We start from the raw sequence: 224595 nt of genomic DNA, 5'->3' as shown, positions 1-224595 counted from the left end.
CAACTGGCCGACCTGATCCAGCGCAAAACCCAACCCGATGGTCTGGCCATCGTCATGGAAGCCAGCCACTTTTGCATGAGCTGGCGCGGTGTCAAAGACGTGGACAGCAAGATGATCAACTCGGTCATGCGTGGCAGTTTTCTCAAGGATGCCAACTTGCGCCGCGAATTTCTGTCATTGATTCCCCAGAAAGGCTGATCATGTTGGTACGTTTGCTTTACGCCAGCCGGGCGGTGGATGCCTGCCCCGAAACCATCGACGCTATCCTGCACGAATGCCGCAGCCGCAACCCCAACAGCGGTGTCACCGGTGTCTTGTGTTACGGCAGCGGTATTTTTTTGCAGGTGATTGAAGGTGGGCGCATGGCCATCAGCCAGCTCTACAACCAGATCCAGCGTGATGCCCGCCACAAGGACGTGGTGTTGCTGCACTACGAAGAAATCACCGAGCGGCGTTTTGCGGGCTGGACCATGGGTGAGGTCAACATGACGCGTATCAATGCCTCGATCCTGCTCAAATACGCTGAAAAACCCGAGCTGGACCCGTATTCCGCCTCGGGCAAAGTGTCGATGGCCTTGCTCGAAGAGTTGATGGTCACCGCCTCGGTGATTGGTCGGGCCTGATCGCTTTCCCGGTTTGTCCACCGCATTGCTGCCAGCGGCTGGCCTGAGCCCGGTCTTGCTGGGCTGCGATTTTTCCAGCGCCCCCAGCCGCAAAAAACCTATTGTTATCGCCCTTGGGTCCTTATCCCGTGGTCGAGTTGTGCTATCAAAATTGGTGCAACTCGAGAGCCTTCCGGCCTTTGCCGACTGGCTGCAACAAAGCGGCCCCTGGTTGGGCGGGTTCGATCTGCCGTTTGGTCTGCCGCGTGAGTTGGTGCAGACACTGGGCTGGCCGACCGACTGGCTGGCCTGTATCACGCATTACCAGTCGCTCAGCCGGGAGCAGATCCGGGCGAGCTTTGCTGCGTTCTGTCGTGAACGCCCAGTGGGTGGCAAATTTGCACACCGCGCCACCGATTTTCTGGCGGGCAGCAGTCCCAGCATGAAGTGGGTGAACCCGCCCGTGGCCTTCATGCTGCATGCGGGGGTGCCCTTGTTGCTGCAAGCCGGTGTGCGCTTGCCGGGCCTGTCTTACGCATTGGGCAGCGCACCGGGCGAGTCAACACCGCGCATCGCGTTGGAGGCCTATCCTGGCTTGCTGGCGCGTGAGGTGTTGGGTCGGCGCAGTTACAAAAGTGATGACAAAGCACACCAGACCCCTGAGCGCCTGATTGCCCGCAAGGACTTGCTCACCGCGCTGGAGCAAGGCAACACCCGCCTCGGGCTGCGCCTGAAACTGAGCCACGCCCAGCACGATGTCCTGGTGGACGATGCACGGGGAGATGCACTCGATGCGGTGTTGTGCCTGATCCAAGCCGCCTGGGCGCAAGCCCGGTTTGATGCAGGTGACAGCGCTTATGGTTTACCCGCCAACATGGACCCGCTGGAAGGTTGGATCATCACCGCCTGACGGGCTGTTGCTCGGGCAAACAGTTCGGGGTACGCGATTCAGGCGAAGAGGGGGCCTCGCCTGTTGCAACCTTCACAGCCGCCGCCTGCGCGCAGCACGGTTGGCAGGCGACAGATGTGCTCAGTAACGCGCAAGCCAATGGGCATAGGGCGCGGGCAGCGTCCACGAAGCACGCTCGACGCCGAGTTCCTTGGCGGCGAAATACGCCCAGTGCGGATTGGCCAGATGTGCGCGGCCCACCATCACCAGATCCAACTGCTGCTCTTTGACGACCCGCTCCGCAATCTCTGGTGTGCCAAAACCCCAGGCGGACGACACCGGCACCTTGGCCTCGCGGCGTACACGCTCGGCCACCGGAGCCAGGAAGGCCGGACCCCACGGGATCGCTGTTTCTGCAATGGTGAAGCCGACGCTGACGCTGAGCATGTCCATGCCTGCCGCCTTGAAGTCGCGCACCAGGTCGATCGATTCAAGCAACGTCTGTTCGTCGCGACCATCGTATTCGAGTACGCCAAAACGCACGGTCAGCGGTAGGCTTTCCGGCCACACCTCACGCACCGCTTTGAGTGTCTCCAGCAGGAAACGGCCGCGGTTTTCCACGCTGCCGCCATAGATGTCGTCGCGCTGGTTCGAATGCGCGGAAAAGAAGCTCTGCGCCAGGTAACCATGGGCAAAATGCAATTCCAGCCATTCAAAACCGGCGTCGCGCGCACGCACTGCGGCGTCGACAAAGTTCTGGCGCACACGTGTGATGTCATCCAGGCTCATCGCGCGCGGCAGCTTGGGCAGACCCGCGCCATAAGCGATGGCGGATGGCGCGATGGTTTGCCAACCGCGTGCGTCCCCTTCGGCGATGTGGTCGTCACCTTCCCAGGGCAGATTCGCGCTGGCTTTGCGGCCAGCGTGGCCGATCTGGATACCCGGCACCGAACCGGCGGCCTTGATCGCCTGCACCAGCGGCACAAAGGCTTGGGCCTGGGCGTCATTCCAGATGCCTGCGCAACCTGGCGTGATGCGACCTTCGGGGGCGACCGCCGTTGCTTCGGCAATCACCAGCCCGGCACCGCCGCGCGCCATGCTGGCGTAATGCGACAGGTGCCAGTCGTTGACCAGGCCGTCGACAGCCATGTATTGGCACATCGGCGGGATGGCGATGCGGTTGCGCAACGTGATGTCTTTGAGTTGGAAGGGTTGGAATAAAGCGGACATGGCGGGCCTTTTGCAGATTGGAAATATTCAGTTCTATATTTCGAAGATTATCGAACTATAGAACAAGTATAGCCCACGGTGTATCATGCTGCTCATGCGTCCCTACAAACACCCCGCTGCCAGCGAACTCTCACTTGAGCGCGTGCTTTACGCCTTGAGCGATTCGATCCGCCTAGAAATCGTCCGGCAGTTGGCGGGTGTGGAGGTGGCAACCTGCGGCGATCTTGACGGCGGGCGACCGAAATCTACCGTCTCTCACCATTTCAAGGTGTTGCGCGAGTCGGGATTGGTGCGCACCGAAAACAACGGCACCATCCACATGAACTCGCTGCGCCGCGCAGACATCGACAGTCGCTTCCCGGGGCTGCTGACAGCCATATTGGCACAACATCCGACAGATTAGGTCTGTCGGGTGAGGCTACGCATTCGTGGCCATTTGCGCCCAGTCCAGATGGCTACGGGCTGGCAGGCGCCAGCTCACAGGGGTTTGTTGATCAGAGTGTCTTCTATCTTGCCAGCCAATTGCGACACTGCCAGCGCCGCCGGGCAACCCGGCGTGGACAGGATCAGCAGTTGACGGCGCATCACGGCCTGGCGCACCGCAGTATCGGCCGGGATGTCACCCATGTGGATCAGGCGAACTTTTTCACCCGGCTTGGCCACCACAAAACGGTCCAGCACCTGCTGCAGCTGGGTGGTGATGGCGCGGCCATCCCCCATGCGGGCGGTCTGGTTGATGACCATGCGGATGGTGCGCCGTTGTTGTTCCCCCACCAGCACCTTGATGGTGGCGTAGGCGTCGGTCAAGGAGGTGGGTTCGGGTGTGGCCACCACCAGCACCTCGGAGGCCAGCGACACCGCAAACAGCACCACGTCCGAAATGCCGGCACCGGTATCGAGCAGCACGATGTCATAGTGCGGCAGCAGCCCCGACATGATATGTAAAAAGTCTTGCCGCACGGTGGGGGTCAGGCGTGAATACTCCACCATGCCCGAGCCTGCCAGCAACACCGAAAAACCACCTGGTGCCCGGACAATCGCCTCTTCGAGCTTGGCTTTGCCGGTGAACACATCGTGCAGGGTGATCTTCGGGTACAGATTGAGCACCACGTCCAGATTGGCCAGTCCCAAGTCGGCGTCCAGCACCAGCACTTTTTGGCCGCGTTTGGCCAAAGCGGCAGCCAGGTTGGCTGACACAAACGTCTTGCCCACGCCGCCTTTGCCGCTGGTGACGGCCACCACCTTGCCCAAGGGCTTGATTGGGCCAGGTTTTGCCACGGGGCGTTCTGCAGTGGGTCGCGTTTCGTCGTTCATTTCAGTTCACTCTGTTCATAACGCTACCTGACGAACCGGTAGAACCATCGTTGGCAATGCTCTCAATCCAGGCTGGGTCACCCAAGGACAGGGGACCAAACAGCAAATTCTTTTCCTCGGCGCTGACCGCCAGCATCGGCTGCGCCTCGATACACACGCGGTCACGGCCTTCCGACTTGGCGCGGTACAACTCGATGTCGGCCCGGTCCACCCACAGTTCGGAGGTAGAGCGCACCCAGCGCGGCGCAAACGCGCCACCAATGCTGATGGTGACTTTCAACATGACGCCGGAGGGCAGTTTGACCTTCAAGTCACTGACCGATTCACGAATCCGTTCTGCAACTTGGTGTCCGTATTGCCCTTGGCAGCTGGGCAAAATGATGGCGAACTCTTCACCACCAAATCGTGCCACGGTGTCCATCGGGCGCACACAGCCCGCCAGTGTTTTGGCAACGGCTTGCAGCACGGCGTCGCCCGCTGGGTGGCCGAATTGGTCGTTGACACTCTTGAAATGGTCGATGTCAAGCATCAGCAGCAGCGCAGACTCCCCCGAGCGCGCCACCATCTCGATCTCGCGCATCAGGATGCTTTGAAAATAACGTCGGTTGGAGAGACCTGTCAGCGGGTCTTTGAGTGACAACTCGCTGAGCTTGTCAATCACCGCTTGCAAAAACTCGGTGGAATCCGCGTGCCTGTCCGGCAGGCGTTGTCCACTATGCTCCAGCAACGCCCGAGCATCGTCCAGCCGCAATTGGCGCAAATCAACCAGAGGGGAAGCAGTCGATGAACTCAAGGTGGCGGCAGGTGTTGGGATGTTTTGAGTCTAACAGGTCTGACATTTGTCCCAGGCTTATCACAGAGGTCGATGGATGAGTTTGTTCCATGGTTTCTTCCATTGATCTCCGTTGGATGTGTATCGTCACAGAAAGGTGCAAATTGACAGGTAGACACACATTGATTTTTTGCCGGCGCCTGCTGTTGCTTGGGTTAGGTAGTTTGCTTGCTATGGATACCGCAGCTTCTGAGGCTTATATGGCAAGGGCTAGAGGCATTTCTGATGGTGATACTTTGTGGGTGGAGCCCGAGGCCGGTGGTGCACCGCGCAAGCTGCGCCTGCAGGGGGTGGATGCCCCGGAACTCTGTCAGAGTGGTGGTGTGGCTGCGCGCGACGCCTTGCGCGCGCTGGTGATGCAGCGCCGACTCAAGGTGCAGGTCAACTACGTGGATGGTTATGGCCGGGGCCTGGCCCAGATCGAGGTGGGCGGGCAGGATGTGGCCTCGGTTCTGGTGTCTCAAGGCTGGGCCTGGTCGGGCCGCTGGCGAAGCAGTCTTGGGCCGTATGCGGTGCAGGAAGCACAGGCGCGCCAGGCCAGGCTCGGTGTGTTTGCCCAGCCCAGCCCCGAGTTGCCGCGTGACTTTCGCCGCCGTCACGGCAGCTGTTTTGTGCCCGACGACAAGGGTGGTTTCAAGCGGAAGTGAGTGGACCACACACCGGGCAGCTGGGGTTGCGCCTGAGTCCGATCTCGGTGAAGTGCATGGCTCGGCCATCGAGCATCAGCAAACGGCCGGTGAGTGGCTGCCCAAAACCGCCCAACAGCTTGAGTGCCTCGGCGGCCTGCAAACTGCCGATGACACCCACCAGTGGTGCAAACACGCCCAGGGTGGCGCAGTGGCTGTCCTCGGGTGGTGTCTCTGGCGGAAAAAGGCAGGCGTAACAGGGTGAGCTTGGCTCACGCGGGTCGTACACCGCCAGTTGCCCGTCAAAACGGATGGCAGCGCCAGACACCAGCGGCTTGTTGTGCTTCACACAGGCGGCGTTGATGGCTTGGCGGGTAGCGAAGTTGTCGCAACAGTCCAGTACCACATCAGCCTGGGCGACCAGGGTGTCCAGCAGCGCAGCATCGGCCCGGGCCTGGATGTTCGTGACTTGCACCTGATCGTTCAACTCGGCCATGGCGGTCTGCAGCGAGGCCACCTTGGGCCAGCCAACCCGGGCCTGGGTGTGGGCAATTTGACGCTGCAAATTTGTCAGGTCCACCGTGTCGTGGTCTACCACGGTGATGTGACCGACACCGGCCGAGCACAGGTACAACGCGGCCGGACAACCGAGGCCGCCCGCCCCAATGATCAGTGCGTGGGCCTGGTTAAAACGTGTTTGCCCCTCAAAACCAATCTCGTCGAGCAAGAGGTGGCGCGAGTAGCGCAGCAGGTCGCGGTCTTGCATCTGCTGGCACGGACTCAGTTCTCTTTTTTCTCTTCAGCGCGTTCGACCTGGGTTTTGCTGGCCAGCACCGGTTGCCCCTTGAGTTGTTTGAGGGCCTGCTGCAGTTGAAAGTCTTTGTCTGAACCGTACTCGGGCAACTTGCGGTCAGCCGCGGGTTTTTTCATCTCTTCTTCCAGTTTCTTGCGGGCTTCTTCGCGGCCTTTTTCTCGCGCCGCATCCTTGACCTCATCACCTTGCCCGCTGGCCAGGTGTTTCTCCAGATCGGCCTCACGGGTGCGCAAGGCTGCAAACAGGTTGCCCTCTTCGGTCTCGTCAACCATCACATCGGGCACGATGCCTTTGGCCTGAATCGACTTGCCGCTGGGCGTGTAGTAGCGGCTGGTGGTGAGTTTGAGTGCGGCTGTCGGGCAGTTGTCCATGCGGAAGGCCCCGTCCAGGCACACGGCGGTTTGTACCGAACCCTTGCCAAAGGTCTGGCTACCCAGCAGCTTGGCACGACCATGGTCCTGCAACGCACCGGCCACAATTTCGCTGGCCGAGGCCGAGCCCTCGTTCACCAGCACCACCAGGGGCACGGTGCTCAGGGCTTTGCGGGTGGCCGGGTTCAGCTGCGCCAATGGGTCGTTGCCATGGCGGGCGTAGAACTGCGGCGAGGCCTTGTAGGTGAACTTGCTCTCGGGCAACTGGCCATTGGCCGACACCACGGTGACGTTTTCTGGCAAAAAGGCGGCAGAGATGGCCACCGCGGCGTCCAGGTAACCCCCCGGGTCGTTGCGCAAATCCAGTACCAGGCCTTTGAGGCGCGGCTCCTGCTTGTACATGTCTTCGACCTTGCGCGCAAAGTCCGCCACCGTGCGTTCCTGGAACTGGCTCAACCGAATCCAGCCATAACCGGGCTCGATGACGCGGGCTTTGACACTCTGGGTTTTGATCAGTTCGCGGGTGATGGTCACCTGAAACGTGCGGTTCTCATCCTTGCGGAAAATACTCAGCAGCACCTTGGTGTCGGGCTCACCCCGCATGCGTTTGACACCTTCGTTGAGTGACAGCCCTTTGACCAGGGTGTCGTCAATCTTGACGATCAGGTCGTTGGGTTTGAGGCCGGCTTTGAAGGCGGGGGAGTCTTCAATGGGGGAGACCACCTTGATGTAGCCGTCTTCCTGGGTGATCTCGATGCCCACGCCAACAAACTTGCCGGTGGTGCCTTCGTTGAAATCCTTCAGTGTCTTGGCGTCCATGTAGACCGAGTGGGGGTCCAGTCCGGCCACCATGCCCGCAATCGCGTCGGTGATGAGTTTTTTCTCATCTACCGGGTCGACATAGTTGCTTTTGACCATGCTGAACACGGCGGCCAGTTGCTGCAGTTCTTCGAGCGGCAAGGGCGCGAGCGAGCCACGTGCTGCGGTTTGCAGCGAGATGCTGGCCAGGGCGCCAGCCAGCGCTCCGGCAGACAGTAAGCCAACGATTTTCAATTTGTGACCCATTTTTGATTCCAAAGCGTGAGGATGCGAGATGTGATGAGCCGTTTGGACCATGAACCCGGGTGTGGGTTCCGTGTCTGGCTGCTCTATTTCAGGTGTTGCTCTGAGCGGCCACAGCGGCAGCGGCCTTGGCCGCCGCCTCAGCGTCACCCAGATAGTAGTGGCGAATGGGTTTGAGCTCGTCATCAAGCTCATAAACCAGTGGAATGCCATTGGGAATGTTCAAACCCACGATGTCGTCGTCAGAGATGTTGTCAAGGTATTTGACCAGCGCCCGGATCGAATTGCCATGTGCCGCCACCACCACCCGTTTGCCACGTTGCAAAGCCGGTGCCAGCGCTTCGTTCCAGAACGGCTTCACTCGCGCCACGGTGTCTTTGAGGCATTCGGTCAAGGGGATCTGGTCGGGTGCGAGTTTGCTGTAGCGGATGTCGCCGCGTTCGCAACGCGGATCGGTGGCTTCCAGAGCGGGTGGCGGTGTGTCATAACTGCGGCGCCAGACTTGCACCTGGGCGTCGCCGTATTGTTTGGCCGTTTCGGACTTGTTCAGACCCTGCAAGGCGCCATAGTGGCGTTCGTTCAGACGCCAGCTGTTGACCACCGGCAGCCAGGTGCGGTCCATGATGTCGAGCACATGCCACAGGGTCTGGGTGGCGCGTTTGAGCACGCTGGTGTAACACACGTCAAAGTCATACCCGCCAGCCTTGAGCAGACGCCCTGCCTGCCTGGCCTGCGCGATGCCCAGCGGCGTCAGCTCAACATCGGTCCAGCCTGTGAATCTGTTTTCCAGATTCCAGGTGGATTCGCCATGGCGAATAAGTACAAGCTTGTGCATGGTTTCCAATCGATGCCGGTAATGGGAACAAGCGCATTCTAAAATGCGCGGCTAAGGTCATTTCTCAACATAAGGATTCGCAAGTGAAATTTATTCTCGACAACTGGATGATGATTGCCGTGGCATTGGCATCTGGTGGCATGTTGTTGTGGCCGCTCATCAAAGGTGGCGCCGTCGGTGGTTTGAGCGCCGAGGCTGCGGTGCAACTGATCAACCGCGAAAAAGCGGTGGTGGTGGATGTGTGTGAAACCGACGAGTTTGCGGCCGGGCATGTGGTGGGTGCCAAAAACATTCCCCTGGGTCAGTTGGAGGAGAAGTTGGCGGGTGCGGTCAAAAACAAAGCCTTGCCCTTGATCCTGGTGTGCCGCTCGGGCGCGCGCAGCGGCCGTGCCGTGGCCATGGCCAAAAAGCTGGGTTTCGAGAAGGCGCAGTCACTCTCTGGTGGTATGGGTGCTTGGCGCGCGGCCAATTTGCCGGTTGAAAAAGCCTGACTCTCCTGACCGAAAGCCTTCTTTATGCAAGCTGTCAAGATGTACACCACGGCCGTCTGCCCCTACTGCATACGTGCCAAACAACTGCTCAAGTCGCGTGGCGTCGAACAGATCGACGAAATCCGCATTGACCTGGATCTGCAACAACGCGACCAGATGATGAGCCTCACTGGTCGGCGCACCGTGCCACAGATTTTCATCGGCAGCACCCATGTTGGTGGCTGTGATGACCTGGTGGCACTCGACGCACGCGGTGGCCTGTTGCCACTGCTGCAGTCCTGAACTTTTTTTCTTGCGCCCGGGCGTCGCAAACGCCGGGTGCCCTCCTGATTTACCAACCAAGAGAACCTTATGTCCGATACCCCCAATCCCGTTTTCCAGATTCAGCGCGTTTACCTGAAGGAAGCCTCTCTGGAGCAGCCCAATTCACCTGCCATCCTGCTTGAGCAGGAACAGCCCACGGTGGACATCCAGTTGGGTGTGAACGCCTCGACCGTGGCCGACGGTGTGTATGAAGTGGTGGTGACAGCCACCGTGCAGACCAAGATCAAAGACCGCACCGTGTTCCTGGTGGAAGCCTCGCAAGCCGGCATTTTCGAGATCCGCAACCTGCCGCCCGAACAGATGGGCCCGATCATGGGCATCGCCTGCCCGCAAATCGTCTACCCGTATTTGCGCAGCAATGTGTCTGACCTGATCCAGCGCGGCGGTTTCCCGCCGGTGCACCTGTCGGAAATCAACTTCCAGGCCATGTTCGAGCAACAACAGGCGGCGCAGACCGAAGAGACCCCTGCGGTTCAGTAAATTATTGATCGTATTGGCCTGCAGCCCTTGAATCACTTGCCTCAGTAGCTATGAAAATAATGGTTCTGGGTGCCGGTGCATGGGGCACAGCGTTGGCCAGCAGTGCGGCGTCACACGGCGCCGGTCACCAGGTCAGCTTGTGGGCGCGTGATGCCGGCCAGGTGTTGGCGCTGCAGCAGCAGCGTGCTAACCAGCGTTACCTGCCCGGTGTGGCCTTGGCGCCCGCGCTGCAATTCAGTGCCGCGCCCGAGGCCGAACTGCCCGCTCTGGCCAACACCTGTGACTTGGTGGTGGTCGCCACCCCGATGGCGGCTTTGCGACAGATGGTGCAGGCGCTGCGCAACTGCCGTGTGCCCGTGGCCTGGTTGTGCAAAGGTTTTGAGGCCCCAGTTTCGGAACCTTTTGGGCTGCTGGCCCATGAAATACAAGGGAGTATTGCTCCTGAAATGCAAGCGGGTGTGCTCAGTGGCCCCAGCTTCGCGCTCGAAGTGGCGCGTGGCCAGCCAACCGCCCTGGTGGCGGCCAGCGCCCATGACGTCGTGCGCCAGGCGCTGGTGGCAGCGTTTCACACTTCGGCGCTGCGGGTTTATGCCAATGACGACATCGTCGGCGTCGAGGTCGGTGGCGCGGTGAAAAACGTGTTGGCGATTGCCACCGGCCTGTGTGATGGCCTGAACCTGGGCCTGAATGCCCGTGCCGCCCTGATTACACGGGGCCTGGCCGAGATGACGCGCCTGGGTGTCGCCCTGGGCGCCCGTGCCGAGACCTTCATGGGTTTGAGCGGCCTGGGTGACCTGGTGCTGACCGCGACCGGTGACCTGTCGCGCAACCGTCAGGTGGGTCTGGCGCTGGCGCAAGGGCAGAGCTTGCAGCAGGCCACCGGTGCCCTGGGCCATGTGGCCGAAGGGGTTTACAGTGCTCGCACCGTGGTGCAGCGCGCCGCCCATCTGGGGGTGGACATGCCGATTGCCCAGGCAGTGGTCGATTTGCTGGACGGACGCATGACACCGCGCCAGTCTGTCGCGCGTTTGATGGGGCGTGAGCCCACCACCGAACTGGCGGCTTTGGTTTAGAAGAATACGCAGGAGGATCTGATGGCAGCTTATTTTGATTTTTCCGCCGAGGCCGTGGCGGCGCTGGCGCAGGCCGATGTGGCACGGGCTCTGCTCGAAGATGTCGGTGACGCCGACCTCACCGCCGGTCTGGTCGACCCCACACGCCTGGCCCGGGCCACCGTGGTGGCGCGTGAGTCTGCGGTGATTTGTGGCGCGCCCTGGGTGGAGCGGGCATTCCGAGAACTCGACCCGACGGTTGAACTGACCTGGCACATCGGTGAAGGCCACCGCGCCGCAGCCGATCAGGTGGTGCTGGAGGTGCATGGGCAGGCGCGTGCTTTGTTGACCGCCGAGCGCACCGCGCTCAATTTCCTGCAATTGCTCAGCGCAGTCGCCACCAAAACCGCGAACTTTGTGCAGGCGGTGCGTGAGGTGCCTGGCGCCCGCACCAACATCGTGGACACCCGCAAAACCCTGCCGGGCCTGCGCCTGGCGCAGAAGTACGCGGTGCACATGGGTGGCGGTGTGAACCACCGGTTGGGCCTGTATGACGCGGTGCTGATCAAGGAAAACCACATCGCCGCTGCCGGTGGCGTACGCGCCGTTCTGGCGCGTGCTGCCGAGGTGGCACCGCAGGCCCGCTTTGTCGAGATCGAGGTTGAAAACCTGGAGCAGCTCAAGGAAGCGCTGGACGCCGGTGCCACCATGATCCTGCTTGACAACATGGGCCTGATGCACCTGCACGAGGCGGTGCGCATCACCGCCGGACGTGCGGTGCTCGAGGTGTCGGGAGGTGTCAATCTGTCGAGCGTTTGCGCGATTGCCTCCACCGGTGTCGACCGCATCTCGATTGGCGCCCTGACGAAAAACGTCAAGGCCGTCGATTTTTCGATGCGATTTGCCGACGACCCGCTCTGAAATTGGCGGGAAAACTCATATTCTTGAATCTGGAGTCACCATGACTGACAGCGCCCTGGCCATCAAGGCGGTGGATTACGAACAGCCGGACAACTCGCCCGCCGGTGGCGCGGTGTGCGCCACCAAACACGCCTGGGCGCGCGTGCCGGTCGAGCCCAGCGCGGCCGAGCGTGCCGCGCTCAAGGACAAGATCCGCCGTCTGCTCAAGGAAAAAAACGCGGTGATGGTGTCCCACTACTACGTGCACCCGGACCTGCAGGACCTGGCCGAGGAAACCGGCGGCATCGTCAGCGACTCGCTCGAGATGGCGCGGTTTGGCCGCGACCATGCGGCCACCACGCTGGTGGTGTCGGGCGTGCGCTTCATGGGAGAAACCTCCAAGATTTTGTCGCCCGAGAAACGCGTGCTGATGCCCGATCTGGACGCCACCTGCTCGCTTGACCTGGGCTGCCCAGTCGACGAGTTTTCAGCCTTTTGCGACGCCCACCCGGACCGCATCGTGGTGGTCTATGCCAACACCAGCGCGGCGGTCAAGGCGCGTTCGGACTGGCTGGTGACCTCCAGCTGTGCGCTCGACATTGTCAAAGCCCTTAAAGAGCAGGGCCAGAAAATCCTGTGGGCGCCAGACCGGCACCTGGGGGGTTACATCCAGCGCGAAACAGGCGCCGACATGGTGATGTGGGGCGGCTCCTGCATCGTGCATGACGAGTTCAAGGCCTTTGAGCTCGAAGAACTGATGCATGAACACCCCGGTGCCAAGCTGTTGGTGCACCCTGAGTCACCGGCTGCGGTGGTGGCGCTGGCGGATGCGGTGGGTTCCACCTCTGGCATTCTGAACGCCGCACGCGAGATGGACGCCAAGGAGTTCATCGTCGCCACCGACAACGGCATGATGCACAAGTTACGCACGCTGAACCCCGGCAAGACCTTTTTAGAGGCGCCCACCGCCGGCAACAGCGCCACCTGCAAAAGCTGCGCGCACTGCCCTTGGATGGCGATGAACGGCCTGGCGGACGTGGCGCGGGTGCTGGAAACCGGCGCCAACGAGGTCCATGTGGATCCGGCGCTGGGCTTGCGCGCCCGTGTGCCGATTGACCGAATGCTGGCCTTCACCGCCGCCCTCAAACAAGGCCCTGTGCCTGGAAGCCTGGTAGCCCATATCGGTGCTGCCTGAGTTGCTACTTTATTGATAACGACCGCTGGTCTATTAAAAACCGAACCATGAACGACACCACCCAACGCCCGGAACTGCCTGACCACCTCGCCATCGACGCCCGCAGCCCGTTTTACAACGCCGCCGTGTTTCAACACGACATCGGCATCCGCTTCAACGGCAAGGAACGCACCGATGTGGAGGAATACTGCATCAGCGAAGGCTGGGTCAAAGTGCCTGCTGGCAAAACCCGCGACCGCCACGGTAAGCCGCTGCTGATCAAGGTCAAAGGCACGGTCGAGGCGTATTACAGCTAGGCTTCCAAGCCGCGGGGCCAGCACAGGTCCATTCCGTTTCCAAATCGTTCGTGTCTAGGCGCTGAGTCGAAGGCCATGTTTTGACACGACGAGGCGGCGCAACAACGACGCAGGCGATTGGGACGCGCAATCAGATTTCTAGGTTGTCGATCAGTCGTGTGTTGCCCACACGTGCAGCCGCCAGCAGCACCAGGCCGGCGTTGGCCAGCAGAGGGGGCAGCTCGGTCGCTGAGGGTGTTTGCAGGTTGTTGCGCTGGCGCACGGTCAGGTAGTCCGGTTTCCAGCCGCGTGTCTTGAGCGCGTGTATGGCCTGGGCTTCCAGCGCAGGCAGATCGGTTTGACCGCCACGCAGGGCCTCGGCCATGGTCTTGAGCGCCAGTGACAGTTGTACCGCTTCCTGGCGCTCAGTCGGGCTCAGGTAGTTGTTGCGGGACGACAGTGCCAGACCATCGGCGGCGCGCAGTGTCTCGCCGCCAATCACCTCGATGGGCAGGGCAAACTGCTGCACCATGCGCCGGATCACCATCAGCTGCTGGTAGTCTTTTTTGCCAAACAGTGCGACCCGTGGGCCGACGATGGCAAACAGTTTCATCACCACGGTGCAGACGCCGCCAAAAAAACCGGGCCGGAAATGCCCTTCGAGCATGTTGGCCAGCTCGGTGGGGGGCTGCACGGTGAAACCCTGTGGCTCCGGGTACAGCTCTTTTTCGCTGGGCGCAAACAAGACATCACAACCGGCTTCGGCCAACGCGTGGCAATCGGCCTCCAGCGTGCGTGGGTAGGTGTCAAAGTCCTCGTGCGGCAGAAACTGCAGGCGGTTGACAAAAATGCTGGTCACCATCACGTCACCGAGTGGTTTGGCCTGGCGCACCAGCGCCAGGTGGCCGTCGTGCAAATTGCCCATGGTGGGCACAAAGGTTGGGTGCCGGAAGGTCGACAGGTGCTCACGCAGCTCGGTGATGGTGTGTATGGTTTTCATAGTGAAAGGTTGAGGCGGCACAAGGGCTAGCGGCTGATTTTCTGCAAAACTTGGAGAGATCTACGGGCCCGGCAGTGGCCAGCGCCCGTGCTTGAATCCGCTGCCGGTGGTTACCAGGCGTGCAGGGTGTTGTCCGGGAAGCTGCCGTTTTTGACGGCTTGTACATAAGCTGTGATGGCTTCCTTGATGCCGTGCTGGCCCGGGATGCCTGGCAACTCGGCCATGAAATTGCGCACAAACTTGGGGTTCTTGCCCAGGTTCAGGCCCAGCATGTCGTGCAACACCAGCACCTGGCCGGCGGTGTCCTTGCCCGCACCGATGCCGATGGTGGCGCAGTGGCTCAGTTCGGTGGTGAGCTCGGCCGACAGCGCGGCGGGCACCATTTCCAGCACCAGCAGGGTGGCGCCAGCGTCTTGTAATTCATGGGCATGGCGTTTGAGCAGCGCGGCCGAAGCTTCGCTTTTGCCCTGCACCCGGTAACCACCGAGCGCATGCACGGTCTGCGGTGTCAGGCCCAGGTGCGCGCACACTGGGATGCCACGGTCCACCAGGAAGCGCACCGTATCGGCGGTCCAGCCACCACCTTCCAACTTGACCATGTGGGCGCCAGCCTGCATCAGCACCGCCGCACTGCGCAGCGCCTGTTCTTTGGACTCGTGGTAGGTGCCGAAGGGCAGGTCGCTGATGATCCAGGCGGTGCCTTGCACCCGGCGCACGCCCCGGGTGACACATTCGGTGTGGTAACGCATGGTTTCCAGTGACACGCCCACGGTGCTGGACAGGCCCTGGCAGACCATGCCAAGGGAGTCACCGACCAGGATGCACTCGACACCCGCTGCATCGGCCACCGCCGCAAAGGTGGCGTCGTAGGCGGTGAGCATGACAATTTTTTCGCCGCGGGCGTGCATCTCCAGCAGGCGCGGCAGGCTCACCGGTTTGCGGGTTGCCGGGCTGCTGGCCGGAGGCAGCGTGCCGTAAGGACTGGCATTCTGGGTGGTGGAATCGGTCATGTGGGTGTCTCCCCAAAAAAAGTGGCGCGAGTCTAACGCAGACGAAAAACGATCTGACTCAGCGTTGTGGGCTCAGGATGGTGGGCAGCGCCTCAGGCAGCAGATCCGGGTAATCGCGGCTGAAATGCAGGCCCCGGCTCTCGTGGCGGGCCTGTGCCGAGCGCACGATCAGGTCGGCCACCAGCACCAGGTTGCGTAATTCCAGCAGGTCACGGGTGACGTGGAAGTTGGCGTAGAACTCCTGGATTTCGCCTTTGAGCAGCTCAATGCGGTGGGCGGCGCGCTCGAGCCGTTTGTTGGTGCGCACAATGCCCACGTAGTCCCACATGAAACGACGCAGCTCGTCCCAGTTGTGTGAGATCACCACCGCCTCATCGGCGTCACCGACCCGGCTCTCGTCCCAGACCGGCAGAGGGCCAATGGCCTGGGTGGGCGACTGGACGATGTCGGTGGTGGTGGCCTGGGCAAACACCATACATTCAACCAGCGAGTTGCTGGCCAGTCGGTTGGCGCCGTGTAAGCCACTGCAGGCGGCTTCACCGACGGCATACAGACCCGGGATGTCGGTGCGGCCATGCAAATCGGCCAACACACCGCCACAGGTGAAGTGGGCCGAGGGCACCACGGGAATAGGCTGTTTGGCGATGTCGATGCCCAGCTCCAGGCAGCGCGCATAGATGTTGGGAAAGTGCTCCAACAGGAAGGTTTTGGGCTGGTGCGAGATGTCGAGGTAGACGCAGTCAAAACCGCCTTTTTTCATCTCGAAGTCAATCGCGCGGGCCACCACGTCACGCGGCGCCAGTTCCAGGCGCGGGTCATGGTTTTGCATGAAGCGGGTGCCGTCGGGCAACAACAGGCGGCCACCTTCACCCCGCACCGCTTCGCTGATCAGGAAGGATTTGGCATGCGGGTGGTACAGCGCAGTTGGGTGGAACTGGATGAATTCCATGTTCTGCACCCGGCAACCGGCACGCCAGGCGGCAGCGATGCCGTCGCCGGTGGAGGTGTCGGGGTTGGTGGTGTAGAGGTAGACCTTGCCCGCGCCGCCTGTGGCCAGGATAGTTTGTGGTGCCTGGAAGGTGAGGACCTCGTCGCTCTCGCTGTCGAGTGCGTACAGGCCAACACAGCGTTTGTCGGCCTGGCCGAGTTTGTCGGTGGTGATCAGGTCGACCAGGGTGTGCTGTTCAAACAGCGTGATATTGGGTGTTTTTTTGACTGCCTCGATCAGGGTGCTTTGTACCGCCGCACCGGTGGCGTCGGTCACATGCACGATGCGCCGGGCGCTGTGGCCACCTTCGCGGGTCAGGTGCAGGTGGCCGTCTTCCTGCGAAAACGGTACACCCATGGTTTGCAACCAGGCAATCGCCTTGGGGGCGTTTTCCACCACAAAACGGGTGGCGTCGGGGTCACACAGACCGGCACCGGCAATCTGGGTGTCCTGGATGTGGGCCTCAAAACTGTCGTCCTTGTTCCAGACCGCCGCAATGCCACCTTGCGCCCAACCGCTGGAGCCCTCCATCACCGCACGTTTGGTGATCACCGCCACCTTTTTGGTGGGAGCCAGCAGCAGGGCGGCACTCAGCCCCGCCAGGCCGCTGCCTACGATCAAAACATCGAATACCAGAGGAGGACGTGGGGTGGATTTGACAGGGCGTGCGTTCATGGTGTGGACAGTGTGTGGTTTCAGGTCGGGGTGTAGGCCAGGCGCACATAAATCGGCGCAAAGGCCTCAGCCTGGGTGATTTCAATGAGGGTTTCCTTGGCGAGTTCGAGCAGCGCGATGAAGGTCACCACCAGCACTGGCGCGCCTTTGTCGGGGTTGAACAGGTCTTCAAATTCAACAAAACGGTGGCCTTGGAGGCGCTTGAGCACCTGGCTCATGTGTTCACGCACTGATAACTCTTCACGCGTGATTCTGTGGTGCTGCACCAGCCGGGCGCGTTGCAGGATGGCGGCCCAGGCTTCCTGAAGCTCCTGCACACTCACATCGGCAAAGCGGGGCTGCAGCGAGCGTTCGATGTAGGCCTGCGCCACATGGAAGTCGCGCCCGAACTGCGGTATCGCATTGAGGTTGGCAGCGGCCAGTTTGATCTGTTCATATTCGAGCAGGCGGCGCACCAGCTCGGCGCGCGGGTCTTCGGCCTCCTGGCCCTGCGCCACCGGTTTGGGTGGCAGCAACATGCGCGACTTGATCTCGATCAGCATGGCCGCCATCAGCAGGTACTCGGCGGCCAACTCCAGGTTGCGCTGGCGGATTTCATCCACATACAGCATGTACTGGCGTGTCAGTCCCGCCATCGGGATGTCGAGGATGTTGAAGTTCTGGCGCCGGATCAGGTACAGCAGCAGGTCCAGCGGGCCCTCAAAGGCTTCCAGGAAAACCTCCAGCGCGTCGGGCGGGATGTAGAGGTCCTGCGGCAAGGAGAACAGCGGCTCACCATACAGGCGCGCCACCGCCACCTGGTCCACCACCGTGGGCATGTCTGCGGTGGTGGCGGATGCTGAACTGACCGGCGCTGCCGATGCAACCATTGCGCGGATAAATCGCTATTTGTTAAATAGCTGAAGACGCTTGTGAGATAAGGGCTACAGGCCAAAAAGCCTGTTATTCACCGGCGCTTTGGTAAACGTAGGGCTGCTGCGCCACTCTGGCCTCACGGAACTGAGCGGCGGCGTCACGGTCCACTGCCTTGTCCCACAACAGGCTACGTCCCTGGCGCTGGCCTTGCACGATGGCCGGGTTGTTGGCCTTGAGCGTCTTGAGGAACTGCGTGATTTCGGATTCGTACTTGGGGCGGTAGAAAAGGTTCATGGTGTGAGGTCTCGTTGCGGCATTTTAGCCCGGCACGACTATTGTGCGCCCGCCAGCTTGCGGGCGGCTAACACCCAAAAGGGCGGGTGTAATATCCGAGGCCTCCCCCTCTTCACATTTGTTGCCGCTACATGAACAGTTTTGCCCCGGCCACCACTTGGATCCATCTGGATTGGGTGTTGCTGGTTGTGGTGGTCTGGTTGTTGATCGGTGTAGCGGGTATTGCGGCGCTGCGGCGTTTTCGGATTGTCTCGACGCTGCTGTTTCCGCTGGGCGCTGTGGCCTCGGTGGGCCTGATGGCGGTGGCGTTGAGTGCCGCCTTTGCCAGCACCGAGACGGTCGTGCTGCCGCTGGGATTGCCTCAATTACCTTTCCATCTGCGCCTGGACAGCCTGTCAGCTTTTTTCCTGTTGCTCATCGGTGGCGTGTCGGCCGGGGTGTCGACCTTTGCTGCGGGGTATTTTCGCCAGGGGGAGGGCACACCGCCGGGGCTGTTGTGCCTGGAATACCACGTGTTTCTGGCCAGCATGGTGATGGTGGTGCTGGCCGACGATGCCTATGTGTTCATGGTGATGTGGGAGACCATGGCGTTTTCCTCCTTCTTTCTGGTACTGGCTAACCACCGTATTCCCGAAATCCGCAGCGCCGGTTACCTCTACATGCTGGTGGCGCATGTCGGGGCGCTGGGCATCTTGCTGTGTTTTGGGGTGCTGCAGGCCAACACCGGTGACTACACCTTTGCCAACATGCGGGCCCAGGCGTTGAGCCCGTTCTGGGCCTCGGTGGCGTTCTGCCTGGCGGTGTTTGGTTTTGGCGCCAAGGCCGGGTTATTGCCCTTACACGCCTGGCTGCCCGAGGCGCACCCGGCGGCGCCCTCGCCGGTGTCGGCACTGATGAGTGGGGTGATGCTCAAGATTGCCCTCTATGGCATCTTGCGGGTGTCATTTGACCTGCTGCCAACCCGCCTCTGGTGGTGGGGTGTGATGCTGATGGGCCTGGGCCTGGCCACTGCGCTGTTTGGTGTGGTGTTCTCCACGGTGCAGGTTGAAATGAAGCGCCTGCTGGCTTATTCCAGCATTGAAAACATTGGGCTGATGGCCGCCGGTATCGGGCTGGCGCTGTTGTTTTCCAGCTACCACATGCAGGCGCTGTCGGCGCTGGCGCTCACTGCGGCGCTGTACCACATGCTCAGCCATGCGTTTTTCAAGGGCCTGCTGTTTTGCAGCACCGGTGCGGTGTTACACGCCACCGGTGAGCGCAGCCTGGGCAAGCTTGGTGGCCTGATACGTTATATGCCCTGGGTGGCCTGGCCCACCTTGGTGGGGGTGCTGGCCTGTGCGGGCTTGCCGCCGTTTGGTGGGTTTGTGGCCGAGTGGTTGCTGCTGCAAAGTTTCTTGTTCACCACCGGGCTTCCGGGCTCGTTCCTGGACATGCTGGTGCCGGTGATGGCGGCACTGATTGCGTTGATTGCGGCGCTCTCAGGCTTCACCATGGTCAAGTATTTTGGGGTGGTTTTTTTGGGCCAGCCGCGCGAGGCCAAGCTGGCCCAGGCGCATGACGCCGGGCGCTGGGAGCGGCTGGGCATGTTGTGGTTGGTGGCCGGTTGTGTGCTGCTGGGTTTGTTTCCGAACCAGGTGATTGCGCTGATGGACCCGGTGACGCGCAGCCTGGTGGGCGCCGGGCTGGCGCAGATGGTGGCCAACAGCAGCTGGTTGTTGGTGCCGGTGACGGTGGAGCGGGCCAGTTATGCACCGGTGATTTTCCTGCTGGGTGTGGTGCTGAGTTTTGGCCTGGCCTTTGTGCTGGTGCGCCGTCTCTACCACGGCCGCCTGCGCCGGGTGCCGCCCTGGGACTGCGGCCACCCCTGGCAGACCGCCCGTATGCAGGATAGCGCTGAGGGCTTTGGCCAGCCGATCCGGCAAATCTTTGACCCGTTTTTCCGCATCACAAAACACTTGCCGAGTGCTTTTGATGCCCAGCCGAGTTACCAAGTCAAGGTGGAAGACCCACTGTGGCATGTTTTGTACCTGCCGTTGGCGCGGGCGGTGGCCTGGTTGTCCAAGCTGGTGGGGGTGTTGCAGCAGGGGCGCATTGCGGTGTACCTGATGTACAGCTTTGTTACCCTGATTGTGGTGTTGCTGGTGGTGAGACGATGAGTGCACTTGGGGCTTTTTCACAGTTGCTGGCCCTGGTGGTCGCCTTGTTGCTGGCGCCTTTGCTCACTGGCTGGATCAACCAGTGGCGCCACTGGCTGCAGAACAAGTCGGCACCGAGCCTGCTGCAGCCCTACATGAACCTGCACAAACTCTTCAACAAAGAGTCCTTGATGGCAGAACACGCCTCGCCGCTGTACCGCTTTGCGCCTTATGTGGTGTTTGGCTGTATGTTGCTGGCCAGCGCCATCATTCCAACGCTGTCCACCGACTTGCCGCTGTCACCGGCAGCCGACGCGATTGCGCTGGTGGGCCTGTTTGCGCTGGCGCGGGTGTTTATCTCGCTGGCGGCGATGGATGTGGGCACAGCCTTTGGCACGCTCGGTGCGCGTCGCGAGATGCTGGTGGGTTTTCTGGCCGAACCGGCTTTGCTGATGGTGCTGTTTTGTGCCTCGATGATCACCGGTTCCACCTCGCTGACCACCATTGTCGAGACGCTGGCGCACCGGGAGCTGGCGATTTACCCGAGCCTGTTGTTGGCCGGTGTGGCGTTCACCATGGTGTCGCTCGCGGAAAACGCCCGGGTGCCGGTCGACAACCCCGACACCCACCTGGAACTGACCATGATCCACGAGGCGATGATCCTAGAGTATTCAGCACGTCACCTGGCCCTGCTGGAGTGGGCCGCCAGCCTGAAGCTGTTTGCTTACTCCTGCATCGGGCTGGCGCTGTTTTTTCCCTGGGGTGTGGCCGAGGCCAACGCGCCGCTGGCCCTGCTGCTGGCCTTGCCGGTGCTGGTGTTCAAGCTGGCGCTGGGCGGCATGTTGATGGCGATGATTGAGACCGCGAGTGCCAAGATGCGTATCTTCCGGGTGCCGGAGTTTCTGGGCACCGCTTTCCTGATGGCGGTGATTGGCCTGTTGGTGAACGTGTTGCTGGGGGGCAAATGAGCCATTTTGTGCCCCAGCTGATCAACCTGTTGGCGACGCTGATCCTGCTGCTCTCGTTTGCGATGATCGCCCAGCGGCGCATTGTGTCGTTGATCAACCTGTTCATGATCCAGGGTGCTGCGCTGGCGGCGGCGTCCTTTTTGCTGGCTTATGTCACCCAGCACCCCGATCTGTACATCTCTGGCCTGCTCACGTTGGTGCTCAAGGTGGTGTTCATCCCGTGGATGCTGCACCGTGTGATCCGCAAGCTTAATGTGCGCTGGGACGTGGAGACCCTCATCAACATCCCGACCACCATGCTGGTGGGTATCGGGCTGGTGATTTTTGCCTTCAGCCTGGCTTTGCCGATCTCGCGCCTGTCGGACTCTGTGGCCGGTGGCGCGCTGGGCATTGCGCTGGCCTGTGTGATGTTGTCGTTCATGATGATGATCACCCGCTCCAAGGCGATCCCGCAGGTGATCGGCTTTTTGTCGATGGAAAACGGTTTGCTGTTTGCCGCCACCACCGTCACCAGCGGTATGCCGATGATTGTGGAATTTGGCATTGCGCTCGACGTGCTGGTGGGCGTGCTGATCCTGGGGGTGTTCATGTTCCAGATCCGCGAGAAGTTCGACAGCCTGGACATCCGCAAGCTCGAAACCCTCAAGGAAGACTGAACCTGATATGAACGCCTTGAGTTTTGTTCTGGGGATTCCGCTGCTGGGTGGCCTGGTGCTGGCGCTGGTGGGGCACCAGCCCCGTGCGCGTGATGTCAATGTGGGCTTTAGCCTGTGGACCTTTCTGGCCTGCTGTGTGATGACCTACGAGGTGATTGAGGGCGGGCCGCAGTTTCTCTGGGCCAAACAGTTCTACATCGACCCGCTCAACGTGTTTCTGGTGACCCTGACCGCTTTTGTCAGCCTGACCACGGCGATTTTTTCGCGTCCCTACATGCGGGTTGAACAGGACCACGGCAAGATGACACCCAAACGCATGCGCCTGTACCACAGCATGTACCAGCTGTTTGGTTTCACCATGCTGCTGGGTCTGACCACCAACAACCTTGGCATCATCTGGGTCGCGATGGAGGCCGCCACACTCACCACGGTGCTGCTGGTCAGCGTCTACCGCACCCCGGCCAGCCTGGAGGCGGCCTGGAAGTACTTCATTTTGTGTGGTGTCGGTATTGCGCAGGCGCTGTTTGGCACGATCCTGGTCTACATGGCAGCAGACAAGGTGCTGGGTTCGGAACACGCCACCCTGCTGTGGACCAATCTCTCCGACATCAAGGGCCAGCTTGACCCGACCATCATGTCGCTGGCCTTTGTGTTTCTGCTGATTGGTTACGGCACCAAGATCGGCCTGGTGCCGCTACACAGCTGGCTGCCCGATGCCCATGCCGAGGGTCCAACACCGGTGTCGGCGGTTCTGTCAGGCTTGCTGCTCAATGTGGCGATGTACGCGGTGCTGCGCTGCAAGGTGTTAACCGACGGCGCGCTGGGCACCCAGATGGCGGGCCAGCTGATGATGGGGTTTGGCCTGCTGTCGGTGGTGGTGGCGGCGTTTTTTATCTCTCGCCAGAAAGACGTCAAGCGTATGTTTTCGTACTCCAGCATCGAACACATGGGCCTGATCACCTTTGCCTTTGGCATGGGCGGGCCGGTGGCCAGTTTTGCCGGGCTGTTGCACATGACGGTGCACTCGCTCGTGAAGTCCGCGATCTTTTTCACCGTGGGCCACGCCACACAAAAAGCCGGCACCCAGACCATGAGCGAAATTCGTGGCCTGATCAAGGTCAACCCGACCGTGGGCTGGGGCCTGATGCTGGGGGTGATGGCGATTTTGGGCATGCCGCCATTTGGGGTGTTTGCCAGCGAGTTTCTGATTTTGACCACCGCCATGCGCGAGCAGCCCTGGGCCACACCGTTCCTGTTTTTGGCGCTGGGCGTGGCGTTTGCCTCAATGCTGATCCGGGTGTTGCCGATGGTGTTTGGTGACACCAGCCTGAAGCGGCTGGCTCACCCGCCGGCGCTGGTGCCGGTGTTTGTGCACCTGGCCTTGGGCTTGGTGCTGGGCCTGTACATCCCGCCTTACCTCAACGGCTGGTATGTGGCCGCCGCACGCATGATGGGAGGTTAACGCCATGAAGATCCCCGGCCTGGATGTTGAATTTGCCAATCTGCCCGCACCGGTGCCGGTGTGGTTTGGCCAGGTCACGTCGGCGCAGTGGGTCACAGCAGCCACCGCAGTGCGTGAGCACGGTGGCCGACTGGTGGCGCTGTGGGCGTCTGGTGCTATATTTTCAGAAGCTGTTAGCCCAGGTGGTACAAGGGCTAAAGCCATATTTGTTGCTTATGTCACGCTGGAAGGCCTGTTTTGGCTGGAGCTGGCGCTGGAAGCTGACGCCCGCTACCCGGACCTGTCGGCGCTGTTCCCGGCTGCCTCACGTATGCAGCGTGCCGCCGCTGACCTATCCGGTGTGGTTGCTGATGGTGCGGCAGACCAGCGGCCCTGGCTCAACCACGGTGCCTGGGCGGCTGATCACCACCCGCTGTTACAAGACCCGGTACATCTGCCCGCACCCGCGCCGGGTGCCTTGCAGGATTACCCGTTTGTCCGGGTGGAAGGTGATGGTGTGCACGAGATTGCCGTGGGTCCGGTACACGCGGGCATCATCGAGCCGGGCCACTTCCGCTTCTCGGTGGTGGGTGAAAAGGTTTTGCGTCTGGAACAGCGCCTGGGTTACACCCACAAAGGCATCGAGCAACGCATGACCCAGCTGCCCGCGCTGCAGGCCTACCGGCTGGCGGGCCGGGTCTCGGGTGACAGCACCGTGGCCTACGCCTGGGCTTATTGCATGGCGCTGGAGTCGATTTGCCACACCCAGATCACACCGCGCGCCGCCTGGTTGCGCGCGCTGCTGCTGGAGTGTGAACGTGTTGCCAACCACCTCGGCGACCTGGGTGCCTTGGGCAACGATGTGGCCTTTGCTTTTGCCCTGGCACAGTTCTCCCGTCTGCGTGAAGACTGGTTGCGCGCTTGCAAAACCGCTTTTGGCCACCGACTGATGATGGACTGTGTGGTGCCCGGTGGTGTGAAAGCCGACATCAACGCTGCGGCTCAGGCCCAGCTTCTGATCTGTTGTGACGCGGTCTTGAACGATGTGAAAAAGCTGTATGACGTGTTTGAAGCCCACGCCGGGTTGCAGGACCGTTTCATCAATACCGGCCGGGTGCGCCCCGAGCTGGCCGCACAGCTGGGGCTGACCGGTCTGGCCGGCCGTGCCAGCGCCCAGGCCTGGGACCTGCGTTGTGACCACCCGTTTGTGCCCTATGACCAGCTGCGCGTGGTGATGGGTGGCCACACACGCGGTGATGTGGGCGCCCGTGCCCTGGTGCGTTTTCAGGAGCTGTTGGAGTCGATCCGCCTGATCGAACGCATCTTGCGTGAGAAACCCGAGGGCCCAGTGGCAAGCGATGTGGTCTTGCCCGCGCAAGCCTCGCGTGGGCTAGGTTGGGTCGAAGGCTGGCGTGGCGAGATTGTGGTGGCGCTGGAACTTGAGGGCGCCGATTTGGGCCATAGCATCAGCCGCTGCCACCTGCATGACCCATCCTGGCAAAACTGGCCGGTGCTGGAGCACGCCGTTTTGAAAGACATCGTGGCCGACTTCCCGCTCATCAACAAGTCCTTCAACCTGAGTTATTCGGGGCAAGACTTATGAGGAGCAGCACATGATCTGGAAAGTCGTCCGTCAGATCGCCCGGGTTGGCATCCCGACCGAGCCCGCGCCCGATATTGGTGAACAAAACCAGGCCGAGGCCTCGCGTATTCAGGCCGAGTTGCTCTCTATTTTGGGTGATGCGCTGACCATCCGTGAAGTGGATGCGGGTTCCTGCAACGGCTGTGAGATGGAGATCAACGCGCTGGGAAACCCCTACTACAACATCGGTGGCCTGGGCATCAAATTTGTAGCCAGTCCGCGCCACGCCGACATGCTGCTGGTCACCGGACCGGTGTCGCGCAACATGGAAATGGCCTTAAAACGCACCTATGAGGCCACGCCTGAGCCCAAGCTGGTGGTGGCCGTGGGTGACTGCGCCTGTAACGGCGGCATGTTTGGTGAAAGTTACGCCACCTGCGGCCGGGTCGACAAGGTGATCCCAGTCGATGTCACCGTGCCAGGCTGCCCACCCGAGCCCGTGGATATTTTGCGTGGCATTCTGCAGGCGCTGCGGCGGCGGGTGGCATAGGCGGGTGGTTTGCAGCGGGTTGATTTCAAGGCGACAGTGGATGCCAAACCCATGAAAAGCGATGGCAACTTACTTGTCACCAGCAGTGGATCAGATCAGCGCATATGAGAGCGAGGAGGCTCGGTCATTCCAGCCGAATGGGACGAGATTCGGGATCAACCGCCGCTCAGGCACCCACAATTGTGAGCCCTGGAAGTTGATGTGCTCGTGCAGCACCGCAAACGAGCGCTGTGGTCGGACATAGGCCCACACTTCACTCTGGTTCTGGATTGATGACACCCGGTCGTTGATGTTCTGGCACCACCAAAGGAAGCAGAAAACGCGGCGGAAATCGGCAACATTGCCTTGTCCCGGGTTGTGGCTCGGGTAACCCGTTGTTCCGGCATAAAAGTCCCACTTCGAACCGCCATAGTTGATGTGTTCAAACAGGAAAACGGCACCACCGACCAGGTCGGCGACTTGCTGAGGTGTTGACCCGGTGTTCAACGAAAAACTACCCCGCGCCTTGACTTTCTGTTTTCCTGGCGCGTCAGCAACATAGGCCATCGCCTTCTCGGGTACCGAGAAGACCGGCAGAACATCGCCCGCACCCGCTGCATCATCAATGACATAGATGAGTGGTTTGCCATCAAAATCTTTGACCGACTCAGGCGCTGCAGATTTGCCGTTGAGCTTGATCGGTAGGCTGGGGATTTGATGGATGCAATACTTGGGGTCGTCCTCTGGCAGCGCAGCACCGGGCGCCACCCCCTCAAGCTGTCCACGGCCAACACCCACACCAGCCACAAAAGCAGCGCCGATCAGCGCCAACTCATCCCGATTCAGTGACTCGCAGCCGTTCGGGCAAGTACCACTGACAGGTGAAAACAATCCACTCGACGCACTGTTTGGCTGGCTCATGATGTCTCCTTGGGTGGGTTGTGCAAAAGCCCTGCACGAGGCGGTAACGGGAAGAAAATGCAACCGTGCTAATACAAGTATCCACCTTTAACCACCAGCAAAGCTACCTCTTTTGTCTGCAAAAACGTTGAAATTGTTGATGTCAAAGGTTTTGATGCTGATGTGATTGCCCCTGTGACAACACTCACCCTGGGCGCGGGTTATGCCTGTCTTTTCTTGACCGTCTTGTCGCGCAGCGTGACAAACTCTTCCGCCGCTGATGGGTGCAAGGCCACGGTGGCGTCAAAGTCGGCTTTGCTGGCCCCCATGTGAATGGCAATCGCCAGGCCCTGGATGATCTCGGGCGCATCGGCCCCCACCATGTGGGCGCCCAGCACACGCTGGCTGGCACTGTCCACCACCAGTTTGACCAGGGTGCGTTCCTCCGACCCCGACAGCGTGTGGCGCAGGCTGCGAAAGCTGCTGCTGTAAATATCGACTTCGCCATATTGCTTGAGCGCCTGGGCTTCAGTCAGCCCAACGGTGCCGATGGGTGGTTGGCTGAACACGGCAGAGGGCACGGTGGTCAGGTCGGCTTGCACAGGCTGCGGGCCAAACAAGGTGTTGGCCAGTGCCGCACCTTCGCGTATGGCCACCGGCGTGAGCGCAATGCGGTTGGTCACATCCCCCACCGCGTGCACACTGGGCACGTTGGTGTGGCCAAAGGCATCCACCTTGACGCCGCCTTTGTTGTCCAGCGCCACACTTAGCTCGGCCAGGCCCAAACCCTGCGTGTTGGGCACCCGACCGGTGGCGTACAACACCGCGTCGACCAGCAGGGGCGAGGCCTGCGCATCCACCAGCCTGACAGACAAGCTGCCGTCCGCCAGTTTCTGAATCTGCGCCACGTCCTGGTTCAGCAGAATGGTGATGCCTTTCTTGACCATCTCGGCTTGCAGGTGTGTTGCCACCTCGTCATCAAAACCGCGCAAGATGTGTTGGCCCCGATAACACAGGGTAACGTGTGCTCCCAGGCCGTTGAGGATGCCTGCAAATTCCACGGCGATGTAACCACCACCCACAATCAGCACCCGTTTGGGCAACTGCGGCAAGTCAAACACCTCGTTGGAGGTGATGGCGTACTCGATCTCAGGCAGGTTTGGCACATAAGGCGTGCCACCGGTGGCAATCAGGATGTGTTCGGCGCGGATGTGCTGGCCATTTACCTCCACGGTATGTGGATCCAGCAGACGGGCGCTGCCGTGCAAAACCGTCACCTTGGAGCCCAGCAGATTGTTTTCGTAAATGCCGCTCAGGCGGGTTATCTCTTTGTCTTTGGCCGCAATCAGTTGCGGCCAGGAAAACTCGGCAGGTGGCACGCTCCAGCCGAAACCCTTAGCATCGGCAAAGTTTTCGGCAAAGTGGGCGGCGTACACCAGCAGTTTTTTAGGCACACAGCCCCGGATGACACAGGTGCCACCGTAACGAAAACCTTCGGCTATCGCCACCCGCGCGCCCAGACCCGCGGCGACGCGCGCAGCACGCACCCCTCCCGAGCCGCCGCCGATGACAAAAAGCTCGTAGTCGTATGAAGTCATGTGGGTTCCGTGGGTTGGAGCGGGTGGTTCAAAAGCTTGGGGAAAAGCGGCCAGATCTCATCCAGGTGGGTGAGCGCGTCAGTGGTGGATACCCAGCTGTTCTTTGAGGTCCCAGTCGGCCCGGATGTGGGCAATGCAATCCAGCACCGAATCAAATGCCCGCACCACGGCCGGATCAAAATGGCTGCCCGAACTCTCCCGGATGGTCGCAATCACCTTGTCTTGCGGCCAGGCCTCCTTGTAGGGGCGTTTCATCGTCAAGGCATCAAACACATCGGCCAAAGCCACCACACGGGCCGACACCGGGATCTCCTCACCTTTCAAATTGTCCGGGTACCCGCTGCCGTCCCAGCGTTCATGGTGGTGCAAGGCGATGTCTGCCGCCATCTGAAACACCGGCTCATCACTCTTGGACAAAATGTTGTAGCCGATGCGGGAGTGGGTTTTCATTTGCGTCCACTCGGCGGCATCCAGTTTGCCGGGTTTCTTGAGGATGGCGTGCGGGATACCAATCTTGCCGGTGTCGTGCATGGGGGCTGCCAGTTCAATCAGCTCGCATTGCTCTTTGTTGAGGCCATAGGCCGAGGCGATCAGCCCGGCATAGGCGGCCATGCGCCAGATGTGCACACCAGTGTCGGTATCGTTGAAATGGCCAGCCTCTCCCAGCATGTGGATGGCGTCGCGGTGGCTCTTGTCGAGTCTGCTGGCCCGGACCAATGACAAATGGGTGTTCACCCGCGCCCTCAAGATGGGCCTGGAAATCGGTTTGACGATGTAGTCGACACCGCCGCTGGCGAAACCCTCTTCCTCATGACCGGCGTCTGCCAGGCCCGAGATAAAAATCACTGGAATGGCCTCGGTGCGTGGGTCGGCCTTGAGCTGGCGGCACACCGCATACCCGTTCATGTCCGGCATTTGAATGTCCAGCAGGATCAGGGACGGCAGGTGTTTGATGGCAGCGGCCAACGCCTCCGTGCCATTGCGGACAAACAGCAGGCTGTAGTCGTCACTCAATGCCGCCTCCATCACCGCCAGATTGAGCGGCTCGTCATCCACCATCAGTATCGGGTTTGTCGTCATCAGGGTTCCTGTGTCAGAGCATTCAACTGCACTTGCAGTTCGCGGGTGGCGGCTTCACCCGCCCGGAAATCATAGTTGTCCAAAGCGGTCTGTACCTGGCTCAGGCGAGTGCTGGGCACCAAGCTGACCAACTCGGCCAGAGTGAGCCGCACGTCCTTGACGCTGTCGCTGCGCCAGGCGTCCAGCAGCCGGGCGAGCAAGCTACGAATGGCGCCTGTATCTTCAGGCCGGGCGTCTGGCGCAACAGACAGAACCTCATCGGGCGCAAAACGGCCAATGCTCGCCAACACGGTGTCCATCGCTGCCTGCAGAGTGGTTAAACCATCGGCCTGACCCTGTCCAGCGCGAATGGTCGCTTCCAGCGCACCTGCTTTTGCCGCCACATCCAGCAGTGCCATGTTGGCAGCCGCTCCTTTGAGCTTGTGTAACAACGCTGCGGCTTGCTCTGCATCCAAGGCTGCCAATTGGGCAAGCACATCGGCGTATTTGCTGGCAAACAGGCGCAAGAAGCGTTTGTAGGTGGCGACATCGCGCCAGATCGCCAAACCTCTGGCCAGTGCGATGCCCGGCAGCTCCTTGTCCTGGTTTTCTTGCAGGGGGCGTGTGACAGCGTCCTCGGCTTCAACCGGCACCACCACATGCCCCGTGAGTTTGACAATCAGCGCAATGGCAGCTTCCACGTCAAAAGGTTTTGAGATAAAGCTGGTCATGCCCGCTTCACGCGCCAGTTCTTGCTGATCGCGAAACGCACCCGCCGTCAAGGCCACTATCGGCAATTCAGACAAAGCGGGTATGCGGCGAATCTGCCGGGTGGCTGTGTAACCGTTGAGTACCGGCATCTGGACATCCATCAACACCAGGTCGACGGCATGGGTGTTGTTTTGCAACCAGTCCACGGCCTCCTGGCCATCGTTGGCCAAACTCACCAGCGCACCTTCACTGGCAAAAATGCGTTGGGCCACCTCCCGATTGATGTCGCTGTCATCTACCACCAAGATGCGCAGGCCCGCCAGACGCGGCTGGCTTTGGACGGGGATCTGCGCTTCACCACCGCGACGCACCCGCATGGCACGTGTGACGGCGTCATAGAGCGAGGAGGGGGTCACCGGTTTGCTCAAGATCGCATCAGCCAGCTTGGCCTGCGGGTGGCCAAGCAGTTCGTCGTTGGCGTAGGCGGTGACCAATATGACAATCGGGTCAGCGTGCCCGGACTGGCCCTCGCGGATGGCCTGGGCGGTTTCCAACCCGTCTTTGCCCGGCATCTTGAAGTCCAGCAGCAACACCTCTTCCGACCCCTTCAAGGGGGGTCTTGACTTCAGGTGGTGGATCAGGTCGTCGCCAGACTCAAAGCTGCTGGCGCGCCAACCCAACCCATCCGCAATGGTTTGCAGGGCTGCCCGCGCAATTGCGTTGTCGTCGGCAATCACCACCGACAGGTGCGCCATGTCCGGCGTGGCCACCAGCGCATCCTGGATGCGCTGAAACGTCAGCTCAAACCAGAACTCACTGCCGCTGCCCAGCACACTGGTCACTTTCAACTCACCCCCCATGGCTTGCACCAGGCGCCGACTGATGGTCAGCCCCAGGCCGGTGCCACCGAACTGGCGGCTGATGGAGCCGTCCGCCTGTGAAAACTCCGCAAAAATCTCCTGTTGTTGCTCAGGGGCAATACCAATCCCAGAGTCACTGACGCCAAAACGCAAGCAGATGCTGTTTTCGGTTTCGTGCAATTTGCTGATGCTCAGCGCAACATGACCATGCGCTGTGAATTTGATGGCGTTGCCCGTCAGATTGATCAGCACTTGCTCCAGTCGCAACGAATCACCAATGAGCTGGCTGGTGCCGATGGGGGTGGGCGCAATGATGACCTCCAGATCCTTGTCTCGCGCGTTGGTCGACATGATGCTGGCCAGGTTGTTGAGGATGTCTCCCAGCCGGAACGGGGCTGACTGCAGGTTCAGCTTGCCCGATTCGATTTTCGAGAAGTCCAGCACATCGTTGAGCATGCCCATCAGCGAGGTGCTGGACTGGCGTATCTTGTGCACCAGGTCGCTGGCGTCGCCTGGCAGGTTCATATTCTTTTCCAGCAGGTACGACAGCCCCAGTATCGCGTTCATGGGGGTGCGCAGCTCATGGCTCACATTGGCAATGAAAGCACTTTTGGCCAGGGTGGCGGCCTTGGCCGCATGCATGGCTTTGTCCAGCGTTTGTTCGGCCAGTTTGTGGGCTGAAATGTCGGTGTAGGTCACCAGCGTCCAGTGGTTGGACATCGGTTCACTGCAAACCTCAAGGAAGACACCGTTGGCCTGTTGCCGCTCAAACTTGACGATCTGCTGGGTGGAGATTGAATGTGTGATGAAGGCCAGCATCTCGTCAAGCGACTGATCCGCGTAGTCTCCACGGGCATGGTTGAACGCGATCATGTCGCTGAAGTTGGCCTGCTCACGGTCAAGAAAGTCAGCCGGGTAGTCCAGGAGGCGGGCAACTCGGCTGTTTTTGAGCCGGATCCGGCGTGTCTCGTCCAGCACAACCACACCATAGGGCAGGGTTTCGACCACTTCTTGGAGCAGGTTGTTCAAGGTTTTGATCTGGTGGGTCTGGGCCTTGTGCTCGGTGTTGTCAACCATTGAACTGCGGGTATACAAGGGCTCACCGTTCGGCCCCCTGACCAAGTTAGCGTCGACCAGAACAGGGCGGACGAACCCATCCTTGTGGATAAAACTCAATTCGAGATTTCTGATATGCCCTGACTCAAGGAAACGCGGGTAGTTTTCTTTGAAGCTCTGCACACTTTCGGGCGTCATGAATTCATGCAACTGATGCCCAATGAACTCCTCTTCGGTGTAGCCCAACAATTTCAGTTCGGTCTGGTTAACGCGCAGGACCACCCCCTCGGGTGACAGCGAGTGGTAACCACAGGGCGCCTGGTCATACAGATCAAGAACCTCTCGTGTGCGTTCAGCCACCTTGGATTCAAGGTCTTCATTGAGTCGCTTGAGGTCCTCTTTCGCGGCGATCAGGCCATCATGCAGCCGCTTGCGTTCGGTGATGTCGTGGCCCAACCCCAACACCCCGATGACTTGGCCGTCGGCATTACAAACCGGGGTTTTGGTGGTTTCCAGCAACTCCCGGTGACCGTCAGAGGCGAAAGTGACCCATTCTTCGTTGGTACAGGGAACACCTTTTTGCATGGCCCGCTGGTCGTTTTTGCGGAAAAAGTCGGCCAGCTCTTTGTCCACAAAATCGTAGTCGGTCTTGCCAACAATGTGCGCCTCGGGCGCGCCAAAAAGCTGCTCAAAGCGCGAGTTGCACGACAGGTAGGCGCCTGTTGTGTCCTTGAGCCAGACCAGGTCTGGCATCGCCTGGAAAAGTGCGCGCATGCGCAGCTCGCTGGTGACCAGCCGATGCTCCGCCTGTTTGCGCTCGGTGATGTCGCGTGAGATGCCAAACAGCCCGATCACCAAGCCATCTGCATCGCGCAGCGGGCCCTTGATCACCAGGAAGGTCCTCTCGCCGATGGTGGTGGTGACCGTTTCTTCGAAGCTGATTGCCCGATCTTCGGCCATCACCCGCTGGTCGTTGGCGCGGATCATGGCTGCCTGGTTTGGGAACAAGGCCGCATCGTCTTGGCCCAAGGCTTTGTCGGTGGTCTGGCCGAGCAAACGCGCTGTTTCCTGGTTGAACAGCAGGTAACGCCCTTCGGTGTCTTTGGCATAAATGGCGTCTGAGGAGCTTTCGACAATGTTGTCCAACAAACGCCGAATGGCTGCGCGGTCTTTTTGAACCGTCAACTCGCGCTCAGAGACCTCTTGTGCCCGAATCTGCATTCGTCGGATCAAGCCGTACAGCAGCAGGGTGGTGACCGCCACAAACAGCCATCCCTTGGCAATGCTGACGCGGCTGATCAGCACCGGGTCGCTGATCAGCCAGCTCACCAGGTTGTCGGACGCGAGTATCCAGAAGCTGGCAAACGCCGCATAAATCAGGATGATCCGCTTGGCGGCCGAGGCGGAGTAACTGGCGTTCTCCACAGGCATTGGCAACTGGGTGGCAGGCTTTGACATGCGCATTTGTCTGGATGACCTCTCCGAACTCCATGTGTCGCTGGATGCTACACCACGCACCGGTTCACTCAAAGCTCTTGCTACAGCTGAACAAGAGACCATGGCCAGACTGTGGGTTTCATGTCAACTGACCGGGCCAACTTGGCCACCAGAGCGCCTGTGGCTGCGTTTGATCAACTGCAGGCGCAAATCTGCTGGCATTGCATCCTCATGCTCATGAGACTGACCCTGAAATGGACGAGAATGGCTCTTTGATTTTGGATATGCCTGTTTTGAGTGTCTGTAATGAGTTCTGACCTTCGATTTTTGATAGTAGATGACTTTTCCACCATGCGTCGCATCATCCGCAACCTGCTCAAAGAGAGCGGTTTTGCGAATGCCGAGGAGGCTGAAGACGGCGCTGTCGCCTTGCGTATGCTCCAGAACGGCCACTTTGACTTTGTGGTGAGCGACATCAACATGCCCAACATGAACGGCTTTCAGTTGTTGTCCGAGGTTAAAAAAGACGAGCGGCTCAAAAGCTTGCCGTTTTTGTTGGTGACGGCCGAAGCCAGAAAAGAAGACATTGTTCTGGCGGCCCAGCAGGGCGCATCCGGCTACATCGTCAAACCGTTTACCAAAGCAACACTTGAGGAAAAAGTGTTGAACATCCTCAAACGAATGGGTTTGTAAGCCGCGCGCCTTTAACGTGCCCGGCTGCGCACAGCCAAGGCCAGCGCAACAAGAAGCAGGCCCGCCGCCACGGCAAAAGTGGCGTGTAGCCCCGCCGCCATCTCCTCGGGCTGAGCAGTTGTGATCTCTGTCGCCCCCGATCCGGCCACAAACACCGCGCCCATCACAGAGGCACCGGTGATCAGCCCCAGGTTACGCGACAGGCCCAGCAGGCCAGACACCACACCCCGCCGGTCGGCTTGCACATCACGCACCACGGCGGTGTTGTTGGCTGCTTGAAACAAGGCATAACCTGCGGTGACCACAATCAGCGGCAAGACGTAGCCCGCAACCCCCCAAGCCATGGGCAGCAGGCCCAGTAGTGTTGCGCCCACCAACATGGCGGCCAGCCCGCACAGGCTCATGGTGTGTGCGCCCAACCGGTCGACAATCCGACCCGCCGGCACACCCGTTAACGCAGCCACCACTGGCCCGGTCGACATCACCAGGCCCACACGGCTTGCATCCAGCTGCAGCGCACCGGACAGGTAAAACGGCCCTACCACCAAGGTGGCCATCACCACCGTGGTCACCAGGGCACTCATGGCAAAGCCCGCGCTCAATACCGGGTTGCTGAACATGGCCCATCGGATCAAGGGGGAGGCTGCCCGCTTCTCCATCCACACAAACACACCCGCCCCGGTTGCCGTAGCAAGCAGCAGTGCCGCGTTGAGCCAGCTAAAACTGCCGCGCCCCAACGTCATCGCCAGCGCATAAGCCACCAGTGTCAGCGCCAGCAGCAGCGTGCCTGGCCCATCAAAACTGGCCCAGGTCGGTTTTGGCCCCGAGCGATCCATGGGCAGATAACGCCGCGCCAGGAAAAAGGTCAGCACACCCAGCGGCACGTTGACCCAAAAGATGGCCTGCCAACCCCAGCTACCAATCAACACACCACCCAGCGTGGGCCCCAGCGCGGTGCCCACCGCCGACATCGTACCCAGCAAACCCATGGCGCTGCCCGTCTTTTCTTTGGGCACGGCTTCACCCACCAGCGCCATGGTCAGCGCCATCAGAATCGCCGCCCCCAGGCCCTGCACAGCGCGGGCGGTGATCAACAGCCAGAGTGTGGGCGCGGCAGCGCACAAGCTTGAGGCCACAGTGAACAGCCCGATGCCAACCAGCAACAGCCGCCTGCGGCCAACCATGTCGCCCAGCCGCCCGGCACCCACAATCAGGCTGGTGATGGCCAGCAGGTAGGCCAGCACCACCCACTGCACCGCCTGAAAGGACACACCAAACACCTGCGCCAACGTCGGCAGCGCCACGTTGGTGATACTGGTGCCCAGCGAGGACAACAACATGGCCATCGACAGGCTCAGCAGTACCCATGTAACCGCAGGCTTTTTTTGTGCTGCGTCATCGGTCTGTGTTGGGTGTTTGGAAATCATGTAGGGCTCAGTTCTGAAGGGTTGATATCTGCATGGTAGGGACAGCAACACCCGAGCGGAAGGCGCTACATTTGCATTGTGTGATTGCGTCTGACGCCCGTTCTCAGTGCCCAGCCCACCCCATGTCGAACCCTGATCTGAACCAACTTGTCACGCTGGACGTGTTGCTCGCCGAAGGCAACGTGACGCGTGCCGCGCAACGCCTGCACCTGAGCCCGTCTGCCATGAGCCGCGCCCTGGCGCGCCTGCGCGAGACCCTGGGCGACCCGCTCTTGGTCCGGGCCGGGCGCGGCCTGGTGCCCACCCCCCGAGCGCTGCAGCTGCGTGCGCAGGTGAGTCAACTGGTGCAGGACGCGCAGGCGGTGTTGCGCCCTGCCGAGTTGCTCGACCTGTCACAACTGGTGCGCACCTTCACCCTGCGTGTCAGCGACGGTTTCACCGAGAATTTTGGCCCGGACCTGATCAAGCGCGTTAACCAGCAAGCGCCCGGCGTGCGGCTGCGTTTTGTGCCCAAGCTCGACAAACACAGCACCGCCTTGCGCGACGGCAGTGTCGATCTGGAAACCGGTGTGGTGGGTGACGATACCGGCCCCGAGGTTCGCACACGGGTGTTGTTCCATGACAGATTTGTGGGTGTGGTGCGACAGGGTCATGTGTTGTGCCAGGGTGAGATCACAACTGCCCGTTATGCGGCAGGCCAACACGTGCTGGTGTCGCGCCGTGGTCTGGACAAGGGGTTGATGGACGAGGCCTTGTCCGCGCTGGGGCTGGAGCGGGTGATTGGCGCCTATGTCGGCGGTTTTTCAGCCGCGCTGGCCATCACACGCGCCACCGACCTGATCACCACCGTGCCCGAGCGCCACACCGGCAAGTTGCGCGCTGGCCTGTTCAGCTTTGCCCTGCCTATGCCCGCACCAGAGATCACCGTGTCCATGCTCTGGCACCCGCGTATGGATGGTGATGCCGCGCACCGCTGGTTGCGGGGGGGTGTGTTGGATGTGTGTGGGGAGTCAAGCCCGATTCTTTGAGGCCGGTGCGAATGTGGGTGGCAGGGGATGGGTTGAGGCGGCGGCCTCATACTGCCAAATGCGCAGAAATCGGCCGCCACCCCAACCCATCCCCTGCTGGCGAACGGCTTTTGTACGCCGACAAAAGAACTGGGATTCAGAGTGCCGTTTCACTGTAGGGAACCGGCCAGTTGCGGTGCCCTTGCCCGTCCAGTTCCGGCTCTAGGATTTGCAGCGATTGACCCGCCACAACCTGCAAGTGGCCCCACTACTGGGTCGTGCAAGTGAAAAGGTGCTGCAGGAGCCACGTCCTGGCTCTGACACCGCGCAAATTTGTCTCAGGTGCTGACCGTGAGCAAATCATAATAGTAGCTAAGGATTCTGCGCGACTGTGGTTGCCAGCAACCGAAAAGTAAGGGCACCATGATGTGGAAAGAACGATTGGGCACGAAAGTCTGTACTTGTAAAATCCCAAGCTTTGCAAGATAGCTCACTGAGAATCGGTTCCAAGTCGCTTCTCGAAACTGCCTTCTTTGCTTGCTTAGCGAGGCCATCGACCTCCCCGAGATGGTGTGTGCCAGCAATTGCCCGTCCGACCAAAAGGATAGCCGCAGCAACACGTCCAGCCAAGTCGTCTTTGAGTGAATCTCCCATCAACTTCAATCCCATCGTTATGGTCGGAAGATGCCTTGCGTGCTTAAGTGGTAACTCCTGGCCGCCCCATTGATCAGAGAATGACAGGAGCGCTAGCCAAGCGTTTTGCGCGCCGCGGTCAGGCATTTCAATGCACTCCCCTGCGGAAACAGCCCATTCGAGAACCAAAGCCCGAATCGTAGGGAGCATTAACTTCGTGGGATAGTGCTCAAAGAATTCTCGACACGTTTCCCACGCCACCTGCGCGCCTTCCTTGCTTGTCTCCCTGTGGGTCTGAGCCAAGTGCGACCGCAGATGATCGTTGTCAGGCGCGCCCTCGACGGCACCTTCGGCAACGGCAACCGCAATGGTCGGGTCGATCATGCGATATGCCGCCGCGAGATTAAGTAGAGGTGCCGCAGCAGGAGAGCACCAGAACCGTGGCACTGTCCGAACCAACGCAAAACTAAGTTTCCGAAACACCAGAGCCTTGTCGAAGTGGTGTGAAGCCGTTGAGGCGGCATCGAACGCGAAGCGAGCAACCTGGCGCGCAATCGCACTATGCCTAACGCGAACAGTCTGCCCCGCTCCAAATCCTTCAATACGCAATTCCGAAGCGGACGTACCAATGGCAGCTCCAACCTCCTGATCTGAATGTTCAGTGGCGAGCCGAAGTACGTCATGGCGCAAACGATGAAGACCTGCAGAGTTCGCGGCCGCCGTAAAGACGAGGCACTTGCTAACTGGCAGCCCAGTTTGGTTCGCTGCTGTGGCTGCACGGACGAGAATTCGCTCGACGTGGACATCTAGCGGCAGCCCGGTTCGGGCCTCAATCAGTGCGCCTAATAGGGCAGCCTCATGCAATTGGCCAAGCGTATCGGCTTTCGCAACGAGAAGATCAGCCAGAGCATCATTGCTACAGTCTGGGTCCAGCAAGCCAAGTGATGCCTCATTGCGGTAACCGCGAATGACCTGAAGTGCGTCGGATTTTGACAACCCGGCAATATGCAGTTCGGTAGGCCGCCATATTTCCCGGGGCCAGTTCTTCTCGGCACGCGCCCAGTCGTCCTTGTGCGTGCAGAGAACGAGGTGAACCGATGCGCCGGCAACCCGCCCGACAACGCCATCAACTCGATCGCGACGTAGGAAATCAGCAACTTCCTGGCGAACCTCGTGCGCGTCATCAATGAGCAAACATAGGGCAGTGTCGGTCTTTATGTGTGGCGCCAAATCATCCCAATGAAGCCGACCTCCATATCCATCGCCTCCGGAGCGCCTGAACAACACGCGCCACTCCTTCTGCTTCGCCAAGATCGCAGCAGCCTGCATAACAACCGTTGTCTTGCCTTCGCCACCTGGCCCAATGATTAGGTGAGCACTCTCCACCCTGTTTCGGGCATCCAGTAGTCGATCCAGAAGGACTCCGACTGCTGCTCGAACCGGTATTCGGCCGGTCGAGATAGTGGGCCACAAAGGATCTTCACCATCGAAGTACTCAGAAAGATCACCTGTGCGGATGGTCGCTGCCGCTGTCTGGAGGAAAGTGGGGTCAATAACGTCCCAACCCGGAGGGGCTGCCGTCTGTTCCTCAATGACAGCGTTCGGCACGTAGGATTGCAGCCAGGTGACGAATTGATGCACGGCAATGACACAACCGCGATGTGTATTGCCGTCCGCGTAGTGCCGGACGGCTATCGCCCAGATAGAACCGCCGCTGCATACAGGACTGCCGCTCTGCCCATAAGGCTGCTTCAATCCCGTCAGATAATGTCTGTCGGCTTCAGCGAATCGGAGTATGTCAAGATCCTGCGCGGCTTCCAACCTGCCCTCGAAGAACCCGACAAGCGTAATCGGCCTGTTCAGCTGCTCATATCTCACCTGGGCATTGCAGGGAAGGAAGCTTGATCCTGCAGGCGATGACTCCACCCTGAGCAGTGCAACGTCCAAGTCGTCGTGCAACTGCCTTTCGACAACGGAGTACGAGTTTGGGCCACTCGCAGTCGCGCTTGCCCAGATATTCTTCCCCGTTTGAGCCGCATGTTTGGCTGTAAGAATCCAGGTATCAGAAACGAAGACGCCAGTGCAAAGGAAATCTTCAGCCGCACTTGAATCACGTCGCGTCCAAATGCTCACCAAAGCCGAATTGATTGTGCTCACCTAAGCCTCGTCAAGCCGACTTCGGAAACTTCCACTTCGCGCTGACCTTGATAGATGCAGTTGCCTCGCTCGACGCGACAAAAATGCCTACTTCACCCTTTATGCCGAGCGAAAGCTCGACCGTCGCCTCCTCAGGTGCCATCGACTGAAGTGCAGCGTAAACGGGGCCAACCACCGCCTTCAGAGTCTCGGAAAAGTTGACTTTTCTAACGAGATTTGTCACATCCTGAATTGCGCCAACAGCCGATGTGTCGGCAAATCGCCCGGGTTTGTCCGGACTCGCGGAAACTGGGATGTCTGTGACTTCGACCCATACTGGTTGGCCGTCGATGTCAATCAGTTTGAGCGTGCTAGCCATCGTATTTCCTAAGTTATTGATGGGGAGGCAGGGCGCGCCAAAGCGCCATGCCTGTAGCAAGCATACCGGATTCCTTCACCATATGACTGCTTCGCGGAGCCGAATCGCACCACTTGTGGTACCGCTGTGGGTCGAGGCCAGCCCGTCACGTTAAAACTCTGAACGTCTCTTGTAGTTTTCCAGAGATCTGCAGCATCCAGACATGTTGAAGGCAAGTGGTGGGGTTCGCATGCGCAGGCCCTATTCGCGTGGCGTGGTTACCGGGCGTGCCTGCTGCGTAAAAGATTCAGCTTAGCTGGCACATCCAGCCTAGTCGCCCGCGAGTAGGCGAACCACACAGCTGGCCTGGTGCCGCACATCACTCTGAAACATGCCAGGCGCACAATCCCATCCATGCACCAGCACTTGTTTCCCCAGGGCGTTGTTAGGCAAGGGATTCGCACCATGTTCACACGCAGACACTTCACCACCTCAGCCCTTCTGGGCAGCTCACTGGCCCTCGCAGGTTGTTCATCAGAACCCGCAGAAAACAGTTATGAGTCGGTGGCCGACCAGACCTGGCGGCTGGGTGCGCTGACCGGGTTCAACGGCGCCGCGCTGGGGCGAGAGCTGGTGCGTTACGCCACGTTGGCGCCGTCCAGCCATAACACGCAGTGCTGGAGGTTTGCGCTGGCGGGCAGCGGTCAGGCCATCAGCATCTTGCCTGACCGGACGCGCTTGTGTCCTGTGGTGGACCCGGACCTGCACCATGTGTTTGTGTCGCTGGGTTGCGCGGCCGAAAACCTGGCCCAGGCCGCACTGGCCCATGGGCTCCAGGGTGAGGGGGTGTTCGATCCCGCCACCGACGCGCTGCGCGTATCGTTCAGCCCTACGGCGGCGCAGGCCACCGATCTGTTCAAAGCCATCCCCCAGCGCCAATGCACCCGGGGCGACTATGACAGCCAGCCGCTCAGCACGGCCGAGCTGGCGCTGCTGCAGCGTGCGGGCAGCTCAAACAGCGTGCACCTGCTGTTGTTGACCGAGCCCGCGGCGATGGCGCAGGTGCAGGATCTCATTCTGCAGGGCAACACGGCCCAACTGGCTGACCCGGCCTTTGTCACCGAACTCAAGACCTGGCTGCGTTTTAACGGCGCGGACGCGGCGCACACGCGTGATGGCCTGTACAGCGCGGCTTCGGGCAACCCCAGTGTGCCGGCCTGGTTGGGTGACAGGTTGTTTGACTGGGTGGTCACACCCCAAAGTGAGAACGACAAGCTAGCGCGGCAGGTGCGTAGCTCGGCGGGGATCGCGGTGTTTGTGGGCCAGGCCAACAACAAGGCCAACTGGGTGGAGGTGGGGCGCTGTTATGAGCGTTTTGCGCTGCAGGCCACCGCACTGGGCATCCGCAACGCGATGCTGAACCAGCCGGTGGAGGTGGCGGCATTGCGCCCGCAGTTGGCAAGTACCCTGGGTCTGGGGGGCCAGCGACCTGATCTGGTGGTGCGGTTCGGGCGCGGCCCAAGCCTGCCCAGGTCTTTGCGCCGCCCGGTGGAGGCGGTGCTGGCATGATCGGCAAAGCGCTGAGAACTTTGTTTTATATAGCTATTAGCCCTTGTTGTATAAGGGCTGGAGGCCAATTTTGCTTGTAATTAGTTGGATGCTGACTGCGTTCACTGGCTGGCAGTGTGTTCGCCAGCGGTGGGCACAGTCACCGCCACCACCGGCCCCGGGTGGGTGATGTGAAAGCTCTTTAGCCCTCCGTGGCGGCACACGGTCTCATTCACGATGGCCAACCCCGGGCTGTTGCCGGGCCTCTGGCGGCTGGCCTGCCCGCGGTGAAAGGGCCGCAGTATGTCCTGCATTGGGGCCGCCTCCATGCCTGGCCCCTGGTCTGACACCGTCAGCGTGGCGCGCCCGTTTTGCACTCCGCGCAGGCTACCCAGGACACCTGAAGAGCGCCACGCAGCCAAAGTCAGGCTCACGCAACGTTTCCAGTCACTCAACCCGAAGCGAAAGGAAAAACTGCTGGAGCGCTGGCGGCTGCGACGGGCCAGCGCGCGGGACGAGTGAACAGGGCTGCAACCCGACAGTTGCTGCGCTGGGGGCGCGGACCAGCTTTGGCCCCAGACTGCGCTCAGGAGCCAGCCGCTTTGATCTCGATCTGGATTTCGTTGCGACGCCAGATGGGTAGCGTCCACGGCGGGTCGTAGCGTGCCAGTTGCGCCGGGCCCGCAGCCACCAGTTGGCGTGTTTGGATCCAGCCAAGCAGTGCCTGCGTTTCCGTCTGGATGCGGCTATTGGTGTTGAAGCCGGAGTAGGTGGCTACGGCCATCGTCTTGCCCGGCACCTCGCGCAAGGTCACCGCGGCGCTGTTGGGTTGTGGCAGCGCGGCCAGCGTGTACTGGCTGGGCATGACAAACTGCACCCGCCAGCGCTGCGCCGCCACCCAGCCCGGCGCGTCAGGCGCGGGCTCCACCGTGACCGGGGCCGTCATGGCCAGCTGGGTGGGCTGGCCTTGCGGCTCCAGGGTCACGGGTGCGGTCATCGCGATCTTGCTGCTTTGCTGCGTTTGGGGCGCGGTGTTGTTGCCAAAAATGTAGTCCGCAATGGCTCGGAAACCCTTGCTGGAGGCGGCGTCCATGTCACCCTCCACCCAGGTTTCGGCCACGATCAAGGGCGCGTACTGGCGCAGTTCAAACCCGCCCTCCTGGGCCAGAACTTGAAACTTGGCTTCTTCAACCGCCATCGCCGCCCCCCCGAACATCAACGCCGCCAAAAAGCACAACAGCTGTCGCATGGCAGGCCACCTTATTTGGGCATGATGACGCTGTCGATCACGTGGATCACGCCATTGTCAGCCACGATGTCGGTGGCGGTGACTTTGGCGCTGTCTACCATCACGCCGCCCATAGTGGACACAGTCAACTCAGAGCCTTGCACGGTTTTGACCTTGCCCGCTTTCACGTCAGCCGCCATCACTTTGCCTGCCACCACATGGTAGGTGAGCACGGACGTCAGCTTGGCCTTGTCTTTTAGCAAGGCGTCCAGATCCGCTTTGGGAATCTTCGCAAAGGCTGCATCGGTCGGTGCAAATACGGTGAACGGGCCCTTGCCCTTGAGGGTGTCAACCAAGCCGGCCGCCGTGAGGGCGGTGGCCAGGGTTTTGAAGTTGCCTGCAGCCACGGCTGTGTCAACAATGTCTTTGGCTTGCACCGAGAAAGCTGCGCCGAGGGCCAGAACAGAAGCGATCAACGTCTTTTTCATAAGTTACTCCAAACGAAATCAGGATCAACCTGAACCGCCAAAAATGTGGCGGGTGAAGTATCTGATACCGGTGCGTATCCTTATGAACTGAACGGTCTATCTGTGATCTCTGTGGTTTTTGTTGTCAGTGCGCTGTCTTGGGGTGGGTCACGGCGAGACACCGCCTGTTCAATGAATCCGCATGCCTGGCTGCGCGCCAGGGAACGGCTCCAGCACATAAATGCCGGGTTGCGCCTTTTCGTCGGCGTGGCTGGCGGCCAGCACCATGCCTTCACTGACCCCAAACTTCATCTTGCGCGGCGCCAGGTTGGCCACCAGCACGGTGAGTTTGCCCGTCAGGTCTTCGGGCTTGTAGCAGCTGGCAATGCCTGAGAACACATTGCGCGTTTTGGGCTGACCGGCTTCGTCGACCTCACCCACGTCGAGGGTGAGTTGCAGCAGTTTGGTGGAACCAACCACCGCCTGGCATTGGACAATTTTGGCAATGCGCAAGTCGATCTTGGCAAAGTCGTCGATGCTGATGGTGGGTGCAATGGCTTCACCACCGGGTAGCTGGTTTGCTGCTTTTTCCATAGCGATAGGCTCTTTATTAACCTGGGCTGGAGGCTCAAACAAGGCATCAAGCTGGTCGGTGGTGACACGTTGCATCAGGTGCTGGTAGCTGCCAATCTGGTGGCCGGTGTGCAGCGGCTCACTCACATTGCCAAAGGTCAAGGGGGCGATGTTGAGGAAGGTTTCCACTTGTTGCGCCAGCTGCGGCAGCACCGGCTTGAGGTAACAGGTGAGGATGCGGAAAGCCTTGATACACACCGAGCACACCCCTTGCAGGCGCTCGTCCTGCCCCGGCTGTTTGGCCAGGTCCCAGGGTTTGTTGGCGTCGACATAAGCGTTGACCCGGTCGGCCAGCAGCATGGTTTCACGCAGGGCTTTGGCGTATTCGCGTTCCTCGTACAGGCGTTCAATGCTGACGCGCTCGATGCGCAACTGGTGCAGCAGGGCTGCGCCGTCTTCGGACACTTCGCCCAGTTTGCCGTCAAAACGTTTGCTCAAAAAGCCAGCGGCGCGGCTGGCAATGTTGACATACTTGCCAATCAGATCGCTGTTGACCCGGGCCATGAAGTCGTCGGCGTTGAAGTCGATGTCTTCGTTGCGGGCGGATAACTTGGCGGCCAGGTAATAACGCAGCCACTCGGGATTCATCCCTAAGCTCAGGTACTTGAGTGGGTCCAGCCCGGTGCCCCGGCTTTTGCTCATTTTTTCGCCGTTGTTCACCGTCAGAAAGCCATGCACAAAGACGTTGTCGGGTGTCTTGCGGCCGCTGAACTTGAGGGTGGCGGGCCAGAACAGGGTGTGGAAGGTGACGATGTCCTTCCCGATGAAGTGGTACTGCTCCAGCTCGGGGTTGGCCATGTAGGCCTCGAAGTCCAGGCCACGTTTGGTCAGCAGGTTTTTGAGCGAGGCCAGGTAGCCAATTGGCGCGTCGAGCCAGACGTAGAAGTATTTGCCCGGTGCGTCCGGGATCTCGATGCCAAAGTAGGGTGCATCACGGCTGATGTCCCAGTCGCCCAGACCTTCACTCTGGCTGCCGTCGGGGTTGGTGCGGATGGTGAACCATTCCTTAATCTTGTTGGCCACCTCGGGCTGCAACTTGCCGTCCTGCGTCCACTGCTCCAGAAAGGCCACACAACGCGGGTCAGAGAGTTTGAAGAAGAAGTGCTCCGAGCTTTTGAGCTCCGGCTTGGCACCCGACAGGGCAGAAAACGGGTTGATCAGGTCGGTCGGGGCGTAGACCGCGCCACAGACCTCGCAGTTGTCGCCGTACTGGTCTTTGGCATGGCACTTGGGGCATTCCCCTTTGATAAAACGGTCCGGCAGGAACATGTTTTTCTCGGGGTCGAAAAACTGCTCGATGGTGCGGGTTTCGATCAGCGAACCTTCGGGGTTGTCGCGCAGGTCGCGGTAAATCTGGCGCGCCAACTCGTGGTTCTCGGGCGCGTCGGTGCTGTGCCAGTTGTCAAAACTGATGTGGAAACCGTCCAGGTAAGGCTTGCGCCCGGCGGCGATGTTGGCCACAAACTGCTGGGGTGTGACACCGGCTTTTTCAGCGGCGATCATGATCGGTGCGCCATGGGTGTCGTCGGCGCAACAGAAGTCGATGGCGGTGCCCATCATGCGTTGGTAACGCACCCAGATGTCGGCCTGGATGTACTCCATGATGTGGCCGATGTGGAAGTTGCCATTGGCGTAGGGCAGGGCGGTGGTGACAAAAAGTTGGCGTGTCATGGGGCGGGATCTTTCAGGGACAGCCGACCATTTTAGTCGGGTAGGGGGTGGCTCTGCCGCGCTGGGTGAGCTCAGCGCAGGCGCAGCGGGTCGCGACGGCGTTCGGGATGATGGGGTGCAGGCAGGGCCGCCCCGGGTGCTGCTTGGGGCGCGGCTTCAGGATCGGTCCAGTCAAAAAACTTGCAAATCTCGGCGCGCTGGCGCATCGCGTCTTTGTGGCCCAGTGCCATCAGCTCATTGGTGTAGCCGGGCTCAAACAGCAGGTAGCTCGCCAGAGGGGCGCCGCGTTCATCCGAGTTTGTGGATGACACCCCCAGGCTACCCAGCAGGCTGCGCACCGCCGAAGGCAATTCGTTGACATGCCGGGCGGCGATCACGTCGAGCTGTTCGGAGGGTGATATCAGCAGCAGCTCGATGGGGCGCAGGTTGCTGGCGGCACGCATCTCGGGTGGCACCAGGTTCAGGGTTTGGTTGATGCGGCGGATGCGTTCAATGTCCACCGCCAGGGCGTCCAGAAAAATGTTCGCCAGCGCATGCCCGGCAATCTGCGCCAGGCTCGGGTAGCTGCCCACATCAGCCACGCTGCCTTGTCGTTTGGGCTCGTGCACCCGCCCGGCCCCAATCACGCAGATGCGCTGCGCACCGAGGTGGATGGCCGGTGCAATCGGTGCCGACTGGCGCATGGAGCCATCGCCGTAATAGGCGGTTTCGCCGTCCAGACGCAGCGGCATCGCCGGAAACACAAAGGGAATCGCGCTGGAGGCCAGCAGGTGCTCGTGGGTGATCTTGTCACGCAGGCCACGGCGTTGTGAGCGTGTCCAGGGTTGCAGGCGTTTGTCACCCTCAAAAAAGGTGAAGTGTTCGCCGGTGGTGTAGCTCGACGCAGTGACCGACAACGCCTGCAGGTGGCCGTCACGCACCAGCGAGGGAATACGCTCCAGCGGCACCATGCGTGTGAGCAATTCGGCCAGCGGGCTGTTGTCCAGCAAGGATTTGGGTTTGACACGGCGCCACCGGGCGATCAGCCAGCCCATGGAGAGCAGGGTCATCCACTTGGCGCCCGAGCGCAACATGCTCACCGAGTCGGCCAGGTACACATGGTCGGCGTGGAAACCACGCCAGACATTGGCAATACGGTGCACGGTCTGGTCAAACTGGTCGGCGCCACAGGCCAGCGAGGCGGCGTTGATGGCGCCCGCCGAGGTGCCACTGATGATCGGAAACGGGTTGGGGCCGTTTTGTTCACCACAGATCTGGCGCAGCTCCGAGATGGCCTCCAGCACCCCCACCTGGTAAGCTGCACGTGCGCCGCCGCCTGAGAGCATCAGGGCAGCAGTGGTTTCTGCGGCGGGTGGTGCCGGGCTGGTGGAGGCGGGGTACAGAGGCATGAGCGGATTATGTGCAGCAGTTGGCTGCGCCCCAAGCGCAAACAGCGTGTTTTGCCGCGTGTTTCGGGATTACCCTGATTCAGGCGGTGTCAAAAAGGGACATGGCGTCTTGGCTAGACTCACTGTTTTCGGAGAAACCTATGACCGTGACTGACCAAACCATCCTGGATGCCCTCAAAAACGTGATCGACCCCAACACCGCGCGCGATGTTGTGTCGACCAAAGCGCTCAAGAATTTGGTGGTGCGTGCGGGGGAGGTTGCATTTGATGTGGAACTGGGTTACCCAGCCAAAAGCCAGGAGGCCGGTTTGCGCCAGAGCCTGATCACTGCAGTGCAGGCCGTGGCACCGGGCGCCAATGTGTCCGTGAACATCATCAGCAAAATTACCGCCCATGCGGTGCAGCGTGGTGTGCAGCTCTTGCCCGGCGTCAAAAACATCCTGGCGGTCGCCTCCGGCAAAGGTGGTGTGGGCAAAAGCACCACCGCCGTCAACCTGGCGCTGGCACTGGCCGCCGAGGGCGCCCGCGTCGGTCTGCTCGACGCCGACATCTACGGCCCCAGCATCCCGATGATGATGGGTATCAATGGCCGCCCGGAGAGCGCCGACGGCAAGACCATGGAGCCGCTGGAAAACTTTGGGGTGCAGGTGATGTCGATCGGTTTCCTGGTGCCTCAGGACGAGGCCATGATCTGGCGCGGCCCGATGGCCACCCAGGCGCTGGACCAGTTGTTGCGCCAGACCCACTGGAAAGACCTGGACTATCTTGTTGTGGACATGCCGCCCGGCACCGGCGACATTCAGCTCACCCTGGCGCAAAAGGTACCGCTCACCGGTGCGGTGGTGGTCACCACACCGCAGGACATTGCCCTGCTGGACGCGCGCAAGGGCATCAAGATGTTTGAGAAGGTCGGCGTGCCGATTTTGGGCATTGTGGAAAACATGGCGGTGCATGTGTGCAGCAACTGCGGCCATGTCGAGCATATTTTTGGTGCGGATGGTGGCAAGAAGATGGCCGCCGAGTACGGCATGGACTATTTGGGTGCCCTGCCGCTCAAGATGCAGATCCGGCTGCAGGCCGACAGTGGCCAGCCCACCGTGGTGGCCGAGCCCGACGGCGAGGTTGCCGGGCTGTACAAGGCGGTGGCGCGTAAGGTGGCGCTGGCGATTGCCGCAAAAAACAAGGATTTTTCCAGCCGCTTCCCGGCCATCAAAATCTCCAAAGACACCTGAACGGCAGTGGCGGCTGGTGCCGCCGAAGCTTGTTCCGGCCTTGTTACCCGGCTTGGTTATGCATGGCAGAATCTGTGTGAACTAGACTAAAAAAGCGAAGTAACCAAAGGCCAACGCTATGCATCTCTTGACGTTGTTGCTAGTGTCGGGGGCACTGATTGCAGGCTCGGCGCCCATGGCACAAGCAGGTGTCGCCGGGACCCTCAACGCTGGGGAGGTGTCTGGTCGTCTGCGCCGTGTTCAAACCGCCAAAACCGTTCGGGTCTGTATCTGGCCGGACTACCACGGCATCACCTACCGCAACCCCAAAACCCAGCAGCTCTCAGGCATCGACATCGAGCTGGCGCAGGAGCTGGGCAAGGACCTGGGTGTGGCGGTGGATTTTGTCGACAGCTCTTTTGCCAAACTGGCCGACGACTTGCTGCAAGACCATTGTGATGTCGCCATGTTTGCTGTGGGCATCACGCCCGAGCGGCAAAAACTGTTGCGTTTCACCCGGCCCCATCTGGCCAGCGACATCTATGCGGTGACCTCCAAAACCAACCGCCGTATCCGCAGCTGGGCCGACATTGACCAGTCGGGCTCGGTGGTGGCTGTGGCGCAAGGCACGCTGCATGAACCGGTCATGCAGGAGAGGCTTCAACATGCGCAGCTGATGGTGCTCAACACACCGTTTGCCCGCGAGCAAGAGGTGCAGGCTGGTCGTGCCGATGTGTTCATGACCGATTACCCCTACAGCCAGCGTTTCCTGGCCAATGCGGACTGGGCGCGTCTGGTGGTGCCAGAGCGCGCCTACCACGTCACCCCCTATGCTTACGCCATGGCGCCCGGTGACGATAACTGGCACGCCCGGCTGGAGCGTTTTGTCAGCGACATCCAGCGTGACGGGCGCCTGCTGGCCGCAGCCCAGAGATATCGGCTTGAGCCGATTGTGGTACGTTGATGGCGGGTGAGACGCTTCCCCGAGGCCGGTTTTATCTGATGCTCAGCGCCTTTATCTGCGCGGTGCTGGGTATCACCAGTTACACCTTGTGGTTGTTGCGCAGTGATGCACTGACGAGCAATTTTCAGCTGTCGTCCCTGATGGCACGCAGTTTTGAGAACGCCCTCACACAAAGCCTCAATGCCACCAGCCAGGCCGCATCCCACGCCTTGTCGGGTGTGCGGGGCAAGGCCGGTTTGCGCGAGGTGGAGGCCGACTTTGCCCAGATCTTGCGCGGGGCGCCGCATCTGCGTTCGCTGTCGCTGATCAACAGCCAAGACCGCATCGTGGCCAGTTCCAACCCGGCCAACGTGGCGCAGCAGGTGGACACCAGTGGCTATCAGCCTCTGATCCAGGGCCCCCAGACTGTGTTGCGCCTGGGCGCGCCATGGTTGGGGCGCGACTTTGCTGCCGGGCGGGCGGCCGAGGTTGGTGTGGGTGCGGGTGCGGCGACCGACGGTGTGTCCACTCTGATTCCCGCCACCCTACCGGTGCAGGGAGGGGGGGGGCGACGCCTGTTGGTGGCACTGAACCCTGACTACTTTGTCAACCAGATGGCGCAACAGCTTGACGGGTCCTTGGGCATGGTGGAGGTGTTGCGTCTGGACGGCACCCGCCTGATGACCACCAACCCCAAGCTGCCTATTGGCCAGACCGCTTATGGCAAGGCGATGGTGCTGCGTTTTCAGGAACGTGAGTTTGGCCAGTTTGAGTCCGAACCGGAGCCAGGTCAGACGACCTTGACGGCGTACCGGGTGTCGTCGCAGTACCCGTTTGTGGTGGTCACCCACCTGTACCGCGAGGTGGCGCTGGCGCACTGGGTCACCCAAGTCAGCACCGTGCTGGGTCTGTTGGTGCCGGTGCTGGTGGTGTTGGCTTTTCTGGCGCTGGGTTTGCACCGGCGGCAATGGCTGCTGCAGTTGCAGCGCGCCGAGTCCGAGCGGCTGCAGCGTATCAACGCCGCTTTTGTCTTCACCCATATCCGCGAAGGCATCTTGATCACCCAGGCCGATGGCAGCATCATCGACGTGAACGACGCCTTTGTGCGCATCTCCGGCTACAGCCGGGCAGAGGTGCTGGGGAAAAACCCGCGATTTTTGAGCTCCGGGCGCCAGGACAAAGCGTTTTACGAGGCCATGTGGTCCGAGCTGCAGGCTAGCGGCTACTGGCGCGGCGAGATCTGGAACCGGCGCAAGGACGGCGAGGTGTTTGCGGAGTTGCTCACCATCAGTGCGGTGCCCGATTCGCAGGGCAAGGTGCAGCAGTTTGTGGCGGTGTTCAACAACATCACCGCGATCAAGGCCTACCAGGACGAGCTGGAGCATTCGGCGCGTTACGACCCCTTGACCAATTTGCCCAACCGCGTGTTTCTGGCTGACCGCATGCGCAGCGCCATGACCCAGGCCCAGCGCCACCAAATGCTGCTGGGGGTGGTGTTTATCGACCTGGACGGCTTCAAGGCCATCAATGACCACCATGGCCACGAAGCCGGTGACCAGATGCTCATCACCCTGGCCGAGCGCATGCGTTTGACCTTGCGCGAGAGTGACACGCTGGCGCGCAATGGGGGGGATGAGTTTGTGGCCCTGCTGGCTGATCTGACTGCCCCGGCTGATGCGATACCAACCCTGGAGCGGCTTTTGGAGACAGCGGCCCAGCCGATGGACTGGCGCGGCCAGTCGCTGGCGGTGACCGCCAGCATCGGCATCAGCTTTTTTCCCCAACCAGGCAAGCGCACACGTGATGAGCTGTTACATGAGGCCGACATGGCGATGTACCAGGCCAAGATGGCTGGTAAAAACCGCTACCACCTGTCGCCCGGACCGGTCGTGCTGAGCTGCTCTGAACCCGTGCTGTAGTGCAGCGCTGCTTCCAATCGGGCACCTGAGAGCGCGTTTTCAGCTCTGTCGGGGTGGCTTGACACCAAGCGTTCTGGGGTAAAGCGGCACGCCAGTCGGGCGGCTGCGGCGGACTGCGGTATCTTCCAGTCATGCGTATTTCTTTTTTGACCCTGGGCTGGCGTTCGCTGTTGCGTGATTTGCGCGCCGGTGAGCTGCGTTTGTTGATTGTGGCGGTGGCGCTGGCGGTGGCCGCACTCACCGCTGTCGGCTTTTTTGCCGACCGGCTCAAGGGTGGGCTGCAACGTGATGCACGCCAATTGCTGGGCGGTGACGCGGTGGTGGTCAGTGACAACCCGATCCCCGAGGCTTTTCTGGCCCAGGTGCAATCCTTGGGTTTACAACGCAGCCAGACCCTGACTTTCCCGACCATGGCCCGTGCACCAGACGCTCTGGGTGCACAAACCAAGCTGGTGGCTTTGAAAGCGGTGCAGGCCGGTTACCCCTTGCGCGGCAGTTTGCGCACCAGCATCACAACCGGTGCCCCCGACACCTTGACACGTGATGTGCCCACCCCGGGTGAAGCCTGGGTCGATGTGGCGGTGCTCGACAGCCTGGGTTTGCAGAGCGGCCAGACCCTGATGCTGGGAGACGCTGCGCTGCGCGTGGGTCGCCTGATCGTCAACGAACCGGACCGTGGCGCCGGTTTCATGAGTTTTTCACCGCGTGTGATGATCAACCAGGCCGACCTGGAGAGCACCGGCCTGGTACAACCAGCCAGCCGCATCAATTACCGGCTGGCGGTGGCGGGTGACGACACCGCTGTGCAGGCGTTTATCGACTGGGTGCAGGCGCAAATCTTGGCCAACAAGGTGCGCGGGATGCGAGTGGACACGCTGCAAGGTGGCCGCCCGGAATTCGGCACCACGCTGGAGCGGGCCGAGAAGTTCCTGAACCTGGTCGCGCTGCTGGCGGCGCTGCTCAGTGCGGTGGCGGTGGCGCTGGCCGCGCGTGGTTTTGCGACCAGCCATCTGGACGACTGCGCCATGCTGCGGGTGCTGGGCCTGCCCCAGCGCACCATCGCCGGTGCCTACAGCCTGGAGTTTTTGCTGGTGGGGCTGCTGGCCAGTGGCCTGGGGGTGGCGCTGGGTTTTGCTGTGCACTATGGTTTTGTGACCCTGCTCGCCGGTTTGGTCACCACCAGCCTGCCAGCCCCCACTGTTTGGCCGGTGCTGTTTGGGTTGGGCATGGGGTTGACCCTGCTGCTGGCCTTTGGCCTGCCACCGGTGTTGCAACTGGCCCAGGTGCCACCGCTGCGGGTGATTCGCCGGGATGTGGGTGGGCTCAAACCGACCTCGGCCGGAGTGCTGGGTGTGGGCTTGATCGGTTTTGCTGCCTTGCTGCTGGCGGCCAGCAACGATCTCAAACTGGGGCTGATCGCGGTGGGTGGTTTTGCCGGTGCCACGGTGCTGTTTGCCGCCCTGAGCTGGCTGGCGGTCAAGCTGCTGCGCTACAGCGTCAACGACAGCACCGCGCCCACCGCGCTGGTGCTGGCCACACGGCAGATTTCGGCCCGCCCAGCGTTTGCGGTGGTGCAGGTCAGCAGCCTGGCGGTGGGTCTGCTGGCGCTGGTGTTGCTGGTGCTGCTGCGCACCGATCTGATCGCCAGCTGGCGCCAGGCCTCGCCGCAGGATGCGCCCAACCGTTTTGTCATCAACATCACGCCCGAGCAGGGCCCGGCCTTCACCCAGGCGCTCAAGAACGCAGGGGTGGCCCAGTTTGACTGGTTCCCGATGATCCGAGGCCGACTGGTGGCCATCAATGGCCGCGACGTCAGCCCCGATGACTACAGCGAAGACCGCGCCCGTCGCCTGGTGGACCGCGAGTTCAACCTCTCACACAGCGCCCAACTGCCCGAGCAGAACCAGGTGACCAGCGGGCGCTGGCGGCCCGATGAGGCGGGCACCATCAGCATCGAGGAAGGTATTGCCGACACCCTCAAGCTGTCGCTGGGGGATGAGCTGACTTTTGAGGTGGGTGGCACCCAGGTGGTGTCGCGCATCAGCTCGCTGCGCAAGGTGGACTGGGGCTCAATGCGCGCCAACTTCTTTGCGATGTACCCGGTGGCACAGCTCGACGGTGTGACCGCCACCTACATGAGTGCCTTCAAGGCCCCAGCCACCCCTGGCTTTGACAACCAGCTGGTGCGCCAGTTTCCCAACATCACCAACGTCAACATGACGGCCACCATCAGCCAGATCCAGGGTGTGCTTGACCAGGTGATCGGGGCGGTGGAATACCTGTTTGCCTTCACCCTGGCGGCTGGGCTGGTGGTGCTGTTTGCCGCTGTCACTGCCACCCGCGAGGAGCGCGCGCGCGAGTACGCCATCATGCGGGCGGTGGGTGCCAGCCAGGTGCTGCTGCGCCAGGTGCAGCGCATCGAGCTGGCCGGGGTGGGTGCGTTGGCGGGCTTTTTGGCTGCGTTGGTGGCCAGTGCTGTGGGCTGGGCGCTGGCCAAGTATGTGTTTGATTTCAGCTGGTCGGTGTCTTTGTGGGTGCCGCTGCTGGGGGCCTTGGCCGGGGCGGTGCTGGCCTTGGCCGCAGGTTGGTGGGGTTTGCGCGATGTGTTGCGCCGTCCGGTGGTGCAGACGCTACGCCAGGCGGCAAGCTGAAACTACTACCTAAACAATAGCTATCAGGCCAATGGATAAAAGGGCTAGAGCCCAATATCATCATGAACAACGAAACAACATCCGGTGTCAGCACCCCGTTTGAGAGCCTGCAAGGTGAGGCCAGCGTCCAGGCCCTGGTGGACCGTTTTTACGACCTGATGGAACTCGACCCCGCCTACGCCGAGTTGCGTGCGGTGCATGGCTCCACCCTGGACGAGGCACGCCAGAAGTTGTTCTGGTTTTTGTGTGGCTGGCTGGGCGGGCCGCAGCACTACACCGAGCGTTTTGGCCACCCGCGCCTGCGCGCGCGCCACCTGCCGTTCAAGGTCGGGCTGGTCGAGCGTGACCAATGGCTGGCCTGTATGGCCCAGGCCATGCGGGAGACCGAGGTGCCCGCAGCGCTGCAGACCCAGCTCAACCAGGCGTTTTTCCAGACCGCCGATTGGATGCGCAACCAGCCTGGCTAAAGAGCCGCGTGCTGCGGGTGATTTGGTAGCATCGCCGGTGCTTGCGGGGGCGGCCCGCTGGCCAAGCACTCTCTGGAATGTCAATGAAATCTGTGACCGGTTGGGGCGAACGCGCCCGGCAAGTTCGGGCCGGCAGTGTCATCGGGCTGGTGTTTGGGCTGGTGTTTGCCGCCTTCAACCTGCTCACACCGGGGCAGTGGGTGTTGGGTTGTGTCGAACTGGCCGCCGTGTTGTTGCTGGTGGCACCGGCCACGGTGTTCGCCAGCCAAGCACACCGTGTTGGCCTGGCCGAGAACCTGCTGCTGGCCTCGGCCCTGGTGATTTTCAGCGCTCTGATTGTGCTGGGCGGTGTCGAAGGCACCGGGCTGTACTGGGTCTACACGGTGCCGTTTCTGGCTTTTTTCCTCAAAGGGCAGTTGATTGGCTGGCTGCTGAGCGCCGGGTTTTTGGGGTTGGCCACGCTGTACTTTTTGGCCGGTGGCCCGAGCCTGCCCTGGGCTTACCACTACACCCCGGTGGCTGGCCCGCAGTTTTTGATGTCCTTGTTGTTCTACACCTTGATGGCGGCGGCTTTTGACCATGTGCGCGGCCGTTATGCCGCAGAACTGGCCCGGCGCAAAGACCAGGCCGAGGCCGCCAGCCTGGGTAAGTCGCGCTTTCTGGCGGCTGCCAGCCACGACCTGCGCCAGCCCGCCCACGCGCTGGGCATGTTTGTCGCGCGGCTCACTCAGTTGCCTCAGCAAGATGCGGCCACCCGCGAGTTGGTGGCCGGGGTGGATGCCTCGGTACGTGCGCTGCAGGAGATGCTGGACGCCTTTTTTGACTATTCCCGGCTCGATGCACCGTCGATGGAGGTGCGGCTGGCAGCTTTCCCGGTGAACCAGTTGCTGGACCAGCTGCGCATCAGTTTTGACGCCATGGCCGCTGCCAAAGGGCTGCGCCTGCACATCCGCCCCTCACCGATCTGGGTACACAGCGATCCGGTGTTGTTGCACCGGGTGCTGCTCAACCTACTCAGCAACGCGGTGCAGCATACCCACCGGGGTTGTGTGTTGGTGAGTTGTCGCGCGGGGGCTGGCCACAGCCAGGCACGTATCGAGGTGTGGGACAGCGGCATCGGCATCGCCCCGGAGTACCACGAGAAAATATTCCAGGAGTTTTTCCAGATCAGCAACCCCGAGCGTGACCGCCACAAGGGCCTGGGTCTGGGTTTGAGTCTGGTGCAGCGGGCCTGCCTGCTGCTGAACCACCCGGTGACACTGCGTTCCCAGCCGGGCTGTGGCACCCGCTTTTGTGTGCATGTGCCCATGGCGCCCGCACCCGCGGTGGTGGCACCGGTGGAGGTGCCCGCAGACCCACCCGGCAGCGAGCTGGCTGGTCTGCATGTGCTACTGATTGAAGACGATGCCCTGGGTGGTGTGGCGCTGGCCAGTTTGCTGTGCAGCTGGGGGTGTCAGGTCACCAGCGCGGTGGACGTGCCAACTGCCTGCGCGCTGGTGAGCCGCTCGCAGCCGCCGGCGTTTGTGCTCAGTGATTACCGGTTGCCCGGTGTCTACAACGGTATCGATGCGATTTGCCTGCTGCGCCAGACCCTGGGTGCAGACCTGCCCGCCTGTGTGATCAGTGGCGACACCGAGACCAGTGTGCGCCAGCAGGTGCAATCGGCCGGGTTGGTGCTGCTGCAAAAACCGGTGCGCCCAGCCAAGTTGCGCAATCTGTTGCGCCATGCGGTGCAAAACCAAGCCGTTGTGGCTTGAGCCGCTCAGCCCCTGCTGGCCATCAGCAGCACCACCAGCGCGCCAGCGCCGCCATCGGCTGGTTTGGCCTGGACAAAGGCCAGCACCTCGTTTTTTTGCACCAGCCAGCTGTGCACCCGGCTTTTGAGCACCGGCACCTTGCCCGGTGAACCCAGACCTTTGCCATGCACCACCCGCACACAGCGGATGCCGTGTTTGTGGGCGTCACGGATGAACTGGCCCAGGGCCTCACGGGCGTCGTCGCGGCGCAGGCCGTGCAGGTCCAGCTGGCGCTGAATGCTCCAGTCGCCCCGGCGCAACTTGCGGGTCACATCCACCCCGATGCCGGGGCGGCGAAAACTCAGGTGTTCGTCGGTGTCGAGCAGGGTGCTCACATCAAACTCATCACTGATGGCCTCTTTGAGCACCGCCTTTTCGTCCCGCTGGTACTGCATCGCCAACGGCACAGATAGCTCCTTTTTATGAAGCACGTGGCGCTTGTCTGGCAAGGGCTGGACGGCGCCAGCGGCCCGAATGAAAAGCTCGCGGTCAGACGCCACCTGTTTGGTGGCTTTGGCCTGTGCGCTGGCCTGAGCGACGCGCTGGCGGGCCTGTTCGGCAATGGCACGTTTGACAATTTTTAAATCGGTCAGGGCTTTGACCTTGACCGGCGCAGCGTGCAAGAGCGCCGGGGCCGGGGCGTGGCTGTGCAGCACACTCAGGGGCTGGGCCGCTGGCTTGGCTCGGCTCACAGCAATCCCCGCTCGGCCATGGACAGCGCCTCGCCGGGGGCCACGATGACGTGGTCCAGCACCCGCACGTCAATCAGCGCCAGCGTGGTTTTGAGGGTCTGGGTCAGCATCTCGTCGGCGCGGCTGGGCGACACCGTGCCACTGGGGTGGTTGTGCGCCAGCACCACGGCACTGGCTTGGTGGTGCAGCGCGCGCAACACCACCTCGCGTGGGTAGACGCTGGTTTGGGTCAGGGTGCCTGTAAACATTTCTTCGAGCGCGATCAGGCGGTTTTGCACGTCCAGGAACAACACCGCAAACACCTCGTGTTGGCGTGCTGACAGCTGCAACTGCAGGTAGTGTTTGACCGCATCGGGGTTGTCGAACACGGTGCGTTCTTGCAGCTTTTGTGCCATGGCGCGGCGGGCCAACTCCAGCACGGCCACCAGCTCGGCACGTTTGGCCGGCCCCAGGCCTTTGACCCGTTTGAGGTCGTCGGCGCTGGCGTTGAGCAGGCCAGCAATGCCGTCAAACCCGGCGCAACCATCGGCGCGGGGCTTGAGCTGCAGCAGCTCCTGGGCCAGTTGCAGCACCCCTTTGCCAACGATGCCGGTGCGCAGCAGCAGCGCCAGCAGCTCGACATCGCTGAGCGCGCCCGGGCCACGCGCCAGCAGCTTTTCGCGCGGACGGGCATCGGGGGGCAGGTCTTTGAGCGGCATGGTCTGAAGTCGACTGCGGTGGCGCAGGGCAGGGGGCTTTTACAATGCGGGCAGTTTATGCGCTGATGTGCCCTGGTTTGGGTTCTGGGGCTTTGTGGCCCTGCCACCGGTGCCGCCGCACGGACAGCGTTTTCTTTTTTGGTTTCCTTTTCAGGTACAGGATCAGCATGACAAGCACCGTCGCCAGCGTTTCTCCCGGTTCCTTTTTGACCCTGCATTACCGCTTGAGCGGCTCGGCCGGGGTGGTGGTCAGCACCTTTGAGGGTTCACCCGCAACCTTGACGCTGGGCACCGGTCAGCTGTCCCCCGCGCTGGAGGCGGCTTTGCTGGGGCTGCCCGAGGGCACCCACACCACCATCGAGTTGCCCGCAGGGGTCGCCTTTGGTGAGCGCAGCGCCGACATGGTGCAGTGGATGGCGCGCCAGGAGCTGGTGGAGCTGGGGGTGCAAGACGAGCAATACGCGGTGGGTGAGGTGCTCAAGTTCCCCACCCCCGACGCGCAGGGCGAGTTTGCCGGGGTGATTCTGGACTTTCGCACGGGAGCCAAGGGCGACGCGGTGCAGCTCGACTTCAACCACCCGCTGGCGGGCCAGCCGGTGTTTTTTGAAGTGCAACTGATCGGGGTGTTGTGACCATGCCGACCGCCGCTGTTCAGAACATCCTGCTGGCCGAGCCGCGTGGTTTTTGTGCCGGGGTGGACCGGGCCATCGAGATTGTTGAAAAAGCCCTGACCAAGTTTGGTGCGCCGATTTACGTGCGCCATGAGATCGTGCACAACACCTATGTGGTGGACGACCTCAAAGCCAAGGGTGCTATCTTTATTGAAGAGCTCGATGACGTCCCACCGGGGGCGACGCTGGTTTTTTCGGCCCACGGTGTGAGCCGCGCGGTGCAGCAGGAGGCCGAGCGCCGGGGTTTTCAGATCTTTGATGCCACCTGCCCGCTGGTGACCAAGGTGCATGTGGAAGTGGCCAAACTGGCCAAAGAGGGGTATGAGTTCATCATGATCGGCCACAAGGGCCACCCCGAGGTGGAAGGCACGATGGGCCAGCTCGATCACGGTATCCACCTGGTCGAAGAGGTCGATGACGTGGCCCGCGTCAACCCGCGCCAGACCGAACGACTCGCCGTGGTGACCCAGACCACGCTCAGCGTGGACGACGCCGCCCACATCGCCCAGGCCATCAAGGCCCGCTTCCCGATGGTGCGCGAACCCAAACACCAGGACATCTGTTATGCCACGCAAAACCGCCAGGACGCGGTCAAACTCATGAGTTCGCAGGTCGACATCGTGATTGTGGTGGGCAGTCCGACCAGCTCCAACAGCAACCGTCTCGCCGAGGTGGCGCGCAAGCTCGGCACACCGGGCTACATGGTTGACCGCGCCGAAGACCTGCAGCCGCAGTGGTTTGCCGGCTGCAGTCGGGTGGGCTTGACCGCCGGTGCGTCTGCGCCCGAGATTCTGGTGCGCCAAGTCATTGACCGCATCAAGGCGCTGGGTGCGGTGTCGGTACAAACCATGCCGGGCCAGCCCGAGACGGTGAAGTTCCCGCTGCCCAAAGGGCTGCGGCTGGACCTGGATGACGAGGCCGCTGCGCCTGTTGCCCGATCTTGATGCTATACGAATCATAGTCTTCACCCCCTATTTCATAAGGGCCAGAGCCCAATTTTTCATATAAAACCATGTTAGACATCAACCTGCTCCGCAAAGACCTGCCCAGCGCCGTGGCACGCCTGGAAACCCGCAAAACCCCGCAGACCTTCCTGAATGTGGAAGCCTTCACCGCACTCGAGACCGAGCGCAAAACCATCCAGATGCGCACCGAGGCGCTGCAGGCCCAGCGCAACGCCGCCAGCAAACAGATCGGTATGCTCAAAGGCAAAGGCTTGCATGACGAGGCCGCTGCTGCCATGGCTCAGGTGGGCGGTATCAAGGACGAGCTCGACGCCTCGGCCACCCGGCTCGACCAGATCCAGGCCGAGTTGCAAACCCTGCTGCTGGCGGTGCCGAACCTGCCGCACGAGAGTGTGCCGGTCGGGGCGGATGAACACGCCAACGTGGTGGTGCGCAGCTGGGGCACACCTCGGACGTTTGACTTCGAGATCAAGGACCACGTTGATGTCGGCACCCCGCTGGGCCTGGACTTCGAGATGGGCGTCAAGCTCACCGGTTCGCGTTTCACCGTGATGAAGGGCCAGGTCTCGCGCCTGCACCGGGTGCTGGCCCAGTTCATGCTGGATGTACAAACCCAGGAACACGGCTACACCGAGTGTTACACGCCCTACATCGTCAACGGCGAAACCCTGCGCGGCACCGGCCAGTTGCCCAAGTTTGAAGGCGACCTGTTCGCTGCCAAAAAAGGTGGACAAGAAGGTGAAGCCCAGCCCGACAACACCGCGCTGTACCTGATCCCCACCGCCGAAGTGCCATTGACCAACTTTGTGCGTGATGTGGTGCTGGCTGAAGCGGAACTGCCGATGCTCCTCACCGGCCACACCCCGTGTTTCCGCTCGGAAGCCGGCAGCGCCGGGCGCGACACGCGTGGCCTGATCCGCCAGCACCAGTTTGACAAGGTCGAGATGGTGCAGATCGTGCACCCCGAAAAGAGCTACGAAGCGCTCGAAGTGATGACCACCCACGCCGAAGCCATCCTGCAAAAACTCGGCCTGCCTTACCGCGTGATGAGCCTGTGCACCGGTGACATGGGTTTTGGTGCCGCCAAGACCTATGACCTGGAGGTCTGGCTGCCCGCACAAAACACCTACCGTGAAATCAGCTCGGTGAGCAACTGCGAAGCCTTCCAGGCCCGTCGCCTGCAGGCCCGCTTCAAAAACGCACAAGGCAAAAACGAACTGGTCCACACCTTGAACGGCTCGGGTCTGGCGGTGGGCCGCACCCTGGTGGCGGTGCTCGAGAACTACCAGAACGCTGACGGCTCGGTCACCGTGCCTGAGGTGCTGCGGCCTTATTTGGGCGGCCTGGACACCCTGCGCCCGGCCTGATTTCTGGTTGCTGGGTGACTGGTGTGGCCGATCAGGCGCCCCGACTGATTTGCCTCATTGGTGCCGAATGCACCGGCAAAAGCACGCTGGCCCAGCAGTTGGCGGCGCAGACCGGTGGCCAGGTGGTGCCTGAACTCTTGCGTGACTGGTGTGTCCGCCATGGACGCACACCCCGGGGCGATGAACAAGCGGCCCTGATGCAGGCGCAGATTGATGCAGAAAATCAGGCTCTAGCCCTTATAGATCAAGGGCAGGGCGCTATGCTTTTCTGTGAATGCGGCCCCTTGCTGACGGCGGTCTACAGCCAGTTCTATTTTGCGGACAACAGCTTGCTGGCCGCCGCCCACTTGCACCACCAGTCTTACGCGATGACACTCTGGCTGCAGCCGGATCTGCCCTGGGTGGCCGATGGTTTGCAGCGGGACGGCTTGGCGGTGCAGGCTGCGGTGCAGCATCTGCTGGGGCAGCAGTTGGCTATGCACACACCGGTGGTACGGGTCAGCGGGGTGGGGGCGGCCCGGTTGCAGGCTGCAATGTTTGCGTTAGCTCATGAAACCTGACAATTTTCTTACGTATACGGGTTAACCCCTAGGATAATAGGGCCTGCATTTCATCATCTGGAGCCAATTTCCATGCGTACGTTTTTTCTGTCGGCCACGGAACCCAATGTGGGCTTGACCTCGGTGTCCCTGGGCCTGTTGCGCGCTTTGCAGCGCCGTGGTTTGAAGGTGGCGTTTTTCAAACCGGTCACCAAACACAGCCCGGAATCGGAACCCTCGGTGTTGTTTGCCCGCAGCATCTGCCAGGCCGTGTCCACGCCTGACCCGCTGCCGTTGCAACTGGTGACCCAGCAGGTGACCAGCGGCAAAACCGCTGAAGTGCTCGAAGACATCGTGAGCCTGGCCATGACCAGCGCCAAAGATGCGGACGTGCTGGTGGTGGAAGGCATCCACACCGACCCGACGCGCGCCTTCATTCCACAGCTCTCCAGTGATATTTCGCGCAGCCTGCAGGCCGATGTGATTCTGGTGGCCAGTGGTGCCGATGCCGAAGGTATTGCCCACACCCAGTACATGATTGCGCGTATCCGCAACTCGGGCCGCCATGTGGAAGGTGTCATCTTCAACCGCGTGGGCATCGACTTTGACGAAGCCGCAGTGGCCAGCCAGCTCAGTGGAGTGCCGATTTTTGGCGTGGTGCGTGAAAACCCCGAGCTCTCCGCACCGCGCACCCTGGATGTGGCGCGTTACCTGGGCGCCGAGGTGATGATCGAGGGTGATATCGCCACCCGTCGTGTGCGTGACACCGTGTTGTGCGCCCGTTCGGTGTCCGAGGTGATTCCGCGCCTGAAACCCGGTGTGCTGGTGATCAGCGCCGGTGACCGTGACGACGTGATGTTGGCTACCGCCTTGGCCGCCAGCAACGGCATCGAACTGGCGGGTCTGGTGTTGACCCACAACAGTTTTATCAGCCCACGCATCCAGCGTTTTGGCGCCATGGCCTTCAACAGCGGTTTGCCGGTGTTGCGCACCGATGGCGACAGCTTCGGCACCGCCGCCCGTGTCAGCCGCCTGCCGCTGGCCGTGCCGCAGGACGACCACACCCGCATGAACCTGGTGATCGACAGTGTGGTGGAGCAGCTCGATGCCACCGCCATCTGCGCCGGTCTGGACAATGCCGCGTCGACCCACATGTCGCCACCAGCGTTCCGCTACCAGCTCATGCAAAAGGCGCGCGCCGCCAACAAACGCATTGTCTTGCCCGAGGGGGATGAACCCCGCACCATCCGCGCCGCCGTGATCTGTACCGAAAAAGGCCTGGCACGTTGTGTTTTGCTGGGCAAACGTCAGGTCATTGAGTCGGTGGCCAGCGCCATTGGTGTGGAGTTGCCTGCCGGCCTGGAGATTCTGGACCCGACCGAGATCGCCGGGCGTTTTGTCGAGCCGATGGTGGCCTTGCGCAAGAGCAAGGGCCTGACCGCCCCGCAAGCGCTGGCCTCTCTGGAAGACACCGTGGTGCTCGGCACCATGATGCTGGCGGTCGACGAGGTCGACGGTCTGGTCAGTGGCGCCGTGCACACCACCGCCAACACCATCCGTCCGGCCTTGCAGCTGATCAAGACGGCACCGGGCTCGAACATCGTGTCCTCGTGTTTCTTCATGCTGATGCCCGACCAGGTATTGGTCTACGCCGATTGCGCGGTCAACCCCGACCCCAAGGCCGAAGAGCTGGCCGAGATCGCCAAACAAAGTGCCGACAGCGCCCGCGCCCTGGGCATCGACCCCAAGGTCGCCATGATCAGCTACAGCACCGGTTCCTCGGGCTCGGGCGACGATGTGGAAAAAGTGCGAGCCGCCACCGAGTTGGCCAAATCGCGCTGGCCTGAGCTGGTGATCGATGGCCCGATGCAGTACGACGCCGCCAGTGTCAAGGAAGTGGCCGCCCAAAAGGCGCCCGGCAGCGCGGTGGCTGGCCAAGCTACGGTGTTTGTGTTCCCGGATCTGAACACCGGCAACACCACCTACAAGGCGGTGCAACGCTCGGCCAATGTGGTGTCGGTGGGCCCGATGCTGCAGGGTCTGCGCAAGCCGGTCAATGACCTGTCGCGTGGTGCGCTGGTGGATGACATCGTCTTCACCATCGCGCTGACCGCCATCCAGGCCGACTCGATGACCAAGGCCTGAGCCTTACAATCCGACCCTTCACCGGGGGTGTCTGGCCTACCGCAGCAATGCAGCAGGCCGGTCTGAGAAAAACCCCATACCTGATCTGGATCATGCCAGCGTAGGGAGCGTGATGGGTTACTGGCGGCCTGCTCTGGCCTGTCCCTGATCACCCGTGCGTTCACCGCGCGGGTGTTTTTTTATAGGGACCACCATGAACCGTCGTTTGTTTGCCCTGGCCGCCATCACGCTGGCTGTCTCCGGCTTGTCCGCCCCAAGCCACGCCGCCGAAGAACTGCGGGTGATGGTGCACAGCTCGTTCTCCCTGCCCAAGCCGCTGCTGGCGCAATTTGAAGCCCAAAACGGCATCAAGCTGGTCCTCATCAAAGGGGGTGACGTCGGCGAAATGCTCAACAAGCTGATCCTGACCCGCGCCCAGCCGGTGGCCGATGTGGTCTACGGCATTGACAACACCTTGCAAGCCAAGGCGCTGGCCGCTGGTGTGCTGGAACCCAGCTTGTCCCAGGCCGCAGGCACGGTGGATGCCCAACTCGGCGATGCCTTGGCCGCCGTGGACCACGGTTTTGTGAACCTCAACTATGACCGCGCGGCGGTCGCCAAAAGTGGCACGCCCTTGCCCAAGACCCTGCAAGACCTGACTTTGCCCGCCTACAAGGGCTGGCTGGTGGTGCCCAACCCGGCCACCTCCAGCCCCGGCTACGCCTTCCTGCTGGCCACGATTGCTGGGCTGGGGGAAGAAAAAGCCTTTGCCTGGTGGGCGCAGATGCGAAGCAACGGGCTCAAGGTGGTCAAAGGCTGGAGCGAAGCCTATTACACCGAGTTCAGCCGCAACAAGGGCAGCCACCCGCTGGTGGTGAGTTATGCCACCAGCCCGGCCGCTGAGGTGTTCTACGCCAAGGACCAGCCCGCCGAGTCACCCACGGCTAGCCTGAACCTGGCGGGTGGGGTGTTCCGCCAGGTCGAAGGGGTGGCGCTGATCAAGGGCACGGCGCAGAAAGCTGCTGCGCTCAAGTGGGTTGACTTTTTGCGCTCGGCCCCGGTGCAAGAGGCTTTGCAGACCAGTATGTGGATGTACCCCGCGGTGGCCAAAACACCGCTGGCGCCGGTGATGCGCCACGGCGCCGCACCAGCCGCGTTTGAGAGCCTGCCGCCTCAGGTGATCGCTGACAAAGGCGCCTCATGGGTGGCGCGCTGGACGCAGGTGGTGCTGAAGTAGGCCTGGGTCGACACCGAATGACGCCATGGCCGCTGTTCTTGCTGTTGCCTGAGGACCGGCTCTGATGCAGGCCCGCTTGTTTGTTCGCCTGACCCGGCAGCGTGCTGTGTGGCTGGCGCTGTTGCCCGCTGCCGCCTTGTTGCTGCTGTTGCTGGCCCCGGTGGCCCGCCTGGCGTGGGAGGGGCTTGCCGGGCCACTGAGCAGCACCGATGGGCTGTCAATGTGGCTACCCTGGCAGGACAATTACCTGCGTTGGCGGGTGATCTGGTCGCTGGCGCAGGCTGTCATCACCTGTGTGCTGGCCTTGGGGCTGGGGCTGCCGCTGGCCTGGGTGCTGGCGCGCTTTGAGTTTGCCGGTCGTGCCTTGGTGTTGCGCCTGCTGATGTTGCCTTTTGTGGTGCCGTCGCTGGTGGCGGCCTTGGGTGTGCTGGCGCTGTGGGGGCCGCGTGGGGTGCTCAGTGGGGCGCTGGGCATCAACCTGCAGGACAGCCCTTGGCTGCTGCTCTACGGCAACCTGTTTTTTAACCTGTGCCTGGTGGTGCGCGCCGGGGTGGATGCGCTGGCGCAGGTCAATGCCCGCCAGGTGGCAGCCGCTCGCTCGCTCGGGGCCTCGCCTTGGCGTGCCTTCTGGCGGGTCGAGTGGCCGGCCATTGCGCCCTGGCTGCTGTCCAGCCTGTGCCTGGTGTTTTTGTACTGTTTTTCCGGTTTTGGCCTGGCTCTGGTGCTGGGTGGCCAGCGGTATGCCACGGTCGAGGTCGAGATCTACACCCTGGTGGCGTATGAGTTACAACTCGGCCAGGCCAGTGTGCTGGCGCTGTGGACGCTGGGGCTGACCGGTACTGTGGCGCTGGCCTACGCCGCGTTGGAGAAACGCTTGGCGGCCCCACTGCGTTCGGCGCCCATACCGCGTGTGCGGCCGCAGGGTGCACCCCAGTGGCTGGCGCTGGTGCTGGCCCTGACCGTGTTGTTTGGGATCTGTGCGTTGCCCATCATTGCTATCTTTATCAAAGCTATCGGCGCTTTATGGACGGGGGCTACAGGCCTATTTGATGTAGAAACTCTGGCCGCTCTTTGGAACACCTTGCGGTTCTCGGCATTGGCGCTGCTGATGGCCACACTCTTGGGTGTGTTACATGCGTTGGTCGCGCAGGCCTCGGTGGCCTGGCGGGCGGCGGCGTTTTTGCCCTTTGTGGTGTCGCCGGTGACGGTGGCGTTTGGCCTGTTGTTGCTGTACCCGTCGTGGACTGCGAGTTTGCCGTTGCTGCTGGCAGCGTATGCGGTGCTGGCGTATCCGTTTGTGGCCAAGGCGCTGTCGGCTGGTCTGGACAGTTTGCCGGTGCATCTGGGCCAGGCCGCGCGCATCTTGGGCGCCAGTCCGTGGCGTTGTTTCTGGCGGGTGACTTTGCCGCTGCTGCGGCCTGCGCTGCGCCGTGGCATGGCATTTGCCGCAGCGACGGCTCTGGGGGAATTTGCGGTCACCTTGTTTTTATCCCGCCCCGAATGGGCAACCCTCACCACCCTGATCTACCAGCGCCTGGGTCGCCCAGGCCAGGCCAACCTGGACGCCGCGATGGTGCTGGCCTGTGTGTTGATGACGCTGGCGTTGTTGGTGTTTTTGCTGATTGAATGGCCGGTGTCTGAGCGCGGCGCCCCCCGTGTGCCGCGCCGTGTCTCAGGCCAGACCACCCACCCACCCATCACCCAACATGCTTGAGCTTTGCCACATCCACCAGCGTTATGCCGATCTGCCACTGCTGAGCGACGTTTGCTTGCAGGTGGCCGCAGGTGAAATTGTGGCGCTGTTGGGGCCATCGGGCAGTGGCAAAAGCACCTTGCTCAACATCGTGGCGGGCTTGCAGGCGCCCGATGCAGGTTCTGTCCGCTGGGACGGCCAGGACATCACCGAGCTGGCGCCCGAGCGGCGCCGTTTTGCGCTGATGTTCCAGGACTTTGCGTTGTTCCCGCACCTCAATGTGCTCGACAACGTGGCCTTTGGTCTGGTGGAGCAAAGCTTGCCCAAAGCCGCAGCGCGGGCGCGGGCCTTGCAGATGCTGGCATTGTTTGGCCTGACCGAGCTGGCACGACGCCGTGTCTGGAACCTGTCGGGTGGTGAGCAGCAGCGGGTGGCGCTGGCGCGGGCGCTGATCACCGAACCACGTGCCTTGTTGCTCGATGAACCGTTTTCAGCGCTGGACGCCGATCTGCGGGTGGCGCTGCGCCAGGAATTTCGCAGCCGGATTCAGGCCACCGGCATGGCCACCCTGTTGGTGACCCATGACGAGGCCGAGGCGCGTGAGATGGCCGACCGTTCGGTACGGCTGGTGCAGGGGCGACTGGTAACTGCGCTGGCGCCCGACCTATAACTCGTCGATGGGGGTGGTTCGTGTCGACTGGCTTGCGTCGCCGACGGCAAACCGGTCGCGCGAAGTGACATAAAAGCTGGCGCCAAAGCGCCCAACCGGGTGGTAGTTTTGCAGATGCACACGCCAGGCAGCGGTGTCAACCAGCCCGTCACGCACACTGAGCCACTTGATCTCACCAATGAACACGATGCGGCTGGGCGTTTCCATCTTGTCGTGCAACACACATTCAAATGCCACCGGCGCCTGCACAATTCTGGGCGGTGCCACACAGTGGGAGGGTGTGGCGGTGAGGCCGACCTGGTCAAGCTCACTGATGTCGGGCGGGAAAGACTCACCGCAGCCGTGCATCTGCTGGACCATGGCCTCATCGGTCATGTGAACCACAAATTCGCCCCGGGCCAGAATGTTGGCGGCGGTGTCTTTCAAATGGGCATCCTGCAGCCGATTGATGCTCAGCATGACAATGGGCGGATCTTCCCCCACCATGTTGAACATTGAAAAAGGGGCCGCATTCACCACGCCGTGGGGCCCCAGGGTGGTCACCAGGGCAATGGGGCGGGGCACGATCAGGCTCGCCATCAGTTTGTAGCGCTGGTAGGCGGTGATTTGGGAAAAGTCGACTTCGGTCATGGCGTTTTGTGTGGCAGAGAGCAAGGTATTGTCCTGGTTCCTGCACATCTACCCATTCTGGCTTCGCGCCAGCAGCGTCGCGTCCGGACTCAGGCCAGGGTGCGGATATGGCTGGCCACCACCAGGAGTTGTTGCGGCCCCATACGCACAATGAATTTGCGGCTGACCGAACTGAGCAGCCGCACCGCGCCTGACATACCCAGGCGCGCGGACTGTTCCGCTACAAAACCCACCTCCGCCTGTTTGAGCGCACGCAAGAAGTAATAGTCCATGCCAGCATCAATCAGATCGTTGACCACATCGGCCAGCGCTTCAGCATGGCCCGGGGCATCCGGCGCGGTTTCAATGGCGGTCAGAACCTTGTGGGTTTGAGTGCGTAGGGCCTTGGAGTGAAAAAAACGCAGCGAGGGTTCACTGTCCTTGGCCGGTGCGTGCCAGGCAGGTGATACCACAGCCGTTTTGGCGGGCGCCGTCTTGGGTGCAGATTTGGTGCGGGTGCTTGTGCTCATGCGATGGACTCCTGGTTGACCAGACGGACAGGTCGTGAAAACACTGCCCAATATCCTCGCCAGCATCAATGCAGCTTCATGACCCTGGCGCTGACTGTAGCCCATCACGCGGTATCCACAGGCCATAAAAAACCCTTGTGAACCGTGATTCACAAGGGTCTCAAGTCATGGCGGAGAGAGTGGGATTCGAACCCACGGTACCTTGCGGTACGCCTGATTTCGAGTCAGGTACATTCGGCCACTCTGCCATCTCTCCGCGAACCGCAGATTGTAGCAGCGGCTATTTGGCTTTTGACTCGGCTTTGGCTTCGCGCAGTGCCAACAAGGCCTCATCGAGTTCCGCTTCTGTGGTGCTTGCCTGCAGTGTCACCAGGCCAGCCAGATCGGCCAGTGCGCTGGCGCCCTGGGTTTGCAGGCTGGCAATGGCTTGACCGGCCACCTTGGGTGATGCAAAAGCGTTGCTTTGCAACAGCAGTTTGCCGTCTGCACTTTGCAACTTGAAGTAGAACTGGCCATCGGCCTCGCGGTATTGTTTGAACACCGGCAATGCCTGTTTGGTGGCTTTGGTGCTGGCGGCATCTTGGGCACGCAGGTCGCGCAAGCCGACCGCATGGCGCAGTTGCGCCATGAACGGGGTGGCGATGGCGCGGGCCTTGTCGGCGCCGATTTTGAAAATGGCTTCGATCTGGCCTGGGTCATTGATCAGCGCCTGGTACTTGGCCCGCAGCGGTACCAGTTCCTGGTCAATGCGCTCAAACACCAGCTGTTTGGCATCACCCCAGGCGATGCCGTCGGCGTAGGCCTGGCGCAGGTTGTCGGTCTCGGATGAGCTGGCAAAGGCCTGGTAAATCTGGAACAGGGCTGAGCCTTCCACTGTTTTGGGTTCGCCAGGGGCCTTGCTGTCGGTGACGATGCTGCTGATGAGTTTTTGCAGCTGTTCGCGTGAGGAAAACAGCGGAATGGTGTTGTCGTAACTCTTGCTCATCTTGCGGCCATCCAGGCCAGGCAGGGTGGCGACGTTCTCTTCAATGGCAGCTTCGGGCGCAGTGAAGTGCGGTCCGTAGCGGTGGTTGAAGCTGTTGGCCATGTCGCGTGCCATCTCGATGTGCTGCACCTGGTCGCGTCCCACCGGCACCTGGTGGGCGTTGAACATCAGGATGTCGGCGCCCATCAGCACCGGGTACATGAACAGGCCCACACTCACGTCGGCATCCGGATCCAGCGCGGCGGCGGTGTTTTTGTCAACAGCCGCCTTGTAGGCGTGGGCGCGGTTGAGCACACCTTTGCCCAGCACACAGCTCAAGAACCAGGTCAGTTCGGGGATCTCAGGCACATCCGACTGGCGGTAAAACACCACTTTGCTCGGGTCCAGTCCGCAGGCCAACCAGCTCGCGGCAATTTCCAGCGTGGAGCGCTGGATACGTGCCGGGTCTTCGACCTTGATCAGCGCGTGGTAGTCGGCCAGGAAATAGAAACTCTGCACGTTGGCGCGCAGGCTGGCGGCAACCGACGGACGGATGGAACCCACGTAATTGCCCAGATGCGGGGTGCCGGACGGGGTGATGCCGGTCAGAAAGCGCTCAATACTCATGAAAAAACGTCAGTCACAACAATAAAAAAGAAAAGGACGATCAGCCCACCAGCATGGCCAGCGGTGTCAGCAGCAGGTTGATCAGTTTAAAAGTGATACCCATCAGCGGGCGCAGCCACAGGCTGCCGACCACACCGGCCAGCACCAGCGCCATGACGATGAAAAAACCCCAGGGCTCTACCCGGGACACCAGCACCGCCTGCCGGTAGGGCAGCAGCCCAACCAGGATACGGCCACCGTCCAGTGGCGGCAGTGGAAACAGGTTGAACGCAAACATCACGATGTTGACCAGGATGCCACCTTGTGCCATCTCGATGAAAAACGGCTCGCTGACACCGGCTGCCTGCAACAGGTAAAACACCGCGCCCCAGGCCAGTGCCTGGACAAAGTTGGCGCCCGGCCCGGCCAGTGCCACCCAGACCATGTCCTGTTTGGGGTGGCGCAGGTTGCCAAAACGCACAGGCACCGGCTTGGCGTAGCCAAACAAAAAAGCCCCGGAGGTGGCGAAATACAGCATCAGCGGCATCAGGATGGTGCCGACCGGGTCGATGTGTTTGAACGGGTTGAGCGTGATGCGCCCGGCCAGGTAGGCGGTGTTGTCACCAAAGTGGCGCGCGGCGTAACCGTGGGCGGCCTCGTGCAGGGTGATCGACAACAGCACCGGGATGGCGTAGATCGCCACGGTTTGAATCAGATTCGCAAAGTCCATGAGGGGTGTTGGGTGGGTCTAGAGCCCCAGCAGCGCCAGCGGGCCCCGGCCTTCGCGGATGACCACCGGCTCGGCGCCGCTCAGGTCCACCACGGTGGTGGGTTCACGCGGGCAGGCGCCCGAGTCGATGATGGCGGCAATGCGGCCGTGGTAACGCTCGCGGATCTCGGTGGCGTCGTTGAGTGGTTCGGTCTCGCCGGGAGCTATCAATGTGGTAGCTAGAAGCGGCGTGTTATGAAGGGCTAGCAGCTCCTGCAGCACCTTGTGGTCGGGCACCCGTAGACCAATCGTCTTGCGCGCCGGGTGGCTCAGGCGCCGGGGCACCTCTTTGGTGGCCTGCAGGATGAAGGTGTAGGCGCCCGGTGTGGCGGCCTTCAACAGGCGGTATTGGGTGTTGTCCACCTGGGCGTAGGTGGACAATTCGGACAGGTCACGACACAGCAGGGTCAGGTGGTGTTTGTCGTCCACCCCCCGGATGCGGCGTAGCTTGTCGGCAGCGGCCTTGTCGTCCAGATGGCAGACCAGGGCGTAGCTGGAGTCGGTTGGCACCGCCAGCACCTCGCCTTTGTCCAGCAGGGTCGTGGCTTGTTTGAGCAAACGGGGTTGCGGGTTGTCGGGATGGAGTTCAAAAAGCTGTGGCATGGCCCTATTGTCGCTGTTGGGCCGACTCGCGGATCGAGACCAGCGCATTGCCGACACCACTGATCGCAATCACCACAATACCGACCCAGGCCAGTCCATCGGGCATGTGGCGGAAAAACACCCAACCCGCCAAGGTGGCAAAAGCGATCTGGGTGTAGAGGTAGGGCGACAGCACCACCGCGCTGGCGCGGTTGAAGGCGCTGATCAGCAGCAGGTGGCCAAACGTGGCGGCCACACTCACCGCCAAAAACCAGGGCCAGTGGTTCAGCAAAGCCTGGGTGTCCCAGGTCCATAACAGCAGCGGGCTGGTCGCCAGGGCGCCCACCAGCCCGGTGTAAAACTGAGTGGTGTAGGGATTTTCGTCGTTGCTGAGCCGGCTGGTCAGCACCTGGAACCAGGCGTAGGTGGTCACCAGTAACAGAGGGAACAGCAAGGCCCAGCCAAACACCTGGCCGCCCGGGCGCACCACCAGCAGCACACCGGCCAGGCCCACGGCCATCAGCAGCCAGCGCAGATGGGCCACATGGTGTTTGAGTGTGATCGCCGCCATCGCGGTTGCCACCATCGGTGACAGCATGACCATGGCGGTGAACTCACCCACCGGCAGATGTTGCAGACCATAAAACGAGCAGAAACTGGTGGTCAGCAGCAGCACACCGCGCAGCGCCTGAAACTTCGGGTTGGGGGTGGCAAACAGACTGGTTTTTTGTGTTGGCAAACGCATCATCAGCGTGACGATGGTTTGAAAGGCATACCTGAACCACAACAGCATCAATACCGGCACCAGCTGGGTGATGTGGCGGGCGGCGGCGTCACCCAGCGAAAAAAGCAGTGTGACGACCACAATCAACAAAATTCCGCCACCCTGACGGCTGCGCCAAAAGCTCATGTAGGCATGAGTCCTTGCGGGGCTTTTTGAATCTGGTGCTGCAACAGCGTCCAGATCGGGGTGAGTTGTTCGGGCAGGGCAGGTAGCTCACCCAGGTCGGTGCGGCTCTCGGCCGGGCTGTGAAAGTCGCTGCCGCGTGAGGCCGCCAACGCGAACTCCAGCGCCACATCGGTGTAGGTCACGCTGTCGGCGGCAGAGTGGCTGCCAGTGACCACCTCGACCCCTTGGCCACCAAAGCCCTTGAACTCGGTGAACAGGGCAAATTCTTCGTTGGCACTGAACTTGTAACGCGCCGGGTGGGCGATCACCGCCAGGCCACCGGCGTCCCGAATCCAGTAGACCGCCTCTTTGAGCGTGGCCCAACGGTGGGCCACATAACCGGGTTTGCCTTCGGTCAGGTATTTGCGAAACACCTCGTAGGTGTCTTTGCAGACACCGGTTTCCACCAGAAAACGGGCAAAGTGGGTGCGTGAAATCAGGTCGTGGTTGCCGGCGAATTTCAAGGCGCCTTCAAAAGTGCCAGTGATGCCAACCCGGGCCAAGTCGTCGGCCATGGCGCGCGCGCGCTGGGCACGCCCACCACGGGTTTGCGCCAGGCCCTCGCGCAAGGCGCTGTTGTTGGCATCAAAACCCAGGCCCACAATGTGCACCGTCTGGTTCAAAAAACTCACCGAGATTTCCACACCGGTCAGGTAGTCCAGCCCCAGCGCAGCTGCGGCGGCCGCTGCCCGGGCCAAGCCGCCGATCTCGTCGTGGTCGGTCAACGCCCACAGTTCAACCCCTTTGTCCTTGGCACGCTGGGCCAGTTCCTCGGGGGTCAGGGTACCGTCGGAGATCACCGAATGGCAATGCAGGTCAGCGTTCAGGGTGGGACTCATCGGCTCATTTTAGGCAGCTATCACCCCGTCGACCGGCCATTCATAAATCAGCCCTACTGTGGTGTTCGTGCAGCGGCTGGGTCACCGACAAAGGTGTTGACCAGAGAAAGAATCCTCTCACGGACCCATCGGTGACCGCTGTGCCCATGGTTGCGCTCGTGCCAGACCATGCCCACGGCGAAGCCTTCTACCGGAAAAGGACAGGCCAGCACTGTGAGCGGCTGGTGTTGCCCGCGCACCAAGCGCGCCGGAACCAGCGCTACCAAATCAGATTGCGCCACGATCTCCGGGACAAACAAAAACGAAGCGGCTGACAGCACCACCTGGCGCCGGTGTCCCAGGGCAGCCAATACCTCGTCGACGGGTGTGCTGAAGTCGCCACCTTGCAGGGACACGATGACGTGGTCCAGCTGAGCAAATTTTTCTACCGTGAGCGCCCCGCTGAGTTCCGGATGACCCTGGCGGCCGATCAGCACATAGTGTTCGTCGAACAAATGGCGTGTGCGAAGGGCTGGTGGTGCGGCGCGGGGTGTCATCAAGGCCAGGTCAACATCACCGCGCACCATCTGGACCTCCAGCTGCGCGACATCCAGATGGCGTAGCGCAACACGCAGCCCCGGCGCCTGTGTTCGCAGCGCCAGAATGAGTGGTTTGACCACCGCGATTTGCAGGTAGTCGGTGCAGGCGACCGTGATGCTCAGGCGGCTCGTGGCAGGATCGAAGTCCTGGTGTGTTGCTACCGTGGCGCGCACCTGGTCAAGCGCCTGGCGCAGTGGCTCCAGCAGGTCCAGGGCCTTGGCCGTGGGGCTCATGCCGCGCTGCGCCGGAACAAGCAAGGGGTCGTCAAACACCTCCCTCAAACGGCTCAGTTGTGCGCTGACGGCGGGTTGGCTCAAGTGCAGGCGGGCTGCTGCCTTGGTGACGTTCTGCTCTGAGAGCAAAGCCTCCAGCGTCACCAACAAGTTGAGGTCAAGACGTGAGCTATCCATTTGTTGGATGGTAGCTGTTAAAAATTTCTATTTCCAAAATACCATCCGGAAGCGCAGACTCACCGGAAACAACACCTAATGGAGTATTTCTGGTGAAAACAGTTCTGATCGTCCATGCCCATCCCGAACCGGCCTCTTTGACCCGCCAACTGGTTGAGCTGTCTGTGCACACGCTTGAGCAGCAAGGGCATGAGGTACTGCAGTCCGACCTGTATGGCATGTCTTGGAAGGCCGTGTTCGACGGACTTGACTTCTCCTACCGTGTTGACCCGGGGTACCTGTCTTTTGTGGCTGAGTCCGGGCATGCCTATGCCAACGGGCACCAGGCCCCCGACGTTGCAGCTGAACAGCAGAAGGTGCTCGCTTCAGATGCTGTCATCTTCCAGTTCCCGTTGTGGTGGTACGGCATGCCTGCGATCATGAAGGGCTGGTTTGACCGGGTGTGGGCTTTGGGCCTGGCGTATGGCTACAAGGGCGCTGGCAACACCTATCGCTACGGTGATGGCGCGTTCAAAGGCAAGCGGGCCATGTTGTGTGTGGCGGTGGGTGGACCGGCGCAGGACTATGCACCACGGGGCATCAACGGGCCGCTGGAGCAGCTGTTGTTTCCGATCACACACGGTGCGCTGTATTTCCCGGGTTTTGATGTGTTGCCCAGTTTTGCCACCTATGGCAGCACGCGCATGACCTCTCAGGATGTGGACGCGGCCAAACAGGCGTGGCAGGAGCGACTGGTCCACCTGTTTGACGACGCGCCGATTCCCTTTCGGCGGCAAAACGGCGGTGATTACCCGGACGGCCATGTTCTGGCCGACCATGTCGCGGTGGGCCAAAGCGGCTTCTTGGCGCATATTGCCGACACAGCAAGCGCTGCAAACCCATAGAGGCGGATCAGGCCGCCACAGGGTTTGCGTCTGGCCTGGCGCTCGCGCTGGCCCTACAACTCAGCCGCCTCCACCAGAAAACGCACCTTGCGTTCGCCGCGCCAGCTGTCGGCATCGAGCCGGAACGCCAGTTTGACGCGCGCTGGCAGCGGTTCGGTGTGGCCAAACCAGATGCCGTCCACCGGGTCACCACGGTGTTTGAGCTTGAGCTGCAGGTGTTTCTCACCCACCAGCCGCTGTGACACCACCTCGACCTCTTCACTGAAGGTCGGCGCGGCAAAGCCCTGGCCCCAGACCTCGTGGTGCAGTGCATCCACCAGGTCCACCCGGCGGTATTCGGGCTTGAGCGGGCCGTCGGTGTCGATGCGGCGCATCAGGGTGGCGGCAGAGAGCCACTCCTGCGCCACCTGGGCCAGGCCTTGCTCGAAAATTTCAAAATGCTCCTCAGCGATGGTGCAGCCTGCCGCCATCGCGTGGCCACCAAAACGCAGCAACACACCGGGATGGCGTTTGGCCACCAGGTCCAGCGCGTCGCGCAGGTGAAAGCCCGGGATCGAGCGGCCCGAGCCTTTGAGTTCATGCCCATGGCCGGTGGCGCCACTGGGTGCAAACACAAAGGCCGGGCGGTGCAACTTGTCCTTGAGGCGCGAGGCCACGATGCCGACCACCCCTTCGTGGAAGTCGGGGTCAAACACACAGATGGCGGGCGGTGCCTCGGCGGTCTCTTCAAACAGCGACTCGGCCACCAGCAGCGCCTGCTCGCGCATGTTGCCCTCGATCTCGCGGCGTTCGCGGTTGATGTTGTCCAGGGTCTTGGCCAGTTCCAGCGCGCGGTTGGCGTCGTCGGTGAGCAGGCATTCGATGCCCAGCGTCATGTCCGACAGGCGGCCTGCAGCGTTGATGCGTGGCCCCAGCGCAAACCCAAAGTCAAAAGTGGTGGCGGCTGTGGCGTCGCGCGAGGCTGCTGTAAAAAGTGAAGCTAGACCGGCAGGCATCGCAAGGGTTCGGACCCGTTTTAAGCCTTGAGCCACGAGGCGGCGGTTGTTGGCGTCGAGCTTCACCACGTCGGCCACCGTGCCCAGTGCCACCAGCGGCAGCAGGGTGTCCAGACGTGGGCCGGTGCCTTCCAACAGCCCGCGTGTGCGCAGCTCGGCGCGCAAGGCCAGCAGCACATAAAACATCACACCGACCCCGGCGATGGACTTGCTCTCGAAGCTGCAGCCGGGCTGGTTCGGGTTGACGATCACATCAGCATCGGGCAGGGTGATCTGGCCGTCCACACTGGCGCACAGGTGGTGGTCGGTCACCAGCACCTGCAGGCCCAGCGCACGCGCGGTGGCAACGCCGTCAAAACTGGCGATGCCGTTGTCCACCGTGATCAGCACATCGGCGCCGCTGGCCTTGACCCGCTGCGAGATCGGTGGGGTCAGGCCATAGCCGTCCTGCACCCGGTCGGGCACGATGTAGTCCACATGTTGGGCGCCCAGCAGGCGCAGGCCACGGATGGCAACCGCGCAGGCGGTGGCGCCGTCGCAGTCGTAGTCGGCCACGATGCAGAGTTTTTTGTCCTGTGCCATGGCGTCGGCCAGCAGGCGCGCGGCCTCGGCTGTGCCTTGCATCGTGGTGGGGGGCAGCAGGTAGGTCAAGGCGGCGTCCAGCTCGGACGGGTCCAGCACACCACGCGCCGCATACAACTGCGCCAGCAGCGGGTGGATGCCCGCCTTTTCCAGCGCCCAGATCTGGCGCGGTGGTGCATCCCTGACTGTGATTTTCATAGCGTACCAATGAGTTCTGACAAGGGCTTGGGGCCCAAAAAGCTTTTGAGCTTGTGCCACACCGGCTGCGGCTGGATGTGCCAGCTGCGGCTGCTGCGTTCACCACACAGGGTCAGGCGCACTGGCTGGCGCGTGGCCGTGGCCTGCAACAGCGCCTGGATCTCGCCCGCGTCCAGCGCCTGCCAGGCTTGTAGCCAGTCAGACCAGTTGTCCGCCAGGGCCGGCTCACGCAGGTTTGGGATCAACACCGGGCGCTCACTGGCTGCAGGGGGCTGATAACCCACCGGCAAAGCGCCGCTGCCGTGGATCCAGAATGAGTTCACCGTGGGCAGGTTCATGGTGTCGCGTGCGTCGTTGACCGGGTGGGTGTAGAGCAGCATCTGCATCTCGTTTTGCAAACGGCGCAAGGTGGCGGCCTGGGGGGTGTTGTTCATCCAGTCGGCCAGATTGCGGCCCACCACCCGGTCGGGTGAGGCGGTGGCCAGTTCGGCAAACACCTCGCCCTGCGCCAGCCAGCGCCCGGGCTGGTCGGCGTACAGCCGGATGCCATCTTCTTCAAAATACGGCTGCATGGCGGCCAGCAGGGCGTCCGACTGCGCGGGCGACAGCGCGGGTGGGGGCAACGGGCTCATCGCCACATGGCCGGTGTTCACTTGCCAATGGCACAGGCTGATAAACGCCCAGGCGCTGTGGGGTGCCGCGCTGTGGCAGGTCTGCTGGGCGTGCAGGGCTGCCAGGGGGATCTTGCCGTCAACCACTGGCAGGCCCAGGGCCGCTGCCAGGGCGCGTTCGTGGGGCGGGGACAGGCTGCGTTCCTCGCCGATATCGGCAGGCAGGGGGCTCAGGCGGGCCAGCAGTTTCTGCAACATCGGCAGCTGCAACTTGGCCAGGGCGTCCGCAAAACCCTGCGAAGCACTGGCGGCAAAAGGAATGATCAGGTGCATGGCGCGCATTGTCCCGGATAATCGCGCCCTGACTTGGCGGCACCCCGCCGCAACTGCCTTGACCTGATGCCTACTCCTTTTGAACTTACCCTCGGTTGGCGCTACACCCGCGCTGGCCGCGCCACCCGGCGAAACGGGTTCATTTCCTTCATCTCCGGTGTGTCCATGTTGGGCATTGCGCTCGGGGTGGCGGCACTGATCATTGTGCTGAGTGTGATGAATGGCTTCCAGAAAGAAGTGCGTGACCGCATGCTGGCGGTGGTGTCGCACATCGAAATTTTTGCGCCCAACGGTGAAGCCCTGCCCGATGTGGCACGCACCCTGGCCGAGGTCCGGGCCAACCCGCAAGTCATCGGTGCTGCACCTTTCATAGCTACCCAGGCTTTGCTGGCAAGGGGTGAAGACATGAAAGGTACGCTGGTTCGGGGCATTGACCCGGCCCGCGAACCCGATGTCACCGACCTCGCGGTGGATTTGAAAGACGCTGCCCTGGCGCGTCTGGTGCCGGGTGAGTTTGGCCTGGTGCTCGGTGGGGAGCTGGCCCGTTCGCTTGGTGTGCAGCCCGGTGACAAGGTCACGCTGGTGTCGCCCAGCGGCCAGGTCACACCGGCCGGTGTGGTGCCGCGCCTCAAACAGATGACGGTGGTGGGCACGTTTGACTCGGGCCACTATGAGTACGACTCGACCTTGGCTCTGATGCACATCGAAGACGCCCAGCGCGTCTTTCGCCTGGAAGGCCCGACCGGCGTGCGGGTGCGCCTGAAAGACCTGCACCAGGCCCGCACCGTGGCCGCCGAACTGGCCGGCACGATGACCGACAACCTGCTGATCCGCGACTGGACGCGCCAGAACCGCACTTGGTTCGCTGCGGTGCAGCTCGAGAAACGCATGATGTTCATCATCCTGACCCTGATCGTGGCGGTGGCGGCTTTCAACCTGGTCAGCACCCTGGTGATGACGGTCACTGACAAACGCGCCGATATCGCCATCCTGCGCACGCTGGGCGCCAGCCCGGCCAGCATCATGGGCATTTTTGTGGTGCAGGGCGCGATGGTGGGGGTGATTGGCACCCTGGGTGGCCTGGCGCTGGGCCTGGCGGTGGCGTTCAACATCGATGTGATCGTGCCCGCGATTGAGCAGCTGTTACACACCACCTTTTTGCCGCGCGACGTGTATTTGATCAGCCGCATGCCGAGTGAGCCGCAGCAGGCTGACATCCTGCCGATTGCCTTGATCTCTTTGGTGCTGGCCTTTGCCGCCACGCTTTACCCAAGCTGGCGCGCCAGCCGCGTGAACCCCGCCGAGGCTCTGCGTTATGAGTGATATCAACCAGTCAAAGCTTGTCTTGAGCGCGCGTGGCCTGACCAAACGGTTTACCGAAGGTCGGCTCGATGTGACGGTGTTGCAGGGCGTCGATCTGGACGTGTCGGCCGGTGAGACGCTGGCGATTGTGGGCGCCTCGGGCTCGGGCAAAAGCACCTTGTTGCACCTGCTGGGCGGCTTGGATGCGCCCACCAGCGGCTCGGTGGCCCTGCTCGGGCAAGACCTGGCGCAGCAAAATGCGGCGCAGCAAGGCCGTTTGCGCAACCAGCATCTGGGCTTTGTTTACCAATTCCACCACCTGCTGGCCGAGTTCAGTGCCCAGGACAATGTCGCCATGCCTTTGTGGATTCGGCGCTCAGACCGGGCGCAGGCTGCGCAGATTGCCGCGAAAATGCTGGCCGATGTGGGCTTGAGCGACCGGCTGGCGCACCGGCCCAGCGAGTTGTCAGGAGGGGAGCGTCAACGGGTGGCCATCGCCCGCGCCCTGGTGACCCAGCCCGCCTGTGTGCTGGCTGACGAGCCCACCGGCAACCTGGACCGCAACACCGCGCATGGCGTGTTTGACCTGATGCTGGAGCTGGCGCGCACCCAGGGCACGGCCTTTGTGGTGGTCACCCATGATGTGGCTTTGGCCGCACGCTGCAGCCGCCAACTGACCCTGGTGCAGGGTCGCCTGGCCGAGGCTGAGCTGGCGCCTGCCGGTGTGTGACGGTGGACTTCTTTACAGTTGGAGCAGCAGGTATGAACATGGAATGGCAAGAGAAATACAAGATCGGTAACGCCGATATTGACGCCTCGCAAAAGGCACTGTTTGAGCTGTTCAGCCAGATCGCCAGTTCGGACGACTGGATGACCCTGCGGCCGATGATCGTGAGCCTGTTCAAACACATGCAAACCCAGTTTGAACTCGAAGAGGCGCTGATGGCCCAGGTCAACTTCCCTGGCGCACAGGCCCATGCCCAGGACCACCAGAATCTGCTGGCCCGCCTGCGTGACCGCAGCATGGACGTGGGCAAGGGCCACATGAACAAAAAAGCCATTGTGGGTGTGACCACCGACTGGGCACACCGCCACGTGGTCAACCAGGACGCTGAACTGGCCCATTACCTGGCTGCCTGGGCCTGATGCCAGCCCGCAACACCATGCGTTGGATCGACACCCATTGCCACCTGGATGCACGTGAGTTTGGGGCCGGAGCCCAGCAACAACGGGAGCTTGCTGCTACACATGGTGTAGCGCACTGTGTGCTGCCCTCGATCTGCGTCAACAACTTCGAGGCGGTGCGCACGCTGGCCTACCGCCATCTGGACAGCTACTGCCTGGGCATCACGCCGATGAACGTGCCTTATGCCGCAGAGGACGCGCTGGAGCGCTTGACCAGCACCTTGCATCAGCAACATGAGGACCCGCGCCTGATGGCCATTGGCGAGATCGGGCTGGACTTCTTTGTGCCTGAGTTGTGCAAAAGCCCGATGCGCGAGCGCCAGCAGGACTTCTTTCGGGCCCAGCTCAAGCTGGCGCGCAAGTACGATTTGCCGGTGGTGGTGCATTCGCGCCGCGCGGTGGACCCGATTCTGAAAATGATGCGTGAGGTGGCCGGCCCGGGTGGCCGCTGGCGCGGTGTGGTGCATGCTTTTAACGGCAGCCTGCAGCAGGCCCAGGCCTTTATCCAGCTTGGTATGCGTTTGGGGTTTGGTGGCGCGGTGACGTATGAACGGGCCAAACAGCTGCGCAGCCTCGCCGTCGATTTGCCGCTGACGGCCATCGTGCTGGAGACTGACGCCCCCGACATGCCACCGCGCTGGCTCTACAAATCCGCCGAGCAGCGTGCGGCAGGTGAACCCCAGGGCATCAACTCCCCGGCCGAGTTGCCGCGCATCGGCGCTGAACTGGCCGCCTTGCGTGGCATCAGCGTGGAGGCCCTGGCAGCAGCCACCACCCACAATGCAATGGAGGCTTTTCCGCGCCTGGCCGCGCTGCTGTCGGCAGACCGTGCGCTGGACGCGGCCCGGCACCCGACCGAGACCACATCATCATGAGTACCCCCCCGTCTGAACTGAACGAGCAGCAGGCTGTTGACCACATCCTGACGCATTGCCGAACCGTGGCCGTGGTGGGCCTGTCGCCCAAAATGCACCGTGAGAGTTACGGCGTGGCGCAGTACATGCAGGCGTGCGGCTGGCGTATCGTGCCGGTCAACCCGGTGGCCGCTGCCAGCGGGCAGACGATCCTCGGTGAAAAGGTCTACGCCACCTTGACCGACGCTGCGGCGCATGAAGCGCTGGACCTGGTCAACGTGTTTCGCAATAGCGAGGACGTGCCGCCGGTGGTGGACGAAGCCATCACGCTGGGCCTGGGTGCCATCTGGCTGCAACTGGGCATAAGCCACAACGAGGCTTTGGCCCGCGCGCGTGCTGCCGGTTTGTTGGCGGTGCAAAACCGCTGTCTCAAGGTGGATCACGCGCGATCGCTGTCCCGATGAGTTCAAGCCCCGACAACACTGGCCCACGCGGCCCCCAGCAGTTGATGCCCAAACCGCGCACCCGCCTGGCCACACCGGACAAAGAGGCCATTGCGCTGCTGCCCGAGTTTGAGCGGCTGGGTCTGGACCGGATCACGCTGGTGACCACCGGTGAGCAAGCGCGTGCCGCCGCTGCCGCACTGGCCAAGGCCCCGGCCTGGGGGTTTGATACCGAGTCCAAGCCGACTTTTCGCGTGGGTGAAATGTCAGACGGTCCCCACATCCTGCAGCTCTCAACCCGCGAGCGCGCCTGGGTGTTCCAGTTACATGACCCGGCCTGCCGCGCCGTGGCGGCTGAGCTGATGGCGCTGCCTGGCTTCGTCAAGGCCGGTTTTGGCCTGGGGGATGACCGTAAACGCATCATCGCCAAGCTTGGTGTGCAACCCATGGGTGTGCTGGAGCTCAACAGCGTGTTCCTGGAGCGCGGTTACCGCAAGGACATGGGTGTCAAAGGCGCGGTGGCGGTGCTGTTTAACCAGCGCTTCATCAAGTCCAAAAAAGCCGCCACCAGCAACTGGGCCAATCCGCGCCTGAGCGAAGCACAGCTGGTTTATGCCGCCAACGACGCGTATGCGGCGATCCGGGTGTACGAGGCGCTGGCTTTGGCGTGACCGGCTGAGCACGCAAGCCAGACGTCTCTGCTCTGGCACTCTCGATTGATCGTGTTTTTGGCCTGTGGCCCTTTGAGTAAAAGGGCTGTCAGCTATTTTGTTGGTAGCATTTTTTGGCTGTTGGGGTGTTGGCAGACCATCGCCCCAGCTTCTTCTCTGTCAATGCGGCCACCAGCGTGGGGCCATACAGAATCATGGCCAGCGCAGCGGCAATCAAGGGCAGGGCGGCAAACACCCAGCCGGTCAATACCTCATGCCCAAAACCCGCACCCACCAGCAGTGCCACCGCCGGGTTCACAAATGAATAACTGCCAGCCACTGCGGCGCTGGTGTTTTTCAACAACCATAAATAAGCGTTGAGCGCAATCAGTGTGCCAAACACCAGCAAATAGGCCCAGGCCAACCAGCCGGTGCTGGTGACGTTGGCCAAGCTGTCGTGTGGCTCCAGCCAGCTGGACAACAACAAACCCATGGCCCCACCCACCAGCCATTCCGACGAAGCGGCCATGGCGGGGCTGGGCAAATCCAGCCGACGCGACGCGTAGGAGCCCATGCTCCAGCACAGGGGGGCCGCAAAAGCGGCCAGCGCCCCCAGCCAGTTGGCAGAAAAATCGCCTTCGAGTGACAACAGGGCTGCGCCTGCCACACCCAGTGCCAGCCCGATCCAGCTGGTGTAGGGGACTTTTTCGCCACCCCAACGGGTCCACAAGGCCAGCCACATGGGCATGGTGGTGATCACGGTGGCCATCAGCCCGGAGCCGATGCCGTGTTTTTGGGCAAACACCACCAGGTTCATCGCACCAAACACCATCAGCCCACCGACCAGCGCCGCATTGCGCCACTGCCGTGCGGTCGGCAGCTTTTCACCGTGCCACAGCCCCCAGGCCAGCATCACCACCCCAGCCAACACAAAACGGGCCCCATTCATCCAGATGGCGGGCATGCTTTTCAGAGCGATGGCCGTGGCAAAGTAGGTGGTGCCCCAAACGATGTAAACCAGCAACAAAGCCGTCAGCAGCGCCCAAAAAGGCGGTTGGCGCAAGGATGTGTGTAAGTTGGTAGGCATATCGTCGAGAGGGCCGTAAAATTTTCGGCAATTGAAACAATTTTGTAGATATTACACAAAAATAACCATCATGCAAACAAATGTTCAGATTGACGCGATTGATGCAGGAATTATTACGGCCCTTGGGGAGGACGGCCGACGTTCTTACGCTGATGTGGGGGCCGATGTGGGTTTGTCCACCGCAGCGGTGCATGAGCGGGTGAAGAAGATGCTCGAGCGAGGTGTGATCCGTCGCTTCTCCATCAGTGTGGACCCCGAGAGTGTGGGTTTGAGTTTTACCGCCTTTGTGGCCATTCGCAACGACGGGGGTGTCCACTGCCGCGAAGTGGCCCCGCGTTTACGCGAGATAGCGGCGGTGCAAGAGTTACACAGCGTGGCCGGTGAGTATGACTTTTTGGCCAAAATCCGCACCAGTCAGGCCCGCGAGCTCGAAGCCGTGCTCTACCAGATCAAGGCCATCCCCGGGGTCGCCCGCACCACCAGCACCGTGGTGCTGAACACCGAGTTTGAAGACCAGCCGCTGCGACCGCTGATTTAAGCGCAGCAGTTGTTCATCGGCCTGCGCCTGGCGCATCAGGACCGGGTTGCGCGCTCGGCTTTGCCACGACCCGACTGCTCTGGGGCTGCCCTTAGAATTTCTCCCAAAAGGGAGGACGCCAATTGAGCACATCACAAGCGCCGGTCTGGTCGGCCAAAGACGCAGCGAACCTGTCACACACCATCGTCCACAACGTCGAGCAGGTCCTGCAAGGCAAACACCTGCAGGTGGAGCAGGCCCTGGCTGCGGTCATGGCCGGTGGTCATGTGTTGATTGAAGACGTCCCCGGCCTGGGCAAAACCATGCTGGCGCGGGCGCTGGCGGTGTCGGTCGGGCTGTCGTTCAAACGCATCCAGTTCACCGCCGACCTGATGCCCTCGGACATTGTGGGCGGCCCGGTCTACAACCCTAAAGACGGCAGTTTTGTGCTGCGCCCGGGGCCGGTGTTTGCCAACATCGTGCTTGCTGATGAAATCAATCGCGCCAACCCGCGCGCCCAGTCGGCGCTGCTGGAATGTATGGAGGAGGGCCAGATCACGCTGGACGGCCAGACGGTGGCGCTGCCGGCGCCGTTCACCGTGTTGGCCACCCAGAACCCGATCGACATGGCCGGCACCTACCCGCTGCCCGAGGCGCAGCTGGACCGTTTTTTGATTCGCCTGTCGCTCGGTTACCCCGATGCCGAGACCGAGGCCGGGCTGATCACCAGCCAGCAGTTTTCGCACCCGATCACCCGTTTGCAGCCGGTGTGTGCTGTGGGGGACTTTGCCCGGCTGGTGGCTTGTGCACACGATGTCACCGTCACCCCCGAAATTGCCCGTTTTATGACGGCCATTGTGGCCGCCACCCGCAGCCACCCGGCCATCCGTTTTGGCGCCAGCCCGCGTGGCACGCTGGGGCTGGCACGGATGGCGCGCGCGCTGAGCTGTCTGCGGGGGCGCTCCTATGTTGACCCGGCGGTGGTGCGTGAGGTGGCGGTGCCGGTGCTGGCGCACCGCATCATTCTGCAGAACCAGGGCAGCACCCCGAAGTCGGCAGAGGCTGTGATCCAGGATATCTTGTTGTCCCAACGCACCCCACAGTAGGCCTGCGCCATGGAAAGCTGGCTGAGCAAGTCGCGCGTGTTGCTGGCGCTGTGTGCGGTGCTGCTGATGGCCGCCATCAATCGCCACGACCCGATGGTCTACGCCATGTTCCTGTTTCTGGTGGTGGTGACGGTGCTGGGGTTTGGCTTGCCCTGGTTGTCGCTGCGTGGCACCACGGTGCACCTGTCCGCCAAGGCCAACACCGAGGTCACCGAGGGCGAGGTTTGTCCACTGGACCTGGTCTTGGAGCGCAGCACACCCTGGCCGGCGTTCATGGTGATGGTAGAGACCGAGTGGATCTGGGCCTCACAACGTCTGGTGCTGAGCCAGACGGTGCCGGTGTTACGCGCCGGGCATCTGCCGGACCTGGGTGGTCTGTTGCGCTTTCCCTGCCGTGGTTTGTACCAATTGAACGCCGTGCGGCTGTCCAGCGGGTTCCCGCTGGGGCTGGTGTCTGCCCGGCACGGCTTGCAGCGGCCCGAGATCACCCAATATGTGTTGCCCCAGCCGCAGCCGGTGCACTGGCCGTTGCCCTGGGACGTCACCGACGACCCGCAGGGTGAGTTGAGCACCCGGCGTATGGGCCAGTCGTTTGAGCTGGGTTTGCTGCGCCCCTACCAGCAGGGTGAACCGGTGGGTCGGGTCAGTTGGCGCGCCTCGGCCCGGGTGGGTGAGCTGGTGATCCAGCACTTTCAGCAAAGTGGCTCGGTCCGCCTGCGGCTGCTGGTCCAGGCGCCGCGCGCCCCGGCGCTGGGGGAGCCCGACAGCGCCGGTGAACAAAGCATTCGCCTGGCGGCCGGGGTGGGTGAGGCCGCCTTGAACAACGGTGCACAGCTGTTCTTGTACCTCGACACCCAGCCAACACCGCTGCGTGACGGACTGCGCTTGCGTCGGGCCTTGGCCGAGGCCTTGCCCACAGACACCAGCCTGAGCCAGGCCGTGGCGCGGCTGGCGCAGGACACTGCACCCGGGGAACAGGTGGCCGTGGTGGTGAGTGGCAGCCAGGCCGCACCTGAACTGCTGGCCGCCTTGACCATGTTGGCCAACCAAGCTTGCCGGGTGCTGGCCTGTATCGCGGTCGGGCGCCGGGCGCCAGCGCAGGAGCTGCAGCAGGCCCGCCAGCTGGCCCACACGCTGACCCAAGCCGGTTTTGCCACGCTGCTGGAGTTGCCATGAGCCGCACCCCCGCCCGAGGCCGTGTGGTCTTGCCCGAGGCCGAGCCCCGGCTCAACAGCCGCACGGTGGTGGCGCTGACGGGCTTGAGTTACCTGTTTGTGGGGCTGGGTTTTTCGTACCTGGACCGGCGTTATGGCTACTTTGCGCTCGAAGGCACGTTGTGGCTGGTCTGGGCGCTGCTGGGTTTTGGGGCGGGCACCCTCAACGCTTTACGCCCGCCAGCGGCCGGGCGCGGCTTGTGGCTGCTGATGGGCGGGGTGGGTGGTGTGCTGGCGCTGTTTCCGGGTTTTCTGATGTTCAACCTGCTGCGCTGGACCGGTCTGACACTGATGATCGTCATGGGGGCGCGGGCGGTGTTGCTGCGCACCCGGCGTGATTTTTACCTGACGCTGATGGTCATTTTTGTGGTCAGTTTCCTGGTTGGCACCCATGGCAACGCTGACTGGACGCTGTGGTTTTACCTGGGGCCGGCCTGGGTGTTGGGTGGCCTGGCGCTGGCTTGGGAGCACGCGGCGGGTGTCAAGTTGTCGCGCTGGGTCAAGGGGGGGATGACGCTGGTTTTTATGGCGGTGGCGCTGATGCTGGCGGTGGGCTTGTTTTTCTTTGCACCCCGCCCGACGGTGCTGGGTTTTGGGTTTTTGCCACCTGGCACCGACACCCCGGGCCGGTTCACGCAACCGGCGGGTCCCGGGGATGGCTTTTCCAACTTGGGCCAGGGTGGCAGCGGTGGCCAGGGGCCAGGGCAGGGCGGTGTTTCAGGCGGGGCTTTGGGCGAGACGGGTAGTCCCTGGGATGCCCTATTGCAGGACATGCGCCGCGCCTTGTCGGACGGTTTTATCCCGGACTGGCAGCGCAGCCTGATGCAGAAGCTGCTGGATGCGGCGCAGTCCCTGCGTGAGGGGCTGAGCGGGTCGTCCACGATGCAGCTTGAGTGGGTGCCTTTGTTCAGCATCAACCTTTGGCAGATGCTGGCTTGGCTGCTGGCCGCCTTGTTGATCAGCTGGCTGCTGTGGCGATGGCGCTGGCGTGTTGGTTTGGTGCTAATACTGGGCTGTGCCTGGTTGCTGGCGCATCTGTACCCGTTGGCGTCGATGTGGCTGTCGGCGCGGGCCTTGCGCTGGTGTTTGCAGGCCCATGGTCACCCCAGGCAGCCGGGCCAGTCAGTGCGTGAGCATTGGCTGGCCACGCCCGGTTTGGCGCCACTGGCACGGCGCTGGCTGGGGGCTGCCGCCGACAACTACGGCGAAGTGCGTTTTGGCGGGCTGCCTGCCACCCCACAACGGGCACTGACCTTGCGCGAAACCGTGCAGGGGGTGTGTGACATCCTCACCGGTGCAGCGCCCGAGTTGGCCAGATAATTGACCTCTAGCCCTTTTGATAAAAGGGCCAGGTGCTATCAAAATCACTGGTTTTTGGGTTTGCCACGGCGCCAGAACAGGCCCAGCAGCGGTTTGACACTGATGCCGTGCACCAGGATCGACATCGTCACCACAATCAGGGTGAACTGGATCAGTTGCAGGGCCAGGTCTTGCGGCAGGCCGTGCTGTATGGCGTACATCAGGTAATACAAAGAGCCGACCCCACGCACCCCAAACCAGGCTGCCAGACCCTGAATGCGCCACGGTGTGCCACTGCCCGCCAGGCCAACAAAGACACTGAGCGGGCGCGCCACCAGAAACAGGAACAGCGAGAGGCCCACCGCCGCCCAGGTCCAGGAGTTGAGGTACAGCGTGCCACCGACCAGGATCACCAGCAGCATCTCTGACAGGCGCTCCAGATGTTCCTTGAACACCAGTGAGCCTTCACTCACGGTGGGCAGTGGCTCGGCGTTGTGGGCGGCGGGTGTGGTGTTGGCCAGCTTCTGCTCGGTCTGGCGCAGTGCCACTGCGGCAAAAAACACCGCCAGAAAACCCCAGGCATCGACCATCACACACAGGCCGTAGACCACAGCAATCAGCCCCAGACCCAGAAAATCGTCCATCAGTTGGTGCTGGTGGGGTGCACGGCGTAATTTCCAGCCCAGGCGGGCCAGTGCCACACCGGCGGCCACACCAATGGCCACCGCGCTCAACGTGGCCCAGAGCACCTCCACCAGCCACCATCGCGTGCCATAGTCGCCGCCCAGGTCGTGTAAGCCGAGCAGGCCCAGGCCCAGCATCACAAACGGGAAGGCGCTGCCGTCGTTCATGCCGGCCTCGCTGGTCAGGGTGAAACGCAGCAGGTCGCGGTCACCTGGGTGGCGCACCTGCACATCGGTGGCCAGCACCGGGTCGGTCGGCGCCAGGATGGCGCCCAGCAACACACCGGCGCCCAGTGGTAAATCCAGCAGGTAATAACAAAAGGCCGCCACCAGCCCCACGCTGATGCCCATGGAGGCGGTGGCCAGCAGGATCGGCGTGCGCCAGCGTGGCAGGTTAAAGGGCACCGGCATCTTGACACCGGCAGAGAACAGCGAAATCAGCACCGCGACCTCGGTCAAGGTCTCCAGCAAGGCTGATTCTTGGAGGGGATTGAAGTGGAACAGGTGGAGCGCACTCGGCCCCACCAGCAAACCAAAGACCAGATACAGAATGGACGAGGTCACCGGCGAGCGCTGCAGCAGCGTGGCGGTGAGACCCCGTACCAGGAGCAAGGCCCCGATCAGCACAAACCAGTGCTGGCTAGCCATCACAACAACCCAAGTACATGGGCATCAGTGTAGTCACCGCCGGGGCGGCTTGGACCCCGGCGGCACATGAAACTGGCTTATTGAACCGTGCTGACAAACTGCTCAAGCGGGCGGCGCACCTTTTTCAGGTTCACCAGCCAGTCCTGGTCGGCCTGGCGGTAACCCAGCGGCACGATGGCGACACTGCGCAGGCCACGGGCCCTCAAATCCAGGATCTTGTCCAGCGCGTCCGGGTCGAAGCCTTCCATCGGGGTGGCGTCCACCTCTTCAAAGGCGGCAGCAATCAGCGCTGCACCCAGCGCAATGTAGGCCTGGCGCGCGGCGTGTTCAAAGTTGACCTGCGCGTCACGCGGCGGGTAAGCGGCCAGCAGCTTCTGGCGGTAGGCTTCCCAGCCCTCGTTGGTGCCACCACGCTGGGCATTGGTCATGTCAAACATGGCGTTGATGCGCTCGGGCGTGTAGTTGTCCCAGGCGGCAAACACCAGCAGGTGGGAGCCGTCGGTGATCTGGCCCTGGTTCCAGGCGATGGGTTTGATCTGTTCGCGCACCGCTTTGTTGGCGACCACAATCAGTTCAAACGGCTGCAAACCGCTAGAGGTGGGGGCCAAGCGGGCGGCTTCCACAATGCGGTCAACCTTGTCCTGGGGCACGGCCTTGGCCGGGTTCATTTTTTTGGCGGCGTAGCGCCATTCGAGCTTGTCGAGCAGTTCAGACATGGGGGGCTTTCATCAGGGGTAAACAACGACGCCGCACGGAGCGACGTCGGTTTTAACTGGGGGCGCCTAGCGCTTTCGCAAGGGAGGTGTGTCAGTGGGTGACAAAGGTGTAGGTCACCTCTTCGGTCTCGACCATGTCCAGGATGTCGTTGAGCACGGTTTCGTCTTCGCTGCTGGTCCAGGTATCTTCCGGGTCGCTGGCAAACAGCGGTTCGATCGCCAGGTCCAGAAACTGTTGGTTGGGCAGCTGCACGACGTGGCCGCCGTTGGAGGTTTCCACCAGTTCCCAGTCGTCAGGAACCGACATTTCCAACTGGATGGTGACATTGAGTTTTTTCATAAGAGCCTTTGTGGGTGAGAAACCAGTGAGCTTAGCCGAGTTGTGTTGTGCTGCCGGGCCAATACCGCGCCATCAACCCGACACACGTTGCCATACCAGCAGCAGGTTGTTGGCGGGCATGGGGTGGCGCTGCTGCAGTTGCAGACCCGCTTGGGCTGCCTCTTGTGCCACCGTCTCACGCCAGCGCACACCCCAGGCCGGGTTGCGCTGGCGCAGGCTGGCATCAAAGTCCAGGTTGCTCTGGGTGGTGGGCACGTCATTCTCAAAATACGGGCCGTAGGTGATCAACCGGCCTTGCGGCGCCAGATGCCGCGCCGCGCCATGCATCAGCCCGGCACAGGCTTCCCAGGGTGCAATGTGCAGCATGTTGGCGCAAAAAATCATGTCAAAGCAGGGCAACTCGCCGGTGGCCGGATCGCCGAGCAGCCAGGTTTCGGTACACACGTCCAGCAGCCGTGGCGCCAACACATTGGGCACACCCGCCTGGGCGACATGGTGCTGGATACTGGCAAAACCCTGAGGCTGTTGATCGCTGGGTTGCCAGGTCCAGCCGGGCAGATGCCGGGCAAACCAGGCTGCATGTTGGCCGGTGCCCGAGGCCACCTCCAGCGCCGCACCCTGGTCGGGCAACAAGGCCAGCAGCTTGTCCAGGATCGGGTGTTTGTTCTGCTCCGCAGAGGGGCTGAAGTCGGGTGGTGGCATGGGTGGCATCCGGAGGTGTGAATCCACAGATGATATCGGGCTCTGGCCCTTTCTCAGTCAGGGAAGCTAGCTATCAAAAATGCATAAACTGATTCACTTCTTGGCCAGCGTGATGCGCTTCTGGCGCACGTATTCGTTGAATTGTGTCAGCGGCATCGCCGTTAGTCCCGCCGCGCCGTTGTCGGCAGTCCAGCTCAGGGTGGCGCTGTTGGCAGCGGACAGGTCGACCTCGACCGGCCCCTGCGGGATCACCAGCGGCTCGCCGTCGCCAGGGGTGTAGGTCACATGGTCGTTGATGGTGGCGTGTTGGGTCATGGTGGGGCTCCTCAAACAGGACATTACATGTCGCCAGGGCAGGGCAGTCTGTTAACCAGCACACCGGCCAGATAATGGCGCTCTCATTTTTTAAGCAGCCCAGACCGGGCCCCTTGTCCATGCCTTCTTCCCCTTTTTATCCCATCGGCACCCCGGGCCAGCCTTGGGGCGCCCCAGAGTTGGCCCAGTGGCGCGCACGCCAGGTACGCCAGCGCAGTTATGTTGACGATGTGTTGGCCGCCATTGAGCAACTGCGCGAGTCTTTTGACGTGGCAACTTATGGCGTGGTGGTCTACGGCGACGAGCACTTTCCGCTGATGGCCATCCGCAGCCGCCACTGGCAGCCTGACCTGCCCGGTGTGTTGGTGACGGGTGGTGTGCATGGGTATGAGACCAGCGGTGTCCACGGCGCGCTGCGTGTTTTGCAGGACCTAGCGCCCGCTTATGCAGGCCGGGTCAACCTGCTGGTGGCGCCCTGTGTCAGCCCCTGGGCCTATGAACGTGTCCAGCGCTGGAACTTTGACGCCATCGACCCGAACCGCTCCTTTCGCGCGGACAGCCCGGCGCAGGAGTCGGCCGCGCTGATGGCCCTGGTGGCGCCGCTGCGCGGCCAGTTTGTGGCCCACATCGACCTGCACGAAACCACCGACAGCGACGAGTCCGAGTTCCGCCCGGCTGTGGCCGCACGTGACGGCAAAGTGTTTGAGCCCAGCACCATCCCCGATGGCTTCTACTTGGTGGACGACAGCGCCAACCCGCAACCGACCTTCCAGCAGGCCATCATCGAAGCCGTCGAGAAAGTGACCCACATCGCCCCGGCCGATGTCCACGGCGGCATCATTGGCTCACCGCTGGTGGCACACGGCGTGATCCACTACGCGATGAAAGCCTTGGGCCTGTGCGCAGGCATCAGTGACGCGCGCTACACCAGCACCACCGAGGTCTACCCCGACAGCGCCCGCGCCACGCCCGAACAATGTATTGCCGCGCAGGTGGCGGCGGTGGGGGCGGTGCTGGCGTTTGTGTGTGAAAGTGGCCACTAGCCGTTTTGGATATTGGGCAAATTGCTCCAAAAAATAGAGCGCTCTGCGCTACAAGACGGCGCGTAAAACAGCCGACACCTGGTCGGTGGTGGGTTTGGGCGCCTGCCCCGTCGCATACATCAAGGTGATGCCATCGATCAAGGCCGCGCAAGTTGTGAGTGGCGTATCGGCCTGGCCGTTGGAGATCAGCTTGACAAAAAACTCAATGGGCCGGCGTGCCGCCGTGGTCAACTGGTCACCCACACCGGCCAGGTCCTCGCGACGGGCCGAGGCCAAGGTCAACTCCACCCGCGCCAGAAACAGATGCCTTTCATCGTCGGCGTAGGCCACCAGTTCGTCGGCCACATAGGCAATCGCGGCCTCCAGGCCCTGTTTGGCGGCGATGTCTGCAAAGCCGACCTGCAGCACATCACACTCTTTTTCCAAAAGCCCAGCCAGATGTTGTGAGGCCGCCAACAGAAGGGCGGCCTTTTTGGGGAAGTAATAGGTCGTCGACCCCTGTGGCAGGCCCACCAGCTCATCCACGGCGCGGTGTGTCACACCTTCCATGCCGCGAGTGGCCAGCAGCTCAATCACCCCACCCAGGATGGCGTCCCGCCGGTCAGTTTTGTTGGTGGACATACGCACTCTTCAAATGTAGAGATAAAATCTTCATAAAACTTGTTTTTCGCAACTATCTTAGGATTATCCATGGCGCCAACCATCGTTCGTTTGAACCCAGCCAGCTTGCCCGATGCCGCCGCGATGGGCTATTCACAAATCTCCATCGTCGAACCCGGCCGCATGGCCTATGTCTCGGGCCAGGTGGCCTGGCGCCCGAACGGCGAACCGGTGCCCGCTGATGTGGCTGAGCAAATGAAAATTGTGGCTGCCAATGCCAAAGCGGCTCTGGATGCCCTGGGCGCCAGCCCGGCGGACATCGTCATCGCACGCTGCTTCATGACCAATTTGACCCCCGACAGGTTGAACCAGATTTTTCCACCCTTGCTGGACATGTTCAACGGCGCCATGCCGTGTATCACCGGTGTGGGTGTGGCGGCCTTGGCGGCGCCTGACTTGCAGGTGGAGCTGGAGTTGACGGTACGGCTGCCGGGTTAAGCGGTACCGCTGCCGCGCTACACACGAGCCAACTATGGCTGCACACGGTGGCGGGTGAACTGATACTGTGAAAATTGGCCTCTAGCCCTTTTACAATAAGGGTTGTCTGCTATCAAAGTAGGGTTTTTTGTTGCGGTACTACCTCACCTGAAAGACCCCTTCGTTTGTTCAAGCTATCTCCGTCGTTGACCAAACTAGGGAAAACCCTAATAATTCGGCCTTTGGCACACTTGAGCGAAAGCCAAGGTCGCAAAGCCTCCGGTCTGACACCTGCCAAAGCGGGAAAGACAGCGGGGTTGCCGCAGAAGTCGAGCCCAGTGACGCTGGCGCGCTGCTTCTGCGCACGGTCATACCCTTGTCTGGCCGTTTGTGTTCCTCCTTCCTCTCAGGCAGCCTTCGCCATAACAGCGTCTAGGCCCGTCTGGTGACGTCCTGAATTGTTCATGGCAACAACACAAGGACAACATGGAAAACACAGCCACCTATGACACAGCTTCCACCAACGCCAGGCCTGCGGAGAAAGCCGCACGCGAGTACCTGAGTTTTCAGCTCGGCTCGGTGGAGTACGGCATTGACATCCTCAAGGTGCAGGAGATCCGCGGCTTCGAAACATCGACCCGGATGTTCAACGCACCACCCTATGTTCTGGGGGTGCTCAATATGCGTGGTGTCATCGTGCCGATTCTGGACATGCGCCTGAAGTTCGAGATGGCCGAGGTGGCCTACAACAGCCAGACCGTGACGATTGTGCTCAACGTGGCCAACCGGGTGGTGGGCATGGTGGTGGACGCTGTGCAAGACGTGGTGGCGATCCAGGCGGCTGAGGTCAAGCCAGCGCCGGATTTCAACGGTGCGGTCAACACCCAACACATCATTGGCATTGCCACCGTGGACCAGGCACAACAGCAACGCATGCTGGTGCTGCTGGACATCGAAAAACTCATGTCCAGCGCCGACATGGGGTTGGTGGCTGAAGCGGTGGCCTAGACCCCCAGCACATTGGCACGACATACCCACCCGCGTCCCAGAACACAGCAACAGAGCGCGCCCCGTCTGGCACTGTTGCACCGCCGTTGACAAGCCTTCCCACCGTCTCTCTGAAAAACATCCCTATGAATCGCTTCACACTTTCTATTGGCCAGCGTTTGGCCGCTGGATTTGCACTCATCCTGTTGCTGGCCATGGTCATCTCCGGCATTGGCCTGTGGCGGCTGCTGGAGACCGCCCGAGACACCGAAGCCATGATGGGTGCGCCCTTGGCCAAGGAACGCCTTGCCAGCGACTGGTCAACCTACGTCAATGCCGCAGTGCGTCGCACCAATGCCATTGCCAGAAGCACTGACAGCTCGCTGGTGCCCTTTTTTGCAGCCGACGCGCTCGTGACAGGCAAAGGCGCTTCCGAGGCACAAAAAGCCATTGGGGAGTTGCTTGAGGGCAGTGAAGAAAAAGCGCATTTTGAAGAACTGGCAAAACTTCGCCAAAAATACGGCCAAACCCGCGACAACATCACCGAGTTAAAGAAGATGAGTCGGCTGGAAGAAGCCGGCAAAGTGATGAACGAGGAGTACATGCCACAGGCCAAGGCCTACCTCAGCAGCATTGAAGCCTTCAAACAGCTGCAGCGCCAGGCCATTGATGCCCGTGCCGCCGAAATCAAGTCGCTCAACCAAACCAGCTCAACATTGCTGGTGGTACTGAGTGTGGTCATGTTGCTGTTGGGTGCCACCGTGGCGTGGCTGATCACCCGCGCCATCACCACACCCTTGCAGGCGGCTATGATGGCAGCCCGCAGGGTGGCCTCTGGTGATCTGAGCCACACCATCGTGGTGCACTCGCGCGACGAGACCGGTGTTTTGCTGCAGTCTTTGCAAGAAATGCAGTCCCAACTGGGCAGTGTGGTGGCCCAAGTGCGTGGCAACGCAGAAAGCCTGGCCACCGCCTGTGCCGAAATTGCCCAAGGCAACCAGGACCTCTCCGGCCGCACCGAATCTCAGGCCAGCGCATTGGAGCAAACCGCAGCCTCCATGGAGCAACTGTCCTCCACCGTCAAACAGAACGCCGACAACGCGCGCCAGGCCAACCAGCTCGCGCAAAGCGCCAGCTCTGTGGCCATCCAGGGGGGGGAAGTGGTGGCCCAGGTGGTCGACACTATGAAAGGCATCAACGAATCCAGCCGCAAGATCAGCGACATCATCAGTGTGATCGACGGCATCGCTTTCCAGACCAACATCCTGGCCCTGAATGCTGCTGTCGAAGCCGCCCGTGCCGGTGAACAGGGCCGTGGTTTTGCGGTGGTGGCCAGTGAGGTGCGATCCTTGGCTGGCCGTAGTGCCGAAGCCGCCAAAGAAATCAAATCTTTGATCAGCGCCAGTGTGGAGCGGGTTGAACAAGGCACCAGCCTGGTCGACCAAGCCGGTGCCACCATGACCGAAGTCGTGTCTTCTATTCGCCGGGTCAACGACATCATGGGTGAGATCAGTGCCGCCAGCACCGAGCAAAGCCAGGGGGTCAGCCAGGTGGGTGATGCGGTGACACAAATGGACCAGGCCACCCAGCAAAACGCCGCCTTGGTCGAAGAAATGGCCGCCGCTGCCAGCAACCTCAAAATCCAGGCGCAAGAGCTGGTGGGTACGGTGGCGGTGTTCAAGCTGGTTGCAGATGGCACCCACCAGTCAACTGCAGCCTCACAAGCTGCTGATCTCAGCCCAGGGTGGACAACGCAGAAGCTGACGTTTGCTGCGCAAGCCTGACGCCCCACCATCGCCAATCCCCCAGGCTTCGACTTGGGGGTGCGTCGCCGACGCTGTGGTGTGTTGCCCCAGCGCATGGGATACCCACTCGGCAATCACAACGCCCCACTCAAAAATCGACATGAAATTCCGTTCCAGAATCATCAGTTTTGCTGCCTTGCCTGCTGTCTTGTTTGTGCTTGCCCTGGTCTGCAGCATTGGCTCACTGATCAACACCCGAAGTGACTTTTCTGCGTACATCAACTCCGAACAGGCGATAGAGCGGGGCTTGTCGGAGATGTATGCCCAAGGTTTGCAAATGGGTCAGGCTTTGCGCAATGTGGTGCTTGACCCGGCCAACCCCAAAGCCATGGATAACTTGAAAGCCGCTCAAAACGACTTTGCGAAGGCCATGGAGCAAACCCAGAAGAGTGTCAAAGGCAGTCAATTTGAAGCCGCGTTTGCGAAGTTGCCGGCGCTGCGTGCGGCCCAGGCGCAAGCACAGGAAAAAGTGCTCACTCTGGTGGCGTCGCCAAGCGAAGCCATCGTTTTGCTCAACAGTGAAGAAACACCAGCTTGGCGCAAGTTAAAAGCGGAGCTCTTGCAACAAAAACAAGCCGCAGTCGACAGCGCCAAGGAGGCGCACCAAGTGTTCAGCCAAAACGTGGAGCGGGCCATCACCGTCTCCATCAGCGTGAGTTTGATCGCCGGGTTGGTGGCGATAGGTCTCAATCTGTTGATGCTGGTTACCATGCGCAAAGAGCTGGGTGGTGATCCCGCCGAGGCACGTGAGGCTTTGTCATCCATCGCGCAAGGTGACCTGGCCTCCAGCATTGTGAACACCGGCAACAGCAACAGTTTGATGGGTGTCCTGCTTCAAATGCGGACATCCTTGACCGCCGTGGTGGGCGTTGTGCGACACGGTTCCGAATCGGTGGCCACCGCCAGCTCTGAGATCGCCCAGGGCAACAACGACCTGAGCCAGCGCACCGAAGAACAGGCCAGCGCCCTCGAAGAAACCGCAGCCAGCATGGAACAACTCAGCTCCACCGTCAAACAAAATGCCGACAACGCCCGCCAAGCCAACCAGCTCGCCCAGAACGCCAGCAGTGTGGCCATCAAGGGCGGTGAAGTGGTGGCCCAGGTGGTTAACACCATGAAAGGCATCAACGAATCGAGTCGCAAGATCGGTGACATCATCAGCGTGATCGACGGCATTGCTTTCCAGACCAACATCCTCGCCCTGAATGCTGCGGTGGAAGCGGCCCGTGCTGGAGAACAAGGCCGTGGCTTTGCTGTGGTCGCCAGTGAGGTGCGCAGCCTGGCCGGCCGCTCAGCTGAAGCCGCCAAAGAAATCAAATCTTTGATCAGCGCCAGTGTGGAGCGTGTTGAACAAGGCACCAGCCTGGTCGACCAAGCCGGTGCCACCATGACCGAGGTGGTGGCTTCCATCCGTCGGGTCAACGACATCATGGGTGAAATCAGCGCCGCCAGCAGCGAACAAAGCCAAGGTGTGGGCCAGGTGGGTGAAGCCATCCAGCAGATGGACCAGGCCACACAACAAAACGCCGCACTGGTGGAAGAAATGGCTGCTGCTGCATCAAGCCTCAAGAGCCAGGCACAAGAGCTGGTGGGTACGGTGGCAGTGTTCAAACTGGCGGCGGGGCAGGAGCGTGGATTCTCAGCACCTGCAACACGTCCGGCTCCAACAGCCACCCCCAGCGTGCCCAAACCAGTGGCAGCGAGCAAGAAAGTACTCGCCAAGGCGACGCCCCAAGCTGCGGCCTTGAGCCACAACAGCCAGGCCAAGGCGGGTGGTGATGAGTGGGAAAGCTTCTAAGCGACAAACCCTCGCCCCTGGTGTTGAGTCAAGCCAGTGCCTGGCACGCACCAGGCACACCTCGGCAAAAACGGTTGAGGGTTTCGGCGGGAATTGGTGCAAAACCGGGTTAATCAGATCGCTGTCACTTGCGCAACGCTGCCGTGGGCAGCCATCAGCGCCACATGTTGCAGCAGCAAGATCGTTTTGCCGTCCTGAATCTTGCCGCTGCTGATGGCGGCCAGGGCTTCGGCCAGCGGCATCTCGATGACCTCGATGTCTTCTCCTTCATCCGCCATGCCACCGCCTGCATGGAGACGGTCTTCGGCCCGGTAGTCGGCCACAAAGAAGTGCAGCTTTTCGGTCACCGACCCGGGGCTCATGTAGGCCTCGAACACCTTGCGTGGTGCACGAATTCGGTAGCCGGTTTCTTCCTCGGCCTCACGGCGGATGCAGGTTTCCGGGTCGTCACCATCCAGTAATCCCGCGCAGGCCTCGATCAGGTAACCATCAGCGTTGCCGTTGATCAAGGTGGGCAAACGGAACTGCCGGGTCAGCACCACCGTGCTTCGGCGCGGGTCAAACAAAAGTAAGGCCGCGCCGTTGCCCCGGTCATAGGCCTCGCGGCTCTGGCGCTGCCAGCTGCCATCGCGGCGGCGCAATTCAAACGTGATCTTGCGCAACACATACCAGTCGGCGGACAGCACTTGAGCATCCAGCAGCCGCACGTGCTCCGCGTTGATGTGGATGGGGGCGGGTTCTCTGCTTGTGGACATGGTGGCTCCAGAAAGTTAAACGTGCAATATCGTGCATTATTGCGTAAAATCGTGCAATCACACATTTGACCAAACACGCGGCTCACACAGATGCTCACCAGCCAACGCAAACAACTCATCCTCAGTCGCCTCACACGCGACGGCCAGTTTGTTGCCAAGACCTTCAGTGAAGAGCTGGGCATTTCAGAGGACACGGTGCGGCGCGATTTGCGTGAACTGGCCGCTGAAGGTCTGCTGCAGCGTGTGCACGGTGGTGCCTTGCCCGCCTCGGCGGCGGTGGGCGACATGCGGGTGCGCGCGCAACTCGCCCCTGATGACAAACGCCTCTTGGGCCGCGCCGGTGCCGCGCTGGTTCAAGCCGGGCAGGTGGTTTTTCTGGATGGTGGCACCACGTCTTTGCAGGTGGTGCAGCATTTGCCGCTTGACTTGTCTGCCACCGTGGTCACCCACAGCCCGACGGTGGCGGTGGCGTTGGCCGAGCACCTGGCCATTGAGGTGCTGGTGCTGGGTGGCCGCTTGTTCCGCCACTCGATGGTGGCCGTGGGCGCCAGTGTGATCGAAGCCATCGCCCGCGTGCGGGCCGACCTGTACCTGATGGGGGTGACCGGTGTCCACGCCGAGGCCGGGCTGACCACCGGTGACTTTGAAGAGGCGGCTGTGAAACGTGCCCTGCACGAACGTGCCGCCGAAACCGTGGTGCTGGCCACCCTCGACAAACTCGGCGCCGCGTCTGCCTTTACGGTGGCACCGCTCAACGCCCTGGCGACTCTGGTCGTGCCAGCAAACATTCCTGACCGTGTGTCAGACAGCCTGCAGAGCACCGGGGTGAAGCTGGTGTTGGCGCAGTGATCCGGTTTGCCTCGTGCTGAGGTTTGTGAGACAAATTGGCCTCTAGCCCTTATTCAATAAGGTCTGACAGCTATCAAATCAGGTTTTTTTTGTGTGCTGCTCTTGCCACGCTTCAAGCTCCAGTGGCCTGATGCCAAAACGGATGGCGTTGCCGGAGTGCAGAGACTGGAATTCCGCTAACACCAAGGCTACAAATGCTTCGGCATCCGCCTTGGCGACGCTGGCAGGCATCTGGGAGCGTATGGCCTCTGCTGTTGCTGCAGCGCCGCTACGCACGATCGCAGCCACCACTTGACTCAAGGCCTGTCGGTAGCGCAGACGAAAGATGTCTGGCGGCACCAGGGTTTGTTTCACCGCCACATATTGCTGGCAAGAGCGCTCGTAAGCCCACACAAACACATCGCGCAGCAGCTCAATGCGGTTCAACTCATAGACGCCGATCAGCGCATCCACATAGGCTTGCTGCGGCACGTCGATGAACGACAGCGGGCACAGGTTGTGGTGAATAAAGGGGATGTTTGCCGCCAACCGCGACACCCGTTTGTTCACATCCTCAAAGGGCTGCAGGTAGGGCAAATGCACCATCAGGAAAAACGCCTGCTCGAACGGGTCGGCGATCTCGGTCGCCATCTGAATGACGATGCCAAACAGCTCATCCAGGCGCTGCGGCAAGGCCACCGGCATGTAAACGCTGCCGCCGATCTCCACCGCACGATGCCGGATGCGACCGCAGGCACTGGGGTCGGCCATCAGACCGTCGGACAACAAGGCATGCAGGGCCAGCAGGGTGCCGGTGTTCAGAACCGCGTGTTCGGGGTCGCGCACCAGGTAGTTGATGGCCTCTTTGTGGTTCAGGATCATCTGCGTTTCCAGAGCATCCTTGCCGTCGGCGGCCTCGCCAAACTCGATCAGTCGCTCGGTATCCAGGCGGCTGTAGGTGTTGCCCTCCAATTGGGATGAGGCCCAGGACAGGTCAATCAGCAATCGGTTCAGGATGTCGCGGGCAAACGTGCCAGCTGGCGTTTGCTCTGCGGGTGAGCGGCCCAGGGCGTGAAGCTGATCGCGCAGGTTTTGCGGCAGATACGCGGTTTGATTGGGGTGGTATTGCTCCAGAAATCCCAGTTTGTAACCAACGGGCTGGCGCAAGTGGCGCGGCTGACGAACATAGGCTTTGATCTCTTCACCCTCTGGCGAGGTGGGGGCATAAGCCTCGGCAGTGAACTGCAGTCCAGGTGAGGGTGCTTGCAGTTTGGCCGCACCAAGGTTGACCGGTTGCGGCACCACATACCGCATCGCCCGTGCCTCACCTTGCGTTTGAATGCGCTTCTGCGCCACCAGCAAAGCCAGCCGTCGCTGCAAAGTGCGGCGTTGCAAACTGCCGCCCAGCGCCAGCAGCAGGGCATCAACGCTCATGCCGTCTGGCTGCTGGGCGATCAACGTGACGAGTTGATCAATTTCGTGCTGGGGTGTGAGTTTGGGCATGCGCGTCACCAAAAGTGCGGGTGTAGCGCAGTATCGCGTCACTTAAATTGACGCGCAAGCCTTATCGCGACAAATAAAGTGTCGCGATAGTGGTTAACGCGACAAATCAACGATCTGGGTGGGTTTGGGGTCGACAGACAGATCTTGCCTATCTGAGCTTGAAACTGGCCTATAGCCCTGTTGATAAAAGGGTAAGGATCTTCAAAAAGCGTAGCGTTTTGCTCCACCAAGCTGACACCTCGCCAGGGCAGCCCAAGCCACATGGCGGTCTGCCAGCCCTCACAGCACCCTCAGCTTGGCCAACTGACTGACGGCAGCTTCTATCTCCGCAGGCAATAGCGCCGCAAAGCCCAGCAGCCAGCCATCCAGCGCTGCAGGACCGGCATACAGGCTGCTCAGGCTTGGGGTGGCAATGCCGTGGCTGCTGGCCTGGCGGGTCAGTGGTGCTTCGGCGCCTGGTGGCAGCGTCACGCTGAGTTGCATGCCACCACTGCTGTTGAGCGGCTGTGCCCAGGGCAGATGGCGCGTGATCTGTTCCAGCAACACATCACGCCGGCTACGGTAGAGCTGGCGCATCAGGCGCAGGTGCGCCGCAAAATGCCCTTGCACCATGAAGTCTGCGGTGACGGCCTGGGCCAGTTGCGCCACATGGCCGTCGTACACACTGCGTGCGGTCACCATCGGCTGCACCAGTGCCTGTGGCAGCACGGCATAAGCGATGCGCAGGGACGGAAACAGGGTTTTGGAGAAGGTGCCGATGTAGATCACCCGTCCACCGTCGTCGAGCCCCTGCAGGCTGGGGGTGGGGCGACTGTCGTACAGAAACTCGCTGTCGTAGTCGTCTTCCACCAGCCAGCAGCCCGTGCGCCGGGCGTAGTCCACCAGCGCCAGGCGCCGCTGCAGGCTCAGGGTGTGGCCGGTGGGGTATTGGTGCGTGGGGGTGAGGTAGATCAATCGGGGCGCGGGCCCGGTGAAGTCGGGCACCAGGCCGTGTTCATCCACCGGCAGTGGCCGCAGTTGCGCGCCGCTGGCGGCAAAGGCGGTGCGGGCGCCACGGTAACCCGGGTTTTCCAGCCACACCAGCTCGCCCGGGTCCAGCAACAGGGTGGCCAGCAACTGCAACGCCTGTTGCGAACTGGTTAACACCAGCACCTGGGCGGCAGTGCAGCGCACCCCGCGGGAGGCCACCAGGTACTGGGCAATGGCCTCGCGCAGATCCTCACGCCCCTGCGGGTCGCCATACGCCATCAGCACCTGCGGTGTCTGGCGCAGGCGCTTGTTGGTGAGCTGGCGCCACAACGTGTGCGGAAAAGCCCGCAGGTCCGGGCTGCCCGCCGCAAAGGCCTGCAGCCGCAGTGGCTCCAGGCAGCCGCCGGTGTCCACCAAACCCTGGCCGCGTTGGGACAGCTGGGCCGGGGGCAGCAGGGCGCGGCTTGAGCGCGTTTGTGAGTGGGCCACAGAAGCTGCCTGCACCGCGACAAAGCTGCCTTTGCCGGTGCGTCGAAACACATAACCCTCAGCCTCCAGCTGCGCGTAAGCGGCTTCCACCGTGACCCGCGACAGTGCCAGGTCTTGTGCCAGCACCCGTGTAGCGGGCAGGCGGCTGCCCTGTGGCAGGGTACCGCTGCGCATGGCCTCACGCAGCGCCGCGCAGAGTTGCTCGCGCAGGCCCATGCCAGGGTGTGGTGCTGTTTCCATCAGGCCCAGCCACAGGCTGGGTTGGGTCGCTTTCATTGGTCTTATATGGTAGTCATTATTGGTATCAATGATAAGGCCGCCTATTTCTACACTGCCTGCATGGCCGCAAGGCTTTTGTTGTCACCCACCCGAGAACCACACCATGACCCAAGCTATTTCACAAGTTCTTGCCTATGCACCCGCCAGCCCCAGCCAGACCGCTGACTACATGCTGCACAAACTCAGCTTTCACGCAGACGCCTGGGACGTGGCCGAAGACCTGCGCAGCGGCGTGTCGGCTCTGGTGGTGATTGACACCCGCTCCGAGGCACTCTACGCCCAGGGCCATGTGCCCGGCGCCATCCACTTCCCGCACCGTCTGATGGACGCGGCCAACACCGCCGATCTGGACCGCAGCAAGGTGTATGTGACCTATTGCGACGGCATTGGCTGCAACGGCTCGACCAAAGGCGCCTACAAGCTGGCGGCTCTGGGTTTCACCGTCAAGGAAATGCTCGGTGGGCTGGACTTCTGGCGGCGCGACGGCCACCCGGTGGCCACTGGCAGCGCACCCGGTGTGATGCCTGCGGATGCACCTGCCATTGAATGCGCGTGTTAAACGCTGGCGCAGCGCCGCTTCAGTTGGTGCGCCCGGCCCAGCCCGCCGACGCCCAGCTATTGACCCCGCTGTGCGCCGCCCATGCAGACTTTGAGCGGCTGCCGTTTTGCGCCTACGGCCACAGCGAGCGCCTGCAGACCGCCCTGGTCAGCGGGCTGTTGCACGCCTGGCTGCTGGTGCAGGGCGGGGCGGCGGTGGGGTATGCCAGCGTCACGCTGGATTGGGCCACCCTGAGCGCGCACCGCTTTGCCCACCTGGACTGCCTCTACCTGCAGCCTGGTGCACGCGGTCAGGGCGGTGGGCAAGCGCTTATGTATGCGGTGCAGCTGTTTGCCCAATCACAAGCCTGTGTCGAGTTGCAATGGCAAACCCCTGCCTGGAACCATTCCGCGATCCACTTCTACGACCACCTGGGCGCCGCAGGGGTGGCCAAACAACGCTACACCTTGCCGCTCCCCCGAGACTGATGGCCGATGCCAACCGGGGCGTCGACACGGGGGCTTTTGTGGCGATTCGGCAGGGAGCCAATCCAAGTCGGGTTTGTCAGAAAATATGTGATCGAATTGGCCTCCAAGCCCATGTTCAAAAAGAGCAACATGCTACATAAGTAGTAGCAAATTGCCTGCCAAACCACCCTAGAATATTTCCAAAGAATCAAACAACACAGCGCCTTGGCGCTCGTGCAACGGGAGGGAAAACGATGGCTTCTGTGCGTTATCAGGGCAGGCTGCGCAAATGGAATACTGAGCGGGGCTACGGCTTCATCCTGGCGAGTGACAGTGGGCAAGATGTGTTTGTGCACATCAGCGCGTTCCCCCGTGATGGTCGGGTGCCTGTGGTCGATGATGAACTCACGTTTGAAGTGGAACCCGATGGCAAAGGCAAAAAGCATGCAGTGCGGGTGCAGCGCCTTGGTGCAGAGCCTCCCAGCGTCAGACCGCTGAGCCGTGCTCCCCAGACCACGTCATGGGCCAGTAAAACGATTGGACTGCTTGTGTTGGTGCTTGTGGGTTGGTACAGCTACAACCAATATGACAGACACAGGGCCCAGGTCAAGGCGGTGGCACTGTCGCCAGCGTTTGCCGCTCAGACGGCGCCAGCCCCCAGCCCACCCAGTGGGTTCAACTGCGATGGCCGCACACACTGCTCACAAATGACCTCGTGCAAAGAGGCCAAACTTTTCCTGAAAAACTGCCCAGGCGTTGAGATGGACGGCAACCACGACGGAGTGCCGTGTGAACAGCAATGGTGCACTTCACCGTGGGCTGATTAAACCGGCCAGACGCAACACAACTCTGTTAGAGGCTGAATTTGCCTCCAGCCCTTTCTGTGCAAGGGTAGATAGCTTCTAAAAAGGAAGCACCAACTGCAGCGCTCAGCCAGCCTGGTCTTGCGCCCGCTGCATCAGCAGCGCCCGTTCTTGGGCGTTGTTTGCCAGCGCCGCAGCGTGGTGCAGCGCTACTTGGGCCTCATCCTTGCGCCCGAGTTTTTGCAGCAGGTCGGCGTGTACGGCGTGCAGCAGGTGGTAAGACCGCAGGCTGCTGTCTTGCAACAGGCTGTCGACCAAAGCCAGGCCTGCGACCGGACCTTGGTGCATGGCCACCGCCACCGCGCGGTTGAGTTCTACAACCGGTGAGGGCGCTACCTGCATGAGTTGGGCGTAGAGCGCCGCTATACGCGCCCAGTCGGTCTCTTCGGCGGTGGGGGCACGGGCATGGCAGGCGGCGATACTGGCCTGCAAGGTGTAGCTGCCCGGCGCCTGGCCCAGGTGCTCGGCGCGCTCCAGCGCGGCCAGGCCACGGCGGATCAGCAGATGGTCCCAGCGGGCGCGGTTCTGGTGGTTAAGCAACACCGGCTTGCCCTGGGCGTCAGTGCGGGCCGCTGTGCGTGAGGCCTGTATTTCCATCAGCGCCACCAGGCCATGCACCTCGGCCTGATCGGGGGCCAGTTCGGCCAGCATGCGGCCCAGGCGCAGGGCCTCAGCGCACAGTTCCGGGCGCATCCAGTCGTCACCGCTGGTGGCGGTGTAACCCTCGTTGAAGATCAGGTAGACCACTTCGAGCACCGAGGCCAGGCGCTCGGCCAGCTGCGCGCCACGCGGCACCTCAAACGGCACCTGTGCATCGGCCAGTGTGCGTTTGGCGCGCACGATGCGCTGCGCGATGGTGGCTTCGGGCACCAGGAAGGCGCGGGCGATTTCATGGGTGCTCAGGCCGCCCAGCAGCTTGAGTGTGAGCGCCACCCGCGCGTCGCGTGGCAGCACCGGGTGACAGGCGGTGAAGATCAGACGCAACAGGTCGTCACCAATCTCGTCCTGCCGCACTGCGTCAAGCGTGTCCACAAAGTCGGGCACCACGTGGGCTTGCCGCGCCTGCAGGTCGTTGGCGATGTCGTTGTGCCTTGCCTCCACCATCAGGCGGTGGCGCAGCCAGTCCAGCGCGCGGTTGATGGCGGTGGTCATGAGCCAGGCAGCGGGCTTATCGGGCAGGCCGTTTTTGGGCCAGTGTTCCAGCGCGGCCACCAGGGCGTCTTGCGCCAGTTCCTCGGCCATGCCAATGTCGCGCACACGACGCGCCACCGCCGCAACGATGTGCGCTGACTCGATGCGCCAGACGGCGGCAAGGGTGTGGTGGACGGCGGAAGACACGCGCCGTTTCTACATCTGCGCGGGCGCTGCTGCTTCGTCCATCCAGAACACCTCCCACTGGTGACCGTCCAGGTCGGAAAAACCGTGCTGGACCATGAAGCCATGGTCCTGTCGCGCATTGGGTGTGGTGGCACCGGCGGCCACGGCTTTGGCGACCACTTCGTCGACCTCGGCGCGGCTGTCCACCGACAGTGCCAGCAGCACCTCGGTGGCCTGATGTGCGTCGCAAATTGGCTTCTTGGTGAAGCCCTGGAAGAAGGGCTCCACCAGCAGCATGGCGTAGAAGTTCTCACCTACCTCCAGGCAGGCGCCTTGTTCGTTGGTGAAACGCGGGTTGAAGCTCAGGCCCAGCGCCTGGAAGAAGGCTTTGGAGCGGGCCATGTCCTGGATGGGCAGATTGACGAAGATTTGTTTGAACACCTTGGGTTCTCCTGGTGGTGGGTGAGTCGGGGCTCAGGTTGTCTGACGGGCTTCCAACTGTTTGAACTTGTCCAGCGCGTCGCTCGGCGGAAACTCGTCGAGTTCAATGAGCTTGCGCAGCTCGATCACCGCCTCTTTGCCGCGCCCGGCGGGGTTGGGGAAACGGCGGCTCCATTCCAAGGCTTCGTCGCGCGAGCGCACCTGGATCAGTGTGTAGCCCGCGATCAGCTCCTTGGCCTCGGCAAATGGGCCGTCCACCACCCGCTGGCCAGAGGCGTCGTAGTGAATGCGCCAGCCGGTGCGGCTGGGGTGCAGGCCACTGCCGTCGAGTAACACACCCGCGCGCGCCAGCTCGTCGTGGTAGGCCGCCATCTCGGCCATGAGTTCTTCAGGCGCTTCTGGGGTGAGCTCGGCCTCGAACTCGGGGCAAGATTTGACGATGATCATGAATCGCATGGTGTTTTCCTTGGCAGTTCAGGCGGGGCAGTCGGGTGTGGCCATATTGGGCTGCAGCATGCTGTTGTGGTTGCCCTCGGTGTCGCAAAACACCACGTACTCGCCCACGCCAGGAATGGTCATGGGTTCACCGAGCACCGCGCCACCTGCTGTTGTCACCCGTTGCATGGCGGCGCGGATGTTCTCCACCGCGATCACCACTGAGGGGTGTTGCACCGGCCCGTCAGCCTGGAAGGGGAAGAGGCCACCGTTGATGGAGCCTAGCGCCGCCTCGGGTGGCATCGGTGGTCGCGCACCTGCAGGTGCGGTGTTGACCAGCAAGTAGTCGCCCATCTCGGGGCCCAGAAACTGGTGGGTCCAGCCGAAGGCGGCGGCGTAAAACTGCGCGGCGCGTTCGCGGTCCTTGTACGGCATTTCAAAATGCACAACGGAACACATGGGAACGGTGACGGTACTCATGGGCTTCTCCTTCAGGTGGGGGTTTCACAGATGGTCTTGAGGGACTGCAGCGCCTTGGGCCAGGTCTGCGCCATCCAGTCCTCGCCAGCGCCGCAGTCGTCGCAGTCAACACGCAAGCGGGTGCCGCCCGCCTCGGCGGTGAAGCTGTAGTTTTCAAAACACGGTGCCCAGGCGCCCGCCGCGTCGCTGGTGGTGTCTTCCACACCCTCTTTAATCATGCCCAGGTGCCGGATCGAGACGAACTCCCCCGGCCGGTTCGCCGCGATTTCGGCCACCATGCCCGCGCCTTGCGGGCCTAGAAAACGCATTGTCTGGCCTTCGTCCCACGAACCTTCAAAACGTGAGCCTTCGCAGAAGGCGGCGGTCCAGCGCTCGTAGGTGGGCGACTGCAGCATGGTGGCCCACACCTGCTTGGGCGGGGCGTGGATGAGGATGTCGAAATGCAGGGTGGTCATGGGGCACTCCAAAGTGGTTGACGCGGGCGGTGGCGGGCTTGCCGTGCCTTGCGTGAAGCCGGTTCAGTGGCTTCTATGGGTACGACGAAACAGACCGGGCGTTTTCGACAGCACCCATCTCAGTACAAACCCTAGCCGTCAGGTCAAGCCTGGCTGTCGTCGTAACAGGGCGCGAGTGCGCGCACCTCCACCGTGGCCCACTCGGCCGCCGGGCATAACCGGGCAAGGGCCACCGCCTCGTCCAGGCTGGCGCAGTCGACCATAAAAAAGCCGCCCACCATTTCCTTGGCCTCAGAAAACGGGCCGTCCAGCACGCGGCTGTTGCCGCCCACCCCACTCACGCGCACCGCGCTGGCCTGTGACGCCAGCGACTCCATCGCCAGCAACTTGCCTTGCTGGCGCAGGCCTTCGCCAAAGCGCTGCATACGGGCGTAAACCTCGCGGCCCTGCGCCTCGGTGCGGGTGGCACGCTGGGTTGGCGGCTCAATCATCAGGAGCATGTAGGCAGGCATAACTTACCTCTCAAGGTGCAAAACGGCCATGCTACACAGGATTTGTTGAGGGACTAGGCCGTGGGCCATCACCCGACTCATCCAGGTAATCCAGCAGCACACCGTGCAACCAGTCCATCACGACCCGCACGCGGGTCGAGAGGTTGCGGCGGTTGGCGTAGACCAGCGCCAAGGGCATGGGCGGTGCGGGCCAGTCGGGCAGCACCTCGACCAGCTGGCCCTGTTCAATCAGTTCCCGCACCCCGACAAACGGCACCTGGATCAGCCCCAGGCCCGCCAGGCAGGCCGCCTGATACGCCTCGGCATTGTTCACGGTAACCGGGCCGGGCATGGGCAGGCTACGGTCCTCACCCGCCTCGGAGTAGTCAAAACCGGTGGGTTTGGCACCCAGTGTGGCGGTGTAAATCACCTGGGTGTGCCGGGCCAGATCTGACAGGCTCTGTGGCACACCGCAGCGCGCGATGTAGGCCGGGCTCACGCAGTTGGCCATGCGCATGGCACCCACGGGCCGCGTGATCAGCCCGGGGTCTGTCACCGGGCCGGCGCGCACCACACAGTCAAAGCCCTCGCGCACCAGGTCCACCCGCCGCTCGGTGCTGCTGATTTCCAACTGCAGCTGGGAGTGTTGTTGTACCAACTCTGGCAAACGCGGCAACACCGCTTGCCGGGCGACAACGGTTGACATGTCCAGCCGCACTCGCCCCTTCAAAGGGTTGGCACGTTGCAGCTGAAACATGGTCTGCAACTCGTCCATGTCGGCCAGGGCGTCTTTGCAGCGCTCGTAAAACGACTGGCCGTCGTTGGTGAGCACGACCTTGCGGGTGGTGCGGTGCAACAGGCGCACACCCAGCTGGTTTTCCAACTGCTGCACAGCGTTGGACACACTGGCCTTGGGCAAACCCAGGCTGTCGGCCGCCTGGGTAAAGCTCGACAACTCGGCCACCCGCGCAAAGATGTTCATCTGGTCTAAAAAGCTCATTGTTCAATTTTAGAGAACAAACAAATCGTAATACCCCTATTTATCTGGATGAAGTTGATCAATAGACTTCGTTTCCATCACAACCTAACTACAAAGGAAACACACCATGTCGACATCACCCTCCATCGTTTTGGTCACCGGCGGCAGCCGTGGGCTGGGCAAAAGCACCGCATTGCACCTGGCCAAACAAGGCCACGGCGTGATCCTCACCTACCGCAGCAAACAGGCCGAGGCCGCCGAAGTGGTTGCACAGATCGAGGCTCTAGGCCAGAAGGCCGTGGCGCTGCCGCTTGACGTGTCGGACAGCAGCAGCTTTGCCGCCTTTGCCACCCAGGTGCGTGACGCGTTGCTGGCGCAGTGGGGCAGCAGCACCTTCCATGCGTTGATCAACAACGCCGGCACCGGCGCCCACGCCAGCCTGATGGACACCACCGAAGCCCAGTTTGATGACATGGTCAACATCCATCTGAAAGGCGTTTTCTTCTTGACGCAAAAACTGCTGCCGCTGATGGCCGACGGTGGCCGGATCGTCAACCTGTCTTCCGGGCTGACCCGTTTTGCCTTGCCTGGCTACGCGGCCTACGCCGCGATGAAAGGCGCGGTAGAGGTGTTGACCCGCTACATGGCCAAAGAACTCGGACCACGCGGCATTGCCGTCAACACCGTGGCGCCAGGCGCCATTGCCACCGACTTTGGCGGCGGCGCTGTGCGCGACACACCGCAGCTCAATGCTTTCGTCGCATCCCAAACCGCGTTGGGCCGGGTGGGTGAGGCCGACGACATTGGCGCCATGGTGGCCTCGCTGGTGTCAGCCGACAACCGCTGGGTCAACGCGCAGCGTATTGAGGTGTCGGGGGGGATGTTTGTTTAAGCGCTGGGTGCATGGATTTGCTCCTCGCTGCCAATCAGCCAAATTTTGGGTTGCTGCAACACGCGGGTGACAAAGGCGCTGTCTTGCGCCACACGTTTGTCCCAATCCGACCGGGTGTAAAGCGTGGGGTTGACCTTGCGGCCAAGTGACAAGCTTGCATCCTCCAGCGCGCCAAACACCTCCCCATAAGTCAGGCTGGCGCTAACGATCATCACGTCCACATCACTCTGCGCCTTGTCTTGCTGCAGCGCCACCGAGCCATAAACAAACGCAAAGTCGATTTGCGCCGCCAGCGGGCTGAGCGCGTTGCGCAGCACATCGGCCAGCCCCATGGTTTTGAGCACCAGAGCGCGCAACTCGGTAAACACCGGTGTATTGGCGTTGGCCTGGTAGTGCTTTTGGTTGCCTTGTTTGCTGACGGTCAGCAGCCCAGACTCCGACAGACTGGCCAACTCTCGCTGCACCGCGCCTGTGCCCGAAGCCGCCAGCGCTATCAACTCGTTGGCGTAAAAGCTGCGGTCAGGCGCACCAAACAGCACAGCCAATATCCGCTGGCGCACCTTGGGGAAAAGGGCGTCGGCAAGAGATGGTGACTCGGTGGGACGGATGGCAATACCCATATTGGGTTTGATCATGCCCGAATTGGGGTTTTCGAGGGCTTGCATGTGCAGGCTCTCCGCGCACGATCACCATGACCAATCTGTCAAGCTGACTAAATCTCCGCGTGCTTATATGAAAAACCTGCCTCTAGCCCTTATCTGATAAGGGTATATAGCTCTGATAAATAGAGCAAATGCGGTTCAGTCCTGGCGCTGTGCGGCCTCTTTGGCGCGCATCTTGGCAACGATGTAGTCACCGTGGGTCACGTGCAGCAGACCCGCCACCTTGCTGATGAGGTGGTTTTCATTGGCGTCCAGCGCGCCATCTGCATAGGCTACTTGCCACATGTACTCCACCACCTGGATTTTTTCGGCCTGGGTGAAGTCGTCGTTCATGGCGCTAGTGAAGTGAAAGTAGTCGTTGGCGCGCTGGGCGGTTTGCTCGGCTTGTGCCAACAACTGTGTCAGGGCCGCTTCGTCCAGCGCAAAACGCTGGCGCAAGGTGGCCAGTGTCTGGTCGCGTTCGGCCGCGCTGATGTTGGCATCCGCGCGCATCACCTCCACCATCAAGACCGCCGTGGCGAGTTGCAGGCGCTGCGACCGACTTGGGCCAGCGGCCTCGTCGGGCATGAAAAAACTGGTCAGCAGGTTTTTGAAAGGGGTGAGCATGGTGAAGGTGGTGTCCGTTTGGCGATGGCTGGTAAGAGCCCAGCGCTGCAGGGTGTTTAGGCCCGCCCCAGATCGTGGATCAGGGTTTTGACTTTGGTGGTGATGATGTCCACCGCCGGGTCGTTGGCGCCGTGGGGCAGGATCACGTCGGCGCGGCGTTTGGTGGGTTCGATGAACTGTTTGTGCATCGGGCGCACGGTGGCCATGTACTGGTTGATCACGCTCTCTGCCGTGCGGCCGCGCTCGGCCATGTCGCGCTGCAGGCGGCGGATAAAACGCACGTCGGGCGCGGTGTCCACAAAAATCTTGAGCGACATCATCTTGCGCAGGTCGGCGTCATACAGCGCAAACAGGCCTTCCACCACAATCACCGGCGCGGGTTGCAGGGTGATGGTCTGGCTGGCGCGGTTGTGCGCGGTGAAGTCGTAGGTGGGCATCTCGATGGGCTCGCCACGGCGAAGCGCCTGCAGGTGCTGCATCATCAGCGGCCAGTCAAACGCATCGGGGTGGTCGTAATTGGTTTTGCGCCGCTCCTCGGGCGACATCTCGGTCTGGTCCAGGTAGTAGTCGTCCTGGTACAAAACGGTGGCCATGTCCGGGCCAACGGAGGCCAGCACCTGGCGTGTGACCGTCGACTTGCCACTGCCGCTGCCCCCTGCAACACCGATCACGAAGGGTTTGTGGTTTGTTTTGGGCATACGTTCTCCGGGTCCAGGTGCAAAGCCTGCGAGTTTACAAGCCGCCTCAGGCCTGCCAGACACCAAACCCGGCCGAACGCAGGTCAATGCCGATCTCGATCTCACGGTCTACCGCGTCTTCGTAGCGCATCGGGTTAAAGCCCTCAAACAAATCGGGCAGCAGGCGCAGGCCGTAACGCTGCACAAAACGGTTGGCCTGGATGCCCGCCTTGTGTTTGTCAAAACGCACATCCGGGTCCAGCCCGGTCATGCCCACATACACACAGGGCTTGCCGTCGATGTAGTTCGGGTTGCTTTTGCGAAAACGGGGCTCCAGCAGCACGTCTGGAGAGAGTTCAACCACATAAACGTGGTGGTGCTTGCGGCGGGGCATGGCGTGGGCGAGAGTGGTTGCCGCCATGATAGTGGCACGCGGGCCGCCCCGCCGCAGGGGGCTTAGAGCGTGGGGTAGTCGGTATACCCCTTGGCGCCGGGCGTGTAGAAAGTGCTGGCGTCGGGCGCGTTCAAAGCGGCACCCGCCTGGATGCGCGCGGGCAGGTCCGGGTTGGCCAGGAAGCTGGTGCCAAAGGCCACCGCATCGAGCTTGCCGTCGGTGATGGCTTGGGTGGCCTCGTCGGCGGTGTAGCCCATGTTGCCAACCAGCACACCTTTGTACTTGTCGCGTGCCACCGTCATCACATCACCCTGTTGCACACCAAAGAAGTCGGCGCGCATCAGGTGCAAATAGGCCAGTTGGTAGGCATTGAGCTTGTCGGCCAGGTAGCTGGTCAGCCCGATCGGGTCGCTGTCGATCATGCTGTTGAAGCTGTTCATTGGCGACAGGCGCAGGCCCACGCGGTCCGCACCAATGGCGCCGGTCACTGCCGTCAACACCTCAAACAGGAAACGTGCGCGCTTCTCCATCGAGCCGCCGTAGCCGTCGGTGCGCTGGTTGGCGCCATCACGCAGGAACTGGTCGATCAGGTAACCATTGGCGCCGTGCACCTCCACACCGTCAAAACCCGCCTCGATGGCGTTTTTGGCACCCTGGGCAAAGCCCGCGACGATGGCCGGAATCTCGGCCTCGGTCAGCACACGGGCGGGCGCGTAGGGCACCTTGCCCTTGGGCGTGTGGATCTCGCCCTCAATCGGCACGGCGGTGGACGACACGCTGGCCTGGCCACCGTTGATGTCCTCATGCGCCGCGCGCCCGCTGTGCCAGATCTGCAAAAAGATGCGCCCGCCTTTGGCGTGGACGGCGGCGGTGGTTTTCTTCCAGCCTTCGATCTGCTCGGCAGAGTAAATGCCAGGCTCGGCCACAAAGGCCGAGGTGTTGGGCAGCACCATGGTGCACTCGGTGATCAGCAGGCCGCCGCTGGCGCGCTGGGCGTAGTACTCGGCCATCAGCTCGTTGGGCTGGTGCTCTGAGCCAGCGCGGGTGCGGGTGAGGGGGGCAAGCAATATGCGGTTGGGCAGCGTGAGGTGGCCAACTTGCAAGGGGGTAAACAGCATGGTGAATGTCCGGTGAGTCAAAAGGGTGGACCTTAGCACCGCAGCCCATTCACGGCGCCGCAGCGGGCGAATGCTGTTTGCGCTAGCTAAAGGTCAGGCTTTGTATGCCAAATTGGCCTCTAGCCCTTTTTTTATAAGGGCAAGCAGCTACAAAAGCCGCAGCGTTTTGACGGCGCTAACTTAAAACGACGACCCCGGCTCACTCAGAAAAGCCAGTTCCTCGGCGCTGGAGGTGCGGCCCAGAATGGCATTGCGATGCGGGTAACGGCCAAAGCGGTCAATGATGGCCTGGTGCTGCAACTCGTAGCGCAGGGCGTCTTCCAGACCCGGCTGCGAAAACAGCGCCACGGCCTGGGTGTGCACCAGCGCGGATTCGCTGTGCATATAGGGCATGTAGGCAAACCTGCGCTGCGCCAGCGGCAGGTTGCGGTCTTGTCCACGCGCCACCAGCTCTTGCGCCAGGGTCAGCGCCAGCGCGTCCTGCGCAAAAGCGCGCGGCGTGTCGCGGTACACATTGCGCGAGAACTGGTCCAGCACGATGATCTCTGCCAGCCGCCCCGCAGCCGAGGCGCGCCAGGCCGCCAACTCACCCCGCGCAGCCGCCTCCAGCGTGGCGCCAAAGCGCTTGCGAATGGCGGCGTCCAGCGCAGCGTCTTTGGCAAATTGCTGCTGCGGACTTAACTCGTTGAACCAGAAACTGAGGATGTTGGTGGCTTGCATGGGCGCGAGGATAGCGCGCATAGCCAGCGGCTGACCTAGGGTCTACGCCAATCTGCACTTAGACTGTCAGTTGCTTGCTGTGCCTGGACAGATCCGGTTGCCCAGCCAGTAGGCCTGCGATGGAAATATCTTCGTCCAATGCATCCCAGTGCAAACCACCTTTGCTCAGCTCGACCTGGGCAAGCTGCACAGGTGTCGCCTCCATCAAGCGAGGAAACCAAGCCAGAGGTGCTGCGATGGTGCGGCCGTCTGAGAGGCTGACCCACAAGGTGTCTTCATCAAACCGGACGGCTTTAGGCGAAGTGATCATTCCAGGTCCTTTCAATCAGATCTTTGTTTGTTATGACGGCATCTCGTAACTCGCGCAGTGTTCGAGCGTCAAAACCATCACTGTCTGCAAGATAAACAGTCGGAGTCAACCAAAACTTGGCCTCTCCCTCTGCACCACGTACATGGATATGCATAGCCTCACGCGGGTTCCCTTCATTTGAATAGAAGAAAAAGCGAAAAGATTTGTAGCGAAACACGACAGGCATAGGCTGGAGTTTAGCGGCGTCAAACGATTTGGTGCTAAATCGACCCCTGGCCCTCATACAGATTGCACTAGATGCTTCTAATAGAGTAGCAAAAATCTAGTGGTTAGCGCGCATGCCGCTGTCCAGAACGGGTCATTCGATTAAAGGGGAAATCGAGCCCCGGTCTTTTGTTTGCCTGTTGCCCGAGCTACTTTTCCATCCGCGCTCTGATATAGCTTCGCAATGCTGATGCCATGGCTTGCACTTCTTCGCGGGAATGACGTTCTGGCTCGTTTTCGATGAACTTGCTCAGCGCCTTGACTTCCAGAACCCATGCACCTGCAGCTTGGTAATCGAACCGCTCGACAAACCAGCCAGGGAAGACCACCACCGGCCATACCCGTACGTTGAATTGACTTTCGGCCAGAAAACTACGCAACCAACCTGCTTGAGCCTTGGCCTGAACGATGGGGTTTCGTTCAATAACGAAACCGTTGGCTCGCACGACGCCATTCACCACCGTGACCTTGCATTCACCCCGAAGCGGTTTTGTGTGCGTTTTGGTTTCAACTGTGAAGACACCTTGAGGTCCGATCAGAACGTGGTCCACATTGGCGTCCCCGTTGGGAACATCGTGAAAGACGAAAAAGTTGGACGTTCTAAACCACTCCAGATACTGCGCCACAACGCGCTCGCCATCACGGCCCAGCTTGAGTTGCTGGACTCGCTTGCGTGTTCGTAACACCTTGAATACGGCATAACCAGTCATCACAACGGCAAAAATGGAATAAATCCATGGGGAGGGTGGACTGTTTGTCAAATATCGAAACCACTCCAAGCACGCGATGATGGTTGTGAACAACGCAACCAGCATTGGAGACAGCATGTGGTCATAACGGACCTCGTCTAGTTCTTCATCCAGTGATTGGCCTGCAACCCGCAAAGCGGGTGTTCGATCCAATGGCGAACGTTTAGTTTTTGTTGCCATGCGTTTCTTGCCTTTGCTGCTTCGGCAGGTTTGATTGATAGCAAACCATTGACTCAGGTCGAAGATGTCAAGAGTTGCCGCTTCGCCCCATCCAGCGTTTGCCCTTGCTCAGTCTTCCATTCCATCCAGCCATTGGCCGAGCGGCCCAGCACCGCAATAGCAGCCATGCTGGGGCTGGAGAAGAGGTAGTCCCGGGTGAAAACATACTGCTTGCCTTGTGGTTGCAGCACACCATCGGTGACGAGTTGCTCGCGGAATCGCTCTTGTGATGTGCCTTTGATCGATGCCACGTTGTCTATGCGGGCAGTGGAATTTTTGTAAACCACAAAACCTTCAGCGGTGTACTCCCCCACGCCATTGGCATCGGGGCCTTTGCAGTAGAACAACTCGGGCGGTGCTGTTTGGCCACTGCCAGTAGTTGCCATGGCAGTCAATGGCTCGAAGATCGGTTGCCCCAAGGTTGCCAACAAGGTGGCCGCTGTCTCATGTATCTCATGGCAATCGGCTTGCAGTGGCGCGGGGGTGTAGGGCTGTGAGCCGGTGTTGCCGTTCTCCAGGCTGTAGCGTCCGGCCTTGGTGGCCTCTGCGATGGCAAACCACTCCAGAAACAGTGCGTGTGTTTGCGTCAAGCTATTGGTGAGCGAAATGATCACCAGCGCCCGGTTCCAGAAGTCCTTGTTCTGGTTGTGCTGCGCCAATCGGTTGCCCATACAGCCAGACTGGCCGATGTAGACACGTGGCAAGCCAGCATCCGATAAATCGCCCATCAAAAAGTAGACGCCCACCTGCTGCGCCTCGGGCAACTTCAAAAAGTCCGCCAACTGGCTGCGTGGCACTTCGATGACTCGAACAATACGCGTGGTTATCTCTGCGACCCGCATACCGCGTGGGTCACCAGCGGGGAGGTAGATCTGGATGGTTTGGGGGCGGGGCATAGTGGTGTCGGCTTTTGCCAGAGTAGCTTGGGGATTTATAAGAAATGTGGCTCTAGCCATTTTTCAATAAGGGCTAGCAGCTGCAATTAATGTAGCTAATTGATGGCACAAATCAGTGCAGTTGAAAGTCCTGCGGCCACAAGAAGTACGGTCCAAATCGACCCTTGGCTACGAACTCAACACCGGCTGCCTCACCCTTGGGCGTGACGACATGTTTGTCGCCGTTCAATGCCAAGTAACCATGTTGTGTGGCGTGGCTCAACAGGTCGGCGGCTTTCATGCCCAGCTTTTGCGCCAGCTTACCGGAGGGCAACTTGTCGTTTGTGGCGTCAGCCTCGTCACTGGTATCCGTTGGCGCGGCGGTGGCGGCGGGTTCGTTGGTGACGCGCTCCAATGAAATACGCACTTCTTCGCTGATACGGATGATGCGCTGCGCCTCTTCGTAGGCATCTTTGTAGAGCTGGCTGTCTTCACTGCGCTGGATCAGGATGCCCATCTCGTTGTTGTTCACCTGGCTGAACTCGTACAGATTCAGGCTGGTGATGATGCACAACTCTTCATTCATGTAGCACTTGGCGTGCAGGTTTTTGCAGAAGCTGGTGCGGATGTAGGTCAGGCCTCGCAGCCATTCAATTTCTTGTGGCTGCAACTCGCTTTTGCCGTAGACGATACGCACGTCGATCTTCAGCCGGTTTTTGTCGGCCAGCAGCTCTTTCATGCGGTCGTTGAGCTTGAGGAAGGGGCTGATCAGGATCAGGCGGTCAGACGCGCCTTTGATTAATTCTTCGAGGAAGTAGTTGGTTGCGCTGGTATTTAGAAACTTAGCCATTGGTTTTCTTCCGTTCTTTTAAATCTCTCCGGTCATTGACGCGGTCAATGCAACAGACTATTAGAAAATTGAGCTTGGCCCCTTGTCTCCGATTTCAAAGATGCTCCTTAAAAACGAACGTAGTGGAGCAAGATACTCCGGGTCATTCTCAAGAAGCCATTCCACGAGGGTTGGGACATCACGAGTTTTTCGGAACTCCAACTTAGCCTCTGATAATTCAGAAAACACAGCTTTCAGTACTTTCGCTCCATCGACTTCAGCAGCATCTGCGCTGCCGATGTTTCTGGTCAGCGAACTGCCAACGTCTTCGATGTTTGTTGAAAGATCCAACACCGCCAAAGTAGCGACGATGGCTTGTGGATGAAGAAGGTAGTTTTCCAACATTCGCCTATCAAGAAATCTCAGCTTTCCCTTTGAGCCAGCTTCAGTTTTCCTGCGATGTTCTTCGCTGTGCGTTTCCCCATCCAACAAAATGCAAACCATTGGCGGAACCAATGCTGATGATGTCGAAAGCCGCTCGTAGAGTTGGGCCACCTCGTCGGGTTCGACGCCTTTTTTGGAGAAGGTGCCTGTGCGCTCTACGCGCAATACAGAGGTGCCAGCAGCAATTTCTGGGCAAGCCCAACGCAGCAAATCCGGCATGACGAGTTCTTCTGTCTGCCCTTCGACCCACAAGACGCGGTCTTTCGCGTGAAGATCAGTCATGCGAATACCCAGTTCAGCAAGGTTGCTGCGAAGGAGGTGCAGGTCTTTATGTCCAACCTGTCGTACTGTGGTTGCTATTCCGTCAAAGTCAAGAAAAGAGATGGTTTTGGTATTGACTGCCGTGAGTACGTCGGCTGAATGGGCCGTCAAGATGAACTGATGCTGTTTACCTTCGGCCTCCAAAATTGCCAGTAATTCACGCAAAGCGCGAGGATGCAAAAAGGCGTTGGGCTCATCGATGGCGATGACCTGTGGTTCCCGGGACGTCAGTACAACGTAGAGCATAGCAATCACATTGCCGATGCCAGCCCCCATTCTTGCCAACGGGATCGAGAGATCATCGCGTCGCGATTCAGGAATGTGTGGCAGACAACGCAGCTCAAAGTTCCCACCATTTGGCGGTGCCTGCACCCACTTCACACTTGGGAAAATACGATTAACCCAACCGCAGAGCATTTTGTGGCCGTGTGCATCATTGGTTTGAAGATGGTTGATGCAGTAAGGCAGTGTGATTGCTTCGCGATCCAGAGCGGGCGAGCCTTGTGCAGCGCATTGCGCGCCAGGTCGTCGTTGAGCGGTAAATCGATAAATGCGCGGCTTGAAAAACTGCGCATACTGTCCAGCAATGCTGTTTACCCCAGCAGTATTTGCGATTTGAATATCAAGCGCTGGTTGTGATGGGTTGTACTGGAGCAAGGCAGCAAGCACAGGTAAGTTGCTGTTTCTACTTGCCATCCCTTGGATCAAATCATTTCCAACAACGGTTACTCTTTCTAAACCGTGACCGAAACTCGAAATAAGCCGCAGAGACGTATTTGCGTCGGCAAAATTCCGTATGGATTCAGCGGCGCCATTCCCGGCAAACTGAAGAGCCATCTGTGTGACTGGCAGATATAACTGTGACGCGCCAGTCAACTGCCAAAGCTCGTTGAAGTTTGTAGCTAAGGTTACCTCGAACTCTGACAGCAGATTATTTTTTCCGCCAAACTCTGGGATTGTTCGCTCGGAGCGATGTGGTTCGCTGAGACCGAACTCTAGATCAATGACATCCAAAACCGTGGTTTTGCCAGCATTGTTGGCGCCGACCAGTAAATTAAATCCTGGTTCCCAATTGAGAGTCTGTCGCTCGTGAATGCTTTTGTAATTTGTGATTTCGACAGACTGGATGTACATAGGCTATTTACCCCAACTATCCCTCAACCCCACCGCCAAGTTAAACACCGGCTTGTTACCTAGCACGTGATCCACCCGATCCGCCACAAAGTACCCATGCCGCTCAAATTGGAAGTTATGGCCCGCTGCGGCGTTGGCCAGTGAGGGCTCGACGATCGCGGTGATGACTTTCAGGCTGTTGGGGTTCAGGCTTTCCAGGTAGTCTTTGCCGCCCGCGTCGGGCTGGGCGTCCAGGAACAGGCGGTCGTACATACGCACTTCGGCGTTGACGCCATCGGCCACGCCCACCCAGGTGATGGCGGCTTTGACCTTGACGCTGTCGCTGCCGGGGGTGCCGCTTTTGGTGTCGGGCACCAGAGTGGCCAGCACTTCGGTGATGCTGCCGCTAGCGTCTTTGGTGCAGCCGGTGCATTCGATCACATAGCCGCCTTTCAGGCGCACCTTGTTGCCGGGGAAGAGGCGTTTGTAGCCCTTGGGTGGCACTTCTTCAAAGTCTTCGCGCTCAATCCACACTTCTTTGCCAATCGTGAAGTGGCGTGTGGGGCTTTCCACACCTTCGGGTGGGTGGGGCAGGGCGGGCTGGGTGCAGGGCTCCAGGTGGCCAGCGCCCATGACCTCGTCCCAGTTGGTCAGCACCAGTTTCACCGGGTTCAGCACCGCAAAACCGCGGTGGGCTTTGAGCTCCAGGTCTTCGCGCAGGCAGCCTTCCAGGGTGCTGTAGTCGATCCAGCTGTCGCTCTTGGTCACGCCAATGCGTTCGGCAAAGGCTTGGATCGCGGCGGGGGTGTAGCCCCGGCGGCGCAGGCCGACGATGGTGGGCATGCGCGGGTCGTCCCAGCCGTTGACTTTTTTCTCGTTCACCAGTGCAGCCAGCTTGCGTTTGCTGGTGATCACATAGGTGAGGTTCAGGCGGGCAAATTCGTACTGGTGCGGCGCGGGCGCGGCCAGCAGGCCACCTTCACACAAGCGGTCCATCAGCCAGTCGTAAAACGGGCGCTGGTCTTCAAACTCCAGCGTGCAGATGCTGTGGGTGATCTGCTCCAGCGCGTCTTCAATCGGGTGGGCAAAGGTGTACATCGGGTAGATGCACCATTTGTTGCCGGTGTTGTGGTGTTCGGCGTGTTTGATGCGGTAGATGGCCGGGTCGCGCATGTTGATGTTGGGGCTGGCCATGTCGATTTTTGCTCGCAAGACCATAGCGCCGTCTTCATATTTACCGTCGCGCATCTCGCGAAAACGTGCCAGGTTCTCGGCCGTTGTGCGGTTGCGGAACGGGCTGTCAACACCGGGTTTGCCAAAGTCGCCGCGGTTGGCGCGCATTTGTTCGGGTGTTTGTTCGTCCACATAGGCCAGGCCCGCTTCAATCAGGTATTCCGCTGCGCGGTACATGAAGTCGAAGTAGTCGCTGGCCTGGTAGGGCGCGGCGTCTGGTGCGCCGTTCCAGTCAAAGCCCAGCCATTTGATGGCGTCAACAATGCTGTTGACGTATTCAATGTCTTCTTTTTCGGGGTTGGTGTCGTCAAAGCGCAGGTGGCACACGCCGTTGTAGTCGCGCGCCAGGCCAAAGTTGATGCAAATGCTTTTGGCGTGGCCCACATGTAAGTAACCATTGGGTTCGGGCGGGAAACGGGTGCGGATTTTGGCTGGGTCGGGCGCGCCTTGGGCGTGGTGGGCGGCGTCGCCCGGGCTGCCAGCCCAGCGGCGGGATGCGTAGGTGCCTTTTTCGAGGTCAGATTCGATGATCTGGCGCAGAAAGTTGCTGGATTTGGTGGTGTCTGGGGCTGCGGCGCTGTTGGCTGCGGCGGTGGAGGCTGGGTGGGAAGGATGGCTCATACCAGCCATTTTAGGCGGCACCCTTGCGCTGGGCGTGTATTGTGCGTACCCTGCGCCGCATCTTTGTTCAACCCAAGCACCCATAGCCATGTCACCACCGCTCGTTCCCAACCCCGATCAACCCGCCCAGGTGCGGCTTGGCCCGGCCGACCTGAGCCAGGCCGTGTTGGACGGGTTGATCACCCGCCAGCAGGCCGATGCCTTGTGGGCGCGCTGGTCGCGACTGGCGCAGCCGGTGGCGGGGGGTGGCGGGCTTTCACCGGCAGCGGCGCCTGCCGGGCCGGCTTTCAGCTTCACCAACACGTTGTATTACTTTGGCGGGATGGTGGCTATAGGTGCCATGACGCTGTTTTTGCGCCTGAGCTGGGACGCTTTTGGCCCCTGGGGCCTGATGCTGCTGAGTGCGGCCTACCTGCTGGCCTGCCTGAAGGTGGCCGACCATCTGGCAAGCCGCCAGCTGCGCGTGCCTGCGGGCATTTTGGCCACGCTGGCGGTGGTGCTGGTGCCGCTGGTGGTGTGGTGTGCCCAGCATGGCTTGGGCTGGTGGCCGCCGGGCGGGCCAACCAGTTATTCGGCCTACCACACGCACATCAACTGGCGCTGGCTCACGCTCGAGTTTGTGACCCTGGCCGCCGGTGTGGTGATGTTGTGGCGCTATCGCCTGCCATTCATGGTGATGCCGATTGCGGTGACGCTCTGGTACATGAGCATGGATGTGGCGCAGGCTCTGTGGTCGGACGTGGGTTACTGGGACTGGGAGTTCACCCGCGATGTGTCGCTGGTGTTTGGCATCGCCACGGTGTTTATCGCGCTGTGGGTCGATGCCCGCAGCCGCCAGGCGTTAGAGGCCGAATGGCGGCAGGACTACGCGTTTTGGCTGTACCTGTTTGGCACCATCATGTTTTGGGGTGGCCTGAGCCTGCGCGACTCGGACTCTGAATGGGCTAAGGCGCTGTATTGCCTGATCAACCTGCTGCTGGTGTTTGCCGGGGCGGCCATTGGGCGGCGGGTGTTCACCGTGTTTGGCGGGTTGGGGGTGGCGATTTACCTGGGCTACTTGTCACACCGGGTGTTTGGTGACAGCCTGGGTTTTGCCTTTGTGCTGACCCTGCTGGGCCTGGGTGTGGTGGCCTTGGGCATCTGGTGGCAGCGGCATGAGGCGCAGATCAACGCCTATTTTTCAGCCTGGCTGCCGCCGGGGCTGCGGCCCCGGCCCACGGACTAAACCAACAGTGTGTTGGCAAAGGCGTGGATGGCTTTGAGGTCGGGTGCCAGCTCGGTGAAGGGCAGGCGTTCACGCACCAGGATCTCGCGCAGGCCCTGGTCCACTTCACGCGCTTGTTCTTCGTCCTGAAAACGGCCTGAGCGCACGTACTTCTTGTCGCCACGTTTGACCAGCACGTTGACGTTGTCGTTTTGCCGGTACCACTGCAGGATCTGCTCGCGGGTTTTGGCGATGTCGCAGATGTTTTCCGAGTAGTTCTCGTTGTAGAACAGCACCTGGGGCAAAGAGCATTCGGTGATCAAAAAGTGCACCTGGCCGTCGATCAGGTTGAGCATCTCAAACTGGCGCTGGGCAATGAAGTACTGGTTTTTTAACACCTCAAAGTTTTGCTGCCAGACCAGCGACTTGGCAAAGTCGGGAATGGTTTCCACCGTTTTGCCCTGCAGGCTCAGGTGCAACACGATGGCTGCTGAAAACAGCGACTTGTCGCTGCCCGGGCCACCAATGATGTTGATCACCTTGGTGGGGTACAGGCGCATCTTGGTTTCGGGCAGGTGGTTGAGGACGTTGGCGTAGCGGATGCTCATGGTGGGTGCTCGGTGGGTGCGGTTGTCGTGGGGGCTGAAAGCAGTGCGCTATCGTGTGCCAAATGGGGCCACTTGGCAAGCCTGGCAAGTGTTTTGTTTGATGTAACTTCAGGTGGCGATGCCGTTGCGCTCCAGCAGGTCGCTCACCAGCTCCAGGCGCACCAGCGGGTTGTCCAGCGCCATCAGCTGGTGTTTGAGTTCCAGCGGCATGGGCAGCAGCTCACACCAGCGGTTGGCCACCCAGGCGCAGTCGTCCAGCCGGTAGGGTTCGTGGATCGGCATCTGGTCGGCGGGCAGCTCTTGCTCAAGCAGGGTGTTGATGACCCGCAGCAGGGTGCTGGCCACCGCCTGCAGATCGGGCGGGATGGCCACACTCTGGTCGGCGGGCAGCAGGTTCACATCGGCCACCCACAGGCCGTGTTTGAGGAGCTGGTGTGTTTTGACGGTAAAGCGCTGTGCGCCGGTGCACTGGATCAGCATCAGGCCGGGCTGCGGTCGGCTCAGCGCGGTGATACGCGCCAGAGTGCCAGTGGGGTAGAAAATCTCGTCAGCCACCTGGGCGTTGTCTGGCAGGTTGCTGGGGGGCTGGCGCACCTCGCTGCCCTGGTTCAAGGTGACCACACCAAACGGTGCGCCGGTTTTGAAACATTTGCCCACCATGTCGAGGTAACGCACCTCAAAAATCTGCAGCGGCAAATAGCCGCCTGGAAACAGCACCGTACTCAGCGGAAACAGCGGAACGGATTGGAGCGCCAGCGTGTCAGTCATGTCGTGTGTTTGTCAGAAATGGCATGCATGATCCCACGAATGGGCCAGACATGCGCGCTGTGATAATGCCGCAACAAATGAAGGAGTGCGCGTGGATATTGTGTTGCTGATCAAGGCCGCCATCATGGGGCTGGTAGAGGGCTTGACCGAGTTTTTGCCCATTTCATCCACCGGCCACCTGATTCTGGCAGGCGCTTTGTTGGGCTTTGATGACGACAAGGCCAAGGTGTTTGACATTGCGATCCAGACCGGCGCCATTTTTGCGGTGATTCTGGTTTATTGGCAAAAGATCCGCGACACCGTGGTGGCTTTGCCCACCGACAAACAGGCGCAGCGTTTTGCGCTGAATGTGGTGATTGCCTTTTTGCCAGCGGTGATTCTGGGCCTGCTGTTTGGCAAGGCCATCAAGGCGCATTTGTTCACCCCGGTGGTGGTGGCCAGCACCTTCATCATTGGTGGTTTCATCATTTTGTGGGCTGAGCGGCGCCAGGAGAAAAACCCGGCGGTGGCGCGTATCCAGGATGTGGACGCCATGACGCCGATGGACGCTTTGAAGGTGGGCCTGGTGCAGTGTTTTGCGATGATCCCGGGTACCAGCCGCAGTGGCGCCACCATCATTGGTGGCATGTTGATGGGTCTGTCACGCAAGGCCGCCACTGATTTTTCGTTCTATTTGGCCATTCCTACGCTGATTGGGGCGGGAGCCTATAGTCTGTATAAGGAACGTGCTCTGTTGTCTGTAGCGGACTTGCCAATGTTCGGGGTTGGGCTGGTGGTGTCGTTCCTGAGCGCCTGGCTGTGTATCCGCTGGCTGCTGCGTTTTATCTCCACCCACAGTTTTGTCGGCTTTGCCTACTACCGCATTGTTTTTGGCCTGGTGGTGCTGGTCACCGCCTGGAGCGGGCTGGTGACCTGGGCGGAATAAGCCCCCGATCAGGACCGCAGGGCTGACAGGTTCAGCAGCGCGGCCTCGATGGCGGCGGCGGTCACCAGCGGCTGCTCCATCGGAAACAGGTGGCTGCCGTCAAGCATCATGGTGCGCCCGTGCGTCACGCGTTGTGTCAGGGCCATGCCCACCTGTTTCATCTCAGCCGAGCGTGTGCCACCAATAAAGGCCACCGGGCAGCGCACCGGGTGCTGGCGCAGCATGGCGTCCAGGTTGTCGGGCAGGGTGTTGTAGATGGCGGTTTCGACCTCACGCTCAAAACGCAGCACACGCCGGGGTTCACCGTCAATCTGTGTGTCTACCGTGCCATGGCTGATGTAGTCGGCCAGCACCTGCGGGTGCCATTGGGCAAACGCCTGTTTGCTTTGAAAGTGGGCCAGGGCTGCAGCGGCGTCGGGCCACTGGTAGCGCCGGTTGCGGCTGACCTTGCCGGGTGAGATGGCGCCCACCAGCTGGGTGCGTTTGGCCACACCGACCAGGTTGGCCCGCCAGCCGCCCAGAATGGGCGCGTCCAGCAGCAGCACACCCCGCGCCAGATCCGGCGCTTTGGCAGCAGCCATCAGGCTCAGGAAACCGCCCAAAGAGTGGCCGACAAAAAACAGGGGTTCACCCGCTTGCGCCACCACAGGCCGGGCAAAGTCCAGCAGCTGCTGCACCAGATGGGGCCAGTTGCTGGTGACCGGGTAAAGCGGGTCGTGGCCAAACTGATCCACCGCATGCGCCACCAGACCACGCGCCTGCAGCGCCTGAAACATCAGGCGGTAGGTGCTGGCGCCAAAGCTGTTGGCGTGTGAAAAAACGATCTTCAGATCAGCTTCTCTTGCGGGGTGGTGATTTTTTTCAGGGGCAGGCTGCGCCCGGCGTTCTGCATCAGCGGCACGTCGGTGGCTTCGCCGTTCCACATCGGGTCTTCGATGCTGTCAAACACCTCGCGCAGCTTGACGCCCCAGCTGTTGTGCAGCATCTGGAAGTAGGGGTTGTTCTCGTCAATACACACCACCTTGTCGGTCTGGAAGCGGTCGGCCTCGTAGACCACCAGGTCCAGCGGCAGGCCAACCGACAGATTGGACTTGAGGGTGGAGTCCATCGACACCAGCGCGCACTTGGCGGCCTCGTCGAGCGGCGTATGCGGGGTGATGACACGGTCGAGCACCGGTTTGCCGTATTTGGATTCACCGACCTGGAAGTACGGTGTCTCAGGCGTGGCTTCGATGAAATTGCCCGCCGAGTAGACCTGGAACAGGCGCATGCCTTCACCCTTGATCTGGCCGCCAAAAATCAGGCTGACGTTGAAGTCGACCCCGGCGAGCTTGAGTGACGCAGCGTCACGCTCGTACACATGGCGGATGGCCGAGCCCAGCACGCGGGCGGCGTCGAACATGCTTTTGGCGTTCCAGATGGTCAGGCCATCTTCGTCGTCGTTGTCCTTGAGTTTTTCGACCTGCAGGATCTCGCGCACCGACTGCGAAATGCTCAGGTTGCCAGCTGACAGCAGCACCATAAAACGGTCGTCGGGCTTTTCGTAGACGATCATCTTGCGAAAGGTGCTGATCTGGTCCAGCCCGGCGTTGGTGCGTGAGTCGGACAGGAACACCAGTCCGGCATTGAGTTTGATGGCGACGCAGTAGGTCATAGAAGTGGGGGGCAGGGCGGTAAACAAGATCAGGCAAAGCCGCTATTGTCCCTCAGACGGCTCCTTTGCCGTGTTCTGGAATGGCTAGACCCCAAACTCGCAGCACCGGGCAGGGTGCCGGCGGGTGGCTACAGGCCCTGTCCGCGTGATGGCTCACCCGACTTGGCGGCTGCGGGGGGCGGACCTTGTCTTTGTGACTGCGATTGGCTTTGGCTTTGGGATTGCGTTTGGCTTTGGCTTTGGGATTGCGTTTGGCTTTGTTCCGAGCCAAAACTCATCGACGGCACCGGCTCCACCGTCACACCCACGGTCAGCACATGGCTGGCGCCGCCGTGGATCACACCTCGCATCGGCGACACGTCGGAGAAATCGCGGCCAATGGCCAGGGTCACATAGTCCTCACCGGGTGAGGGCCAGCCCGCGCGGTCGTTGGTGGGGTCCAGATCCACCCAGCAGGCGGGCAGTGCGGGCAAGTCGTTGCTGGCGCTTTGGGCCGGCAGGTAGACCGAGGCCCAGGCGTGGGAGGCATCGCTGCCGCGCAACTTGACCGTGCCTGGCGCCGGATTGGTCAGCAGGTAACCGCTGACGTACCGTGCGGCCAGGCCCATGGAGCGCAGGCAGGCGACAAAAATGTGGGCAAAGTCCTGGCACACCCCTTTGCGCTGCGCCAGCGCCTGCAGCGCCGGGGTGTTGACCTCGGTGCTCAGGCTCTCGTAGCTGAAGTCGTGGTAGATGCGGTGCATCAGGTCCAGCGCACACAGCAGCAGGCTCTGGCCAGGAGGGAAGCTGGGCCGCGCGTAGGCCGCAAAGTCGCTGTGGTGCGGCGCCATGCTGGAGGCAAAAACAAACTCGTTGGCGGCGTCAAACACTGCCGCTGCGTGGTAACGAAAGCGTTCGCGCACCACCTCCCAGCTGGTCAGGTGGCGGGGCAGGGTGCTGGTTTGGGTGGTGACCTCGCTGGTGGCCACCACCTGCAGCCGACGGTGAGGCACCTGCAAGGAGAAAAAATGCCGGGTGTTGCCAAACACGTCCTCGGTGCTGCTGATCTGGGCGGGCTGGGGCGTGATCTCCAGCAGGTGGTGCAGGCGCTGCTGGCTGGGCAGGTCGCGCGGTGTCAGGTAGGCCATGTGTTGTGCCGTCTCTACCGCCGGGCGGTAGTCGTACATCGTTTCATGGGTGATGCTGAGCTTCATACAAAACCAACGCTGTGGTTGCTCAGGCCTGCATGGGTGAAATAGGTGGCGCTGATGTCTTCCGAGACCTCGTAGGCGGCGTTGCTGCACTGCTGCAGCACCGACCTGAGCAGCTCGTACTGGGGCGTGGCGCCGCTTGTACCGGCCATGGCCGGTGTCACCAGGTCGGGGGCCACTTCACACAATTGCGCCAGCCCCCAGGCGTTGGGGTTGGGCACCTTGAGCGCCAAGGGCGAGAGCTGGTTGGCATCGCTGCCGGCCAGCTTGGCCAGGCGCCCACGCAGGGTGTGGGCCACCCAGGACACCGAACGCGGGTTGTCGCGGTCGATCACCAGCAGGTCAATCATCGCGGCCATGTCGCGGCTTTGCTGGAACTCGGCGTGGAAGGTGATGGCGTTGTCAAACAGCTCCAGCATGGCGTCAAAGCCGCTGTCGGTCTCCAGGCTCTTGCAGGCCAGCGCCTGGTTCAAGGCGGTGGACAAAAAGCCCAGGCGTTCGATGTGGCGGCCAATGCTCAGCAGGCGCCAGCCGTCGTCGCGGGTCATGCGGTCGGTCTGGGCGCCGGTGATCGCGGCCATGTGGTCGCTGGTGTCCTTGAGGATCTGCAGCGCCTGCTGCACCGGAAAATCACCGCGCTGGCGGTGTTCGGCAAAACGGGCAAACAGCACCTCTTCGGCACGGGTGATGATGCGCCAGTGCTCTTGCGACAGGCGTTCGCGCACGCTCGATGCGGCCATTTTCAGGGCGCGCAGATAAAAGCCCACGCTGGTGGCGTTGCGGGTGCTGCCCAGGCTGTCGATCAGGGCGCGCTCAAACACCCGGGGCGCCTGCAAGGGTGTCGGTACACCGGGCAGCACCAGGGTGTTGGCCACCGCCATCTGGCCCAGCCAGGTCAGCAGCGGCACACCCGAGGGGTCTTCGCCGTGCAGGCATTCCAGGGTCAGGCGTGCCAGGCGCAGCGCGTTTTCGGTGCGTTCGGTGTAACGGCCCAGCCAGAACAGGTTTTCAGCGGCGCGGCTGGTAACCAGGCGCTTGCGCTGCATCAGGCTCTCAGGTGTCAGGTGCGGGTGCAGCAGGGTGGCGTGGTCGACCTCGCCGGTGGTCAGCGCCCAGACGTCGGCACTGCTGCCGCCGTGCTGCATGGAGGTGATCTCTTGTGAACTGCTGGCCACCCGGGCCAAGCCGCCGGGCAACACGCGCCAGCCCTGTTCACCGTCAGACACCGCAAACACCCGCAGCATCACCGAGCGCGGCACCAGGCCGGGCTGTTTGTCGGGCTCGGCCTGCCAGGTAGGCATTTGTGACAGCGGGGTGTAGGCCTGCACCGTGTGTTCTTCGGGGTGGCGGGCAACACGGCCTGCCCACTCGTTGAGCGACTGGGGTGTCTGGCGGGCGCCCAGCACTGCGTCAAAACTGGCGTGGCTGCTGGAGCCCGGGTAGGTGGGTTTGATGGCGCACTCCTGCAGCCGCACCATGGCGTCAAACATGGCGCTGCTCTCACCACACCACCAGGTGGGCAAGGCGGGCAGGCGCAGCTCTTCGTCAAACAGGTGGCGCGACAGCGCGGGCAAAAAGCCCAGCAGCGCGGGCGACTCCAGAAACGCCGAACCCGGCGTATTGGCCACCAGCACGTTGCCCGCACGGATGGCCTGCAGCAGGCCTGGCACACCCAGGGTGGAGTCGGCGCGCAACTCCAGCGGGTCCATGTACTGGTCGTCTACACGTTTGAGCAGACCATGCACTGGCACCAGACCCTTGAGGGTCTTGAGGAACAGGCGCTCGTCACGCACCAGCAGGTCACTGCCTTCGACCAGGGTCAGGCCGAGGTAACGCGCCAGGTAGGCGTGTTCAAAATAGGTTTCGTTGTAGGGGCCGGGGGTCAGCAGGGCCAGGTGTGCGTCGGCGCCCATCGGGCTCAGGGTGCGCAGGCTGTCCATCAGAGCGCGGTAGGTGCTGGCCAGGCGCTGCACCTTGAGGCTGTCAAAGGCGGTGCCAAACTGGGCCGAGATCGCCAGCCGGTTTTCCAGCAGGTAACCCAGGCCAGAAGGCGCCTGGGTGCGTTGCCCCACCACCCACCAGTTGCCATCGGGGCCGTGCGCCATGTCAAACGCGGCAATGTGCAAATAACGCCCACCCACGGGCCGGATGCCGTGCATGGCGCGTAAATAACCGGGGTGGCCGTGTACCAGGGCCGGTGGCAAAAAGCCCGAGGCCAGCAGCTCTTGCGGGCCATAGACATCGGCCATGACCCGCTCCAGCAGGCGTACACGTTGCAGCACACCGGCCTCAATGTGTTGCCAGCTCGCTGCATCCACCAGCAGCGGGAACAGGTCCAGCGACCAGGGGCGCTGTGGGCCGTTCTCGTCGGCATAGACGTTGTAGGTGATGCCGTTGTCACGGATCTGGCGCGCCAGCGCCACGCTGCGCTGGTTCATGTCGGCGGCGGTGTCGTCGCGCAATGTGGCGAAGAAATCGCCCCAATCCCTTTTTATAAAAGGGCTGGTAGCTATGTTTTGTGTAGTGTCTTCGGGGCCGGGCAGAGCGCCGTTTGACACCACACCCGCGAGTTCGTCAAAGTGCCCTTTGGCGCTTTTGTAAGCCGCCACCAGCTCGCTCAAGCTGGGGTTGCCTGGGCCAGCTTCTTGGGTGGGTGACGATTTGGCGGGCTTCATGGCGTTGAGTATGCCAGTGAAGTCGCGCTTTGAATGACAATCACGGGTTAAACAAACTGATCGACCCGATCCACGCCATGACCGATATCCTGCCAGTTTCCGCTGAGACCATGACCGATTCACCCTCGGAGAACCTTGCCCCGGCCACTGCGCCAGCAGCTGCCAGCACACCACCCACCAAGGGCAAAAACCGCTTTGCCAGCGCCCAGCCGGTGCTGGAGAAGCTGTTTGAGCTGTACCCCCATCTGTTTGGCCAGCGTTTTGTGCCGCTCAAGCTCGGTGTGTTCCAGGACCTGCTGGCGGCCCACCCCGAGGTGTTTGCCAAGGACGAGCTCAAAGTGGCACTCGGTGTGCACACCCGCTCTACCCGCTATTTGCAAAGTGTGGCCCAAGGCCTGCCGCGCCATGACTTGTTAGGCCAGGTGGTGGAGCCGGTGGCGCCCGAACATGTGCTGCTGTCGATCGTGGAAGTGTTCCAGCGCCGCCAGGCGCGCTCTGACGAAGATTTGCTGCCCAAACTGCGCAAGCAGATGCTGAGCGCCTACCAGGCCAGCGGCCTGACCCGCCAGGACTACCTGTCGCGCCTGACCACGCTGGAAGAGAAAGTCGCCGCCTTGCTCGATGAGGTGATTGACGAGGTGGAGCAACAACGTGCGCGCCAGGCGGCGCTGCTGCGGGCCTTTGATGCCAGCGGCAAGACGGTCGAAGACTTCGCCGCCGAACTCGGCATGGATGTGCGCCAGATCCAGACCGCGCTCAAGCAACGCAAGGCCTGAGCTGGACCCCGGGTCTGATCGACCCACCCAACAAAAAACCGCCGGGGTTACCCCAGGCGGTTTTTTTATGGTTGGTTGGCCATGGCCACCGTGCTGACGCCGGTGGCCAGGACATCAGGGTTTATTCATCCACCGGCACGCAAGAGCAGAACAGGTTGCGGTCGCCATAGACGTTGTCGATACGTCCCACGGGTGGCCAGTACTTGCTTTGTTTGAGGCTAGGCATCGGAAACGCCGCTAGCCCGCGTGTGTAGGGCTTGGGCCACTCTTCTTCTAATAGCGTGGCGGCGGTGTGTGGCGCGTTTTTGAGCGGGTTGTTGTCCTGCGGCCAGACCCCTTGCTCGACCTGGGCGATTTCGGAACGGATGGCGATCATCGCGTCGATGAAGCGGTCCAGCTCCTCCAGCGTTTCGCTCTCAGTCGGTTCCACCATCAGGGTGCCGGGCACCGGGAAACTCAGCGTGGGCGCGTGAAAGCCGTAGTCCATCAGGCGTTTGGTCATGTCTTCGGCGCTGATGCCGTTGGCGCCACCGGTGGCCTCTTTGAGCTGACGCACGTCCAGAATACATTCGTGCGCCACACGACCGGGTTTACCGTCTACCGGCACACTGGTGTAGAGCGTGGGGAAATGGTCCTTGAGGCGGGCGCTGATGTAGTTGGCGCTCAGAATGGCCACTTCAGTCGCGGCCTGCAGGCCTGCGGCGCCCATCATGCGGCAGTACATCCAGCTGATCGGCAACACCGCTGCGTTGCCCAACGGCGCCGCTGAGACAGCACCCACGCCCGAGCCAGCAAGCCCACCCGCGTTATGACCGGGCAGGAAGGGCACCAGATCAGCCACCACACACACCGGGCCCACACCGGGGCCGCCACCGCCGTGCGGGATGCAGAAGGTTTTGTGCAGGTTCAAATGGCTCACGTCACCACCAAACTCACCCGGTGCGGCCAAGCCGACCAGCGCGTTCATGTTGGCGCCGTCCACGTAGACGCGCCCGCCGTGGCTGTGCACCAGGGCGCAGAGGTCCTTGACGTTGGTCTCGAACACACCGTGGGTGCTGGGGTAGGTGATCATCATCGCGGCCAGGTTGGCGCTGTGCTGTTCACACTTGGCCTTCAGGTCGGCCATGTCGACATTGCCCTGGGCGTCACAGGCGGTCACGACCACCTTCATGCCCACCATGGTGGCGCTGGCCGGGTTGGTGCCGTGGGCGCTGCTTGGGATCAGGCAGATGTTGCGGTGCGCTTCGCCACGCGAGGCGTGGTAACCGCGAATCGCCAGCATGCCGGCGTACTCACCCTGGCTGCCCGCGTTGGGCTGCAGGCTGATGCCCGCGTAACCCGTGGCCTGGCACAACCAGGCGCGCAGCTGCGCGTCCAGCTCGGTATAACCCTGGCGCTGGTCGGCCGGGGCAAACGGGTGGATGCCTGCGAACTCGGGCCAGGTGATCGGGATCATTTCACTGGTGGCGTTGAGCTTCATGGTGCAGCTGCCCAGCGGGATCATCGTGCGGTCCAGCGTCAGGTCAAAGTCCGAGAGGCGGCGGATGTAGCGCAGCATGCCAGTTTCACTGTGGTAGCTGTTGAACACCGGGTGGCTCAGGTAGGCGCTAGTGCGCAGCAACTTCGCGGGCAGCAAGGAGTCGGCCATCGGTTCCACCTGGGCAAAGGTCAAGGTGCGGCCACGGCCACCGGTTTCACCTCGGCGGGCGGTGTTGGGCCAGCCACTCACCGCGTCGGCAAAGAAGGACCACAGGGCTTCGACATCGGCGCGGGTGCTGGTCTCGTCGAGCGAGATGCCCAAGCTGTCTTTGGAGACCAATCGCAGGTTGGCCCCCGCTTGCAGGGCATTGTTAGCTATCGAAGCGGTAGCGTCGCCGGTTTCCACGGTGAGGGTGTCAAACGCTGTGGCATTGGCCACGGTATAGCCCAACGACTCCAGACCAGCGGCCAGCACGGCGGTCAGGCTGGCCACGCGTTGGGCGATGCGTTTCAAGCCTTGCGGGCCGTGGTAGACCGCGTACATGCTGGTGATGACGGCGGGCAGCACTTGCGCGGTGCAGATGTTGGAGGTGGCTTTTTCGCGGCGGATGTGTTGTTCACGCGTTTGCAAGGCCAGGCGGTAGGCCGGGTTGCCGTGCACGTCGACACTGACACCCACCAGACGGCCGGGCATGCTGCGTTTGAACTCGTCGCGGCAGGCCATGTAGGCAGCGTGCGGGCCGCCGTTGCCCATGGGCATGCCAAAACGTTGGGTGGTGCCAATCGCGATGTCGGCGCCGAGTTCACCGGGGGGTGTCAAGAGGGTGAGCGCCAACAGGTCGGCGGCCAGAATGACCACACCACCTTTGTCCTTGTAGTTGGCGATCCATTCGCGGTCGTCACGCACCACACCACTGACGCCGGGGTACTGCAGCAGCACCGCAAAACTCTCATCGGCCAGGGCCTCGTCGCCGGTGCAGGTCTTGACGGTGATACCCAGCGGCTCTGCGCGGGTGCGGATCACTTCCAGCGTTTGTGGCAGCACCTCGTTGTCGACAAAAAAGGTGGTTGAATTGGACTTGCTCATGCGTAGCGCCAGCGTCATCGCTTCGGCGGCAGCGGTGGCCTCATCCAGCATCGAGGCGTTGGCCATCGGCATGGCCGTCAAGTCGGTGATCATGGTCTGGAAGTTCACCAGCGCTTCCATGCGGCCCTGGCTGATCTCGGCCTGGTAGGGGGTGTAGGCGGTGTACCAGGCCGGGTTTTCCAGGATGTTGCGCAGGATCACACCCGGGGTCAGGGTGTCGTAATACCCCTGGCCGATGTAGCTCTTGGCCACCTTGTTTTTGGCCGCGATGGCCTTGAGTTCGGCCAATGCGGCGGCCTCGGTGATGGCGGGTGGGATGGCCATGGGCTGGCTGCGGCGGATGCTGCCAGGCACGATCTCGTTGATCAGTTCGGCGCGCGAACTGGCGCCGACCGCCTTGAGCATGAGCGCTTCATCGGCTGCGTCCACACCAATGTGGCGGGCGATGAACTCGCTGCTGTTTTCAAGTTCGGACAGGGGTGGGGTGTTGGGCATGGCGGTGACTCAGAGGTGACAAAACAACAGACGGGGAAACGCGGCCAGACAAGGCCATCACGAGGTTGTATTTGGGGGCGCGCGCTGCTTGCCAAATCACAAGCAGCGGCGCGTTGTGCTTTTTAGTGCGCGTCAGCGGCAAAGCTGGTGTAACTGGTTTCGTCCATCAGGCCGTCGAGTTCGGCTGGGTTGCTCAGTGTCATCTTGAAGAACCAGCCCGCGCCCAGCGGGTCGGAGTTGGCCAGGGCCGGGTCGGCACGCAGGGCTTCGTTGACTTCGGTGACGGTGCCGTTGGCGGGCATGTAGACGTCAGCGGCAGCTTTGACCGATTCGACGACTGCGGCAGCGTCTTTGGCAGCGTAGGTTTTGCCGACTTCGGGCAGATCGACAAATACCACGTCGCCCAGCGCGTCTTGCGCATGGTGGGTGATGCCCACGGTGGCGTTGTTGCCGTCGATCTTGACCCATTCGTGGTCGGGGGTGAATTTGATGCTCATGTGGTGCTCCGTAAAGTGAATTGAAACGTTTGAAAACTTGAAACTGTTTGTCTATTTACCCGCCGCGTACGCCGGGTGACTGACTCCGCGAATGTCCCCCGTTTTGGGGCTTACGCCCCAAACCTCCTCCTTGATTTCGCTGCATCAGACACCCCACGCACGCTGCTAGTCGGCATTGGTAAAGTTTCATGACGCAGGTCAAAGGCTGAGAAAGGAATTTAACCGCGGAAATAGTTGGTCGGCACAAAGGGCATGGCCACAACTTCCATCTTGACGGGTTTGCCCCGCACGATGGCGTTGACCTGGGTGCCCACAACGGCCAGCGCGGGTGGCAGGTAGCCCATGGCCACGGGTTTGTCGATGGTGGGGCCAAGCAGGCCGCTGGTGACTTCACCCACACGTGCGCCGGTCAGGTCTTGCAACTCGGTGTGTTCCCGCACGGGAATACGCTCCAGCGCGATCAATCCAACACGTTTTCGGGCTATAGCCCTCGTTGGATCTGCCAATTGAGCTAGTATCTTTGTAGCGCCAGGAAAGCCTCCGGCGCGGGCACCGTCGGTACGACGTACCTTTTGCATGGCCCAGTTGAGGCTGGCTTCGACTGGGGTGGTGGTGGCGTCGATGTCGTTGCCGTACAGCGGTAGACCGGCTTCCAGGCGCAGCGAGTTGCGTGCGCCCAGGCCAATCGGTTTGACCTCAGGTTGGGCCAGCAGGGCATTGGCCAGTGCCAGGGCTTCGGAAGCATGCACCGAGATCTCGAAACCGTCTTCACCGGTGTAGCCGCTTCGGGTCAGGAACACATTGATGTTTTGGGTGCCGGTGTTGACCGTGAAGCTGCCGCCGGTCATGAACACCAGCTTCTCCACGCCTGGAGCCAGGCGGGACAGGGCGGTGACTGCTTGCGGCCCTTGCAGCGCCAGCAGGGCAAATTCGGGCATCGGGATGACCTGGCAGCGCGTGCCGATCTTGGCCTGGATGTGGGCGATGTCACCCACTTTGCAGGCGCCATTGACGATGACAAAAATCTCATCAGCGGCTTTGCGGAAAAACATCAGGTCGTCGATGATGCCGCCGTCTTCGTTGAGCAACAGACCGTAGCGTTGTTTGCCGATGGGCAGGTCGATCACGTCGACCGGCAGCAAGCTCTCCAGCGCGGCCGCTGCATCGGGGCCGACCAGGCGCAGCTGGCCCATGTGGGACACATCAAACAGACCCGCAGCGGTGCGTGTGTGTTTGTGCTCGGCAATCAGGCCGGCCGGGTACTGCACCGGCATGCTGTAGCCGGCAAACGGCACCATGCGCGCACCCAAGGTGATGTGCAGGTCATTGAGGGGAACGTTCAAAAGCGATTCAGGTGATGCGGACATCAGGCACTCCAGGGGCAGACCAAAAAAACCATGACACAACGGCTGTTCTGTCACAGGCTGCCCCCGCTGTCCGCTTTACCTGAGAGATTCGCCGGGCCAAGACCCACCAGATGGCGGGTCGACTGCGGGTTGCTCCTTCGGTGGACACACAAACCACATCAGGTTGGGTGTCTCTCTCCAGTGGGGATGCGTCAACACTCTGAACAGAGTGTGACGTTTGTCAGTCCTTTTGCCTGAGCGTTCAAACGACTGCAATCAGCGGTTCTGCGCCTTCGGCGGCTGCCCAGACACCAAATGGCGGGGCGGCTCTCTCCTGACGCGCGGAATTCTAACTGCACCACCGATAATGCGGTTTTGTTCCAACGGGTTGACTCTTGCAGCATGAATGATTCGAACAAAGCACTCTTTCTGGGCCTGGTGTCCAACCAGACCGCGTTCATCACCGGCATTGTGGTGTTTCTGTTGATGGGTTTGCTGGCGTTTCGCCGTGGCAAACAGACCAAACGCGCGGAGTTCACCGTGATTGGGCTGGTCTTCATGGTGTTTCCGTATGCGGTGTCGCAGCCCTGGTTGTTGTGGTCGATTGGTGCGGCGCTGATGGTGTTGTTGGCGGTGCGCTGGAAGTGACAAGAGCTTTGCGCCAAGCACCCTCTCGCCCAGCGGTTGGCAGCTGGGGCCACCCCAGGCGTCTTGCTATGTCAACGCTGATGTTGGCGCTGTTGCTGGCGGGCTGCGCCAGCCCACCTCCGTCACAACGCGGCTGGCAAGCCTATCCGGCGTCAGGCGGCGCTGCGGCTCCTGCGGCAGACATTCCGTCTCGGTTGACACTGGAGCAAGCGGGTGATGTCACCCTGTACGCCGTCGGATTGGTGGGCACACCTTACCGGTATGGTGGCAATACCCCCGAGAGCGGGTTTGACTGCAGCGGGCTGATCAGCCATGTGTACCGGTCGCGTGCTGGTGTGGTGCCGCCGCGCACCGTGGCCAAACTCCAGTTCTGGGGGGCACCGGTGGCGGGTGAGGCGATCCGTTCCGGTGATGTGGTCTTGTTTGCCCTGCGCGACACGGTGACCCATGCGGGCATCTACGTGGGAGAGGGGCGTTTTGTGCATGCACCCTCGACTGGCGGTGAGGTCAGGCTGGAGTCTCTGGCCAGCAGGTACTGGGCCTCACAACGCGTGGCGTTCCGCCGTCCTTGAGCTGGGTGATCCACCCCGTATGCCAGGGGAACTCAGTCCACCACCGCGATCAGGCTGACAAAAGCCACTTTCACACCGAGCCACGTGGCCAGCACAATCAGCCAGGATTTCCACTTGATACGTGGTGTGTTGAAACGGTTTTCGGCCAGTGTGAACACCACCGCACAGGCGGCGCCAAACACCAGGCCGATCCAGGCCTGGTACAGCTTGTCCACCCAGACGGATTCCACATCCTTGGCCACCGGCTGGAACACATTGACCACCAGCCCAAACAGCAGCCAGCGCACGGTGTAGCCGCGCCAGCGGTACCAGCGCCCCTGCGGCTCAGTCGACCAATGTGGTTTGACAGGCACCGAAGGTGACATCACATCTCCGCGTAATTGGGGCCACCGCCACCTTCTGGCGTGACCCAGACGATGTTTTGCGTCGGGTCCTTGATGTCGCAGGTTTTGCAGTGCACACAGTTTTGGGCACTGATCTGCAGCTGGTCGGCGCCGTTGGCGTCTTTGACAAACTCGTACACCCCGGCCGGGCAGTAGCGCGCCTCGGGCCCCGCGTACTTGGCCAGGTTGATGGCCACTGGCACGCTGGCGTCTTTGAGCGTCAGGTGGGCAGGCTGGTTTTCCTCGTGGTTGGCGTTGCTGATGAAGACGCTGGAGAGGCGGTCAAAGGTCAGCTTGCCATCGGGTTTGGGGTAGTTAATCGGCTTGCATTCGGAGGCCGGTTTCAGGTAGGCGTGGTCGGGCTTGTCGCGGTGGATGGTCCAGGACATCTTGCCCTTGAGGCCAAACTGCTCCAGCCCGTTCATCAGGGTGCCCACACCCAGGCCGTATTTGAACCAGGCCTTGAAGTTGCGTGCCTTGTTGAGCTCGGTGTAGAGCCAGCTGTTTTTGAACGCCTGCGGGTAGGCGCTGAGTTCGTCCTGCTGGCGGCCGTTGGTGACAGCCTCGAACGCCGCTTCAGCGGCTTGCATGCCGGTCTTGATGGCGGCGTGGGTGCCCTTGATGCGGCTGACATTCAGGAAACCCGCCTCACAGCCCACCAGTGCACCACCCGGGAACACCGTCTTTGGCAAGGCCAACAGGCCGCCAGCTGTGATGGCACGGGCGCCATACGCTATTCTTTTGGCAGTGACTTCGCCTGCTGAGTTTTCCAGGTACCAGCGGATGTTGGGATGGGTTTTCCAGCGCTGGAATTCCTCAAACGGGCTCAGGTAGGGGTTTTCGTAGTTCAGGCCGGTGACAAAACCCAGGGCGATCTTGTTGTCGGCCATGTGGTAGAGGAAGGAACCGCCGTAGGTTTTGCTGTCCATCGGCCAGCCTGCAGTGTGCACCACCAGGCCGGGTTCGTGGCGCGCCGGGTCGACTTCCCAGAGTTCCTTGATGCCAATGCCGTAACTTTGTGGGTCACAACCGGCGTCGAGTTGGTATTTGGCGATCAGCTGTTTGCCCAGGTGGCCACGCGCACCTTCGGCAAAGATGGTGTATTTGCCAAGCAGTTCCATGCCGATCTGGAAGTTGGGGCCGGGTTCACCGTTTTTCTCGATGCCCATGTTGCCAGTGGCCACACCACGCACCGCGCCTTGTTCGTCATACAACACCTCGGCGGCGGCAAAGCCCGGGAAAATTTCCACACCGAGGTTTTCCGCCTGCTGGGCCAGCCAGCGGGTCAGCGCACCGACACTGATGATGTAGTTGCCATGGTTCTGGCTGCATTCAGGCAGCAAAAAGTTGGGCGTGCGGTAGGCGCCGCCTTCACTGAGGAACAGCATGGCCTCGTCGGTGACGGGCTGGTCCAGCGGTGCGCCCATGGCTTTCCAGTCGGGGAACAGCTCGGTGAGGGACTGCGGGTCGAGCACCGCGCCCGAGAGGATGTGGGCACCGGGCTCGGAGCCTTTTTCGAGCACCACCACCGAGACCTCTTTGCCTTGTTCGGTGGCAAGTTGTTTGAGGCGGATGGCGCTCGACAGGCCAGCGGGGCCGCCGCCGACGATGACGATGTCGTATTCCATCGATTCGCGTGGGCCGTACTGAGCTAGGATGTCCTGGGGGGTCATGGTGGTTCTCGCTGGATAATGGTCAGAGTGCAGCGCATCTGCTGCAGATGACGGATTGTCGAAGATAAAACGAATTCTAGAGGCTGAGCTGCACTAAATAGAACGGTCGTTCTATTTTTCTGGAAAGAAGAACATGACATACAACATTGATCTGTCGGGCCGTGTGGCCCTGGTGACGGGCGCCTCCAGCGGCCTGGGTGCCCAGTTTGCACGTACCCTGGCCAGCGCTGGTGCGGCGGTGGTTCTGGCGAGTCGCCGTATCGACAAGTTAAAAGAGCTGCGTGCCCAGATTGACGGCGAGGGCGGGGACGCCCATGTGCTGGAGCTGGATGTGACCGACCAGGACAGCATCAGATCCGCCGTGGCGCACGCCGAGACCGAGGTCGGCTCGATCGACATTCTGATCAACAACTCGGGCGTCAGCACCAGCCAGCGGCTGCAGGACGTGACCGAAGCGGACTTTGACTTCATCTTCAACACCAACACCAAGGGCGCCTTTTTCATGGCACAGGAAGTCGGCAAACGCATGCTGGCGCGCGCCCAGGGGCAGGCGCCGGGCTCGTTCACCGGCGGGCGCATCATCAACGTGGCCTCGGTGGCTGGCCTGCGGGTGTTGCCCAAGATTGGGGTCTATTCAATGAGCAAGGCGGCGGTGATCCAGATGACCAAGGCCATGGCGCTGGAATGGGGCAAACATGGCATCAATGTCAATGCCATCTGCCCGGGCTACATCGACACCGAGATCAACCACCACCACTGGCAGACCGAGGCCGGCCAGAAGCTGCTGCAGATGCTGCCGCGCAAACGCGTTGGCCAACCGCATGACCTGGACGCGCTGCTGGTGATGTTGTGTTCGGACCAAAGCCATTTCATCAACGGCGCGGTGATTTCTGCTGATGATGGTTTTGGGGTCTAGCGCCGCCCACACACCTTCCCGCGCCATCTGGATCGGTATCGCCGCCGGGGTCGGCGCGGGGGCCTTGTGGGGTTTGGTGTTTGTGGTGCCACAGTTGACGCCGGGCTTGTCCTCGGTGGACTTGACCGCCGGGCGTTTTGTCAGTTTCGGGCTGATGGCGACTCTGATGATGGTGTTGGGGCGGCGTAGCCACAGCCTGCCGACCTGGTCGCAGGCGGCTACTGCCCTGGGCATGAGCCTGCTGGGCGCCACCGGCTACTACCTGTTGCTGGCCGAGGCGATCAGCGCGGCTGGCTCCGAAGTGCCGACACTGATTGTGGGCACCATCCCGATCTGGGTGATGTTGCTGGGCAAACCGCTCGGGCTCAAATGGTCGGCCCTGCTGCCCGGGCTGGTGCTGACCGCAGCGGGTTTGTTGCTGATGATGCAGGCCAGCCTGGCCCATGCTCTGGTGCTGCCGCAGCACGGGGCTGATTTCTGGTGGGGTGTGTTGTTGGCGGTGGTCGCCATGGTCAGCTGGACCGTTTTTGCGCTGCTGAACGCACTTTGGCTCAAACGCCACCCGCAGGTGAGTGCGGCGCAGTGGACCAACTGGATGGGTATGGCCACCGGTGTAGGTGCCTTGGTCTTGTGGCTGATTGCCGGTTCAGAGCCAAAAGAGCTTCTAGCCCAGGAAAATATTGGGCTGGCAGCTATGGCCTGTGTAGCAACCGGGGTGGGCTCGGGCTGGGCTGGCAGCATGTTGTGGAACCTGGCCAGCCGCCGTTTGAGTGTCAGTCTGGCCGGGCAGCTGATTGTGAGCGAAACCCTGTTTGGCCTGTTCTACGCGTTTGTCTGGCAGGGCGACTGGCCCACACTGGCGCAGTGGCTGGCCGTGCTGCTGTTCACCTTGGGCACCCTTGCCTCGATCAGGGCACACCGATGAGCGGTTGGACAAATCACAACTTTGGCCACGGTGGCCTAGGGCGCTGGCTGGCGGCGACCGGCTCGCTGAGCGCACGTCTGGCTGCCAGTGGTGATGTTTTTTCGGTGCAGGTGCTGCGTCAGGGGCGGCTGCCCTTGACGGTGGATGAGGCGCAGGCATTGGGCGTGGCTGGGCGGCGCGACGGTTATGTGCGCGAGGTGCTGCTCAAGGTGGATGGGGTTCCTGTGGTGTTTGCCCGCAGTGTCACCGCCCATGAGCACTCGCTAGGGGCCTGGCGCTCGGTGCGTGGTTTGGGCACTCGGCCGCTGGCCGATGTGTTGTTCCGGCGTTCGGGCATCACCCGCCAGCCGATGCAGTTCAAGCAGTTCAAACCCAACACGGCCTTGCCCAGGCAGATCCAGCGCGTGCGCCCCGGTGCACCACGCAGCCTGTCGGCGCGGCGTTCGGTGTTTTTGCGCCAACAGGCGCCGCTGCTGGTGATGGAGGTGTTTCTGGCACCTCCGGCAGCCTGGACAGGGCCTGTGGCACGGTGGCAGCCAATAGATTGGAAGGGCAGACCATGAAGATCGAGATTCCGGAGCGCAAGAAGCTGGTCTACGAGATGCTGATCCCGATTCGCTGGGGCGACATGGATGCGCTCAACCATGTCAACAACGCGACCTACTTCAGGTACCTGGAAATCGCGCGGGTGGACTGGATGCACAGCATTGCCGCGATGCCCACACCCACCGGGCAGGGGCCGGTGATCGTCAACGCGTTCTGCAACTTCTACAAACAGCTGGCCTACCCGGGAGATGTGCTGACCAAGCTCTACACCAGTGACCCGGGGCGCACCACTTTCGAGACCTGGGTCACGATGGAACGTGCAGACCGCCCGGGGGTGATCTGTGCGGCGGGTGGTGCCACCACCATCTGGATTGATTTTCCCCAGCAAAAGGCCGTGGCCCTGCCTGAGTGGTTGCGCGCTGTGGTCAGCTGAGGAAGCCGCCGTTGATCGATAAAAGAGGCTCTGGCCCTTTTAAATAAAGGGCTGGTAGCTATCAAAAAAGAATAATTGGCTCAGGCGCTGAAATGACCGCTGGCAATCAGACGATCCACTTCAGCTTCAGCGGCCAGCCAGTCGTCTGCCGGGTTGCCCAGGGTGAAGCCACGGCGCTCGGCGATGTAGAACGCTGCCACCGAGACGTAGTGGTTGCGTTGTTCGCTGGTGAGCACCGGTGCCGGGGCTGACGAGGGTTTGAGTTTGGTGGCGCTGACTTTTTTGGCAGGCGCCTTGGCCGCCGGTTTGGCTGCGACAGCCGGGCTGGCCTCAGGCGCGGCCGTGGTCGCCACAGGCGCTGTGACCGCAGGTGCCAACGCAGCAGCGGCCACCTTTTTGGCTGCGGGTGCCTTTTTGGCGGCAGCTTTCTTGACCGCTGGTTTGGCTTCTGCATCAGCAGCGGGCTTCTTGGTGGTTGTAGCCATGATTTCTCCTTTGGGTTGAACGCAATCAGAGTGTGTGGCGAACTTGTGGGGCATGCTTTGATACAAGTCACACAAAGGTGCGCAATATCCATGCCATTCGGGGCATCAGCCCGACATCAGCTTGTGCACGAGGTCACCCGTGTTGGATGCTGCGTATTTTCGCATCAGCTTGGCCCGGTAAATCTCCACAGTGCGGTGGCTGATGCTCAGCGCGCGGCCAATTTCCTTGCTCGACAGACCCCCCATCAGCTGCGCTGCCACCTCGCGTTCGCGCGCTGTCAGTTCGGCCTTCATCGGGCGCCGAGCACTGAGGTCTTCAAAGCTCCAGATGCCGGCCTCATGCGGGGCGGCCTGGTTCAAAGCCCGGCCGGTCACATGGCACCAGAAGGGCTGGCCTTTGTGGGGGCCGTCGAGCCGCTTCATGATGCGGTCATCCGCGTAGGTGCCGTGGCGGTTGAGCAGGGGTGCGATGCGCGCACCGGCGCGCTCGAATTCCTGCACTGTGGGGTAGAGCAGCTGAAACGACTGGCCCACCAGCTGCTCACGGTGTGCACCAAACATGTCACACAGGTGGCGGTTGCAGTCCACCATGGTGCGGTTGCGTGACAGCGCCAGGCCCACCGGGGCCATCTCAAATGCCAGGCGGTAGTCGAAGTCGTTCATGGCCTAGGGTTGTCCTTTAGGAAAAACTACGTAGTGAACTAAGTAGTATGCTAGCGCCACCACCACCAACACCGGAGAACTTGGCGTGAACAAAATCTATCCGTCAGCAGCGGTCGCGCTGCGTGGCATCGTCCGGGATTCCCAGTTGCTGGCCGTGGGCGGTTTTGGCCTGTGCGGCATCCCCGAAGCCCTGATTGATGCCTTGCGTGACAGTGGCAAAAAAGACCTGACCGTGATCTCCAACAACGCTGGCGTGGACGGTTTTGGCCTGGGCAAGCTGTTGGAGTCGCGCCAGATCAAAAAAATGATCTCCAGCTATGTGGGTGAAAACAAGGAGTTCGAGCGCCAGTTTCTGGCCGGTGAGCTGGAGCTGGAATTCACACCACAAGGCACCTTGGCCGAGAAGCTGCGCGCCGGTGGTGCTGGCATCCCCGCTTTTTATGTGCGAACCGGTGTGGGCACGCTGGTGGCCCAGGGCAAGGAAAGCCGGGTGTTTGATGGCCACGCCTACATCCTGGAACACGCGTTGGTGCCCGATGTGTCGCTGGTCAAGGCGTACAAGGCCGACAGAAGTGGCAACCTGATCTTTCGGCGCACCGCGCGCAACTTCAACCCGGCGGTGGCCATGGCCGGCAAGATCACCGTGGTGGAGGTCGAGGAGATTGTCGAAAACGGCAGCTTTGACCCCGACGCAGTGCATCTGCCGGGCATCTACGTGAACCGCATCGTGCTCAATGCGACGCCTGAGAAACGCATTGAAAAACGCACCCTGTCTGAGAAAAAAGGAGATTGACCATGGCCTGGACACACGAGGAAATGGCGGCCATCGCGGCCCAGGAGTTGCAGGACGGTTTTTATGTGAACCTGGGCATTGGGCTGCCCACCCTGGTGGCCAACTTTGTGCCCCAGGACATCGAGGTCTGGCTGCAGAGTGAAAACGGCATGCTCGGTATTGGCCCGTTTCCGACCGAGGACGAGGTCGACGCCGACCTGATCAATGCGGGCAAACAAACCGTGACCACACTGCCAGGCTCCAGCATTTTTGGCAGCCACGACAGCTTTGCCATGATCCGCGGCGGCAAGGTCAACCTGAGCATTCTGGGCGCCATGCAGGTCAGTGAACGCGGTGACCTAGCCAACTGGATGATTCCGGGCAAGATGGTCAAGGGCATGGGCGGTGCCATGGACCTGGTCGGTGGTGTCAAAAGTGTGGTGGTGCTGATGGAACACGTGGCCAAGAAGAAGGACGGCAGTTTTGACCTGAAAATCCTGCCCGACTGCACCTTGCCGCTGACTGGTGTGGGTGTGGTGGACCGCATCATCACCGACCTGGCGGTGATGGACATCACACCGCATGGCCTCAAGGTGGTGCAGCGTGCGCCAGGGGTTAGCATGGACGAATTGCAGGAGAAAACCGGCGTGCCGCTACACTGAAGCGCTGCCCAGCCGCAGCCAACGGCCTGACCTGCTGACGCAGGTGCAGGCCGTTGTATTTGGCGCCGGGCGCTTTTTGAAAGGAACCCTTCGATGAAATTACGAACCCTCTCGGTGTTGCTGGTCTTGTTGGCGGTGGCAGCGTTTACCGTGTTGAACTGGCCGGTGATCTTGGCGCCGACCCCGCTGTCTTTGGGTGTGATCGACATCCAGGCGCCGCTGGGTCTGATTTTTCTGGCCTTGCTGGGCCTGTTGGTGGTGGTGTTTGTGGTCTATGTCTTGTACCTGCAGAGCACGGTGATGTTTGATGCACGTGCCCATGCCAAGGAGTTGCAGTCCAACCGCAAGCTGGCTGATCAGGCCGAGGCCTCGCGCTTCACCGAACTGCGTGGTTTTTTAGAGCTGGAGTTCAAACGTTTGGCCGTGACTGACCGCGAAGCCAAGGCCACCCTGGAAGCTCGATTGGATCAGCTAGAGCGTGCGCTGCGCCTGGCCGTGGAGCAATCCGGCAACTCTCTGGCAGCCCATCTGGCTGAGATGGATGATCGCTCGCGTTCTACGGGTTTGACACCACGCTAAGGCAGTGAAGGGGGCCAGGTTCAGGCCCGCAGGTGGGCACGCGCCACCTGGCGCAGCAACACCACCAGCCCCAGCGCGGCAATCGTCAGACCCAATATCAGCGCGATCCAGAAACCCTGTGCCGCCATGGCCTGATCGGGCCGCCAGGGCATCCAGCTGGGGGCCAGGCCCAGCACATAACCCAGTGGCAGGGCAAAAACCCAGAATGCGGTGAGGTGGATCACCATCGGTGAACGTGTCACCTTGTAACCACGGATGGCGCAGCTGGTGATGACCTGGGTCGCGTCCGAGAGCTGGAACACCGCCGCCAGCAGCAGCAACTGTGCTGCCATGGTGATCACCGCCGTGTCGCTGGTGTAGGCGCTGGCAATCCACTTGGCGGTCAGCGCCATACCGGCCGCTGACAAGCTGGCAACCACCAACCCCACCGCCACCCCAACCCAGGCCTGGTAACGCGCCAGCACCGCGTCGCCAGCGCCGAGTGATTGCCCGACCCGGGTCAACAGCGCCAGCCCCACACTCAGCGGCACCATGAACACCAGCGATGTGAAGTTCAGTGCAATCTGGTGCGCCGCCATCTGGGTGCTGCCAAATTCGGCGATCAAAAGCGCAATCAGGCTGAACGCGCTGCTCTCGGCAAAGTAGGTCACCCCAATTGGCAGGCCCAGCTTGAGCAGGCCCTTGATCTGCGTCCAGTGCGGCGGCTCAAACTGGCCCAGAGGCCAGGTGCTGCGGTAGGCGTTGGAATGGTGCATCCACCACACCAGCGCCAGCAGGTTAAACGCCACCGTGGCCAGAGTGGCCCAGGCGCAGCCCAGACCGCCCAGGCGCGGGAAACCCAGCTGGCCAAACACCAAGAGGCTGTTGACAACAATGTTGAGCAACAAGGACAACAGCGCAATCACCATCAGCGGTTTGGTCTGGTTCAGGCTGGTGCTGTAGCCATACAACACCCGGTAGAGCGCAAACAGCGGCAGCGCCAGGCTGGTGATTTGCACAAAACCCTTCGCCAGGTCGCGCACATAAGGCTCCAGCAGCATGTGATCAAACAACGCGGTGGTGATGTTGGCCAGCAGCAACGCGATCAGCCCCACGCCCAGCGCTTTCCACAAGGCCTGGCGCACGATGTGTGGCACACCGGCCAGGTCACCCGCGCCCACCTGGTGCGCCACCATCGGGTTGACACTCATCACCAGACCCATCAGGGTGATCATCAACATGTTCCAGACTGACACACCCAGCGACACACCGGCCAGATCCTGCGCCGAGGCGTGGCCGGCCATGGCCACATCGACCACGGCCATGCCGACGGTGGCGAGTTGACCGATCAGGATCGGCCAGGCCAGTTGCCACAGGCCCCGCAGTTCGGTGGACAAACGGGTACGCGACGCCGGATGGCGGAAAAGGTGTTGCAGTGGGGATATCAAAAGCGATAGCGCTTTGCGCTGATGGAAGGCGGGAGGGGTGCTGATTTTAGGATGAATGCAGGGGGCGCTTGCGGCCTGGGCTGCTGCGCTTGATGCTGCGTTGCATCCGTGCATTTTGCTCTGCTAAAAATAGCTATAAGCCCTTACGATAAAAGGGCTAGAGGCCAAAAAGACCATTAATCCGGGCGGCGTCGATGCAGTCGCTCAAGCCACACGGCCAGGCCGCCCAGCAGCGCCATGCCAGCGGTCATGGCCCAGATCACACCTTGGGCATGGGATGGCCCGGCAAACAGGCCCACCACCAAACCAGCCACGGGTTGCGTCACATTGTTGAGCAGCACAATCAGCCCGGTGGTTTTGCCCAGGTCTGTCGCCGGAATGACCTGCAGGCGGCGGGTGCGGATGTAGACGCTGAACATCTTGTCGAACCCAATCACCATCAAAAGCCCAAGCGCATACAAGCATGGCCCGCCAGAAACAGCGGTGGTCACCGCACCCAGCAGGATGGCCAGGTAGGCGGTGAGCCCCATGGCCCCCAGCGGCAAGGACACCCGCGCAATCACCAGAAGAATCAACACCGTGACGATGGCGCCGCCGGTTTGAAGCAGAGCGTAGTCGCTGCTGGACTGCTGCAGCGCCCCGGTGACCATCGCGGCCGAGGTGGCCAGCGTGACCCCCACCACCAGGTTGACCCCGGCCGCCAGCACAATCAGTTGTTTCAAACCGGGCAAACGCAGGACTTGGGTCAACGCGGTTTGGTAGGGTTGCAACCAATGCATGGTTTGCAGGGGATGGGCCAGCGTCGGCTCGACCAATTGCACTGGGCTGGCCCAGCGCCAGACGGCCATCGCAGCGTCCGCTGCCACAAACAGCAGCGCTGTGGCGCCCAGCACCACCACCCAGGACCACGAAGCCAGTGCCAGCGCCGCCAGCAGCGGCCCCAGCACCATGCCCAGCTGGTCGGCAATCTGGGCATGCGCCAGGACCTTTTCGGTGCGGGCACCGCGAAACACCTGGGGCAGCATCACCTCACGCGCCATCAAGCCCTGGGTGGTCAACACGCCACACACCGCCGACACCCCCACCAGCCAGGCGACCTGACCGGTCAAGGCCGATGCGATACAACCCAGCACACAGGCCAGAGCCCGGGCCATCTGGCTGATGCGCAACAAACGCAAGGGCGCGATCCGGTCACACAGCGCGCCACAGATCGGAAACGACAGGAACCGCGGCAAGGTCTCGACAAAAAAGGCAACCCCTGACCAGGCGGTGCTTTGGGTGACCTGGAACACCACCAGCGGCACCAGAAACAGCAGAATCTGGTCGGCCAGGCGCGAGAGGAACAGGGAGGTGTAAAAAGCGGAGTGGTCAGTGCGCATGAAAGGCGCCCCGCCGAACAAGGCTTGGGCGCCCGGCCAGCATAGCCGCGTTTGGCGGGCGCAACACCTTGCGCCGAGGTTCTTTTGGGTTACAGGGTGGGGGTGGCCACCCAGGCCTCAAAACGTCACGCCGGAGACCAGGATGATGTTGGCATACGGGGTGGACTCACCGGTGCGCACCATGGCGCGGGCGCTGCCACACAACTTTTTGAAAGCTTCGTGGCTCATGGTCTGGGGGGCCAGGCTCAGTTGTTGGGTGTACCAGGCCGGTGGCTGGCCTGCGGTCAAGGCCTCGGTGGCAATCACCGTGCGTTCGACCTGCAGTTCGGACAACACCGCCTTGAGCACCTCAGGCAGCCCGGGTGTGCCCAGCGTCACGGCCAGGTCGATGCGTTGGGGTGCGTTGGGTCCGACCGGGATCGGCAGGCCGGCGTCCCCAATGACCAGCATGTCACCGTGGCCCATGGTGGCGATCAGGTGGGAGAGTTCGGCGTGGAGCAGGGCAGAGCGTTTCATAAAGACATCCAGGGTGGGACGGACAAATTCTGTTGGGTTTGTGCCAGTGTCGGGATCGATGGCTGGGCACCCATGGTCTGGACACACAGTGTGGACGCCTTGATCCCCAGGTCCACGCTGGCGGCCAAACTGTGCTGCTTGGCCAAGGCCACCGTGACCGCGCCCAAAAAGGTGTCGCCCGCTGCGGTGGTGTCCACCACCTTGACTTTAGGTGCCGGGTGGTAGGTGCTGCCAGTCGCATCGGTGGCCACAGCCCCCAAGGCACCCAGTGTCACAACCGCCTGGGAGACACCTTTGCTGCGCAACTGGCGGCCCACTTCTGCGGCCACTTTGGGGTCGGTATCGGGTGACAGCCCGGTCAAGAAGCGCGCCTCGGTTTCGTTGACGATCATCACATCCACCAGCGGCCACAGTGCTTCTGGCAGGGTTTGGGCCGGTGAGGGGTTCAGCACCACCTGGCAACCCAGGCTGCGCGCCACCCGGGCGGCTTGTATCACCTGCGGCATCGGCACCTCAAACTGCATGATCAGGAATTGCGCATCCCGCAGCGCCTGGGCCAACTGGGTTTCGTCGAGGCAAACTTGGCCATTGGCGCCGGCAATCACCACAATGCGGTTGAGTCCGCTGGCTTCCACCATCACCATGGCCACACCGGTAGCGACCTCGGGGTCAACCAACACCCCGTGCACCGCAATACCGTCCTGCTGGAGCGCATCACAAAGGACCTGGCCATGGTGGTCTGGCCCGACGCGGCCCAGCATGCTGACGTTTGCTCCCTGGCGTGCACAACTCACGGCCTGGTTGGCGCCTTTGCCGCCGGGGACATAACGGATGGAATCGCCTTGAACCGTCTCGCCCTCGGCGGGTGCACGCGGCACCGCAATCACGAGGTCCATGTTCAAGCTGCCTAGGCAAACGACTTTGGGGGATGTTTCTGTCATGGTGGAGAAGGTGGTGGGAGTCAGTGGTCTGGGCGGACCACGGTGGTGGAGTTGCGCACAATGAGTTCCGGCAGCAGGATCAGCTGCCTGGCCTGGATCCGGCCGCCCTGGATGCGTTCAAGCACCATGTCCACCGCCGCAATGCCAATGCGCAGTTTGGGCTGGGCGATGGTGGTGAGAGCCGGGCTGGCAAACTGGGCCAGTTCGATGTCGTCAAACCCGATCAGGGACATCTGCTGGGGAATCTGGATGCCGGCTTGGTGGGCCGCACTGAGGGCCCCGATGCTCATCAGGTCGTTACACACAAACACCGCCGTGGGGGCCAGTGGTGACGCCAAAATGGTCTGCATGGTGTTGAAGCCGCCCTGGCTGGTGAAGTCACTGTGCCACAGCAGCTCTGAGGGCGCCGCCAGACCGGCGTTGGCCAAGGCGCTGCGCCAACCCTCGATACGTTGGGCGCTGGAGTTCAGGTTGGCGGGGCCGGCCAGGCAGGCGATGCGCCGGTGCCCCAGGCCAATCAGGTGTTCGGTGGCCATCAGGCCACCTTGCAAGTGGGCGGTTTCCACCAGATCGCAGTTGACCTCGTCAATTTCGCGGTCCAGCAGCACCATGGGGATGGGCAAGCCGTGCAGCATGCGCTGAAAGTCCTTGCCTTCTCCGGTGGAGATGATGATCATGCCGTCGATGCGTTTCTCGGTCAGCGCCTGCAGGTAGGCACTCTGCCGGTGTGGCTCGTCATCGGTGTTGCACAAGATCAGGGTGTAACCTGCGCCAAAACAATGGTCTTCCACACTGCGCACGATCTCGGCGAAGTACGGGTTGGAGCAGTTGGGGATCAACATGCCAATGGTTTTGGTGGAGTTGCTCTTGAGGCTGCGCGCCACCGCGCTGGGTACATAGTTCAGTTCGCGAATGGCGGCCTCCACCTCGTGGCGCACCGGGTCACTGACAAAGCGGGTGCGGTTCACCACATGTGAGACCGTGGTGGTGGACACGCGGGCTCTCTGGGCAACGTCTTTGATGGAGGCCATCGGCGAAAAAAATAGGTTCTAGGCAGCAGCGCCGCGTTTCTGGCGCAAGGTGTCGATGATCACCGCGACCACAATCACACAACCAGTGATGATACGTTTGCTCGGGTCGCTCACACCGATCTGCGCCAAGCCAGCCTCCAGCACCGCAATGATCAGCACGCCAAAAAAGGTGTTGATCACCGAACCACGGCCACCCATCAGGCTGGTGCCGCCAATCACCACCGCCGCAATCACTTGCAGCTCAATGCCGGTGCCCGAATTCGGGTCGGCGGCCTCCAACCGGGCCGACTGCATCAAGCCAGCCAAGCCAGCCAGCAAACCGGTGGCCGCAAAGACCGCAATACGGATCGGGCTGGGGTTGATGCCGGCCAGACGCATGGCTTCTTCATTGGTGCCAATGCCCACCACATAACGGCCAAACACGGTTTTGGTGAGCACCACTTGGGCCACAAACACCAGCACCACCGCGATGAAAAACGCGCTGGAAATACCGGCCACCCAAGGTACTGCCAAGCCAGCCATGGCGTCGCCCACATACTGGGTGCGCGAGTCGGTCAAGACATAGGCGCCACCCCGCACCGCCTCCAGCATGCCCAGGGAAACGATGAAGGAGGGCAGTCGCCAGGCCACGGAGATCCAGCCGGTGAAGGCGCCACAGGCCAAACCAACCACCAGGCCGAGCAAGGCCGCCGACACACTGCCCCAATGCCACTGCAGGATGGCGTTGGCCGCTGCGGCGGCGGACAGCGCCAAGACCGAGCCGACCGACAGGTCGATCCCGGCGATGATCAGCACAAAGGTCATGCCCACCGACATCACCAGCAGGGCCGGGATTTCATTGGCAATGGCCAGGAAGGTGGCGGCGCTGAAAAAGTACTCGCTCAGACTGCCAAAAAAGATCACCATGCTCAGCAGGACCGCTGCGAGTCCCAGGTAGGTGCCCAATTGGCTGCGCGCGGCGCCAGCGGTCTTGTGTTGGATGGATGTGGTCATAACAGAGGGTCGTGAAAGTGGCACAAAGCGGCGTTGGGTTCAGGCCGCCACCGGCGCCACGGGTTGATGGGTATCGTTGAAAGCGGCGGCCAGCAGGGATTTCTCCGTCCACTGCCCCCGCTCAAAAATCTTGATCAGCTTGCCGTTGCTCATGACACCAATGCGGTCGGCCATCTGCATCAGTTCACGCAGATCACTCGAGACCATGAGCAAGGCCTTGCCGGACTGGGCCATCTGCTCCAGCTCGGCATAAATGTCCGCCCGTGCCCCCACGTCCACACCCCGTGTGGGTTCGTCGAGCAGCAGCACATCGCAGTTGCGGTGCAGCCAGCGCGACACAATCACCTTTTGCTGGTTGCCACCACTCAGGGTGCCCACAGCTTGTTCCATGGAGTTGCAGCGTACCGACAGCCGCTCAATCAAGGCTTTGACGATGTTGACTTCGAGGGCGCGTTGCAGCCAGCCTGCTTTGGACACCGACCCCACGTCACTCAAAGTGGTGTTGACCCGAATGGGTTGGCCCAGCAGCAAACCCTGCGATTTGCGGTCCTCGGTGATCAGGCCAATACCAGCGGCAATCGCCGCCAGCGGGGCTGCCCACTTTTTGACCTTGGCCCGCACCGGTTGTCCGGGTGCGTTCTCATACACCGTGATGTCGCCATGTTCGTTCTGGTCGGCGCCGAACAACAAACGCACAACTTCAGTGCGCCCGCTGCCCACCAGACCCGCCAGCCCCAAGACCTCGCCGGCATACAGATCGAGGCTGATGTCCTTCACCAAACGTCCCCGGCCGATGTGTTCGGCACGGAGCAGCAAGTTGCCGCGTGGCCGACGTGGCCGGTCCAGATCTTGTGAGACGGCGTGTCCCACCATCAGCTGAACGATGTCATCCTCGGTGACGCTGTTGATCGGGCAGACCTGGACGAGTTTGCCGTCGCGCAAGACCACCAGGGTATCGGCAATGGCTTTCAACTCTTCGAGCCGATGCGACACATAAATGATGGCCACACCCTGGGACTGGAGCCGCGCGATCTGTTCAAACAGGTGGTGGGTCTCACTCGGTGTGAGCATGGCCGTGGGTTCGTCCAGAATCAACACACGGGTGTCGTCCTGCAGGTTGCGGGCGATTTCCACCATCTGTTGTTGGCCAATGCCCAGTTCTGACACCAGGGTGTTGGGGTCAATCGCCTGCATGCCGACTTTGGCCAGTTGTTGTGTCGCCAGAGCATTGAGGCGATCGCGCTCAATCCAGTTGGCCTGCCACCGGCCCCGGTTGGGGATGTCCACCAGCAGCAGGTTTTCGGCCACCGTCAGGGTCGTGATCAGGCTGAGCTCCTGCATCACCATGCGCACACCCAGACTCTCGGCATGGCGTCGGGAGTTGGGTGCATACACCTGACCCGCCAATTGCATCGTGCCTTGGCTGGCCGGTTCGAGTCCACAAATGATCTTGGCCAGGGTGCTTTTGCCAGCACCGTTTTCACCGGTCAGGGCCAACACCTCGCCAGGAAACAAATTCAGACTCACCCCTTGCAAGACCGGGGTGACGTAGGTTTTGCCCACGTCCTGGATCGTCAGAACGGGTTCAGGGGTGGCGTTGGAAGGCGGCATGGCTTGGCCTGTGTTGATGTCAAAGTTGCGAGAGGTTGTTGTGCAGCGTGGCGCTGGCTGTGGTGCTCCGTGGACAGGCCAGAGCGCTGCCCGTGGTTTTGCCCACGGGCGGCTTGGCCTGTGCCACAGGTCACAGCTTGACCAGGATCACTTGCTGTCTTTGGTCACCAACACCACATCGGTCTGGATGGCGGCAGGCATTTCCGATTGTTTTTTCTTCTCGGCCAGCGCTTTCAAAGCGATTTCGATACCAAACACCGCCTGTTTGGCACCGTACTGATCGGCAGTGGCCAGCATGCGGCCATCCTTGAGCATGGGTTTGACGGCATTGATGTTGTCGTAACCCACCACCATCACCTGGCCGGTTTTGCCAGCGGCCTTGACGGCAGCCACCGCACCGAGAGCCATGTTGTCATTGCCAGCCAGCAGGGCCTTCAGATCAGGGTGTTCACGCAGCATGCCGGAGGCCACCACGTTGCCCTTGTCAATTTCCCAGTTGCCCGACTGCACCCCGACCACCGTCACGCCGGCAGCCTTCATCGCGTCCTGAAAACCCAGGGTGCGCTGCTGGGCGTTGAAGGTGGTGGAGACCCCTTCAATGATGCCAACCTTGTCACCGGACTTGAGGGTCTTGGCCAGGTAATCACCCACCAGCTTGGCGCCCGCGCGGTTGTCTGGGCCAGCAAACGGGATCTGGATGCCTTTTTCTTTTTGCGCATCGGCATCGAGCTTGTTGTCAATGTTGACGACCAGAATGCCTTGGTCGATGGCGGTTTTGAGCACTGGCACCAGGGCTTTGGAGTCGGCCGGGGCAATCACAATGGCATTGGCCTTTTGGGCAACCATCTGCTCCACCATGCGAATCTGGGCGGCGGTGTCGGTCTCGTTCTTGATGCCGTTGGAGACCAGGGTGTACTTGCCAGCGTTGTCCTTGTTGTGGGCCTTGGCTCCGTCTTCCATGGTGCGGAAGAACTCGTTGGCCAATGACTTCATGACCAGCGCCACTTTGGGCTTGTCTTGTGCCAAGACGGGTGTGGCAAACAGTCCACCCAACAAACCAATAGCAATGCTTGTTTGTACTGCGCGACGGGTAAATTTCATGAGAGGTGCTCCTATAAGTTGTAACTGGCAATCGGTCACCGACCGGGTGAAGACGACACATGGAGAGATACATGCAGTTTTGACATCTTCGAAGCAAATTCTACGACCGCAAACGATTGCGCAATCGTTTGCTTATTAGGGGAAACCCTTGAATTCTGCGTGAACTAGGTGAAAACACCTAGCTTTGGGACGTGGTTGGCAACCCATTTTTGGAGGTCTTGAGGGCTGCCGCTCTTTGGGGTAGCACAGAGTGCGCACAACCCCGGCGTTTTTCCCAGCTTCAACCGCTTCTTCTGCCGCCCGGATGTCTTGGAGTGCCCGTCTTTGCTCGCCAAGCCATCTGCGGCTGGCTCAGCGTCCGCGCAAGAACAGCGCGTCGAGTTCGCGCATACTGATCTGGCGCCAGGTGGGGCGGCCGTGGTTGCACTGGTCGCTGCGCTCGGTGGCTTCCATCTGGCGCAGCAGTCCGTTCATTTCTTCGAGGGTGAGGCGTCGGTTGGCGCGCACCGCGCCGTGGCAGGCCATGGTGGCCAGCAGCTCGTTGTGGGCGCGTTGGATGACGCCGCTGGCGTCATGCTGGCTCAGTTCGGCCAGCACACTGCGCGTCAGCTCCACCGCGTCACCCTGCGCCAGCGTGGTCGGCACCGCGCGCACCGCCAGGGTTTTGGCTGAGAACGAGGTAATCTCCAGGCCCAGGGTGTCCAGCGTGCTGGCATGTAACTCGGCGGTGGCGACCTCCGTGGGGGTGGCGGCAAAGGTGGAGGGGATCAGCAGCGGCTGGCTGGCCAGCCGGGGCGTGCTGTTGTCCGGGGTTTGGCTGGCGAACTGGTTTTTGAGCCGTTCGTAGACGATGCGTTCATGTGCGGCATGCATGTCCACCAGCACCAGGCCCTGGGTGTTTTCGGCCAGGATGTAGACCCCTTGCAACTGTGCCAGCGCGCGGCCCAGCGGCCAGATCGGGCCTTCCGTGGCGCTGTGTTCCGTGGTGTCGGGCGTAAGTGTTGCGGCGGGCTGCGTGGAGATGGGGTCGGCGCTGGCGGGTCTTGGCCATGTGCTGTCGGCCGGGGCGGCATTGCTGCTAAGCGGCGACGGGTCTGCCGGGCGGCCCCACAGCGCGCCCAGGTCGCTCACACGGTGACCCACGGGTGACTCAAAATGCATAGCTCTCTGCCCTTGTGGCATAAGGGCTAGAGGCTGATTTGACACATAAGTACCTGGGGCAGGTGCAGAGTCGATGGGCGGCTGAGCTGCTGGCTGCAACCACGCTGCTGGTGTAGCTTCACTGCCTCCGGCCTGCCCGGCACGTGGCGCCGCCAGGGCGTTGTCCACCGCCCGGCGCACCGCCTGGTGCACGTCGCGGCTGTCGCGGAATCGCACCTCGATCTTGGTCGGGTGCACGTTCACGTCGACGCGGGTCGGGTCCATCGTGATGTAGAGCGCATACACCGGCTGGCGGTGGCCGTGCAACACGTCTTCGTAGGCGCTGCGGGCGGCGTGGGTCACCACCTTGTCGCGCACAAAACGGCCATTGACGTAGCAAAACTGCTGGTCGGCTCTGGAGCGTGCGGCATCGGGCACACCGGCGCGGCCCCAGACCTTGATGCGTGGCGCGTAGTCGGCTTGGGCGCTGCTGGCGTAGTCGACCCACACCGACTGCTCCACAAAGTCGCTGCCCAGCACATCGGCCAGGCGCTGCTCCAGCGCGGGCAAGCTGTCGGGCGCACCACAGCGGCGCCATTGCTCGACCAGTTTGCCCTCGTGCCAGATGGCAAAACCAACATCGGGGCGGGCCAGCGCGTGGCGGCGCACCGCCTCCACACAATGCGCCAGCTCGGTGGCATCGGTTTTGAGGAATTTGCGCCGGGCAGGCGTTGAAAAGAATAGCTCTTTGACCTCGACCGTGGTGCCCACTGCACGCGCCACCGGTTTGAGTTCACCGGTCTGGCCTTCCAGCAGATAGGCGTGATTTTGGCCGCTAGCCCTTGATAAGATTGCGCAGTCTGCTATTGAATTGATGGCAGCCAGGGCCTCGCCCCGAAAGCCCATGGTGCCCACCGACTCCAGGTCGGCCAGGCTGCCGATTTTGCTGGTGGCGTGGCGTTTGAGGGCAATCGGCAGCTCCTCGGGCAGGATGCCGCTGCCGTCGTCTTCCACGCTGATCAAGCGCACCCCACCGGCCAGCAGCCGCACCGTGATCTGGCTGGCACCGGCGTCCAGCGCGTTGTCCACCAGCTCACGCACCACCGAGGCGGGGCGTTCCACTACCTCGCCAGCGGCAATCTGGCTGATGAGTTCGTCGGGCAGTTCACGGATCGGGCGGCGGGGTGCGGGTGCAGAGGTGTCGTTCACAGAGGGCTCAGGCAGAAAAAGCGAAGGGGATCAAGCAGTGGCCAGATCAAGATGGCAAACTGCCTGGTGGGGCCGAAGGGCCGCTCAGTCTAGCTGCTTTCTATCGCCCGCTCGCGCAGGTATGTGTCACCCACCGGCTGTGCCGGACTGCCAAGTCTGGCGCCGTGTGGCCACCATGGGGTGAGCCCGCCATCACCGTGGGCGGTTCAAATCAGCCCGGTCAGACTGGCCAGCAGATAACCCACCAGGCAGGAGGTGCTCACACCAATCAGGCCCGGCAGGATGAAGCTGTGGTTGATCACATACTTGCCGATGTGGGTGGTGCCAGAGCGGTCAAACTGGATGGCGGCCAGGTCGCTCGGGTAGGTGGGCAGGATGTAATAGCCGTAGGAAGCTGCCGCAAAGGCCACGATGTAGCCCGGTGGCACACCAATGGCCAGCCCCACCGGCACCATGGCGCTGATGGCCGCCGCCTGCGAATTGACCAGTTTGGACACCAGCAGCAGCGCCACCGCGTAAGTCCAGGGCTGGGTTCTGACCAGCTCGGTCAGCGCCACCTTGAGCTCTTCCAGATGCGCGTCAAACACGGTGTCGGCCATCCAGGCGATGCCAAACACCGCCACTACAGCGATCATGCCGGCCCGAAACACCTCGGTCTTGCCAATGGTGGTCGGGTCGGTTTTGGTCAGCACAATGATCAGGGCACCGGCCAGCAGCATGAACATCTGGATGCTCAGCACCATCGACAACGGTTTGCCGTTCACCAGCGGGCGCAGCACCGGGAAAGCACCCATCAACGCCACCACAGCAATCGAGCCGATGAAGATCCACATGGCGATCCACTGGTCACGCGACAAGATCTTGCCCATCAGTGTGGCGCTTTCCCCATAGACGATCTGACGCTGCACCGGGTCGGCAATACGGGCTTGAAACACCGGGTCGTCCTCCAGATCCTTGCCGCGGAACCAGCTGAAAATACCAATCATCAGCACCCCCACCAGCGTCGCCGGAATGGTGATTGACAACACCTGGATGAAGTCGATGATGTGGCCGTCAATCGGTGCTTTGGCCAAAAACGTCACCAGCGATACCACGGCCACCGACACCGGGCTGGCCAGAATGCCCATCTGGCTGGCAATCGATGATGCCGCCATGGGCCGCTCGGGGCGAATGCCGTTCTTGATCGCAATGTCGTAGATGATCGGCAACATGGTGTAGACCACGTGGCCGGTGCCGCACAGAATGGTCAGTGTGGCGGTGGTGAAGGGCGCCAGGATCGACACATATCTGGGGTTGCGCCGCAGCAATTTTTCAGCCCCCATCAGCATCACCTCGAGCCCGCCCGAGGCCTGCAGCGTGGCCGATGCCGCCACCACCGCGATGATGGTCAGCATCACGTCCACCGGTGGTTTGCCCGGGGTCAACCCGAAGACAAAGGTCATGATGACGATGCCAATACCGCCCAGCAGCCCAAGCGCCACGCCGCCTTTGCGGGCCCCATAAAACAGGCAGACCAGGATGACGGCAAGTTGTAGCAGGATGTCCATGGCGTCCTTCAGTTGGTTGGCGTGGTGCTGTTCAACCCGTGCAGATCTGTCGTCGGAACAAGCCAACAATTGATCTACATCATGTTGCTGCGCAGGGACTATAAAGTGATTCAAGCCCGGCCGGGTTAGCCAGAACCCCTAGACGCGCTGGCCTGTCATGGCAGGCAGAGATAATGCGCTCCCATGGACATTCTCTTGACCCTGGTTGATTTCATCTTGCACGTGGACAAACACCTGGAGGTGTTTGTGCAAACCTATGGCGCCTGGGTCTACGCGCTGCTGTTTCTGATCATTTTTGTCGAGACCGGTGTGGTGGTCATGCCGTTTTTGCCGGGTGATTCGTTGCTGTTTGTGGTGGGCGCCATGTGTGGTGTGGGCCTGATGAGTTACCCGCTGACGGTGGCGCTGCTGCTGGCGGCGGCAATTCTGGGCAACCAGTCCAACTATGCGATTGGCCGCTACTTCGGGCCGAAAGTGTTTGCTTGGGAAGACTCGCGCTGGTTCAACAAAAAAGCCTTCAACCAAGCCCACGCGTTTTATGAAAAATACGGCGGCATCACCATTGTGGCGGCGCGTTTTATGCCGTTTTTGCGCACCTTTGCACCGTTTGTCGCCGGGGTGGCGCAGATGACACGCAGCCGTTTCACTTTTTTTGACGTGCTGGGTGGCACCTTGTGGGTGGGTGGCATCGTCACCGTGGGTTATTTCTTTGGCAACATCCCCTGGGTCAAGTTGCATCTGGACAAAATCATCTGGGCGATGATTCTGGTGCCGGGCCTGTTTGTGCTGGTGGGGGCCTGGCGCTCCCGTGCCAAAGCCGCCTGACGCGTTTTTGTTATGGGGGGTGGTTTATCCCAGGCGTAACCAAGCGGCCAGAGTCAGGGCGGCCAGGCAGGCCCAGCCTGAGAACAACCAGCGCCACAACGGCCAGCGCGGCACAAAACCTACACCGTTGACCAGCCCGGCGCTCATGGCCCAAAAAACCAACATCGCCAAACCGTGGTCGGCCTGGCCGTCTGCCGTGGCAAACACAAACGGGTAGATGCTGCCGCCGATCATGATGACCAGCGCCACTGCCAAACTCAGCGGCCGCATTTTGGGAGCCCTGATCGCTGGCGATGTTTTGTCCACGGTCGGCATCATTCTTTGGCAGCGCGGGCGTCTTCGCGTGCCTGTTGGTTCTCGCCCCACAAAGCGTTCAAGATGGCCAGAAGAACCGCAAAACCGATGCCCAAAACCCAAGTGAAGTACCACATATCAATCCTCGTTGCAGTTTGGAAACCGCGTTAAACCTATAGATACAAGCCATTTACACGCCGTCGCGCATGTCTTTAGTAGGCTGCGTGATCGTTCTCCCGGATGTAAGCGGCGGTCACTTTGCCGCGCATCACGCTGTAGGCCCATGATGTGTAGACGATGATCATCGGCATAAAAATCATCGTGGCCCAGAACATCACGCCCAACGTCAAGTGACTCGATACGCTGTCCCATACCGTCAGGCTGGAGGCCAGGCTGGTGCTTGATGGCATCACAAACGGGAACATGGATGCGCCTGCGGTACCAATGACACCAACGATGGCCAGCGACGAGCTGATAAAGGCGATCAGGGTGTGACGCAAAGCAACCAACACCGCAGTCAGCGCCGCGCCCAGCACCCCGATTGCGGGCAGCAGCCACATCAGTGGCTGTTGGCTGTAGTTGGCCATCCAGGCACCCGCTTCGCGCACCACGGTCTTGGACAAGGGGTCGGGCATGGCCGATGCATTGACCACCGAGGTGATGCGGTAGCCGTCAATCGACTGCAGCCAGAAGCCTGCGGCGACGAAAGCCATGATCATCACCAGGGCCGCACCCATGGTGGCCCGGATGGTGCGTGCCTGAATGATGCCCTCCGTGCGGTGCGCCAGGTAGCTGCCGCCTTGCATGGTGATCATCGCGGTGCTGACCACGCCGGTCAGCAGGGCAAACGGGTTGAGCAATTGCCAGAACGAGCCGGTGTAGGTGGAAACCAGGTAGGCGTCAAACTGGAACGGCACACCTTGCAGCAGGTTGCCAAAGGCAACGCCAAAGATCAGCGGCGGCACCGCGCCACCGACAAACAGGCCCCAGTCCCAGACACTGCGCCAAGTGGTGTTGGCTATTTTGCTGCGGTAGTCAAAACCCACCGGACGGAAAAACAGCGCCCACAGCACCAACAACATGGCCCAGTAAAAGCCGCTGAACGCCGTGGCATACACCAGCGGCCAGGCGGCAAAAATGGCCCCACCGCCAGTGATGAACCAGACCTGGTTGCCGTCCCAGTGCGGCCCCACAGTGTTGATGATGACGCGGCGTTCCACATCGTCGCGGCCAACAAAAGGCAGCAGGGTGCCCACGCCCATGTCGTGGCCGTCCATGATGGCAAAGCCGACCAGCAGCACACCCACCAGCAGCCACCAAATGATTTTCAGGGTTGGATAGTCAAACATGATGTGCTTCCTTCAGGCAGTTAGGGCGGGGGTGTGCGAGCCAATATCGTTTTGATAGCGACCGGTGCCGAGGCTGCCTGGGCCCATGCGCGCAAACTTGAACATCAGGAACATTTCCACCACCAGCAGCACGGTGTAGAAACCGACGAAGCCGGCGAGTGAGCCATACAGGTTGCCCACGCTCAGGGTGGACACTGACATGTGGGTGGGCAACACGCCGTAAATCGTCCAGGGTTGGCGGCCATATTCGGCCACGAACCAGCCCAGTTCACACGCCACCCAGGGCGCGGGCAGCATCCACAGCGACCACTTCAAAAGCCATGGTTTTTGCTGATACGAGGTTCTGATCGTGCTGTAAAACGCCAACCCAAACAACACCAGCATGGCAAAGCCCAGGCCAACCATGATACGGAAGCCCCAGAACATAGGCAGAACGCGTGGCACCGTGTCGTTGACGGCCTGCTCAATCATGGCGGGCGTGGCCTGCTTGACATCGAGTACATATTTGCGTAGCAACAGACCAAAGCCCAGGTCGGCCTTGTAACGCTCAAATTTTTGTTTGGCGGTTGCGTCTTCTCGGTTGGCACGCAAGGTTTCCAGCGCACTCACCGCCTTGATGCCCTGCACAATGCGTTCGCGATTTTTCGCTTTGATCTCATGAATGCCCGGGATTTCCTTGCTCAATGAGCGGGTGCCGAGAATGCCCATGACCCAGGGAATTTCGACCTCCCAGTCGTTTTTCTGCTCAGCTTCGTTGATGCCTGCCAGCAGAGCCAGCCCGGCCGGTGCAGGCCGGGTCTCCCACATGGCTTCCATGGCCGCCAGTTTGGTTTGCTGGGCTTCGCCCACGGTGTAGCCGGATTCATCCCCCAGCACAATCACCGAACAGACGCTGGCCAGGCCAAAGGCTGCTGCCACCCGGAAGCTGCGCTGGGCAAACGCCACATCACGTTTCTTGAGCAGGTACCAGCTGGAGATCGACAGCACAAACATGGCCCCGGTGACGTAGCCCGCCGACACCGTGTGGACAAACTTGGCTTGTGCATCGGGGTTGAACAACACGGCCCAGAAGTCGGTCATCTCCATGCGCATGGTCAGGTAGCTGAATTCGGAACCCACCGGGTTTTGCATCCAGCCGTTGGCAATCAGAATCCACAGTGCCGACAGATTGGTGCCCACCGCCATCAACACCGTCACCATCAGATGCTGGTTTCTGGAGAGCCGGTTCCAGCCAAAGAAAAACAGGCCAATCATGGTCGACTCAAGGAAAAATGCCATGAGCCCCTCAATCGCCAACGGCGCGCCAAAGATGTCACCCACATAGTGCGAGTAGTAGGCCCAGTTGGTGCCAAACTGAAACTCCATGGTGATGCCGGTGGTGACACCCAGGGCAAAGTTGATGCCAAAGAGCTTGCCCCAGAAGCGGGTCATGTCTTTCCAGATGACGTTGCCGGTCATCACATAAACGCTCTCCATGATGACCAGTATCCACACCATGCCAATGGTGAGGGGGACAAACAGAAAGTGGTACATCGCGGTAACCGCAAACTGCAAGCGCGACAAGTCCACCAATTCATTCGAAATCACGGCTGTTCTCCTTTTTTGCTTGTGATATCACCGGGCGAGAGCATCTGGTCGGACACCCGTTTTGCATCTACCGCCACACGCTGGTCATGGAAAAACACCCACCACAAACTGGTCAGCACCACGAGCTTGACCATCACGGTAATGACCAGCTTGGTGAGGAGTGACTTGTCTTGGGTTTTCATGGCATCAACGGCGGCAGCACACACATATGCTTATCAACATCTGTGCCAGCACCCCGGAAAAGCAAAAAGGCCTTTGTTCTCAACATGATCTAGGTCAATTGTTGAGCCTGCTTCAGTTGCCTGGAGCTGTCAAAAATGGCATTCCCGTCAAGAATGGCAGGTGATGGGTGTGGTTGTCTGACAGGTTGTCAGCGCTGACGCAACAAGAAATAGAAAACCGGGTTGGTGGTCCAGACGCCTATTCGACCATCGGCAACTTCGCTTTTTTCCAGGCCAGGATGCCACCGGCGATGTTGTAGGTGCTACCAAAACCCAGCTGGGCCAATTGCCCGCAGGCGGTGGCCGAGCGTTTGCCACCATGGCAAATCACCACGATGTTGTGGCTGCGATACGCTTCAATTTCTGCCACCCGGTCTGGTAATTGCGCCAGTGGAATCAGGGTGGATGCGGGCAAGTGGCCCGCTTCAAATTCATCTGGTTCGCGCACATCCAGCACAAACGCCCCTTGCTGGATCAAGGTCTGAGCCTGCAACACGTTGATGTCCTGGATGCCCCGGGTCAGGTTGACGGCGCGTTTCCACCATTCGCGCGGCGGGTCAATCAACCAGTTGAGAGCAGCTTTGACGGCAGTGACTACCTGGGTTCCCATGCTTTCTCCTGTGTGGCTGATACGGACTTTTTCAGACCTTGGCAGCTTGGTTGAGGGGTCGTTTGAGTGAGAACAACAGCGCCCCCGGCAGGCTGGATACACCCACAATCACAAAAAAGAGCAGTGAAGCCGCCACCGCATCGGCCTGGCTGACACCCACTTGGGAGAAGAAGTACCAATACGCAGCCTCCCGGACACCAAAACCGGAGAGCGAAATGGGCAACATGGTGACGGTAAAAATCATCGGTGTGAAGATCACACACTGCGCCAGCGTCACCGGCACACCCATGGCCTTGAAAATGCAGGCGTTGACTGCCGCCACCAATATCTGAAAGGCCACCGAATACAGCGCCACCTTGATGAACAGCCTGCGGTTTTTGAGCGTCGCCCGCACCACCTGCACCGTTTGGTGGATGTTTTCGTGCAGGCTGCTCAGGCGCGGTGGCACCAGTTTGCCCACAATGCCTTCAGCCACTTTGGGCAGCAGGAACAAGGCCACCAGCGCCACGTCGATCACCAAAAACAGCCCCACCAGCCCCAGCAAACGTGGGCTGAATGCCATGAACGGCAGCCCCAACAATGCCGTCACCCCCAGGGCCATACCGGCAATCAGGCGCTCGGTCACCACCGAGCCAATGGCCTCGGGTGTCTCGCCGGTGTCTTTGCTGGTTTCCCAGGCCCGCACCGCGTCCCCTCCCACGGTGGTGGGCAACACGTTGTTGAAAAACAGACCAACAAAGTAGTGCCGAAGTAGCCGGGTGTAGGGCAGGGCAAACCCACGTGTTGTCAGGATCAGCCCCCATTTCCAGGCCGAAATCAGCACCGCTGCCAACACGGTGACAAAGCTCATGGCCACCCAGAAGCTGTCCAGTGTGGTGAGTCGCTGCGACAATGCAGACAGGTCCAGATGCCAGCCCAGCCAGAGGATCAGCAGCACAGAAATGGCCAAGCGGATGGCCAGACTGCGCCGCTCTTTGTTGCGTGCCTGCCTCGCTGCTTGTGCTGCCTCTGCGTTGGCCACGGGCGTGACGCTCATGATGTCTTCACGTCCGTGGGTGTGTGCTTGGCGCGCAGCCGCCGCAGCACACCCGGGCCCAGAACCCAGCCCAGCACAAACAGCGCCAGTGTGATGGAAAACACCCAGAACAATACCTGGATCGAGCCGGTCAGGTTCTGCCCCAGGTAGGAATAAACCAAGGTGGCGGGCAACTGCCCCAGGCCGGTGGCGATCAGGAAACTGCGCACCGAGATGGGTGTGAGCCCGGCGCCGTAACTGATGATGTCAAACGAGACAAAGGGCAGCAGGCGTGTGATCAGGATAGTGCGGTTGCCATACTTGGTGAAAAACAGGTCGGACACTTCGAGGGACTGGCTGCCACCGACCAGCCGCTCCACCACCGGACGCCCCAAGGCGCGGGCAATCCAGAAACACACCAGTGCCCCCACCATGGCGCTGGACCAGGACAACACAGCACCCCAGGCCCAGCCAAACAAGAGCCCGTTGGTGAAGGTCAGTACAAACGCCGGCAGCGGCGCCACCACCGACTGAAACACCATCAACAGCCCCGATACCAGCGGTGCCCAGACACCAAAGCCCAGCAAATAGTCACGAAAAGCCGCAATCGCCTGAGGTACATCGGGCAGGGTCAGGATGCCCACCACGTCATGGACCGCCTGTTGCACCACCGGCACCCCGAGATAGACCGCGATCACCAGCGCGATCACGGCCAGAACAACAACGGAACTGGTTTTGGAGATGTTGAGGTGCATGCGCTAGAGATCAGTTTTTCAGCAAAGGGTACTGGTCGGCAGGTGCGGCTGACCACTCCCATATCGAACCCGTGTAGTTTTTGGCGGTGTAGCCCAGGTCGGTCAGCAGCACGGTGAACCAGCCGGAACGGATACCCGCTGTGCAGTACGAAATCACCTCGAGGTCTTTGGTCACCCCCAGGCTGACCAGCACTTTCTCGATCTCAGTGCGCGGCAGCAGCTTGCCGTCCTTGCCAATCAAATCCTTGAACCACAAATGTTTGGCGCCTGGCAGGTGACCACCCCGGGCTTCGCCGTAGGGCGTTTTGCCAGCAAATTCGTGGGCTTCGCGCACATCAACTATCAACGTGCTGGTTTTGCCCAGGCGGTCCTTGAGTTCTTCTTTGCGGATGTCAAACTGGCGGTTACGGGCCACCACAAAATCGCCCGGGGTTTTGGGGGGCTGCACGGCGGTTTTGCCAAGCTGCAGCAGGGCGGGCAGGCCGCCGTCCACCATCACGGTTTTGCTGTGTCCCAGGGAGCGCAGGGTCCAGACCAGACGCCCATCCTCACCCCAGCCATTGGCCGGGTCACCCAACACCACCACGGCCTGGTTCTTGGACACCCCCAAGGCTTGCAGTTTTTGGGTCAGTTGGATGTCACTGTCGAGCAGGTGGCCTTTAAGCGGCATATCGGGCTGCGACAGGTCTTGCCAGGTGATGGGGATGGCGTTGGCAATGAGCCCTTGTTTGCTTTTGACGTCTTTGCCACGCGCATCCAGCACCAAGGCGCCCGCCGCAATGAGTTCGCTGGCGGCCTGGGGCGACACGATCCAGTCACTCTCAAACTTAACGGCTGCGGCGTTGACTGCTGTGGTGCGGGCCTGTGCAGGGGCGAAGCTGGCCACGGTCGCCGCAGACACCAGGCCCATGGCCAACACATGGCGACGGTTCACAAACAACAAATGCATGGCCAGACTCCTTTTTAGACAACCCAAACCCGACGGGCGAGCGGCCATTGTCGCAAGTGCGCGAATTGGCCGGTGTTTGTGTCTTAACTCTGGGGTTGTTTTGTGCCTGATCCGGTGAAAATCTTGATCCAACACAGGTTGGCCACCAGGTCAATTTTTGAAGCGGGACCTTATGAACATCAGTCAGACATTGAGCGCACGCACATCGAGTGCCACCACCAGTCAGACCACCACACAGGCTGCGGCCGCTGCCAACCCGATCACGGCCAGCATCAACAAATCCACGGGCAAGCTCAAGACGCAACTTGACACCGCCACCGCCAACCTCTCGACGCTGGGCAAGTTCAAAGCATCGGTGTCTGTGGTGCAGACCTCGGCCAAAAGCCTGAGCAGCTTGAAGGACAGCAGCACCAGCGACGAGGTGAAAAAAGCGCTGACAGCCTTTGTCAACGACTTCAACAGCATGGTGAGCGCTACCCAGACGGCTGCCGCCGACAGCAGCGGTGTGAGCACCATCAGCCGTGGCATGACACGCGCCATGACGGCTGACTTTTCCAGGGTCAGTGCCTTGCGGCAAATGGGTTTCACCAAAGCCAGTGATGGCAGCCTGAAGCTCGATACCGCCAAGTTTGAGGCGGCTTTCAAGGCCTCCCCCAGCAATGTTCAGGGCACATTGGCCAAGCTGGGGCAGCTGGTGGACAAGGCAGCGGGCAAAGAACTGGCCAATGATGGCCGCATCAGCAGCTCGATGACTGCACTCAGCAGCAAATCCTCAATTCTGCAGCTGCAGCAAAGTGCTTTGCTCAAAGCCGCGCAGCAGTACGCGAGTTTGTCGTCAGCGTCTGTCAGCAGCGCTTTGAACTTCTACCAGTCAGGTCGTTAGTGGCGGTTTGCACCAGCTTGGGGGCGGCCCGCCACCTCAGTGGGCGCGCCCCTCGGGCTCAATGATCACCAGTGCAATGCCGCACACGAGCAAACCCGCACCGAGCCAGAACGACACATCTGGTTGCTCGGCAAACACCAGGTAACCCAGCGCCGGGCTGAACAGCAGCATCGAAAAACTGCCCGCCTCGACCGCCGACGCGTCCCCGGCGCGGTAGGCAAAAAAGTAGGACAGGTAAATGCCCGACGAGGCCACGCCAATGACGGGTAACAAGCCCCAGCTCGCCATGGGCAGATCAGGCAGATTGAAGCCACTCATGACACCAAAACACAACCAGCAAGCGGTTTGGCTCCAGACCAGGATCGCGATGGGGTTCTCCTTGCCGGAGTATTTTTTGAGCACCACCCCGAGCATCGCTTCCATCAGCGCACCAAACATGGCCACCAGCGCCGCCCAACGCAGCATGCCCGCACCGGGGTGCAGGATGGTTACCACCCCGCCAAAACCCACGGCGACCCCCAGCCAGCGTAACCAATGCGGTTTTTCCCCGAGCAGCCACACGCCCAGCGGCAGCATGAACAGGCTGCCGGTCATCAAATAAGCGCTGGCCTCGGCCAGTGGCAGGTGTGACACCGCCCAGGCCGCGCACCAGGCTGAGGTCACGATGAAACCGGCGCGCAGCAGATGCATTTGAGGGTGGCGCGTGGCCACCGCCTTGCCGCGTGTCCACAACACCCAAGGCGACACCATCAGCAGTACCGTGGTCGCCTGCAAAAACAGCACTTCTTTGGGCGCCAAACCCTGGGCCATCAGGTGTTTGTTGCAGGCATCCAGCACCGACCAGCACAACATCGCCAGCATGACCAGCAGTACCCCGCGTGTGTTGCCCGCACGGGACAGCCAGAATGTTTTGAGACGGATCAGCATAAAAAAATGAGTGTATTGGCGCGACATCGCTTGGGTCTGCCAAGCTTAGGATCAGGCGGCGCAAGACACCTCGGAAGACTCAGCCTGTCTCACGCGCCAAGATGTGTGATTGTGGCGGATGGCCTGTTCACACCAAACCGGCCAGGCCGATCACCTCGCGCCACACGGCCAGTTTGCGCTCAAACGACCAACTGGCGTTGGCCGGACTGGTGGAGGGCAGCCGATAAACCGGTACACCCAGGCTGCGGGTCAGACGCGCATGTTTGAAGCTTTCACCGCCGTTGTGGGCAATCACCTGCAGTTGTGGGCAACGCTGCATCAGACCCGCCAGGTCATTGGCCTGGGGCTGCTGGATGGCACTGTCCAGGCTGCCTGAGCGCTCACAGGAGGCATACACGTCCCACAGCCCGATGCCTTTGTCGAGCATCCAGTCGATACGATTTTGATAGCTTTCTGTCCTTATTTCATAAGGGCTAGAGGGCCAAATAGCTTGAAGAATGCGCCAGAAGGCATTTTGCGGGTGGGCGTAATACTGCTGGCGCGCCAGCGAGGTGGCGCCCGGAAAACTGCCCAGCACCAGCAGCCGGGTATGGGGCGCCACCAGGGGGGCCAGGCCCTGCAGCCGCGTGGGCTGCTCCACGGGTTCGTCGCTGGTCAATTCCCCACCTTGAGGAACAAGTCACGGTCAGGCGCAAAGTTGGCATGCAAGGGCAGCAAGGCGCCGCCGAGCGCACGTGCGTCTGGCCCGACTTCACCGGCGATCACGTTGGCGCTCCACAAACCTTCCCAGTTGTAGTGGCCCAGCGCGTCTTGGGTGGCGGCGATCAGCTCGGAGAGCAGGGTGCGGCTGAACGAGCCGTCGATCACCACCGCGTCAATGTCCAGGAACGCGGTGCCGCTGATCACCGTGTGGGCCAGGGCGTTGGCGGCGTGCTGGATCCAGCCACGTGTTTCGGACTCGTAAGGGGTGCTCAGCGCCCGCTCGTCGTAGGCCGCATGCGGGTCAAGCTGCTGGGCCAACAGGCGCTGCTCCAGCTCCCACAAGGAGGCATGGCCAATCAGCTGCTCGGGGGTTTTGGCCAGCCGCGCCAGCCCCATCGGCAGCGAGGCCACCGCACCCGCGTTGCCATGCACACCGCCGTGCAGGTGGGAGTTGATCACCAACCCCCCACCCACAAAGGTGTCGACAAACAGGTACAAAAAATTCTTCAGGTCGCGCCCGCGCCCGGCCACCAGTTCGGCCACACAGGCGGCCGAGGTGTCTTTGGTGAAACTCACCGGCACCTCGGTCATGGCCTGCACCTGGGTCTGCAGGTCGGTCTGGTTCCAGGCCTGCGCCTGCGCCTCGGACAAACCCAGCATGCGGTACCAGCCACCCATCTGGAACGGCGCCGCCAGGCCAATCCCCACCAGCCGGTGTTTGAACGGACCGAGTGAGTTGTGCAAGGTGTGCATGTGCTCGGCCACGGTGGGCAGCAGGGTTGTGATGTCGGGAAAGGCATAGTCCAGGCGCCGCCGCTCACGCACCTGGCCGGTGAAGTCCACCAGCATCCATTCGGCGTTGCGCCTGCCAATCTTGATGCCCATCGAAAACGCGCCGTCCGGGTTCAAGGCCAGCGGAATCGAGGGTTGGCCGATGCGCCCACGCACCGGACTTTGTTTAAGCACAAGGCCATCGTCTTCGAGCCGGGTGGTGATCAGTCCGATGGTTTGTGCCGTCAGCCCGGTCAGGCGGGCCAGGTCGGCCTTGGGCAGGCAACCGTTGAGACGGATCGCCTGCAACACCACCCGTTCATTGAACTGGCGCATGCCCACATGGTTGGAACCACGGGGGCGTAGCAGCGGCGGTGTGGGTGTGTCGGTCTTGTCGGGTGTCATGGCCTCAGGTCTTCGCCGAGCACCCCTTTGCGCAAAATGAAGTTGCCAAAAGGCTGCAGCTCACCGGTCAGCACCACCGCATGGGCCGTGCGGGTGCGCTCGTAAAAGGCATAACGCTCGATGTGTTCCACACTCTGGTGGGGCAGCAGCTCGGGGTTGATGACCTCAATCACCTCGCGCTGCAGCGCCGAGCGGTACTCTGTGGGCTGGCCGCTGACGCCCATAAAACCCACCGGATGGTCCACGTCGGCCGCCAGGGGAAAAAGTGCGGTGACGGCGCGTACCACCTGCAGCATGGAGCTGCCCGGCAAGCGGATGATGGGTTTGCCTGGCGCGAAGCTGGTGGCGCTGAAGTTGGCGTCTGCCAACACCAGGGCCTCGTCATGGCCCATTTCCATCAAGATTTTCAACAGCTCAGGGGTGAGCAGCGGGTCGATTCCTTTTAGCATGCAAGTCTTTCTGTGGGTGTGATCACGCAAGTGCTTCGGCGGGTAACTCGTCCACCGTTTTGGCACCGGTCATCACCGCCACCGTGTCACTCATGCTGATGGTTTTGGGGTTGACCACGGCGGCGCGTTTTCCCAGGCGCTGGATATGGATACGGTCCGCCACCTCAAACACATGGGGCATATTGTGGCTGATCAAAATCACCGGCAAGCCCTTGTCGCGCACCCGGCGGATCAGCTCCAGCACCATGTTGCCTTCTTTTACACCGAGTGCGGCCGTGGGTTCGTCCATGATCACCACATGCTGGGCAAATGCCGCCGCACGGGCGACGGCGACACACTGGCGCTGGCCACCCGAGAGCGTTTCCACCGCCTGCGTCATCGAGCGGATGCCGACCTTGAGGTCGTTCATGCGCGCAATCGCCTGATTCAGCATTTCTTTCTTGTCCAGTAGACGCAGCAACTGGCCAATGAGGCCGGGTTTGAGGATCTCGCGCCCCAGAAACAGGTTTTCAGCAATGCTCATGGCCGGTGCCACCGCCAGGTCCTGGTAGACCGTCTCGATCCCGGCCCGGCGTGCATCAATCGGTGACTTGAAATGCACCGGTTTGCCATCGAGCAGCACCTCACCTTCGTCGGGTGTGTTGGCACCGGATAGCACCTTGATCAGTGACGACTTGCCAGCGCCGTTGTCACCAATCACCGCCAAAATTTCCCCGGCCCGCAACTCGAAGTCGACACCATCGAGCGCCACCACCTGACCAAAGCGTTTGGTGATGCCCTTGGCCTGCATGACCAGGGGTTGTGATGTGTTGATGGTCATTACCGAGCTCCTTTGCGGGACATCTGGTCAGCAGCGACAGCCAAGATCACCAGCACACCGGTGATCAGCGTTTGGTAGACCGAGGCCACACCCATCAGGGTCAGGCCGTTGCGAAACACACCCACAATCACCGCACCCACCAGCGATCCCAGAATGATGCCGCGCCCACCAAACAGGCTGGTGCCACCCAGCACCACGGCGGTGATCGCGTCGAGGTTTTCGGTGGTGCCCGCATTGGGGTCACCGACGCCGGTGCGCGCCACCGACAGCAGGGCGGCGATGCCGTAAAACAGACCTGCCAGCGCATACACCACCACCAGCACCTTGTCTACGCTGATGCCGGTCAGGCGTGCCGCCTCCGGGTTGTTGCCGACCGCGTAGAGGTGGCGGCCCGGCGCGGTTTCGCGCAACACAAACCAGGCCAGCCCGTACAAGACCAGCATGGTCACCGTGCCCAGGCTGACTTCGGTGCTACCGATGTTGAAGGTGTTGCCGAGAAAGGTCATGGCTGGCGGCAGGTTGGTGATGGTCTGCGCCTCGGAATAAATCTGGGTGATGGCAAAGGCAATGTTCAGGGTGCCCAGCGTCACGATGAACGGGGGTAATTTCATGCGTGTCACCAGCAGGCCGTTGAGCAAGCCAGCGCAGGTGGTCACCAGCAGGCCACAGACGATGGCCAGGTAGGGGTTCATGCCGTAGTCCACGGCAAATTTGGTCATGACCACCCCACCCAGGGCCATCACCATGCCACAGGACAGGTCGATGCCCGCCGTCAGAATGATCAGCGACTGGCCAATGGCGATCACCCCCACCACCATCACCTGCTGCAGCACCAGCGAGAGGTTCTCACCACTCAAAAAGCGGCTGGACTGAGAGGTGAAAAACAGGCAGGTAATCGCCAGCGCGATCCAGGGCCCGAGGGCACCCCAGGGAATGGTGGACTTGGATGGGTTCATGGGCAAGACCTCAGCGGGTGGAAAAGGTGAGTCAGTTCACAAAAATCATCTGAACAGTGACCGGACGTTCTGCCAAGCCCAGCATTCAAAACGCCAGAGACCGCCAGAACATCTCAGTTGTTGCAACTGTTGGCTTACTTCTTACCCCAGCACAGGTCCAGGCCGACCTTGGTGTCTTTGCTGTCCACGCCCGCAATGGCGTTCTTGGCGATCAGGGTCACACCGGTGTCGACATAACCGGTGGCCTTTTTGCCGGTCTTGGCGTATTCCACACCCGCGGCCACACCCATCGAAGCCATCTTGAGCGGGTATTGCTGCGAGGTGGCGGTGATGATGCCCGCTTCGGTGTCCTTGATGCCCTGGCAGCCGCCGTCCACCGACAGGATCAGCACACCCTTTTCTTTACCCGCTTTTTTCAGCGCGTTGTAGGCGCCAGCCGCAGCAGGTTCATTGATGGTGTAGACGACGTTGATGCCAGGGTCTTTCTGCAGGCAGTTTTCCATCGCGGTCTGGCCCTTGGCGCGGTCACCATTGGTGTCGTTGGCGCAGACAATCTCGGGCGCAGTGGAGAGCTCATTGGACTTGGCGTCATTGGCCTTCAGGCCAAAACCACTCATGAAACCGTTGTGGCGCTGTGCACCTACCGGGTGGCCCGGGAACAGGTCGAGCATCGCGATCTTGACCGGTTTGCCCGCCATCGCGGCCTTGGCGTATTGGCCAATCAGCACCCCGGCTTTGTAGTTGTCGGTGGCAAATAACGCGTCAGCACCGTCAAACGGGCTGTCCAGCGCAATCACCTGCACGCCTTTGGCCTGGATTTTTTTCACGGTCGGGATGATCGCGTCACCGGCCGAGGTGATCATGATGGTCTTGGCACCGGCCGAGGCCATGTTTTCCAGTGCGGTGATCTGACCAGCGGTGTCGCCGTCGATCTTGCCCGCGGCAGACATCAGCTTGGCACCGGCTTTCTCAGCCTCGGCCTTGGCACCCTCTTTCATCTTGACGAAGAAGGGGTTAGTCTCGGTCTTGGTGATCAGGCCGATCACCGGTGCGTCGGCGGCAAAGGCGCTGCCCACGGCCAGGGTCAGGGTGCTCAGGATCAGGGGGGTGGAGAATTTCATGGTCTTCCTTCAGAGAGTGACCTTGCGGTCGGGTTGGGATGTCTTCACTGTGTTGGCCCCGGATGTGTCCCCGGGTAAGCACGCTTGTTGAACCAGCGTGGCTGGAATATAGTCCTGTCAAAGTTATTAAATCAAGTTGTTTTAGTTATGGAAAACCCTAACATGCAGCAAATACATGCACAGATCCAGGTGGCCACCGCCGGGGAGGCGTTGATCGACCTGATTGCGGCAGCCGATGGCCGTTTTGAGCCTTGTCTGGGGGGCGCGGTGTACAACCTGTCGCGGGCGTTGGCGCGCCAAGGCGTGGCAACGATGTACCTCAACCCGCTCTCCAAAGACCGCTTGGGTCGCCAGCTGGCTGCTGCCCTGGTCCAGGACGGGGTGGTTCTGGCGCAGCCCAAACCGGTGCAGCAGGTCACCTCGTTGGCGGTGGTGAATCTCGATGCCAGCGGCCACCCCAGCTACGCGTTTTACCGTGAGGGGGTGGCGGACCGCGCCACCAATGCCGTGACCCTGACCCAGGCCTGCAGCCAGGCCGAGAGCCTGGCGCTGGTGTGCACCGGTGCACTGGCGCTGTCACCGGACGATGCCGAGACCTACCTGCCCTGGCTGGCCGCCCAGCGCCAGGCCGGGCGCACCGTGGTGATTGACGCCAACCTGCGCCCCTCGGTCATGCCCAACCTGGAGCTGTACCGCCGCCATGTGCTCGCTGCCCTGCAGTTTGCCGATGTGATCAAGGCCAGCGATGAAGACCTGAACTGCCTGGCCCTGCCCGGCGACAACCCCTTGGCACAGGCGCGCCACCTGCTGCAGGCCTGCCGTGCCAGTGTCATCGCCCTGACGCTGGGTAGCCAAGGCGCGGCCTTGTTGACCCGCCATGGCCAGCTGTTCACCGCCCGGGAGTCGGAGCCCATCAGTGTGGTCGACACCGTGGGTGCGGGGGACTGTTTTCTGGCGGGGTGGGTGGTGACCCTGTTGCAGCACCACCTGCCAACCGACTGGGGCTCTGGCGCCGTCTCGCCCGAGGTGGCCCGGGACCTGTTGTGCAGTGCCATCGCCAGCGCCAGCCTGTGTGTGATGCAGCGTGGCTGTGTACCACCCACACGCTCCGAGGTGCTGGACCGGCTGGAGACGGTGGCGCTGGATTTTGCAGGCTGAGGTGTGGTGGCACAGCCCCCGCTCATCGCTGGGCGGCGAGGCTCTCAACCCGCACCGGAATCCTGGTAAAAACAGATAGAAAATTGACCTCTGGCCCTTATACAGCAAGGGCATCCAGCTATATATTTTGAAAAGTGACCATGCTTGCTAACTCCCCCATGTCAACCATTCCTTTGTCTGACCTTGTCCAGCAACGCATCCGCCATTTGCTGGCCAGCGGCAGCCGCAAGATCCTGGGCATTGCCGCCGCCCCAGGGGCGGGCAAATCCACCCTGGCCCAGGCCATCCAGACCCAGTTTGGGGAGGCCGTGCAGGTGGTGCCGATGGACGGTTTTCATCTGGCCAATAGCGAGTTACATCGCCTGGGGCGCCGCAGCCGCAAAGGCGCGCCCGATACCTTTGACGCGGCGGGTTATGTCAACCTGATACGCCGCATCCACAGCCAGCGCCCGGACGAGCTGGTGTATGCCCCCGAGTACCGGCGTGAGGTTGAGGAGGCCATTGCTGGTGCCATTGCGGTGCTGCCGCAGACCCAGCTGATCGTCACCGAAGGCAATTACCTGCTGCTCGACGATGACCCGTGGTGCCAGCTCTGTGAGGTGCTGGACGAGACCTGGTATCTGGATGTGTCCGACGACCTGCGTGAGAGTCGCCTGCTGGCGCGCCACATGCGGTTTGGCCGCAGCGAGCAGCAGGCGCGCGACTGGATCGCCAGCACCGACGCGCCCAATGCGCTGCGTATTGCGCAGGGCAGGGCGCGTGCGGATGTGTGTGTGCCCTGGGATTAAGCGCCCTACAACACCTTGAACAATTTGTCCTGAAACTCTGCCAGCCGTTTGGCGCCAATGGTGCTGGTGGCCATGGCCTCGGCCCAGCGTGGGTAGACCGCGCGTGCTTCGGCGCTGGTTTGGCAGGCCTGGATGGCTTTGAGCAGGGTGAGCCGGGTGTTGGGTTGAAAAATGGTGTTGACGGTGTTGGTCATGAAGTTGCGCGCCATCGCCAGATCCAGCGCACTGCGGCTCTCTGGTGGTGGTAAGACCGCCGGCGCCGCGTCCAACACCTCATGTGTGGCCTGTTTGTCCGGGCCGCTTGGCGCCGCCGGAGTGGCCCCTGGCTCAGAACTGGGGGTTACCAGCTCAATACATTGTTGTTGGATCAGCTCGTCCAGCAGGTCAGCCACAGCGTGGCCACTGACAAAGCTGGCCAGTTCCTGGCCCGTGCGTTTGCCGTCCACCAGAATCAGCAGGCGCCGCAGCATGGGCGACAGGCCCCGTGCGCGTGTTTTGATCTCGTCCTGGCCGATGGCTGTTTTTGCCACAACGGCATGGTGAAAGCGCAGGCTGGTATCGGTCATGGTGCAGAAAATAGGCAAGGCAGATGCTGTTGAAAAAGGCGGATCTGCGACTATTTTGCTGTGCTTTGCCAATTTCAGGGTTTTCCCTGCACGGCACTTGGCCGCAGGCCGGGGCTCACAGGCTGCGGTTGCGTGCCAGCGGCGGGTTTCTGGCGAAATAAGCTGTTATGCCTTTCATCAGCGCGTCAGCCAGTTGCTCCTGGTAGGCATCGCTGTTGAGTTTGGCCTCTTCGACCGGGTTGCTGATGAAGGCCGCCTCGACAAGCACACTCGGGATGTCGGGCGCTTTGAGCACCGCAAACGAGGCCTGTTCCACCTTGGGTTTGTGCAATTTGCCCACCCGTTTGATCTCACCGAGCATGGCGCTGCCGAGTTGCAGGCTGTCCTTGATCTGGGCGGTGGTGCTCATGTCCAGCAGCGCACGTTTGACTTGAACGTCTCTGGCTTTGACGTTGAGCCCGCCAATCACATCGGCCTGGTTTTCCTTGGCCGCCATCCAGCGTGCCGCCGTGCTGGAGGCACCACCCTGGCTCAGCGCAAACACGCTGGCGCCCTGCGGGTTGGGGGTGAAAAACGCGTCGGCGTGTAAGCTGATGAACAGGTCGGCCTTGACCCGCCGGGCCTTGTCCACCCGCACGCCCAGCGGCACAAAAAAGTCGGAATCGCGCGTCATGAAGGCGCGCATCGCGTTGCCGTTGACGGTGCTGTTGTTGATGCGTTCACGCAGCCGGTGCGCCAGGCGCAGCACCACGTCTTTTTCACGCGTGCCACCCGGGCCGATGGCGCCGGGGTCTTCGCCGCCGTGGCCAGGGTCGAGCGCAATGATGATCAGCCGGTCGGTCACCTGCGGACGTGGCACCGACATAAAAGGGCCTTCCTGGTTTGATAAGCCTTTTTGGCCACCAGACCCCGTGGATAAAGGGCTACCAGCTACGCTTGTGCTAGCACCTTGCGTCTGGTTGCTGCCGAATTTGGGCGGTTGGGTGGAGGCGCTGGGGTTGGATTTTTGGGCCATCAGCTCACCCAGAGGGTCAGCGGCTGTGTTGCTTTGGGGTGTTTGCGGTGATGCGCTGGTGGCGTCTTTCATGCGCTCGGCAATCAGCTCTTCCAGCGGGTCTGCCACCACCGTGGGGTAGAGGTCAAACACCAGCCGGTGCCGGTAGGCGGCCACCGGTGGCAGGTTAAACACCTGGGGCGCCACCGGCTGTTTCAGGTCCACCACCAGGCGCACCACACCCGGGCCAAACTGGCCCACGCGGATGCCGTTGATGGTCGGGTCGGTCGGGCCCACCTTGGCCACCAGTTCCTTGAGTGCGGGGTTCAGGTCGATGCCGCGCACATCCACCGCCAGACGCGGCGGGTTGGGGATGAAGTTCTGGGTGAAAGTCAGCAGCGCGTCGGACTCGATGGTGACCCGTGAGTACTCGGGCGCGGGCCACACCCGCACCGCCAGAATGGTGGCGCCACGGGCCAGCTGTTGCACGCCCAGCAACAACACCAGCGCGCCACTTTGAACAAAGTCACGGCGTTTCACTGCGGGGTTCCATGCGGAGTGGGCATGCCCATTGTTACCACAGTTTCAAGAAAAATAGCCATCTAGCCCTTATTTTTATTGGGGTTATTGCTATCAAAAGTGGATAGCAGGTCCAGTCCGATGGCGGTGTGTGCGGTGGCTGTAACCTGGCGTGAGCTGTCTTCCAGGGCCACCAACTGCAGCACCAGATCGGCTTGTGGCAGCTGGCCTGCCACCTTGTCCGGCCACTCGGCCAGCTTCAGGCCCGGGCTGGCAAAAATGTCGCGAAAACCGGCGTCTTCCCATTCCTGCGGGTCATTGAAGCGGTAAAAGTCAAAGTGCCACACCGCCAGCTCGGGCAGTTCATAAGCCTCCACTACAGCGTAAGTCGGGCTTTTGATGCGGCCTAACACGCCCAGCGCACGCAGCAAGTGGCGCACCAGCGTGGTTTTGCCCGCGCCCAGGTCACCGCGTAATTCGATGAAGGCTTGGCGCAGCGCGGGCTGGCTGACCAGCGCCTGGGCAAACGCTTGTGTGGCGGCTTCATCCGGCCAGACCAGGGTTTTTACAATCGGCAGGTGAACAGTTTCAGAACACATAACAAGGGCGATGACTGGGTCTCCAAGATCCGGGGCTGGGCACGTGCGCTGGGATTTTCCCAAATTGGTGTGACCGGGGTCGATTTGTCCTCGGCAGAGCCCGGATTATCGGCTTGGCTGGAGGCGGGCTGGCACGGCCAGATGGCCTATATGGCGGCACACGGATTCAAGCGTGCGCGCCCGGCCGAACTGGTGCCCGGCACCCTGAGTGTGATCACCGCGCGCATGGACTACTTGCCCATCAACACACCCGCTAGCTGGCAGAGGGCGGAGCTGGACCGCTCGAATCAGCCAACAGACGGCATTGTGTCGCTCTACGCCCGGGGCCGGGATTACCACAAGGTGATACGCCAACGCCTGCAAAAGTTGTGTGAGCAGATGGTGCTGGAGTTTGGCCCGCTGGGTTACCGCGTCTTCACCGACTCGGCACCGGTGCTGGAGGTGGAACTGGCCAGCCGCAGCGGTCTGGGCTGGCGTGGCAAACACACGCTGGTGCTGAACCGCGAGGCTGGTTCGATGTCTTTCCTGGGTGAGATCTTTGTCGATATGGCCTTGCCGCCAAGCGACCCGGTCAGCAGCCACTGCGGCAGCTGCAGCGCTTGCCTGGACGTGTGCCCGACCCAGGCCATCGTCGCGCCGTACCGGCTCGATGCCCGCCGTTGCCTGTCCTACCTGAGCATCGAACACGCCGGGCCGATCCCTGAGGCACTGCGTGTGCCGATGGGCAACCGCATCTATGGCTGTGACGACTGCCAACTGGTCTGCCCCTGGAACAAGTTCGCTCAGACCAGCCCACTGCCCGACTTTGACGCCCGACCGCAGCTGGTGGACCAGCCGCTGGTGACGCTGTTTGCCTGGACTGAAGACGCGTTTTTGCGCCATACCGAGGGCAGCCCGATCCGGCGCATTGGCCATGAACGCTGGCTGCGCAATCTGGCGGTGGCCCTGGGCAACGCCTTGCGGGTGGCCTCGTCCGAGGACCAGCGGCAGGTGTTGATGGCGGCCTTGCACAGCCGACGGGCACATCCCAGTGAACTGGTGCGTGAGCATGTGGTCTGGGCGCTGGCGCAGGCCTGAAGCTTGTGACAGGCTCACTACAATTTGCTGACACAAGTCTTGTTCCCAGGACTTGACCCGTCCAAGACAGCTCAGCCCAGGAAAGCCCATGTTGATCAAGCGCATCACGGTTGGTGAGATCAAAGTTCCACTCAAAGTTCCGTTCAAAACCGCCGTGCGCAGTGTCACCGAGGTGCACGACCTGGTGATCAAAATCGAGACCGACACCGGCCTGGTGGGTTATGGCGAGGCGCCTGCCACTGCGGTCATCACCGGTGATCTGCTGGGCTCGATGCGTGCCGCGCTGGACCTGTTGGCGCCGCGCCTGCTGGGCCGCAAGTTGATGGACTTCAATGCCTTGTTGCTGATGATCCAGCACAGCGTGGTCCACCACAGCAGCCTCAAGGCCGCGCTCGAAATTGCTTTGTATGACCTGCGTGCCCGCGCCCTGGGGGTGCCGCTCTACCAGTTGCTGGGTGGTGGTGACCCGCAGCTCAAGACCGACCTAACGATCAGCGTCAACGACCTGGATGTGATGGTCAAGGACGCGGTGCGGGCGGTGGCCGAGGGTTTTGACTGCCTCAAGATCAAAGTGGGTGGCCACACCTGGCAGGATGATGTGGACAGTGTGCTGGCGATTGAGCGCGCGGTCGGCTCGCATGTGGCGCTGCGGCTCGATGCCAACCAGGGCTGGACGGCTAAACACGCGGTGCTGGTGATCCAGGCCATTGAAAAAGCCGGGGTGGCTTTGGAGCTGGTGGAGCAGCCGGTCAAGGCCGACGATGTGGCGGGGCTCAAATTTGTGACTGACCACACCCTGACCCCGATCCTGGCCGACGAGGCGGTGTTTTCCACGCGTGATGCGCTGCACATTCTGGCCACCGGTAGTGCCGATATCGTCAACATCAAACTTATGAAAACCGGGGGCATCAGCCAGGCCATCGAGGTGGCCAGCCTAGCGCGCCTGCACCATCGCACCTGCATGGTGGGCTGTATGCTGGAGAGCGCCATCAGTGTCACTGCGGCGGCGCACTTTGCGGTGGCGTTTGACGATGTGGTGTCCTACATCGACCTGGATGGCCCGCAGCTGTGTGCCAGCAGCGCGGTGGACGGTGGCATGCGCATGAACGGCCCCTGGATCACCTTGCCGGATGCACCAGGACTGGGCATCACGGCGGTGCATGGTTTGACACACATAAAGGTTTTTGATGTCTGATTCTCTGAAACAGCCTGCTGCGCAGGTGTATCCCACCAGCCAGTTGCGCATCCACCAATTCGCCGCACTGGCGCCCGGCCCACGATTGATTGTGTTGGGCGCGGTGCACGGCAACGAGGTGGCCGGCAGCCGCGGTATCGAGCGTGTCGTGGCTGAATTTGACAGTGGTGCCCTGCAGCTGGCCCGTGGCTCAGTCACTTTTGTGCCGGTCACGAATCCGCTGGCGTACCAAAAGGTGCAGCGCAATGGCGACCGCAACCTGAACCGCAACCTGCGCCCCATCCGCAGCCCGCAAGACTACGAGGACGGAATAGCCAATGTGCTCTGCCCCTTGCTGGCCGGGCATGAGGTGTTATTGGATTTGCACTCTTTCCAGGCGCCGTCACAAGCTTTTGCGATGCTCGGACCGCAAGACAACAGCGGTGATCTGGAGCCATTTGCCCACGCTGCTCAGGAGCAGGCGCTGGCGATGCGCCTGGGTGTCAATCGGGTGGTGGAGGGTTGGTTGTCGACCTACGCGGTGGGTGTGCAGCAGCGCCTGGCGCGCACCCCGGTGCAGGACCGGGCCGGGTTGCTCAGTACCGACCCGAGTTACGGTGTTGGCACCACTGAATACATGCGCAGTCAGGGGGGTTACGCGATCACCCTCGAATGTGGTCAGCACGACGACCCGGCCGCACCCGCTGTGGCTTACCGGGCCATCCGCAACACGCTGGCGCATCTGGGGCTGGTGGACGAAACACCACCACCTCCCTGCCAAAACCTGGAGTTTTTGCGCCTGAACCAGGTGGTGGACCGCTTTCACGTGGACGACAGCTTTGTGCGCGCCTGGTCCAGCTTTGATCCGTTGCGAGCTGGCGATCTGGTCGCGACCCGCCACGATGGCACACCGGTGCTGGCTGCCACCGACGGCTACATCGTGTTTCCCAATGCCAAAGCCACCCCTGGCAACGAGTGGTTTTACCTGGCACAAGCCAGTGTGCGTGACCTGGCTGCGGTCTGAGCCTGTGTCTGCTAGCGTGTTTGTTGGTCCGTTTGTTGCTTGATTTGTCCACCTTTAACTTGAAAGTCTGATCCATGAACAGTTCTTTTCCTGTCCTGACCCGTCGGCAGCTTGGCTCGGTGGCTGGTGCTTCGGCACTGGCCTTGAGCCTGGGGTCGGTCTCTGCACTGGCCGCCACGCCGGTCGACACCCTGGTGGTGGCGTTTGCTTTTGACGACATGATCACTCTGGACCCCGGTGAAACCTTTGAGTTGTCCACCTCCGAGATGATTGGCAACACCTACAGCCAGCTGGTGCGTTATGAGGTGGCTGATCCGTCCAAGCTGTACGGTGATCTGGCCAAGAGCTGGAAGGTGTCAGACGATGGCAAGACCTACAGTTTTGAGCTCAAACCCGGCCTCAAGTTTGCCTCGGGCAACCCGCTGAGTGCCGAAGACGTGGTGTGGTCCTTGCAGCGCGCGGTGATCATGGACAAAGGCCCGGCTTTTATCCTGGGGCAATTTGGTTTCACCAAGGACAACGTCAAGGACAAGATCAAACAGGCTGGCCCCTTGAGCCTGACCATCGAGACTGACAAGGCCTACGCGCCGACCTTTGTGCTCAATTGCCTGACCGCTACCGTGGGCTCGGTGCTCGACAAAAAACTGGTCTTGTCCAAGGAAGTGAATGGTGACCTGGGGGCTGCCTGGATGAAGACCAATTACGCAGGTTCAGGCCCGATGAAGGTGCGTGAATGGCGCCCCAACGAGGTGCTGGTGCTGGAGCGCAATGACTTCTACTACGCCGACAAAGCCAAACCGGCGCGTGTGATCTACCGCCACATCAAGGAGTCCGCCACCCAGCGCCTGATGCTCGAAAAAGGTGACGTGGACATTGCCCGCAACCTCACGCCACAGGATCTGGCTGCGGTGACGGCCAACAAAGACATCAAGACCAGCGCCAGCCCCAAAGGCACGCTGTACTACATCAGTCTGAACCAGAAAAACCCGATTCTGGCCAAGCCCGAGGTGCGCGAGGCGCTCAAGTGGCTGATGGACTATTCGGCCATTGGTGACACCATCCTCAAGGACATTGGGGTGATCCACCAGAACTTCTTGCCGCTGGGCGTGCTGGGTGCCAGCAAGCTCAACCCGTACAAGCTCGATGTCAAAAAGGCCAAGGCCTTGCTGGCCAAGGCCGGTTATCCGAATGGTTTCAAGGTCACCATTGACATGCGCACGGTGCAACCCGTGCAGGGCATCACCGAAGCCTTCCAGCAGACCGCCAAGCAGGCTGGTGTCGACATCGAAATCATCCCGGGCGACGGCAAACAGGTGTTGACCAAGTACCGTGCCCGCACCCACGACATGTACATCGGCCAGTGGGGTATGGATTACTGGGATGCCAACACCAATACCGATTTTGTGCGCAACCCTGATAACTCGGACACCGCCAAGGTCAAGCCCCTGGCTTGGCGCAATGCCTGGGACGCACCGGCCCTGTCCATGCAGGCTGATGCTGCAGTGTTGGAGCGTGACCCGGCGAAACGCAAGGCCATTTACGAAAAAATGCAGGCCGAGTTCCGTGCCACCAGCCCCTTCATCATGATCTATCAGCAGACCGAAGTAGCGGCGTACCGGGTCAACGTGACAGGCTTTCGCGTCGGACCCACGTCGGACACCAACTACGTCTACCGCGCCGCCAAGCGCTGATGTCTGACCTGACTGGCGTCACCTTGCGGTGGCGCCACTTGATGCCATGAAATTTTCTCGAGCCCTGGGGCGGTTTGCCCTGGCCATCGTGCTGACCTACCTGGGTCTGCTGGCGGTGACTTTTTTTATTGGCCGTGTGATTCCGGTGGACCCGGTGCTGGCGGTGGTGGGTGACCACGCACCCGAGGCTGTGATGGCGCGGGTGCGTGAGGAGATGGGCCTGAACAAGCCGGTGCTCGAGCAGTTTGGCATCTATGTGTCCAAAGTGCTGCGCGGTGACTTCGGCACCTCGGTGCTGACCTCGAATCCGGTGCTCGACGACATTAAACGCACCTTTCCCGCCACCTTTGAGCTGGCCACGCTGGGCATCCTGATCGGCGCCGGTTTTGGGGTGCCGTTGGGGGTGTGGGCGGCGGTGCGTCGGGGCGGGCTGGCCGACCAGTTGGTGCGGGTGATGGGCCTGATTGGGTATTCGGTACCAATCTTTTGGCTGGGTCTGATGGCGCTGGTGCTGTTTTACGCCAAGCTGGACTGGGTGGCCGGGCCGGGGCGCATTGATGTGACCTATGAGTACATGTTCACCCCCAGCACCGGCATCTTGCTGCTCGACACCGCGATGCAGGGCCAGTGGGAGGCGTTTCGCAATGTGTTCTCACACCTGATCTTGCCGGCCAGCTTGTTGGGTTATTTTTCGCTGGCCTACATCAGCCGTATGACACGCTCCTTCATGCTCAATGAACTCAGCCAGGAGTATGTGGTGGCAGCACGCGCCAAGGGCCTGTCCGAGGCCCGCATCATCTGGCGCCATGCGCTGCGCAACGCGATGGTGCCGCTGGTCACCGTGATCACCCTGTCGTATGCCGGGCTGCTGGAGGGCTCTGTTTTGACCGAGACGGTGTTTGCCTGGCCGGGCCTGGGCCTGTACATCACCAACTCCTTACAAAACGCCGACATGAACGCGGTGCTGGGTGGCACCCTGGTGGTGGGCTCGGTGTTCATTGGCTTGAATTTGCTGTCCGACCTGTTGTACCGCACGTTGGACCCGAGGACCCGTCAAAGATGAGCCGCCCAACCGAGATGACTATTGCGCAAGCCGGTGGCTTGCATGCCTGGCTGATGTCGGAACACCCAAGCTCGCGCCGTCAGGCGGCGCTGGGCCGGGCCTACGGTGGCTGGCGCAGCTTTGCACGCAACCGGCTGGCTTTGCTGGGGCTGCTGATTGTGCTGGCGCTGGTGGGTGTGGCGATTTTTGCCAACCAGCTGGCACCGTTTTCCCCGTTTGAGGGTGACTTGCGCAGCACGCGGCTGCTGCCACCCTCTTTGACGAACTGGCTCGGTACCGATGACCAGGGGCGCGACATCCTCTCACGACTGATTTTTGGCTCGCGCATCACGCTGTTTGTGGTGTTTCTGGTGGCGGTGCTGGCCGCGCCGATTGGCCTGCTGGTGGGCACTGTAGCCGGTTACGCGGGCGGCTGGGTGGATGCGACGCTGATGCGCATCACCGACATTTTTCTGGCGTTTCCGCGGCTGATCCTGGCGCTGGCGTTTGTGGCGGCCCTCGGGCCGGGGATCGAGAACGCGGTGATTGCCATTGCCATCACCTCCTGGCCCGCCTACGCGCGCCTGGCGCGGGCCGAGACCCTGACCATCCGCCAGACCGATTACATCGCTGCGGTACAACTGATTGGCGCCTCACCCTGGCGCATTGTGTTTCGGCACATCATGCCGCTGTGTGTGTCCTCGGTGATTGTGCGGGTGACGCTGGACATGGCGGGCATCATCCTGACCGCAGCGGGTCTGGGTTTTCTGGGCCTGGGGGCGCAGCCGCCCAGCCCGGAGTGGGGCGCCATGATTGCCAATGGTCGCCAGTATGTGCTGGACCAATGGTGGGTGGCTGCGGCCCCCGGTGCGGCGATCTTCCTGATCAGCCTGGCGTTTAACCTGCTGGGTGATGGCCTGCGTGATGCGCTGGACCCGAAAGGCGGTAAATGAACTCACCCCCATGTTGCTCACTTCGTGTAGCGCCTACCCCCTTGCAGGGGGCGACACCAGTGGCCCGGCAAAGCCGGTTCCACGGTGTCCCTGAAAGGGGGCAACGTGAGTGATGCCTTGCTTGAGGTGGACGACCTGCGCGTGTCGTTTCCGAACCGCGACGGCGGCTGGGTCGAAGCGGTGCGGGGTGTGTCGTTCACACTCGGGCGCGAGCGTCTGGGCATTGTGGGTGAGTCCGGCTCGGGCAAGTCACAGACCGGGCGCGCCATTCTGGGGCTGACCGCACCCGAGGGGCGGGTCAGCGCCAAGCGCCTGGCTTTTAACGGGGTTGATCTGCTGAACTGCTCGCCCAAACAGCGGCGTGAACTGCGTGGCGGCCGCATTGCCATGGTGCTGCAGGACCCCAAGTTTTCACTCAACCCGGTGATGACGATTGGCAAACAGATCATGGAGACCTTGCTCGCGCACACCCGTGTGTCGGCGGTCGAGGCACGGGTGCAGGCGCTGGCGGCGCTGCAGTCGGTGCAGATCGACGATCCTGAACGCGTCTTCAAGCTCTACCCGCACGAGGTCTCCGGTGGTATGGGCCAGCGCGCCATGATTGCGATGATGTTGATTGCCAAGCCTGATCTGCTGATCGCGGATGAGCCCACCTCTGCGCTGGATGTGACGGTGCAGCTGCAGGTGTTGTCGATTCTGGACAAGCTGGTGGTGGAGCGTGGCATGGGGCTGGTGTTTGTGTCACACGACCTGCGCTTGGTCTCCAGCTTTTGTGACCGTATCCTGGTGATGTACGCGGGCAAGGTGGTGGAGGAGTTGCAGGCTGGTGGCCTAGCCAAGGCACAACATCCGTACACCCAAGGCCTGCTCAATTGCCTGCCCAAGCTCGGTGATGACCGTCACCCCTTGCCAACGCTGGATCGCCAGCCGGAGTGGGCTTTATGAGTGGGATTCACACGGCACAAGCAGTGCCCGCTTTGAAGAGCCCAACCCAGTCGGTGGGTCTGGAAGTGCAGCATTTGCACGTCCAGTACGGCGACTTTGTGGCGGTGGCTGACACCAGCTTCCAGGTCTTGCCGGGTGAGAGTTTTGGCATTGTGGGCGAATCCGGCTCGGGCAAGTCCACAGTGCTGCGCGCGATCTGTGGCCTGGCGCCCAAAACCGGCACGGTACAACTGCTGGGCCAGGCCGGGCAAACCCTACCCGCACCGGGCAGCAAACCTTTTAGGCGACTGGTGCAGATGGTGTTTCAGGACCCCTATGGTTCCTTGCACCCGCGCCACACGGTGGACCGGATTCTGGCCGAGCCGCTGGCGATCCACGGGCTCGATGATGAACAAGCCCGGATCGAGCGGGCCTTGGACGAGGTGGGTCTGGGCCGCGGTTTTCGCTTTCGTTACCCGCACCAGCTCTCTGGCGGGCAGCGCCAGCGTATTGCGGTGGCACGTGCGCTGATTCTGGAGCCGCAGATCCTGCTGCTCGACGAACCGACGTCGGCGCTCGACGCCTCGGTGCAGGCCGAGGTGCTGAACCTGCTCGAAGACCTGCGCCGCCAGAGGGGGCTGAGCTTCATCATGGTCAGTCACGACCTGGCGGTGGTGACCCATTTGTGTGACCGCCTGATGGTGATGCAGCGCGGCCAGACGGTGGAGCTGCTCAGCTCAGCCGACTTGGCAGCGCACCGTGTCAAAGACCCGTACACCCAAAACCTGATGCTGGCCTCGGGTGGTTTCAGGCGCAGCGCTGGAGGCTGAGACCGTTGGTGCCGTGTTTTTTGCATCAAATGGCCTCTTATCCCTTATGCAGTAAGGGCCTCTTGCTATACAAGTTGATTTTTTCTAAGTTGAGGAGTGTGACTTGTGAGGCAGATCAACAAGGGATGGCTGCTTGGCCTGTTCTCTGGCATCCACGGCTGAGTGGTTGAAAAATGTTGATTTTGCAATTGTCATCTAACGTAATATATAAAAATATGATATTATTTGACAATAATTTCAACAGGAATCAGCATGACAGAGGGCACAGTCAAAAAGTCGTTTTGCACAACCCGCGAGGCAGCGGTTTTGCTCGGCGTGTCGGTCGGCACGGTGCAGCTGTGGGTGGAAAGTGGCCTGTTGCAGGCCTGGAAAACCTCGGGGGGGCATCGCCGGGTGCTGCGCGAGTCGATTGACGGCCTGTTGCACAAAGGTGTGGATGTGTCGCCCCCGACCAGCGTCGAGCTGGCGCCGGTGGTGAGCACTCGCCCGCTCAATGTGCTGGTGGTCGAAGATGACGATGCGCTGCTGCGTTTGTACAAGGCGCGATTGGCGTTGTGGCCGATCAAACCCGTGGTCAGTCTGGCGGACAACGGGGTGACGGGTTTGTTGATGATGGGGCGCAGCAACCCGGATTTGTTGATCACCGATCTGGACATGCCGGGTCTGGATGGTTTCAACATGCTGCGTGTCTTGCACCAGACTCCTGAGATGCGCCATGCCACCATTGTGGTGGTCACCGGCCTGGACTCGGCCGAGGTAGAGCGCCGGGGTGGTGTGCCGCAAGGGGTCGAGGTGTTGCCCAAGCCGGTCCCGTTTGATCGGCTGTTGGCCATTGCCACGGCCATCACCAAACAACGTCTGAGTCCGGGTCAGGTCGCTTAAACCATGTGCCGCAAGAGGGAGCCGCTGACAGCGCGCCTTCTCGCTGGCGCTCTCGCACCTCACAAGGCCTTGCCATGACTGACAGCCCTGCAGTCCCTGCGCCTGACGGGTCAGATGGCGCATTGATCCCCACCATTTTGATGGTGGATGATCATCCGGACATTCGGCGCCTGTTGCGGGTGGCATTGGGCAAGGCCTTTCGCATTGTGGAGGCTGAGAGTGGTGTGGATGCTCTGGCGGCGATCCAGCGCCACCATCCTCAGCTGGTGTTGCTCGATGTGATGATGCCTGGTGCGCTGGATGGCTTTCAGGTGCTCGATACCATCCGGGCTGACCCCCAGAACATCGATATGCTGGTGGCCATGCTTTCGGCCCGAGGGCAGGCCCAGGACAATGACCGTGCACGTTGTCGTGGTGCAGACGCTTACTTTGTCAAACCCTTCAGTCCCTTGCAGGTGGTGTGCTGGGTCAAGGACAAGCTCAGGCAGTCTGAGACGCGGCTTGTTTGAAAGAGACACCATGACAACACATCAGCCGCGCAGCCTCCGTGAGAACAAGCCAAGCGTGACACCACCCGGCACTGAAGCCACGGCGCAGGTGTTGGCCGATGTGGGGGGCTTGGCGCCCGATGCGTGGGTGGCTTTTGACCGGCAGGGTTGTGTGAACCATGTCAACGCCAGGTGGGTGGCTTTGACTCAGCTCCCGGTCGAACAAATACACGGTCTGGACGAAGCGCGGTTCTGGGCGTTGCTGTCTACCCGGTGCAACGCTCCCTTGGACATGGCGCGGGTGCAGCGGTGCCTGGACCTGCCGTCCCAGGCGTCGCCGCTGGTGCTGGTCTTGACCCAGCCTTCAGGTGCGGTGCTGCAGGTCACACAAACCCTTGGCGACTTTGGGGCGGTGGCCAAATTGCTGTGTTTTCGGGATGTGTCAGAAGAGTTTGAGCGCGAGCGGCGTACAACGGCGTTTTTGGCCAAGGCTGCCCACGAGTTGCGCAATCCGCTGGCCAATATCCAGGGTTTTGCCGAGTTGTTGCTCCATACCGACAACGACGAAGCCAGCCGCCAGGAGTTTGTGGGCATCATCCACCAGCAGTCGCAGCAGATGACGGAGCTGCTTGACCAGGTGTTCACCCTGGCCCACATCGGGGCACACGGCCACACCCGCCTGCAGCTGTCCACCATTGCGTTGTCGCCCCTGGTGCAGTCGGTGCTGGATGGCTGGGTGTTACCCGAGGGGCGCGAGAAAGCCAGCCTGACCCAGACCGATGCGGATGTGTCTGTCAGGGTGGATGCCAAAAGAGCCAGCCAGGCGATTTTGCAGGTGCTCTCCAACGCCTACAAGTTTTCTCCCGCAGGTAGCGCGGTGACGGTTCATCTGGAGCGGGTGAGGACTGCGTCGGCGCGCTCTGAAGTGGCCATCCACATCAGCGACCACGGTGTGGGCATGAGTCCTGAGCAACTTGCCCACCTGGGCCAGCGTTTTTACCGGGCGCCAAGCGCGTCCAAGCTGCCGGGCAGCGGTTTGGGGTTCTGCATCGTGCAGGAAATTTTGCGACTGCTCGATGGCCGTGTGGAGGTGCAAAGCACACCCGGCCAGGGCACCCGCGTGAGCCTGTACTGGCCGGCTGCACAGGACACATCAACCTAGCGCGTTTGACCCAGAACCGTGTTCTCTGCCGAGAGATCACTTTTTGGGGGTACGCTCAGGGTTTGACGTGTTGTTGTTGACAGGAGTGTTGGCCATGTATCTGTTGGGTTTGGGTTTGATCTTGCTGGTGTTGAAGACCATCGAGTGGGGTCCGGTGGCCTTGTGGTCCTGGTGGTTGGTGCTGGCACCGTTTGCGCTGGCCGTGGCTTGGTGGGCCTGGGCCGACGCATCGGGATACACCAAAAAAAAGGCCATGGAGCGTGACGACAAGCGCCGTGACGAACGCCGCGCACGCACCAAAGAGGCACTTGACGCCACCTACCAGAAGCGCCGCCGCTGACACCCAGCCCATGGGGCCGGGCGCTGACCCCTCTGGCTGGATGGCCTTGGCGCCTGGCGTCCATGGCCCGTGCGACATAATCCCCACCTTGTTTTTTCACAGCTGTTAAGCCTCTTTTGGCGATCCATCACCATGCCCGCATACCGTTCCAAAACCTCCACCGCTGGTCGCAATATGGCGGGTGCCCGCTCACTCTGGCGTGCCACCGGCATGAAGGACGGCGACTTCAGCAAACCGATTGTTGCCGTGGTCAACTCGTTCACCCAGTTTGTACCGGGCCATGTGCATTTGAAGGACCTGGGCCAGCTGGTGGCACGCGAGATTGAAGCCGCCGGTGGTGTCGCCAAGGAGTTCAACACCATTGCAGTCGATGACGGCATTGCCATGGGCCACGACGGCATGTTGTATTCGCTGCCGAGCCGCGACATCATTGCCGACTCGGTCGAGTACATGGTCAACGCGCACTGCGCCGACGCCATGGTGTGTATCTCCAACTGCGACAAGATCACCCCCGGCATGTTGATGGCCGCCATGCGCCTGAACATCCCGGTGGTGTTTGTGTCTGGCGGCCCGATGGAAGCGGGCAAAACCCGGCTCTTGAACCCAGCGACACAAACCATGGAGTTCAAAAAGCTCGACCTGATCGACGCCATGGTGATGGCCGCCGACGACAAGGTGTCGGACGCCGATGTGGCCGAAATTGAACGCTCCGCCTGCCCGACCTGCGGCTCCTGTTCGGGCATGTTCACCGCCAACTCGATGAACTGCCTGACCGAGGCGCTGGGCCTGTCCTTGCCGGGCAACGGCACGGTGGTGGCCACCCATGCCGACCGCGAACAGCTGTTCAAACGTGCTGGACACCTGGTTGTGGAACTGTGCCAGCGGTATTACGAGCAAGACGATGTGTCTGTGTTGCCGCGTTCGGTCGGTTTCAAGGCGTTTGAGAACGCCATCACCCTGGACATCGCCATGGGCGGCTCGACCAACACCATCCTGCATTTGCTGGCGATTGCGCAAGAGGCCGAGATCGACTTCACCATGGCCGACATCGACCGCCTGTCGCGGGTGGTACCGCAGCTGTGCAAGGTGGCGCCCAACACCAACAAGTACCACATCGAAGATGTGCACCGCGCAGGCGGCATCATGGCCATCCTGGGTGAGCTGGACCGCGCTGGCAAGTTGCACACCGACGTGCCCACGGTGCACGCCAAAACCATGAAAGAGGCGCTGGACCAATGGGACATCGCCCGCAACCCGTCGGATGCGGTCAAGACCTTCTACCAGGCCGGTCCCGGTGGGGTGCCGAGCCAGGTGGCGTTCAGCCAGGCCAGCCGCTGGCCCAGCCTGGATGTGGACCGCGCAGCCGGCTGCATTCGTTCCGGTGAGCACGCTTTCTCGCAAGAAGGTGGTCTGGCGGTGCTGGTGGGCAACATCGCCCTGAACGGCTGCGTCGTGAAAACCGCTGGTGTGGATGACGCGCTGCTGGTGTTTGAAGGCCCGGCCCATGTGGTCGAGTCGCAGGACGAAGCGGTGGCCCATATCCTGGCTGACCAGGTCAAGGCAGGCGATGTGGTGATCGTGCGTTACGAAGGCCCCAAGGGGGGCCCCGGCATGCAGGAAATGCTTTACCCCACCAGCTACATCAAATCCAAAGGTCTGGGCAAAGCCTGCGCCTTGTTGACCGACGGGCGTTTTTCGGGTGGCACCTCGGGTCTGTCCATTGGCCACGCCTCGCCGGAAGCGGCGGCGGGTGGTGCGATTGGCTTGGTGCAGAACGGTGACCGCATCCGCATCGACATCCCGAACCGCAGCATCAATGTGCTGGTGTCTGACGAAGAACTCGCCAAACGCCGTATCGAGCAAGATGCCAAGGGCTGGAAACCCGTTTTGCCACGTCCACGCAAGGTGTCGGCGGCGCTCAGAGCGTATGCCAAGCTGGTGATGTCGGCCGACAAGGGCGCGGTGCGTGACTTGTCCTTGCTCGACGATTGATCACCTGGCTGACCCTGACCCATGCTGATTCATCCTGAGATCAATCCCGTGGCCCTGCAACTGGGGCCGCTGGCGGTGCACTGGTACGGCCTGACTTATCTGGCGGCCTTTGGGCTGTTCATGTGGCTGGGCAATTTGCGTCTGCGCCATGAGCCGTTTGCCTCACTCACTGGCGCACAGGCCTGGAGCAAGCGTGATGTGGAAGACATCCTGTTCCTTGGTGTGATGGGTGTGGTGCTGGGTGGGCGCATCGGTTACTGCCTGTTTTACAAGCCTGACTATTACCTCGCCAATCCGCTGGAGGTGTTTGCGGTGTGGCAGGGCGGCATGAGTTTTCATGGCGGTTTGCTCGGAGTGATTGCCTCGATGCTCTGGTTTGCCCACAGCCGAAAACGGCCTTGGTTGCAGGTAGCAGATTTTGTGGCACCCTGTGTGCCGACCGGTCTGGCAGCGGGGCGCATGGGCAACTTCATCAACGGTGAGTTGTGGGGCCGGCTGGCCAGCCCGGACCTGCCCTGGGGCATGGTGTTTCGCGGCGCGGGGGATGCGCCGCGCCACCCCTCGCAGATCTACCAGTTTTTGCTCGAAGGCCTGCTGCTGTTTGTGCTGCTGTGGTTGTATGCCCGCAAGCCGCGCCAGCGTGGACAGGTGGCGGCGGCTTTCCTGTTGGGCTACGGGGTGTTTCGTTTCATCGCCGAATATTTCCGCGAGCCCGATGCCTTCCTGGGGCTGCTGGGTCTGGGCTTGAGCATGGGCCAGTGGTTGTGCCTGCCGATGATCTTCGGCGGTATTGGCCTGTGGTTGTGGGCCCGTGCCAACTCTCCCAAGGTTTAAGGAAAATCGTGCTCTAGCCCTTATATCAAAAGGGCTGATAGCTACACTTTGCATAGTTAACTCGGCGTTTTCACCCGTTCAAGCTTGATCTCATGCCAGGCCATATCCGTTACCAACAAGACCCGCTGGTGGCGTATGTCACGCTGGTTTATCCCGAGCGGTTTAACGCGATGTCGCGCGCCATGTGGTCTGAGTTGCGCACGGTGGCTGAGGCGATTCAGCGCCACGACACGGTGCGCTGTGTGCTGGTCTCTGGCGAAGGTGCCCACTTTTGCGCTGGTGGCGACATCTCCGAGTACACCGCCTTCCGTTTTGAAGAAAGCAGCCTGCGTGACTTTCATGAGCAGGAAGTGTGGGGCGCCCTGAGCGCTTTGCTGGCCTGCGACGTGCCGATCGTGGCGCAGATCGCAGGCAACTGCATGGGCGCCGGGGTCGAGATTGCCAGCTGCTGCGACATCCGCCTAGCCTCAGAGTCCGCGCAATTTGGCGCGCCGATTGCCCGCCTGGGTTTCCCGATGGCGCCGCGCGAGGCCGCGCTGGTGGGCCGTGAAGTGGGCCTGGTGACAGCGCGCCAGATGCTGCTGGAGGCGGCGGTGTTGGGCGCGCCCGAGATGCTGCAGCGCGGTTTTTTGAGCCGGGTGGTCGCGGATGATGAGTTGGCAGCACAGGCCCAGGCCACGGTGCAGCGCATCATCCGTTTGGCGCCGCAGGCCGCGCGCCTCAACAAACAGACACTTCGTGCCTTAAATCCATCTCCATCCCTTTTGGATAAAGGGTTGATAGCTACAAATACAATAGCAACCAGCGACCCGCTGCAGCCACTGTTGGCCAGCGCTTATGCCTATGCCGACAGCGCCGAGCAGCGCGAAGGCATCACCGCGTTTCTGGCAAAACGTCCACCGGTGTTCTGAGCAGGTGCCTGACGATGCTGGCTGCTTGTTCCTTGGAAAAGAAGAGATACCCCGCATGAGCCTTGCCTCGTCCAACCTCTACCAAGCCCTGCGCTCCGTGTTTCCGGCAGACCTGGACGGCACCGCGTTCGAGATCAACAGCGGCCTGTTCTACACCTGGTCTGACTTGGAGCGTGGCAGCGCCAAGCTGGCCAACTTTCTGCAGTCGCTGGATGTGCCACCGGGTGCACGGGTGCTGGTGCAGGTTGACCCATCGGTTGAGGCGCTGATGCTTTACCTGGCCAGCCTGCGGATCGGGCTGGTGTTTGTCCCGCTTGACATGCGTTGCCAGGGTGCCGAGATGGCGTCTGTCATTGGCGAGGCCAAGCCCGCTGTGGTGGTCTGCAGCGCATCCCACTTTGGCTGGATCAGCAAACAGGCCTTCCAGGCTGGCACCGCCTGGGTCTTCACTCTCCATAACGACCGCAGCGGCAGCCTGCTTGAGCGTGCGGCCCAGGCGCCAGACCAGCACAGCCCGGTGGCCAGCTTGGCCGATGACTTGGCGGTGATCACCTACACCCGCGAAACCACCGGCCGCGTCCACAAGGTGCTGCACACCCACGCCGACCAACTCGGCCAAGAGGTGTTGCCGCTGCCAGGTCTGGGCCTGGCCGCTGCCCAGGTTCTGACCCGCCTCCAAGCTGAGCTCGCCAGGACCCAGTAACCCAGAGCGTGGGCGATGCGGGTCAAACGGCCTCGCCGAGCCAGTGACAAAGTGCAAAAATCTGCGGTGGGCGCCATACCGCCGCACACAGAGTCGTTAGCATCATCGACACAAGACAAAGGGACAAGCCATGCGTGTTATCCAAACCGTCCTGCGGCAAGCGAGCGATCTGGCCGAGATGCTGGTCGCCTGGGGTGATGTCAAGCCCCAGCTGGTTCTGGCCTTTGGGTCGGTCCACTGGCTCAAGGCCCTGCACACCTCGCTGGCTGGCCAGTTGGCCCCGGGCGCGCGCCTGGGCTGTACCTCGGCGGGCGAAATCTCCAACCAGGGCGTCACCGACGACAGCTGTGTGGTCACCGGCATCCGTTTTGAGTCGGTCCGGGTGTTGGCGGCCAGTGCCTGTCTGGCGCAGATGAGTGAGTCGTTTGCCGCCGGTCAGCGCCTGGGGCAGCAGCTGCCGAAGGCTGGTCTGCGCCTGGTCTGGGTGCTGGGGCAGGGCATCCATATCAATGGCAGCGCCCTGATTGCCGGTCTGGTGGATGTGCTGGGTGATCAGGTGCTGATCACCGGTGGCCTGGCCGGTGATGGGGCGGCGTTCAAGACCAGTTTTGTGCTCGACAACAGCGGTGTGCACCCCGATCGGGTGAGCTGTGTGGGTCTCTATGGCGAGCAGTTGCAGGTGGCGCATGGCTCCTTTGGCGGCTGGGAGCAGTTTGGTCCGGCGCGCAAGGTGACACGTTGCCAAGACAACGTGTTGTTTGAACTCGATGGTGAACCGGCGCTGGAGATTTACAAGCGTTATCTGGGTGACCACGCCCGCAACCTGCCCATCTCGGGCTTGTTGTTTCTGATGGCGATGCTGGGGCAGGACCAGAGTGACGTGGGGCTGATCCGGACCATTTTGGGTGTGGACGAGGCCCAGGGCAGCCTCATTCTGGCGGGTGATATTGACCCGCAGGGTTATCTGCGGCTGATGCACGCCAGCACCGACGCGCTGGTGGATGGCGCCGAGACCGCCGCACGTTTGGCCAGCGCATGTGCCTCGTCCAACGCAGAAGGGCTGGCCCTGCTGGTGAGCTGTGTCGGGCGCAAACTGGTCATGGGAGACCGGGTGGACGAGGAGGTGGAAGCGGTGGCCGATGTCTTTCGTCAGAAAGCCACGCTCGCGGGGTTTTATTCGTATGGCGAGATTTGTCCGATGTCCGGTGCGCTGGACTGTAAGCTGCACAATCAGACCATGACCATCACCTATCTGACGGAAATACCGGTGACGCAGTGAGTAATGCCAACGCGATGCACAAGTTGCTCAGCCGCCAGATCAGGCGTTTGCTGGGGGTGGACGATACACAGCTGCCGTCCGTGCTGGCCGAACTGGTGCAGCTGTCGCGCAGCCCGGGCGTGTCCGAACCTGCCGCCCGTTTGCTGGCGGGCATGGAGGGATTTTTGACGCGGGTTCTGGAAACCTACGAACAGAATGACCGGGACCTGGAATTAAAGACCCGCAGCCTGCAGCTCAGCTCGGTGGAGCTGTCGCACGCCAATGACCGCTTGCGTCACGAGCTTGACAGCCGCACCCGCGCGATGGAGTCCCTGCGTGAGACTGCTAATGGCCTGATGCGCCAGATGGGACCGTACTCACCGGTGCTCAAGGACGACAGTCTGGAGTCGCTGTCCAAGCTGATGTCGGATCTGGTGGCCCAGCGTGAAGCCAGTCAGCGTGAGCTGCAGGCCGCCCTGGCCGACCTGGCCAACCAGAAGTTTGCGCTGGACCAGCATGCGATTGTCAGCATCACCGACTTGGCGGGTGACATCACCTATGCCAATGACAAGTTCTGCCAGATCAGTGGTTACACGCGTGAGGAGTTGCTTGGGCGCAACCACCGCATGATCAATTCCGGCAGACAACACACCAGTTTCTTCAAGCACCTGTGGCAGACCATCCTCAAAGGCCAGGTCTGGCATGGTGAGATCTGCAACCAGGCCAAAGACGGCAGCATCTACTGGGTGCAGGCCACCATTGTTCCCTTGATGGACGACGGTGCACCGCGCCAGTTCATTGCGATCCGCACCGACATCACCGCGCGCAAAGCCATGCAGGCGGCAATGGCCCAGGCCGAAGAGCGCTTGCGCCGCATCACTAACGCGGTGCCTGGTGTGGTGTTCCAGTGCCAGGTGGGGGCCGGTGGCATCCGCTACACCTTTCTGAGTGAGCGGCTGAAGGAAATTCGTGGCTTGGACCGTGATGCATTGATGCGCGACGCGCAGCTGAGTTTTGAGCAGATTCTCGAGCCCGAGCGCAGCCGCTTCTTGTCCGAGGTGAAAGCGGCAGGCGAGCGGCGCGAGCCCTGGACCGCTGAGTACCAGGTGGTGCTGCCTGACAAGCGCAAACGCTGGATTCGTTCCGAGGTCCGGCCTGAGCCACTGCTCGCCGAAGATGGCGCCACGGTGTACACCGGCATCTGGCAGGACGTCACCGCCATCCGCGAAGCCAGTGACCGCCTGCGCGAAGTCACCGAAAACATCCCGGTGGTGGTGTTCCAGTACCGGTTGTGGGCCGATGGTCACCAGAGCTTCCCGTTCTGCAGCTCGGTCATCGAGCAGATTTGTGGTGTGTCACACCAGACCATCATGAACGACGCTAGCAGCTTCTTTGCGCTGATTCACGCCGACGACCAGCCGGCCTTTGTGCAGGCATTCAAGAATTCGGCACGTTTTGGTGCCCGGATCTCACTCGACTTCAGGTTGCGCCACCAGCAAACCGGTGCGCTGATCTGGGTGCATGGCGAGTCCATGCCCAAGGCGGCCGACGACGGCGGGGTGTTGTGGAACGGTTACCTGGCCGATATCTCCCAGGCCAAACAGGCGTCCGAGGATTTGCAGCGCGCCAAAGAGGCGGCCGAGGTGGCGAGCCGGGCCAAGTCGGATTTTCTGGCCAACATGAGCCATGAGATCCGCACCCCGATGAACGGCGTGATCGGCATGACCGAACTGGTGCTCGACACCGAGTTGAGCACCGAGCAGCGTGAGTACTTGGAGATCGTCAAGCTGTCCTCGGACACCTTGCTGAGGGTCATCAACGACATCCTGGACTTCTCCAAGATCGAAGCCGGCAAGTTGCAGATTGAGGCGATCCCGTTCCAGCTGCCGCAAATGCTCCATGAAACACTTAAACAACTGGCCGTGCCCGCCCAAGCCAAGGGCCTGGCGCTGGTGTGTGATCTGGATCAGCGTGTTCCCCAGGCGCTGGTGGGTGATCCGGGCCGATTGCAGCAGATCCTGATGAACCTGATGGGTAACGCCATCAAGTTCACCGACCATGGTGAGGTGGCGCTGTCTGTGCGCGCTGAACCCGCGCCGGACGGACGGGTGCGCTTGCGCTGCTCGGTCAAGGACACCGGCATTGGCATTGCACAAGCCAAGCTCGACAGCATTTTTGAGGCCTTTTCCCAGGAAGACAGCAGCATCACCCGGCGTTTTGGTGGCACCGGGCTGGGTTTGTCGATTTCTTCGCGCCTGGTGGCCGCCATGGGTGGCCAAATGTCGGTGCGCAGCGTGCTGGGGGAGGGCAGTCAGTTTGATTTTGATGTGGTGATGGATGCGGTGGTATCAACCATCAAGTGCCAGCCCTCGGAGCGTGCAGGCGCGGTGTTGCCCCCTGAAGCCAGTCCAGCCCAGCGCAACAGCGCCGCCAAAACCAGGGCGGCGCTGGACATCTTGTTGGTGGAAGACAACGAGATCAATCAGAAGCTCGCCCTGGTGCTGCTTGGGCGCGAGGGGCACCGGGTCACGCTGGCGGGCAACGGCCAGATCGCGCTGGATATCCTGGCCCAACGGCGTTTTGACCTGGTCCTCATGGACATGATGATGCCGGTGTTTGACGGGCTGCAGGCCACCCGCTGTTTCCGTGCTACCGAGCGGGGACGCCGCACCCCGATCGTGGCCATGACGGCCAATGTGATGCCGGGCGACCGTGAGCGTTGTCTGCAGGCAGGCATGGACGACTACCTGTCCAAGCCGATCTCAACTTCTGAGCTTTATCGTGTTCTAGCCCGCTTTGATGAAGGGGTTGCTGCTACTGAAAACACAGCGCTTGAACCGTCCCACCCAGCCGGCCTGAAACCTGCGGTCGCAGCGGACGCCGGGTTTGATTACGCCCAGGCTTTGCGCCAAGCCGACCAGGAGGTGATTGCGATCATCACGGATGCTTTTCTGGCGCAGTGGCCTGGTGATCTGGCCCAGATGAAGCAAGCGCTGACGCAGATGGACTGGCCCAAGCTGCTCAACAGCGCCCATGCGCTCAGAGGTGTCATGGGCATGTTTGGCGCACGTCCGGCCGAAGATCTGGTGGGTGAGCTGGAGCAACTCGTCTCGGCCATGCCAGGCACTGGGCTGCAGGGTGATGCTCGGGCGGTGCATGCCACCCTGGTGTCCCTGGCCGCTCAGATCGAGCATCTGGTGGCAGCACTCCATGGGCGCCAGAGTGCGGTGGTACATTAAAACGAGCTTGTGTTCCAAGTCCTGTCAGCGCTCTGTCCGCAAGGGTGCCAGATTCTGAGAATGTTTGACCATGACCTACAAGGTACTGATTGTTGACGATGCCGAAATCAACCTGATTTTGTTCGAGGCGCTGCTCAAACGCATGGGCAACTGCGAGAGTCGCTGTTTTACCAATGCCGTGGACGGGCTGGCCTGCGCCAAAACCGAAGACTTCGACCTGATCATTGTGGACTACATGATGCCGGAGCTCAACGGCATGGAGTTCATCACCGCAGTGCGGCTGACCCCCGGGCGGCAGAACATTCCGGTGTTGATGATCACCGCCAACGACCAAAAGCAGGTGCGCTACCAGGCGCTGGAGGTGGGTGCCACCGATTTTTTGACCAAACCGGTGGACAAAATCGAATTCATGGCGCGTGTGAAGAACATGCTGGACCTGGGCGCCAGCCGCAAGGTGTTGGAGAACCGCGCCGCCTGGCTGGCAGAAGAGGTGCAAAAGGCCACCGCAGCGATCCGGGAGCGCGAGCGCGAAACCGTGCTGCGGCTGTCCAAGGCGGCCGAGTACCGCGACCCCGAAACCGGCGCCCATATCCTGCGCATGGCGCATTATTCCGAGTTGATTGGCCGGGGGCTGGGTTTGTCAGACGCCGACTGTGAGCTGCTGCTGGAGGCCGCACCGATGCACGACATTGGCAAGGTGGGCATTGTTGACAACATTTTGCTCAAACCCGGGCGCCTGACTCCGCAGGAGTTCGAGGTCATGAAACAGCACGCTGTAATTGGCCATGAGATCCTCAAAGGCAGCGCCTCGCGGGTGTTGCAGGCGGGGGCGGACATCGCCCTGGGCCACCATGAAAAGTTCGATGGCTCAGGTTACCCCGCTGGTCTCAAGGGGGAGGCCATCCCGATCTTCAGTCGCATCGTGGCCGTGGCGGACGTGTTTGACGCTTTGGTGTCGAATCGGCCCTACAAAGAGGCCTGGTCACTGGAGCGCGCCAGCGCCCACATCCAGGCCCAGGCAGGCACCCACTTTGACCCGGCCTGTGTGGCCATGTTTTTTAAACACTGGGACCGTGTACTGGAGATTCAGCAGCGTTTCAAAGACCCGGATTGAGGGTCTCAATTATCAAGATGGATAGCAGCCAGCCCTTGTTATCAAAGGGCTGGAGGCCTATTTAACGCAAAACCAGCACCGGAATGTGTGAGTGCGTCAGCACTTGCTGGGTTTCGCTGCCCAGCAGCAAGCGCTTGACACCCTTGCGGCCATGGGAGGCCATCACGATCAGGTCGCAGTGGTGTTTCTTGGCGGTCGAGATGATGGCGTCGGAGACGATGTCGGATTTGACCGTCACCGCCAGGGTTGTCACGCCTTTGAGTTCAGCGTCTTTTCTCACCTCGTCCACCACCGCCTGACCTTCTTCGGCCCATTGTTGTTCAATGCGGCCGACCTCGGTGGCCTGAAGCGCGAGCCCACCTTCAAAATAACTCTGTGGGTACTGTGGCACCACCTTGATCACCACCAGCTCTGCCTGGCACAGTGCCGCCAGCGAAATGGCGCTGTTGACGGCGGTTTTTGACAGTGGCGAACCGTCTGTGGCCACAAGAATCTTTTCATACATGATGATTTCCTTTGCAGATCAAAAAAAGTGCGCGTTCCTATACTATCAGCCGATTTTGCTACTGCTCAGGTAATTGTGATGAGTTTTCCCCTCGATGCTGACCGCCCCCCCGCCCAACTGGATGCTGTTGCTGGCCGTGGTGCGGCAGATGCTGTGCCACAGCCTGATGCTCAGGAAGACTTGCGGGTTCTGGATGATGAGCAGGAGTGGTCGGCTTTCAGCCGTCCGGACATCGGCCACGCGGGGTGCTGGGAGTCCAATGTCATGATCGAAGGCATGCACTGTGCGGCCTGTGCGCTGACGGTGGAGGACGCACTCAAACGTGTTCCCGGCGTGTTGTCGGCCGATGTGAGCGCCAGCAGCCAGCGTGCCAAGGTGGTGTGGGACGCGCAGTCGGTGCAGCCGTCGCGCTGGATGCAGGCGCTGGCGGGATCGGGTTACCGGGCGCTGCCAGCCAATGACACCTTTGCCCGGGAGCGGCGCCGAGTCGAGGCTCGCAAGGCCTTGTGGCGTGTGATGGTGGCCGGCCTGTGCATGATGCAGGTCATGATGTACGCCTACCCGGCCTACGTGGCCGAACCGGGCGATTTGTCGATGGAGATGGAGCAGCTGCTGCGCTGGGCCTCCTGGGTGTTGACGCTGCCGGTGATTTTGTTTTCCTGCAGTCCGTTTTTTGTCAATGCCTGGCGTGACATCGTGCACCGCCGTATCAGCATGGACCTGCCGGTGGCGCTGGGCATGCTGATCACCTTTGTGGTGAGTACCGCAGGCACCTTCGAGCCGCAGGGCATGTTTGGTCATGAGGTGTATTTCGACTCCCTGACCATGTTTGTTTTCTTTTTGTTGGCCGGGCGCTGGTTTGAGCTGCGCCTGCGTGACCGCACCGCCGGTGCGCTCGAAGCCCTGATGAACCGTTTGCCGGACACTGTGTTCCGGCAGCAAACCGATGGCGGGTTCGAGCGGGTGCCGGTGCGGCGACTGCAGCTTGAAGATGTCATCCAGGTGCGCCCTGGTGAGGCCTTCCCGGCCGATGGGGTGGTGGTGCGTGGCCAGACCTCGGTAGATGAATCGCTGCTGACCGGTGAATCACGGCCGGTGGCACGTGCCGAAGGTGATGTGGTGATCTCGGGCAGCCACAACCTGGCTGGGGTGGTCTTGGTCCTGGTGGAACGCCTCGGTCAGGAAACCCGTTTTGCACAGATTGTCAGCCTGATGGAAAGCGCCTCCACCAGCAAACCCCATCTGGCCAGAATGGCAGACACCGTGGCCAAGCCGTTCCTGATCGGGGTGCTGATTGCGGCCGCGCTGGCCTGCGCCTACTGGTGGGACACCGACCCGGAGCATGCCTTGATGGTGGCCGTGTCGGTGCTGGTGGTGACCTGTCCTTGCGCCCTGTCGTTGGCCACCCCGGCGGCGATGTTGTCTGCGGCTGGTGCGCTGGCGCAAAGGGGTGTGCTGGTGCGCCGACTGGATGCCTTTGAGTCCTTGGCCGCCGTGGACACCGTGATGTTTGACAAGACCGGCACACTCACCCGTGACGCCATGGTGTTGGGCCCGATCCAGGTGGCTGATGGGCTGGACCCGCAGCAGGCGCTGGCCATGGCGGCGGCGCTGGCGCAGCAATCGCTGCACCCGGCCTCGCGGGCACTGGAGGTGGCGGCACAGCAGCTTGGCTTGTTGGGGCACTGGCAGGTGAGGGATGTTGTGGAGTTGCCAGGGCGTGGTTTGAGTGCCAAGCTGGCCCTTTTCGGTGAAACCAACTCGGCCATCGGGGTGCGGCTGGGCTCGGCTGAACACTGTGGTCTGGCACAAGCTGATTCAGACAACTTGAAGGTTCACCTTGTGGATGCACAGCGCTGGCTGGCGACTTTCGAGCTTCAGGAAGACGTTCGCGCCGATGCGGCAAGCACCATTGCCAGTTTGAAGGCGCGTGGCCTGCAGGTTTCGTTGTTATCGGGTGATGCCAGTGACGCGGCGCGTCTGGTGGCGGGGGCGGTGGGCATTGATGTGTTCAAGGGCCAGTGTTCACCGCAGGACAAGCTCGACTTTCTGCGCCAGGCGCAATTGGATCAGCACAAGGTGGCGGTGGTGGGGGATGGCCTCAACGATGGCCCCGTGCTGGCCGGGGCGCACGCCTCGTTTGCATTTGGCCAGGCGGTGCCTCTGGCACAGGCGCAGGCCGACTTTTTGGTGTCGGGCAGCCGGCTCGGTGATGTCGATCTGGCCATCAGTCTGGCCCGACGCACCATGACGGTGGTCAGGCAGAATCTGTGGTGGGCTGCGGCCTACAACGCGATTTGTGTTCCGCTGGCTGTGGCGGGTTGGTTGCCCGCCTGGCTCGCTGGTATCGGCATGGCCAGCAGCTCATTGCTGGTGGTGGCCAATGCCCTTCGGCTGTCCCGCTTGCAGCCGATCAACAAGGAGATTTGATGGACATCATGTATTTGTTGGTCCCACTTTCGGTGGTTCTGGTGTTTTTTATCATTGGCGGCGTCTGGTGGGCGATATACCGCGGGCAATTTGAAGATGTTGACAAAGAAGGCGAGAGAATACTTAAAGATTGAAGGGGAATTCAAGGGATAATTGACATGTGTCAAATCGGCGGCGCAAGTGAAACAAGACACTTTGCGCCTCAAACTAAGAAGAGGTGAACATGGCATTTGTAAATTCGCAGGCGACGACGTACAGCGATAAAGTTGTACGGCAGTTCGCCATCATGACCGTGGTCTGGGGCGTAGTGGGCATGCTGGTTGGCGTGATCATTGCTGCACAACTGGCGTGGCCAGAGCTGAACCTGGGTATTTCTTACCTGTCTTTTGGTCGCTTGCGACCCTTACACACCAACGCGGTGATCTTTGCGTTTGGCGGCTGCGGCTTGTTTGCGACGTCTTACTACGTTGTCCAGCGGACCTGCCATGTTCGGCTTTTTGCTGAGAAGCTGGCGGCTTTCACATTCTGGGGCTGGCAAATTGTGATTCTGTCAGCAGCGCTGTCCCTGCCACTGGGCTTTACCAGCGGCAAGGAATACGCTGAGCTGGAATGGCCGATTGACATCCTGATCACGGTGATCTGGGTATCGTATGCCATCGTGTTTTTTGGCACGGTGGGTACACGCAAGGTCAAACACATTTACGTGGCCAACTGGTTTTTTGGCGCCTTCATTTTGGCGGTTGCTTTGCTGCACTTGGTCAACAGCGCAGCCATTCCGGTGGGTGCCATGAAGTCTTATTCTGCTTACGCAGGTGTGCAAGATGCCATGGTGCAATGGTGGTATGGCCACAATGCGGTGGGTTTCTTCTTGACCGCAGGTTTCCTGGGCATGATGTATTACTTCATCCCTAAGCAGGCCGGTCGCCCGGTGTATTCGTACCGTCTGTCGATTGTTCACTTCTGGGCGCTGATCTTCACTTACATGTGGGCGGGCCCTCACCACCTGCACTTCACGGCGCTGCCTGATTGGACCCAATCGGTGGGTATGGTGTTCTCCCTGATTCTTTTGGCTCCCAGCTGGGGCGGCATGATCAACGGCATCATGACCCTGTCTGGTGCCTGGCACAAGCTGCGTGATGACCCCATCCTGCGCTTCCTGATTGTTTCCCTGTCGTTCTACGGCATGTCGACCTTCGAAGGCCCGATGATGTCCATCAAGACGGTGAACGCCTTGTCTCACTTCACCGACTGGACCGTGGGTCACGTGCACTCGGGCGCTTTGGGCTGGGTGGGTATGGTCACCATGGGTTCCATGTATTACCTGATTCCTCGCCTGTTTGGTCAGAAGCAGATGTACAGCGTCAAGGCCATTGAAGTTCACTTCTATACAGCCACGATTGGTATCGTGCTGTACATCGCTGCCCTCTGGATCGCCGGTGTGATGCAAGGTCTGATGTGGCGCTCGATCAATGCCGATGGCACCTTGACTTACACATTTGTTGAGTCCGTCAAGGCCAGCTACCCGTTTTATGTCTTGCGCTTGGTGGGTGGTTTGTTGTATCTGGGCGGCATGATCGTGATGCTTTGGAACACGATCAAAACAGCGACCAGCGGACGGGCTGTGTCAGTCAACATCCCTGCTGTTGCAGCGCACGCTTGAGGAAAAAAATATCATGGCGAATTCAAATAACGAAGGTGGTTTTTCCCACGGTGCCATCGAGTCCAACAATGGCTTGATGATTGTTTTGATCCTGATTGTGTTGTTGTTTGGTGGTTTGGTGGAAATTGTTCCGCTGTTCTTCCAAAAGACCACCACTCAACCGGTTGAGGGTTTGAAACCCTATACCGCGCTTGAACTGGCGGGGCGTGACATCTACACCCGCGAGGGCTGCTACAACTGCCACTCGCAGATGATCCGTCCGTTCCGGGCTGAAACGCTGCGTTATGGCCACTACTCGCTGGCTGGTGAGTTCGTTTACGACCATCCCTTCCAGTGGGGCAGCAAACGCACGGGTCCTGATCTGCACCGTATTGGCGGCAAGTACAGCGACCAATGGCAGATCACCCATTTGAACAACCCGCGCGATCTGGTTCCTGAGTCGATCATGCCTGCGTATCCCTGGTTGTCCAAGGCGGTGGTGGATGCAGACAGTCTCCCTGCTCACATGAAAGGTCTTCGTGCGGTTGGTGTTCCTTACACCGATGCCGACATCGCTGGCGCAGCTGAGGCTGTGAAAGGTAAAACCGAAATGGAAGCACTGGTTGCTTACCTGCAAGGTTTGGGTCTTCACGTCAAATAAACCGGGATGCAGTGATGGAAATTGATGTCAACACTGCAAGAGTTGTGGTTACTTTGCTGAGCTTTGTCATGTTCATTGGGATCATGGTGTGGGCTTATTCCAGCAAGAACGCTTCTGAATTCGACGAGGCCGGGAAACTGCCTTTCGATCAGGACTGACTCAGACACTGAGAGGTAAAAGAAATGAGTGATTTTGTAAACGGATTCTGGTCCATGTATGTCGCGGGCCTGGTCGTTGTGAGTATTCTTGCGTGCCTGGTTTTGCTGGTCATGTCGGGCAAAGCCAAGGCCATGACCGCCAGTGACAACACCACCGGCCATGTGTGGGATGACGATTTGCGTGAAATGAATAACCCGCTGCCCAGGTGGTGGAGTTATTTGTTTGTGCTGACCGTGATTTTTGGTTTTGGTTACCTGGCGCTGTATCCTGGATTGGGAAGTTACCCGGGCCTGCTGGGTTGGACCTCCAGTGGTCTGCATGCCGCCGAGATCAAACAAGGTGAAGAACAGACGGCACCGGTGTATGCACGTTTTGCCAACATGACGCCCCAAGACATCGCCAAAGACCCGGCGGCGATGGCCATTGGTGAACGTCTGTACAGCAACAACTGCGCTCAGTGTCATGCTTCTGATGCCCAAGGCAACAAGGGTTTCCCGAACCTGACCGATGGCGACTGGCTGCACGGTGGCGCACCTGAGAAGATCACCGAGACCATCCAGCTGGGTCGGGTTGGCAACATGCCGCCGATGGCTGCAGCCGTGGGTACCGAAGAAGATGTCAAGAATGTGGCGCAGTACGTGTTGAGCCTGTCTGGCAGCCCGCACGATGCGGCCAAGGCCGCTCTTGGCAAAGAGAAGTTCGCTGTGTGTGCCGCCTGCCACGGTGCAGATGGCAAAGGTATGCAAGCCCTGGGTTCTGCCAACTTGACAGACAACATCTGGTTGCACGGTTTTGGTGAAAAGGCCATCATTGAACGTATCAACAACGGCGTGGTTAATGTCATGCCCGCACAGGCCTACCATCTGACTGAGCCGCAAATCAAGGTGCTGACGTCTTACATCTGGGGCCTGTCCAACAAGCAGTAAGCATGTTGGTGTCTGGGGTGGGTGCTTGCACCTGCCAGCATCAGAGCTAGACGCATGATGAGAGGGAAGCAGCTATGTTTCCCTCTTTTTTTATGATGAGGTCAATCGATCTTTGCAGAACCTGAGGATGAAAAAGGTAAACCCATGAAACATGAGTCTCCGAACGACGACAAACCCTGGTGGTCCTACGGCCACGTGTGGCTGGTGATCAGCGGCCCGGTGGCTGTCATTTTTGCGTGCATCGTGACTTTTTATTTCATTGCCAACAGCCCGAACCAGATTGTCTCGGGTCAGGACATTGAAATAGAGCACATCAGGTCATCAAAAACCATTGACAGTGGTGATGCACCCGCCATGATGGCGCGCAACCATGCGGCCACGGGCGTCATCCCCGCCCCCAAAGTGTCCCCTGAGTTGCCGAAGTAAGGACTACTTCGGGTTAACGATGTCTTGCAGCGCGCTGGTGTTGAGGATGTGCACGTGGCGCTGTTTGACAGCGACGATACCGTCTTCGACAAACCTTGAGAAGGTGCGGCTGATGGTTTCCAGTTTGAGACCCAGGTAGCTGCCAATCTCTTCCCGGGTCATCCGCAGAATCAACTCGGACTGCGAAAACCCGCGTGAGTGCAGGCGCTGCGCCAGATTCAGCAAAAAGGCTGCCAAGCGTTCTTCGGCCCGCATGCTGCCCAGCAGCAGCATGACACCATGCTCACGCACAATTTCACGGCTCATGATCTTGTGAACATGGTGTTGCAGCGCATTGACCTCTCTTGACAGCGCTTCAATCTGGGCAAAGGGCATGGCGCAGATTTCGGCATCTTCCAAAGCCACCGCATCGCAGGAGTGGTAGTCGTTGACGATGCCGTCCATGCCAATGATTTCCCCGGCCATCTGAAAACCCGTGACCTGATCGCGCCCGTCTTCAGAGGTGATACAGGTCTTGAAAAAACCGGTGCGGATGGCATACAGGTTGGTGAAGCGCTCACCGTTATGAAAGAGGGTCTCGCCACGCTTGACCTTGCGCCGGGAGCCAATCATTTCATCGATGCGATTGAGTTCATCCTGGGTCAGGCCAATGGGCATACACAGCTCGCGCATATTGCAGTTAGCACAAGCGATTTTGATGGTCTCATAATTCATGATCACGATTTTGACATTGTTCTTCACCAACAGCTGATAAATGTCAAATTGGGCCTATTCGGTTTCTCCCTCTTGGTTGATCAATATCAAGTGTGAAAAAGAGGCCAAGCGGCACAGTTACAGCGTCTGAAATAAGGGAATTTTCAATGATCGAATCTGCAGCAGAACCCATCTCCGAAGCTTTGATCCGGCAATACGACGTGTCCGGACCCCGGTACACCTCCTACCCAACCGCAGATCGCTTCGTGGAGGCATTTACCGCTCAGGATTACGCTTTGGCGCTGGAACAGCGTCGTTCTGGCGCTGCCGCGTTGGCGTTGCCACTGTCTCTGTATGTTCACATCCCATTTTGCGAGGCCCTGTGTTACTACTGCGCCTGCAACAAGATCATCACCAAACACCATGACCGGGCCGCGGCGTACCTGCGTTATCTGAGTCGGGAAGTCGACCTGCACACCCAACACATGGGTCTGGGGCAGGCCGTGTCACAACTGCATTTTGGCGGTGGCTCCCCCACCTTTTTGTCAGACGCCGAATTGCGCGACCTGATGGCCCTGTTGCGCCGCAGTTTCAAGCTGCTCCCAGAGGGTGAGTATTCGATCGAGATCGACCCCCGCACCATCGACAACCAACGCCTGGATGTGCTGGCCGAGCTCGGCTTCAACCGGCTGAGTTTTGGTATCCAGGACTTCGACCCGGCGGTGCAGAAAGCGGTGCACCGCATCCAACCGGCAGAACAGGTGTTTGCGCTGGTGGCTGCAGCGCGTGAGCGTGGTTTTGAGTCGGTCAACGCTGACCTGATCTACGGTTTGCCAGAACAGACCCCCGAGTCGTTTGACCGCACCCTGGCGCAGATCGTGGAGTTGCGGCCCGAACGCATCGCCTTGTATGCCTACGCCCACTTGCCCGAACGCTTCAAACCACAGCGCCGGATCTCCTCGGTCGAGATCCCCACCGCTGCCGCCAAGGTCTCGATGCTGGCGCGCTCCATGGCAGCCTTCATGGCGGCGGGTTATGTCTACATTGGTATGGACCACTTCGCTTTGCCCACGGACTCGCTGGCCATTGCCAAGCGCCAAGGGCGGCTGCATCGCAACTTCCAGGGTTACAGCACCCAGCCCGATTGCGACATGATTGGCTTGGGCGTATCGTCGATTGGCCGGGTGGGCGCCACCTACAGCCAAAACGCCAAGACGCTGGAAGAGTATTACGACTTCCTCGACCAGGGGCAGTTCCCGATTGTGCGGGGCTTGGCCTTGTCGCGTGACGATTTGGTACGCCGCGGTGTCATCATGGCGCTGATGTGCCAAGGGCAGCTGTCCTACGAGTCCATCGAGTCGGCCTATCTGATCGATTTCAAACAGTACTTCGCCAAAGAAATGGAAGCGATGCAAGCCCAGGTGGAGCAGGGTCTGGTGACGCTGGAGGAGTCCGGTATCCAGGTCACAACCAAGGGCTGGTTCTTTGTTCGGGCTGTGGCCATGGTGTTTGACCGCTATTTGCAAACTGACCGTACACGCACCAAGTTTTCCAAAATCCTCTAACCTGAGGGCATGCAAACAGCCCTCGCCACCACCGCCTTGTTCATGGGACTCGCAGGCGGCCCCCACTGTATTGCCATGTGTGGCGCAGCTTGCGCCGGTATCGGGCGTGCTGCGGGTGAACGTCAGCTCTCGGCCATGTGGGTCTTTCAAGGCGGTAGAGTCCTTGGTTACGCGGCCATGGGGGCGCTGGCCGCCGCGTCGATGCAGGGCCTGGGCTGGATGACGGTGCAAAGCGCGGCCTTGCGGCCGGTTTGGACACTGTTCCATGTGGCGGTGCTGGTGATGGGCCTGGTCCTGCTCTGGAACGCGCAGCAACCCATCTGGCTCGAACAACTCGGCAAAAAAATCTGGACCAAGGCGCGTAGCCTAGTGGTCAGCCGGGGTTTGTCGGGCACGCTGGCTCTGGGGGTGTTGTGGGCGCTGTTGCCCTGTGGCCTGTTGTATTCGGCGCTGCTGGTGGCGGGTCTGTCGGGGCATGCGCTGGACGGTGCCCTGGTCATGGCCTTGTTTGCCCTGGGCACCACGGTGTCGATGATGCTCGGGCCTTGGTTGTGGCTGCGTCTGGGACGCAACAGCCAGGGGGATTGGGGTGTCAGGCTGGCTGGCTTGGCCCTGGCGGGCAGTGCGGCCTGGGCGCTGTGGATGGCCTACGCCCACGATCAGGCGCCCTGGTGTCTGCCACCCGGATAGCTTGCTGACCTCAAAGACGCTGCGTTTGTTCTGCTGGATTGGCTCCAGCGGCTGGCTGGGATAATCCAGCCCATGCAACCCAAGTTTTCCGTAGAACCCCAAAGATGGCGCCTGTCCGTGGCGCCCATGTTGGACTGGTCCGATCGCCACTGTCGTTATTTCCACCGGCTGCTGTCGCGCCAGGCCCTGCTGTACACCGAGATGGTGACCACCGGCGCGCTGATCCATGGCGATGTGGCGCGCCACCTGCGTTTTAACCAGGAGGAGCAACCCGTCGCCCTGCAATTGGGCGGCAGCGACCCCGCCGATCTGGCCACCTGCGCCAAGCTGGGCGCGGACTGGGGTTATTCGGAGATCAACCTCAACTGCGGCTGCCCCAGTGAACGGGTGCAGCGCGGCGCCTTTGGCGCCTGCCTGATGGCCGAGCCACAACTGGTCGCGGATTGCGTCAAGGCGATGGTCAATGTGGTTGATGTGCCGGTCACCGTCAAACACCGCATTGGTATCGACCAGGTCGAGAGTTATGACTTTGTCTGCGATTTTGTGGGTGCGGTCAGCCAGGCCGGTTGTTCCACCTTCATCGTGCATGCGCGCAATGCCTGGCTCAAAGGCCTGAGCCCCAAGGACAACCGCGACATCCCGCCATTGCGCTACGACTGGGCCTGCCGTCTCAAACGGGATTTTCCCGATCTGACCATCGTGCTCAACGGCGGTATCACCACCACCGAACAGTTACAGACCCATCTGGCCCAGGTCGATGGGGTCATGCTCGGCCGCGAGGCTTACCACAACCCGTGGTGGCTGACCGAGTGGGATGCGCTGGTGGGTGTTTCACCGGCAGCGGTTGAACTCAGCCGCGAAGCGGTGGAGCAGCAGATGGTGGACTACATGGTCCGTGAACATGCGGCCCACGGTACCCACTGGCCGTCGATTGCGCGGCACATGCTGGGCCTGCGCCATGGTTTGCCGGGTGCGCGCCATTGGCGCCGTGTCTGGAGTGACCACAGCCTTAAAACCTTGCCCCCAGCCCAGGTCATGGCCATCGCCCATGGGCACCAGAATACATAAGAAATTGGTCTCTATCCCTTGATTTGATTGGGTTTGTAGCTATGTTTTTTGTGGTAGCTCGGTGTGACTGGGTCGGTACTGCCGCCGCCGGTGGGTGGCGGTGTGACAGGCTGCGTTACCGCTGTGCCAGGCAGGCAAGTTATCATGACGCCGTTGTGGAAGGCCGCCCGTGAAACGCTGAGTCCTTCCCACCTTTAGTCCAGAATCCTCCCCACCCGTGCGTCTTAATTCCATCAAGTTATCCGGCTTCAAGTCGTTTGCTGAGCCCACCAATTTTTTGTTGCCCGGCCAACTGGTCGGCGTGGTTGGCCCCAACGGCTGCGGCAAATCCAACATCATGGACGCGGTGCGCTGGGTGCTGGGTGAAAGCAAGGCGTCCGAGCTGCGTGGTGAATCGATGCAGGACGTCATCTTCAACGGCACCACCACCCGCAAACCCGCCAGCCGCGCCAGTGTTGAACTGGTGTTTGACAACGACGACCACCGCGCTGGTGGCCAGTGGAGCCAGTTTGCCGAGATCGCCGTCAAACGTGTGTTGACCCGCGACGGCACCAGCAGCTACTACATCAACAACCAGGTGGTGCGCCGCCGTGACGTGCAGGACGTGTTCCTGGGCACTGGCCTGGGGCCACGTGCCTACGCCATCATCGGCCAGGGCACCATCAGCCGCATCATCGAGAGCCGCCCGGAAGAGTTGCGCTTGTTCCTCGAAGAAGCCGCAGGCGTCTCCAAATATAAGGAACGCCGCCGCGAGACTGAAAACCGCCTGCACGACACCCGCGAGAACCTGACACGGGTTGAGGACATCTTGCGCGAGTTGAACGCCAACCTGGACAAGCTGGAAAAACAGGCCGAGGTCGCCAAGAAGTACAACACCTTGTCTGCGGCCGCGTCACTCAAGCAGCACCAGCTCTGGTTTTTGAAGCGCGCCGAGTCCGAGACCGACCAGACCCGCGTGCATACTGAAGCGCAAGAGGCGGTCAACGCGCTGGAATCTCGCATGGCCGACTTGCGCCATGTGGAGTCCGAACTGGAGACCGTGCGCCAGGCCCACTATGCTGCCGGCGACCAGGTCAACCAGGCCCAGGGCAAGCTCTACGAGGCCAGCACCGAAGTCGGCCGCCTGGAGGCCGAAATCCGGTTTGTGGTCGAAGGCCGCCAGCGGGTGGAGCAGCGCCTGATCACCTTGCAAGAACAGGCCGCTCAATGGGCCACGCGCAGCCAAGACGCCCAGACCGAGCTGGAAAACCTGTCCGAGCTGGAACTGCTGGGTGAGGAAAAGAACGAGTTGCTCGCCGCCCAGGTTGAAGACCAGGCCCAGCAGCTGCCCGAACTCGAAGAAGCGCTGCGCCAGGCGCAACGTGCCGCCAACGAACAACGCGCCGGTGTGGCCCAGGTGCAGCAGCAGATTGGGGTGCTGGCCGCTGAGCAGCGCGGCATTGAAGAACAAACGCGCCAGCTCGGCACGCGCCGCGAACGCCTGCAACAAGACCGTCAGAACCTCACTGCGCCCGACGAGGTCGCTTTGCTGGACCTGCAGGCCCAGCTCAGCAACGCGCAGAAACAGGCCGAGATCGAACAGGCCCGGCTGGCTGAGTTGCAAACTAGTGCCCCTGAACTGGACGAACAACGCCGCTTGCAGCAGCAACTGGTCAACACCGAATCTGCCGGTCTGGCTGATTTGTCGGCCCGGCTGGAGGCGCTCAAGGCCTTGCAAGAGCGGGTCAAGACCGACGGCAAGTTACAACCCTGGTTCCAAAAACACGGTCTGGACCATTTGCAAGGCCTGTGGAGCCAGTTACACATCGAACCCGGTTGGGAAAACGCGCTGGAGTCTGCCCTGCGTGAGCGCCTGAGTGCGCTCGAAGTCAGCCGCCTGGAACTGGTGCGGGCTTTTGCCCAGGACGTGCCCCCTGCCAAATTGGCCTTCTACAGCCCGGCCACCCCGGTGGCCACTGCGCCCGCGACCACGTTGGTGCGCCTGGCCAGCCTGCTACGTGTGCACGACGCGGGCCAGCAGGCGGTGCTGGACGACTGGTTGCAAGGCTGCTTCACCACCGAGAACCTGGAAGACGCGCTGAGCCGCCGCGACAGCCTCTTGCCCGGCCAGACCATTTTTGTCCGGGCCGGTCATGCGGTCACACGCAGCAGCGTGAGTTTTTACGCACCCGACTCCGAGCAGGCAGGCCTGCTGGCTCGCGCGCAGGAGATCGAGAACCTGGACCGCCAGCGCCGCGCCCAGGTGCTGATCCATGAGGAGGCCCGCACCCGGCTGGCCCGCGCCGAGGCCGCGTATGCCGACGCCTCGCAGCGTTTGCAAACCGCGCGGCGCGAGGCCACCGAGGTCCAGGCGCGGGTCCACACCCTGCAGGTCGACACTCTGCGCCTGAGCCAAGCTGCCGAGCAGGCGCGCCAGCGCAGCGCCCAGATCTCTGAGGACCTGGCCGAGGTCGATGCCCAGCTCGAAGACTTGCAGGAGCGCCGTGTCAGCGCTGAGGTCCGGTTTGAAGAACTCGACATGCAGCTGGCCGACACCCAGGAGCGCCACGCCCAGCTTGACGACGCGGTGATCACCGCCGAGCGTCGTTTGAACGAATGCCGAGAGCAGCAGCGGGGCCTGGAGCGCCAGATGCAGGAAGCCAGCTTTGCGCTACGCAGCCTGGGTGCACGCCGTGCCGAGTTGTCGCGCGCTATTGAAACCGCAGCGCAACAATCAGACTCTGTAAGGGCTGAGGCTCAAAGAGCCCAAGATGAGTTGCTGCGCCTGAACGACGCCGCGGCCCAAGGTGGCCTGCAACAGGCGCTGGCCGAGAAGCTGGAGCGTGAAAAACACCTGGGTGCCCAGCGCAGCCTCTACGACGACCTGACCGCCAAATTGCGCGCCAGTGACGAACGCCGCCTGCAACTGGAGCGCGCGCTGGATCCGCTGCGTGCACGCATCACCGAGTTCCAGCTCAAGGAGCAGGCAGCCCGGCTCGGCTTTGAGCAATACACCCAGCTGCTGGCCGATGCCCAGGCCGATCTGGAGGCGGTGGCGGCCTCGGTGGCCGACGGCGCGGTGCGGCTGACCGGCCTGCAGGCCGAGATTGACCGCCTCAACCGCGAGATCACTGCCCTGGGTGCGGTGAACCTGGCCGCGCTCGACGAGCTGGCGGTGGCGGGTGAACGCAAGGCATTTCTGGACTCGCAGAGTGCCGATTTGGTGGAGGCCATGAACACGCTGGAGAGCGCCATCAAGAAGATCGACGGTGAAACCCGCGAGCTGCTTTCGGGCACTTTCAACACCGTCAACGAACACTTTGGCCGCATGTTCCCCGAGCTGTTTGGCGGCGGCAATGCGCGCCTGGTGATCAGCGGTGACGAGATACTGGACTCGGGCGTGCAGGTCATTGCCCAGCCACCCGGCAAGAAGAACCAGAGCATTGCGCTGCTGTCAGGTGGGGAGAAAGCCCTGACCGCGATTGCGCTGGTGTTTGCCATCTTTCAGCTCAACCCAGCGCCGTTTTGTTTGCTCGACGAGGTGGATGCGCCGCTGGACGACGCCAACACCGAACGTTATGCGCGGCTGGTGAAAAGCATGAGTCGCGAGACACAGTTTTTGTTCATCAGCCACAACAAAATCGCCATGGAAATGGCACAGCAACTCGTGGGTGTCACCATGCAGGAGCAAGGTGTCTCGCGCATTGTGGCGGTGGACATGGACATGGCCCTGAACATGGCCGATCAAGGGGAAATAGCATGAATTCGTTGCAACTGGGCTTGGGCGCGGCGGGTGGTCTGCTGTTGCTGGCCATGCTGGGTTATTACCTGTGGCTGTCGGGCAAAAGCCGGCCACGCCAGCCGCCAGCCGCAGCCCCCGCTGACACCCAGCCTTTTGAGCGTGAGCCCACCCTCGACATCGCCGCGCTGGACGGCAGTTTTGAGGACCCCGGTTTTGTCATCCCTGCGCCCGAGAAAAAGCCCGCGCTGGACAGCCTGCTTGATGTGATCGCCCCCATCGCACTGGACGCCCCGGTCTCGGGCGACGCAGTGCTGGCGGCCTTGCCACCGACCCGGCGTGTGGGCAGCAAACCCTTTGCGGTGGAAGGCTTCAACACCAGCACCCAGCGCTGGGAGGCACCCCACGCTGGCCAGCGTTACAGCCAGCTGCAAGCTGGTTTGCAACTGGCCAACCGCGCCGGTGCGGTGAACGACATCGAGTTTTCTGAATTTGTGGTCAAGGCCGAAACCTTTTGTGAACTGATCAATGGCACGGCCGACTTCCCTGAGATGCGCCGCGAGGTCACCCGTGCGCGCGAGCTGGACCAGTTTGCCAGCGACCATGATGCGCAGATCGTGTTTGTGCTGCGCGCCCGGCGCTCGGCCTGGAGCGCCAGTTATGTGCAGCAGATGGCGGCGCGCCTGGGTTTTGTGCCGGGTTCGATGCCTGGGCGCATGGTCTTGCCTGGTGCCAGCGGCCCGGTGCCGGTGCTGAGCCTGAGCTTTGACGCCCAGGCGGCGCTCTCTGAGGACATGGCGCAGTCGGCCCTGCGTGATTTGACCTTGGCGCTGGATGTGCCGCAGGTTGACCGCAGCGAACAGGCCTTCACCCGCCTGTGTGAAAGCGCCCAGGTGCTGGCCAAGGAGATGGACGGCATCGTCACCGACGACCACGGTGTGGCGCTGCCGCCCGAGGCCATGTCGGTGATTGCCGCCGAGTTGGAGCAGCTCTACACCACGCTGGAGCAGCGTGAACTCAGCGCCGGTTCGGTGTTGGCGCGCCGCTTGTTCTCTTAACAGACCATGCAGACGCCCGATCTGTTTGCCGTACCGCCGGATGACACCCAGCGCCTGGCCGAGTTGCGCCAGCTGTTGCACACCCACGCCCACCGTTATTACGTCGAGGATGCACCGACCATCCCCGATGCCGAGTACGACCGGCTGTTTCGGGAGTTGCAGGCGCTTGAAGCGGCCCATCCCGATCTGGTCACGCCCGACTCACCGACCCAGCGTGTCGGCGGCAAGGCGTTGGACCAATTCAAGCCGGTACGCCATGTGGTGCCCATGCTCAGCATCCGCACCGAAACCGACACCAGCGCCAGCGGCGCCGAGAATTTTGACGCCCGCATCCGCCGCGAATTGGGCTTGACCGAGAGTGACCCGGCGGTAGGCTATGTGGCCGAGCCCAAGTTTGATGGCCTGGCGATGAGCCTGCGCTATGTCGACGGTGTGCTGGTGCAGGCCGCCACCCGCGGTGATGGTGAAACCGGTGAGGATGTGACGCAAAACATCCGCACCATTGGTCAGATCCCGCTCAGGCTGGTTACCCTCGTGTCTGACCCCCTCTCCCCTGGGGAGAGGGCAGGGGTGAGGGCGATCCCCGCCGTGCTCGAAGTGCGGGGTGAGGTCTACATGCGCCGTGACGACTTTGAGGCCCTCAATGAGCGCCAGCGCCAGAAAATCGCCGCCGGGGCCAAGGGTGAAAAAACCTTTGTCAACCCACGCAACGCTGCCGCCGGTGCGGTGCGCCAGCTCGACCCGGCGATTGCGGCGCAGCGGCCTTTGAGCTTTTTTGCCTACGGCCTGGGTGACATCACGCCACCTGATGCCGGTGGCCCGGTGTTTGCCAGCCATTTCGAGATGTTGCAAACCCTCAAATCATGGGGTTTTCCGGTCTCAGCCCTTGTTCAGCAAGGGCGGGGTGCTGCTGATTTGGTAGCGTATTACACCCGCATTGGTGCGCAGCGCGACAGTTTGGGATTTGACATTGACGGTGTGGTCTACAAGGTTGACAGCTTGGCCTTGCAACGCCAGCTCGGCTTTGTCACGCGTGAACCGCGCTGGGCGGTGGCGCACAAGTTCCCGGCGCAAGAGATGCTGACCACCGTGCTGGCCATCGACGTGCAGGTTGGGCGCACCGGCAAACTCACACCGGTGGCCAAACTGGCACCGGTGTTTGTGGGTGGGGTCACCGTCACCAACGCCACCCTGCACAACGAAGACGAGGCACGCCGCAAGGACGTGCGCGTGGGTGACACGGTGATCGTGCGCCGCGCCGGGGATGTGATCCCTGAGGTGGTGTCGGTGTTACTCGACAAACGGGTGGGTGAGCCCGATGTCTTCACCATGCCGCACAGCTGCCCGGTGTGTGGCAGTGTGGCGGTGCGTGAAGAGGGTGAGGCCGACTACCGCTGCACCGGCGGGCTGTTCTGCAGCGCCCAGCGCAAGCAGGCGATCCTGCACTTTGCCCAGCGCCGAGCGGTGGAGGTCGAAGGCCTGGGCGACAAGCTGGTGGACCAGCTGGTGGAGCGCGACGTGGTGCGCACCTTGCCGGACCTGTACCGCCTGGGCTGGCGTGCGCAGGCCGAGCTGCTGGCGATCAGCCAGGAGCAACTCGCCACCGAGCTGGACCCGAGCAAACAGCAGGCGCTAGCGATGGCGACCTTGTCGGAGCTGGACCGTATGGCGGTCCTGTCCGCACAAAATCTGCTCGATGCGCTGCAAAAATCCAAGCAGACCACTTTGCCGCGTTTCCTCTTTGGCCTGGGCATCCGCCATGTGGGTGAGGCCACGGCCAAGGAGCTGGCGCGGCATTTTGGCCAGCTCGATGCCATCATCGCGGCGCCTGAAGAACAGTTGCTCGAAGTTGCTGATGTGGGCCCCATCGTGGCCCAAAGCATCCGCACGTTTTTTGCACAACCGCACAACGTCGAGGTGGTTGAGCAGTTGCGCGCCTGCGGTGTGACTTGGCCCGAAGGCCCACCCGCCGAGCGCGTGCCCACCCCTTTGAGTGGCAAAACCTTTGTGCTGACCGGTACCCTGCCCACGCTGGGCCGCGAAGATGCCAAGGCGCTGATCGAATCCGCCGGTGGCAAGGTGGCGGGCTCGGTCAGCAAAAAAACCAGTTATGTGGTGGCCGGCACCGAGGCGGGCAGCAAACTCGACAAAGCGCTGGCGCTGGGTGTGCCGGTGTTGGATGAAGCCGGGCTGCAAGCCCTTTTGCAAGGAGTCGAGACATGACCGTACGAACCATTCTCAAAATGGGCGACCCGCGCCTGCTGCGCATCGCCTTGCCGGTGGTGCATTTCGACTCGGACGAGTTGCACCTGCTGATCACCGACTTGCTCGACACCATGCTCGCCAACGACGGCGCCGGGCTGGCGGCGCCGCAGATCGGGGTGGATTTGCAGGTGGTGATTTTTGGCTCGGACCAGCTCAACCCGCGTTACCCCGATGCGCCCGTTGTGCCGCGTACCGTGTTGATCAACCCGACCATCCTGCCGCTGCCGCCTGGACTGGACGACCCCAAAGTGTTGGCGGTGCAGGCCGATGGCGCGCCGTTGTTACCGCAGGTGGTGGAGGATTGGGAGGGTTGCTTGTCGGTGCCGGGCCTGCGCGCCAAGGTACCGCGGTACGAGCGCATCCGGTACACCGGTTTTGACCAGTACGGTGACCCGATTGACCGCACGGTGTCGGGTTTCCATGCGCGTGTGGTGCAGCACGAGTGTGACCACCTGGTTGGCACGCTGTACCCGATGCGGGTGCGGGACTTCAAGGCCTTTGGTTTCACCGAGGTGCTGTTTCCCGGGCTGGATACACCCCAGGATTAAGCACCCGGTTTGGTATCAAATAGATAGCTATTAGCCCTTGTTATATAAGGGCTAGAGGCCAAAAAAGCTTGTAAACCTTAGCTCAGGGTGTCGAGCAACTCGGTCTCGATCTGGATCTGGTTGCGGTTGTGCTGCAACGCCGCACCCTGGATCAGGAAGGTGTCTTCCACCCGCTCACCCAGGGTGTTGATCTTGGCCAGGTTCAGGTCCACCTTGTGGCGCGCCAGCACCAGCGCCACGCTGTAGAGCAGACCGGCGCGGTCGCTGGCCGAGATGTTGAGCAGCCAGCGCTGGGCCTTTTCATCGGGCTTGAGGCTCACGCGCGGTGTGATCGGGAAACTCTTGACCCGGCGTGACACCCGGCCCCGGCTGGGTGCGGGCAGGGCGGCGCTGGTGGCAATCACATGGCCCAGCTCCGACTCGATCATGTTGACCAACTCGCGGTAGTGGTCGGTCAGGTGGGTGGCCACCACCTGGAAGGTGTCCAGTGCGTAACCGTTTTGCGTGGTGTGGATGCGCGCATCCAGAATGCTGAAACCACGCTGGTCAAAAAAGCCGCAGATGCGGGCAAACAGGTCGGCCTGGTCAGGTGTGTAGACCAGCACCTGCAGGCCTTCACCCACCGGCGACGGGCGCGCCCGCACCACCGGTGCGGTGCCACCCAATTGGCGCGACAACATGCGCGTGTGCCAAGCGATCTCGACCGCATCGTGGCGCATGAAGTAACCCACATCGAGCGTGGCCCACAAGGCCTTGTGCGACTCAAACGGCTGCGCCAGCAGGGCCAACTCGATCAAGGCGTCGCGCTGGCGCTCCTGCACCTCGGCGTGTACATCAGGGGCGTGGCCACCCAGCGCGCGTGAGGTGGCGCGGTACAGGTCTTCGAGCAGCTTGCCTTTCCAGGCGTTCCAGACCTTGGGGCTGGTACCACGGATGTCGGCCACGGTAAAGAGGTAGAGCGCGGTCAGCGCGCGTTCGTTGCCCACATGTTTGGCAAAGTTGGCAATCACATCGGGGTCACCCAGGTCAGATTTTTGCGCGATGCGGCTCATGGTCAGGTGTTCACGCACCAGAAACTCGATCAGCTCGGCATCTTCACCACCGATGTCGTGCTGTTTGCAAAAGCGCCGCACCTCCATCGCACCCAGTTTGGAGTGGTCACCGCCGCGGCCTTTGGCAATGTCGTGGAACAGTGCCGCCACATACAAAATCCAGGGTTTGTCCCAGCCGCTGGCCAGTTGTGAGCAAAACGGGTATTCGTGGGCGTGCTCCACCATGAAAAACCGCCGCACATTGCGCAGCACCATCTGGATGTGCTGGTCCACCGTGTAGACGTGGAACAGGTCATGCTGCATCTGGCCGACGATGCGGCGAAACGGCCACAGGTAACGCCCCATCACTGAGGTCTGGTTCATCAGCCGCACCGCATGGGTCAGGCCGCTGGGTTGCATCAAAATCTGGCGGAAGGTGGCGCGGTTGACCGGGTCGTGGCGAAAGTCGCTGCCCATCAGGTTGCGCGCGTTGTAGAGCGCGCGCAGGGTGCGGGCCGACAGACCCTTGAGGCCGTAATGGGTCTGGTAGACCAGGAAAGTGCGCAGGATGGCGTGCGGTTTGCGCTGGTACAGGTCGTCGCTGACGACCTCGATCATGCCGGCCTTGTCCAGAAAATCCTCGTCCAGCGGGCGCAACTGGCGCACCGTGTGGCTTTGCGGGTTCAGCCGCTCTTCGATGTTAAGCAGCAGGATGTGGCTGAGCTGGGTTACCGCCTTGGCTGCCCAGTAGTACTGACGCATCAGCTTCTCGCTGGGGCGCACAAAGGCGCGCTGGTCTTTCGCGATGTCGGGCGGGGTGTAACCAAACGAGGCCGCCACACTGGTTTGCAAGTCAAACACCAGCCGGTCTTCACGCCGACCTGAAAGCAGGTGCAGCCGGGCGCGGATCAGGCGCAGCACCGCCTCGTTGTGTTTGATCTGCCGCACTTCGAACGGCGTGGCCAGACCGGCCTTGGCCAGCGCGCCCCAGTTGGCGCCCAGGCCCGCCGCTTTGGCCACCCACAACACCGTCTGCAGGTCACGCAGGCCACCGGGCGATTCCTTGCAATTGGGCTCCAGCGCGTAGGGAGTGTCCTCGTACTTGTGGTGGCGTTGCTCCATCTCCAGGGTTTTGGCGACAAAAAAGGCGTGTGCGTCGATGGTGGCGAAATAGGCCTTCTGGAAAGCAGCAAACAGGCTCTGGCTACCGGTGATCAGGCGCGCCTCCAGCAGCGCGGTTTGTACCGTGACATCCTTGGCGGCCTCTTCCAGGCAGTCGCTGATGTTGCGCACACTCGAGCCAATTTCCAGGCCAGCGTCCCAACAGCTGCCGATGAAACCCTCAATCAGTGTCTTGAGTGCCGGGTCGGCTTCGGGCGAGACATCGTCGGGCAGCAGCACCAGCACATCCACATCCGAGTGCGGAAACAACTCGTTGCGGCCAAAACCACCCACCGCCAGCAAGGCGCAGCCGCTGCTGAAGCCCGCCTGTTGCCACAGCTGCCTGAGCGCATCGTCTGCCAGCTGCGACAGGCCCACCAAGGCGGCGTTGACACCACGTGTGGCGGCACCACTGCCAGCCAGCTCGGCCAGCATTTGCGCCTTGTCGGCGCGGTATTGGCTGCGCATGATTTTGTGTTGGGTCATGTCGGGCACCGTTGGAGGGGGAAGCAGCTTTAAGCGCTGGGTGCCACAAAGGCCGGGATGGCCGGGCTGTTGGCCGACAGCGTCAGCACCTCGTAACCGGTGGGCGTGACCAGCACCGTGTGTTCCCACTGGGCGGACAAAGAGCGGTCCTTGGTGACGATGGCCCAGCCGTCGCCCATTTCCTTGATCTCACGCCTACCGGCGTTGAGCATCGGCTCGATGGTGATGACCATGCCGGCCTTGAGTTGGTCCAGCGTGCCCGGGCGGCCATAGTGCAACACCTGCGGGTCTTCATGAAACTTGGCGCCAATGCCGTGGCCGCAGAATTCGCGCACCACACTCAGGCCCTGGCCTTCGGCAAAGGTCTGGATGGCGTGGCCGATGTCGCCCAGGTAAGCGCCATCGCGCACCTTCATGATGCCTTTCCACATGGCCTCATAGGTCAGGTTGCACAAGCGGCGGGCCGCCACCGACACCTCACCCACCATGTACATGCGGCTTGAATCGCCATGCCAGCCGTCCTTGATCAGGGTGACGTCGACATTGACGATGTCGCCCTTTTTGAGCGGCTTGTCGTTGGGGATGCCGTGACAGACCTGGTGGTTGACCGAGGTGCAGATCGACTTGGGGTAGGGGTTGTGGCCGCTGGGGGCGTAGTTGAGCGGGGCTGAAATCGCGCCCAACACCTCGGTGGTGTAGGCCTCGGCCAGGTCATTGAGTTCGTTGGTGGTCACGCCAGGTTTGACAAAGGGCGCCAGGTAGTCCAGCAACTCGGCGGTCAGGCGGCCAGCCACGCGCATCCCGGCAATGCCTTGGGCGTCTTTGATGGTGATAGTCATGGGGCCCGATTATCGGTGAGGCTCCAAGCCACTGAGGCGCGTATGCCATCGGCTGCTGGCGTGTGACCCGGCCCGGCTAAAATTCGGTCCAGTTTCGGCCCCGTCCGGCCAGCGGCTTGCGCCGCCAGTGCTGTCCAGTTTTGTCCATCTCTTTCCAGGCCCCCACCGTGACCCTGCATCTCACCCCTTTTGAGGGCGGCAGCGCTCTCAGCGCCTTCCGTGTCCAGCAACTCCTGCCAGCCCTGCAAGCTGTGCACGACAAGATCAACGGCATTGCCGCACGTTATGTGCATCTGGTGGCCAGTGTGGACGCACCTACACCCGCGCTCAAAGACCAACTGGCGGCCTTGTTGACCTATGGCGACCCCTACGCCGGCCCGCAGGATGGCGCATTGATTGTGGTGACACCACGTTTTGGCACCGTGTCCCCCTGGGCCTCGAAGGCCACCGACATCGCCCACAACTGCGGTCTGGCCATCAAACGGGTCGAGCGCATCGTGGAATACCACGTGTCGCTCAAAAGCGGTTTGCTCTCCAAACCGACCCTCAACACCGAACAATTGGCGCAAATTGCCGAGCTGTTGCACGACCGCATGACCGAGAGTGTGATGTTCGAGCGTGCCCAGGCCCTGGACCTGTTCACCGAATTGCCCGCCACCCCGATGGCCCATGTGGATGTGCTCGGCGGTGGCAAGGCCGCGCTGCTCGCCGCCAACACCGAGTTTGGCCTGGCGCTGGCGGCGGACGAGATCGACTACCTGGTCAACGCCTTCACCCAATTGCAGCGCAACCCGACCGATGTCGAGCTGATGATGTTTGCCCAGGCCAACAGCGAACACTGTCGCCACAAGATCTTCAACGCGCAGTTCACCATTGACGGTGTGGCGCAGGACAAGAGCCTGTTTGGCATGATCCGCCACACCCACCAGACCAATCCGCAGCACATGCTGGTGGCTTACTCTGACAACGCCTCGGTGATGGCCGGGGCACAGGTGGAACGTTTCAGTGCTAAATCAGCCTCTAGCCCTTATGAGGTAAGCGCCCCCAGCTATCAAAAGGAAAGCGCCACACAACACATCCTGATGAAGGTGGAAACCCATAACCACCCCACAGCGATCTCGCCATTCCCCGGCGCGGCCACTGGCGCTGGCGGTGAAATCCGTGACGAAGGCGCCACCGGGCGCGGCTCCAAACCCAAGGCGGGGCTGACCGGTTTCACCGTCTCCAAACTCGACTGGGGCCAGAGCGCCGCGTATGGCAAACCGGCCCACATCGCCAGTCCCTTGCAAATCATGACCGAAGGTCCGCTGGGTGGTGCGGCCTTTAACAACGAGTTTGGCCGCCCCAATTTGCTGGGTTACTTCCGCGAATACGAACAGTCTTTGAGCTACACCGTCAAAGACGCTCAAGGCCTAGCTAAGACACAGACCGAACAGCGTGGTTACCACAAGCCGATCATGCTGGCCGGTGGCCTGGGGGTGATTGACCAGAGCCAGACCCACAAGATTGAGTTCCCTGCTGGAAGCCTACTGATCCAGCTCGGTGGCCCGGGCATGCGCATTGGCATGGGTGGTGGTGCCGCCAGCTCGATGACCACTGGCGCCAACGCCGCACACCTGGACTTTGACTCGGTGCAACGTGGCAACCCCGAAATCCAGCGCCGTGCGCAGGAAGTCATCAACCAATGCTGGTTGCAAGGCTCGGCCAACCCCATCCTGGCGATCCACGATGTGGGCGCCGGTGGCTTGAGCAATGCCTTCCCCGAGCTGAGCAACGACGCTCAACGCGGCGCCTTGTTTGACCTGCGTTCGGTGCCGCTCGAAGAAAGTGGCCTTGCGCCCAAGGAGATCTGGTCCAACGAAAGCCAGGAACGTTATGTGTTGGCGATTGGCCCAGATGCCTTGCCGGGCTTCCAGGCCCTGTGTGAGCGTGAACGCTGCCCGTTTGCGGTGGTCGGTGTCGCCACCGAGGCGCGCCAGCTGGTGGTCGGTGATGTCGACCTGGCTAAGCAGCAGGTGGCGCAGCCTGAGGCCGACTTGCCGGTCCACATGCCCATGAATGTGCTGCTGGGCAAACCACCCAAGATGCACCGTGACGTGGCTTCGGTGGAGCGTGTGTTTGCGCCCGTGAACCTGACCGATGCGTCCCTGCAACAAGCCGCCATCGACGTGCTGGCGCATCCCACCGTGGCGTCTAAACGCTTTTTGGTGACGATTGGCGACCGCACCGTGGGTGGTTTGAGCCACCGTGACCAGATGGTCGGCCCCTGGCAGGTGCCGGTGGCCGACTGCGCGGTGACACTGGCCGACTTCAAGGGTTTTGCCGGTGAAGCCATGGCCCTGGGTGAACGCACCCCGCTGGCCACGGTGAACGCCCCCGCCTCGGGTCGCATGGCGGTGGCCGAGGCCATCACCAACTTGCTGGCCGCACCGATGGAGCTGGACCGCGTCAAACTCTCCGCCAACTGGATGGCCGCTTGTGGTGAGGCCGGTGAAGACGCCGCACTGTACGAAACCGTCAAGGCGGTTGGTCTGGAGCTGTGCCCGGCATTGGGTATCAGCATCCCGGTGGGTAAGGATTCACTGTCGATGCGCACCCAGTGGCATGCTGATGGCGCCGCAAAAAAGGTCACCTCGCCGGTGTCGCTGATCGTCACCGCTTTTGCCTCACTGGCCGATGTGCGCGGCACCCTCACGCCGCAATTGAACGCGCTGGACGACACGTCGTTGATCCTGGTCGACCTGGGCCGTGGCCAGAACCGCATGGGCGGCAGCATCCTGGCGCAAACCCTGGGTCAGATGGGCGACAGCGTGCCCGACCTGGACCAGCCGCAAGACCTGATCAACCTGGTCAACGCGGTGAACGCTCTGCGTGCCCAGGGCCAGATCCTGGCTTACCATGACCGCAGCGACGGCGGCCTGTTCGCCAGCGTCTGCGAAATGGCGTTTGCCGGCCATGTGGGTGTGGCGCTTAATGTGGACATGCTGGTGACGGAGGGCGACGGCATCTCTGACAGCCGTATGGACGTGGGTGACAGCAAAAACTGGGCAGGCCAGATCAGCGGTCGCCGCGACGAACTCACCCTCAAAGCCCTGTTCAACGAAGAACTCGGGGTGGTGTTGCAAGTGCGCACCGCAGACCGCAGCGCGGTGTTGCAAACCCTGCGCGAGCACCATTTGAGCCAACATAGCCACATCATCGGCAAAACCCGCCCGGTGGCCTCCGAGATCCAGGCGGGCGTCGGTGAGATCCAGGTCTGGCGCGATGCCAAGGCCGTTTTCAGCGCCAAACTGGCCGACCTGCACCAGGTGTGGGACGCCACCAGCTGGAAGATCTGCCAGCAGCGCGACAACCCCGCCTGTGCCGACGCCGAACACGCTGCCGCTGGTGCACCCGCTGACCCGGGTTTACATGTATATCTGCCAAATCAGGCGCTAGCCCTTTTGGAACAAGGGCAGTCAGCTACCAACACAGTAGCGGCACCCGCCATTGTGCTGGCCCGCCCCAAGGTGGCGGTGTTACGCGAGCAGGGCGTTAACTCACATGTCGAAATGGCCTACGCCTTCACCGAGGCCGGTTTTGAGGCCTTTGACGTGCACATGACCGACCTGCAAACTGGCCGCGCCAACCTGGCCGACTTCAAGGGCGTGGTCGCGTGCGGCGGCTTCAGTTACGGCGACACGCTGGGCGCTGGCATTGGCTGGGCGCGCTCGATCACTTTCAACCCGGTGCTGGCAGACCAGTTCAAGGCGTTTTTTGGCCGTGCCGACACCTTTGGCCTGGGCGTGTGCAACGGCTGCCAGATGTTTGCCGAACTGGCCGACATCATCCCCGGCGCGCAGGACTGGCCGCGCTTCACCACCAACCAGAGTGAACGTTTTGAGGCCCGCCTGAGCCTGGTGGAAGTGCTGGAATCGCCATCACTGTTCTTCCAGGGTCTGGCAGGTAGCCGCCTGCCGATTGCGGTGGCACACGGCGAAGGTTTTGCCAACTTCAAGTATCGTGGCAACGCGGCCAAGGCGATTGCCGCCATGCGTTACGTGGACAACAGTGGCGCCGCCACCGAAGCCTATCCGTTCAACCCGAACGGCAGCCCCGGCGGCCTGACCGCAGTGACCACCGCAGACGGCCGTTTCACCGCCATGATGCCGCACCCCGAGCGCGTGTTCCGCAACGTGCAGATGAGCTGGACCGACCAGGATGTGTCAGGTTTGAGCCCTTGGATGCAGCTGTGGCGCAATGCGCGCAAGTGGGTGGGGTAGCAACAACGGCTAACAGGTGAACCCAGTCAAGAGGCTGTCTTACGTGGTGCCGTTTGGCATCATGGCTGCTGTCGGTTACTTCACCTCGGTCTCATGGTGGGCCATGGCCATGATGTGTGGCGGTGTTCTGTTTGCCTGGGATTGGCTTTGGGGCGATTTCAGACTGTTGGACATGCGTTACGGCCTTGCCATGATGACCCTCGGGCTGGTTTGTTTGGTGATGTCGTATTCTTTGGCAGCAGGCCTGGATGTGTCACTGACTGATTTTCAACGGCTGGGTGACCATCTCTCGCGCCGTGTTCGCTGGTTGTATCGGCTGCCTGCCATCGGCCTCGGTGTGATGATTTACGGGCTGCTGATATGGTCAAGAGCATGGTCCGATGGTGATAATGTTTAGCCTCATCACATGCCTTGAATGACCATGCACACCATCATCGAATACAACGACAGGGCCCACCGGCGCCAGGTGATTGCCTTGTGGGAAACCGTTTTTGGTTACGAAGACAGCCACAACAAGCCGGGTCTGGCGATTGACAAGAAGCTGGCGGCGCCAGACGGCTTGTTTTTTGTGGCGGTGGCAGATGACACCGTGGTTGGGACGGTGCTCGCCGGGTACGACGGCCACCGGGGCTGGTTGTATGCGGTGGCGGTGCACCCTGCCCACCGCCAGCAGGGGCTGGGCAAGGCGCTGGTGCGGTTTGCCGAGCAGGCGCTCACGGCACGTGGTTGTTTAAAAATCAACCTGCAGATCATTGCTGGCAATGACTCGATGGCGTCGTTTTACGAGGCGCTGGGTTATGTGGTTGAGCCGCGCGTCAGCATGGGCAAAAAGCTCAACCAGAACCTGCCACCGGTCTGATCAACACGCAAGCGCGTCGCCGACGGTCTTTGGGGCCGTTGCCATGACCGGTTGAGCGCGGCACCCCGCAGTTAGACCCACATACCCAGTTGGGAGGCTTCCCTTGGTCACATATCCGTCCTAAACTGAAAAACGATGTTCGGGATGGCTTACTTGTCTCAACCTGAGGAGGTTTTATGGCGACCATGATGAAAGCTGCGGTGTTTGTTGAAGCGGGCCGGATTGAGGTGGTGAGCAAACCCATCCCTGATGTTGGCCCCAACGACGCGCTGGTGCGGATCACCACCACCACCATTTGCGGCACCGATGTGCATATCCTGAAAGGTGAGTACCCGGTGGCCAAGGGTCTCACGGTGGGTCACGAGCCGGTCGGTGTGATCGAGAAGCTGGGCAGTGCGGTGCAGGGCTACACGGAGGGCCAGCG

The 224595-nt window shown here is 61.3% G+C and carries 220 protein-coding genes, 1 tRNA gene and 4 riboswitches (2 of these 225 running past the window's edge); of the genes, 109 read left to right on the top strand and 112 right to left on the bottom strand.

The features are described 5' to 3' along the window. The 3 genes in view from folE to FDG13_RS18085 are tightly spaced (at most 28 nt apart) and all read left to right on the top strand, a layout consistent with a single transcriptional unit that may run on beyond the window. A protein-coding gene (folE, locus tag FDG13_RS18095) for a GTP cyclohydrolase I (RefSeq protein ID WP_214938297.1) crosses the window boundary here: on the top strand, window positions 1-198 show its 3' portion. Its footprint begins 504 nt before the window's first position; the window shows 198 of its 702 coding nt (coding positions 505-702); its start codon lies beyond the left edge, outside the window; the stop codon is at window positions 196-198. 2 nt (window positions 199-200) lie between these two features. Next, window positions 201-623, top strand: coding sequence for a BLUF domain-containing protein (locus FDG13_RS18090; RefSeq protein ID WP_180131664.1), 423 nt, complete (start codon window positions 201-203; stop codon window positions 621-623). A gap of 28 nt (window positions 624-651) precedes the next feature. Next, the gene (locus tag FDG13_RS18085; RefSeq protein WP_180132573.1) at window positions 652-1512 is read left to right on the top strand and encodes a DUF429 domain-containing protein; all 861 of its coding nucleotides are present in this window, start codon (window positions 652-654) and stop codon (window positions 1510-1512) included. Window positions 1513-1632: 120 nt separating this feature from the next. Here the strand turns inward: FDG13_RS18085 and FDG13_RS18080 are convergent, their stop codons facing one another. Beyond that, the gene (locus FDG13_RS18080) at window positions 1633-2721 is read right to left on the bottom strand and encodes an NADH:flavin oxidoreductase/NADH oxidase (RefSeq protein WP_180131660.1); all 1089 of its coding nucleotides are present in this window, start codon (window positions 2719-2721) and stop codon (window positions 1633-1635) included. Window positions 2722-2815: 94 nt separating this feature from the next. Here FDG13_RS18080 and FDG13_RS18075 point away from each other — a divergent pair, with 94 nt between their 5' ends. Beyond that, on the top strand, window positions 2816-3124 hold the full coding sequence (locus FDG13_RS18075; protein WP_078366754.1) for a helix-turn-helix transcriptional regulator: 309 nt from the start codon (window positions 2816-2818) through the stop codon (window positions 3122-3124). Between the two features lie 74 nt (window positions 3125-3198). Here FDG13_RS18075 and FDG13_RS18070 read toward each other — a convergent pair whose 3' ends face one another. Both FDG13_RS18070 and FDG13_RS18065 read right to left on the bottom strand, forming a co-directional pair. After that, entirely contained in the window at window positions 3199-4035 is an 837-nt protein-coding gene (locus FDG13_RS18070) for a MinD/ParA family protein (protein ID WP_078363718.1), read from the bottom strand. Window position 4036: 1 nt separating this feature from the next. Then, window positions 4037-4828, bottom strand: coding sequence for a GGDEF domain-containing protein (locus FDG13_RS18065; RefSeq protein WP_180131655.1), 792 nt, complete (start codon window positions 4826-4828; stop codon window positions 4037-4039). 212 nt (window positions 4829-5040) lie between these two features. Between FDG13_RS18065 and FDG13_RS18060 the strand changes: the two genes are divergently transcribed. Next, on the top strand, window positions 5041-5514 hold the full coding sequence (locus FDG13_RS18060; protein ID WP_180131652.1) for a thermonuclease family protein: 474 nt from the start codon (window positions 5041-5043) through the stop codon (window positions 5512-5514). Here FDG13_RS18060 and FDG13_RS18055 read toward each other — a convergent pair. The 3 genes from FDG13_RS18055 to gpmA form a co-directional block, all read right to left on the bottom strand. Beyond that, window positions 5501-6259 carry a molybdopterin-synthase adenylyltransferase MoeB gene (locus FDG13_RS18055; protein WP_180131649.1) on the bottom strand — a complete coding sequence of 253 codons (759 nt, stop codon included), beginning with the start codon at window positions 6257-6259 and terminating at the stop codon, window positions 5501-5503. The two genes, FDG13_RS18060 and FDG13_RS18055, sit on opposite strands and share 14 nt — an antisense overlap. Window positions 6260-6273: 14 nt before the next feature. After that, window positions 6274-7743, bottom strand: coding sequence for a S41 family peptidase (locus FDG13_RS18050; protein WP_180131645.1), 1470 nt, complete (start codon window positions 7741-7743; stop codon window positions 6274-6276). Window positions 7744-7831: 88 nt separating this feature from the next. Then, on the bottom strand, window positions 7832-8575 hold the full coding sequence (gene gpmA / locus FDG13_RS18045; RefSeq protein WP_180131641.1) for a 2,3-diphosphoglycerate-dependent phosphoglycerate mutase: 744 nt from the start codon (window positions 8573-8575) through the stop codon (window positions 7832-7834). A gap of 83 nt (window positions 8576-8658) precedes the next feature. Here gpmA and FDG13_RS18040 point away from each other — a divergent pair, with 83 nt between their 5' ends. The 7 genes from FDG13_RS18040 to FDG13_RS18010 all read left to right on the top strand — a co-directional run bounded on the left by FDG13_RS18040 (window position 8659) and on the right by FDG13_RS18010 (window position 13313). Further along, on the top strand, window positions 8659-9066 hold the full coding sequence (locus FDG13_RS18040; protein WP_180131637.1) for a rhodanese-like domain-containing protein: 408 nt from the start codon (window positions 8659-8661) through the stop codon (window positions 9064-9066). A 24-nt stretch (window positions 9067-9090) separates the two neighbouring features. Beyond that, entirely contained in the window at window positions 9091-9348 is a 258-nt protein-coding gene (gene grxC, locus FDG13_RS18035; protein WP_180131634.1) for a glutaredoxin 3, read from the top strand. 69 nt (window positions 9349-9417) lie between these two features. Further along, window positions 9418-9870, top strand: coding sequence for a protein-export chaperone SecB (secB, locus tag FDG13_RS18030; protein WP_180131630.1), 453 nt, complete (start codon window positions 9418-9420; stop codon window positions 9868-9870). Between the two features lie 50 nt (window positions 9871-9920). Beyond that, on the top strand, window positions 9921-10943 hold the full coding sequence (locus FDG13_RS18025; RefSeq protein ID WP_180131626.1) for an NAD(P)H-dependent glycerol-3-phosphate dehydrogenase: 1023 nt from the start codon (window positions 9921-9923) through the stop codon (window positions 10941-10943). Window positions 10944-10964: 21 nt separating this feature from the next. Further along, entirely contained in the window at window positions 10965-11843 is an 879-nt protein-coding gene (nadC, locus tag FDG13_RS18020) for a carboxylating nicotinate-nucleotide diphosphorylase (protein ID WP_180131623.1), read from the top strand. A gap of 40 nt (window positions 11844-11883) precedes the next feature. Continuing rightward, window positions 11884-13017 (top strand): quinolinate synthase NadA, encoded by a 1134-nt coding sequence (nadA, locus tag FDG13_RS18015; RefSeq protein ID WP_180131620.1) that lies wholly within the window; start codon window positions 11884-11886, stop codon window positions 13015-13017. 47 nt (window positions 13018-13064) lie between these two features. Then, entirely contained in the window at window positions 13065-13313 is a 249-nt protein-coding gene (locus FDG13_RS18010; RefSeq protein WP_180131617.1) for a DUF3297 family protein, read from the top strand. 130 nt (window positions 13314-13443) lie between these two features. On the opposite strand, the gene panC is transcribed toward FDG13_RS18010, so the two are convergent. From panC to FDG13_RS17985, 5 genes are all read right to left on the bottom strand, one after another. Continuing rightward, window positions 13444-14292, bottom strand: coding sequence for a pantoate--beta-alanine ligase (panC, locus tag FDG13_RS18005; RefSeq protein ID WP_180131614.1), 849 nt, complete (start codon window positions 14290-14292; stop codon window positions 13444-13446). Window positions 14293-14402: 110 nt separating this feature from the next. Next, window positions 14403-15302 (bottom strand): 3-methyl-2-oxobutanoate hydroxymethyltransferase, encoded by a 900-nt coding sequence (panB, locus tag FDG13_RS18000; protein ID WP_180131611.1) that lies wholly within the window; start codon window positions 15300-15302, stop codon window positions 14403-14405. Window positions 15303-15360: 58 nt separating this feature from the next. Then, complete coding sequence (gene nadB, locus FDG13_RS17995) at window positions 15361-16965, bottom strand: L-aspartate oxidase (RefSeq protein ID WP_180131608.1); 1605 nt, start codon at window positions 16963-16965, stop codon at window positions 15361-15363. A 20-nt stretch (window positions 16966-16985) separates the two neighbouring features. Next, on the bottom strand, window positions 16986-17834 hold the full coding sequence (locus FDG13_RS17990; protein WP_180131605.1) for a ScpA family protein: 849 nt from the start codon (window positions 17832-17834) through the stop codon (window positions 16986-16988). A gap of 73 nt (window positions 17835-17907) precedes the next feature. Then, the gene (locus FDG13_RS17985; RefSeq protein ID WP_180131601.1) at window positions 17908-18114 is read right to left on the bottom strand and encodes a DUF3460 family protein; all 207 of its coding nucleotides are present in this window, start codon (window positions 18112-18114) and stop codon (window positions 17908-17910) included. Window positions 18115-18245: 131 nt separating this feature from the next. Between FDG13_RS17985 and hyfB the strand changes: the two genes are divergently transcribed. From hyfB to FDG13_RS17955, 6 genes are read left to right on the top strand one after another with little or no spacing between them, the layout of a single operon-like run. Continuing rightward, a complete protein-coding gene (gene hyfB, locus FDG13_RS17980) occupies window positions 18246-20270 on the top strand; it encodes a hydrogenase 4 subunit B (protein WP_180131598.1) in 2025 nt (674 codons plus the stop codon). Then, a complete protein-coding gene (locus FDG13_RS17975; protein WP_180131594.1) occupies window positions 20267-21217 on the top strand; it encodes a respiratory chain complex I subunit 1 family protein in 951 nt (316 codons plus the stop codon). Before hyfB ends, FDG13_RS17975 begins: the two co-directional genes overlap by 4 nt. Beyond that, window positions 21214-21873 carry a formate hydrogenlyase gene (locus FDG13_RS17970; RefSeq protein ID WP_180131591.1) on the top strand — a complete coding sequence of 220 codons (660 nt, stop codon included), beginning with the start codon at window positions 21214-21216 and terminating at the stop codon, window positions 21871-21873. Before FDG13_RS17975 ends, FDG13_RS17970 begins: the two co-directional genes overlap by 4 nt. A gap of 7 nt (window positions 21874-21880) precedes the next feature. Next, window positions 21881-23335, top strand: a complete 1455-nt coding sequence (locus FDG13_RS17965; protein ID WP_180131586.1) for a hydrogenase 4 subunit F — start codon at window positions 21881-21883, stop codon at window positions 23333-23335. Window positions 23336-23339: 4 nt separating this feature from the next. Then, the gene (locus FDG13_RS17960; RefSeq protein WP_180131582.1) at window positions 23340-24917 is read left to right on the top strand and encodes an NADH-quinone oxidoreductase subunit C; all 1578 of its coding nucleotides are present in this window, start codon (window positions 23340-23342) and stop codon (window positions 24915-24917) included. Window positions 24918-24927: 10 nt separating this feature from the next. Beyond that, window positions 24928-25446, top strand: coding sequence for an NADH-quinone oxidoreductase subunit B family protein (locus tag FDG13_RS17955; protein WP_218942786.1), 519 nt, complete (start codon window positions 24928-24930; stop codon window positions 25444-25446). 90 nt (window positions 25447-25536) lie between these two features. On the opposite strand, the gene FDG13_RS17950 is transcribed toward FDG13_RS17955, so the two are convergent. The 4 genes from FDG13_RS17950 to FDG13_RS17935 form a co-directional block, all read right to left on the bottom strand. After that, window positions 25537-26346 carry a hypothetical protein gene (locus tag FDG13_RS17950; protein WP_180131579.1) on the bottom strand — a complete coding sequence of 270 codons (810 nt, stop codon included), beginning with the start codon at window positions 26344-26346 and terminating at the stop codon, window positions 25537-25539. 200 nt (window positions 26347-26546) lie between these two features. Beyond that, the gene (gene gor, locus FDG13_RS17945; protein WP_180131576.1) at window positions 26547-27923 is read right to left on the bottom strand and encodes a glutathione-disulfide reductase; all 1377 of its coding nucleotides are present in this window, start codon (window positions 27921-27923) and stop codon (window positions 26547-26549) included. Window positions 27924-28001: 78 nt separating this feature from the next. Then, window positions 28002-29003: an HD domain-containing phosphohydrolase gene (locus FDG13_RS17940; RefSeq protein WP_180131571.1), complete on the bottom strand. Its 1002-nt coding sequence runs from the start codon at window positions 29001-29003 to the stop codon at window positions 28002-28004. Further along, window positions 29003-33067 (bottom strand): PAS domain-containing protein, encoded by a 4065-nt coding sequence (locus tag FDG13_RS17935; protein WP_180131568.1) that lies wholly within the window; start codon window positions 33065-33067, stop codon window positions 29003-29005. Before FDG13_RS17935 ends, FDG13_RS17940 begins: the two co-directional genes overlap by 1 nt. 285 nt (window positions 33068-33352) lie before the next feature. Between FDG13_RS17935 and FDG13_RS17930 the strand changes: the two genes are divergently transcribed. Beyond that, window positions 33353-33739 (top strand): response regulator, encoded by a 387-nt coding sequence (locus tag FDG13_RS17930; protein ID WP_180131558.1) that lies wholly within the window; start codon window positions 33353-33355, stop codon window positions 33737-33739. Between the two features lie 11 nt (window positions 33740-33750). On the opposite strand, the gene FDG13_RS17925 is transcribed toward FDG13_RS17930, so the two are convergent. Beyond that, complete coding sequence (locus FDG13_RS17925) at window positions 33751-35166, bottom strand: MFS transporter (RefSeq protein ID WP_255435318.1); 1416 nt, start codon at window positions 35164-35166, stop codon at window positions 33751-33753. Window positions 35167-35288: 122 nt separating this feature from the next. On the opposite strand from FDG13_RS17925, the gene FDG13_RS17920 reads away from it, so the two are divergent. Further along, on the top strand, window positions 35289-36194 hold the full coding sequence (locus FDG13_RS17920; RefSeq protein WP_180131555.1) for a LysR family transcriptional regulator: 906 nt from the start codon (window positions 35289-35291) through the stop codon (window positions 36192-36194). Window positions 36195-36545: 351 nt separating this feature from the next. Here the strand turns inward: FDG13_RS17920 and FDG13_RS17915 are convergent, their stop codons facing one another. Both FDG13_RS17915 and FDG13_RS17910 read right to left on the bottom strand, forming a co-directional pair. Continuing rightward, window positions 36546-38939 (bottom strand): serine protease, encoded by a 2394-nt coding sequence (locus FDG13_RS17915; RefSeq protein ID WP_370528266.1) that lies wholly within the window; start codon window positions 38937-38939, stop codon window positions 36546-36548. A gap of 34 nt (window positions 38940-38973) precedes the next feature. Beyond that, window positions 38974-39321 (bottom strand): CU044_2847 family protein, encoded by a 348-nt coding sequence (locus FDG13_RS17910; protein ID WP_180131548.1) that lies wholly within the window; start codon window positions 39319-39321, stop codon window positions 38974-38976. 444 nt (window positions 39322-39765) lie between these two features. On the opposite strand from FDG13_RS17910, the gene FDG13_RS17905 reads away from it, so the two are divergent. Beyond that, entirely contained in the window at window positions 39766-40869 is a 1104-nt protein-coding gene (locus FDG13_RS17905; RefSeq protein ID WP_180131545.1) for a Tat pathway signal protein, read from the top strand. A gap of 101 nt (window positions 40870-40970) precedes the next feature. On the opposite strand, the gene FDG13_RS17900 is transcribed toward FDG13_RS17905, so the two are convergent. The 5 genes from FDG13_RS17900 to FDG13_RS17880 all read right to left on the bottom strand — a co-directional run bounded on the left by FDG13_RS17900 (window position 40971) and on the right by FDG13_RS17880 (window position 46235). Beyond that, complete coding sequence (locus FDG13_RS17900; protein WP_180131542.1) at window positions 40971-41282, bottom strand: ATP-binding protein; 312 nt, start codon at window positions 41280-41282, stop codon at window positions 40971-40973. 152 nt (window positions 41283-41434) lie between these two features. Continuing rightward, window positions 41435-42097, bottom strand: a complete 663-nt coding sequence (locus tag FDG13_RS17895; protein ID WP_255435317.1) for a heme-binding protein — start codon at window positions 42095-42097, stop codon at window positions 41435-41437. An 11-nt stretch (window positions 42098-42108) separates the two neighbouring features. Continuing rightward, a complete protein-coding gene (locus FDG13_RS17890; protein WP_180131539.1) occupies window positions 42109-42564 on the bottom strand; it encodes a fasciclin domain-containing protein in 456 nt (151 codons plus the stop codon). 168 nt (window positions 42565-42732) lie between these two features. Then, entirely contained in the window at window positions 42733-44847 is a 2115-nt protein-coding gene (gene metG / locus FDG13_RS17885; protein ID WP_180131536.1) for a methionine--tRNA ligase, read from the bottom strand. Window positions 44848-44918: 71 nt separating this feature from the next. Beyond that, on the bottom strand, window positions 44919-46235 hold the full coding sequence (locus FDG13_RS17880) for a patatin-like phospholipase family protein (RefSeq protein WP_180131513.1): 1317 nt from the start codon (window positions 46233-46235) through the stop codon (window positions 44919-44921). Between the two features lie 140 nt (window positions 46236-46375). Between FDG13_RS17880 and apbC the strand changes: the two genes are divergently transcribed. The 6 genes from apbC (at window position 46376) to FDG13_RS17850 (ending at window position 55183) form a co-directional block, all read left to right on the top strand. Continuing rightward, window positions 46376-47467: an iron-sulfur cluster carrier protein ApbC gene (apbC, locus tag FDG13_RS17875; protein ID WP_180131509.1), complete on the top strand. Its 1092-nt coding sequence runs from the start codon at window positions 46376-46378 to the stop codon at window positions 47465-47467. Window positions 47468-47585: 118 nt separating this feature from the next. Beyond that, the gene (locus FDG13_RS17870; protein ID WP_255435316.1) at window positions 47586-48410 is read left to right on the top strand and encodes an ABC transporter substrate-binding protein; all 825 of its coding nucleotides are present in this window, start codon (window positions 47586-47588) and stop codon (window positions 48408-48410) included. A gap of 38 nt (window positions 48411-48448) precedes the next feature. Continuing rightward, complete coding sequence (locus FDG13_RS17865) at window positions 48449-50308, top strand: diguanylate cyclase domain-containing protein (protein ID WP_255435314.1); 1860 nt, start codon at window positions 48449-48451, stop codon at window positions 50306-50308. Window positions 50309-50439: 131 nt separating this feature from the next. Further along, window positions 50440-52959, top strand: coding sequence for an ABC transporter permease (locus tag FDG13_RS17860; protein WP_180131485.1), 2520 nt, complete (start codon window positions 50440-50442; stop codon window positions 52957-52959). A gap of 62 nt (window positions 52960-53021) precedes the next feature. Then, window positions 53022-53426, top strand: a complete 405-nt coding sequence (locus FDG13_RS17855) for a group II truncated hemoglobin (RefSeq protein WP_180131482.1) — start codon at window positions 53022-53024, stop codon at window positions 53424-53426. An 83-nt stretch (window positions 53427-53509) separates the two neighbouring features. Next, a complete protein-coding gene (locus FDG13_RS17850; protein WP_180131479.1) occupies window positions 53510-55183 on the top strand; it encodes a hybrid sensor histidine kinase/response regulator in 1674 nt (557 codons plus the stop codon). 5 nt (window positions 55184-55188) lie between these two features. On the opposite strand, the gene FDG13_RS17845 is transcribed toward FDG13_RS17850, so the two are convergent. Beyond that, complete coding sequence (locus FDG13_RS17845) at window positions 55189-55845, bottom strand: Smr/MutS family protein (protein ID WP_180132568.1); 657 nt, start codon at window positions 55843-55845, stop codon at window positions 55189-55191. Between the two features lie 65 nt (window positions 55846-55910). Next, complete coding sequence (radC, locus tag FDG13_RS17840; RefSeq protein ID WP_180131476.1) at window positions 55911-56612, bottom strand: DNA repair protein RadC; 702 nt, start codon at window positions 56610-56612, stop codon at window positions 55911-55913. 167 nt (window positions 56613-56779) lie between these two features. On the opposite strand from radC, the gene FDG13_RS17835 reads away from it, so the two are divergent. The 8 genes from FDG13_RS17835 (at window position 56780) to FDG13_RS17800 (ending at window position 65878) form a co-directional block, all read left to right on the top strand. Then, window positions 56780-57244: a peptidylprolyl isomerase gene (locus FDG13_RS17835; RefSeq protein ID WP_180131468.1), complete on the top strand. Its 465-nt coding sequence runs from the start codon at window positions 56780-56782 to the stop codon at window positions 57242-57244. Window positions 57245-57246: 2 nt separating this feature from the next. After that, entirely contained in the window at window positions 57247-58227 is a 981-nt protein-coding gene (gene ispH / locus FDG13_RS17830) for a 4-hydroxy-3-methylbut-2-enyl diphosphate reductase (RefSeq protein ID WP_180131465.1), read from the top strand. A 68-nt stretch (window positions 58228-58295) separates the two neighbouring features. Further along, on the top strand, window positions 58296-59615 hold the full coding sequence (gene serS / locus FDG13_RS17825; RefSeq protein ID WP_180131453.1) for a serine--tRNA ligase: 1320 nt from the start codon (window positions 58296-58298) through the stop codon (window positions 59613-59615). Between the two features lie 23 nt (window positions 59616-59638). Continuing rightward, complete coding sequence (locus tag FDG13_RS17820; RefSeq protein ID WP_180131451.1) at window positions 59639-60175, top strand: ATP-binding protein; 537 nt, start codon at window positions 59639-59641, stop codon at window positions 60173-60175. A gap of 72 nt (window positions 60176-60247) precedes the next feature. Next, window positions 60248-62299, top strand: a complete 2052-nt coding sequence (pta, locus tag FDG13_RS17815) for a phosphate acetyltransferase (protein ID WP_180131448.1) — start codon at window positions 60248-60250, stop codon at window positions 62297-62299. A gap of 13 nt (window positions 62300-62312) precedes the next feature. Further along, a riboswitch (TPP riboswitch) is annotated at window positions 62313-62424 on the top strand. Between the two features lie 68 nt (window positions 62425-62492). Next, entirely contained in the window at window positions 62493-63515 is a 1023-nt protein-coding gene (locus tag FDG13_RS17810) for a thiamine ABC transporter substrate binding subunit (RefSeq protein WP_180131445.1), read from the top strand. A 64-nt stretch (window positions 63516-63579) separates the two neighbouring features. Beyond that, window positions 63580-65229 carry an iron ABC transporter permease gene (locus tag FDG13_RS17805; RefSeq protein WP_180131442.1) on the top strand — a complete coding sequence of 550 codons (1650 nt, stop codon included), beginning with the start codon at window positions 63580-63582 and terminating at the stop codon, window positions 65227-65229. Continuing rightward, window positions 65222-65878, top strand: coding sequence for an ABC transporter ATP-binding protein (locus tag FDG13_RS17800; protein WP_180131439.1), 657 nt, complete (start codon window positions 65222-65224; stop codon window positions 65876-65878). Before FDG13_RS17805 ends, FDG13_RS17800 begins: the two co-directional genes overlap by 8 nt. Here the strand turns inward: FDG13_RS17800 and FDG13_RS17795 are convergent. From FDG13_RS17795 to FDG13_RS17755, 9 genes are all read right to left on the bottom strand, one after another. Continuing rightward, window positions 65873-66508: a flavin reductase family protein gene (locus FDG13_RS17795; RefSeq protein WP_180131436.1), complete on the bottom strand. Its 636-nt coding sequence runs from the start codon at window positions 66506-66508 to the stop codon at window positions 65873-65875. The genes FDG13_RS17800 and FDG13_RS17795 overlap by 6 nt on opposite strands. An 89-nt stretch (window positions 66509-66597) precedes the next feature. Then, on the bottom strand, window positions 66598-67017 hold the full coding sequence (locus FDG13_RS17790; protein WP_180131433.1) for a hypothetical protein: 420 nt from the start codon (window positions 67015-67017) through the stop codon (window positions 66598-66600). Between the two features lie 168 nt (window positions 67018-67185). Then, a tRNA-Ser gene (locus FDG13_RS17785) sits at window positions 67186-67273 on the bottom strand. A 24-nt stretch (window positions 67274-67297) separates the two neighbouring features. Then, entirely contained in the window at window positions 67298-68608 is a 1311-nt protein-coding gene (locus FDG13_RS17780) for a tryptophan--tRNA ligase (protein WP_180131428.1), read from the bottom strand. Between the two features lie 40 nt (window positions 68609-68648). Beyond that, window positions 68649-69317, bottom strand: a complete 669-nt coding sequence (locus FDG13_RS17775) for a site-2 protease family protein (protein ID WP_180131425.1) — start codon at window positions 69315-69317, stop codon at window positions 68649-68651. Window positions 69318-69335: 18 nt separating this feature from the next. Beyond that, window positions 69336-69959 carry an L-threonylcarbamoyladenylate synthase gene (locus tag FDG13_RS17770; protein WP_180131422.1) on the bottom strand — a complete coding sequence of 208 codons (624 nt, stop codon included), beginning with the start codon at window positions 69957-69959 and terminating at the stop codon, window positions 69336-69338. Between the two features lie 4 nt (window positions 69960-69963). Next, complete coding sequence (locus tag FDG13_RS17765) at window positions 69964-70848, bottom strand: DMT family transporter (RefSeq protein ID WP_180131417.1); 885 nt, start codon at window positions 70846-70848, stop codon at window positions 69964-69966. Next, window positions 70845-71726 (bottom strand): 3',5'-nucleoside bisphosphate phosphatase, encoded by an 882-nt coding sequence (locus tag FDG13_RS17760; protein ID WP_180131414.1) that lies wholly within the window; start codon window positions 71724-71726, stop codon window positions 70845-70847. Before FDG13_RS17760 ends, FDG13_RS17765 begins: the two co-directional genes overlap by 4 nt. 53 nt (window positions 71727-71779) lie before the next feature. After that, complete coding sequence (locus FDG13_RS17755) at window positions 71780-72715, bottom strand: LysR family transcriptional regulator (RefSeq protein WP_180131411.1); 936 nt, start codon at window positions 72713-72715, stop codon at window positions 71780-71782. An 89-nt stretch (window positions 72716-72804) separates the two neighbouring features. Here FDG13_RS17755 and FDG13_RS17750 point away from each other — a divergent pair, with 89 nt between their 5' ends. Further along, window positions 72805-73599 carry an NAD(P)H-dependent oxidoreductase gene (locus FDG13_RS17750; protein ID WP_180132567.1) on the top strand — a complete coding sequence of 265 codons (795 nt, stop codon included), beginning with the start codon at window positions 72805-72807 and terminating at the stop codon, window positions 73597-73599. 53 nt (window positions 73600-73652) lie between these two features. On the opposite strand, the gene recJ is transcribed toward FDG13_RS17750, so the two are convergent. Continuing rightward, entirely contained in the window at window positions 73653-75374 is a 1722-nt protein-coding gene (gene recJ / locus FDG13_RS17745) for a single-stranded-DNA-specific exonuclease RecJ (protein ID WP_180131408.1), read from the bottom strand. Next, window positions 75371-76318, bottom strand: a complete 948-nt coding sequence (locus tag FDG13_RS17740) for a phosphoglycerate mutase (RefSeq protein WP_255435313.1) — start codon at window positions 76316-76318, stop codon at window positions 75371-75373. The genes recJ and FDG13_RS17740 overlap by 4 nt, the downstream gene beginning before the upstream one ends. A gap of 66 nt (window positions 76319-76384) precedes the next feature. Between FDG13_RS17740 and FDG13_RS17735 the strand changes: the two genes are divergently transcribed. From FDG13_RS17735 to FDG13_RS17710, 6 genes are read left to right on the top strand one after another with little or no spacing between them, the layout of a single operon-like run. Continuing rightward, entirely contained in the window at window positions 76385-77641 is a 1257-nt protein-coding gene (locus FDG13_RS17735; protein WP_180131402.1) for a lipoprotein-releasing ABC transporter permease subunit, read from the top strand. Then, on the top strand, window positions 77634-78350 hold the full coding sequence (gene lolD / locus FDG13_RS17730; protein ID WP_180131399.1) for a lipoprotein-releasing ABC transporter ATP-binding protein LolD: 717 nt from the start codon (window positions 77634-77636) through the stop codon (window positions 78348-78350). The genes FDG13_RS17735 and lolD overlap by 8 nt, the downstream gene beginning before the upstream one ends. A 32-nt stretch (window positions 78351-78382) precedes the next feature. After that, window positions 78383-78766: a bacteriohemerythrin gene (locus FDG13_RS17725; RefSeq protein ID WP_180131396.1), complete on the top strand. Its 384-nt coding sequence runs from the start codon at window positions 78383-78385 to the stop codon at window positions 78764-78766. A gap of 17 nt (window positions 78767-78783) precedes the next feature. Beyond that, window positions 78784-79680 (top strand): TatD family hydrolase, encoded by an 897-nt coding sequence (locus FDG13_RS17720; protein WP_255435312.1) that lies wholly within the window; start codon window positions 78784-78786, stop codon window positions 79678-79680. Beyond that, complete coding sequence (locus FDG13_RS17715; protein WP_180131390.1) at window positions 79677-80123, top strand: CoA-binding protein; 447 nt, start codon at window positions 79677-79679, stop codon at window positions 80121-80123. The genes FDG13_RS17720 and FDG13_RS17715 overlap by 4 nt, the downstream gene beginning before the upstream one ends. A gap of 44 nt (window positions 80124-80167) precedes the next feature. Beyond that, complete coding sequence (locus FDG13_RS17710; RefSeq protein WP_180132566.1) at window positions 80168-80773, top strand: 3'-5' exonuclease; 606 nt, start codon at window positions 80168-80170, stop codon at window positions 80771-80773. Window positions 80774-80861: 88 nt separating this feature from the next. Here the strand turns inward: FDG13_RS17710 and FDG13_RS17705 are convergent, their stop codons facing one another. After that, complete coding sequence (locus FDG13_RS17705) at window positions 80862-81839, bottom strand: EamA family transporter (protein WP_180131387.1); 978 nt, start codon at window positions 81837-81839, stop codon at window positions 80862-80864. A gap of 70 nt (window positions 81840-81909) precedes the next feature. Here FDG13_RS17705 and FDG13_RS17700 point away from each other — a divergent pair, with 70 nt between their 5' ends. The 4 genes from FDG13_RS17700 (at window position 81910) to FDG13_RS17685 (ending at window position 85996) form a co-directional block, all read left to right on the top strand. Beyond that, window positions 81910-82377, top strand: coding sequence for an Lrp/AsnC family transcriptional regulator (locus tag FDG13_RS17700; RefSeq protein WP_218942785.1), 468 nt, complete (start codon window positions 81910-81912; stop codon window positions 82375-82377). Between the two features lie 122 nt (window positions 82378-82499). After that, window positions 82500-83462, top strand: coding sequence for a MoxR family ATPase (locus tag FDG13_RS17695; protein ID WP_200224433.1), 963 nt, complete (start codon window positions 82500-82502; stop codon window positions 83460-83462). A 9-nt stretch (window positions 83463-83471) separates the two neighbouring features. Beyond that, entirely contained in the window at window positions 83472-84638 is a 1167-nt protein-coding gene (locus tag FDG13_RS17690; RefSeq protein WP_180131383.1) for a DUF58 domain-containing protein, read from the top strand. Beyond that, entirely contained in the window at window positions 84635-85996 is a 1362-nt protein-coding gene (locus FDG13_RS17685) for a DUF4129 domain-containing protein (RefSeq protein ID WP_180131379.1), read from the top strand. The genes FDG13_RS17690 and FDG13_RS17685 overlap by 4 nt, the downstream gene beginning before the upstream one ends. Before the next feature lie 44 nt (window positions 85997-86040). On the opposite strand, the gene FDG13_RS17680 is transcribed toward FDG13_RS17685, so the two are convergent. From FDG13_RS17680 to FDG13_RS17660, 5 genes are all read right to left on the bottom strand, one after another. Further along, a complete protein-coding gene (locus FDG13_RS17680; protein ID WP_180131376.1) occupies window positions 86041-87306 on the bottom strand; it encodes a sodium:proton antiporter in 1266 nt (421 codons plus the stop codon). 77 nt (window positions 87307-87383) lie between these two features. After that, window positions 87384-88022: a nitroreductase family protein gene (locus tag FDG13_RS17675; RefSeq protein WP_180131372.1), complete on the bottom strand. Its 639-nt coding sequence runs from the start codon at window positions 88020-88022 to the stop codon at window positions 87384-87386. 91 nt (window positions 88023-88113) lie between these two features. Beyond that, window positions 88114-88362 (bottom strand): hypothetical protein, encoded by a 249-nt coding sequence (locus tag FDG13_RS17670; protein ID WP_180131369.1) that lies wholly within the window; start codon window positions 88360-88362, stop codon window positions 88114-88116. A 72-nt stretch (window positions 88363-88434) separates the two neighbouring features. Beyond that, window positions 88435-89064, bottom strand: a complete 630-nt coding sequence (locus tag FDG13_RS17665; protein WP_180131366.1) for a DUF938 domain-containing protein — start codon at window positions 89062-89064, stop codon at window positions 88435-88437. A 93-nt stretch (window positions 89065-89157) separates the two neighbouring features. Then, entirely contained in the window at window positions 89158-89379 is a 222-nt protein-coding gene (locus FDG13_RS17660; protein WP_180131363.1) for a hypothetical protein, read from the bottom strand. Between the two features lie 119 nt (window positions 89380-89498). Between FDG13_RS17660 and FDG13_RS17655 the strand changes: the two genes are divergently transcribed. Further along, window positions 89499-90422: a M14 family metallocarboxypeptidase gene (locus tag FDG13_RS17655; RefSeq protein WP_180131360.1), complete on the top strand. Its 924-nt coding sequence runs from the start codon at window positions 89499-89501 to the stop codon at window positions 90420-90422. 48 nt (window positions 90423-90470) lie between these two features. Here the strand turns inward: FDG13_RS17655 and FDG13_RS17650 are convergent, their stop codons facing one another. Next, the gene (locus FDG13_RS17650; protein ID WP_180131356.1) at window positions 90471-91043 is read right to left on the bottom strand and encodes a TetR/AcrR family transcriptional regulator; all 573 of its coding nucleotides are present in this window, start codon (window positions 91041-91043) and stop codon (window positions 90471-90473) included. 69 nt (window positions 91044-91112) lie between these two features. On the opposite strand from FDG13_RS17650, the gene FDG13_RS17645 reads away from it, so the two are divergent. The 4 genes from FDG13_RS17645 (at window position 91113) to FDG13_RS17630 (ending at window position 96089) form a co-directional block, all read left to right on the top strand. Further along, window positions 91113-91520: a RidA family protein gene (locus tag FDG13_RS17645; RefSeq protein ID WP_180131353.1), complete on the top strand. Its 408-nt coding sequence runs from the start codon at window positions 91113-91115 to the stop codon at window positions 91518-91520. 213 nt (window positions 91521-91733) lie between these two features. Beyond that, window positions 91734-91824, top strand: a riboswitch (cyclic di-GMP riboswitch). Between the two features lie 161 nt (window positions 91825-91985). Then, window positions 91986-92507 (top strand): chemotaxis protein CheW, encoded by a 522-nt coding sequence (locus tag FDG13_RS17640; protein WP_180131349.1) that lies wholly within the window; start codon window positions 91986-91988, stop codon window positions 92505-92507. Window positions 92508-92632: 125 nt separating this feature from the next. Then, entirely contained in the window at window positions 92633-94270 is a 1638-nt protein-coding gene (locus FDG13_RS17635) for a methyl-accepting chemotaxis protein (protein ID WP_180131346.1), read from the top strand. A gap of 121 nt (window positions 94271-94391) precedes the next feature. Continuing rightward, entirely contained in the window at window positions 94392-96089 is a 1698-nt protein-coding gene (locus FDG13_RS17630) for a methyl-accepting chemotaxis protein (RefSeq protein ID WP_180131342.1), read from the top strand. Window positions 96090-96202: 113 nt separating this feature from the next. On the opposite strand, the gene nudK is transcribed toward FDG13_RS17630, so the two are convergent. After that, entirely contained in the window at window positions 96203-96844 is a 642-nt protein-coding gene (gene nudK, locus FDG13_RS17625; protein WP_180131339.1) for a GDP-mannose pyrophosphatase NudK, read from the bottom strand. Window positions 96845-96934: 90 nt separating this feature from the next. Here nudK and FDG13_RS17620 point away from each other — a divergent pair, with 90 nt between their 5' ends. Further along, a complete protein-coding gene (locus tag FDG13_RS17620; RefSeq protein WP_180131336.1) occupies window positions 96935-97693 on the top strand; it encodes a DeoR/GlpR family DNA-binding transcription regulator in 759 nt (252 codons plus the stop codon). Window positions 97694-97771: 78 nt separating this feature from the next. Here the strand turns inward: FDG13_RS17620 and FDG13_RS17615 are convergent, their stop codons facing one another. Together FDG13_RS17615 and FDG13_RS17610 are read right to left on the bottom strand one after the other, a co-directional pair. Further along, window positions 97772-99175: a Fic family protein gene (locus tag FDG13_RS17615; protein ID WP_180131333.1), complete on the bottom strand. Its 1404-nt coding sequence runs from the start codon at window positions 99173-99175 to the stop codon at window positions 97772-97774. Between the two features lie 279 nt (window positions 99176-99454). Then, on the bottom strand, window positions 99455-100909 hold the full coding sequence (locus FDG13_RS17610) for a PLP-dependent aminotransferase family protein (RefSeq protein WP_180131329.1): 1455 nt from the start codon (window positions 100907-100909) through the stop codon (window positions 99455-99457). 106 nt (window positions 100910-101015) lie between these two features. On the opposite strand from FDG13_RS17610, the gene FDG13_RS17605 reads away from it, so the two are divergent. The 3 genes from FDG13_RS17605 to FDG13_RS17595 all read left to right on the top strand — a co-directional run bounded on the left by FDG13_RS17605 (window position 101016) and on the right by FDG13_RS17595 (window position 102744). Next, window positions 101016-101471, top strand: a complete 456-nt coding sequence (locus FDG13_RS17605; RefSeq protein WP_180131325.1) for a rhodanese-like domain-containing protein — start codon at window positions 101016-101018, stop codon at window positions 101469-101471. After that, window positions 101459-101938 (top strand): GNAT family N-acetyltransferase, encoded by a 480-nt coding sequence (locus FDG13_RS17600; RefSeq protein ID WP_180131322.1) that lies wholly within the window; start codon window positions 101459-101461, stop codon window positions 101936-101938. The genes FDG13_RS17605 and FDG13_RS17600 overlap by 13 nt, the downstream gene beginning before the upstream one ends. Before the next feature lie 233 nt (window positions 101939-102171). Next, window positions 102172-102744, top strand: coding sequence for a cold shock domain-containing protein (locus FDG13_RS17595; protein WP_218942784.1), 573 nt, complete (start codon window positions 102172-102174; stop codon window positions 102742-102744). Window positions 102745-102846: 102 nt separating this feature from the next. On the opposite strand, the gene FDG13_RS17590 is transcribed toward FDG13_RS17595, so the two are convergent. From FDG13_RS17590 to FDG13_RS17560, 7 genes are all read right to left on the bottom strand, one after another. Further along, a complete protein-coding gene (locus FDG13_RS17590) occupies window positions 102847-104118 on the bottom strand; it encodes an RNA polymerase sigma factor (protein ID WP_180131319.1) in 1272 nt (423 codons plus the stop codon). Window positions 104119-104127: 9 nt separating this feature from the next. Next, entirely contained in the window at window positions 104128-104538 is a 411-nt protein-coding gene (locus FDG13_RS17585) for a VOC family protein (RefSeq protein ID WP_180131316.1), read from the bottom strand. A 33-nt stretch (window positions 104539-104571) separates the two neighbouring features. Further along, complete coding sequence (locus tag FDG13_RS17580; protein ID WP_180131313.1) at window positions 104572-104994, bottom strand: YciI family protein; 423 nt, start codon at window positions 104992-104994, stop codon at window positions 104572-104574. A gap of 18 nt (window positions 104995-105012) precedes the next feature. After that, complete coding sequence (locus FDG13_RS17575; RefSeq protein ID WP_218942783.1) at window positions 105013-105453, bottom strand: VOC family protein; 441 nt, start codon at window positions 105451-105453, stop codon at window positions 105013-105015. An 11-nt stretch (window positions 105454-105464) separates the two neighbouring features. Beyond that, window positions 105465-105908, bottom strand: a complete 444-nt coding sequence (locus tag FDG13_RS17570) for an SRPBCC domain-containing protein (RefSeq protein WP_180131310.1) — start codon at window positions 105906-105908, stop codon at window positions 105465-105467. Window positions 105909-106051: 143 nt separating this feature from the next. Continuing rightward, the gene (locus tag FDG13_RS17565; RefSeq protein WP_180131307.1) at window positions 106052-106420 is read right to left on the bottom strand and encodes a YciI family protein; all 369 of its coding nucleotides are present in this window, start codon (window positions 106418-106420) and stop codon (window positions 106052-106054) included. Window positions 106421-106451: 31 nt separating this feature from the next. Beyond that, window positions 106452-107399, bottom strand: a complete 948-nt coding sequence (locus tag FDG13_RS17560; RefSeq protein ID WP_180131303.1) for a LysR family transcriptional regulator — start codon at window positions 107397-107399, stop codon at window positions 106452-106454. A 106-nt stretch (window positions 107400-107505) separates the two neighbouring features. Between FDG13_RS17560 and FDG13_RS17555 the strand changes: the two genes are divergently transcribed. Beyond that, window positions 107506-108270, top strand: a complete 765-nt coding sequence (locus tag FDG13_RS17555; protein ID WP_180131300.1) for an SDR family NAD(P)-dependent oxidoreductase — start codon at window positions 107506-107508, stop codon at window positions 108268-108270. On the opposite strand, the gene FDG13_RS17550 is transcribed toward FDG13_RS17555, so the two are convergent. From FDG13_RS17550 to FDG13_RS17490, 13 genes are all read right to left on the bottom strand, one after another. Next, on the bottom strand, window positions 108267-108935 hold the full coding sequence (locus FDG13_RS17550) for a transcriptional regulator (protein WP_370528249.1): 669 nt from the start codon (window positions 108933-108935) through the stop codon (window positions 108267-108269). The genes FDG13_RS17555 and FDG13_RS17550 overlap by 4 nt on opposite strands. 135 nt (window positions 108936-109070) lie before the next feature. Further along, on the bottom strand, window positions 109071-109538 hold the full coding sequence (locus FDG13_RS17545) for a TerB family tellurite resistance protein (RefSeq protein ID WP_180131296.1): 468 nt from the start codon (window positions 109536-109538) through the stop codon (window positions 109071-109073). 56 nt (window positions 109539-109594) lie between these two features. Beyond that, window positions 109595-110236 carry a uridine kinase gene (gene udk, locus FDG13_RS17540; RefSeq protein ID WP_180131293.1) on the bottom strand — a complete coding sequence of 214 codons (642 nt, stop codon included), beginning with the start codon at window positions 110234-110236 and terminating at the stop codon, window positions 109595-109597. A gap of 46 nt (window positions 110237-110282) precedes the next feature. Further along, complete coding sequence (locus tag FDG13_RS17535; protein ID WP_180131291.1) at window positions 110283-110609, bottom strand: hypothetical protein; 327 nt, start codon at window positions 110607-110609, stop codon at window positions 110283-110285. Between the two features lie 62 nt (window positions 110610-110671). Beyond that, window positions 110672-111727, bottom strand: coding sequence for an alkene reductase (locus FDG13_RS17530; protein WP_180131288.1), 1056 nt, complete (start codon window positions 111725-111727; stop codon window positions 110672-110674). Window positions 111728-111907: 180 nt separating this feature from the next. After that, on the bottom strand, window positions 111908-112468 hold the full coding sequence (locus tag FDG13_RS17525; RefSeq protein WP_370528248.1) for a DUF924 family protein: 561 nt from the start codon (window positions 112466-112468) through the stop codon (window positions 111908-111910). Window positions 112469-112505: 37 nt separating this feature from the next. Beyond that, a complete protein-coding gene (locus FDG13_RS17520; RefSeq protein WP_180131285.1) occupies window positions 112506-112757 on the bottom strand; it encodes a DUF2442 domain-containing protein in 252 nt (83 codons plus the stop codon). Then, window positions 112741-112911, bottom strand: coding sequence for a DUF4160 domain-containing protein (locus FDG13_RS17515; protein ID WP_255435366.1), 171 nt, complete (start codon window positions 112909-112911; stop codon window positions 112741-112743). Before FDG13_RS17515 ends, FDG13_RS17520 begins: the two co-directional genes overlap by 17 nt. A gap of 259 nt (window positions 112912-113170) precedes the next feature. Further along, entirely contained in the window at window positions 113171-113950 is a 780-nt protein-coding gene (locus FDG13_RS17510; protein WP_180131282.1) for a nuclease-related domain-containing protein, read from the bottom strand. Between the two features lie 53 nt (window positions 113951-114003). Further along, complete coding sequence (locus FDG13_RS17505; protein ID WP_180131279.1) at window positions 114004-114885, bottom strand: GIY-YIG nuclease family protein; 882 nt, start codon at window positions 114883-114885, stop codon at window positions 114004-114006. Window positions 114886-114997: 112 nt separating this feature from the next. Continuing rightward, window positions 114998-115714 (bottom strand): phospholipase D family protein, encoded by a 717-nt coding sequence (locus FDG13_RS17500; protein ID WP_180131277.1) that lies wholly within the window; start codon window positions 115712-115714, stop codon window positions 114998-115000. A 60-nt stretch (window positions 115715-115774) separates the two neighbouring features. Then, entirely contained in the window at window positions 115775-117592 is a 1818-nt protein-coding gene (locus tag FDG13_RS17495; protein WP_180131274.1) for an ATP-dependent endonuclease, read from the bottom strand. Window positions 117593-117595: 3 nt separating this feature from the next. After that, window positions 117596-119425 (bottom strand): glutamine--tRNA ligase/YqeY domain fusion protein, encoded by a 1830-nt coding sequence (locus FDG13_RS17490; protein WP_180131271.1) that lies wholly within the window; start codon window positions 119423-119425, stop codon window positions 117596-117598. A gap of 88 nt (window positions 119426-119513) precedes the next feature. Here FDG13_RS17490 and FDG13_RS17485 point away from each other — a divergent pair, with 88 nt between their 5' ends. Further along, complete coding sequence (locus tag FDG13_RS17485; RefSeq protein ID WP_180131268.1) at window positions 119514-120650, top strand: DUF2157 domain-containing protein; 1137 nt, start codon at window positions 119514-119516, stop codon at window positions 120648-120650. Here FDG13_RS17485 and FDG13_RS17480 read toward each other — a convergent pair. Further along, window positions 120647-121237 carry a hypothetical protein gene (locus FDG13_RS17480; protein WP_078366001.1) on the bottom strand — a complete coding sequence of 197 codons (591 nt, stop codon included), beginning with the start codon at window positions 121235-121237 and terminating at the stop codon, window positions 120647-120649. The two genes, FDG13_RS17485 and FDG13_RS17480, sit on opposite strands and share 4 nt — an antisense overlap. Before the next feature lie 108 nt (window positions 121238-121345). Beyond that, window positions 121346-122005 (bottom strand): LON peptidase substrate-binding domain-containing protein, encoded by a 660-nt coding sequence (locus FDG13_RS17475; RefSeq protein WP_180131265.1) that lies wholly within the window; start codon window positions 122003-122005, stop codon window positions 121346-121348. Window positions 122006-122096: 91 nt separating this feature from the next. Here FDG13_RS17475 and FDG13_RS17470 point away from each other — a divergent pair, with 91 nt between their 5' ends. Next, window positions 122097-122930 carry an undecaprenyl-diphosphate phosphatase gene (locus tag FDG13_RS17470; RefSeq protein ID WP_180131262.1) on the top strand — a complete coding sequence of 278 codons (834 nt, stop codon included), beginning with the start codon at window positions 122097-122099 and terminating at the stop codon, window positions 122928-122930. A gap of 8 nt (window positions 122931-122938) precedes the next feature. On the opposite strand, the gene FDG13_RS17465 is transcribed toward FDG13_RS17470, so the two are convergent. From FDG13_RS17465 to FDG13_RS17450, 4 genes are all read right to left on the bottom strand, one after another. Further along, window positions 122939-123754, bottom strand: a complete 816-nt coding sequence (locus FDG13_RS17465) for an alpha/beta fold hydrolase (protein WP_180132560.1) — start codon at window positions 123752-123754, stop codon at window positions 122939-122941. Between the two features lie 2 nt (window positions 123755-123756). Then, entirely contained in the window at window positions 123757-124584 is an 828-nt protein-coding gene (locus tag FDG13_RS17460; protein WP_180131259.1) for a proteasome-type protease, read from the bottom strand. Between the two features lie 128 nt (window positions 124585-124712). Next, window positions 124713-125777: a transglutaminase family protein gene (locus tag FDG13_RS17455; protein ID WP_180131256.1), complete on the bottom strand. Its 1065-nt coding sequence runs from the start codon at window positions 125775-125777 to the stop codon at window positions 124713-124715. Continuing rightward, window positions 125774-128449 carry a circularly permuted type 2 ATP-grasp protein gene (locus FDG13_RS17450; protein ID WP_180131252.1) on the bottom strand — a complete coding sequence of 892 codons (2676 nt, stop codon included), beginning with the start codon at window positions 128447-128449 and terminating at the stop codon, window positions 125774-125776. The genes FDG13_RS17455 and FDG13_RS17450 overlap by 4 nt, the downstream gene beginning before the upstream one ends. Before the next feature lie 77 nt (window positions 128450-128526). Here FDG13_RS17450 and FDG13_RS17445 point away from each other — a divergent pair, with 77 nt between their 5' ends. Next, window positions 128527-129225, top strand: coding sequence for a ProQ/FINO family protein (locus tag FDG13_RS17445; RefSeq protein ID WP_255435306.1), 699 nt, complete (start codon window positions 128527-128529; stop codon window positions 129223-129225). A gap of 121 nt (window positions 129226-129346) precedes the next feature. Here FDG13_RS17445 and gcvP read toward each other — a convergent pair whose 3' ends face one another. The 3 genes from gcvP to gcvT all read right to left on the bottom strand — a co-directional run bounded on the left by gcvP (window position 129347) and on the right by gcvT (window position 134150). Then, entirely contained in the window at window positions 129347-132286 is a 2940-nt protein-coding gene (gene gcvP, locus FDG13_RS17440) for an aminomethyl-transferring glycine dehydrogenase (RefSeq protein ID WP_180131248.1), read from the bottom strand. Window positions 132287-132408: 122 nt separating this feature from the next. After that, window positions 132409-132783, bottom strand: a complete 375-nt coding sequence (gene gcvH, locus FDG13_RS17435) for a glycine cleavage system protein GcvH (protein ID WP_180131245.1) — start codon at window positions 132781-132783, stop codon at window positions 132409-132411. Window positions 132784-133001: 218 nt separating this feature from the next. Continuing rightward, entirely contained in the window at window positions 133002-134150 is a 1149-nt protein-coding gene (gene gcvT, locus FDG13_RS17430) for a glycine cleavage system aminomethyltransferase GcvT (protein WP_180131242.1), read from the bottom strand. Between the two features lie 56 nt (window positions 134151-134206). Further along, window positions 134207-134341: riboswitch (glycine riboswitch) on the bottom strand. Between the two features lie 20 nt (window positions 134342-134361). After that, window positions 134362-134476, bottom strand: a riboswitch (glycine riboswitch). A gap of 55 nt (window positions 134477-134531) precedes the next feature. Between gcvT and FDG13_RS17425 the strand changes: the two genes are divergently transcribed. Beyond that, window positions 134532-134777, top strand: a complete 246-nt coding sequence (locus FDG13_RS17425; protein WP_180131239.1) for a hypothetical protein — start codon at window positions 134532-134534, stop codon at window positions 134775-134777. Window positions 134778-134845: 68 nt separating this feature from the next. Then, window positions 134846-135349 (top strand): C40 family peptidase, encoded by a 504-nt coding sequence (locus FDG13_RS17420; protein ID WP_180131236.1) that lies wholly within the window; start codon window positions 134846-134848, stop codon window positions 135347-135349. Window positions 135350-135381: 32 nt separating this feature from the next. On the opposite strand, the gene FDG13_RS17415 is transcribed toward FDG13_RS17420, so the two are convergent. Further along, window positions 135382-135714 (bottom strand): hypothetical protein, encoded by a 333-nt coding sequence (locus FDG13_RS17415; RefSeq protein WP_180131233.1) that lies wholly within the window; start codon window positions 135712-135714, stop codon window positions 135382-135384. Continuing rightward, the gene (locus FDG13_RS17410) at window positions 135714-137405 is read right to left on the bottom strand and encodes an electron transfer flavoprotein-ubiquinone oxidoreductase (RefSeq protein ID WP_180131230.1); all 1692 of its coding nucleotides are present in this window, start codon (window positions 137403-137405) and stop codon (window positions 135714-135716) included. The genes FDG13_RS17415 and FDG13_RS17410 overlap by 1 nt, the downstream gene beginning before the upstream one ends. Before the next feature lie 133 nt (window positions 137406-137538). Between FDG13_RS17410 and FDG13_RS17405 the strand changes: the two genes are divergently transcribed. Genes FDG13_RS17405 through FDG13_RS17390 form a run of 4 tightly spaced genes read left to right on the top strand, consistent with a single transcriptional unit; the run spans window position 137539 to window position 140225 of the window. Next, window positions 137539-138321, top strand: a complete 783-nt coding sequence (locus tag FDG13_RS17405) for an SDR family oxidoreductase (RefSeq protein WP_180131226.1) — start codon at window positions 137539-137541, stop codon at window positions 138319-138321. Further along, on the top strand, window positions 138305-139246 hold the full coding sequence (locus tag FDG13_RS17400; RefSeq protein ID WP_218942782.1) for a DMT family transporter: 942 nt from the start codon (window positions 138305-138307) through the stop codon (window positions 139244-139246). Before FDG13_RS17405 ends, FDG13_RS17400 begins: the two co-directional genes overlap by 17 nt. Next, window positions 139243-139809: a chorismate lyase gene (locus FDG13_RS17395; RefSeq protein ID WP_180131222.1), complete on the top strand. Its 567-nt coding sequence runs from the start codon at window positions 139243-139245 to the stop codon at window positions 139807-139809. Before FDG13_RS17400 ends, FDG13_RS17395 begins: the two co-directional genes overlap by 4 nt. Then, window positions 139806-140225, top strand: a complete 420-nt coding sequence (locus FDG13_RS17390) for a thioesterase family protein (protein WP_180131220.1) — start codon at window positions 139806-139808, stop codon at window positions 140223-140225. Before FDG13_RS17395 ends, FDG13_RS17390 begins: the two co-directional genes overlap by 4 nt. A gap of 80 nt (window positions 140226-140305) precedes the next feature. On the opposite strand, the gene FDG13_RS17385 is transcribed toward FDG13_RS17390, so the two are convergent. Continuing rightward, window positions 140306-140710 (bottom strand): DUF2934 domain-containing protein, encoded by a 405-nt coding sequence (locus tag FDG13_RS17385; protein ID WP_180131215.1) that lies wholly within the window; start codon window positions 140708-140710, stop codon window positions 140306-140308. Between the two features lie 105 nt (window positions 140711-140815). After that, a complete protein-coding gene (locus FDG13_RS17380; protein WP_180131212.1) occupies window positions 140816-141373 on the bottom strand; it encodes a LuxR C-terminal-related transcriptional regulator in 558 nt (185 codons plus the stop codon). An 85-nt stretch (window positions 141374-141458) separates the two neighbouring features. On the opposite strand from FDG13_RS17380, the gene FDG13_RS17375 reads away from it, so the two are divergent. The 3 genes from FDG13_RS17375 (at window position 141459) to FDG13_RS17365 (ending at window position 143386) form a co-directional block, all read left to right on the top strand. Then, on the top strand, window positions 141459-142166 hold the full coding sequence (locus tag FDG13_RS17375; protein ID WP_180131209.1) for a CoA transferase subunit A: 708 nt from the start codon (window positions 141459-141461) through the stop codon (window positions 142164-142166). Between the two features lie 2 nt (window positions 142167-142168). Continuing rightward, window positions 142169-142807 (top strand): 3-oxoacid CoA-transferase subunit B, encoded by a 639-nt coding sequence (locus FDG13_RS17370; RefSeq protein ID WP_078365980.1) that lies wholly within the window; start codon window positions 142169-142171, stop codon window positions 142805-142807. Window positions 142808-142900: 93 nt separating this feature from the next. After that, the gene (locus FDG13_RS17365) at window positions 142901-143386 is read left to right on the top strand and encodes a LapA family protein (protein WP_180131205.1); all 486 of its coding nucleotides are present in this window, start codon (window positions 142901-142903) and stop codon (window positions 143384-143386) included. Window positions 143387-143406: 20 nt separating this feature from the next. On the opposite strand, the gene FDG13_RS17360 is transcribed toward FDG13_RS17365, so the two are convergent. From FDG13_RS17360 to FDG13_RS17315, 10 genes are all read right to left on the bottom strand, one after another. Then, window positions 143407-144762 (bottom strand): MATE family efflux transporter, encoded by a 1356-nt coding sequence (locus FDG13_RS17360; RefSeq protein WP_255435304.1) that lies wholly within the window; start codon window positions 144760-144762, stop codon window positions 143407-143409. Window positions 144763-144989: 227 nt separating this feature from the next. Beyond that, the gene (locus tag FDG13_RS17355; RefSeq protein ID WP_180131197.1) at window positions 144990-146192 is read right to left on the bottom strand and encodes an MFS transporter; all 1203 of its coding nucleotides are present in this window, start codon (window positions 146190-146192) and stop codon (window positions 144990-144992) included. A gap of 117 nt (window positions 146193-146309) precedes the next feature. Further along, on the bottom strand, window positions 146310-146708 hold the full coding sequence (gene rbsD / locus FDG13_RS17350; RefSeq protein ID WP_180131194.1) for a D-ribose pyranase: 399 nt from the start codon (window positions 146706-146708) through the stop codon (window positions 146310-146312). Continuing rightward, window positions 146705-147649: a ribokinase gene (rbsK, locus tag FDG13_RS17345; protein WP_180131189.1), complete on the bottom strand. Its 945-nt coding sequence runs from the start codon at window positions 147647-147649 to the stop codon at window positions 146705-146707. The genes rbsD and rbsK overlap by 4 nt, the downstream gene beginning before the upstream one ends. A gap of 20 nt (window positions 147650-147669) precedes the next feature. Continuing rightward, a complete protein-coding gene (locus tag FDG13_RS17340) occupies window positions 147670-148680 on the bottom strand; it encodes a LacI family DNA-binding transcriptional regulator (protein ID WP_180131184.1) in 1011 nt (336 codons plus the stop codon). An 18-nt stretch (window positions 148681-148698) separates the two neighbouring features. Continuing rightward, complete coding sequence (locus tag FDG13_RS17335; protein WP_180131180.1) at window positions 148699-149673, bottom strand: ABC transporter permease; 975 nt, start codon at window positions 149671-149673, stop codon at window positions 148699-148701. Window positions 149674-149712: 39 nt separating this feature from the next. Next, window positions 149713-151284 carry a sugar ABC transporter ATP-binding protein gene (locus FDG13_RS17330; protein ID WP_180131177.1) on the bottom strand — a complete coding sequence of 524 codons (1572 nt, stop codon included), beginning with the start codon at window positions 151282-151284 and terminating at the stop codon, window positions 149713-149715. A gap of 147 nt (window positions 151285-151431) precedes the next feature. Then, complete coding sequence (locus tag FDG13_RS17325) at window positions 151432-152385, bottom strand: sugar ABC transporter substrate-binding protein (RefSeq protein ID WP_180131174.1); 954 nt, start codon at window positions 152383-152385, stop codon at window positions 151432-151434. A gap of 351 nt (window positions 152386-152736) precedes the next feature. Next, window positions 152737-154734, bottom strand: coding sequence for a DNA mismatch repair endonuclease MutL (mutL, locus tag FDG13_RS17320; RefSeq protein WP_370528247.1), 1998 nt, complete (start codon window positions 154732-154734; stop codon window positions 152737-152739). A 206-nt stretch (window positions 154735-154940) separates the two neighbouring features. After that, a complete protein-coding gene (locus FDG13_RS17315) occupies window positions 154941-156281 on the bottom strand; it encodes an anaerobic C4-dicarboxylate transporter (protein WP_180131171.1) in 1341 nt (446 codons plus the stop codon). 183 nt (window positions 156282-156464) lie between these two features. Between FDG13_RS17315 and FDG13_RS17310 the strand changes: the two genes are divergently transcribed. Then, window positions 156465-157106 carry a VTT domain-containing protein gene (locus FDG13_RS17310; RefSeq protein WP_180131168.1) on the top strand — a complete coding sequence of 214 codons (642 nt, stop codon included), beginning with the start codon at window positions 156465-156467 and terminating at the stop codon, window positions 157104-157106. Window positions 157107-157130: 24 nt separating this feature from the next. On the opposite strand, the gene FDG13_RS17305 is transcribed toward FDG13_RS17310, so the two are convergent. From FDG13_RS17305 to FDG13_RS17265, 9 genes are all read right to left on the bottom strand, one after another. Next, window positions 157131-157376, bottom strand: coding sequence for a cyd operon YbgE family protein (locus tag FDG13_RS17305; protein WP_180131163.1), 246 nt, complete (start codon window positions 157374-157376; stop codon window positions 157131-157133). Between the two features lie 44 nt (window positions 157377-157420). Further along, window positions 157421-157537, bottom strand: a complete 117-nt coding sequence (gene cydX, locus FDG13_RS17300) for a cytochrome bd-I oxidase subunit CydX (protein WP_180131160.1) — start codon at window positions 157535-157537, stop codon at window positions 157421-157423. A gap of 75 nt (window positions 157538-157612) precedes the next feature. Beyond that, on the bottom strand, window positions 157613-158749 hold the full coding sequence (gene cydB, locus FDG13_RS17295) for a cytochrome d ubiquinol oxidase subunit II (RefSeq protein WP_180131153.1): 1137 nt from the start codon (window positions 158747-158749) through the stop codon (window positions 157613-157615). A gap of 12 nt (window positions 158750-158761) precedes the next feature. Further along, on the bottom strand, window positions 158762-160336 hold the full coding sequence (locus FDG13_RS17290; RefSeq protein ID WP_180131148.1) for a cytochrome ubiquinol oxidase subunit I: 1575 nt from the start codon (window positions 160334-160336) through the stop codon (window positions 158762-158764). Further along, on the bottom strand, window positions 160333-160518 hold the full coding sequence (gene cydP, locus FDG13_RS17285) for a cytochrome oxidase putative small subunit CydP (RefSeq protein WP_180131144.1): 186 nt from the start codon (window positions 160516-160518) through the stop codon (window positions 160333-160335). The genes FDG13_RS17290 and cydP overlap by 4 nt, the downstream gene beginning before the upstream one ends. Window positions 160519-160756: 238 nt before the next feature. Further along, the gene (locus FDG13_RS17280; protein WP_180131141.1) at window positions 160757-161167 is read right to left on the bottom strand and encodes a rhodanese-like domain-containing protein; all 411 of its coding nucleotides are present in this window, start codon (window positions 161165-161167) and stop codon (window positions 160757-160759) included. A 31-nt stretch (window positions 161168-161198) separates the two neighbouring features. Continuing rightward, window positions 161199-162203, bottom strand: a complete 1005-nt coding sequence (locus FDG13_RS17275; protein WP_180131138.1) for a lysylphosphatidylglycerol synthase transmembrane domain-containing protein — start codon at window positions 162201-162203, stop codon at window positions 161199-161201. Beyond that, a complete protein-coding gene (locus tag FDG13_RS17270) occupies window positions 162200-162937 on the bottom strand; it encodes a TVP38/TMEM64 family protein (protein WP_180131134.1) in 738 nt (245 codons plus the stop codon). The genes FDG13_RS17275 and FDG13_RS17270 overlap by 4 nt, the downstream gene beginning before the upstream one ends. A 10-nt stretch (window positions 162938-162947) precedes the next feature. Beyond that, entirely contained in the window at window positions 162948-163886 is a 939-nt protein-coding gene (locus tag FDG13_RS17265) for a sulfurtransferase (RefSeq protein WP_218942781.1), read from the bottom strand. 172 nt (window positions 163887-164058) lie between these two features. On the opposite strand from FDG13_RS17265, the gene fliD reads away from it, so the two are divergent. After that, window positions 164059-164769, top strand: a complete 711-nt coding sequence (fliD, locus tag FDG13_RS17260; protein ID WP_180131131.1) for a flagellar filament capping protein FliD — start codon at window positions 164059-164061, stop codon at window positions 164767-164769. A 36-nt stretch (window positions 164770-164805) separates the two neighbouring features. Here the strand turns inward: fliD and FDG13_RS17255 are convergent, their stop codons facing one another. The 7 genes from FDG13_RS17255 to FDG13_RS17225 form a co-directional block, all read right to left on the bottom strand. Further along, window positions 164806-165696 carry a DMT family transporter gene (locus tag FDG13_RS17255; RefSeq protein ID WP_180131123.1) on the bottom strand — a complete coding sequence of 297 codons (891 nt, stop codon included), beginning with the start codon at window positions 165694-165696 and terminating at the stop codon, window positions 164806-164808. 127 nt (window positions 165697-165823) lie between these two features. Next, on the bottom strand, window positions 165824-166354 hold the full coding sequence (locus tag FDG13_RS17250; protein ID WP_180131120.1) for a DNA-deoxyinosine glycosylase: 531 nt from the start codon (window positions 166352-166354) through the stop codon (window positions 165824-165826). Next, entirely contained in the window at window positions 166351-167574 is a 1224-nt protein-coding gene (locus FDG13_RS17245) for an ROK family transcriptional regulator (protein ID WP_180131116.1), read from the bottom strand. Before FDG13_RS17245 ends, FDG13_RS17250 begins: the two co-directional genes overlap by 4 nt. After that, window positions 167571-168023 carry an RbsD/FucU family protein gene (locus FDG13_RS17240; RefSeq protein ID WP_180131113.1) on the bottom strand — a complete coding sequence of 151 codons (453 nt, stop codon included), beginning with the start codon at window positions 168021-168023 and terminating at the stop codon, window positions 167571-167573. The genes FDG13_RS17245 and FDG13_RS17240 overlap by 4 nt, the downstream gene beginning before the upstream one ends. A gap of 22 nt (window positions 168024-168045) precedes the next feature. Next, a complete protein-coding gene (locus tag FDG13_RS17235; RefSeq protein WP_180131110.1) occupies window positions 168046-168843 on the bottom strand; it encodes an ATP-binding cassette domain-containing protein in 798 nt (265 codons plus the stop codon). Beyond that, on the bottom strand, window positions 168843-169799 hold the full coding sequence (locus tag FDG13_RS17230; RefSeq protein ID WP_180131108.1) for an ABC transporter permease: 957 nt from the start codon (window positions 169797-169799) through the stop codon (window positions 168843-168845). Before FDG13_RS17230 ends, FDG13_RS17235 begins: the two co-directional genes overlap by 1 nt. Window positions 169800-169933: 134 nt before the next feature. Beyond that, window positions 169934-170920: a substrate-binding domain-containing protein gene (locus FDG13_RS17225; RefSeq protein ID WP_180131103.1), complete on the bottom strand. Its 987-nt coding sequence runs from the start codon at window positions 170918-170920 to the stop codon at window positions 169934-169936. Between the two features lie 162 nt (window positions 170921-171082). On the opposite strand from FDG13_RS17225, the gene FDG13_RS17220 reads away from it, so the two are divergent. Continuing rightward, on the top strand, window positions 171083-172078 hold the full coding sequence (locus FDG13_RS17220; protein WP_255435303.1) for a PfkB family carbohydrate kinase: 996 nt from the start codon (window positions 171083-171085) through the stop codon (window positions 172076-172078). A gap of 158 nt (window positions 172079-172236) precedes the next feature. Continuing rightward, on the top strand, window positions 172237-172866 hold the full coding sequence (locus FDG13_RS17215) for a nucleoside/nucleotide kinase family protein (protein WP_180131097.1): 630 nt from the start codon (window positions 172237-172239) through the stop codon (window positions 172864-172866). 5 nt (window positions 172867-172871) lie between these two features. Here FDG13_RS17215 and FDG13_RS17210 read toward each other — a convergent pair whose 3' ends face one another. The 3 genes from FDG13_RS17210 to tsaE form a co-directional block, all read right to left on the bottom strand. Then, on the bottom strand, window positions 172872-173432 hold the full coding sequence (locus tag FDG13_RS17210) for a hypothetical protein (protein ID WP_180131093.1): 561 nt from the start codon (window positions 173430-173432) through the stop codon (window positions 172872-172874). A gap of 115 nt (window positions 173433-173547) precedes the next feature. Then, window positions 173548-174966 (bottom strand): N-acetylmuramoyl-L-alanine amidase, encoded by a 1419-nt coding sequence (locus tag FDG13_RS17205; RefSeq protein WP_180131089.1) that lies wholly within the window; start codon window positions 174964-174966, stop codon window positions 173548-173550. Between the two features lie 62 nt (window positions 174967-175028). Continuing rightward, window positions 175029-175544: a tRNA (adenosine(37)-N6)-threonylcarbamoyltransferase complex ATPase subunit type 1 TsaE gene (gene tsaE, locus FDG13_RS17200; RefSeq protein WP_180131085.1), complete on the bottom strand. Its 516-nt coding sequence runs from the start codon at window positions 175542-175544 to the stop codon at window positions 175029-175031. Between tsaE and queG the strand changes: the two genes are divergently transcribed. From queG to FDG13_RS17105, 19 genes are all read left to right on the top strand, one after another. After that, complete coding sequence (gene queG / locus FDG13_RS17195; protein WP_370528246.1) at window positions 175524-176621, top strand: tRNA epoxyqueuosine(34) reductase QueG; 1098 nt, start codon at window positions 175524-175526, stop codon at window positions 176619-176621. The genes tsaE and queG overlap by 21 nt on opposite strands. A gap of 88 nt (window positions 176622-176709) precedes the next feature. Beyond that, complete coding sequence (locus tag FDG13_RS17190; RefSeq protein WP_180131061.1) at window positions 176710-177816, top strand: dipeptide epimerase; 1107 nt, start codon at window positions 176710-176712, stop codon at window positions 177814-177816. Continuing rightward, window positions 177809-178819, top strand: coding sequence for a succinylglutamate desuccinylase/aspartoacylase family protein (locus FDG13_RS17185; protein ID WP_180131037.1), 1011 nt, complete (start codon window positions 177809-177811; stop codon window positions 178817-178819). Before FDG13_RS17190 ends, FDG13_RS17185 begins: the two co-directional genes overlap by 8 nt. 74 nt (window positions 178820-178893) lie before the next feature. Beyond that, window positions 178894-180510, top strand: a complete 1617-nt coding sequence (locus FDG13_RS17180) for an ABC transporter substrate-binding protein (protein ID WP_180131017.1) — start codon at window positions 178894-178896, stop codon at window positions 180508-180510. 46 nt (window positions 180511-180556) lie between these two features. After that, window positions 180557-181573: an ABC transporter permease gene (locus tag FDG13_RS17175; RefSeq protein ID WP_180131013.1), complete on the top strand. Its 1017-nt coding sequence runs from the start codon at window positions 180557-180559 to the stop codon at window positions 181571-181573. Then, window positions 181570-182505: a nickel transporter permease gene (gene nikC, locus FDG13_RS17170; protein ID WP_255435302.1), complete on the top strand. Its 936-nt coding sequence runs from the start codon at window positions 181570-181572 to the stop codon at window positions 182503-182505. The genes FDG13_RS17175 and nikC overlap by 4 nt, the downstream gene beginning before the upstream one ends. Window positions 182506-182610: 105 nt before the next feature. After that, window positions 182611-183450, top strand: coding sequence for an ABC transporter ATP-binding protein (locus FDG13_RS17165; protein ID WP_180131010.1), 840 nt, complete (start codon window positions 182611-182613; stop codon window positions 183448-183450). Next, window positions 183447-184259 (top strand): ABC transporter ATP-binding protein, encoded by an 813-nt coding sequence (locus FDG13_RS17160; RefSeq protein WP_180131007.1) that lies wholly within the window; start codon window positions 183447-183449, stop codon window positions 184257-184259. Before FDG13_RS17165 ends, FDG13_RS17160 begins: the two co-directional genes overlap by 4 nt. 252 nt (window positions 184260-184511) lie before the next feature. Beyond that, the gene (locus FDG13_RS17155; protein WP_180131004.1) at window positions 184512-185141 is read left to right on the top strand and encodes a response regulator; all 630 of its coding nucleotides are present in this window, start codon (window positions 184512-184514) and stop codon (window positions 185139-185141) included. Between the two features lie 74 nt (window positions 185142-185215). Further along, entirely contained in the window at window positions 185216-185650 is a 435-nt protein-coding gene (locus tag FDG13_RS17150) for a response regulator transcription factor (protein ID WP_218942779.1), read from the top strand. A gap of 10 nt (window positions 185651-185660) precedes the next feature. After that, complete coding sequence (locus FDG13_RS17145; RefSeq protein ID WP_180131001.1) at window positions 185661-186791, top strand: PAS domain-containing sensor histidine kinase; 1131 nt, start codon at window positions 185661-185663, stop codon at window positions 186789-186791. 94 nt (window positions 186792-186885) lie between these two features. After that, on the top strand, window positions 186886-187131 hold the full coding sequence (locus tag FDG13_RS17140; RefSeq protein ID WP_180132552.1) for a TIGR04438 family Trp-rich protein: 246 nt from the start codon (window positions 186886-186888) through the stop codon (window positions 187129-187131). 132 nt (window positions 187132-187263) lie between these two features. Then, window positions 187264-189123 (top strand): dihydroxy-acid dehydratase, encoded by a 1860-nt coding sequence (gene ilvD / locus FDG13_RS17135; protein ID WP_180130998.1) that lies wholly within the window; start codon window positions 187264-187266, stop codon window positions 189121-189123. Window positions 189124-189144: 21 nt separating this feature from the next. Further along, window positions 189145-189957 (top strand): prolipoprotein diacylglyceryl transferase, encoded by an 813-nt coding sequence (lgt, locus tag FDG13_RS17130; protein WP_180130995.1) that lies wholly within the window; start codon window positions 189145-189147, stop codon window positions 189955-189957. Window positions 189958-190049: 92 nt separating this feature from the next. Further along, window positions 190050-190868 (top strand): enoyl-CoA hydratase/isomerase family protein, encoded by an 819-nt coding sequence (locus FDG13_RS17125; RefSeq protein WP_180130992.1) that lies wholly within the window; start codon window positions 190050-190052, stop codon window positions 190866-190868. A 55-nt stretch (window positions 190869-190923) separates the two neighbouring features. Beyond that, complete coding sequence (locus FDG13_RS17120) at window positions 190924-191571, top strand: AMP-binding protein (RefSeq protein WP_180130988.1); 648 nt, start codon at window positions 190924-190926, stop codon at window positions 191569-191571. Between the two features lie 130 nt (window positions 191572-191701). Beyond that, entirely contained in the window at window positions 191702-192850 is a 1149-nt protein-coding gene (locus FDG13_RS17115) for an FIST signal transduction protein (protein WP_180130984.1), read from the top strand. Window positions 192851-192864: 14 nt separating this feature from the next. Beyond that, window positions 192865-196068 carry a PAS domain-containing protein gene (locus tag FDG13_RS17110; protein WP_180130981.1) on the top strand — a complete coding sequence of 1068 codons (3204 nt, stop codon included), beginning with the start codon at window positions 192865-192867 and terminating at the stop codon, window positions 196066-196068. A gap of 70 nt (window positions 196069-196138) precedes the next feature. After that, window positions 196139-197182, top strand: coding sequence for an HD domain-containing phosphohydrolase (locus FDG13_RS17105; RefSeq protein WP_180130978.1), 1044 nt, complete (start codon window positions 196139-196141; stop codon window positions 197180-197182). Between the two features lie 61 nt (window positions 197183-197243). On the opposite strand, the gene FDG13_RS17100 is transcribed toward FDG13_RS17105, so the two are convergent. Beyond that, window positions 197244-197687, bottom strand: a complete 444-nt coding sequence (locus tag FDG13_RS17100) for a universal stress protein (protein ID WP_180130975.1) — start codon at window positions 197685-197687, stop codon at window positions 197244-197246. Window positions 197688-197765: 78 nt separating this feature from the next. Here FDG13_RS17100 and FDG13_RS17095 point away from each other — a divergent pair, with 78 nt between their 5' ends. From FDG13_RS17095 to FDG13_RS17065, 7 genes are all read left to right on the top strand, one after another. After that, a complete protein-coding gene (locus tag FDG13_RS17095; protein ID WP_180130973.1) occupies window positions 197766-200117 on the top strand; it encodes a cation-translocating P-type ATPase in 2352 nt (783 codons plus the stop codon). Further along, window positions 200117-200251 (top strand): cbb3-type cytochrome oxidase assembly protein CcoS, encoded by a 135-nt coding sequence (ccoS, locus tag FDG13_RS17090; protein ID WP_078365925.1) that lies wholly within the window; start codon window positions 200117-200119, stop codon window positions 200249-200251. Before FDG13_RS17095 ends, ccoS begins: the two co-directional genes overlap by 1 nt. 89 nt (window positions 200252-200340) lie before the next feature. Next, on the top strand, window positions 200341-201777 hold the full coding sequence (gene ccoN, locus FDG13_RS17085; protein WP_180130968.1) for a cytochrome-c oxidase, cbb3-type subunit I: 1437 nt from the start codon (window positions 200341-200343) through the stop codon (window positions 201775-201777). 13 nt (window positions 201778-201790) lie between these two features. Beyond that, the gene (gene ccoO / locus FDG13_RS17080; RefSeq protein WP_180132551.1) at window positions 201791-202417 is read left to right on the top strand and encodes a cytochrome-c oxidase, cbb3-type subunit II; all 627 of its coding nucleotides are present in this window, start codon (window positions 201791-201793) and stop codon (window positions 202415-202417) included. Between the two features lie 14 nt (window positions 202418-202431). Beyond that, window positions 202432-202575 (top strand): cbb3-type cytochrome c oxidase subunit 3, encoded by a 144-nt coding sequence (locus FDG13_RS17075; protein ID WP_207160680.1) that lies wholly within the window; start codon window positions 202432-202434, stop codon window positions 202573-202575. Between the two features lie 24 nt (window positions 202576-202599). Beyond that, window positions 202600-203502, top strand: a complete 903-nt coding sequence (gene ccoP / locus FDG13_RS17070) for a cytochrome-c oxidase, cbb3-type subunit III (RefSeq protein ID WP_180130965.1) — start codon at window positions 202600-202602, stop codon at window positions 203500-203502. A 144-nt stretch (window positions 203503-203646) separates the two neighbouring features. Then, complete coding sequence (locus FDG13_RS17065; protein ID WP_180130960.1) at window positions 203647-203928, top strand: nitrogen fixation protein FixH; 282 nt, start codon at window positions 203647-203649, stop codon at window positions 203926-203928. Between the two features lie 3 nt (window positions 203929-203931). Here FDG13_RS17065 and fnr read toward each other — a convergent pair whose 3' ends face one another. After that, window positions 203932-204642, bottom strand: coding sequence for a fumarate/nitrate reduction transcriptional regulator Fnr (fnr, locus tag FDG13_RS17060; protein ID WP_078366994.1), 711 nt, complete (start codon window positions 204640-204642; stop codon window positions 203932-203934). Between the two features lie 146 nt (window positions 204643-204788). Between fnr and hemN the strand changes: the two genes are divergently transcribed. From hemN to FDG13_RS17025, 7 genes are all read left to right on the top strand, one after another. Beyond that, window positions 204789-206186 carry an oxygen-independent coproporphyrinogen III oxidase gene (gene hemN / locus FDG13_RS17055; protein WP_180130957.1) on the top strand — a complete coding sequence of 466 codons (1398 nt, stop codon included), beginning with the start codon at window positions 204789-204791 and terminating at the stop codon, window positions 206184-206186. Between the two features lie 9 nt (window positions 206187-206195). After that, the gene (locus FDG13_RS17050) at window positions 206196-206876 is read left to right on the top strand and encodes a sulfite exporter TauE/SafE family protein (RefSeq protein ID WP_180130954.1); all 681 of its coding nucleotides are present in this window, start codon (window positions 206196-206198) and stop codon (window positions 206874-206876) included. Between the two features lie 72 nt (window positions 206877-206948). After that, window positions 206949-207944: a tRNA dihydrouridine(20/20a) synthase DusA gene (dusA, locus tag FDG13_RS17045; RefSeq protein ID WP_180130951.1), complete on the top strand. Its 996-nt coding sequence runs from the start codon at window positions 206949-206951 to the stop codon at window positions 207942-207944. Window positions 207945-208161: 217 nt separating this feature from the next. After that, on the top strand, window positions 208162-211686 hold the full coding sequence (gene smc / locus FDG13_RS17040; protein ID WP_180130948.1) for a chromosome segregation protein SMC: 3525 nt from the start codon (window positions 208162-208164) through the stop codon (window positions 211684-211686). After that, the gene (locus FDG13_RS17035; RefSeq protein ID WP_180130943.1) at window positions 211683-212720 is read left to right on the top strand and encodes a cell division protein ZipA C-terminal FtsZ-binding domain-containing protein; all 1038 of its coding nucleotides are present in this window, start codon (window positions 211683-211685) and stop codon (window positions 212718-212720) included. The genes smc and FDG13_RS17035 overlap by 4 nt, the downstream gene beginning before the upstream one ends. Window positions 212721-212726: 6 nt before the next feature. Next, window positions 212727-214943, top strand: a complete 2217-nt coding sequence (ligA, locus tag FDG13_RS17030) for an NAD-dependent DNA ligase LigA (RefSeq protein WP_180130940.1) — start codon at window positions 212727-212729, stop codon at window positions 214941-214943. Beyond that, on the top strand, window positions 214940-215533 hold the full coding sequence (locus FDG13_RS17025) for a peptide deformylase (protein ID WP_180130937.1): 594 nt from the start codon (window positions 214940-214942) through the stop codon (window positions 215531-215533). Before ligA ends, FDG13_RS17025 begins: the two co-directional genes overlap by 4 nt. A gap of 77 nt (window positions 215534-215610) precedes the next feature. Here FDG13_RS17025 and FDG13_RS17020 read toward each other — a convergent pair whose 3' ends face one another. Then, window positions 215611-218211: a [protein-PII] uridylyltransferase gene (locus tag FDG13_RS17020; RefSeq protein ID WP_180130934.1), complete on the bottom strand. Its 2601-nt coding sequence runs from the start codon at window positions 218209-218211 to the stop codon at window positions 215611-215613. Between the two features lie 29 nt (window positions 218212-218240). Further along, window positions 218241-219050, bottom strand: coding sequence for a type I methionyl aminopeptidase (gene map, locus FDG13_RS17015; protein WP_180130930.1), 810 nt, complete (start codon window positions 219048-219050; stop codon window positions 218241-218243). A 167-nt stretch (window positions 219051-219217) separates the two neighbouring features. On the opposite strand from map, the gene purL reads away from it, so the two are divergent. From purL to FDG13_RS16995, 4 genes are all read left to right on the top strand, one after another. Beyond that, window positions 219218-223312 carry a phosphoribosylformylglycinamidine synthase gene (purL, locus tag FDG13_RS17010; protein WP_180130927.1) on the top strand — a complete coding sequence of 1365 codons (4095 nt, stop codon included), beginning with the start codon at window positions 219218-219220 and terminating at the stop codon, window positions 223310-223312. A gap of 61 nt (window positions 223313-223373) precedes the next feature. Then, complete coding sequence (locus FDG13_RS17005; RefSeq protein WP_180130924.1) at window positions 223374-223709, top strand: hypothetical protein; 336 nt, start codon at window positions 223374-223376, stop codon at window positions 223707-223709. A gap of 24 nt (window positions 223710-223733) precedes the next feature. Then, entirely contained in the window at window positions 223734-224171 is a 438-nt protein-coding gene (locus FDG13_RS17000; protein WP_180132550.1) for a GNAT family acetyltransferase, read from the top strand. 176 nt (window positions 224172-224347) lie between these two features. Then, on the top strand, window positions 224348-224595 hold the start of the coding sequence (locus FDG13_RS16995) for an NAD(P)-dependent alcohol dehydrogenase (protein WP_180130921.1). It continues 850 nt past the right edge of the window; the window shows 248 of its 1098 coding nt (coding positions 1-248); its start codon is at window positions 224348-224350; the stop codon falls past the right edge of the window.

Source organism: Rhodoferax sp. BLA1 (genome assembly GCF_013416775.1).
Classification (GTDB): Bacteria; Pseudomonadota; Gammaproteobacteria; order Burkholderiales; family Burkholderiaceae_C; genus Rhodoferax.
This window is presented reverse-complemented; position numbering and strand designations above follow the sequence as displayed.

What these genes read in the sequence shown, in the direction of transcription:
- FDG13_RS18090 (WP_180131664.1), top strand. Translation starts at nt 201, where the DNA reads ATGTTGGTACGTTTGCTTTACGCCAGCCGGGCGGTGGATGCCTGCCCC.
- FDG13_RS18080 (WP_180131660.1), bottom strand. Translation starts at nt 2,721, where the DNA reads ATGTCCGCTTTATTCCAACCCTTCCAACTCAAAGACATCACGTTGCGC.
- FDG13_RS18075 (WP_078366754.1), top strand. Translation starts at nt 2,816, where the DNA reads ATGCGTCCCTACAAACACCCCGCTGCCAGCGAACTCTCACTTGAGCGC.
- FDG13_RS18070 (WP_078363718.1), bottom strand. Translation starts at nt 4,035, where the DNA reads ATGAACGACGAAACGCGACCCACTGCAGAACGCCCCGTGGCAAAACCT.
- FDG13_RS18060 (WP_180131652.1), top strand. Translation starts at nt 5,041, where the DNA reads ATGGATACCGCAGCTTCTGAGGCTTATATGGCAAGGGCTAGAGGCATT.
- FDG13_RS18055 (WP_180131649.1), bottom strand. Translation starts at nt 6,259, where the DNA reads ATGCAAGACCGCGACCTGCTGCGCTACTCGCGCCACCTCTTGCTCGAC.
- FDG13_RS18050 (WP_180131645.1), bottom strand. Translation starts at nt 7,743, where the DNA reads ATGGGTCACAAATTGAAAATCGTTGGCTTACTGTCTGCCGGAGCGCTG.
- gpmA (WP_180131641.1), bottom strand. Translation starts at nt 8,575, where the DNA reads ATGCACAAGCTTGTACTTATTCGCCATGGCGAATCCACCTGGAATCTG.
- grxC (WP_180131634.1), top strand. Translation starts at nt 9,091, where the DNA reads ATGCAAGCTGTCAAGATGTACACCACGGCCGTCTGCCCCTACTGCATA.
- secB (WP_180131630.1), top strand. Translation starts at nt 9,418, where the DNA reads ATGTCCGATACCCCCAATCCCGTTTTCCAGATTCAGCGCGTTTACCTG.
- FDG13_RS18025 (WP_180131626.1), top strand. Translation starts at nt 9,921, where the DNA reads ATGAAAATAATGGTTCTGGGTGCCGGTGCATGGGGCACAGCGTTGGCC.
- nadC (WP_180131623.1), top strand. Translation starts at nt 10,965, where the DNA reads ATGGCAGCTTATTTTGATTTTTCCGCCGAGGCCGTGGCGGCGCTGGCG.
- nadA (WP_180131620.1), top strand. Translation starts at nt 11,884, where the DNA reads ATGACTGACAGCGCCCTGGCCATCAAGGCGGTGGATTACGAACAGCCG.
- FDG13_RS18010 (WP_180131617.1), top strand. Translation starts at nt 13,065, where the DNA reads ATGAACGACACCACCCAACGCCCGGAACTGCCTGACCACCTCGCCATC.
- panC (WP_180131614.1), bottom strand. Translation starts at nt 14,292, where the DNA reads ATGAAAACCATACACACCATCACCGAGCTGCGTGAGCACCTGTCGACC.
- panB (WP_180131611.1), bottom strand. Translation starts at nt 15,302, where the DNA reads ATGACCGATTCCACCACCCAGAATGCCAGTCCTTACGGCACGCTGCCT.
- nadB (WP_180131608.1), bottom strand. Translation starts at nt 16,965, where the DNA reads ATGAACGCACGCCCTGTCAAATCCACCCCACGTCCTCCTCTGGTATTC.
- FDG13_RS17990 (WP_180131605.1), bottom strand. Translation starts at nt 17,834, where the DNA reads ATGGTTGCATCGGCAGCGCCGGTCAGTTCAGCATCCGCCACCACCGCA.
- FDG13_RS17985 (WP_180131601.1), bottom strand. Translation starts at nt 18,114, where the DNA reads ATGAACCTTTTCTACCGCCCCAAGTACGAATCCGAAATCACGCAGTTC.
- hyfB (WP_180131598.1), top strand. Translation starts at nt 18,246, where the DNA reads ATGAACAGTTTTGCCCCGGCCACCACTTGGATCCATCTGGATTGGGTG.
- FDG13_RS17975 (WP_180131594.1), top strand. Translation starts at nt 20,267, where the DNA reads ATGAGTGCACTTGGGGCTTTTTCACAGTTGCTGGCCCTGGTGGTCGCC.
- FDG13_RS17970 (WP_180131591.1), top strand. Translation starts at nt 21,214, where the DNA reads ATGAGCCATTTTGTGCCCCAGCTGATCAACCTGTTGGCGACGCTGATC.
- FDG13_RS17965 (WP_180131586.1), top strand. Translation starts at nt 21,881, where the DNA reads ATGAACGCCTTGAGTTTTGTTCTGGGGATTCCGCTGCTGGGTGGCCTG.
- FDG13_RS17960 (WP_180131582.1), top strand. Translation starts at nt 23,340, where the DNA reads ATGAAGATCCCCGGCCTGGATGTTGAATTTGCCAATCTGCCCGCACCG.
- FDG13_RS17955 (WP_218942786.1), top strand. Translation starts at nt 24,928, where the DNA reads ATGATCTGGAAAGTCGTCCGTCAGATCGCCCGGGTTGGCATCCCGACC.
- FDG13_RS17950 (WP_180131579.1), bottom strand. Translation starts at nt 26,346, where the DNA reads ATGAGCCAGCCAAACAGTGCGTCGAGTGGATTGTTTTCACCTGTCAGT.
- gor (WP_180131576.1), bottom strand. Translation starts at nt 27,923, where the DNA reads ATGACTTCATACGACTACGAGCTTTTTGTCATCGGCGGCGGCTCGGGA.
- FDG13_RS17940 (WP_180131571.1), bottom strand. Translation starts at nt 29,003, where the DNA reads ATGACGACAAACCCGATACTGATGGTGGATGACGAGCCGCTCAATCTG.
- FDG13_RS17935 (WP_180131568.1), bottom strand. Translation starts at nt 33,067, where the DNA reads ATGTCAAAGCCTGCCACCCAGTTGCCAATGCCTGTGGAGAACGCCAGT.
- FDG13_RS17930 (WP_180131558.1), top strand. Translation starts at nt 33,353, where the DNA reads ATGAGTTCTGACCTTCGATTTTTGATAGTAGATGACTTTTCCACCATG.
- FDG13_RS17925 (WP_255435318.1), bottom strand. Translation starts at nt 35,166, where the DNA reads ATGATTTCCAAACACCCAACACAGACCGATGACGCAGCACAAAAAAAG.
- FDG13_RS17920 (WP_180131555.1), top strand. Translation starts at nt 35,289, where the DNA reads ATGTCGAACCCTGATCTGAACCAACTTGTCACGCTGGACGTGTTGCTC.
- FDG13_RS17910 (WP_180131548.1), bottom strand. Translation starts at nt 39,321, where the DNA reads ATGGCTAGCACGCTCAAACTGATTGACATCGACGGCCAACCAGTATGG.
- FDG13_RS17905 (WP_180131545.1), top strand. Translation starts at nt 39,766, where the DNA reads ATGTTCACACGCAGACACTTCACCACCTCAGCCCTTCTGGGCAGCTCA.
- FDG13_RS17895 (WP_255435317.1), bottom strand. Translation starts at nt 42,097, where the DNA reads ATGCGACAGCTGTTGTGCTTTTTGGCGGCGTTGATGTTCGGGGGGGCG.
- FDG13_RS17890 (WP_180131539.1), bottom strand. Translation starts at nt 42,564, where the DNA reads ATGAAAAAGACGTTGATCGCTTCTGTTCTGGCCCTCGGCGCAGCTTTC.
- metG (WP_180131536.1), bottom strand. Translation starts at nt 44,847, where the DNA reads ATGACACGCCAACTTTTTGTCACCACCGCCCTGCCCTACGCCAATGGC.
- FDG13_RS17880 (WP_180131513.1), bottom strand. Translation starts at nt 46,235, where the DNA reads ATGCCTCTGTACCCCGCCTCCACCAGCCCGGCACCACCCGCCGCAGAA.
- apbC (WP_180131509.1), top strand. Translation starts at nt 46,376, where the DNA reads ATGACCGTGACTGACCAAACCATCCTGGATGCCCTCAAAAACGTGATC.
- FDG13_RS17870 (WP_255435316.1), top strand. Translation starts at nt 47,586, where the DNA reads ATGCATCTCTTGACGTTGTTGCTAGTGTCGGGGGCACTGATTGCAGGC.
- FDG13_RS17865 (WP_255435314.1), top strand. Translation starts at nt 48,449, where the DNA reads ATGCTCAGCGCCTTTATCTGCGCGGTGCTGGGTATCACCAGTTACACC.
- FDG13_RS17860 (WP_180131485.1), top strand. Translation starts at nt 50,440, where the DNA reads ATGCGTATTTCTTTTTTGACCCTGGGCTGGCGTTCGCTGTTGCGTGAT.
- FDG13_RS17855 (WP_180131482.1), top strand. Translation starts at nt 53,022, where the DNA reads ATGAACAACGAAACAACATCCGGTGTCAGCACCCCGTTTGAGAGCCTG.
- FDG13_RS17850 (WP_180131479.1), top strand. Translation starts at nt 53,510, where the DNA reads ATGAAATCTGTGACCGGTTGGGGCGAACGCGCCCGGCAAGTTCGGGCC.
- radC (WP_180131476.1), bottom strand. Translation starts at nt 56,612, where the DNA reads ATGCCGCTCAAAGACCTGCCCCCCGATGCCCGTCCGCGCGAAAAGCTG.
- FDG13_RS17835 (WP_180131468.1), top strand. Translation starts at nt 56,780, where the DNA reads ATGACAAGCACCGTCGCCAGCGTTTCTCCCGGTTCCTTTTTGACCCTG.
- ispH (WP_180131465.1), top strand. Translation starts at nt 57,247, where the DNA reads ATGCCGACCGCCGCTGTTCAGAACATCCTGCTGGCCGAGCCGCGTGGT.
- serS (WP_180131453.1), top strand. Translation starts at nt 58,296, where the DNA reads ATGTTAGACATCAACCTGCTCCGCAAAGACCTGCCCAGCGCCGTGGCA.
- pta (WP_180131448.1), top strand. Translation starts at nt 60,248, where the DNA reads ATGCGTACGTTTTTTCTGTCGGCCACGGAACCCAATGTGGGCTTGACC.
- FDG13_RS17810 (WP_180131445.1), top strand. Translation starts at nt 62,493, where the DNA reads ATGAACCGTCGTTTGTTTGCCCTGGCCGCCATCACGCTGGCTGTCTCC.
- FDG13_RS17805 (WP_180131442.1), top strand. Translation starts at nt 63,580, where the DNA reads ATGCAGGCCCGCTTGTTTGTTCGCCTGACCCGGCAGCGTGCTGTGTGG.
- FDG13_RS17800 (WP_180131439.1), top strand. Translation starts at nt 65,222, where the DNA reads ATGCTTGAGCTTTGCCACATCCACCAGCGTTATGCCGATCTGCCACTG.
- FDG13_RS17795 (WP_180131436.1), bottom strand. Translation starts at nt 66,508, where the DNA reads ATGACCGAAGTCGACTTTTCCCAAATCACCGCCTACCAGCGCTACAAA.
- FDG13_RS17790 (WP_180131433.1), bottom strand. Translation starts at nt 67,017, where the DNA reads ATGAGCACAAGCACCCGCACCAAATCTGCACCCAAGACGGCGCCCGCC.
- FDG13_RS17780 (WP_180131428.1), bottom strand. Translation starts at nt 68,608, where the DNA reads ATGAGTATTGAGCGCTTTCTGACCGGCATCACCCCGTCCGGCACCCCG.
- FDG13_RS17775 (WP_180131425.1), bottom strand. Translation starts at nt 69,317, where the DNA reads ATGGACTTTGCGAATCTGATTCAAACCGTGGCGATCTACGCCATCCCG.
- FDG13_RS17770 (WP_180131422.1), bottom strand. Translation starts at nt 69,959, where the DNA reads ATGCCACAGCTTTTTGAACTCCATCCCGACAACCCGCAACCCCGTTTG.
- FDG13_RS17765 (WP_180131417.1), bottom strand. Translation starts at nt 70,848, where the DNA reads ATGAGCTTTTGGCGCAGCCGTCAGGGTGGCGGAATTTTGTTGATTGTG.
- FDG13_RS17760 (WP_180131414.1), bottom strand. Translation starts at nt 71,726, where the DNA reads ATGAGTCCCACCCTGAACGCTGACCTGCATTGCCATTCGGTGATCTCC.
- FDG13_RS17755 (WP_180131411.1), bottom strand. Translation starts at nt 72,715, where the DNA reads ATGGATAGCTCACGTCTTGACCTCAACTTGTTGGTGACGCTGGAGGCT.
- recJ (WP_180131408.1), bottom strand. Translation starts at nt 75,374, where the DNA reads ATGAAAATCACAGTCAGGGATGCACCACCGCGCCAGATCTGGGCGCTG.
- FDG13_RS17740 (WP_255435313.1), bottom strand. Translation starts at nt 76,318, where the DNA reads ATGCACCTGATCATTCCTTTTGCCGCCAGTGCTTCGCAGGGTTTTGCG.
- FDG13_RS17735 (WP_180131402.1), top strand. Translation starts at nt 76,385, where the DNA reads ATGCCTACTCCTTTTGAACTTACCCTCGGTTGGCGCTACACCCGCGCT.
- lolD (WP_180131399.1), top strand. Translation starts at nt 77,634, where the DNA reads ATGAGTGATATCAACCAGTCAAAGCTTGTCTTGAGCGCGCGTGGCCTG.
- FDG13_RS17725 (WP_180131396.1), top strand. Translation starts at nt 78,383, where the DNA reads ATGAACATGGAATGGCAAGAGAAATACAAGATCGGTAACGCCGATATT.
- FDG13_RS17720 (WP_255435312.1), top strand. Translation starts at nt 78,784, where the DNA reads ATGCGTTGGATCGACACCCATTGCCACCTGGATGCACGTGAGTTTGGG.
- FDG13_RS17715 (WP_180131390.1), top strand. Translation starts at nt 79,677, where the DNA reads ATGAGTACCCCCCCGTCTGAACTGAACGAGCAGCAGGCTGTTGACCAC.
- FDG13_RS17710 (WP_180132566.1), top strand. Translation starts at nt 80,168, where the DNA reads ATGCCCAAACCGCGCACCCGCCTGGCCACACCGGACAAAGAGGCCATT.
- FDG13_RS17705 (WP_180131387.1), bottom strand. Translation starts at nt 81,839, where the DNA reads ATGCCTACCAACTTACACACATCCTTGCGCCAACCGCCTTTTTGGGCG.
- FDG13_RS17700 (WP_218942785.1), top strand. Translation starts at nt 81,910, where the DNA reads ATGCAAACAAATGTTCAGATTGACGCGATTGATGCAGGAATTATTACG.
- FDG13_RS17690 (WP_180131383.1), top strand. Translation starts at nt 83,472, where the DNA reads ATGGAAAGCTGGCTGAGCAAGTCGCGCGTGTTGCTGGCGCTGTGTGCG.
- FDG13_RS17685 (WP_180131379.1), top strand. Translation starts at nt 84,635, where the DNA reads ATGAGCCGCACCCCCGCCCGAGGCCGTGTGGTCTTGCCCGAGGCCGAG.
- FDG13_RS17680 (WP_180131376.1), bottom strand. Translation starts at nt 87,306, where the DNA reads ATGGCTAGCCAGCACTGGTTTGTGCTGATCGGGGCCTTGCTCCTGGTA.
- FDG13_RS17675 (WP_180131372.1), bottom strand. Translation starts at nt 88,022, where the DNA reads ATGTCTGAACTGCTCGACAAGCTCGAATGGCGCTACGCCGCCAAAAAA.
- FDG13_RS17670 (WP_180131369.1), bottom strand. Translation starts at nt 88,362, where the DNA reads ATGAAAAAACTCAATGTCACCATCCAGTTGGAAATGTCGGTTCCTGAC.
- FDG13_RS17665 (WP_180131366.1), bottom strand. Translation starts at nt 89,064, where the DNA reads ATGCCACCACCCGACTTCAGCCCCTCTGCGGAGCAGAACAAACACCCG.
- FDG13_RS17660 (WP_180131363.1), bottom strand. Translation starts at nt 89,379, where the DNA reads ATGACCCAACACGCCACCATCAACGACCATGTGACCTACACCCCTGGC.
- FDG13_RS17655 (WP_180131360.1), top strand. Translation starts at nt 89,499, where the DNA reads ATGCCTTCTTCCCCTTTTTATCCCATCGGCACCCCGGGCCAGCCTTGG.
- FDG13_RS17650 (WP_180131356.1), bottom strand. Translation starts at nt 91,043, where the DNA reads ATGTCCACCAACAAAACTGACCGGCGGGACGCCATCCTGGGTGGGGTG.
- FDG13_RS17645 (WP_180131353.1), top strand. Translation starts at nt 91,113, where the DNA reads ATGGCGCCAACCATCGTTCGTTTGAACCCAGCCAGCTTGCCCGATGCC.
- FDG13_RS17640 (WP_180131349.1), top strand. Translation starts at nt 91,986, where the DNA reads ATGGAAAACACAGCCACCTATGACACAGCTTCCACCAACGCCAGGCCT.
- FDG13_RS17635 (WP_180131346.1), top strand. Translation starts at nt 92,633, where the DNA reads ATGAATCGCTTCACACTTTCTATTGGCCAGCGTTTGGCCGCTGGATTT.
- FDG13_RS17630 (WP_180131342.1), top strand. Translation starts at nt 94,392, where the DNA reads ATGAAATTCCGTTCCAGAATCATCAGTTTTGCTGCCTTGCCTGCTGTC.
- nudK (WP_180131339.1), bottom strand. Translation starts at nt 96,844, where the DNA reads ATGTCCACAAGCAGAGAACCCGCCCCCATCCACATCAACGCGGAGCAC.
- FDG13_RS17620 (WP_180131336.1), top strand. Translation starts at nt 96,935, where the DNA reads ATGCTCACCAGCCAACGCAAACAACTCATCCTCAGTCGCCTCACACGC.
- FDG13_RS17615 (WP_180131333.1), bottom strand. Translation starts at nt 99,175, where the DNA reads ATGCCCAAACTCACACCCCAGCACGAAATTGATCAACTCGTCACGTTG.
- FDG13_RS17610 (WP_180131329.1), bottom strand. Translation starts at nt 100,909, where the DNA reads ATGAAAGCGACCCAACCCAGCCTGTGGCTGGGCCTGATGGAAACAGCA.
- FDG13_RS17605 (WP_180131325.1), top strand. Translation starts at nt 101,016, where the DNA reads ATGACCCAAGCTATTTCACAAGTTCTTGCCTATGCACCCGCCAGCCCC.
- FDG13_RS17600 (WP_180131322.1), top strand. Translation starts at nt 101,459, where the DNA reads ATGCGCGTGTTAAACGCTGGCGCAGCGCCGCTTCAGTTGGTGCGCCCG.
- FDG13_RS17595 (WP_218942784.1), top strand. Translation starts at nt 102,172, where the DNA reads ATGGCTTCTGTGCGTTATCAGGGCAGGCTGCGCAAATGGAATACTGAG.
- FDG13_RS17580 (WP_180131313.1), bottom strand. Translation starts at nt 104,994, where the DNA reads ATGCGATTCATGATCATCGTCAAATCTTGCCCCGAGTTCGAGGCCGAG.
- FDG13_RS17575 (WP_218942783.1), bottom strand. Translation starts at nt 105,453, where the DNA reads ATGAGTACCGTCACCGTTCCCATGTGTTCCGTTGTGCATTTTGAAATG.
- FDG13_RS17570 (WP_180131310.1), bottom strand. Translation starts at nt 105,908, where the DNA reads ATGACCACCCTGCATTTCGACATCCTCATCCACGCCCCGCCCAAGCAG.
- FDG13_RS17565 (WP_180131307.1), bottom strand. Translation starts at nt 106,420, where the DNA reads ATGCCTGCCTACATGCTCCTGATGATTGAGCCGCCAACCCAGCGTGCC.
- FDG13_RS17560 (WP_180131303.1), bottom strand. Translation starts at nt 107,399, where the DNA reads ATGAGCTTTTTAGACCAGATGAACATCTTTGCGCGGGTGGCCGAGTTG.
- FDG13_RS17555 (WP_180131300.1), top strand. Translation starts at nt 107,506, where the DNA reads ATGTCGACATCACCCTCCATCGTTTTGGTCACCGGCGGCAGCCGTGGG.
- FDG13_RS17550 (WP_370528249.1), bottom strand. Translation starts at nt 108,935, where the DNA reads ATGCAAGCCCTCGAAAACCCCAATTCGGGCATGATCAAACCCAATATG.
- FDG13_RS17545 (WP_180131296.1), bottom strand. Translation starts at nt 109,538, where the DNA reads ATGCTCACCCCTTTCAAAAACCTGCTGACCAGTTTTTTCATGCCCGAC.
- udk (WP_180131293.1), bottom strand. Translation starts at nt 110,236, where the DNA reads ATGCCCAAAACAAACCACAAACCCTTCGTGATCGGTGTTGCAGGGGGC.
- FDG13_RS17535 (WP_180131291.1), bottom strand. Translation starts at nt 110,609, where the DNA reads ATGCCCCGCCGCAAGCACCACCACGTTTATGTGGTTGAACTCTCTCCA.
- FDG13_RS17530 (WP_180131288.1), bottom strand. Translation starts at nt 111,727, where the DNA reads ATGCTGTTTACCCCCTTGCAAGTTGGCCACCTCACGCTGCCCAACCGC.
- FDG13_RS17525 (WP_370528248.1), bottom strand. Translation starts at nt 112,468, where the DNA reads ATGCGCGCTATCCTCGCGCCCATGCAAGCCACCAACATCCTCAGTTTC.
- FDG13_RS17520 (WP_180131285.1), bottom strand. Translation starts at nt 112,757, where the DNA reads ATGATCACTTCGCCTAAAGCCGTCCGGTTTGATGAAGACACCTTGTGG.
- FDG13_RS17515 (WP_255435366.1), bottom strand. Translation starts at nt 112,911, where the DNA reads ATGCATATCCATGTACGTGGTGCAGAGGGAGAGGCCAAGTTTTGGTTG.
- FDG13_RS17510 (WP_180131282.1), bottom strand. Translation starts at nt 113,950, where the DNA reads ATGGCAACAAAAACTAAACGTTCGCCATTGGATCGAACACCCGCTTTG.
- FDG13_RS17505 (WP_180131279.1), bottom strand. Translation starts at nt 114,885, where the DNA reads ATGCCCCGCCCCCAAACCATCCAGATCTACCTCCCCGCTGGTGACCCA.
- FDG13_RS17500 (WP_180131277.1), bottom strand. Translation starts at nt 115,714, where the DNA reads ATGGCTAAGTTTCTAAATACCAGCGCAACCAACTACTTCCTCGAAGAA.
- FDG13_RS17495 (WP_180131274.1), bottom strand. Translation starts at nt 117,592, where the DNA reads ATGTACATCCAGTCTGTCGAAATCACAAATTACAAAAGCATTCACGAG.
- FDG13_RS17490 (WP_180131271.1), bottom strand. Translation starts at nt 119,425, where the DNA reads ATGAGCCATCCTTCCCACCCAGCCTCCACCGCCGCAGCCAACAGCGCC.
- FDG13_RS17485 (WP_180131268.1), top strand. Translation starts at nt 119,514, where the DNA reads ATGTCACCACCGCTCGTTCCCAACCCCGATCAACCCGCCCAGGTGCGG.
- FDG13_RS17480 (WP_078366001.1), bottom strand. Translation starts at nt 121,237, where the DNA reads ATGAGCATCCGCTACGCCAACGTCCTCAACCACCTGCCCGAAACCAAG.
- FDG13_RS17475 (WP_180131265.1), bottom strand. Translation starts at nt 122,005, where the DNA reads ATGACTGACACGCTGGCGCTCCAATCCGTTCCGCTGTTTCCGCTGAGT.
- FDG13_RS17460 (WP_180131259.1), bottom strand. Translation starts at nt 124,584, where the DNA reads ATGACCTACTGCGTCGCCATCAAACTCAATGCCGGACTGGTGTTCCTG.
- FDG13_RS17455 (WP_180131256.1), bottom strand. Translation starts at nt 125,777, where the DNA reads ATGAAGCTCAGCATCACCCATGAAACGATGTACGACTACCGCCCGGCG.
- FDG13_RS17450 (WP_180131252.1), bottom strand. Translation starts at nt 128,449, where the DNA reads ATGAAGCCCGCCAAATCGTCACCCACCCAAGAAGCTGGCCCAGGCAAC.
- FDG13_RS17445 (WP_255435306.1), top strand. Translation starts at nt 128,527, where the DNA reads ATGACCGATATCCTGCCAGTTTCCGCTGAGACCATGACCGATTCACCC.
- gcvP (WP_180131248.1), bottom strand. Translation starts at nt 132,286, where the DNA reads ATGCCCAACACCCCACCCCTGTCCGAACTTGAAAACAGCAGCGAGTTC.
- gcvH (WP_180131245.1), bottom strand. Translation starts at nt 132,783, where the DNA reads ATGAGCATCAAATTCACCCCCGACCACGAATGGGTCAAGATCGACGGC.
- gcvT (WP_180131242.1), bottom strand. Translation starts at nt 134,150, where the DNA reads ATGTCCGCATCACCTGAATCGCTTTTGAACGTTCCCCTCAATGACCTG.
- FDG13_RS17425 (WP_180131239.1), top strand. Translation starts at nt 134,532, where the DNA reads ATGAATGATTCGAACAAAGCACTCTTTCTGGGCCTGGTGTCCAACCAG.
- FDG13_RS17420 (WP_180131236.1), top strand. Translation starts at nt 134,846, where the DNA reads ATGTCAACGCTGATGTTGGCGCTGTTGCTGGCGGGCTGCGCCAGCCCA.
- FDG13_RS17415 (WP_180131233.1), bottom strand. Translation starts at nt 135,714, where the DNA reads ATGTCACCTTCGGTGCCTGTCAAACCACATTGGTCGACTGAGCCGCAG.
- FDG13_RS17410 (WP_180131230.1), bottom strand. Translation starts at nt 137,405, where the DNA reads ATGACCCCCCAGGACATCCTAGCTCAGTACGGCCCACGCGAATCGATG.
- FDG13_RS17405 (WP_180131226.1), top strand. Translation starts at nt 137,539, where the DNA reads ATGACATACAACATTGATCTGTCGGGCCGTGTGGCCCTGGTGACGGGC.
- FDG13_RS17400 (WP_218942782.1), top strand. Translation starts at nt 138,305, where the DNA reads ATGGTTTTGGGGTCTAGCGCCGCCCACACACCTTCCCGCGCCATCTGG.
- FDG13_RS17395 (WP_180131222.1), top strand. Translation starts at nt 139,243, where the DNA reads ATGAGCGGTTGGACAAATCACAACTTTGGCCACGGTGGCCTAGGGCGC.
- FDG13_RS17390 (WP_180131220.1), top strand. Translation starts at nt 139,806, where the DNA reads ATGAAGATCGAGATTCCGGAGCGCAAGAAGCTGGTCTACGAGATGCTG.
- FDG13_RS17385 (WP_180131215.1), bottom strand. Translation starts at nt 140,710, where the DNA reads ATGGCTACAACCACCAAGAAGCCCGCTGCTGATGCAGAAGCCAAACCA.
- FDG13_RS17380 (WP_180131212.1), bottom strand. Translation starts at nt 141,373, where the DNA reads ATGAACGACTTCGACTACCGCCTGGCATTTGAGATGGCCCCGGTGGGC.
- FDG13_RS17370 (WP_078365980.1), top strand. Translation starts at nt 142,169, where the DNA reads ATGGCCTGGACACACGAGGAAATGGCGGCCATCGCGGCCCAGGAGTTG.
- FDG13_RS17365 (WP_180131205.1), top strand. Translation starts at nt 142,901, where the DNA reads ATGAAATTACGAACCCTCTCGGTGTTGCTGGTCTTGTTGGCGGTGGCA.
- FDG13_RS17355 (WP_180131197.1), bottom strand. Translation starts at nt 146,192, where the DNA reads ATGCGCACTGACCACTCCGCTTTTTACACCTCCCTGTTCCTCTCGCGC.
- rbsD (WP_180131194.1), bottom strand. Translation starts at nt 146,708, where the DNA reads ATGAAACGCTCTGCCCTGCTCCACGCCGAACTCTCCCACCTGATCGCC.
- rbsK (WP_180131189.1), bottom strand. Translation starts at nt 147,649, where the DNA reads ATGACAGAAACATCCCCCAAAGTCGTTTGCCTAGGCAGCTTGAACATG.
- FDG13_RS17340 (WP_180131184.1), bottom strand. Translation starts at nt 148,680, where the DNA reads ATGGCCTCCATCAAAGACGTTGCCCAGAGAGCCCGCGTGTCCACCACC.
- FDG13_RS17335 (WP_180131180.1), bottom strand. Translation starts at nt 149,673, where the DNA reads ATGACCACATCCATCCAACACAAGACCGCTGGCGCCGCGCGCAGCCAA.
- FDG13_RS17330 (WP_180131177.1), bottom strand. Translation starts at nt 151,284, where the DNA reads ATGCCGCCTTCCAACGCCACCCCTGAACCCGTTCTGACGATCCAGGAC.
- FDG13_RS17325 (WP_180131174.1), bottom strand. Translation starts at nt 152,385, where the DNA reads ATGAAATTTACCCGTCGCGCAGTACAAACAAGCATTGCTATTGGTTTG.
- FDG13_RS17315 (WP_180131171.1), bottom strand. Translation starts at nt 156,281, where the DNA reads ATGGACATCCTGCTACAACTTGCCGTCATCCTGGTCTGCCTGTTTTAT.
- FDG13_RS17310 (WP_180131168.1), top strand. Translation starts at nt 156,465, where the DNA reads ATGGACATTCTCTTGACCCTGGTTGATTTCATCTTGCACGTGGACAAA.
- FDG13_RS17305 (WP_180131163.1), bottom strand. Translation starts at nt 157,376, where the DNA reads ATGCGGCCGCTGAGTTTGGCAGTGGCGCTGGTCATCATGATCGGCGGC.
- cydX (WP_180131160.1), bottom strand. Translation starts at nt 157,537, where the DNA reads ATGTGGTACTTCACTTGGGTTTTGGGCATCGGTTTTGCGGTTCTTCTG.
- cydB (WP_180131153.1), bottom strand. Translation starts at nt 158,749, where the DNA reads ATGTTTGACTATCCAACCCTGAAAATCATTTGGTGGCTGCTGGTGGGT.
- cydP (WP_180131144.1), bottom strand. Translation starts at nt 160,518, where the DNA reads ATGAAAACCCAAGACAAGTCACTCCTCACCAAGCTGGTCATTACCGTG.
- FDG13_RS17280 (WP_180131141.1), bottom strand. Translation starts at nt 161,167, where the DNA reads ATGGGAACCCAGGTAGTCACTGCCGTCAAAGCTGCTCTCAACTGGTTG.
- FDG13_RS17275 (WP_180131138.1), bottom strand. Translation starts at nt 162,203, where the DNA reads ATGAGCGTCACGCCCGTGGCCAACGCAGAGGCAGCACAAGCAGCGAGG.
- FDG13_RS17270 (WP_180131134.1), bottom strand. Translation starts at nt 162,937, where the DNA reads ATGCACCTCAACATCTCCAAAACCAGTTCCGTTGTTGTTCTGGCCGTG.
- FDG13_RS17265 (WP_218942781.1), bottom strand. Translation starts at nt 163,886, where the DNA reads ATGCATTTGTTGTTTGTGAACCGTCGCCATGTGTTGGCCATGGGCCTG.
- fliD (WP_180131131.1), top strand. Translation starts at nt 164,059, where the DNA reads ATGAACATCAGTCAGACATTGAGCGCACGCACATCGAGTGCCACCACC.
- FDG13_RS17255 (WP_180131123.1), bottom strand. Translation starts at nt 165,696, where the DNA reads ATGCTGATCCGTCTCAAAACATTCTGGCTGTCCCGTGCGGGCAACACA.
- FDG13_RS17245 (WP_180131116.1), bottom strand. Translation starts at nt 167,574, where the DNA reads ATGACACCCGACAAGACCGACACACCCACACCGCCGCTGCTACGCCCC.
- FDG13_RS17240 (WP_180131113.1), bottom strand. Translation starts at nt 168,023, where the DNA reads ATGCTAAAAGGAATCGACCCGCTGCTCACCCCTGAGCTGTTGAAAATC.
- FDG13_RS17235 (WP_180131110.1), bottom strand. Translation starts at nt 168,843, where the DNA reads ATGACCATCAACACATCACAACCCCTGGTCATGCAGGCCAAGGGCATC.
- FDG13_RS17230 (WP_180131108.1), bottom strand. Translation starts at nt 169,799, where the DNA reads ATGAACCCATCCAAGTCCACCATTCCCTGGGGTGCCCTCGGGCCCTGG.
- FDG13_RS17225 (WP_180131103.1), bottom strand. Translation starts at nt 170,920, where the DNA reads ATGAAATTCTCCACCCCCCTGATCCTGAGCACCCTGACCCTGGCCGTG.
- FDG13_RS17220 (WP_255435303.1), top strand. Translation starts at nt 171,083, where the DNA reads ATGCAGCAAATACATGCACAGATCCAGGTGGCCACCGCCGGGGAGGCG.
- FDG13_RS17215 (WP_180131097.1), top strand. Translation starts at nt 172,237, where the DNA reads ATGTCAACCATTCCTTTGTCTGACCTTGTCCAGCAACGCATCCGCCAT.
- FDG13_RS17210 (WP_180131093.1), bottom strand. Translation starts at nt 173,432, where the DNA reads ATGACCGATACCAGCCTGCGCTTTCACCATGCCGTTGTGGCAAAAACA.
- tsaE (WP_180131085.1), bottom strand. Translation starts at nt 175,544, where the DNA reads ATGTGTTCTGAAACTGTTCACCTGCCGATTGTAAAAACCCTGGTCTGG.
- FDG13_RS17190 (WP_180131061.1), top strand. Translation starts at nt 176,710, where the DNA reads ATGTTGATCAAGCGCATCACGGTTGGTGAGATCAAAGTTCCACTCAAA.
- FDG13_RS17185 (WP_180131037.1), top strand. Translation starts at nt 177,809, where the DNA reads ATGTCTGATTCTCTGAAACAGCCTGCTGCGCAGGTGTATCCCACCAGC.
- FDG13_RS17180 (WP_180131017.1), top strand. Translation starts at nt 178,894, where the DNA reads ATGAACAGTTCTTTTCCTGTCCTGACCCGTCGGCAGCTTGGCTCGGTG.
- FDG13_RS17175 (WP_180131013.1), top strand. Translation starts at nt 180,557, where the DNA reads ATGAAATTTTCTCGAGCCCTGGGGCGGTTTGCCCTGGCCATCGTGCTG.
- nikC (WP_255435302.1), top strand. Translation starts at nt 181,570, where the DNA reads ATGAGCCGCCCAACCGAGATGACTATTGCGCAAGCCGGTGGCTTGCAT.
- FDG13_RS17160 (WP_180131007.1), top strand. Translation starts at nt 183,447, where the DNA reads ATGAGTGGGATTCACACGGCACAAGCAGTGCCCGCTTTGAAGAGCCCA.
- FDG13_RS17155 (WP_180131004.1), top strand. Translation starts at nt 184,512, where the DNA reads ATGACAGAGGGCACAGTCAAAAAGTCGTTTTGCACAACCCGCGAGGCA.
- FDG13_RS17150 (WP_218942779.1), top strand. Translation starts at nt 185,216, where the DNA reads ATGACTGACAGCCCTGCAGTCCCTGCGCCTGACGGGTCAGATGGCGCA.
- FDG13_RS17145 (WP_180131001.1), top strand. Translation starts at nt 185,661, where the DNA reads ATGACAACACATCAGCCGCGCAGCCTCCGTGAGAACAAGCCAAGCGTG.
- FDG13_RS17140 (WP_180132552.1), top strand. Translation starts at nt 186,886, where the DNA reads ATGTATCTGTTGGGTTTGGGTTTGATCTTGCTGGTGTTGAAGACCATC.
- ilvD (WP_180130998.1), top strand. Translation starts at nt 187,264, where the DNA reads ATGCCCGCATACCGTTCCAAAACCTCCACCGCTGGTCGCAATATGGCG.
- lgt (WP_180130995.1), top strand. Translation starts at nt 189,145, where the DNA reads ATGCTGATTCATCCTGAGATCAATCCCGTGGCCCTGCAACTGGGGCCG.
- FDG13_RS17125 (WP_180130992.1), top strand. Translation starts at nt 190,050, where the DNA reads ATGCCAGGCCATATCCGTTACCAACAAGACCCGCTGGTGGCGTATGTC.
- FDG13_RS17120 (WP_180130988.1), top strand. Translation starts at nt 190,924, where the DNA reads ATGAGCCTTGCCTCGTCCAACCTCTACCAAGCCCTGCGCTCCGTGTTT.
- FDG13_RS17115 (WP_180130984.1), top strand. Translation starts at nt 191,702, where the DNA reads ATGCGTGTTATCCAAACCGTCCTGCGGCAAGCGAGCGATCTGGCCGAG.
- FDG13_RS17110 (WP_180130981.1), top strand. Translation starts at nt 192,865, where the DNA reads ATGCACAAGTTGCTCAGCCGCCAGATCAGGCGTTTGCTGGGGGTGGAC.
- FDG13_RS17105 (WP_180130978.1), top strand. Translation starts at nt 196,139, where the DNA reads ATGACCTACAAGGTACTGATTGTTGACGATGCCGAAATCAACCTGATT.
- FDG13_RS17100 (WP_180130975.1), bottom strand. Translation starts at nt 197,687, where the DNA reads ATGTATGAAAAGATTCTTGTGGCCACAGACGGTTCGCCACTGTCAAAA.
- FDG13_RS17095 (WP_180130973.1), top strand. Translation starts at nt 197,766, where the DNA reads ATGAGTTTTCCCCTCGATGCTGACCGCCCCCCCGCCCAACTGGATGCT.
- ccoS (WP_078365925.1), top strand. Translation starts at nt 200,117, where the DNA reads ATGGACATCATGTATTTGTTGGTCCCACTTTCGGTGGTTCTGGTGTTT.
- ccoN (WP_180130968.1), top strand. Translation starts at nt 200,341, where the DNA reads ATGGCATTTGTAAATTCGCAGGCGACGACGTACAGCGATAAAGTTGTA.
- ccoO (WP_180132551.1), top strand. Translation starts at nt 201,791, where the DNA reads ATGGCGAATTCAAATAACGAAGGTGGTTTTTCCCACGGTGCCATCGAG.
- FDG13_RS17075 (WP_207160680.1), top strand. Translation starts at nt 202,432, where the DNA reads ATGGAAATTGATGTCAACACTGCAAGAGTTGTGGTTACTTTGCTGAGC.
- ccoP (WP_180130965.1), top strand. Translation starts at nt 202,600, where the DNA reads ATGAGTGATTTTGTAAACGGATTCTGGTCCATGTATGTCGCGGGCCTG.
- FDG13_RS17065 (WP_180130960.1), top strand. Translation starts at nt 203,647, where the DNA reads ATGAAACATGAGTCTCCGAACGACGACAAACCCTGGTGGTCCTACGGC.
- fnr (WP_078366994.1), bottom strand. Translation starts at nt 204,642, where the DNA reads ATGAATTATGAGACCATCAAAATCGCTTGTGCTAACTGCAATATGCGC.
- hemN (WP_180130957.1), top strand. Translation starts at nt 204,789, where the DNA reads ATGATCGAATCTGCAGCAGAACCCATCTCCGAAGCTTTGATCCGGCAA.
- FDG13_RS17050 (WP_180130954.1), top strand. Translation starts at nt 206,196, where the DNA reads ATGCAAACAGCCCTCGCCACCACCGCCTTGTTCATGGGACTCGCAGGC.
- dusA (WP_180130951.1), top strand. Translation starts at nt 206,949, where the DNA reads ATGCAACCCAAGTTTTCCGTAGAACCCCAAAGATGGCGCCTGTCCGTG.
- FDG13_RS17035 (WP_180130943.1), top strand. Translation starts at nt 211,683, where the DNA reads ATGAATTCGTTGCAACTGGGCTTGGGCGCGGCGGGTGGTCTGCTGTTG.
- ligA (WP_180130940.1), top strand. Translation starts at nt 212,727, where the DNA reads ATGCAGACGCCCGATCTGTTTGCCGTACCGCCGGATGACACCCAGCGC.
- FDG13_RS17025 (WP_180130937.1), top strand. Translation starts at nt 214,940, where the DNA reads ATGACCGTACGAACCATTCTCAAAATGGGCGACCCGCGCCTGCTGCGC.
- FDG13_RS17020 (WP_180130934.1), bottom strand. Translation starts at nt 218,211, where the DNA reads ATGACCCAACACAAAATCATGCGCAGCCAATACCGCGCCGACAAGGCG.
- map (WP_180130930.1), bottom strand. Translation starts at nt 219,050, where the DNA reads ATGACTATCACCATCAAAGACGCCCAAGGCATTGCCGGGATGCGCGTG.
- FDG13_RS17005 (WP_180130924.1), top strand. Translation starts at nt 223,374, where the DNA reads ATGGCTGCTGTCGGTTACTTCACCTCGGTCTCATGGTGGGCCATGGCC.
- FDG13_RS17000 (WP_180132550.1), top strand. Translation starts at nt 223,734, where the DNA reads ATGCACACCATCATCGAATACAACGACAGGGCCCACCGGCGCCAGGTG.